General features: G+C 43.1%; 200 protein-coding genes, 1 tRNA gene and 3 riboswitches (2 of these 204 only partly in view). Of the genes, 144 read left to right on the top strand and 57 right to left on the bottom strand.

Annotation, left to right across the window (positions count from 1 at the left end; all coding sequences use genetic code 11):
• Positions 1-613, bottom strand: the start of a protein-coding gene (locus DOZ58_RS11810) for a DUF2252 domain-containing protein (RefSeq protein WP_111888470.1). 749 nt of this gene lie to the left of the window's left edge; only the first 613 of its 1362 coding nucleotides appear in the window; it begins with the start codon at positions 611-613; its stop codon lies beyond the left edge, outside the window.
• A gap of 136 nt (positions 614-749) precedes the next feature.
• On the opposite strand from DOZ58_RS11810, the gene DOZ58_RS11805 reads away from it, so the two are divergent.
• From DOZ58_RS11805 to DOZ58_RS11790, 4 genes are read left to right on the top strand one after another with little or no spacing between them, the layout of a single operon-like run.
• The gene (locus DOZ58_RS11805; protein WP_111888469.1) at positions 750-1757 is read left to right on the top strand and encodes a PLP-dependent cysteine synthase family protein; all 1008 of its coding nucleotides are present in this window, start codon (positions 750-752) and stop codon (positions 1755-1757) included.
• Positions 1758-1796: 39 nt separating this feature from the next.
• Positions 1797-2267 (top strand): methylglyoxal synthase, encoded by a 471-nt coding sequence (locus tag DOZ58_RS11800; RefSeq protein ID WP_242988488.1) that lies wholly within the window; start codon positions 1797-1799, stop codon positions 2265-2267.
• A 12-nt stretch (positions 2268-2279) separates the two neighbouring features.
• Positions 2280-2534, top strand: coding sequence for a TIGR03905 family TSCPD domain-containing protein (locus DOZ58_RS11795; protein WP_111888467.1), 255 nt, complete (start codon positions 2280-2282; stop codon positions 2532-2534).
• Complete coding sequence (locus tag DOZ58_RS11790) at positions 2531-2734, top strand: YwbE family protein (protein WP_111888466.1); 204 nt, start codon at positions 2531-2533, stop codon at positions 2732-2734. Before DOZ58_RS11795 ends, DOZ58_RS11790 begins: the two co-directional genes overlap by 4 nt.
• Before the next feature lie 53 nt (positions 2735-2787).
• Here DOZ58_RS11790 and DOZ58_RS11785 read toward each other — a convergent pair whose 3' ends face one another.
• From DOZ58_RS11785 to DOZ58_RS11765, 5 genes are all read right to left on the bottom strand, one after another.
• A complete protein-coding gene (locus tag DOZ58_RS11785; RefSeq protein ID WP_111888465.1) occupies positions 2788-3321 on the bottom strand; it encodes a PH domain-containing protein in 534 nt (177 codons plus the stop codon).
• Between the two features lie 46 nt (positions 3322-3367).
• Positions 3368-3859, bottom strand: coding sequence for a hypothetical protein (locus tag DOZ58_RS11780; protein ID WP_111888464.1), 492 nt, complete (start codon positions 3857-3859; stop codon positions 3368-3370).
• On the bottom strand, positions 3860-4492 hold the full coding sequence (locus DOZ58_RS11775) for a TVP38/TMEM64 family protein (protein WP_111888463.1): 633 nt from the start codon (positions 4490-4492) through the stop codon (positions 3860-3862).
• 170 nt (positions 4493-4662) lie between these two features.
• Positions 4663-5706: a glycerol-3-phosphate dehydrogenase gene (locus DOZ58_RS11770; protein ID WP_111888462.1), complete on the bottom strand. Its 1044-nt coding sequence runs from the start codon at positions 5704-5706 to the stop codon at positions 4663-4665.
• 23 nt (positions 5707-5729) lie between these two features.
• Positions 5730-6575 (bottom strand): MurR/RpiR family transcriptional regulator, encoded by an 846-nt coding sequence (locus DOZ58_RS11765; protein WP_111888461.1) that lies wholly within the window; start codon positions 6573-6575, stop codon positions 5730-5732.
• A gap of 303 nt (positions 6576-6878) precedes the next feature.
• Between DOZ58_RS11765 and DOZ58_RS11760 the strand changes: the two genes are divergently transcribed.
• From DOZ58_RS11760 to DOZ58_RS11730, 7 genes are all read left to right on the top strand, one after another.
• Entirely contained in the window at positions 6879-7931 is a 1053-nt protein-coding gene (locus DOZ58_RS11760; protein ID WP_111888460.1) for a galactitol-1-phosphate 5-dehydrogenase, read from the top strand.
• The gene (locus DOZ58_RS11755; RefSeq protein WP_111888459.1) at positions 7931-9436 is read left to right on the top strand and encodes a ribulokinase; all 1506 of its coding nucleotides are present in this window, start codon (positions 7931-7933) and stop codon (positions 9434-9436) included. The genes DOZ58_RS11760 and DOZ58_RS11755 overlap by 1 nt, the downstream gene beginning before the upstream one ends.
• 270 nt (positions 9437-9706) lie before the next feature.
• Positions 9707-10372 carry a deoxyribose-phosphate aldolase gene (gene deoC / locus DOZ58_RS11750; protein ID WP_111888458.1) on the top strand — a complete coding sequence of 222 codons (666 nt, stop codon included), beginning with the start codon at positions 9707-9709 and terminating at the stop codon, positions 10370-10372.
• Positions 10373-10843: 471 nt separating this feature from the next.
• Positions 10844-11704, top strand: a complete 861-nt coding sequence (locus DOZ58_RS11745) for a class I SAM-dependent methyltransferase (protein ID WP_111888457.1) — start codon at positions 10844-10846, stop codon at positions 11702-11704.
• Between the two features lie 69 nt (positions 11705-11773).
• Positions 11774-12847, top strand: a complete 1074-nt coding sequence (locus DOZ58_RS11740; protein ID WP_242988487.1) for an iron ABC transporter permease — start codon at positions 11774-11776, stop codon at positions 12845-12847.
• Positions 12844-13632: an ABC transporter ATP-binding protein gene (locus DOZ58_RS11735; protein WP_111888456.1), complete on the top strand. Its 789-nt coding sequence runs from the start codon at positions 12844-12846 to the stop codon at positions 13630-13632. Before DOZ58_RS11740 ends, DOZ58_RS11735 begins: the two co-directional genes overlap by 4 nt.
• Before the next feature lie 54 nt (positions 13633-13686).
• Positions 13687-14754: an ABC transporter substrate-binding protein gene (locus DOZ58_RS11730; RefSeq protein ID WP_162624508.1), complete on the top strand. Its 1068-nt coding sequence runs from the start codon at positions 13687-13689 to the stop codon at positions 14752-14754.
• A gap of 174 nt (positions 14755-14928) precedes the next feature.
• On the opposite strand, the gene DOZ58_RS11725 is transcribed toward DOZ58_RS11730, so the two are convergent.
• Genes DOZ58_RS11725 through DOZ58_RS11715 form a run of 3 tightly spaced genes read right to left on the bottom strand, consistent with a single transcriptional unit; the run spans position 14929 to position 17431 of the window.
• On the bottom strand, positions 14929-15726 hold the full coding sequence (locus DOZ58_RS11725; RefSeq protein WP_111888454.1) for an ABC transporter permease subunit: 798 nt from the start codon (positions 15724-15726) through the stop codon (positions 14929-14931).
• A 20-nt stretch (positions 15727-15746) separates the two neighbouring features.
• Entirely contained in the window at positions 15747-16544 is a 798-nt protein-coding gene (locus DOZ58_RS11720) for an ABC transporter permease subunit (protein ID WP_111888453.1), read from the bottom strand.
• A complete protein-coding gene (locus DOZ58_RS11715) occupies positions 16541-17431 on the bottom strand; it encodes an ABC transporter ATP-binding protein (RefSeq protein WP_111888452.1) in 891 nt (296 codons plus the stop codon). Before DOZ58_RS11715 ends, DOZ58_RS11720 begins: the two co-directional genes overlap by 4 nt.
• Before the next feature lie 195 nt (positions 17432-17626).
• Between DOZ58_RS11715 and DOZ58_RS11710 the strand changes: the two genes are divergently transcribed.
• Together DOZ58_RS11710 and DOZ58_RS11705 are read left to right on the top strand one after the other, a co-directional pair.
• Positions 17627-18301: an NAD(P)H-dependent oxidoreductase gene (locus DOZ58_RS11710; RefSeq protein WP_204355399.1), complete on the top strand. Its 675-nt coding sequence runs from the start codon at positions 17627-17629 to the stop codon at positions 18299-18301.
• A gap of 316 nt (positions 18302-18617) precedes the next feature.
• Complete coding sequence (locus DOZ58_RS11705) at positions 18618-20708, top strand: HD domain-containing phosphohydrolase (RefSeq protein ID WP_162624507.1); 2091 nt, start codon at positions 18618-18620, stop codon at positions 20706-20708.
• A 106-nt stretch (positions 20709-20814) separates the two neighbouring features.
• On the opposite strand, the gene DOZ58_RS11700 is transcribed toward DOZ58_RS11705, so the two are convergent.
• The gene (locus DOZ58_RS11700; RefSeq protein WP_111888450.1) at positions 20815-22029 is read right to left on the bottom strand and encodes a cell wall metabolism sensor histidine kinase WalK; all 1215 of its coding nucleotides are present in this window, start codon (positions 22027-22029) and stop codon (positions 20815-20817) included.
• 12 nt (positions 22030-22041) lie between these two features.
• On the bottom strand, positions 22042-22716 hold the full coding sequence (locus tag DOZ58_RS11695) for a response regulator transcription factor (RefSeq protein ID WP_111888449.1): 675 nt from the start codon (positions 22714-22716) through the stop codon (positions 22042-22044).
• A 160-nt stretch (positions 22717-22876) separates the two neighbouring features.
• Here DOZ58_RS11695 and DOZ58_RS11690 point away from each other — a divergent pair, with 160 nt between their 5' ends.
• From DOZ58_RS11690 to DOZ58_RS11675, 4 genes are all read left to right on the top strand, one after another.
• A complete protein-coding gene (locus DOZ58_RS11690; RefSeq protein ID WP_111888448.1) occupies positions 22877-23551 on the top strand; it encodes a polyphosphate polymerase domain-containing protein in 675 nt (224 codons plus the stop codon).
• A gap of 30 nt (positions 23552-23581) precedes the next feature.
• On the top strand, positions 23582-24253 hold the full coding sequence (locus tag DOZ58_RS11685; RefSeq protein ID WP_111888447.1) for a DUF4956 domain-containing protein: 672 nt from the start codon (positions 23582-23584) through the stop codon (positions 24251-24253).
• Between the two features lie 14 nt (positions 24254-24267).
• On the top strand, positions 24268-26223 hold the full coding sequence (locus tag DOZ58_RS11680) for a CotH kinase family protein (RefSeq protein ID WP_162624506.1): 1956 nt from the start codon (positions 24268-24270) through the stop codon (positions 26221-26223).
• A 207-nt stretch (positions 26224-26430) separates the two neighbouring features.
• Positions 26431-26520 (top strand) — tRNA-Ser (locus DOZ58_RS11675).
• Positions 26521-26630: 110 nt separating this feature from the next.
• On the opposite strand, the gene DOZ58_RS11670 is transcribed toward DOZ58_RS11675, so the two are convergent.
• Both DOZ58_RS11670 and DOZ58_RS11665 read right to left on the bottom strand, forming a co-directional pair.
• A complete protein-coding gene (locus DOZ58_RS11670; protein ID WP_111888445.1) occupies positions 26631-27059 on the bottom strand; it encodes a DUF3788 domain-containing protein in 429 nt (142 codons plus the stop codon).
• Positions 27060-27472: 413 nt separating this feature from the next.
• Positions 27473-28636 carry an iron-containing alcohol dehydrogenase gene (locus tag DOZ58_RS11665; RefSeq protein WP_111888444.1) on the bottom strand — a complete coding sequence of 388 codons (1164 nt, stop codon included), beginning with the start codon at positions 28634-28636 and terminating at the stop codon, positions 27473-27475.
• A 253-nt stretch (positions 28637-28889) separates the two neighbouring features.
• On the opposite strand from DOZ58_RS11665, the gene DOZ58_RS11660 reads away from it, so the two are divergent.
• From DOZ58_RS11660 to DOZ58_RS11635, 5 genes are all read left to right on the top strand, one after another.
• Complete coding sequence (locus DOZ58_RS11660; protein ID WP_242988486.1) at positions 28890-29507, top strand: hypothetical protein; 618 nt, start codon at positions 28890-28892, stop codon at positions 29505-29507.
• Positions 29508-29563: 56 nt separating this feature from the next.
• Complete coding sequence (locus DOZ58_RS11655) at positions 29564-30232, top strand: class I SAM-dependent methyltransferase (RefSeq protein ID WP_111888443.1); 669 nt, start codon at positions 29564-29566, stop codon at positions 30230-30232.
• Positions 30233-30305: 73 nt separating this feature from the next.
• A complete protein-coding gene (locus DOZ58_RS11650) occupies positions 30306-31157 on the top strand; it encodes a hypothetical protein (protein WP_111888442.1) in 852 nt (283 codons plus the stop codon).
• A gap of 13641 nt (positions 31158-44798) precedes the next feature.
• Positions 44799-46070, top strand: coding sequence for a hypothetical protein (locus DOZ58_RS11640; RefSeq protein WP_111888440.1), 1272 nt, complete (start codon positions 44799-44801; stop codon positions 46068-46070).
• Between the two features lie 144 nt (positions 46071-46214).
• Positions 46215-46853, top strand: coding sequence for an SOS response-associated peptidase (locus DOZ58_RS11635; protein WP_111888439.1), 639 nt, complete (start codon positions 46215-46217; stop codon positions 46851-46853).
• A gap of 112 nt (positions 46854-46965) precedes the next feature.
• Here DOZ58_RS11635 and DOZ58_RS11630 read toward each other — a convergent pair whose 3' ends face one another.
• The gene (locus DOZ58_RS11630) at positions 46966-47589 is read right to left on the bottom strand and encodes a hypothetical protein (RefSeq protein WP_111888438.1); all 624 of its coding nucleotides are present in this window, start codon (positions 47587-47589) and stop codon (positions 46966-46968) included.
• A gap of 480 nt (positions 47590-48069) precedes the next feature.
• Here DOZ58_RS11630 and DOZ58_RS11625 point away from each other — a divergent pair, with 480 nt between their 5' ends.
• The 4 genes from DOZ58_RS11625 to DOZ58_RS11610 all read left to right on the top strand — a co-directional run bounded on the left by DOZ58_RS11625 (position 48070) and on the right by DOZ58_RS11610 (position 50800).
• Positions 48070-48459 (top strand): iron chaperone, encoded by a 390-nt coding sequence (locus DOZ58_RS11625; RefSeq protein ID WP_111889753.1) that lies wholly within the window; start codon positions 48070-48072, stop codon positions 48457-48459.
• 65 nt (positions 48460-48524) lie between these two features.
• Positions 48525-48800, top strand: a complete 276-nt coding sequence (locus DOZ58_RS11620; RefSeq protein ID WP_242988485.1) for a hypothetical protein — start codon at positions 48525-48527, stop codon at positions 48798-48800.
• Between the two features lie 248 nt (positions 48801-49048).
• Positions 49049-50116: a GGDEF domain-containing protein gene (locus DOZ58_RS11615; protein WP_111888437.1), complete on the top strand. Its 1068-nt coding sequence runs from the start codon at positions 49049-49051 to the stop codon at positions 50114-50116.
• Positions 50117-50212: 96 nt separating this feature from the next.
• Complete coding sequence (locus DOZ58_RS11610; protein ID WP_111888436.1) at positions 50213-50800, top strand: hypothetical protein; 588 nt, start codon at positions 50213-50215, stop codon at positions 50798-50800.
• Between the two features lie 16 nt (positions 50801-50816).
• Here DOZ58_RS11610 and DOZ58_RS11605 read toward each other — a convergent pair whose 3' ends face one another.
• Both DOZ58_RS11605 and DOZ58_RS11600 read right to left on the bottom strand, forming a co-directional pair.
• Complete coding sequence (locus DOZ58_RS11605; protein WP_111888435.1) at positions 50817-51701, bottom strand: EFR1 family ferrodoxin; 885 nt, start codon at positions 51699-51701, stop codon at positions 50817-50819.
• A gap of 1 nt (position 51702) precedes the next feature.
• The gene (locus DOZ58_RS11600) at positions 51703-52326 is read right to left on the bottom strand and encodes a TetR/AcrR family transcriptional regulator (protein WP_111888434.1); all 624 of its coding nucleotides are present in this window, start codon (positions 52324-52326) and stop codon (positions 51703-51705) included.
• Positions 52327-52531: 205 nt separating this feature from the next.
• Between DOZ58_RS11600 and DOZ58_RS11595 the strand changes: the two genes are divergently transcribed.
• Together DOZ58_RS11595 and DOZ58_RS11590 are read left to right on the top strand one after the other, a co-directional pair.
• Positions 52532-53245 (top strand): J domain-containing protein, encoded by a 714-nt coding sequence (locus DOZ58_RS11595; RefSeq protein WP_111888433.1) that lies wholly within the window; start codon positions 52532-52534, stop codon positions 53243-53245.
• A gap of 32 nt (positions 53246-53277) precedes the next feature.
• Positions 53278-53688, top strand: coding sequence for a hypothetical protein (locus DOZ58_RS11590; protein ID WP_111888432.1), 411 nt, complete (start codon positions 53278-53280; stop codon positions 53686-53688).
• Positions 53689-53744: 56 nt separating this feature from the next.
• Here the strand turns inward: DOZ58_RS11590 and DOZ58_RS11585 are convergent, their stop codons facing one another.
• Both DOZ58_RS11585 and DOZ58_RS11580 read right to left on the bottom strand, forming a co-directional pair.
• Positions 53745-56084 (bottom strand): EAL domain-containing protein, encoded by a 2340-nt coding sequence (locus DOZ58_RS11585; RefSeq protein ID WP_111888431.1) that lies wholly within the window; start codon positions 56082-56084, stop codon positions 53745-53747.
• A gap of 306 nt (positions 56085-56390) precedes the next feature.
• On the bottom strand, positions 56391-57590 hold the full coding sequence (locus tag DOZ58_RS11580; protein ID WP_111888430.1) for an ATP-binding protein: 1200 nt from the start codon (positions 57588-57590) through the stop codon (positions 56391-56393).
• 383 nt (positions 57591-57973) lie between these two features.
• Between DOZ58_RS11580 and DOZ58_RS11575 the strand changes: the two genes are divergently transcribed.
• Positions 57974-58237, top strand: coding sequence for a hypothetical protein (locus DOZ58_RS11575; RefSeq protein WP_111888429.1), 264 nt, complete (start codon positions 57974-57976; stop codon positions 58235-58237).
• A gap of 80 nt (positions 58238-58317) precedes the next feature.
• Here the strand turns inward: DOZ58_RS11575 and DOZ58_RS11570 are convergent, their stop codons facing one another.
• Genes DOZ58_RS11570 through DOZ58_RS11560 form a run of 3 tightly spaced genes read right to left on the bottom strand, consistent with a single transcriptional unit; the run spans position 58318 to position 59207 of the window.
• Entirely contained in the window at positions 58318-58521 is a 204-nt protein-coding gene (locus DOZ58_RS11570; protein WP_111888428.1) for a hypothetical protein, read from the bottom strand.
• 12 nt (positions 58522-58533) lie between these two features.
• Positions 58534-58989 carry a hypothetical protein gene (locus DOZ58_RS11565; RefSeq protein ID WP_111888427.1) on the bottom strand — a complete coding sequence of 152 codons (456 nt, stop codon included), beginning with the start codon at positions 58987-58989 and terminating at the stop codon, positions 58534-58536.
• An 11-nt stretch (positions 58990-59000) separates the two neighbouring features.
• The gene (locus DOZ58_RS11560) at positions 59001-59207 is read right to left on the bottom strand and encodes a helix-turn-helix transcriptional regulator (RefSeq protein ID WP_111888426.1); all 207 of its coding nucleotides are present in this window, start codon (positions 59205-59207) and stop codon (positions 59001-59003) included.
• Positions 59208-59560: 353 nt separating this feature from the next.
• Between DOZ58_RS11560 and DOZ58_RS11555 the strand changes: the two genes are divergently transcribed.
• Positions 59561-61057, top strand: coding sequence for a carbohydrate-binding domain-containing protein (locus tag DOZ58_RS11555; RefSeq protein ID WP_162624505.1), 1497 nt, complete (start codon positions 59561-59563; stop codon positions 61055-61057).
• Positions 61058-61201: 144 nt separating this feature from the next.
• Here the strand turns inward: DOZ58_RS11555 and DOZ58_RS11550 are convergent, their stop codons facing one another.
• The 6 genes from DOZ58_RS11550 to DOZ58_RS11525 form a co-directional block, all read right to left on the bottom strand.
• On the bottom strand, positions 61202-62158 hold the full coding sequence (locus DOZ58_RS11550; protein ID WP_111888424.1) for a hypothetical protein: 957 nt from the start codon (positions 62156-62158) through the stop codon (positions 61202-61204).
• 14 nt (positions 62159-62172) lie between these two features.
• Positions 62173-63774, bottom strand: a complete 1602-nt coding sequence (locus DOZ58_RS11545) for an MBOAT family protein (RefSeq protein ID WP_111888423.1) — start codon at positions 63772-63774, stop codon at positions 62173-62175.
• A 1-nt stretch (position 63775) separates the two neighbouring features.
• On the bottom strand, positions 63776-64006 hold the full coding sequence (locus tag DOZ58_RS11540) for a phosphopantetheine-binding protein (RefSeq protein ID WP_111888422.1): 231 nt from the start codon (positions 64004-64006) through the stop codon (positions 63776-63778).
• Positions 63994-65151: an alanine racemase gene (locus DOZ58_RS11535; RefSeq protein WP_162624504.1), complete on the bottom strand. Its 1158-nt coding sequence runs from the start codon at positions 65149-65151 to the stop codon at positions 63994-63996. The genes DOZ58_RS11540 and DOZ58_RS11535 overlap by 13 nt, the downstream gene beginning before the upstream one ends.
• Before the next feature lie 51 nt (positions 65152-65202).
• Positions 65203-66708, bottom strand: coding sequence for an amino acid adenylation domain-containing protein (locus DOZ58_RS11530; RefSeq protein WP_111888420.1), 1506 nt, complete (start codon positions 66706-66708; stop codon positions 65203-65205).
• A 232-nt stretch (positions 66709-66940) separates the two neighbouring features.
• Positions 66941-67405, bottom strand: a complete 465-nt coding sequence (locus tag DOZ58_RS11525; protein ID WP_204355398.1) for a TVP38/TMEM64 family protein — start codon at positions 67403-67405, stop codon at positions 66941-66943.
• 305 nt (positions 67406-67710) lie between these two features.
• On the opposite strand from DOZ58_RS11525, the gene DOZ58_RS11520 reads away from it, so the two are divergent.
• The 9 genes from DOZ58_RS11520 to DOZ58_RS11480 all read left to right on the top strand — a co-directional run bounded on the left by DOZ58_RS11520 (position 67711) and on the right by DOZ58_RS11480 (position 77851).
• Positions 67711-68409: a response regulator transcription factor gene (locus DOZ58_RS11520; protein WP_111888418.1), complete on the top strand. Its 699-nt coding sequence runs from the start codon at positions 67711-67713 to the stop codon at positions 68407-68409.
• The gene (locus DOZ58_RS11515; protein WP_111888417.1) at positions 68402-69670 is read left to right on the top strand and encodes a sensor histidine kinase KdpD; all 1269 of its coding nucleotides are present in this window, start codon (positions 68402-68404) and stop codon (positions 69668-69670) included. The genes DOZ58_RS11520 and DOZ58_RS11515 overlap by 8 nt, the downstream gene beginning before the upstream one ends.
• A 295-nt stretch (positions 69671-69965) precedes the next feature.
• On the top strand, positions 69966-70688 hold the full coding sequence (locus DOZ58_RS11510; RefSeq protein WP_111888416.1) for a response regulator transcription factor: 723 nt from the start codon (positions 69966-69968) through the stop codon (positions 70686-70688).
• Between the two features lie 47 nt (positions 70689-70735).
• Positions 70736-72040, top strand: coding sequence for a HAMP domain-containing sensor histidine kinase (locus tag DOZ58_RS11505; RefSeq protein WP_111888415.1), 1305 nt, complete (start codon positions 70736-70738; stop codon positions 72038-72040).
• A gap of 172 nt (positions 72041-72212) precedes the next feature.
• The gene (locus DOZ58_RS11500) at positions 72213-72971 is read left to right on the top strand and encodes an ABC transporter ATP-binding protein (RefSeq protein WP_111888414.1); all 759 of its coding nucleotides are present in this window, start codon (positions 72213-72215) and stop codon (positions 72969-72971) included.
• A gap of 2 nt (positions 72972-72973) precedes the next feature.
• Positions 72974-75343, top strand: a complete 2370-nt coding sequence (locus DOZ58_RS11495; protein WP_162624503.1) for an ABC transporter permease — start codon at positions 72974-72976, stop codon at positions 75341-75343.
• 173 nt (positions 75344-75516) lie between these two features.
• Entirely contained in the window at positions 75517-76146 is a 630-nt protein-coding gene (locus DOZ58_RS11490) for a TetR/AcrR family transcriptional regulator (protein WP_111888412.1), read from the top strand.
• A 3-nt stretch (positions 76147-76149) separates the two neighbouring features.
• Positions 76150-77184 carry an amidohydrolase family protein gene (locus DOZ58_RS11485; protein ID WP_111888411.1) on the top strand — a complete coding sequence of 345 codons (1035 nt, stop codon included), beginning with the start codon at positions 76150-76152 and terminating at the stop codon, positions 77182-77184.
• Positions 77185-77326: 142 nt separating this feature from the next.
• Complete coding sequence (locus DOZ58_RS11480) at positions 77327-77851, top strand: macro domain-containing protein (RefSeq protein ID WP_204355397.1); 525 nt, start codon at positions 77327-77329, stop codon at positions 77849-77851.
• A 154-nt stretch (positions 77852-78005) separates the two neighbouring features.
• Here DOZ58_RS11480 and DOZ58_RS11475 read toward each other — a convergent pair whose 3' ends face one another.
• The gene (locus tag DOZ58_RS11475) at positions 78006-78665 is read right to left on the bottom strand and encodes a TetR/AcrR family transcriptional regulator (RefSeq protein WP_111888410.1); all 660 of its coding nucleotides are present in this window, start codon (positions 78663-78665) and stop codon (positions 78006-78008) included.
• A gap of 185 nt (positions 78666-78850) precedes the next feature.
• Here DOZ58_RS11475 and DOZ58_RS11470 point away from each other — a divergent pair, with 185 nt between their 5' ends.
• The 4 genes from DOZ58_RS11470 to DOZ58_RS11455 all read left to right on the top strand — a co-directional run bounded on the left by DOZ58_RS11470 (position 78851) and on the right by DOZ58_RS11455 (position 83333).
• Positions 78851-79843 carry a uroporphyrinogen decarboxylase family protein gene (locus tag DOZ58_RS11470; RefSeq protein ID WP_111888409.1) on the top strand — a complete coding sequence of 331 codons (993 nt, stop codon included), beginning with the start codon at positions 78851-78853 and terminating at the stop codon, positions 79841-79843.
• Positions 79844-79910: 67 nt separating this feature from the next.
• A complete protein-coding gene (locus DOZ58_RS11465; protein ID WP_111888408.1) occupies positions 79911-80996 on the top strand; it encodes a uroporphyrinogen decarboxylase family protein in 1086 nt (361 codons plus the stop codon).
• Positions 80997-81062: 66 nt separating this feature from the next.
• On the top strand, positions 81063-82040 hold the full coding sequence (locus DOZ58_RS11460) for a uroporphyrinogen decarboxylase family protein (protein ID WP_111888407.1): 978 nt from the start codon (positions 81063-81065) through the stop codon (positions 82038-82040).
• Between the two features lie 105 nt (positions 82041-82145).
• Positions 82146-83333 (top strand): MFS transporter, encoded by a 1188-nt coding sequence (locus DOZ58_RS11455; protein WP_111888406.1) that lies wholly within the window; start codon positions 82146-82148, stop codon positions 83331-83333.
• An 86-nt stretch (positions 83334-83419) separates the two neighbouring features.
• On the opposite strand, the gene lpdA is transcribed toward DOZ58_RS11455, so the two are convergent.
• The 5 genes from lpdA to DOZ58_RS11430 all read right to left on the bottom strand — a co-directional run bounded on the left by lpdA (position 83420) and on the right by DOZ58_RS11430 (position 90586).
• A complete protein-coding gene (gene lpdA, locus DOZ58_RS11450; protein WP_111888405.1) occupies positions 83420-84805 on the bottom strand; it encodes a dihydrolipoyl dehydrogenase in 1386 nt (461 codons plus the stop codon).
• Positions 84806-84828: 23 nt separating this feature from the next.
• Positions 84829-86145 carry a dihydrolipoamide acetyltransferase family protein gene (locus DOZ58_RS11445; RefSeq protein ID WP_111888404.1) on the bottom strand — a complete coding sequence of 439 codons (1317 nt, stop codon included), beginning with the start codon at positions 86143-86145 and terminating at the stop codon, positions 84829-84831.
• Between the two features lie 299 nt (positions 86146-86444).
• Positions 86445-87419 carry an alpha-ketoacid dehydrogenase subunit beta gene (locus tag DOZ58_RS11440; protein WP_111888403.1) on the bottom strand — a complete coding sequence of 325 codons (975 nt, stop codon included), beginning with the start codon at positions 87417-87419 and terminating at the stop codon, positions 86445-86447.
• Positions 87416-88402 carry a thiamine pyrophosphate-dependent dehydrogenase E1 component subunit alpha gene (locus tag DOZ58_RS11435; RefSeq protein ID WP_111888402.1) on the bottom strand — a complete coding sequence of 329 codons (987 nt, stop codon included), beginning with the start codon at positions 88400-88402 and terminating at the stop codon, positions 87416-87418. Before DOZ58_RS11435 ends, DOZ58_RS11440 begins: the two co-directional genes overlap by 4 nt.
• Before the next feature lie 222 nt (positions 88403-88624).
• The gene (locus DOZ58_RS11430) at positions 88625-90586 is read right to left on the bottom strand and encodes a sigma-54-dependent Fis family transcriptional regulator (RefSeq protein WP_111888401.1); all 1962 of its coding nucleotides are present in this window, start codon (positions 90584-90586) and stop codon (positions 88625-88627) included.
• A gap of 335 nt (positions 90587-90921) precedes the next feature.
• On the opposite strand from DOZ58_RS11430, the gene DOZ58_RS11425 reads away from it, so the two are divergent.
• The gene (locus DOZ58_RS11425; protein ID WP_111888400.1) at positions 90922-91407 is read left to right on the top strand and encodes a GNAT family N-acetyltransferase; all 486 of its coding nucleotides are present in this window, start codon (positions 90922-90924) and stop codon (positions 91405-91407) included.
• 40 nt (positions 91408-91447) lie between these two features.
• Entirely contained in the window at positions 91448-91984 is a 537-nt protein-coding gene (locus DOZ58_RS11420; protein ID WP_111888399.1) for a GNAT family N-acetyltransferase, read from the top strand.
• A gap of 56 nt (positions 91985-92040) precedes the next feature.
• On the opposite strand, the gene DOZ58_RS11415 is transcribed toward DOZ58_RS11420, so the two are convergent.
• From DOZ58_RS11415 to thiC, 3 genes are all read right to left on the bottom strand, one after another.
• Positions 92041-93468 carry a sensor domain-containing diguanylate cyclase gene (locus tag DOZ58_RS11415; RefSeq protein ID WP_111888398.1) on the bottom strand — a complete coding sequence of 476 codons (1428 nt, stop codon included), beginning with the start codon at positions 93466-93468 and terminating at the stop codon, positions 92041-92043.
• A 115-nt stretch (positions 93469-93583) separates the two neighbouring features.
• Entirely contained in the window at positions 93584-94726 is a 1143-nt protein-coding gene (locus tag DOZ58_RS11410) for a hypothetical protein (protein ID WP_111888397.1), read from the bottom strand.
• 111 nt (positions 94727-94837) lie between these two features.
• Positions 94838-96130 (bottom strand): phosphomethylpyrimidine synthase ThiC, encoded by a 1293-nt coding sequence (gene thiC, locus DOZ58_RS11405; protein ID WP_111889752.1) that lies wholly within the window; start codon positions 96128-96130, stop codon positions 94838-94840.
• Positions 96131-96238: 108 nt separating this feature from the next.
• A riboswitch (TPP riboswitch) is annotated at positions 96239-96337 on the bottom strand.
• Positions 96338-96671: 334 nt separating this feature from the next.
• Here thiC and DOZ58_RS11400 point away from each other — a divergent pair.
• The 13 genes from DOZ58_RS11400 to DOZ58_RS11345 all read left to right on the top strand — a co-directional run bounded on the left by DOZ58_RS11400 (position 96672) and on the right by DOZ58_RS11345 (position 113771).
• Positions 96672-98792, top strand: a complete 2121-nt coding sequence (locus tag DOZ58_RS11400) for an HD domain-containing phosphohydrolase (RefSeq protein WP_111888396.1) — start codon at positions 96672-96674, stop codon at positions 98790-98792.
• A gap of 41 nt (positions 98793-98833) precedes the next feature.
• Positions 98834-99289 carry a redoxin domain-containing protein gene (locus tag DOZ58_RS11395; protein WP_111888395.1) on the top strand — a complete coding sequence of 152 codons (456 nt, stop codon included), beginning with the start codon at positions 98834-98836 and terminating at the stop codon, positions 99287-99289.
• A gap of 146 nt (positions 99290-99435) precedes the next feature.
• Complete coding sequence (locus DOZ58_RS11390) at positions 99436-100290, top strand: DUF92 domain-containing protein (RefSeq protein WP_111888394.1); 855 nt, start codon at positions 99436-99438, stop codon at positions 100288-100290.
• 52 nt (positions 100291-100342) lie between these two features.
• A complete protein-coding gene (locus tag DOZ58_RS11385) occupies positions 100343-101320 on the top strand; it encodes a tocopherol cyclase family protein (protein WP_111888393.1) in 978 nt (325 codons plus the stop codon).
• Positions 101321-101369: 49 nt separating this feature from the next.
• Positions 101370-101495 (top strand): hypothetical protein, encoded by a 126-nt coding sequence (locus DOZ58_RS19090; protein WP_256372195.1) that lies wholly within the window; start codon positions 101370-101372, stop codon positions 101493-101495.
• A gap of 395 nt (positions 101496-101890) precedes the next feature.
• Complete coding sequence (locus DOZ58_RS11380) at positions 101891-102823, top strand: 5'-nucleotidase (protein WP_111888392.1); 933 nt, start codon at positions 101891-101893, stop codon at positions 102821-102823.
• A 4-nt stretch (positions 102824-102827) separates the two neighbouring features.
• On the top strand, positions 102828-104339 hold the full coding sequence (locus DOZ58_RS11375; protein ID WP_111888391.1) for a TIGR02677 family protein: 1512 nt from the start codon (positions 102828-102830) through the stop codon (positions 104337-104339).
• Positions 104326-105471 (top strand): TIGR02678 family protein, encoded by a 1146-nt coding sequence (locus tag DOZ58_RS11370; protein WP_111888390.1) that lies wholly within the window; start codon positions 104326-104328, stop codon positions 105469-105471. The genes DOZ58_RS11375 and DOZ58_RS11370 overlap by 14 nt, the downstream gene beginning before the upstream one ends.
• Positions 105471-109583, top strand: a complete 4113-nt coding sequence (locus DOZ58_RS11365; RefSeq protein ID WP_111888389.1) for a TIGR02680 family protein — start codon at positions 105471-105473, stop codon at positions 109581-109583. Before DOZ58_RS11370 ends, DOZ58_RS11365 begins: the two co-directional genes overlap by 1 nt.
• A complete protein-coding gene (locus DOZ58_RS18935; protein WP_111888388.1) occupies positions 109573-110847 on the top strand; it encodes a TIGR02679 domain-containing protein in 1275 nt (424 codons plus the stop codon). The genes DOZ58_RS11365 and DOZ58_RS18935 overlap by 11 nt, the downstream gene beginning before the upstream one ends.
• 63 nt (positions 110848-110910) lie before the next feature.
• Positions 110911-112080 carry a YcjF family protein gene (locus DOZ58_RS11355; RefSeq protein WP_111888387.1) on the top strand — a complete coding sequence of 390 codons (1170 nt, stop codon included), beginning with the start codon at positions 110911-110913 and terminating at the stop codon, positions 112078-112080.
• Positions 112073-113197: a GTPase domain-containing protein gene (locus tag DOZ58_RS11350; protein ID WP_111888386.1), complete on the top strand. Its 1125-nt coding sequence runs from the start codon at positions 112073-112075 to the stop codon at positions 113195-113197. Before DOZ58_RS11355 ends, DOZ58_RS11350 begins: the two co-directional genes overlap by 8 nt.
• A gap of 136 nt (positions 113198-113333) precedes the next feature.
• The gene (locus DOZ58_RS11345; RefSeq protein WP_111888385.1) at positions 113334-113771 is read left to right on the top strand and encodes a flavodoxin domain-containing protein; all 438 of its coding nucleotides are present in this window, start codon (positions 113334-113336) and stop codon (positions 113769-113771) included.
• 249 nt (positions 113772-114020) lie between these two features.
• On the opposite strand, the gene DOZ58_RS11340 is transcribed toward DOZ58_RS11345, so the two are convergent.
• From DOZ58_RS11340 to DOZ58_RS11330, 3 genes are all read right to left on the bottom strand, one after another.
• Entirely contained in the window at positions 114021-115289 is a 1269-nt protein-coding gene (locus DOZ58_RS11340; protein WP_111888384.1) for an ammonium transporter, read from the bottom strand.
• A 166-nt stretch (positions 115290-115455) separates the two neighbouring features.
• Positions 115456-115797 carry a P-II family nitrogen regulator gene (locus DOZ58_RS11335; protein ID WP_111888383.1) on the bottom strand — a complete coding sequence of 114 codons (342 nt, stop codon included), beginning with the start codon at positions 115795-115797 and terminating at the stop codon, positions 115456-115458.
• A gap of 102 nt (positions 115798-115899) precedes the next feature.
• The gene (locus DOZ58_RS11330; RefSeq protein ID WP_242988707.1) at positions 115900-117933 is read right to left on the bottom strand and encodes a glutamine synthetase III; all 2034 of its coding nucleotides are present in this window, start codon (positions 117931-117933) and stop codon (positions 115900-115902) included.
• A 486-nt stretch (positions 117934-118419) separates the two neighbouring features.
• Between DOZ58_RS11330 and DOZ58_RS11325 the strand changes: the two genes are divergently transcribed.
• The 18 genes from DOZ58_RS11325 to DOZ58_RS11240 all read left to right on the top strand — a co-directional run bounded on the left by DOZ58_RS11325 (position 118420) and on the right by DOZ58_RS11240 (position 140215).
• Positions 118420-118647 carry a hypothetical protein gene (locus tag DOZ58_RS11325; protein WP_111888382.1) on the top strand — a complete coding sequence of 76 codons (228 nt, stop codon included), beginning with the start codon at positions 118420-118422 and terminating at the stop codon, positions 118645-118647.
• A 510-nt stretch (positions 118648-119157) separates the two neighbouring features.
• On the top strand, positions 119158-120486 hold the full coding sequence (locus tag DOZ58_RS11320) for a glutamine synthetase family protein (RefSeq protein WP_111888381.1): 1329 nt from the start codon (positions 119158-119160) through the stop codon (positions 120484-120486).
• A gap of 109 nt (positions 120487-120595) precedes the next feature.
• Positions 120596-121168, top strand: coding sequence for an ANTAR domain-containing response regulator (locus DOZ58_RS11315; RefSeq protein WP_111888380.1), 573 nt, complete (start codon positions 120596-120598; stop codon positions 121166-121168).
• A gap of 142 nt (positions 121169-121310) precedes the next feature.
• The gene (locus tag DOZ58_RS11310) at positions 121311-121682 is read left to right on the top strand and encodes a DUF2294 domain-containing protein (RefSeq protein WP_111888379.1); all 372 of its coding nucleotides are present in this window, start codon (positions 121311-121313) and stop codon (positions 121680-121682) included.
• A 179-nt stretch (positions 121683-121861) separates the two neighbouring features.
• Positions 121862-123040, top strand: a complete 1179-nt coding sequence (locus DOZ58_RS11305) for a 5-(carboxyamino)imidazole ribonucleotide synthase (protein WP_242988484.1) — start codon at positions 121862-121864, stop codon at positions 123038-123040.
• A 4-nt stretch (positions 123041-123044) separates the two neighbouring features.
• Positions 123045-124646 carry a phosphoenolpyruvate carboxylase gene (gene ppcA / locus DOZ58_RS11300; protein ID WP_204355517.1) on the top strand — a complete coding sequence of 534 codons (1602 nt, stop codon included), beginning with the start codon at positions 123045-123047 and terminating at the stop codon, positions 124644-124646.
• A gap of 73 nt (positions 124647-124719) precedes the next feature.
• On the top strand, positions 124720-125256 hold the full coding sequence (purE, locus tag DOZ58_RS11295) for a 5-(carboxyamino)imidazole ribonucleotide mutase (RefSeq protein WP_111888377.1): 537 nt from the start codon (positions 124720-124722) through the stop codon (positions 125254-125256).
• A 301-nt stretch (positions 125257-125557) separates the two neighbouring features.
• Positions 125558-126826 carry an adenylosuccinate synthase gene (locus DOZ58_RS11290; protein ID WP_111888376.1) on the top strand — a complete coding sequence of 423 codons (1269 nt, stop codon included), beginning with the start codon at positions 125558-125560 and terminating at the stop codon, positions 126824-126826.
• Positions 126827-126898: 72 nt separating this feature from the next.
• Complete coding sequence (gene carA / locus DOZ58_RS11285; RefSeq protein WP_111888375.1) at positions 126899-128017, top strand: glutamine-hydrolyzing carbamoyl-phosphate synthase small subunit; 1119 nt, start codon at positions 126899-126901, stop codon at positions 128015-128017.
• Positions 128008-131208, top strand: a complete 3201-nt coding sequence (gene carB, locus DOZ58_RS11280) for a carbamoyl-phosphate synthase large subunit (RefSeq protein WP_111888374.1) — start codon at positions 128008-128010, stop codon at positions 131206-131208. The genes carA and carB overlap by 10 nt, the downstream gene beginning before the upstream one ends.
• A gap of 150 nt (positions 131209-131358) precedes the next feature.
• Positions 131359-133623, top strand: coding sequence for an EAL domain-containing protein (locus DOZ58_RS11275; protein WP_111888373.1), 2265 nt, complete (start codon positions 131359-131361; stop codon positions 133621-133623).
• Complete coding sequence (locus tag DOZ58_RS11270; RefSeq protein WP_111888372.1) at positions 133613-135295, top strand: GspE/PulE family protein; 1683 nt, start codon at positions 133613-133615, stop codon at positions 135293-135295. The genes DOZ58_RS11275 and DOZ58_RS11270 overlap by 11 nt, the downstream gene beginning before the upstream one ends.
• 11 nt (positions 135296-135306) lie before the next feature.
• On the top strand, positions 135307-136362 hold the full coding sequence (locus tag DOZ58_RS11265; protein ID WP_111888371.1) for a type IV pilus twitching motility protein PilT: 1056 nt from the start codon (positions 135307-135309) through the stop codon (positions 136360-136362).
• A gap of 258 nt (positions 136363-136620) precedes the next feature.
• A riboswitch (cyclic di-GMP riboswitch) is annotated at positions 136621-136723 on the top strand.
• Between the two features lie 93 nt (positions 136724-136816).
• Entirely contained in the window at positions 136817-137380 is a 564-nt protein-coding gene (locus DOZ58_RS11260; protein ID WP_111888370.1) for a prepilin-type N-terminal cleavage/methylation domain-containing protein, read from the top strand.
• A 61-nt stretch (positions 137381-137441) separates the two neighbouring features.
• Positions 137442-138008 carry a prepilin-type N-terminal cleavage/methylation domain-containing protein gene (locus DOZ58_RS11255; protein ID WP_111888369.1) on the top strand — a complete coding sequence of 189 codons (567 nt, stop codon included), beginning with the start codon at positions 137442-137444 and terminating at the stop codon, positions 138006-138008.
• 204 nt (positions 138009-138212) lie between these two features.
• A riboswitch (cyclic di-GMP riboswitch) is annotated at positions 138213-138320 on the top strand.
• Positions 138321-138501: 181 nt separating this feature from the next.
• Positions 138502-139008: a type II secretion system protein gene (locus DOZ58_RS11250; RefSeq protein ID WP_111888368.1), complete on the top strand. Its 507-nt coding sequence runs from the start codon at positions 138502-138504 to the stop codon at positions 139006-139008.
• Between the two features lie 318 nt (positions 139009-139326).
• Positions 139327-139788 carry a hypothetical protein gene (locus DOZ58_RS11245; RefSeq protein ID WP_111888367.1) on the top strand — a complete coding sequence of 154 codons (462 nt, stop codon included), beginning with the start codon at positions 139327-139329 and terminating at the stop codon, positions 139786-139788.
• Complete coding sequence (locus DOZ58_RS11240; RefSeq protein WP_242988483.1) at positions 139778-140215, top strand: A24 family peptidase; 438 nt, start codon at positions 139778-139780, stop codon at positions 140213-140215. Before DOZ58_RS11245 ends, DOZ58_RS11240 begins: the two co-directional genes overlap by 11 nt.
• Here DOZ58_RS11240 and DOZ58_RS11235 read toward each other — a convergent pair.
• Positions 140164-141290 (bottom strand): IS3 family transposase gene (locus DOZ58_RS11235; protein ID WP_111886419.1). Its coding sequence is split into 2 segments (ribosomal slippage): positions 140164-141041 and positions 141041-141290, totalling 1128 coding nucleotides; the frame shifts between segments, so codons are not numbered across the junction. The two genes, DOZ58_RS11240 and DOZ58_RS11235, sit on opposite strands and share 52 nt — an antisense overlap.
• Positions 141291-141367: 77 nt before the next feature.
• Between DOZ58_RS11235 and DOZ58_RS11230 the strand changes: the two genes are divergently transcribed.
• The 27 genes from DOZ58_RS11230 to DOZ58_RS11100 all read left to right on the top strand — a co-directional run bounded on the left by DOZ58_RS11230 (position 141368) and on the right by DOZ58_RS11100 (position 165708).
• Positions 141368-141760, top strand: coding sequence for an A24 family peptidase (locus tag DOZ58_RS11230; RefSeq protein WP_242988482.1), 393 nt, complete (start codon positions 141368-141370; stop codon positions 141758-141760).
• A gap of 32 nt (positions 141761-141792) precedes the next feature.
• Positions 141793-142977 (top strand): type II secretion system F family protein, encoded by a 1185-nt coding sequence (locus tag DOZ58_RS11225; RefSeq protein WP_111888365.1) that lies wholly within the window; start codon positions 141793-141795, stop codon positions 142975-142977.
• Positions 142978-142988: 11 nt separating this feature from the next.
• A complete protein-coding gene (locus DOZ58_RS11220; protein WP_111888364.1) occupies positions 142989-144482 on the top strand; it encodes a hypothetical protein in 1494 nt (497 codons plus the stop codon).
• Positions 144479-145213 (top strand): hypothetical protein, encoded by a 735-nt coding sequence (locus DOZ58_RS11215; RefSeq protein ID WP_111888363.1) that lies wholly within the window; start codon positions 144479-144481, stop codon positions 145211-145213. Before DOZ58_RS11220 ends, DOZ58_RS11215 begins: the two co-directional genes overlap by 4 nt.
• A 285-nt stretch (positions 145214-145498) precedes the next feature.
• Positions 145499-147436 (top strand): hypothetical protein, encoded by a 1938-nt coding sequence (locus tag DOZ58_RS18695; RefSeq protein ID WP_204355396.1) that lies wholly within the window; start codon positions 145499-145501, stop codon positions 147434-147436.
• A gap of 10 nt (positions 147437-147446) precedes the next feature.
• Positions 147447-147908 (top strand): hypothetical protein, encoded by a 462-nt coding sequence (locus DOZ58_RS11205; RefSeq protein WP_111888362.1) that lies wholly within the window; start codon positions 147447-147449, stop codon positions 147906-147908.
• Positions 147905-148414: a type II secretion system protein gene (locus tag DOZ58_RS11200; RefSeq protein ID WP_111888361.1), complete on the top strand. Its 510-nt coding sequence runs from the start codon at positions 147905-147907 to the stop codon at positions 148412-148414. Before DOZ58_RS11205 ends, DOZ58_RS11200 begins: the two co-directional genes overlap by 4 nt.
• Positions 148415-148485: 71 nt before the next feature.
• The gene (locus DOZ58_RS11195) at positions 148486-149292 is read left to right on the top strand and encodes a prepilin-type N-terminal cleavage/methylation domain-containing protein (protein WP_204355395.1); all 807 of its coding nucleotides are present in this window, start codon (positions 148486-148488) and stop codon (positions 149290-149292) included.
• A 322-nt stretch (positions 149293-149614) separates the two neighbouring features.
• Entirely contained in the window at positions 149615-150046 is a 432-nt protein-coding gene (locus DOZ58_RS11190; RefSeq protein WP_111888359.1) for an arsenic metallochaperone ArsD family protein, read from the top strand.
• 254 nt (positions 150047-150300) lie between these two features.
• Positions 150301-151734 (top strand): nicotinate phosphoribosyltransferase, encoded by a 1434-nt coding sequence (locus DOZ58_RS11185; protein WP_111888358.1) that lies wholly within the window; start codon positions 150301-150303, stop codon positions 151732-151734.
• Positions 151735-151776: 42 nt separating this feature from the next.
• Positions 151777-152823 carry an L-threonylcarbamoyladenylate synthase gene (locus DOZ58_RS11180; protein WP_111888357.1) on the top strand — a complete coding sequence of 349 codons (1047 nt, stop codon included), beginning with the start codon at positions 151777-151779 and terminating at the stop codon, positions 152821-152823.
• A 15-nt stretch (positions 152824-152838) separates the two neighbouring features.
• Positions 152839-153288 (top strand): ribose 5-phosphate isomerase B, encoded by a 450-nt coding sequence (rpiB, locus tag DOZ58_RS11175; protein ID WP_111888356.1) that lies wholly within the window; start codon positions 152839-152841, stop codon positions 153286-153288.
• Positions 153289-153464: 176 nt separating this feature from the next.
• Positions 153465-153800: an AtpZ/AtpI family protein gene (locus DOZ58_RS11170; RefSeq protein WP_111888355.1), complete on the top strand. Its 336-nt coding sequence runs from the start codon at positions 153465-153467 to the stop codon at positions 153798-153800.
• The gene (locus DOZ58_RS11165) at positions 153775-154188 is read left to right on the top strand and encodes an ATP synthase subunit I (protein WP_111888354.1); all 414 of its coding nucleotides are present in this window, start codon (positions 153775-153777) and stop codon (positions 154186-154188) included. The genes DOZ58_RS11170 and DOZ58_RS11165 overlap by 26 nt, the downstream gene beginning before the upstream one ends.
• A 65-nt stretch (positions 154189-154253) precedes the next feature.
• Positions 154254-154916 (top strand): F0F1 ATP synthase subunit A, encoded by a 663-nt coding sequence (atpB, locus tag DOZ58_RS11160; RefSeq protein ID WP_111888353.1) that lies wholly within the window; start codon positions 154254-154256, stop codon positions 154914-154916.
• A 21-nt stretch (positions 154917-154937) separates the two neighbouring features.
• Positions 154938-155486: an ATP synthase F0 subunit C gene (gene atpE, locus DOZ58_RS11155; RefSeq protein ID WP_111888352.1), complete on the top strand. Its 549-nt coding sequence runs from the start codon at positions 154938-154940 to the stop codon at positions 155484-155486.
• A gap of 44 nt (positions 155487-155530) precedes the next feature.
• Complete coding sequence (gene atpE, locus DOZ58_RS11150; protein WP_111888351.1) at positions 155531-155779, top strand: ATP synthase F0 subunit C; 249 nt, start codon at positions 155531-155533, stop codon at positions 155777-155779.
• A gap of 52 nt (positions 155780-155831) precedes the next feature.
• The gene (gene atpE / locus DOZ58_RS11145) at positions 155832-156080 is read left to right on the top strand and encodes an ATP synthase F0 subunit C (protein ID WP_111888351.1); all 249 of its coding nucleotides are present in this window, start codon (positions 155832-155834) and stop codon (positions 156078-156080) included.
• A gap of 62 nt (positions 156081-156142) precedes the next feature.
• Positions 156143-156649: a F0F1 ATP synthase subunit B gene (locus DOZ58_RS11140; protein WP_111888350.1), complete on the top strand. Its 507-nt coding sequence runs from the start codon at positions 156143-156145 to the stop codon at positions 156647-156649.
• On the top strand, positions 156646-157188 hold the full coding sequence (locus DOZ58_RS11135) for a F0F1 ATP synthase subunit delta (protein ID WP_111888349.1): 543 nt from the start codon (positions 156646-156648) through the stop codon (positions 157186-157188). The genes DOZ58_RS11140 and DOZ58_RS11135 overlap by 4 nt, the downstream gene beginning before the upstream one ends.
• A gap of 16 nt (positions 157189-157204) precedes the next feature.
• Entirely contained in the window at positions 157205-158713 is a 1509-nt protein-coding gene (atpA, locus tag DOZ58_RS11130) for a F0F1 ATP synthase subunit alpha (protein WP_111888348.1), read from the top strand.
• 23 nt (positions 158714-158736) lie between these two features.
• A complete protein-coding gene (atpG, locus tag DOZ58_RS11125) occupies positions 158737-159627 on the top strand; it encodes an ATP synthase F1 subunit gamma (RefSeq protein ID WP_111888347.1) in 891 nt (296 codons plus the stop codon).
• Between the two features lie 82 nt (positions 159628-159709).
• The gene (atpD, locus tag DOZ58_RS11120) at positions 159710-161110 is read left to right on the top strand and encodes a F0F1 ATP synthase subunit beta (protein ID WP_111888346.1); all 1401 of its coding nucleotides are present in this window, start codon (positions 159710-159712) and stop codon (positions 161108-161110) included.
• A gap of 15 nt (positions 161111-161125) precedes the next feature.
• A complete protein-coding gene (gene atpC, locus DOZ58_RS11115; protein ID WP_111888345.1) occupies positions 161126-161527 on the top strand; it encodes an ATP synthase F1 subunit epsilon in 402 nt (133 codons plus the stop codon).
• Between the two features lie 194 nt (positions 161528-161721).
• On the top strand, positions 161722-163053 hold the full coding sequence (locus DOZ58_RS11110) for a UDP-glucose/GDP-mannose dehydrogenase family protein (protein WP_111888344.1): 1332 nt from the start codon (positions 161722-161724) through the stop codon (positions 163051-163053).
• A 1-nt stretch (position 163054) separates the two neighbouring features.
• Positions 163055-163930, top strand: coding sequence for a UTP--glucose-1-phosphate uridylyltransferase GalU (gene galU, locus DOZ58_RS11105; protein WP_111888343.1), 876 nt, complete (start codon positions 163055-163057; stop codon positions 163928-163930).
• Positions 163931-164004: 74 nt separating this feature from the next.
• Entirely contained in the window at positions 164005-165708 is a 1704-nt protein-coding gene (locus DOZ58_RS11100; RefSeq protein ID WP_111888342.1) for a phospho-sugar mutase, read from the top strand.
• 107 nt (positions 165709-165815) lie between these two features.
• Here DOZ58_RS11100 and DOZ58_RS11095 read toward each other — a convergent pair whose 3' ends face one another.
• Positions 165816-167354, bottom strand: coding sequence for an LCP family protein (locus tag DOZ58_RS11095; protein ID WP_111888341.1), 1539 nt, complete (start codon positions 167352-167354; stop codon positions 165816-165818).
• Positions 167355-167634: 280 nt separating this feature from the next.
• Here DOZ58_RS11095 and rfbD point away from each other — a divergent pair, with 280 nt between their 5' ends.
• From rfbD to DOZ58_RS10995, 20 genes are all read left to right on the top strand, one after another.
• The gene (rfbD, locus tag DOZ58_RS11090; RefSeq protein WP_111888340.1) at positions 167635-168492 is read left to right on the top strand and encodes a dTDP-4-dehydrorhamnose reductase; all 858 of its coding nucleotides are present in this window, start codon (positions 167635-167637) and stop codon (positions 168490-168492) included.
• Between the two features lie 108 nt (positions 168493-168600).
• Positions 168601-169470, top strand: a complete 870-nt coding sequence (gene rfbA / locus DOZ58_RS11085) for a glucose-1-phosphate thymidylyltransferase RfbA (protein ID WP_111888339.1) — start codon at positions 168601-168603, stop codon at positions 169468-169470.
• An 8-nt stretch (positions 169471-169478) separates the two neighbouring features.
• A complete protein-coding gene (gene rfbC, locus DOZ58_RS11080) occupies positions 169479-170045 on the top strand; it encodes a dTDP-4-dehydrorhamnose 3,5-epimerase (RefSeq protein ID WP_111888338.1) in 567 nt (188 codons plus the stop codon).
• 46 nt (positions 170046-170091) lie between these two features.
• A complete protein-coding gene (gene rfbB, locus DOZ58_RS11075) occupies positions 170092-171195 on the top strand; it encodes a dTDP-glucose 4,6-dehydratase (protein WP_111888337.1) in 1104 nt (367 codons plus the stop codon).
• An 89-nt stretch (positions 171196-171284) separates the two neighbouring features.
• Positions 171285-172073: an ABC transporter permease gene (locus tag DOZ58_RS11070; RefSeq protein WP_242988481.1), complete on the top strand. Its 789-nt coding sequence runs from the start codon at positions 171285-171287 to the stop codon at positions 172071-172073.
• Positions 172074-172106: 33 nt separating this feature from the next.
• The gene (locus DOZ58_RS11065; protein WP_111888336.1) at positions 172107-173309 is read left to right on the top strand and encodes an ABC transporter ATP-binding protein; all 1203 of its coding nucleotides are present in this window, start codon (positions 172107-172109) and stop codon (positions 173307-173309) included.
• Positions 173310-173324: 15 nt separating this feature from the next.
• Positions 173325-175535 (top strand): glycosyltransferase, encoded by a 2211-nt coding sequence (locus DOZ58_RS11060; protein ID WP_111888335.1) that lies wholly within the window; start codon positions 173325-173327, stop codon positions 175533-175535.
• A gap of 116 nt (positions 175536-175651) precedes the next feature.
• Complete coding sequence (locus DOZ58_RS11055) at positions 175652-178486, top strand: GBS Bsp-like repeat-containing protein (RefSeq protein WP_111888334.1); 2835 nt, start codon at positions 175652-175654, stop codon at positions 178484-178486.
• 98 nt (positions 178487-178584) lie between these two features.
• The gene (locus DOZ58_RS11050) at positions 178585-180555 is read left to right on the top strand and encodes a GBS Bsp-like repeat-containing protein (protein ID WP_162624502.1); all 1971 of its coding nucleotides are present in this window, start codon (positions 178585-178587) and stop codon (positions 180553-180555) included.
• Positions 180556-180686: 131 nt separating this feature from the next.
• Entirely contained in the window at positions 180687-181670 is a 984-nt protein-coding gene (locus tag DOZ58_RS11045) for a glycosyltransferase family 2 protein (RefSeq protein WP_111888332.1), read from the top strand.
• An 80-nt stretch (positions 181671-181750) separates the two neighbouring features.
• A complete protein-coding gene (locus DOZ58_RS11040; RefSeq protein WP_111888331.1) occupies positions 181751-182617 on the top strand; it encodes a glycosyltransferase family 2 protein in 867 nt (288 codons plus the stop codon).
• A 22-nt stretch (positions 182618-182639) separates the two neighbouring features.
• A complete protein-coding gene (locus DOZ58_RS11035; protein WP_111888330.1) occupies positions 182640-184040 on the top strand; it encodes an undecaprenyl-phosphate glucose phosphotransferase in 1401 nt (466 codons plus the stop codon).
• A 16-nt stretch (positions 184041-184056) separates the two neighbouring features.
• A complete protein-coding gene (locus DOZ58_RS11030; protein ID WP_111888329.1) occupies positions 184057-185577 on the top strand; it encodes a DUF2142 domain-containing protein in 1521 nt (506 codons plus the stop codon).
• Between the two features lie 85 nt (positions 185578-185662).
• Entirely contained in the window at positions 185663-187828 is a 2166-nt protein-coding gene (locus tag DOZ58_RS11025; RefSeq protein WP_111888328.1) for a hypothetical protein, read from the top strand.
• A gap of 11 nt (positions 187829-187839) precedes the next feature.
• Positions 187840-188793 (top strand): glycosyltransferase family 2 protein, encoded by a 954-nt coding sequence (locus tag DOZ58_RS11020; RefSeq protein WP_111888327.1) that lies wholly within the window; start codon positions 187840-187842, stop codon positions 188791-188793.
• A gap of 13 nt (positions 188794-188806) precedes the next feature.
• Positions 188807-190516 (top strand): hypothetical protein, encoded by a 1710-nt coding sequence (locus DOZ58_RS11015; protein WP_111888326.1) that lies wholly within the window; start codon positions 188807-188809, stop codon positions 190514-190516.
• A 27-nt stretch (positions 190517-190543) separates the two neighbouring features.
• Complete coding sequence (locus DOZ58_RS11010; RefSeq protein ID WP_111888325.1) at positions 190544-190909, top strand: transporter; 366 nt, start codon at positions 190544-190546, stop codon at positions 190907-190909.
• On the top strand, positions 190902-191252 hold the full coding sequence (locus DOZ58_RS11005) for an EamA family transporter (RefSeq protein WP_111888324.1): 351 nt from the start codon (positions 190902-190904) through the stop codon (positions 191250-191252). Before DOZ58_RS11010 ends, DOZ58_RS11005 begins: the two co-directional genes overlap by 8 nt.
• 80 nt (positions 191253-191332) lie before the next feature.
• Positions 191333-192709, top strand: coding sequence for a DUF6056 family protein (locus tag DOZ58_RS11000; protein ID WP_111888323.1), 1377 nt, complete (start codon positions 191333-191335; stop codon positions 192707-192709).
• A gap of 12 nt (positions 192710-192721) precedes the next feature.
• Positions 192722-194092 (top strand): DUF6056 family protein, encoded by a 1371-nt coding sequence (locus tag DOZ58_RS10995; RefSeq protein WP_111888322.1) that lies wholly within the window; start codon positions 192722-192724, stop codon positions 194090-194092.
• Positions 194093-194325: 233 nt separating this feature from the next.
• Here DOZ58_RS10995 and DOZ58_RS10990 read toward each other — a convergent pair whose 3' ends face one another.
• The 3 genes from DOZ58_RS10990 to DOZ58_RS18930 all read right to left on the bottom strand — a co-directional run bounded on the left by DOZ58_RS10990 (position 194326) and on the right by DOZ58_RS18930 (position 197557).
• On the bottom strand, positions 194326-196239 hold the full coding sequence (locus DOZ58_RS10990; RefSeq protein ID WP_111888321.1) for an LTA synthase family protein: 1914 nt from the start codon (positions 196237-196239) through the stop codon (positions 194326-194328).
• Between the two features lie 113 nt (positions 196240-196352).
• A complete protein-coding gene (locus tag DOZ58_RS10985) occupies positions 196353-197363 on the bottom strand; it encodes an LCP family protein (RefSeq protein ID WP_242988480.1) in 1011 nt (336 codons plus the stop codon).
• On the bottom strand, positions 197360-197557 hold the full coding sequence (locus DOZ58_RS18930) for a hypothetical protein (RefSeq protein WP_242988479.1): 198 nt from the start codon (positions 197555-197557) through the stop codon (positions 197360-197362). Before DOZ58_RS18930 ends, DOZ58_RS10985 begins: the two co-directional genes overlap by 4 nt.
• A 291-nt stretch (positions 197558-197848) precedes the next feature.
• Between DOZ58_RS18930 and DOZ58_RS10980 the strand changes: the two genes are divergently transcribed.
• The 6 genes from DOZ58_RS10980 (at position 197849) to DOZ58_RS10955 (ending at position 203821) form a co-directional block, all read left to right on the top strand.
• Positions 197849-198418 (top strand): hypothetical protein, encoded by a 570-nt coding sequence (locus tag DOZ58_RS10980; RefSeq protein ID WP_111888319.1) that lies wholly within the window; start codon positions 197849-197851, stop codon positions 198416-198418.
• A 4-nt stretch (positions 198419-198422) separates the two neighbouring features.
• Entirely contained in the window at positions 198423-199982 is a 1560-nt protein-coding gene (locus DOZ58_RS10975; RefSeq protein WP_111888318.1) for an APC family permease, read from the top strand.
• A gap of 255 nt (positions 199983-200237) precedes the next feature.
• A complete protein-coding gene (locus tag DOZ58_RS10970) occupies positions 200238-201008 on the top strand; it encodes a transporter substrate-binding domain-containing protein (RefSeq protein ID WP_111888317.1) in 771 nt (256 codons plus the stop codon).
• 162 nt (positions 201009-201170) lie between these two features.
• The gene (locus tag DOZ58_RS10965; RefSeq protein ID WP_111888316.1) at positions 201171-201836 is read left to right on the top strand and encodes an amino acid ABC transporter permease; all 666 of its coding nucleotides are present in this window, start codon (positions 201171-201173) and stop codon (positions 201834-201836) included.
• Positions 201817-202545 carry an amino acid ABC transporter ATP-binding protein gene (locus tag DOZ58_RS10960; RefSeq protein WP_111888315.1) on the top strand — a complete coding sequence of 243 codons (729 nt, stop codon included), beginning with the start codon at positions 201817-201819 and terminating at the stop codon, positions 202543-202545. Before DOZ58_RS10965 ends, DOZ58_RS10960 begins: the two co-directional genes overlap by 20 nt.
• A gap of 202 nt (positions 202546-202747) precedes the next feature.
• Positions 202748-203821, top strand: a complete 1074-nt coding sequence (locus tag DOZ58_RS10955) for a hypothetical protein (protein ID WP_204355393.1) — start codon at positions 202748-202750, stop codon at positions 203819-203821.
• Between the two features lie 42 nt (positions 203822-203863).
• On the opposite strand, the gene DOZ58_RS10950 is transcribed toward DOZ58_RS10955, so the two are convergent.
• Both DOZ58_RS10950 and DOZ58_RS10945 read right to left on the bottom strand, forming a co-directional pair.
• Positions 203864-205102 carry a glycosyltransferase family 2 protein gene (locus DOZ58_RS10950; protein WP_204355392.1) on the bottom strand — a complete coding sequence of 413 codons (1239 nt, stop codon included), beginning with the start codon at positions 205100-205102 and terminating at the stop codon, positions 203864-203866.
• 289 nt (positions 205103-205391) lie between these two features.
• Positions 205392-205604 (bottom strand): hypothetical protein, encoded by a 213-nt coding sequence (locus DOZ58_RS10945; protein ID WP_111888313.1) that lies wholly within the window; start codon positions 205602-205604, stop codon positions 205392-205394.
• 162 nt (positions 205605-205766) lie between these two features.
• Here DOZ58_RS10945 and DOZ58_RS10940 point away from each other — a divergent pair, with 162 nt between their 5' ends.
• From DOZ58_RS10940 to DOZ58_RS10920, 6 genes are read left to right on the top strand one after another with little or no spacing between them, the layout of a single operon-like run.
• Positions 205767-206645: an efflux RND transporter periplasmic adaptor subunit gene (locus DOZ58_RS10940; protein WP_111888312.1), complete on the top strand. Its 879-nt coding sequence runs from the start codon at positions 205767-205769 to the stop codon at positions 206643-206645.
• On the top strand, positions 206638-207327 hold the full coding sequence (locus DOZ58_RS10935; RefSeq protein WP_111888311.1) for an ABC transporter ATP-binding protein: 690 nt from the start codon (positions 206638-206640) through the stop codon (positions 207325-207327). Before DOZ58_RS10940 ends, DOZ58_RS10935 begins: the two co-directional genes overlap by 8 nt.
• On the top strand, positions 207320-207565 hold the full coding sequence (locus DOZ58_RS19275; protein WP_371414169.1) for an ABC transporter permease: 246 nt from the start codon (positions 207320-207322) through the stop codon (positions 207563-207565). The genes DOZ58_RS10935 and DOZ58_RS19275 overlap by 8 nt, the downstream gene beginning before the upstream one ends.
• The gene (locus DOZ58_RS10930; protein ID WP_371414168.1) at positions 207540-208508 is read left to right on the top strand and encodes an ABC transporter permease; all 969 of its coding nucleotides are present in this window, start codon (positions 207540-207542) and stop codon (positions 208506-208508) included. Before DOZ58_RS19275 ends, DOZ58_RS10930 begins: the two co-directional genes overlap by 26 nt.
• 21 nt (positions 208509-208529) lie before the next feature.
• Positions 208530-209201, top strand: a complete 672-nt coding sequence (locus DOZ58_RS10925; protein ID WP_111888310.1) for a response regulator transcription factor — start codon at positions 208530-208532, stop codon at positions 209199-209201.
• 18 nt (positions 209202-209219) lie between these two features.
• Positions 209220-210533 carry a HAMP domain-containing sensor histidine kinase gene (locus DOZ58_RS10920; RefSeq protein WP_111888309.1) on the top strand — a complete coding sequence of 438 codons (1314 nt, stop codon included), beginning with the start codon at positions 209220-209222 and terminating at the stop codon, positions 210531-210533.
• Positions 210534-210616: 83 nt separating this feature from the next.
• Here the strand turns inward: DOZ58_RS10920 and DOZ58_RS10915 are convergent, their stop codons facing one another.
• Genes DOZ58_RS10915 through DOZ58_RS10905 form a run of 3 tightly spaced genes read right to left on the bottom strand, consistent with a single transcriptional unit; the run spans position 210617 to position 215273 of the window.
• Entirely contained in the window at positions 210617-212524 is a 1908-nt protein-coding gene (locus DOZ58_RS10915; protein WP_111888308.1) for an ABC transporter ATP-binding protein, read from the bottom strand.
• Positions 212521-214755, bottom strand: coding sequence for an ABC transporter ATP-binding protein (locus tag DOZ58_RS10910; protein WP_111888307.1), 2235 nt, complete (start codon positions 214753-214755; stop codon positions 212521-212523). The genes DOZ58_RS10915 and DOZ58_RS10910 overlap by 4 nt, the downstream gene beginning before the upstream one ends.
• On the bottom strand, positions 214752-215273 hold the full coding sequence (locus DOZ58_RS10905; protein WP_111888306.1) for a MarR family winged helix-turn-helix transcriptional regulator: 522 nt from the start codon (positions 215271-215273) through the stop codon (positions 214752-214754). The genes DOZ58_RS10910 and DOZ58_RS10905 overlap by 4 nt, the downstream gene beginning before the upstream one ends.
• 202 nt (positions 215274-215475) lie before the next feature.
• Here DOZ58_RS10905 and DOZ58_RS10900 point away from each other — a divergent pair, with 202 nt between their 5' ends.
• From DOZ58_RS10900 to DOZ58_RS10890, 3 genes are read left to right on the top strand one after another with little or no spacing between them, the layout of a single operon-like run.
• On the top strand, positions 215476-216198 hold the full coding sequence (locus DOZ58_RS10900; protein ID WP_111888305.1) for an AzlC family ABC transporter permease: 723 nt from the start codon (positions 215476-215478) through the stop codon (positions 216196-216198).
• Positions 216195-216530, top strand: a complete 336-nt coding sequence (locus tag DOZ58_RS10895; protein WP_111888304.1) for a branched-chain amino acid transporter permease — start codon at positions 216195-216197, stop codon at positions 216528-216530. The genes DOZ58_RS10900 and DOZ58_RS10895 overlap by 4 nt, the downstream gene beginning before the upstream one ends.
• A 38-nt stretch (positions 216531-216568) precedes the next feature.
• The gene (locus tag DOZ58_RS10890; protein ID WP_111888303.1) at positions 216569-217393 is read left to right on the top strand and encodes a MerR family transcriptional regulator; all 825 of its coding nucleotides are present in this window, start codon (positions 216569-216571) and stop codon (positions 217391-217393) included.
• Between the two features lie 21 nt (positions 217394-217414).
• On the opposite strand, the gene DOZ58_RS10885 is transcribed toward DOZ58_RS10890, so the two are convergent.
• A complete protein-coding gene (locus tag DOZ58_RS10885) occupies positions 217415-217777 on the bottom strand; it encodes a helix-turn-helix domain-containing protein (RefSeq protein WP_111888302.1) in 363 nt (120 codons plus the stop codon).
• Between the two features lie 138 nt (positions 217778-217915).
• Between DOZ58_RS10885 and DOZ58_RS10880 the strand changes: the two genes are divergently transcribed.
• Entirely contained in the window at positions 217916-218224 is a 309-nt protein-coding gene (locus DOZ58_RS10880) for a pyridoxamine 5'-phosphate oxidase family protein (protein WP_111888301.1), read from the top strand.
• 215 nt (positions 218225-218439) lie between these two features.
• Here DOZ58_RS10880 and DOZ58_RS10875 read toward each other — a convergent pair whose 3' ends face one another.
• The gene (locus tag DOZ58_RS10875; RefSeq protein WP_111888300.1) at positions 218440-218781 is read right to left on the bottom strand and encodes a DUF3784 domain-containing protein; all 342 of its coding nucleotides are present in this window, start codon (positions 218779-218781) and stop codon (positions 218440-218442) included.
• Positions 218782-219085: 304 nt separating this feature from the next.
• On the opposite strand from DOZ58_RS10875, the gene tsaA reads away from it, so the two are divergent.
• Positions 219086-219562 carry a tRNA (N6-threonylcarbamoyladenosine(37)-N6)-methyltransferase TrmO gene (tsaA, locus tag DOZ58_RS10870; protein ID WP_111888299.1) on the top strand — a complete coding sequence of 159 codons (477 nt, stop codon included), beginning with the start codon at positions 219086-219088 and terminating at the stop codon, positions 219560-219562.
• Between the two features lie 68 nt (positions 219563-219630).
• On the opposite strand, the gene trmB is transcribed toward tsaA, so the two are convergent.
• From trmB to DOZ58_RS10855, 3 genes are all read right to left on the bottom strand, one after another.
• Positions 219631-220284: a tRNA (guanosine(46)-N7)-methyltransferase TrmB gene (gene trmB / locus DOZ58_RS10865; protein ID WP_111888298.1), complete on the bottom strand. Its 654-nt coding sequence runs from the start codon at positions 220282-220284 to the stop codon at positions 219631-219633.
• 145 nt (positions 220285-220429) lie between these two features.
• The gene (abc-f, locus tag DOZ58_RS10860; RefSeq protein ID WP_111888297.1) at positions 220430-221908 is read right to left on the bottom strand and encodes a ribosomal protection-like ABC-F family protein; all 1479 of its coding nucleotides are present in this window, start codon (positions 221906-221908) and stop codon (positions 220430-220432) included.
• 334 nt (positions 221909-222242) lie between these two features.
• On the bottom strand, positions 222243-223145 hold the full coding sequence (locus DOZ58_RS10855; protein WP_111888296.1) for a radical SAM protein: 903 nt from the start codon (positions 223143-223145) through the stop codon (positions 222243-222245).
• A gap of 180 nt (positions 223146-223325) precedes the next feature.
• On the opposite strand from DOZ58_RS10855, the gene DOZ58_RS10850 reads away from it, so the two are divergent.
• Positions 223326-224471: a transglutaminase domain-containing protein gene (locus DOZ58_RS10850; protein WP_111888295.1), complete on the top strand. Its 1146-nt coding sequence runs from the start codon at positions 223326-223328 to the stop codon at positions 224469-224471.
• Positions 224472-224571: 100 nt separating this feature from the next.
• Here the strand turns inward: DOZ58_RS10850 and DOZ58_RS10845 are convergent, their stop codons facing one another.
• The 3 genes from DOZ58_RS10845 to thrC are packed head-to-tail and all read right to left on the bottom strand — an operon-like array spanning position 224572 to position 227411.
• Positions 224572-225006 carry an ACT domain-containing protein gene (locus tag DOZ58_RS10845; RefSeq protein WP_111888294.1) on the bottom strand — a complete coding sequence of 145 codons (435 nt, stop codon included), beginning with the start codon at positions 225004-225006 and terminating at the stop codon, positions 224572-224574.
• A 4-nt stretch (positions 225007-225010) separates the two neighbouring features.
• Complete coding sequence (gene thrB, locus DOZ58_RS10840) at positions 225011-225901, bottom strand: homoserine kinase (protein WP_111888293.1); 891 nt, start codon at positions 225899-225901, stop codon at positions 225011-225013.
• A complete protein-coding gene (gene thrC, locus DOZ58_RS10835; RefSeq protein WP_111888292.1) occupies positions 225894-227411 on the bottom strand; it encodes a threonine synthase in 1518 nt (505 codons plus the stop codon). Before thrC ends, thrB begins: the two co-directional genes overlap by 8 nt.
• A gap of 160 nt (positions 227412-227571) precedes the next feature.
• Between thrC and DOZ58_RS10830 the strand changes: the two genes are divergently transcribed.
• The 3 genes from DOZ58_RS10830 to DOZ58_RS10820 all read left to right on the top strand — a co-directional run.
• Positions 227572-228825, top strand: coding sequence for a homoserine dehydrogenase (locus DOZ58_RS10830; RefSeq protein ID WP_111888291.1), 1254 nt, complete (start codon positions 227572-227574; stop codon positions 228823-228825).
• Between the two features lie 20 nt (positions 228826-228845).
• Positions 228846-230054 (top strand): aspartate kinase, encoded by a 1209-nt coding sequence (locus DOZ58_RS10825; protein WP_111888290.1) that lies wholly within the window; start codon positions 228846-228848, stop codon positions 230052-230054.
• Between the two features lie 114 nt (positions 230055-230168).
• On the top strand, positions 230169-230686 hold the 5' portion of the coding sequence (locus DOZ58_RS10820) for an HAD family hydrolase (RefSeq protein ID WP_111888289.1). It continues 157 nt past the right edge of the window; only the first 518 of its 675 coding nucleotides appear in the window; it begins with the start codon at positions 230169-230171; its stop codon lies beyond the right edge, outside the window.

Here is a 230686-nt window from a genome sequence, read left to right as displayed (position 1 = left end):
CAAATTCTTCCCGGGAGGAGTCGGAAAAACTCTTAAGAAAAAGTTCCTCATCGCCAAGGATAAAGTAGCGTTCAAGGGAGGTCATATCGGACATCAAGTCCAGACCTTTGCGGTAGAATGCTGCGGTTTGAAGTACGGCTTCTCTTGTATTTTTGGTGTCAAAGCCCAGTTCATGGGCACAGAGAATAATACTGGTGATCAGCCGTTTTAAATCCCATTCCCAGGGGCCTGGAGCTGCCTCGTCAAAGTCATTGAGATCAAAAATCAGGCGTCGCTCCGGAGAAGCGTAAAACCCGAAATTGCCAATATGGGCATCACCACAGATGGTCACATGAATGCCGGACTGAGTCTGACAGGATAAATCATGAGCCATTAACAGGGCGGTCCCCCGGAAAAAGGCAAAGGGTGAACCGGTCATTTTTTGGTGGCGAAGGGGAATCAGTTCAGGGATGCGAAAATAGTTTTGACTTTCAATGATGGCAACAGGGTCACGGTCGACTGGATGAAAAACAGATTGGGCCGAAAAAGGTACTTTTTCCCGAAGTGCCCGACCACTGTTTCGATTCATTTTCTTAGTGGGAATCTGTTGGTTCTTGGTTAAACCGACGATCATGCATTAACCTCCTGATAAAGATTGATTTATTTACTTTATTTTAGTATGATTATATCAATGCCAGAATAAAAAACAAGTAGGCAGAAAAATATAATTAAGATAGACGGCTGATTAAAAACATAAAAGGATAGACTAAATGGATAACGAAGAGAAGTTTCTTGCACTAGAAGAACTCATTGGGAAGACCCCCTTATTAAAAATTAATTTTCTATATAAGGGTCAAGCCCGGAGTGTTTATGCCAAAGCAGAGCATTATAATCTCACTGGCAGTATTAAAGATCGGGTGGCTTTGCACATCCTAAAAAAGGCTTATGAAAAGGGTGAAATCCATGAAGGGGAAACCATTGTTGAAGCCACCAGCGGCAACACGGGGATCGCGTTTACCGCCGTCGGGACCTGCTTAGGACACCCGGTGGTGATCTACATGCCAGATTGGATGAGTGATGAACGAAAAAATCTGATTCGGAGCTATGGTGGTGAAGTTCGGCTGGTTTCTAAAGAAGAAGGTGGCTTTTTAGGGAGTATTGCCCAATGCGGTGCTCTGGCTGCCAAAGGTAACGCCTTTCTGCCCTGCCAATTTTCCAATGAAGAAAATACCGAGGCTCAGTATGAACGGACGGCCCCGGAAATTGATGCTCAATTGTCAGCGTTTGGAGTAATCCCCCAGGCGTTGGTTGCCGGTGTCGGAACCGGGGGAACAGTGATGGGATTAGGCCGATATTTTAAAGATAAAAATCCAGCATTTAAGGCTTATCCTATGGAACCAGCAAGTTCGCCAACGCTATCAACGGGATATCGGGTGGGTAGACATCGCATTCAGGGAATCTCAGATGAATTTGTACCTGATCTGATAAAACTGGATGAATTGGACGATATTATAGCGGTCGAGGATGGCGATGCCATCATTATGGCCCAGCAGCTATCCAAAGAATTGGGTTTAGGGGTAGGGATCTCATCGGGTGCCAATTTTATCGCCGCCATCATTGCCCAGGATTTATTAGAAGATCCGAACGCGGTGGTCGTCACCGTCTTTGCTGATGATAACAAGAAATATTTAAGCACCGACTATGTTAAAGAAGAAAAAGTAAAATCGGAGTTTCGATCAAAAGATGTTAAGCTGCTGGATTTTGAAGTGAAAAAATAAGCGTTGCAAAAATAATAGTGAAAGTAGATGAGGGCTGAAATGGAATATGTTAATGTTACAATTGAAAAAACCAAGAAAATCGCTTTAATTGCCCATGATGGAAAAAAAGCCGAGTTATTGGACTGGGCTTGTCGCAACAAAGAAATATTACAGCGGCATCATTTGTGCGGAACGGGAACAACCGGAAGTCTTATTCAAGAGCAAACGGGATTGCCGGTACAGATTTTTAAAAGCGGCCCTTTCGGTGGTGATCAACAAATTGGGGCGCGCATTGTGGATGGTAAGATTGATATGCTGATCTTTATTTGGGATCCCCTGGAAGCCCAGCCCCACGACCCGGATATTAAGGCCTTGCTCAGGATTGCCACGGTTTATGATATCCCGGTGGCCAATAATCTGGCAACGGCTGATTTTATCATCCATTCCCGTTTTATGAATGAAGAGTATGTGCATCCGATAGAGGATCAGGTAAAAAAAATGAAAAATAGATTGGTAAGTGTATTAAAATAGAAAGAGGAAAAAATGACATTAAGTTATAAGCCCCAGGGCGTCTGTGTTCGCAACATTCAATTTGATTTAGCGGGTGATGTAGTCAGTAATCTGGTTTTTGAAGGCGGTTGTGATGGGAATTTAAAAGCTCTGGTTGTGCTGCTTGAGGGAAAATCGGCAGATGAAATCATCGCGATGTTTAAGGGGCAGACCTGTGGGAAAAAGCCTACCTCCTGTATGGATCAGCTGGCCATTGCCCTGGAAGAAACCCGAGAGGAAAAAGTATGAACGGACAGAAAAGAAGCGACGTTAAGGTTGGTGCATTAGTCGAGATTGTTTTAAAGGCTGATCAGCGCAGTGGTAAGTTGACTTCGGGCCGGGTTGGTAAACTGCTCACGAAAAGCCCTACCCATCCCCACGGGATCAAGGTGATGCTCACCGACGGTCAGGTCGGCCGGGTGGCTAAGATAGTAGAAGAGCCAAAATAAAAAAAGCGTGCCATCTGCAGAAGAGGCACGCTTTTTTAGATCAAGTTTTTATACTAAGGCTTTACAGGAATCAGCTTCTCACTAAAGTTTTTGACAAAATCATCGAATCGATCCGGTGCTAACAGCAAGATGCGATTGGGTGTTTCTACCAGGATGGCGGTATTGCCGTTGACAAAGACCGCGGCTTCGGTACCGTTTTGCAGCAGGAAGATGCCTTCCCGGTAAGCTCTAGTTTCGGTACCGACCACCTTTTTGGCAATGGTGTACTCGGTCTGATCCAGACTGACCATCTTAGCCGAAAGAATATCGGCTTCGGGATAGGTCTCGAAGGTAAAACCGGTGGGTAGTCGGAGCGACAGCTCATTATCCTTAACGGTGATGCCGGCAACCAGGGGAACCACAATAAAGATACCCAGGATAAAAATAAGCACAAGACTGCCGACGATCATTTCTTTAATGGCATTCCCCCGCAGCTCGGCATAGGTTTTATAGGTATAAATGGCTTTCCAGAGCAGCAGCCCGGCAATAGCCAGAAGCGCAAAAAAAAGCGGATTAATGGTGTGTAAAATAGAAACGAAATACATCATGTTGTATAAACCACGGTTCTGCCCAAGGGGGAACCGATACCCTTCGTTAAATTAATTTTGTCTTTTCATAATGAGAAAGTTCCAATCTGAGCTCAGAGGGGACTTTCTTTTTAATTACTCCGATTTGAACACTGTAATAATAGTAATTGTAGTATTCAATTATCGAAAAAGCATAAAGGATCAGGCCGAAAATGTTCATGGTCATAAAAAAGGTGTCAGGCTTTAAAATCAGCAGGTACAGCAGATAAAGCGGGTATAGGCAAAAGAAAGCCAAATCCAGTTTTTTAAGCACTGAAAAAAGCGGCATTATCCAGTCCATCGGGTCGCTGGGATTATCCACGAGCTGATAGCGATAATACCAGTATCCGGCGCTTTGAAGGATAATAAAGATCAGCACCCCGCCGGGGATCAGCAGGCGTAGATCGAGGGGTTGACCGGTGGAGTCGGTGAGCAGATACATCAGCATCCCGCAGACCAGGGCGGTGACGAGCTCGCTCATATATAAGCGGTTCAGTTCTTTTTTTGTTTTTTCGGTCATCTAAAGCTCCTTGTCAATTTTAGGCGGTGGGGGAAGTTCAGCCACGATTGTTTTACTGTGTTTTATAAAAGTGTCCAGACGCTTACGGTTAAAGTAAAGTACGGCAATCAGAACAGCATAGATGGCCACTGCAATAATAAACTGGGTGGGGCTGTCATCCATAATTCCAGCACCGATCATGGTATTGATAAAAACACTGGGGGTTCGAGCTAACAGGACGATCAGGATAAAGGTTTTCAACGGCATGGTTGATAGACCGGCGATAAAACAAAGCATGTCATCGGGAAAAAGCGGAAAGAGAAAAATCAGAAAAAGAACGGTGTTGAGTTTTGATTCTTTAATATGATCATATTTTTCAATCAGTTCCGGACTGACAAAGCGCACAACAAATGGCCGTCCAAATCGTTTGGCCAAAACAAAAACGATAATCGATCCGGTTATGGTACCGGCAGCACTGATCAGAAAGCCACCAATAGTGCCAAAGAGGGCGCCGCCAACCAAACCAATGGTTCCTCCGGGGATGGGAGCAATGATGATTTGGAGCAATTGCAACAGAAAAAACGCCAGCGGTGTCCAGATGCCAAATTGTAAAAGAAAGCTCTGCAAGGTGTCAAGTGTTGAAAAAATTTCCATTTCTTACCTCGATTTCTTTTAATCATTTTAGCATAAAACCGGCAGATCTACACCATATTTTGGGGATCTGCCGGAAGTAAAATAATTATTTAAGAAATCAACGAGCGGTAGAATTGGCGCGATACAAAGAATCAGACCAACCAATTATTGAGCATGGCATATCCTACGGTTTAATATTTCTCAGTCTCAAAATCAGCCCAGGGGATCGCCACCGCCGCGCCGTGATTGATGATGTCATCAACATGCATCAGCAGCGGAAAATCTTTGAGTTTAATGCTGCCCCGTTCGGCCAGACGCTGGACGTAGCGGGCCGTGCGGGTGGCAATAACGATCGATTCCAGGGTGACGCCTTCCAGTTCGGCGATGGCTTTTTTAAAAGAGATGCCCCGCCCCAGAAGCGTGCCGATTTTTCGGGTGCGCCCGCCAAAAATGGTGACGTATAGGTCGCCAGCACCATAGATAATATTTTCTTCGCCGCCGTTGACAATGGCAAGTAACTGTTTCATTTCTTTAATGCTTTGTCCAAAGAGTGCCGCCTGGGAATTATAGTGTTCTTTACCAGTGTCATCGGGACCAAGGGCCAGACCGATTGCCAGGGAAACCCCCAGGGCATAGGCGTTTTTAAGGGCTACTGCACATTCAACCCCGACCACATCGGTGGATAGACTGATGTGATAATAATCGGTTGAAAAGAGTTTTTTAAAGCGTCGTAGAATTTCCATATCGGTACCGCAAAAGGCTACGGCCGAGTGATCCTTGTCGGCCAGTTCATAGCTGGTGCAGGGGCCGCCGATGGCATTAATGGAAAGTTTCTTTCCCGCCGGCAGTTTGCTTAAAAAGTAATCGGGGTAGGTAATCATCGAACCATCCTCTAAATCAATCATTCCTTTGGTGACCGAAAGCAGCGGAACAGAGTCGGGGATCAGCGGCAGGATTGTTTCACAGAACCAGTCCACACCAAAACTGCTGACCCCACACAAAACGGCATTGGTGCCATCCAGCGCCAGCTCCACATCTTCGAGCTGATAATACTTGATTCCCTCTTTGGGTAACTGGCGTTTCAAGGTTGGATGAAAACCGGTTAGTTCAGCAGAATCAATAATGTCCCGATCCAGGTGAGTACCCACCAGGCGGACTTCATGGCCGTTTTCTGTGGCCGGAAAAGACAGGGCAGAAGCCATTTGTCCGGCTCCCACAAAGGTAATAATACTCATAATAAATCTCCTTTTCTAAAAGTTTAGGTTTTGTTCAGGCCAACGGCATCCCGGGAAGCGGAGAGGGCGTCGTAAAAGACCACTTCATTTCGCATAAAGGCACTCAGGTAGAGGATATCGATGATGGTTAGCTGGACTATCCGGGAGGCCATCGCTTCGGAATGGTATTTTTTGTCGTTGGTGGAGCTGGATAAAAAGATATCCGCCTGCTGGGCCAGGGTTGAATTTTCAAAACTCGACAGGGCGATGATCTTGGCCTGGTTTTTTTTGGCAATGGTAACGGTGCTTAACACCTCCAGGCTTTCACCGGTATGGGAGACGGCAAATAAGACGTCATCAATGGTGGCATGGGAGGCAATAATATTCATAAAATGGGGGTCGGGATAACTGCAGACATTGAGCCCAATTTTTACAAACTTATGCATCGCATCCATGGCAATGGAGGCCGAGGCACCAACACCGAAAAAAAGTATCCGTTTAGCGGCCAGCAAGATGTTTAGGGCTTCTTCAATGACCTCATTTTTTAGGGAATGTTCCAGATCATTGATGGCAGTGATGGTATGGCCGATGACTTTTTTCTTGATCGTATTGACGTCATCATCCCCAAGAATCTCCTCAATGATGCTTTCGGAAGGCGTGTCTGAAAACTCTTTAGCCAGATTAATCCGAAAAATTTGATAGGAACTGTAGTTAAGCTTTTTTAGCAGTCGCATGACCGTGGTTTCGCTGGTATGACATTTTTTAGCCAGCTCGGTGATGGAAAGCAGCGAAACCGTATCGGGATGATCTAGGATGTAATTGGCAATCACTTTTTGGGTGCTTGAGAATAGGTTATACTTTGTGCGTATTTCAGTTAACAATGATGGCAACGAGAGAGCCTCCGTTCTTTTTTCTTATTATACGTTAAAAAAAACACTTTGACAATTACCGGAGACTTAAAAAAGTTAATAATTGACGCCAATCATATTGACAGCGTTGGTTTATGGTGTTAGAATGAGTTTAAATCCAACGGTAGTAGAAATTTGATAGTAAATTTCAAACGGTATGCGTTTTTTTATGGGTAGTTCGAAAAGCTGCCAATATTTTTTAGACGCAAAGAAAAGGGTTACATTGCTTAAAAAAGCGATTTAAAGCCATTTTTAAATTCACACCAACGTTTTAAGGAGGAAAGAATGAAAGCTGTATCTATGTATAAACCAGGCGACTTGCGGGTGGAAGAGGTTCCCCTGCCGATTGTTTTGTCGGATGAGGTAATGGTAAAGGTTCGGGCCGTCGGTCTGTGTGGATCTGATATTCCCCGGGTACTGACCTATGGCGCCCATGTTTCGCCGATTATCATCGGTCACGAATTTTCGGGAGAAATCACCGCGCTGGGTGCGGATATTAAAAACTTCAAGGTTGGCGATCGGGTGGTGGTTCCGCCACTCATTCCTTGTTTTGAATGCGAATGGTGCCAGAAAGGCATTTACTCACTCTGCGAACACTATGACTATTATGGGTCCCGCCGCAATGGTGCCCTGGCAGAGTATGTAGCGGTAAAAGAAGGCAACCTGTTAAAAGTGCCTGATCATGTTTCCTATGAAGATGCGGCAACGATTGATCCATGTGCCAACGCTTATCACGGTTTGGCTCGGGCTAATTTTTTACCAGGCGATTCGGTTTGTGTGGTAGGCACTGGACCGATTGGTTTATTTGCTGCTCAATATGCCAAACTGGCTGGGGCATCGCAGGTGATTGCAGTGGATGTCTGGGATGAAAAATTGGAGATTGCCAAAAAAGTCGGTGCCGATGTTACCATCAACTCCCTAAAAGAAGATGCCGTAGCGGCGGTTATGGAAGCCACCGCTGGAAAAGGCGCCAATATCGTCATTGATTTTTCGGGCGCACCCGCGGCTCAAAAACAATGTATTCTAATGGCCAGCAAAATGGGCCGGGTTGTTTATCTGGGGATTTCCCACAAAGGACTGGATCTCAGTGAAAAAGAACTGGATACCTTAATGCGAAGCCAGTTGAGTCTGATCGGTTCCTGGAATTCGTTTACCAAACCCTATCCCGGGGAAGACTGGACCGAATCCTTAAAAATGTTTGCTGAAAAAGGCATGACCGCTAAAGACATTATCAGTCATCGTTTACCGCTTGATGAAGTGCCCAACGTTTTTGCTGAAATAGCCAAAGGTGGTTATTTCTACAATAAAATAATGTTTTATCCATGGGGGGAGAATTAATGAACACAGAAAAGTATTTTATGGGTGTTGACACCGGAACACAAAGTGTCAGAGTGATTGTAACAGATATTAAAGGGGCGGTAATGGCTGGAGATGAACAGGTTTATGAAACCTTTTATCCTCAGGCTGGCTGGGCCGAACAGAAACCGGCCGACTGGTGGAATTGTTTTAATGTAGCGGTTAAAAATGTGATGTCGTCACTGACAAAAGAAGTACGCCATAACATCCAAGCGGTCAGTGTCTGCTCTACCTCATCAACGGTCATTCCGATTGATGACAAAGGCAACCCATTAGCCGATGCGATCATGTGGATGGATACCCGGGCCAAGAAAGAAATGAAAATCATCAATGACACCAAACACCCTGTTTTAGAATACTCCGGTGGAGAAGATTCAGTAGAATGGATGCTTCCCAAGGTGCTGTGGATTAAAAACAATCAAAAAGAAATCTATTCTAAAAGCTATAAAATTATTGAACAGTTGGACTGGATGAACTACCAGTTATGCGGGGTTTATGCCACCTCGATTTGTAATTCAACCTGCAAATGGAATTATATTAAGTGTGAAGGCGGTTGGAACGGCGAATTCTTTGAACAGATTGGTTTGGAAGACTATGCCGAAAAACTGGTTCTGGATGTGAAACAAGTGGGTGATTTTGTGGGCATCATCAACCGCGAATTTGCTGATCATTACGACATCAACCCGGAAATGAAGGTTGTTCAGGGCGGGATTGACGCTCATATCGGGATGCTTGGTTTAGGTGTTGCCAAAGAAGGCAAGCTGGCCATGATCATGGGGACCAGTTTTGTCCAACTGGCCTTTTCCGAAAAGAAACTGAATCTGAACGGAATTTGGGGTCCTTACAACAATGCCATCGTTCCCGACCAGTGGTTATTAGAAGGTGGCCAAATTTCGGCCGGTTCGATTATTAAATGGTTTATGCGGGAATTTGATATGAGTTCCCATGAAAACCCCTATGCCTATATGAATGAATTGGTAGCCAAAATTCCTGCCGGCTCGGAAGGTCTGGTAGCTCTTGACTTCTTCCAGGGAAATCGGACTCCCTACAAAGATGCCAATGCCAAAGGGGTGATTTACGGCTTAACCCTGAGTCATACCAAAGCGCATATTTATCGGGCCCTGCTAGAATCCGTAGCCCTTGGGACTAAAAATATCATCGATAACTTTGAAGCTCAGGGTTGTCCCATCAACATCATTGTAGGCTGCGGTGGGGTCACCAAAGATGCCACCTGGATGCAGATCATCGCTGATGTCACTGGCAAGCCAATTGTTGTCACCGAAGACGCCAGTGCCAGTGTTCTGGGCTGCGCCATTGTCGCGGCAGTCGGTTCCGGCACTTATGCATCCTTTGATGCGGCAACGAAAGGCATGGTCAGAGAAGCGTATTCGGTACAGCCCAACAAAGACCTGTACGCAACCTATCAGGGTGTCTTTGATACCTATACCGAAATCTATGAAAAGCTCAAAGACACCATGGCCAAATGAGTGGTTGGATTAGTTTAGCATGATAACGTAGTACCGACAATTGTTACATCATGTTGTACGCATCAGAGCGGACATGGCATCGCCTGTCTGATTCTGCGCGCAGGCAACGAGCCAATCACAAGCTTGCTTGTAGTTGGCGACTGCCCGCGACCAATGCGAAAGGAGCAAAGCGGATTTCGCATGGCGCAGCGAACAACAGATTAACAATTGGTCGGTACGGTAAACTAAGATGAAGCACATCATTGATTTACGAGAATTAGGAGAATGAGAATGACAAACAAGGAAATTTTAAGCCATATTGATCACACACTGTTAAAACAATTTGCCACCTGGGAAGAGATTACGGTGATCTGTGACGATGCCATCACCTATGAAACCGCGTCGGTGTGTATTCCGCCGACTTATGTAAAAAAAATCAAAGAAACCTACGGCGATAAACTCAATATTTGTACTGTTATCGGTTTCCCGTTGGGTTATAACACCACGGCCACCAAGGTTTTTGAAGCGGTTGAGGCGGTTAACAACGGGGCCTCAGAAATTGATATGGTGATTAATATCACTGCCCTGAAAAACAAAGACTATGAAGTGGTTCAAAATGAAATTGCCGAAATTAAACAGGCCATCGGCGACAAGATCCTCAAGGTGATTGTGGAAACCTGTTTCCTGACCGAAGCCGAAAAAGTGACGGTCTGTAAGCTGGTGACCAATGCCAAAGCCGATTACATCAAAACTTCCACCGGTTTTGGAACCGCCGGGGCAACCATTGAAGACATTCGCTTATTTAAAGCCAATATCGGCCCGGCTGTAAAAATGAAGGCTGCTGGTGGGGTTAAATCCGTGGATGATCTGATTGCCTTTATCAACGAAGGCTGTGCCCGCATCGGAACCAGTTCTGCTGTTAAACTGTTAAAAGGTGAAACGGCTGGCAATTACTAAAACCGCTTTAGGCGATTTATTTAGGAGTAGAGTATTAAAGTTACCGAGAGTATCCAGCTTAATCTTTGCCACTGACAAAATGGCTGACAAGCTTTTTCATGATTATTTTTTAAAACCAAGAAAGTATCCCAATAGTCTGTATTGACGGTCGGGATACTTTTTTACGTGGAATAAAAGGGTGTGAAAGAACAAATCCTAGGCGGTTACAGTGCTTTAGATCGGATAGTGTTGTTTAATTGTTTAGAATTAGATTAAGAGAGCACTGAATATGAAGAGACTTTTTATATCACTTTTATTTATTTACAAACATATTTTTTAGTTAAAAACAAAATTATACATAACAAAACGATGTTATAATAAATGTAAAATAACTATTGATTTTGAAATATATTTATTGTATTATGAATTAATTGAAACTTAATATAGCTAAATTTTGCTTAGCGATCGATTAAATATAAGAAAGGATACCCGATGAAATCATTAATTAATTGGGAAGAACTTCTGTCCCTGAAGACCGCCCAACATGGGCCAAAACCAGGTTCAGATTATGACCCCGGGGTATTTTGGGATAAGCAGGCGCCGATGTATGATCAAATGGCAAAGATGGAAAAGGCCTATACCCGTCTTCAGATCGATGCCATTCCGACAAGTCAAACGGATACGGTGTTGGATCTTTGTTGTGGACCGGGAAGAGTCACATCGATGATGGCCCCTCGGGTTAAGCAGGTGACAGCCGTTGATGCATCCCCCAAAATGCTGGAGTATTGTCAGATGAACTGTGAAGCCTTAGGCATATCAAATGTCACCACTCAGTTGATGAACTGGAACGATATTGTTCTGGATGACACGGTAAAAAAGCACGATATTGTTATTGCCTCACGCTCTGTCGCCATGCAAGATATCAAGAAGCTAAATCAACTGGCAAATAAGGCCGCGGTTATCATTTGCTGGGCGAATGGTCCCCATATTCCGGTTATTCTGGAAGACATGTTTAAAAACACCAGTGATACGCTGTCAAATAGGCCAGGTGATTTCCGAAATGATCGAAGACTCGGTTATAATGTTACTTTCAATATGGTCTACGATCTGGGCTTGGACCCGAATATTTCAGTGATTGATGATGGGTTTACAAAAACTTATCCTTCATATGAAGCGACGTACGCTGATTTAAGACAATTACGGCCTTTTGCGGATGATAAGCTTCCTATTTTCAAATCAAATCTGGAAGCCATGTTAACGAAAAACAATGATGGAACAGTTACCTTTTTAATGCAAACAAAAAGTTTTGTTTTGTGGTGGCGACCCAAACACATTGATGAGATTAATAATTAAACCGCTAATATGTAGCGGGCAGCGGTTATGCAAGGGCCGGATACATAGGGAATCTTATGGAGGTGTTTTTTGAAAGATACTGCGGTACAAAAAAAAGCCCGGCTATTCCAAATCGATTGGTCCGCTCAAAAAAATTGGATTATCGGTATAGTCTTGATTGTAACTATCATTCTGGTTGCGGGCATTTCGCTATCGTTCGGGGAGTATAGTATTCCTCTCGATCAAATCAGGGATTTATTCATCAGCCAGATCACTCAACGCCCACTAGATGCCGCAGATCAAAAAGCCGCGACAGTATTATTTTTAATTCGAATTCCCAGAATTATATTGGCGTTATTAGTGGGAGCCGCACTGTCGGCCTCCGGGGCGGCCTATCAGGGTGTATTCAAAAATCCAATGGTATCACCAGATATTCTGGGTGTTGCCGGAGGTGCTGGCGTCGGTGCCGCGATTGCTTTATTATTGGGATTTCCAACAATTGGGGTACATCTATTATCATTCTTGTTTGGCATTGGCGCAGTATCTTTGGTGTTAGTGCTTTCAAAATTGGTCGGGAAAAGTCAGGGCACCCTCTTGATTATGGTTCTTTCTGGGGTGGTTATTTCGTCTATTTTTTCAGCATTAACATCATTGATTAAATATCTGGCTGATGCTGATGATAAACTGCCCGAAATCACCTTCTGGCTGATGGGCAGCTTTGCCCGATCGGGCAGCTATCAGAATATTTTAATTATGGGTTTGGTGCTGATTATTGGAGGGATACCCCTCTTATTGTATCGTTGGCAAATGAATGTTCTGACTTTTGGTGATGAAGAAGCCCAATCATTGGGAATTGATGTCAGAAAAACGCGATTAGCCATTATTTGTTGTGCATCGCTGTTAACCGCATCTTCTGTTTGTCTTTGTGGAGCAATAGGCTGGGTCGGATTAATCATGCCACATATAACGCGTATGCTGGTGGGACCCAATTACAAGGTGCTTCTGCCAATCACCTTACTCAGTGGGGGCTTGTTTATGCTGATTGTGGATAATGTCGCCCGTTTAATTGTTCCCGGCGAGCTGCCAATCGGGATTTTAACCGCCCTGATTGGTGCGCCCTTGTTCATTTATATGTTATTTAAGGGAAGACGTGATTGGTCATGAAGCTTGAATTGAACCACTTGCAATGCAGCTATGGTGAGAAAATTATCGTCAACGATTTTTCAGCAACCATCGAATCGGGAGAAATTTTTTGTTTGCTGGGACCCAATGGGATTGGAAAGACAACCCTCTTTAAGACAATTCTACGATTCCTGCCGATTAAAAAAGGCACCATTACAATTAATGACCAGGATATTTACAGCTATTCAAAAAAGGATTACGCCAGGCTGATTGGTTATGTCCCGCAATCGCATACCCCGCCGTTTGCATATACAGTGATGGACGTGGTCGTAATGGGCAGAACAGCCCACATGGATGCCTTTGGATCGCCGGGTAAAAAAGATTATGACTTTGTGTCCAAGCTTTTGGAGCGGCTGGAGATCGCTGATCTTAAAAACCGAAAATACACCGAACTTAGTGGTGGTGAACGGCAAATGGTTCTCATTGCCAGAGCTTTGGCACAAGAACCGGTTTTTTTAATGATGGATGAGCCGACCTCCAATCTTGATTTTGGCAACCAGGTAAAGGTTATTCAAAATATTAAGGATTTAGCCAAGCAGGGGTTAGGCGTTATCATGACCACGCATTCACCAGACCATGTTTTTCAATGTAATGCCAAGGTGGTATTAATGATGCAAGACAAACGCTATCTGGTGGGACACGTATCGGATATTCTCAGCGAAACCACGCTGACGGATACCTATGGTGTTCACATCGCCATTTTAGAGGACCAATACCAGAACCAGTCCTTTAACTTTTGTCAGCCAATATTTGAGAGTAAACCGTAACTATATTGATGCGTAATAATGTTGTTGCGTCAATTAATAAAGAAAGGAAATAAAATGAAAAGAAAAAAATTGTTAAGCACTGTTGTTATTTTGGCGGTAGTCATTTCGCTTTGCCTTGGAGGCTGTAGTGTCGGAACATCAAGTACGGTTTCCAGCACCCGAATGGTTACCAATAGCGAAGGGGTAGAAATTGAAATTCCAGCGCAAATTACCAAAGCCGCTCCGGCGATTGGAGCATTTGCGCAGATGACTGAAATTGTCGGGGGACCGGGGATGATTTCAGCTGCTGCTACGGATAATATTTCAGATTATTTTAAGACCGTATTCCCGGATTATCTTGAAAGCAATCCGAATAATTATGATACGGGTTCCATCGAAGGTGTTATAGCTTCAGGTACTCAGGTTGTTTATGGACCAGACAGCGTTTATTCAGATGAGCAAGTAGCGCAGCTTGACCAGGCCAAGATCCCCTTTGTTGCCATTAATAATATAAAAAATGTTGAGGGAATGTGTGAATCATTTAAGATTATCGGTGAAATTTTTGGCGAAGATGGCGTCAAAAAAGCGCAGGAATTCGTTGATTATTATCAGGGAAATATTAAAAAAGCAGGGGAACTGACGGCTAAGGTGGAAGCGGCAAATAAGGTAACCATTATGAGCCTTCGCTATGCGGGAGGCACCTATTCAACCATTAATGGACAAGATATTTGCAATGAATACTTTGAGTCCGCCGGCGGAATTAACGTGGCTAAAGAGTATACCAATACCTCGTCCGGTACCGGCTTATCCGTTAACACCGAACAAATCGTAACCTGGAACCCGCAGGTGATTATGGCCTTTACCAAATCGGCAAAAGACGCAATTTTGAGTGATCCTACGCTGGCTGATGTTGCTGCTGTTAAAAACCAGAAGGTTTACGTTTGTCCTTATGGTGTTTATAATTGGTCGGTTAGAAGCGGAGAAGGTGCCATGCTGCCATTGTGGCTGGGGACGATTATGTATCCGGATTTATTTGCAGATACTGATATGAAACAGGTCGTTTCGGATTTCTTTAAGAGCTACTATGGCTATGATATTTCCCCTGAGGAAATCACAACAGTTTTGGCTGGGAGTTCCAAATAGGCAGGTTTGTTTTTGAAGGAAGGCAATCGATGTTTTAAATCATTCAGCGTTTTGAGACACTTGGATAAAGGCTCAGACGACTAATTTATGTTGTGCAAAGAAGGGATCATGTAAAGGCGGAGGGTGATACGCTATTTTGCATGACCCCTTTTTTAATACCCTGAAAGCGAAATATTAGGTGGCTAAATCCCGCCTACTAAAGGCCACAAAAGTTAAACCGAAAAAAATCAGGGTAACGGTCAGTAAAATTGCGGCAGAGTTAAAGGAAAGCTGATCATTGATCATCAAAGCGGCCCCTTCAAAATACTTAAAAGGCGTAAAGATCGTAAGAAACGCCAGCTTATCATATAAATCAACAACCACCGATAAGAGAAAGAAACCCATGACCAGGCCGGATGCGACAGCGGTTGCTCTTTTGGTATTTTTTAAAATGGCACCAAACATGGCTCCCAAAGCGAGAAAGAATAGCTGGAGCATAAAAAGTGCCAGCATCGTGAGGGAAACCTTGTCAATTAAGCCATCGCCATTGTTGTGCTGAGCAATGAAAAAAACCGAAGCGGCAAAGGTCACCATGTTAAATATCAGAATATTGACAACGCCGGCGAGCAGCTTGGGGCTGATCACCTGAAATCGGCGAATTGGTTTGGTATAAATAAAATCAGCACAGTGATCCCGTTCTTCCTTGGATACCACGACCGCCCCAAACATTACGGCATGGACAGCAGCCAGTAGCATAAAGTAGAGAAAGAAGACCGAATAATATCCGGCAACCTTACTGATATCCACCGAGCCGAGACCAAAAACGACCATTATCTCTTTTGGAAAAGCATCAAACAGGGCATTGATGTCCACCTTGGAATCGGCAAATCCCTGATATTTCATCATTCCGGCAAAGATAATAAAAACCTGGGCACAGCCCCAGATGATCAACGACTTAAGATTGGCTTTCATTTCTTTTTTAAACACATTCATTGGTTATGCCTCCTTTTGGGTTAGATCGATGGTAAATCTTTTCTGGCAAAAAGCTTATAGGTTAAGAAGATAAACAGCCCCACCAAAACAAACCATAACAGTAAATTCAGTGAATCGTAGTTCATGCTTTTGGTTATTTCCGAGAGATTAAAATAGTCAAAAGGTGACACCAGTCCAAGCGTTACATCTTTTAATGTTTCATTAAGCAGGTGGATAATATAAAAAATAATGACCACGCCCATACTAATGGGTAAAACGGTTCGGATTCGTCTTAAGAAAACGGACACAAAGAGCCCCAGGCTGGCAAAGAAAACCTGAAGAAAGAGTAAACTCAGGGTAACCAGGGTAAAGAGTTTAAAATCATAGGATTCAGTGCCAAGCACGGTCACCAGAATCAGAGCGGTTGTAAAAACGACGGCATTGGTAATCAGAATCTGAACCAGTACGGCCAGGATTTTCATGGAAATCACCCGATTTCGGCTGACTGGTTTGACAAATAAAAAGTCTCCGGTTTTTTCCCGGACTTCAGCAGAAATAACCGAAACACCGAGGTTCATGGCCTGGATGGCACCGGCCAGTAAAACATAGGTCAGGGCAAATTGATAAAAACTCAGAATGCTGGAAAGATCCAGGTCGGCAACCCCTGCCGCTTGTTGAAATTCAATGGGGAGGCTATGAAAAACCTTCTCAAATTCTTCCAATTGGCCGGAAATAGACGGGTAAAGCAGCATAAAAAGGCTTAAAATCCCAATCAGTGAGATACACCAGACGACCAGTGCGTTTCGGCCCATCCGCAACTCCTGTTTTAGGATGTTCATGGCAGATCCTCCTTCTGGTAATAATGCATAAAAATTTCCTCAAGACTGGGTTCCTCAACCAGTAGATTTAAAAGGTTCTGCCCCTGAAGCCGCTCAATTATGCGATTAATATCCCCTTTAAATAAAAAATGGAGGGTGTTCTCGCTGACCGTTAAATTAGTAACCCCTTCCAGGTTAAAGTGGTGCACGTCAATAATTCCCTTATAATCCAGGGTGAATTTTTTATAATTGTGCTTTTGCATATCCCGGATATTTTCGACGCGAACAATGGTGCCGTCCTTGATGATGGCAACTCGGCCGCACAGCTTTTGAACCTCAGAAAGAATGTGAGAGGAGAATAAAACCGTGGCACCGTTCTGGTTTTCCGCCTGGATCAGGTCAAAAAATTTCTGTTGCATCAGTGGGTCCAGACCTCCGGTAGGTTCATCCAGAATAATCAGTTTGGGTTCATGGAGCAGTCCCTGAATAATGCCAACTTTCTTTTTGTTTCCGTAGGACAGGTCGTCAATGCGCTTATTTAAATCAAGATCCATGACTTCAGCCAAACTTTCGATCCGTCGGTAGTCAACATTTTCATAAAAGCTGGCCGAATAATTGAGCACTTCGCGAACCTTCATATGCTCATAATAAAAAACCTCTGAAGGCAGGTAGCCAATGTCCCGGCGAATTTCATTGCCGTACTTGATACAGTCTTTACCGAAAATTGTAGCCGAACCGCTGGTCGGATGAATCAGCGATAGCAGGGCCCGAATCGTGGTAGATTTACCAGCTCCGTTGGGACCAATGAAACCGAAGATCTCACCTTCTTCCACAGAAAAGGATACATTTTCGATGCCTCGATGTTTTCCATAATATTTTGTCAACTGATTGATTTCAATTATATTCATGCAGATCCCCTTCTTTCACGTTTAATCAGATAAATTACTAGGATTTTATTAGTTTACCCGAATACAGAGAAAATAAACAGCAGCAGGAAAGGGGAAGATCAGCAAAAAAACGAATATTTTTGTTAGAAGTCCTGTTCCGGGGGAATATAAAAAAAATAGCTAAAAACAAAAGATAAAAAACAGGAGGCGAGTACGTTGGAAAAGGAAGAAACAAGAGATCTGATTCTGAATATATTTAATAATCGTTATACCTGCAAGGGTTACGATGCCGATAAAAAAGTTAGCGCTGAAGATTTTACGGTGATTATGGAGGCGGCGCGGCTGTCGCCCAGCTCAATGGGGCTGGAACCCTGGAAATTTGTGTTACTGAATAACCGGGTGATCCGCGAGAAAATTAAGCCCTTCGCCTGGGGTGCGGAGGTCAGTTTGGATGGTGCCAGTCATTTCGTCCTGATTCTGGCCAGAAAATCCGTTGATCTCCAACCGGACTCCGACTACGTGGAGTATATAATGAACGATATCCAGCATTTTAGCGACGATTTGAGACAGGCGCGAAAAAATAAGCTGGCGAGCTTTCAGGCGGACGATCTGAAAATCGTCGGAAATGATCGGGCCTTTTTTGACTGGGCCGGCAAACAAACCTACATTCCACTCGCAAATATGCTAACCGCTGCCGCCATGCTGGGAGTCGATTCTACCCCCATGGAAGGCTTTAATACTGAAAAGGTGGAAGCGGTTCTGGTTAAAGAAGGCATTCTTGACCCGGTCCATTTTGGATTATCCTGCATGATTGCCTTTGGTTACAAAAACAGAGACCATCGTCCTAAAACAAGAAGAAAAATAGAAGAAATTCTGGAAACCATTGATTAAAAGTAAACCAATACTTAATCACAACTGACCGTGAGGCAAAGGTTTAATAATAAACAAATGATCAAAAAGTAAAAGTCGCTTCTCGACAAGTAGGAACTGAGCGCAAGGCGCACAGACTTTTCGGGGAGGGACTATTATTACTTAGGGCAATAAAAAAAGTGAGTTTTGAGATAAAAAAATAGGAATCTATTTAGTTATGTTATATAATGATGAAATTAAGAACAAAAAGTAAACCATTACAAATGAAAAATGATCATTTTACCGCTTCTTTAGGGCTCAAAGCATGGGTAAACAGGTTGGAAAAGGAGATAAAAGAATGGAACCAGCAGCGGCGAGTATGCTATTGATACTGGGACTATTTAGTGCAGTGGGAACACTTGCTGTGTTATTAGTTCGAAGTAATAAAAAATTGCAGAAATCGAATGAAAAGACGAGAAGCAGCAAGGATAGCCGAGGTAAAACAGATCAAGAAAAACTGATCAAAAAGCAGGAGAAAATGCTTTTTCGAAATAAGATTCTGGTTAATGTATTGAGTAAAAATTTCAGAAATGAAAAAAAGCAACTGGATTACGTTTTACACGAAGCCCTGAAACTGACGGAAAGTAAGGTTGGTTATATCTGCTTTTATAATGAAAAAAAACAGGAATTCACTCTAAAGACCTGGTCAAAAGGAATGATCAAAGAGGTGGAAGTACCAAAGCTAATCTATCGATTAGAAGAAGCGGGGGTATGGGGTGAAGCGGTTCGTCAGAGAAAACCCATTATTTTAAACATCGCGGTTGTTGAGCCATCAGCCGGACAGAAATTTCCCGGGGGTCAGAAAATTGTCGGTAATTTTATCGCCATTCCCATTTTTATTGATGAAAAAATCAAAGCCACCGTTGGCTTCGCTGGTAAAGAAGATCGCTATGATGATAATGATGTGGATGAAATGACGGTGCTGATGAACGGTGTATTGACCAATCTGGAAAGACGGATTATGCAAAAAAAACTGTTTGAAGAGCGCAGCAAATACTTTCAGACCCTGATTTCGATCGGGGATGGCGTAATGGTGGTCGATCCCGCCGGTAAGATAGAAATGCTCAATCAGGTGGCTCAGCAGCTGACCGGTTGGGCCAATGAAGAAGCCCGGGGAAAACACTATACCGAGGTTTTTTTTTTGTCCCATGAAGACCACCGCCAGGAGATTATTGACCCTATTTTTACGGCAATGAAAACCGATCAGACCCAGGAGTTGAGAAACCATGCGGTGTTAACGGCAAAAGACGGCTCGGTCTTTCATCTGGAAGATAGTGCGGCGCCAATCAAGAACGAAAAGGGCGAAACCGTTGGCATTGTTTTAGTATTTCGTGATGTTTCGGAGAAAAATGAGCAGCGCAAAGAAATTGAATATTTAAGCTTTCATGATGCCCTGACCGGACTTTATAACCGCCGCTTTCTGGAAGAAGAGTTATTGCGGCTGGATATTGAAAAAAACCTGCCGATTTCGATTATCATGGGCGATGTGAACGGCTTAAAATTGACCAATGATATTTTTGGTCACGCCCATGGCGATGTATTTCTTAAAAAAATTGCCGAAGTGATGCGCAGGGTCTGTCGGGCGGATGATATTATCGCCCGGTGGGGTGGGGATGAATTTGTTATCCTACTGCCTAAAACCACCGTTGAACAGGCAAAACAGATTAAAAAGCGGATTAAAACCGAGTTTGCCCGAGATGGGGTACAGGTTATCAAAGGAAATATTTCCCTGGGCTGTGATGTTAAAACATCAGTGGATCAGAGTATTATGGAGTGTCTGGATTCCGCCGAAGAAAAAATGTATGCCGCTAAGATTTTAGAACGGGATGACTTTAAAAGTTCAACCCTGGATTCGATCATTACAACCCTGCAAAGTGACTGCCCCCAGGAAGAAGAACATGCTCAGCGGGTCAGTCAATGGTGTCATGATTTGGGTGTGACCATGGAACTTCCTCATGTAAAAATCAGACGGATGAAATTGGCCGGTTATTTCCATGATATCGGCAAGATTGTTTTACATAAAGATTTATTGGAGGAAAATAGTGAGCGCACCGCGGAAGAAATATCTGAAATCAAGAAGCACCCGATTATGGGGTATCGGATTCTTAATGCCTTTGATGATACCATGTCCCTGGCCGATGCGGTACTCCACCATCACGAAAGATGGGACGGCAGTGGCTATCCTAAAGGGCTAAAAGGCGAAGAAATCCCTTTTTTGGCAAGAGTGGTTGCGGTTGCCAATTATTATGATCGGTTGCTCTCTGCAAAAGAAGGGGAAGCCCTGGAGAAGAATCAACATCCACTGATCCATCTGGAAAAAATCGAGGGGCGTTTTGATCCGGAAATCAAACGGGAATTTATCAATATGATTAAAAATATTCCCAGTTAGTATAGCCCAGTTATTCTGTTTTAGTCATTTCAGTTAAAAGAGTAAAAAGCCATCGGAGTTAAAACCCGGATGGCTTTTTAAACGCTCTTTTTTAGGGGCAGATCGTTTAGAGGATGACAGTAAACCGAACCCAGGAACCAACCTCGCTGCTTACCCGAATCGTTCCCTGATGTTCGTCAACAATCGATTTAGCAATGGCCAGTCCCAGCCCATAGCCCCCGGTGGCCTTGGAACGGGACGCATCGTAGCGGTAGAAACGCTGAAAAATTTTATCCTGCTGATCTTCGGGAATACCGGCACCGGTATTGAACACTTCAAGATGAATCGTATCATCAACTCGCTTAAGGATGAGTTCAACAAGCCCGTCATCGTCGGCATTTTTAATGGCATTGTCAATCAGGATGGCAACGACCTGTTTGATCTTATTCGCATCACCCAGATAGGAAATACCGTCTGTAATCTTAAGGGTGTAGTTTTTGTGTTCCTCAAAAGCGATGCTTTCAAAGGTTAAGGCAATGCTTTCCACGGCGTTGCTCAAATCAAAGGGTGAATAAACACCGATGGGTTTGCTGGAGTCCAGTCGGGCCAGGGTGAGAAGACTATTCACCAGGGTATTCATCCGGATTGACTCGGATTGAATGTGAGAAAGATACTTGTTTGCGCCAATGTCCCCTTCCAGTACATCGGCATTGACACTGATGACGGAGAGCGGGGTTTTTAGTTCATGACTGGCATCGGAAATAAAGCGCTTCTGTTTTTCAAAGGTTTCCTCTACCGGTTTAACCATCAGGTTGGCCAGAAAAAGCGAAACAAAGAAAAGCACAAACAGGGTTATACTGCCAATGATCAGCGAGGTGCTCAGAAGTCGGTCCGCCAGGGCATTGGAAATTCGCTGATCGACAAAGACCAGCAATTGACCATAGGGTTTTTCAACAATCAGATACCGATAACCGCTCAGGGTGCCGGAAGCTTTGTTCTTATTAAGCATCTGATTTGCCAGCTCCAGGACTTCTGCGGATTCCAGACTGGTATTGGTACTGCCGTTGACAGAAAAGAGGTTAGTTGCCGGGTTAACCTTAACTGAAAAGGTTTTTTCCCGTTCAAATAGATCCGGGGGAAGATGATCTGATGATCCGGGCACCATCGGGGTCTCACGAGGAGCCATCCCATCATTTTCTGCCAGGGCTGATAACAGGGCCATGCTTTGACGTTCGCTGGATTGGTAATTGAAATAGTTGATTGAGCCAATAATCAATAAAAAAACCAGAGACAAAATAATCATAATGGTGGCGACAAAGCGAATTTTTAGTTTTTTGATCATATCGGTTTATACTCACTTCGTCATTTCCAGAAAATAACCGATACCCCGGTTAACCTTGATCTGCACCTGAGATCCCACAAAACTGATTTTTTTGCGCAGAAACGAAATATAGACTTCGACATTGTTATATTCAGCTTCGTTGTCAAAACCCCAAACCTTTTCGATAAGCTGTTCCTTGGAAACGATCTGACGGGAGTTGATCATCAGGGTTTCCAGCAACAAAAACTCCTTTAAACCAAGCTTTACTGAAGCACTACCGCAAATAATCTCCCGGGTCTTCTGCCGCAAGGTTAAGTCGCCCCAGTGAGGATCGTCGATGATCACTTCACCTTTTCGTCGGGTAACAGCCCGAATCCGGGCCAGCAGTTCACCAGTTTGAAAGGGTTTGGTCAGATAGTCATCGGCGCCCCAATCCAACCCGGCAATTTTATCCTCCAGTTCGGTTTTGGCGGTCAGCATTAAAACCGGAGTTTTGATTTTAGCCTGCCGCAGTTCCTTTAGAATCGTCATGCCGTCTTTCCGGGGCAGCATAATATCCAGAATAATCAGATCGTAGATACCCGTCAGGGCATAATCCAGACCGCTTTCACCGTCCATGCGAATATCCACACAATAGTTTTCTTTTGTAAAAATAGCTTTCAGGGCTTCCACCAGTCCCCATTCATCTTCTACCAGTAATAGTCGCATTCTTAACAACACCTCTTCCACTCTTAACAATTATAGCATTATTTATTGAATCAAGCTTGAACTTCAGCTTAAAAGATTCTGGGTTCAATCTTTATTCAAGCTAACAAAACTATGATATGCAATGTTAAGAACGTGTTAAATCAAAACAAGGAGGTGCCCCATGCAATTCAGGCATGAACACAAACATGACATCAATTATTTAGACTATCTGATTCTGCGCAGCAAATTAAAAGCAGTGATGCAGCCGGATTTAAACACCAATGAAGATGGCAAATACCAGATCCGCAGTCTGTATTTTGATAATTACCGCGATGTTGCCCTACAGGACAAGATCAGCGGGATCAATCGCCGGGAGAAATTCAGGATTCGCTGTTACAACAAGGATTTTAACTTTATCAACTTGGAAAAGAAAAGCAAGATCAATGGTCTTTGTTTAAAGATCAAAGCTACGATCACAAAGCATCAGGCCGCCGCCATCCTGGACCACGACACCGATTGGATGGCTAAAAGTGAGGAGCCCCTGGTGGTGGAGTTTTACTCCAAAATGAAATCGGGACAGCTTAAGCCCAAGACCATTGTCGATTATAATCGGGAGGCTTTTGTTTACAGGCCGGGAAACGTTCGGATCACCATTGACCGGGATATTCGCACCGGTTTGTTCAGTACTGATTTGTTCAACCCCGATCTACCCACCGTCGCCACCGGGGATCAGCAGATTCTGCTGGAGGTGAAGTACGACCAGTTTATCCCGGAGGTCATTGCCAATATCATTCAACTGGATGGCCGCCGGCAAACGGCTTTTTCTAAATATGCGGCCAGCCGGATTTATAGCTGATAAATTATTAAACTAAGAGGGAGTAACTAAATGACATTTAATGATATTTTCAAATCTAATTTTCTGGAAAACGTCACATCGGTATCGATGATCGACATTGCCATGGCGATGATTCTGGCCTTTGGCATCGGAGTGTTTGTTTATCTTGTGCATAAAAAGACCTATAAAGGGGTCATGTACTCATCCGGTTTTGGGGTAACTCTGATCGCCCTATGTATGATCACCACCTTTGTGATGCTGGCCATTACCAGTAATGTGGTGCTGTCATTGGGGATGGTTGGGGCGCTTTCGATCGTCCGATTCCGAACCGCCGTTAAAGAACCCCTGGATATTGCCTTTGTTTTCTGGTCCATTGCCGCCGGGATTGTGTTGTCAGCCGGAATGATTCCCCTGGCTATTCTTGGTTCGGTGCTGATTGGGCTTATCTTGCTGGTGTTTGTCAATCGCAAACCCAATGAGCTGCCTTATATTGTGGTGGTTAACTGTAGTGATCGGAACGCCGAAGAAGCGGTGAAAAAATTCATTGCCGACAGCGTTACCAAGAGCATTATCAAAAATAAAACGGTGTCCAAAGAAGGCGTTGAACTGAATATTGAAGTGCGGCTGAAAAATGACAACACCGATTTTATCAACGACGTGGTTGAGATGGATCATGTCAACCATGCCGTGCTGGTCAGTTATAACGGCGAATTTATGAATTAAGTGAGGTGACGGCATTGGCAGATCACAAGAATATTGAACGGATTTGCATAATCATTGGCATCATCACCCTGATCATCGGTATTGTTTTCTCATATTTTGGTGAAAGCGTGGGGATTACCGCCGGGAGTAGTGTTGATCTGAGCTATGAGACAGAATTATTTGATGACAGCGAGGTTCATACCATTGATGTAGTAATAAGCGAAACAGACTGGAACAATCTCCAAGAAAATGCAACCGATGAAGTCGATCAGATCTGTGATGTCACCATTGATGGCGAAACCCTGAGCAATGTGGCCATCCGACCAAAAGGTAATTCATCTTTGTCTAGTGTGGCGGCCAGCGATTCGGAGCGTTACAGTTTTAAAATTGATTTTGACAAATATAACGATAGCCTGAGTTATCACGGACTGGATAAGCTGAACCTGAACAATATTATCTCAGACAACACCTATTTAAAGGATTATCTCTGCTTTGACATGATGGAATATATGGGCGTGGATGCACCCCTGACCAGTTTTGTGAAAGTATCCATAAATGGTGAATACTTTGGACTCTATCTGGCGGTGGAAGGGGTGGAAGAAGCTTTTGCCCAGCGAAACTACGGGTCGGACGATAGTAATATTTATAAACCCGACAGTATGCAAGTTGGCGGTGGAGAAATGGGTGGTGGCGAGAGGCCGGACATGACCAATATGCCGGAAATGCCCCAGGGAACAGATGGGGACCGGGAAATGGTGGATATGAGCCAGATGCCAGACATGACCGAGATGCCAGATATGACTCAGATGGGGAACATGGGTGGGTTCTCAGGGGATGATGTGGCTTTGATTTATTCAGATGATGACTTGTCCAGTTATGAAAATATCTGGGCAGGGGCTGTCTTTGATGTTACCACCAGTGACAAAAAGCGTCTGATTGAAGCCATCAAACAGCTTAATGCCAGCGAAAACTTAGAAGCAGTGGTGGATGTGGAAGCGGTGCTTAAGTACTTTGTGGTCCATAATTTTGTCGACAATTTTGACAGCTATACCGGCAGTATGAAGCACAATTATTACCTCCGGGAAGTGGATGGCCAGCTATCGGTGATCCCCTGGGATTATAATCTGGCTTTTAGTAACTTCATGGGTGGAATGGGTGGCGGCAACATGACGGCAACAGCGGTCAGTACCGATGAAGCCACAGCCTTGGTGAATTATCCCATCGATACCCCGGTATCCGGCACCACTATGGAAGAGCGGCCGCTGCTTAATCAACTGCTCTCGAATGAAGAATACCTGGCGCAATATCACCAGTATTTTGCAGAATTTATCTCCGGTTACTTTGACAGCGGCCAATGTAGTGAGACCATCGATGCCGCCGTGGCTCTGATCTCCGAATATGTAAAAGAAGACCCTACGGCTTTTTGCACCTACCAAGAGTATCAGGAAGGGGTTTCAGTACTAGAACAGTTTTGTGATCTTCGGGCACAGAGTATTAGCGGTCAGTTGGAGGGCAGCATTCCTGCAACCACCGACGGCCAGACTGCCCAACCGGCTACTCTAATCGATGCCAGCAGTCTGGATGTTTCGGCAATGGGTAGCAGTATGGGCGGCGGGATGGCCAGGGGCATCTCAGTACCGACAGATCTAAGTGTAGAATCAACAGCAAGTGCCGATGTAACAAGTCAGACACCAACAGAAACCAATTGGCAGTCGGCCAAAGGTCAACCCCCAAACCAATCCGACGGTGATGTGGAAATGGAAAAACCGGCCAACCAACCAGGAGCGGACACGGAATCAACAACTGTTGCCGGGGATCAGACAGGGGCGGGACAAACCACCCCGGCCAATGCGGACGGCCAGCAAAATAATCGCTTTAATCCCAATGGTGCGACAACAACAAATGATAATCTGTGGACCCTGATACTGCTAGGCGGCTCTTGTCTGCTGTTGGTTTTGGGCATTCTGGCGACAAAACTTTACAAACGATAAGCAGATACGGGTTAGAAAACTGACAGATTAACAAACACTAAAAAGCGGCGGTTACCATTGGGAAAGCGCCGCTTTTTAAGAACTTTATCGGTGATTTATATCAATTGGCGAAAAAAATGGAGGTGCAAAGAAATGATTGACTTTTATCTCGGTCTGCCGTATAATCAGTAAGCATGAAAAATTTGAATCGTTTTTTGTTCTACCTGAGGAGAGATGTCTGAGTGGTCGAAGGAGCACGCCTGGAAAGCGTGTGTACGTGTAAGCGTACCGAGGGTTCGAATCCCTCTCTCTCCGCCATTTAAAAAATTAGTAAAAATTAAAAAAAGTGATAACACAGCCGCTCGGCTGTTTTTTTTGTGGTTCTTTAGCGATTAAGGGATACCCATCAGGATAGACAAATGAAGCCATCACAGTCTGGGCTGGACCCGGATTTGAATCAGATTTTTTACATCTTCCAGAATTCGTTCAGAGGTCACGGGAATCATCAGCCATCGGCCCCCGGCAGCAAAAGGCGTTCGGGCAAATAGCTCTTGAATTTCAGGGCTGGCCTGGGGAAGATACGCTTCAGCTTCAGTGAGTTCCTTGTTTCCTATCACCACCAGTGCGATAAAATAACCATCCATTGGATAGAGCACACAAAGGGATTTGCTGCTTTTCCGGTACTTCAGATTCCAGCCACGCTGGGCGGAACAGCGGCTGTAATTCATGATCGGTTTGATGTGATAGGTGGCTTCAATAAAGCTTTGCAAAGCAATCCAGAGAGGATTATTGACGAAACTGATCATCTCGGCGAGTGTTGGCTCATGATCCTGTTCAAAATACTGACTCCATTCCATAAGATAACCTCCAATATTTTTTCTGGTAATTGCAGAATGTACAAACGCTAAAGTAAAGCCCAAGACACTTCCCCCAACTACCGTTAATTTTATAATTAGAATTTATCACCATGATCCAGACAGGTCAAGTTAATTTGATAAAAATGGTGATTATCTATTGGAGAAGTCATCTGAAATTGAATGGTTTGGGGAAGAAGATGATGACTAATCGGCCGGGATAACATGACGAACAAAACATCCCCATGTTATGATGCCCATGTCAAGTTTGTTGATCACGAAAAGAACCCGATTTTCAATTTGAAAACCGGGTTCTTTGATAGTTTGAGAAAATTTTTCTTAGCGTTCTTCTTTTTTTTGTCTGGAATAAAGGTGTTCTTTGTTATAATTGTTTGTCGGTATTGAGGGTGCGATAATTACATCGCATCTTTAAAGATCTGAATGACGTCCTCTAGTTTTGCGGTTCTTGGATTGGTTCCGCTACAGGCATCTTTCATGGCGTTTTCAGCCATAAGCTCGAAATCCTTTTCATTGACCCCAAGCTCGGTCAAGCCGGTTGGAATTCCAACATCTTGTGAAAGCTGAATAATGGCGTGTACCCCTTTTTCAGCGGCATCTCGGACAGAAAGACCGTGAATGTTTTCGCCTAAAGCAACTGCAATATCGCTGAGGCGTTTGGGATTGCTGTTAAGGTTGTATTTAAGAACATGGGGGAGCAAGATGGCGTTGCATACACCGTGAGGGAGATCATAAAAGCCGCCCAGTTGATGTGCCATTCCGTGTACGTAACCTAAGCTGGCATTATTAAATGCCATGCCGCCTAAAAACTGTGCATAGGCCATATTGTTTCGGGCTTCAAAGTTTTGGCCGTTGGCGACGGCCTGACGAAGGTTTTCGCCGATGAGCTTCATTGACATTAATGCGGCAGCGTCAGTTATTGGGGTAGCAATGGTTGACATATATGCTTCAACCGAATGTGTTAAGGCGTCCATTCCGGTCGCGGCGGTTAAACCTGCGGGCATGCCCATCATAAGAACGGGGTCATTAATTGAGACGGTTGGAGTCGCTCTCCAGTCAACAATGGCCATTTTAACGTGGGTTTCTGAGTTTGTTATAATACAAAAACGTGTCATTTCACTGGCGGTACCAGCGGTTGTATTAATGGCAATGAGTGGGGTCATTGGTTTGGTGCTTTTATTTACGCCTTCAAAATCACGGATGCTGCCGCCGTTGCTGGCAACTAGGCCGATTCCTTTTGCACAGTCATGTGAGGAGCCACCACCTAAGGATACAATCAAATCACAATTTTGTTTGGTAAAAACCTTTAAACCATCAGCAACATTAAGATCAGTTGGATTTGGCTGGGCACCTGAAAAAATAACGACCTTCAGTCCAGAAGCCTCAATAATATCTTTGACCTGATCCGCCACGCCCATTTTTGTCATGCCTTCATCGGTTACAATTAACGCTTTTTTTGCACCAAGACCTTTTGCCTGTTCACCAACTTCTTTTACTGCACCGGGTCCCATTAAATTCACGACGGGCATGAAATACCCAAAAACTTGATCTGCAACAGCCATTTGATTATTCTCCTTTGAATTTTTATTTTTATTTCTATGCAAAACAGTAAGAGTAGAGCACGCATCCATTTATGAAAGGTTGTGTTGTGTCGGCAAGGTCGTTTTTTAGTTCTCTTGTATTGATTATAGCCAAGGGAGATATTTATTCAGTGACTAGATCACTTTCAAAAACGGTTGATAAAATTTGCATAAAAAGATGATTGGGTTTACAATAAATAAAAAGAGTTAAGGTAAATAATAAGGAGGATCTATCATGTATGTTACCAATAATAATTATGCGACTCAGAATCGGGTATTCTCTGGAACAGCAAAAATTGCTGGGGTTCGTTTGCCGGATTTTACGGATGTCCATGTCAATACAAAAAAGCAATCAGGAACGAGTGATTCTGAATATGAGCAGGCAATAATCGCGCAAGCAATTAAGGATCAGCAAGCTGGAAAAGTTCAGAATGAATCAGCGGGATTTAACAAATTGGCCAAAAGTTATGTTTCGGAAGTATCCCCAGATCGGAATCGAATTATTACGCAAGGTTTAAAGGAAGCATTAAAAAAAGGTTCGAAAAATGACCTGGATATTTTAAAACCGATTGATTGGATTGCTTTACTCTTTGAAGGAAAAATAAAGTATCAAAAAGAATCGGATTGTGTAGAATACGCTGAGTTTTATGATGGCAATGGCGAAATGGTTGCAAGCTATTCAAATGGCGGTTGGACGATGTTTGGTACAAAGGCAGAAACGGGTCGTCAAATGGAAATGTGCTCGATATATAATGCGGCGTGGGGAGCGGCAGCAAGAGCAGGTCAACAGGAAAATGATGGTTTGGCAGAGAGTAACGCAAATCCAAACAATGCCCTTGATCGATTGGTATAAGGTCAAGAAAATCGGTGGTACCCGGACAATCAATGACAACGAAAAGAGGATAAACAATGCATTTAAAAGACGTTTTTAACCAGTATAGTCAAGATTATGATGCCAACCGGCGGCATTTCATTCCCCTATATGATACTTTTTATCAATCGGCTATCGATCTATTAAACTTTGATACCGATACGCCGAAAGTACTTGATCTTGGGGCGGGGACGGGGCTGATGTCAGCCTTTGTGCTGGCAGCTTACCCTAAGGCTCAGATCACCCTGATTGATCAAGCCCAGAACATGCTTGATCTGGCTAAGCAACGTTTTGAGGGTCGGGATCAGATGCACTATATTGCCGATGATTATACCAGTCACACCTTCGACGAAAAATATGATGCCATTGTATCAGCCTTATCCATCCACCATCTGGAAGATGATAAGAAGAAAAAGCTTTTTAAAAACTGTTTTTCAAGTCTTACTCAAAATGGCATCTTCGTCAATGCCGATCAGGTATTGAGCCCTGATCCGGAACTTGAAGAGCAGATCATTGGTATTTGGCATGATTTTGTTAGAAAAAGTGATGTTACTGAAGAAGAACTGGCCGCCTATTATCACCGCACCTCTTTTGATCAAACTGCACCGCTTAATGATCAACTGGCCTGGCTTCTTAGTGAAGGATTTTCAAAAGCGGACTGCATCTTCAAATATCTGAATTTTGCGGTCTTTTTTGCAATAAAATAAGGCAGTAAGTGAAATAAAGAGATGAATAAGAATGATTCCCTCTTTGTTTTTCCTTTACATACGGAGGAAAAGTATGTCAGAAAGAAAAAAGAAGCAGTCAAGAAAAAACACTAAATGGATGATGACACTCCTGTTCCTGGTTTGTGCTCTGTTGGTACTATCGAGTTGTGCCAAGGATACCCTCACTGGTAATTGGGAATTGGTGCCCCGCGAAGGGGCGTTAAATGATACGGCAATGACAGGATATGTCTTTAACGAAAATGGTATCGTGAGCTTTTATAATGGTTATGATGGAAAGCTGACGATATCAGAAGGTGAGTGGCATAATGATAAAAATACCCTGGTGTTGCGTTTAGATGATATCGATACGCCAGAAAGGCGGATTCGGTTTAAAATAGAGGAACAAACCCTCTATCTTTTTTCGGATTCCGGAGAAGGAAAAACCGCTTATGATAGCCAATATAAAAAGGTCGAGCGATTCAGCTTTGAGGATTTTATTTTAGCGGCTAAAAGTCAGAAAGAAAAAGAAAAGCAGGATGCGCAAATTTTTTGTACCCTGTCACCACAGGAAATCATTGAGCAGCTAAAAGAAGCGGGCCAACCGATTGGGGAAGTGGTTGTTTATACTGATCCTGTTTATGCAAGTGGCTTATTGAAACAACCGAATCTACAATTGGCCCAGGCCGCCCGCTTTGAAGATACGTCCATTGTACAGGCGGAAAATCAGAGTGAACCCTTGGGTGGATCAGTCGAAGTTTATCAGGATTATACGGTAGCGAAGCAGCGCTTTGATTATTTAAGTGTTTTTTCTGATGTGGCAGGGTCTACCTACCAGGCCGGAAATGTCCTTTTGCGCCTGGATAATGCGATGCAACCAGAAAGCCGAAAGCATTATGAAACGGCACTCTCGGGTATTGTCAAATAAGTTGATTTACAGGATCATAATATCCTCTCTGACCCTTAGGAAAGACGGATGTCATGAAGTTATCGATTAAAGATGACTGGCATCCGTATAAGTTGGTCTTAGGTGCCTATCTTTCGAGTAGGCGATACTGTTTGAAACATAAAAATATGAAATGAGGGTTGAAATTGATCACGATGTTAAAAAACATGAAGTATCGGTATCTGATTTTGGGAACTATTCTTACATTGGTGTTAAGTTTGATCCTCTTTAATTTGCTGGGGTTAGCGAGTTCGTATGTCATGTCGTTTGCCGGAACCTTGGCGCTTTATTTTTTTCCCATCGGTTGGATGTTATATCACTTTAAAAAACACCATGTGTCTTTACGAGAGTGGCTGCAGCCGATAAAATTTAAAATTAGAGAAACAATTGCGGCGGCATTATTTCCGGAATTGCTTGGGATGGGGATTCTATTATTGATTTCCCTGGGAATTATGTTTGTTTTGCCCGCTGGGGTGKWTWRSKMWKKSTSKKRMWYYWCYWCCRAMWRRRSKSKYWWTWTKMKRYSSSSWKTKGKCWWSGMKMCWAYSKSKRWARRRMTKWWYKYTMSARKSWTWMTWWKKAATWRWAWGYTGRCWCRAKTWWMRSYRKSCMARKCAGTKWTWRKAKYSWYSGKSATTYYKKKWSYRAWRMAWCTGACYRCMGGKWTWWSWSYMRYMYTSRKMKKKWTKRWRYWRWRTKKKWWCTTTAWRARRWWMKRAARWWTKYKWCYGTKKAKRMWYRKYMWTRSYTWYSMTAAMSWKRKSGWKRYRWWRCWKWAAWMWKYWRYAWSSSWKRGMWSMKMRAYSRCMWMYKWAATMMMAYYYKYMRAWRWRMMRMWRWTRMTKMTKWTKKYRRKYATTYTKRYYACGRTKRKMYWGKYCTKKMKKRTGYTKKYSKTMCSMWWWWWYKSGSMYWAWRYSRYKGMSKWTGGGMWWCKWWAMWAMGRYSWKAWGGMKWTWSKSWYMWWKGRYWYWMAGRWRYTGKMRGYWGKSKSAWKWWMRGSYSTGMYWWYYWKWTTKRSSAGYKAYCKGMRYKCCGWTTYKRMMRMAMYTKMMKGMARRKWYMTSMGYRRTMKWRWKWTTKWTWAAACWMAAKTSTTAYYWWWWMRKGATWTWAAWMAKTTKASTRYYGMKWCRMKGWWTWSCYKRKSMWMRRGWKAKMKWWMMRWWAYWSWRMASAGCRWKAWKRKRKKKRYSMWMAWKRWYYTRYYKRMWCCRATTWTYRMRRKAAMARMMAWTRWYRYKRYYWTYRAWKWYWSTSSMYMYSKKGWKCCARTYCYYWWSWWTGYWRKSGKWRYYYTTWTKYKSGSCMWMWATSWTWKMYKWWKKRAWKCTWMMMMRAKMTCTRAWRSCRWYYRWRAWMKKKKGSWYRYWRWTRMTSGMRKCAKKGGKRWWRYSRKKMCYGRKKTYYKKRTKRKCCRGSYMYYTGASMRYYSRYWWKKYSRMMSWWWMMGRAMMAWMSMWGCKYKWTYRRATTWTKSWKAMAAYKYRAKTCKYMTSAATWMGWSWTTTKMAKYRKTTWRKYMMCKSWTCKRKKMWKWYSYSGGSAWCRGSWKRKWWKMSRKKTWKTSRKYWGRSMGTKWTYWKGTKYKCMMWRRYGAWWTTSMSGKYRSCGRTWWTMSCGSYRWYWSMSAWTATMMYRWCCWTYKRWKKMWSKCMMTSWYYRKKKCSWMWWYSSWKMWKKKSAWKKKKMSKWWWWWKRMKGSCYRTCTRKRTYRYMYYYAKKARRKMYWCSMYRMKMTCYMRRAMMWTSMRRAWRMRRWWSRACSTYWKKMMTYRMRWMAYSSGKSWAGCSMTYAMMRGSKKKYSKKTGATCMGGKCMKTTKMYMMTWYSSRRKTKSWRMGRARWCSRWYYWASRARGCWTTWKYWKWTYWTGYKRRCARKGTRAWWCSMCTGMRWWWRWCKKYKGSASYGKKTMGKSCAMKRRTMYSRTYRSYWGTYKGRWKCWGCRWSKTWRCGRTGTWGYSRKTKGRMMGWTYWCTSKKGMKSRRKSGSRWAWYYSWSRKWKGMSSYAKYACSRSCKTYKSRRAAKMWWCMRYYMTKTWSYYSAWMRMRCKRWTCWYKTYRKYRRKRSKRWTGSYGAYRWTSYSSRRAWKGRARRCMKSYMKGSAWCSCMSSCAGRAKKKRMWCRRKMYGMYCSSRKMRMYYRRGSMKRWRAMWYMRYYWCYGRSCTKRCRRAASSYKRYYARMSYYYRRWRGCYSRKSKTKGMWCMRRTYWKTYYSKCSKMYMGRRGYRMYGRSKRKKCMKTKYYMGRRSSCWKKWRMWWWWMKYRYSRGYRKRKWWWWWYSAYKRCRRYTWTYSRSSRSWSSRSKTYRRRMMMGAKKMCSMYYKCMRRWKWGMWSYKRMRAMWKWRMKRKSWRRCSMRKSGAWSGWKMWCKYKGSMSRRSGSGKMWRYMCSWYWRWKGAYSCMGMWCRRRYTWYSGKAMWGSATSMKSKMYGKAYSSCMRRMAKCGRWYSKCWTKRKKRRSWSRWKWRMMSMYRMYYTGYKKATSRGRAAMWSSYMGSSWMYCMSSKCAGMRWWRSRRMRGSYKRCMSKKWWYGMMMARRCMGMKRAMWWMRYYACMRARSKRRMAGAAGSWWRYSMMWRWYWSSKRRSMCMKGSTKGMAMMRRWWKWYCYSKCSGMSAKRRSSRAYRKMYSYRMAWWKYCMRRGMCMTSGKMWAAAMRRYWMMKGKGKMTRTTKYTRAWRMMARMWKKKSMSYWSTKGAYYWTWMWRYYGRYGSCSSYSKYWRRMRASSRSYKMWWWRMSWKMWSSCMSAYSMWSMKRKGRWRAKCKYKGSMYMAMSKGWYWSMASCMWTWWGKRWKYMSRKCAKWKKMKSSWRYTKKRWSMWGSYSGSWKGGMYSSYRKSRRWMSKSMTRSTSAWSTKAKSRAWRSCKKMYYTGWTTRKCRSRRWATYKTCSYKTCTYMRSKMAKMKAMMMKGRSSMKKRYRGKTKAWRARMWRRCMKYRWMRMWRMSSRMRAAARKAARMGAARMRAKCRCCWRRYWSCSRMKWCMTKMTTRWRAWGSMARWSMWMYSSGAGAWRKYKKAWRYMSMMMMAMMWWYRAWSMSRWYRRSWWWRCSRWKAWTKKRRMWRYYGSKRMMMYRMARWKKGSCMWTGYYSWYYRYWMYSTTGKCKKYMGYRKTKWSMWWMKGKYTSTTYKMMWTCMCSYCMWKSMKSWKRKSAWMAKYKCYRSMWYRWCYSWKWSMRKYYWTKMGWSAWWRYGGMWTTSGSGKMARWYKYKRSMARYTKKCTRKGAWMMTSRGAAKRYTKYWRSKSAWKTWARCGRWRRMRTMKMWGAWTRKYRYAGTRKWWWCCTKWYTWYMRRAAKMTWYMAYSRSCAGKRKSRGKKWAWWRMWRSCSWKMKSGMKKYGRGWGAWMRKMAGYRMMARGMYMACMARRMWKCMSMWTYWKTRWTWTRWKSCMWMTRWMMSGSGAKMMRYTTTMWGMCKMAMCWCMRWTKWKYSRSRWMMGMYWKYSKMGRWKKTRWWWWYSSSRKYMMTRSMRYKWKSMMMWKCSSKMYRSWACMKKSYYTTTWGCAKTRTSWYWATSWKWKTKCKRAWYCCMKTMMTSRMKSTKMTYATYWTWKCMAYYMKRTSCMKGMGSSYYTKKSMKMMRMRGWRSRKKTYKKKKAAWWYKYKGRCRAKYYTSWAKRRRWAYCWGAARSYWYYASGSSAAWWMMRMKKRWARWWCSRRRARKAKYMKWGKKRWWWSMWSATKWYCRWWWKSKTTAWCMWSCWGGWGMAKSKTWWWWRRAMSRWGYSRGMKTTRMSKKMWSRSCMRWMSMRRKSSWRSMMAWWRTCRSMMYYWSYGRTKYWKGYMAWMYRWCCSKSGWTMMKCTKYYKRWSYSRWYYYASKWWYKKGAYGRCSGCMMKWKWMRRRKSKRTKKWWKYSATWWWWARSAMSWKKMCMAWMGSGRYMKKMSRSGSMTKKTKGSARTRKKKCWWYMRGATWSCKGRYYYYWTWAMKSWAYCWTYKYAKWKWAYMWWKYYKATGSRRRSRKSSMTGSYAYCMGSGRARMGRKTWTYYRRRTWKYYRRRSSRGCCYGAWGMGRYMMYTKWAWCCRSMMCKYSWMARMSGRYTRTRRTACSGKRAKSWSCMRTGRWRWWKGAACWKKTYCSYWKKGGYWAWYRYMSYKSYKAAYCRTTRMYSGARSRWKKCWGSYYWAYCSYSMSMYSMWRMKMKWKGRTGRMSMKWSYYSSMSYSWYSRSWSCWRRWMMRAMKWSCMKGKKYARWMWGCKRWKSYKKYWMKWMKRAMKGGAWRRMSSMRCKWTRWMAKTSSMYRSMRYYKWTMKWMMAKMAMKKYMSMRRASCKGWYTSYGGYGRWKRRWRRSRRTRSYRYYKYWGRAWASSKRRCYYWTYARRRRTWSCWKKSCRSMGAWMMKTKYTWWKSKGAWKWKKRWWRCWRCCMRKKWARWRATYWKSCRGKKWGMMRARKMSSMMMKAKRMSRMSAWWTYAWMSRKWSSTTKTCRKWKKKSWWWGRWWMKKKSATSKYSWWTKWMKRRKKWRMTKWWWMMSWGRRKMAAAWRMAKMWSMWRASSWWWGYSCKWKMRATSMWGSSSMWTMCCKYYYTRWWKWYMWKRKWWRWMGSGWYMWMSASKSYKGWSAMMWAAAMSRWATKRMAKRKRCARAAWRMRAWRMKWWYWRRYAKRAMGKGMAAAASCRGMTWTKWYAWWRSCMAYMRSMWYWYRMSYWYSAWKTSMKYSGMMMKRAWKSTGGKRATRAAAAWSRSWRMMAWYSWTGWRARKGKRAYYMRTYWRRWAKWRSWRSYSSSMRWTRMGWWTKAWGMWRAKWKRYRWWWMRRMYWWYKWARWRAKCKRKYGRWKWRRARAWTRMMAAWKWSMAMKMSWRATMWAAKWWWRRWTWWYKYWWTWGWWWRSRWAWTGCATGRKRTWYWWMWRKTWWKWKWRRAAMRWRMRKMAAWMRWAKWWKWAKWRGWRARWRSYWTRAATMWWRYKRCWKASMKYWTTAKMWKSMWSMWKRRTSKKGWWARARAMGYMKKTSAMATRMAMSRWWTKWAWKRRAMAAMMTWRWWRRARAWWTSWSARRAMKTGSRRWASSRSWWWKKWTAWAWSMRAWAAGWAYMWRCKYWMGMTWWKMWWCGMAWKMAMKRWKRRWATAARAAYSRYWRARRWTCWTKTKWRWRTKRWWAKTKWRRWRRMAGMAMKGMRMAWWKWGRRTRMAGWAWWKWRMSRAKWAKWRWYTMKAMKWRARCKAWWGWAWWWKWAMTTKRRMMYGWMCAMTSMTRATRKMMTWAAAMRWWRTYMRAWAGKAYMSGWMMTKCWTGARMYASAAARWKYAMWTKWSKRRYWMMMKKMAAWYRWWSWWTKAWWRRAGRAAAGMAKSAWKAYWAKTAYRRWRARYRKKASCWKGMTYCMRRRWRWYRAAARWRAWKTRKYTMAMRWGMACMSAKKWKAWGKRAAAMSCWWKKWKGMRATWYCWGARKWMTYSRRRKAMRAMTWKGSWYMKATYRKMRRWGWAKYWRMTSAARMWMRWAAWSSRWWTYMMWAAKWATWTMARAMMMRKWRWGGYWMTWTKWTWRMWKSWRWWTRMRRAGAYMSYRWKSAWYWWAWWRRRKAYRGYWTWTKRMRARRAWTTGACWAYACTTWAAMWRWARWMAWTKWWSWWWSRMYSGRWSAYKKWTAWKRRMMTAMARMKWYGWYRGMAASSRYYRRWMYTKCWKSARMYRGAAAKKSMRCWYWKYTRRTTYSWWTAAAAWAAKSWRWSWAMGAAKKRWMRWRGSRTKWMAASWRYSAWRMAWRRRAMSWWRAYWMMWWAAWAMRWRAMWRAKTKRKSYAAARMRAAMMMWGKMGWWKTGWWAYKMAAKGWWRCGMWKMYAKWKYKSWYMARMKMAAWMKYRKYWCYGWTKRWMGRYSWRRKKRAYRRMAARMRAWMWKCGWAYWYAAWMRKMWKYMRAWSRMAGWRWRRMAATMYRWYWGYWRYKGWWWWYAMMSAKMYWKYTYATYWWAWAWWRRWTKGSWWWWSSRAWKAWTTKSASAWMAMKTKAARRRKAAWMWWWKMYKRAAMAMTGKKKSRKSWKTMKRWAMMWWCMKWKKCKWYRRYMWSMRKYAMMMKKGCAKSRRAWKRMAAYRMARYWMAGWTARWWKSWWTRAWWWWAKSKRWMYRSRWAWWRKCRWKGGRWTYRWWYWKYCWWKYMMMRMAMSWWAMMWRATKRATRMRKSMSRRARKRRKKSWRAWSAWRWYWTKTMKYWKYKWWMWKARARRWAWMRSRRWKAWWKYRKWYWRRMWMWWWYKCMTKWYWRWKSRWRGMYSWRWSGKRMAGMAMGRAAKYATCSRRYWWWRWYWGMMSCRGWTRSSRRWAMAMAAAWSMMWCARWWWKRKATMKWWSMYASMTWTSTTRYYWMWWATYGAYYWGRWRYMSSRWWTWTWTSMRSWTAMRGKKMAKKMRAWKWTKRYCSWRAWWAYKRYKRMGGYAKTYGMYRSSMWYYWWKKMWWYWWWMTSARKYACCMSRGCWTGRWMMWRSARMWAWMWWWWRWWRKRMKMWWYKAWKWKWTYGRYAMKRWKARWWKYSRKSSAWTSGTKWWYWMTYTTYYMRMAYYYTRSMKRRTGRAYSSRKYSGRRRMKRGRYGYSRKSAWSTTYWTKRWMWRCWAWSMSRGRAAMAKAWKSWWKWAMKYWTKMTKMMMAWKATKYMWSMWMMRKMSWGRMTGRAWMKWRWAKWACGRWMRYAYCCRRWKMYKWTKRWMYYRSKYRCKKARWCASAAAAKRSWMWRAWWSWKRTMKWWRWWAYSKYKKTWKSYTMWRAKSSAYSRRRKRYCRGAKMYKWRWYRSMKTRSSSSKMWTTYWMWSTTSRMMKWWWKWWTKWSRRRSKKMTKKKMYRSSYRKWARTTMARYTYAATMWSYWRCMRSARYWTKWKCYWRKARAWATSMYWYMKRKTKYKAWASYWAKWGKWKSKMWMWWWRRSWWWWYKKSSRWYGKKSARSAAYMKKKTAWRWKWMTGRYKWSWRWRSYRRTTKRRWKYTSRRYSMYSKYRAYKYMRTSRMAWACRRWRCCSGRMWMMSRKTMWRYWWYWMKYRMWTYYMMARWTRTWMMSAMYSYAMMRAATSRWMRYRWTWYKRCKAYSRMWSSCRRAKYMWTKGRWWKYAMSSKYTTRRWMRSAMMRKSRTWKSRKACWGKYMWTAWKMWTRKMSWKATGMWRAKRGKMMKRRASRWTMWKWKYMSARWKRCARYGGCSYKWWYYKTSAYKWMRAWKKTTKATTWYKRGRMTRYWSGKMWAYYKRKRARKKCRRSYYWAWAYMYMKYAKKAMYWKTWRMKWWWARWMAWRSCWYMRRTTYKRMMWGYKRKKKKAKYTAYSRWAAGCMAWWKWYRSSAMKWRYARKARCAKKGYWTRTRAWTRMKKYCMRWRKKMWWWYRRWWWTYWKYYAKSWWRWKKYMRWSAYRRASSRRRMMMRMMWAYYRSWWWSMRYTAWRSMCMKKWWMWRWKWYKMMKWRWMMARMWAATYRWYGYRWYTSGRMKAMSRAYRKMKKATKRMTRKGAYGSRAMKKKKWRWWWGMASMRRMWTWSCKRWCMGKMYRKRWSMTTMWMCMRRTKMRRWTRKWACGRWMMWYKATTKWTWMAAKKAMWASSRCSWKWWSSRTRWKSRRKRKRRTWTAYYWMTRRMAWWKAYRKSMAKKKWYRRMGGMKWKCWWAARYRWCWKAWWAMMKSKRMAGMKMRRYMRRASMWWMAWTKYSAMYYRYSKRSWWAWWTRSSRAWMRMMMYKKWYWYSARWRWTRWKRRMATKRYKKMWAWWTWSRRSCMRAAWSMKAWMRWWWATTWWCYASSWAWYRWTYWRRMWRSAKSRGGMRAMCMAWTWRYRTYCRGSWWWARMMYGGWWATKMRKCGRCWTRWRAWKATWATTSATSKAAYTKRAWSAACAACAWAYTRWRKMTWWKMSGSRAAWSKSAAKKKRRWGWWAATWAYCYRKYSSRAWRSSMYWKTYWYSMARWYSKAKYAKAWCSSTSRYMKWWTKATKMAMKKAMTRGCRSYAKWKKKWWMWGYGKWRRWMKRKWYSWWWAWYRWKGRTWTRYRGRTWMASSKKMWWTYMWARKKGWYARARAWAMGYSRMAKYSCRWSRSKRSWRWYRYTSWSRATSWCMWWMWAMMAKKKMAATCMRMMMRWTWTWGMGWKTYKKKSWAWKSRWRRMMWKAKWRWAKCAWARMMRSWWMAKKYAKTAAYYMMSKAKCMRTTTKAMWRSWYGKGSSKRYCMATWMSKRTSSRRSRYAWAMRWKKYWRKKCRSMKSYAWAYSATTRKTRKKMAYMRMMKWTRWYMAWMWWMAWRMKGRATRKWAWMGRMWMARYYYRARSKWKYKTTWRWAWYCMGGTGMWRMAMCMWWKYTTWRAAWMMKYRGYRGATYSMWKRMMWKWWYMKGSAMKGMMTGGYKKKAYTGYTTWCARWKTRAATYRGGWKRAKWWYYSWRKRWWTWTRRWYWRAYSWWYRATYCYAGTKKTKAARKRTMMRWCRRAWKYSRWRRSKGRTKWWRMTMMKGRWRTSRMKRYRMMASWKAWRKYSRMRAWRKAYRSSKKWTSTRTMYMWRYRAWMMYKRWSWWTMTSAYMSSARYTACARRSARKRRYWSWRKMRSCKKYWWMWWSRTSGYGCSTKYSRAWAMCGAWRRWMYKYWWWSSAKKCWRKSMRYRTMTMMRSSRWKSRKGGKRACAWYYKWYRYCWRKRTTRMTKAGGSATGGMAAARMMYMWRYCTGRMMKWKMWTTTSRRKYSRSRKSRKSMRWCWWATMTKAAARTSRTSRKYSSAWWKRRWMACWSTWYSRKKWWRGYMYRKWTTSAMYSSWWTSRMAWTRMAKTRGSRGRRKKWYMYMMWMMRWTKAWKSTGWYSMWKRRWSYMMSYKTWRAWRTRWCRMAMKSMAKKKKWAMRKSWTTWWWRYASWKRAMWRSMRKSRWRMMWRWTKKKRMWSMWKKMMRYKKRWWRWAKAYMAWKRMWSMWGMTMYKTCTRMMMYGMAWWASRMRRRMKKGYAKYAKCMGMWKCARYTRCMWGRSRMYYYCRKWWWACSARWRWYWKYWATGCRRRCAWTYMAWGWMTSSKRRSASCRKSKKGAMMYKYTTYWSMWKRKKTSMWTRRSMRTSKYAAMWSYYWWAMSYKGSMKMGRAWTKCKSRKGGYRKSGRMASKMTKWTWKRAWAKKRKKRAKCCSRWAWKSMSMYTSWWTSAKTTKWKKMSMWWWYCMRSYSAWYRGCMWYRSWKKKKYKGGGWRAWAYCYAYYRWWKMWGRYRWMRMWSAKMSKRMMMRTAMMTWKAMSKYAMTSSMKGYWTWSATSYWWWYKGCASAWAWSWAYRMYRATRCAYATTTWRWSKMYMWWMMAKTSAWAAAWGRWARWKSSWGRAKSKRMRWMWASRATRCMWWMKSYKASMWYSWWTMWGYSSMMWSASWWGMSWGMKRRWYMYMWKYKRMSRKYKWWAKSMMKRMGRMMMYWWYRMKRCTRKTWAYRMYRWMWRSRRYYSMKWWKSAMWAYGTYWWWRACWKWMWKWRCTSTYKRAWGSWRGCTMSSAAWKCKCAGSSWRWKGWRMCRATGWTKRAAWRKKAYKRASCMRSYARKSSRSYYRWAYMARTTSKKGRRCMWAYMYKGWYATCMGCMKCRKTKSKKKWGRRAAMAACSWMYWRWRYYRGWMWWWWRASMYMSKKRAAAYAMSTTKRSSKTWMTSKSRKMMWYSWYRMRAWSGSMAMRWATRTWTKMYRAKAMMCMKYYAMWGSRKCMAAYAKTSRRAWRTRRRMKATMRWGSMWSSGAAAAWARKWYRCCWKYTSTWMMRWMYWWTWTRWRCCSRGRMAMGARTSMWSGMTATCRKCKGRRRWSTKWWYSCMRWRRRMAYSRMTRCTRYTAYWTWYRWYMRRAACRKWTYWSAAGCAMARYGYTKKAAAYWWAMARYGMWMWCRRRYKGRWGSTWCMRRWYMRMASMMAWRWKKRSCRMYRRWRAWWMGSKWYTRMMYWAMMWGGSRAKSSMWMCWAMYKMKKGRAYSWWWAWYRMWMWMMKSRSSRWYKCRRKASMWWASRWSKRSCAGRSSKRKYATWTWRMGSCRGTKSRAAYAWKKWYGKMKWTAYCWRWYAMAMYKCMRRRWSSCARMRWWTWWTTWWKGAGWWMMYSYCWSAKMSSMYRWYRKTGRRAKSKAMSYWWWMMRSSSAYMRAARMWRAKTYRMMASYYKKACARWWKYMWWYRRAMMRRSRAMSGWATYWAMKYWWKMKKCYRRWAAKYRWYSSSWWTKAWMAWKSSWASWAYYRSAKWMWYSMKKAACAYAWTWCRARYAWARTRCKSKWAMWRAWYMWCKRRAAMAAGYTSGTRSWWMARKKSAWRMMAMAWGMTKWGCKSMRGWWMWWYKCRYYYRCAWTMAAWRSMRAWKSMMCMWASYGAYYRRAWRTKMMWYWSAYWAWYRKYKKRYTYAWKAYSYYWKKKGTRRYAKGMSGMWMRTRWAAMKKSGRWSSSAAWMYWGMCSYWWWYWCMMMWMWRAATRYMRWSMMSSMRMWRKYWRYYWWRRRRWWAMWMYYTKWKMMMAYGKMRKKGWRRKYGAMMWWWWCCGSGRWWAAAWGSRGMGKYWRAWCMSTSASAAMTKYMWMCSSAAWAMMAMCGGKMKKTRMYWRTKMWGYSMRKWWTMWRMKGSYWTKRKMAATSKMAKWAMMGRARMRKMKAYYAMYACMRKACGAWTRTWWKASKMYKAMWRWKWYTYWRKMRRAMGKYYSWWCRRAAWTGRRYGMAMCRRKMYWWSCWKARRWWMWMWTCASYYGCRRTYARMMYAKRAYMRCMARARYSRSSWGRAWTRYCKYWSMWWMWMAKTKKRTWYRYRATKSMYKWRRWMMYAKKAYGYRWRTGRMRATKGSWWMRCMRMCSRGMCSCTRYCKSAMYWRWKWWYAYARKYYARGSWMWRKSRGMCWAARSRRAWYRAMTWTWSCWAWSRSAATSKKGSWWGARRWTAYMSSSGAWARMWYRRSRCSRCKRMWCMKTYWRMMMYYWMYYMCCARWWCAAMMRRGSRGYSSCAGYWSRGWSCRSYWYMYSWYKSSWTGRRARMWKTMAWWAWRGWAWCGGMWMMCWSWRCYRKACSWWYGWTKKWKTMSGMAWWWKMYTKAMWMKRAMRGMWMATSGRAMKTKARMRAWYMSSTAYRWYYATRAWWWRYSWWMMSWWRYRRTWARMSWAWSAMAKCARKAWCYGGGKRRAKWRWYKCRYYAMMMMWRTGRWKMCGSWRKWRACSRRWWSMCARWRWSTGWAWSRYKRYKGSTWARCCSCYRKRWSGYWRCSRSMATYRRWTWYRSRKRTKAWSSKSWMTGGRAMRAWRMGSWKWSARTWTAYMWMKGACARYCYRKYAMSRGKKWWSMSMMKRRRRMTCMAMMSCWMKACWMYWWTKRSMWSMMCCTRMMMKRKSMAAAARGSMGSSRSMKYRSRKMSMMYMMSMMMKSYGGTKKRAWSMMYWMMWAWYRGTAYMSGSMCAMTGRKMTMYRMCTRSRAWRKKWKMGKSMAKRYSYWRAMAMYMAWWKWWAWYKSAAYGKWRMWMAKWWCMTRWSYYWRWKWTKTGSSKMRSMRMRTWWTRAWWKWWAYAMMKMMGWRKCYGGRKWRMKAKWTKSKTTWMACYWWWRWKGCMGKKRSWAWYMSKWYRRCMRARACWKWMASAWYGMYRKYAWSSSSMTMWWTGRYRMYGMCSRWMMSATWKKGGTAWRMTMYSKTYWKGAWWSMTRRGSKRAMMKKWTMWRMMKSACMGSSYMKTWMMRRKRMWSSSWMKGRKWAWMSAAYSCYWTMCKWTAMWGRGRYKAYYMYKAMSWKRSCRAAASKSSKKKWKMYTRCMTSRAYWRCSRMWRKYRKKRTSMKSAMSWSSKAYSMKTWMWCRRYCMRKRKWWYMYRAYKGGMRMWGGMGAKWRMRRKCSYAWRRMCYMWWWYYTRTYTCWWTRSWGCWMWRAYMATSMSSYWRAYYKSYRGSRCSSMRSSKKWTGMTTYTTWWAMSRACKRGSMMRSWKKKYTAKTWGSWYYTWAMWATMAKKGSMRWRMYKRTTRSYASRRYYRWWWCRTYCASARMGWMRTYMTYSGRATSRTKSWSGYKGCSGRRRCSRWKGTGGYWMMYKRWSYKWMTSAKWSYWKGRRGRAWYYRRYSRSSRYSRYSGKGYCGKTRRMRGASWMRGYYSRWKKRRMGAWTCSSWTSMRKKRSMRARKSTWKTWSWASSMKWSMSRAAMKRRKTYTWWSTMYMYRMATWGSMKSWAKYRYGRWCYKKWRRTSRRWYSCWWWWTSMAYYMSSRYWYSMWRWKRRRMGYKKKYSAWRWRGWTYMMAWRKCSWAYMRMYKGYWKSWTTAYTKYWWKMWMAWKMYRKYYRRYYRMMMKRWSMSCARYRKRYGSKWMWTWAWASMAMTRKCRMAMTKGYWWAKTRGMWYSWYARWMTYRKYSKYRWWSKRGKWGKSAKKRYYRKWKSKKYYWYAGMRWMKTYMKYMKWAYSGKKSKKRKSRMKKRSGSSGAKKKSRSTMSYRRMRSGWSTYRSWKTATSAWKGRYWSMRSGRSRGMKKKRGYGYSKRTKRMSRMRWWARYWYAWKRRKSGAKWMRRAWRRAKGGRSARATSWWKWTKAMKSSGTGWSSWWWKAASWMTWTRTMYMMWMWKKSKWKKWRKSGMKKWSWTWWRAWSMAWWSSAAAWWGCAYKACYRMWMKYRKYRRAARRKSWWYYAWKTKKTTYAMAAWWSGRRSCKRKGKYAKGWWYMTKWTTTRYWWWKGWTMTCCKRYTAWAYTWKGWGMAATWWRCRGKARWKMMTWYMAAWWTSSMAWTWGYMWRKKGKWTYKWSWKWYKWKKSSKTKKTKSAKRRSYSMWYRYSKRMGKKKTKWWARSRRSWYMMSSAYTWMYGRWRKKAKMAAWKGSGGMRWWWKYWKYAKSMWSAKRKSTKKYKTTRYSATTRSMAKMWKRRKWGWKWSARSRYSTWKWAAYRYWAWWAWMKRAWWWTGGMRWAARRRWRATGGAGAAATCAAATTACTGGGTGTGCTTTTAACAATTTATACCATATGGCTTGTTGTGGATTTGATAAAAAGCAAAGGGAAAAGCATGACTAAAATTGTCAGAAGAGCAACCATTTTTTCACAATAGGGGGCTGGGTTATGTACCTGATTTATATTGGTTCTCCTACTATATTTGGTGAAATTAACAGTAGTACCTTTAAAATTGCAATTAGTCTGGGGTTTCATGTTATGATGGGGTTGTTCGTAGCCCCACATGTACATGTTGAAAAGGGGACACCGTCTTATGAAATGATAAAAGGGGGAATAATTACCCTTGCGTTACTAATTTTATATCTTGTCTATCTTGTTAATACGCGCTAAAAGTTATCTAAATGGATTGGTACTGAAATAATTCGGTACCGATCCATTTTTAATGTTTAAGGGTCATTAGGGTGAAATAAAAAACGCCTAAACAATGGGAATGTGGGGCCGATACCGATGGCATCATCGGGATCATGCTACCCGAACCATTGTGCTAAACTTTCTTATGATTCCTGGGAGAAACAAATCAGCATCACCGGCGTCAAAAAAGTGCTGATAAAAAATAAATGTTGCTTAATAAGTGCGGTTATTCGTAGTCATTTCACTTTTAAAAGCGTATAATATAATATCAGCAAGTCTATTCTTGATGGAAATAACGTAATCAGATCGGTGGATTTAAGTTGGAGGAATTTTGAATAATTTTATTGTGCAGGAAATGATTGAGCAACTTAAGGGTAGATATATCAAATGGTGGTGGAAAACGGACAAGTGTTTTCCTGTTTTGGGTGAAAAAATCAACCTCAAAGAAAAAATAAGACGAGAAAAGGATGTGAACCAGTTTATCAATAACCTTTTTTCGCACTTAAAGCAATGTCCTAAGAATAAAGATCTACTAACGGACTGGAAAAACACCTTATGGACACTGATAAAAAATGCTGGAGAACAGTCGGGCTTTACCGAAGATGAGGTTGATCAAGATTTTGCAAAAGCCCTTCCAAGTGTAACGAATCGCTTTATTTGCAGTGTCAAAGGGTTTAACGCCGAGATGGAATTAAAAAACATGTTGCAAGCCCTCAGAAATGTCTGGATCATGAATCTGCTCCAGGTTTTGTTTGCGGTTGAGGTTGAGTATACCCCTTCTATTTTTGCTTATAGCATGCTTTACCCGTATACTGATAATTATTTAGACGACCCGGAAGTATCCTTTGAAGATAAACAACAGATCAATAAACGCTTTAGACGCCGGTTAGAAGGTGAGCAAATAGATGCGAATGACGACTACGAAGCGGCCTTATTTGATTTTGTTGGGATGATTGAAAGCCAATATAGTCGGACAGATTTTAAAGAATTATATGAAAGTCTCTTATCTATTCACGACGCACAATGTAATAGTCTGATGCAGCATGATGAGATGACGTCCCCTTATGAAAAAGACGTCTTAGGAATAAGTGCGCAAAAAGGCGGGGCTTCGGTCCTGGCAGATGCCTATTTAGTGAAGGGCAAACTTTCTGATGTAGAGGTGGATTTTGCCTTTGCCTATGGTATACTGCTTCAATTATGTGATGATTTACAAGATGCCAAAGAGGATCTGGAAAATGAACACATGACTATTTTTTCGGTGACGTTGGGAAAGTGGCCGTTAGATCGGCTAACCAATGCCTTGTTTGATTTTTCTAATATGATAATGACAGATTCATATGAGCAACTGGATCATGAAAAATCCCGTAAAATGAAATCCTTCTTACAGAAAAACCTGACGCTATTAATATTTGAAGCGATTTCACAAAACCAGGATTTTTATAGTAAAGATTATATAAAAGCCATTGAACCGTATCTGCCGTTTAGAATGACCTATACGAGAAAGCTTTATAAAAAACTGAAACGGAAGTATTCGAACTTTAAAAGCATGGCCGGCTACACCATCGATGAGATCATCCTAATGGCAATGGAAGAAGCGCGTTGAAAATTAGCGAGTGCAATAAAAAGTGAAAATAGGGGGAAGTAAAGATGCGAGTATGTGTTACATGGGCTTGATAAGCCTAATGGGAATAGCAGAAAAAAATGTGTGTCGTTGATTTTTAAAGGGGCCTTCTGGCAGGAGAAAAAAATGTGTGGACGTTATATTTTATATTCCGATAAAGAGGAAAGAGCGATCAAGGCAATCGTTGAAGAAGTGAATAAAAAATATCATACCGTGATAAAAAAAGGGGATATCCATCCAACTGATCTGGCGCCGGTTTACATCCCTCGGAAGGATCATCAGGGCATGGATCTGGTGTTAAAAAAATGGGGGTACACGCGGCATTTTGAGAAAAAGACCCTCTTGATTAATGCCCGCTCGGAAACGGTGCTGGAAAAACCCCTTTTCCGCGATGATTTTATGAACCGCCGTTGCTTGATTCCAGCGATGGGTTTTTATGAATGGAATGAGAAAAAAGAGAAATTCCGCTTTACCGGTACCGAGGAGCTGATTTATCTGGGCGGCTTTTTCCATCAACAAACAAAAGGTTTCGATGAGTTTATGATTATGACTAAGCCCCCAGTCGAATTGATCGCACCGATTCACAACCGAATGCCAGTGGTGATTCCAGCAGACCAGGCAACAGACTTTCTGTATTCCACAAAAACCGCGATAAAAATTAGCACGGAAAATCGGGTTGTCCTAAAAAAAGAATTGATTCAGGGAGAGAAGCAAGTTAGTTTGCTTGATCTTCTTGCGGATGTGGCTTCCCCAAAAGAAGTGTAACCAGATAATTTCAAAAAGTCTAAAAGTCGGTGAAATGTCTGTCATTTCACCGACCTTTTTATAGGCGGTATTAAATCTTCACCTTTTGATGGCATTTAACAATTCGAGACTTTTAAAAATCAACAATTGTTTTAGCGACATCCGTTCCATCCGGGCCGGAGAATTTAACGGTTATCATGGATATCCCTTTTTTCATCCAAACTCGATCAATTTCCGGTTTGCCTTCAAAGCCCTGAGTTGAAGATAATTCATAACCATCTCCTCCGAGTTTCGCTTTGGTTTCCTCATAGGTCATCCCTTCAGTAATACTTTGTGCCTGTTCGTCAGTGACTCGTTTGTCATCCGGTAGTGTGATGAGGTAAGCTTCCAAACCCTCGACACTTTTATTAAAAACAACTTTTGAACTTCCATCTTGTGAAAAAACAGAGCTCAGACCAATCATAACACCATTTCCATTTGCGTCAGTATACTGGAATACATCAGTCATGGGTTCTTTAGCTGTTACGCCCAAGGCGGTATCCACCTCCGCTTTTGTCTGGCCGAGCTGAACCTTGTCATAGAACGCATAAATTTTATCCAGGGTAGCAGTGCTATCAACCGCTTCGGAACGATCACCCGTTTCGGAATCACCATCGGCGTCTTGAGTGCTTTGTTGACCACAGCCAGCCATAAAAACTGACGAAAAAACCAGCAAAACCAACAGTAAAATGAGTCGCTTGATTCTTGACTTTGTCATCGAAAAACACCTCCTTTTTCTTTCAGTACGTTGATACCCATTATGACGACTAAATAACAGTTTTGATTAAATATTGGCGGTGGTTTTTAAGGACTGAAATGGGCGATTGATTTCAATAAGATTGACTAAAGTTTCAGAATAATCTGGAAATAGTGTTTATATCCACGTAAAGGTTAAAAGTTTAATGCACGGTTTCATAATAGGAGTATAATAAGGTATCAAGGAAAATGGGAGTTATTATGGAATTTAAAAATGTGATTGCTGAAAGACGGAGTATGCGGAAATACGACGTATCTAAAAAGGTCGATGAAGGCGATCGGATAAAGCGATGATTGCGGTGGGTCATGCAGCCCAGGAAGCTAAAATGCCTCCTCGTAAATCGGCTGATGAGATTCTAAAATTCTTTTAGAAAATTCTGGTTTGAAGAACAGTAGCCCGGAGAATGGTCTAGGGAAGGAGATATAGTTGAAGGGAATTAAAATGACTAAAATTGAAGACGGTAACCCAGTTGATGCGTATATCCGCCAATTCCCGGCGGACGTCCAGGTGATTCTTCAGGAAATCCGGCAGGTGATTAGAGAAGTAGCGCCTGAAGCGGATGAAAAGATTAGTTATCAAATGCCGACATTCTTTCTGGATGGTAATCTGGTTCATTTTGCGGCCTATAAAAACCATATCGGCTTCTATCCAGCGCCCTCAGGCATCGAAAAATTCAAGAAAGAATTGTCAATATATAAGGGCGCCAAAGGTTCGGTTCAATTTCCGCTTAATGAACCAATGCCTTTTGATCTGATCCGAAAAATCGTCGCTTTTAGAGTGGCAGAGAATCAGGCGAAAGCGAAAAGCAAGCAAAAAAAGAGCGAAATATAACAGCCTGAAAGATTATATCAAACGCTATAAAACAGTAAGCCCTCGAAATAAGGTTCTGGAAATGAGTGCTTTTAGCAAGGGCAGTCAAGCAATTCGTTCCGGAAGGTTATGAGCTGATTGAATTGCCTCCCTGCACGATGATGGTATTTCAGGGCGAACCCTATGACGATACCGATTTTATGGCCGAAATTGATGCAATCTGGGAGCATGTTAAGCGGTTTGATCCAACGGTTTATGGCTATCAATGGGCACCGGAAGCAGCACCGAGATTCCAGCTGGTGCCGATGGGCTACCGCGGGTATATTGAAGCTTATCCCGTTAACGCCATTAACAAAATCTAGTCTCATCCAGCACCAGCCAAGCCGGTTCAAAGCGGAAGAAAAATCTGCGCGCTTTGAACCGGCTTTTTAACAATCTATTATAACGATTTATTTCTCCATACTGTAAAAGTATGGAGATTTTTTGGGTGTGCCCGGTAAAGGGTGGATCTAAATAAGGGTTTCTTTTTAGTTTGAAAATGCATATAATAATGAGACGGTGAGGTCTGATTAAAATTCGAGCAAAGCGTTTTATTAATGGGGTGATACAGATGTTTTCAAAGTTATTTAATAAATATCTTACCAACGATTTTAGATTCACTTCCGAGGATCTTCAGTTTCGGCGGGTACGGATGATTAATTGTGTCCTGCCAATCGCTATTTTTGTGCTATTCGTTTTTTCCTTTGTTGCCTATGCCATCGAGCTTTATCCAGTGATGGTCAGTAATTTAATTGGCGGTGTGTTGGCATTTTTTGCGCTTTATGATTTTCACAAACGGCATTTTGTCTTTTTTACGGCGGTCTTAATAGTGGCTATTGAAATTTTTGTTCTGCTTAGTTTATTCTGGTTTGTGGGATTTAATCACTATGTACTTGTTTGGATAGTCGTCGTTCCCATTTCTGCTTATTTTTTGCTAGGAAGAAAGGGCGGCCGAATTTTTACATTTAGTTTTTCCCTAAGGGTTTTAATATTTATCTTCTTAAATTATGCGAATTGGGAAACCCAGGGTTTTACTAATGTTGGCTTACTTAATCTTGGCTTTTCATATCTGGGCATGATTCTGATAATCAGCTATTATGAACTCAGTATGCAAGAAGCACTAAAAAATTTAGAGCGAAAAAATCACGAATTGGCCATCTTATCAATCACCGATAGTCTTACCGGGATCTACAATCGGATTAAACTGGATGAGATTCTATTTTTAGAAATCAGCAATTATCGAAAAACCGGCAAAGATTTTGCCATCCTAATTGGTGATATTGACTTTTTTAAACAGATCAATGATAACTACGGGCACCTGTACGGGGATAGAGTTTTAAAAGAAATCACCCAAATAATGGGTGAAACGATACGAGAAACGGATATTTGTGGGCGCTGGGGTGGTGAAGAATTTATGATTATTTGTTTGAATACGCAGATTGGCGGTGCTGTTTTTCTGGCGGAAAAACTCCGGCTGGCAATCGAAGATTTCTCCAGATTAGCACCTCATCAGGTTACCATGAGTTTTGGGGTTGCGCAATTTGAGCCACTAGATACCATTGAAACCCTCATCAAGCGGGCCGATGATGCCCTTTATCTGGCAAAAAAACGGGGTCGAAATCGGGTTGAACAATTATAGTTTAACGAGAGATATTTGCTTTAGATACAAAATTTAGTGACGGCACCATCATATAAATGGGTATATAAAAGAAAACTACAACAAAGGAGACGTAAAATGGACGATAAAGTTTTAAAAAAGTATCCTTTTTCCTATGACATGGAAACCTTGGATAATGAACTGCACTTAAGAGGAAATGAAGCGATGTTGGATATTCTAGAACCCATCTATGAAATGGTTCAAAAGATTGCCATACCCAAAGCCATTTATTTTGAAGCTCAGATTACCGAAAAAACTGATGCATGGGTAAAGGTCAATGGTGTAGTCTTTGAAAGCGAGCTGTTGCGAGGTTATGTCAATCAGGGAGATCCGGTCTTTCCCTACATTGTTACCGTGGGTACCGAGCTGGATGATTATGCCAAAACCCTGAAGGATTCTATGGATCTCTTTATGATTGATGAAGTGATGAATCTGCTAGTTAATACCGGCAAGGTGTTCGTGGCGGATGCGGTCAAAGAGGTGTCAGGCTGGCAGTCGGTAAAGGATTATGTTCCCGGAAACGGCGAAGAATGGTCAACCGTGGAACAGAAACGTCTTTTTGACCTGTTTGCCGGTGAAACCGCCAAAATCGGGGTGACTCTGGGGGATAATTATTTTGTGTTGCCCGGGCGGTCCACCATTGGGATTTTATTACAGAAGAGATAAATCGGATCAGTAGAAGTTACTCAGCTTCTTTAAAATACGCGATAAAATGCTTGTAATAACCCTTTGATTTTTCGGTTACAAAGTTACCATTGATCTCTGGGTTATTTAAGATGCTATCAATATTAAACCCGCCGGTGTAGGGGTCGACAACACAGCCGGTCAGATTTCTTGCTTGTATGGCGTGAGTAGGACATCCGTAAATACAGCGCATACACCAAATGCAATGGGAGCCAAAACAGATTTGACCCGCAGTTTCGAGAATATTATTTGTCGGACAATTACGGATACATTTGTTGCAGAGGTTACAGTTATCAGATGTTGAAAGACCTCGCGCAAAATATTTTGCCCCATAATGTTCTTCACCATAGTAGAGAATTCGAAGAAATTTACTAAGAATCCCATTGATTTTTAATTGCTGCGCCTGTTCATTGATGGTGTCGGTGACTATTTTATCAACTTTTTTTACAGCGGCGCCATATAATTGTTTATTTAGTTGATCGTCATATTTTATAAACCAGTTACAGGGCATAGCCAAGATGGAATTATGAAATACCAGATAGCCTTTTTCTTCCATTGTATGAATGATCGAATCGGATGCACCATGGTTAATGTAATGTGCAGAAGAGGCAGTTTTGAATATGAAGGCCTTCTTTCCCGAACAAGGGGGCAAGATCTTGGCAAACTGCTCAGTAATGCTGGAAGCACCGAATCCTAGGACTGGATGACCGACACCAATCATATCAAATTCATTAGTGATCAACGGTGTTTTATGATTTACAATATCCTCAATCCTGAATAATTCAACTTTGATGTGCTTTCGTTGATAGGATGCCGATAACAGTCTGGCGATAATTTCAGTATTGCCAGTACCTGAAAAGTAGAAAATCCCGATTCTTTTCATTTTAATAGTGCTCCTCTTGTGTGGATTCTAAAACCTTTTGGTCTAAAACAGAAGTGATAAACCGGTCCTCAAAATCTTCGATAATGGTATCTGAATTTGTATTCTTACTCATTACCAGAGAAGATAATACACCATCAAGTGCGGAGACAAGGGTTATTGCACTTGCACGGGTATTGTGTTTGCTAAACTGACCGCTGCTGACGCTTCTGTCGTAGAGCGTTTTGATAAAGTTGGTCATATTATCATAGTAATCCTCATAGACTTGCCACATTTCTGGAGACGAAAGGGCTTTAACCATAGTTAGAAAGAAAAAAGTCAGCTCCTTCTTGTGCGTCAACCAGTAACTGACATAGCTCTGGATGTAAAAGCGGATCCCCTCAACGGCGTCTGGATTTTCCGCAGCGATGCGGACATATTCATAAATCGGTTCGTTTAATTTTTCGTTTGCAAAATATAGGATTTCATCTTTGCTGCTAAAGTGATGATATAAACCGCCTTTACTGATCTGTGCTCTTTTTGCAATCGCCTCCATGGATGCACCTTCGTAACCCTTCTCAAGAAAAATTTCGACAGCGCTATTGACAATATCATCGATTCGCTTTTCTTTTGTTTCCCATTTAGACATTGTTTCCTCCTTTCAAAATAAAACCGACCGTCGGTTTTATTTTAATGCAATGACCTCGTTTAGTCAATCATTTTTCGTAAATGATAGTTGAATCAAAAGAAAACAATATTATTTTTAACGTTATTTAAACAAAACCTAAACATTTAGCGGTACAATCATTCCACAATTGATTTTAAAATAAATTTGCAGATAAGGTGGAATCATAATGAATTTGGATCCCTATCAAGTTTTAGGTGTCCCTCATGATGCCAGTGATGAGGACGTCTCAAAAGCATATAAAAAACTGGCGAAGCAATATCATCCGGATTTGAATCCGGGGGATCAGGAAGCCGCCCGAAAAATGAGCGAGGTCAATGCTGCCTATGATTTGATCAAAAGCGGTAAAGCCAATCTCGCTTATGGCAATGCCCATGGCACGGCCAGTCCGTTTTCACAAGGCAATTCGGGACAGACCAGAACGTATACCTATCGCTATGCAAGTAGTGATGGTCGTAGCGGCCAGGCAGACCCCTTTGAAGGTTTTGATCCCTTTGCGTGGATTTTTGGGGCATATTCGAGCCAGCGGCAGACCTATAGTTTTGAAGCAGCAGCAAACCATATCAATATGGGAAATTATGAAGATGCAATTAATATCCTCAATCATCTGTCAGATCGAAGTGCCCAATGGCATTTCTACAGTGCCATTGCAAACTATGGCCTGGGTTACCGGGATATTGCCGTTGAGCATGCCAAAATGACTGTTGAGATGGAACCGGACAATGAAAAATATCAGAACCTGTTGAGTCAATTAAGTGGCAAACGCAGCTGGTTTTCTGGTCGGCGATCATCAAATTTTTCTCCTTTGGGAACTATTGTTAAGCTGTTTATTGGCTTTTACGCTATCCAATTTTTGCTTTCGTTTTTAGGCTTAATATTTTAGAACCTGTGATTAAATTAATTAGGAGACGATAAATGGAAAGTTTGAAAAATAAGCTGGTCCGCTTCATGACCGGCCGCTATGGGATTGATCAGCTCTATTATTTAGGGTTGTTTATGGGCTTGGGAGCGATGATGATCAATCTGAAGGTTGATTCGCTAGTTTTGACGATTTTTTCAGACGGTTTAATTCTCTTGGTACTGCTGCGAAGTTTTTCCCGAAATATCAGCAGACGGCGAATGGAAAATGAAAAATTCATGAGGCTCTGGAACCCGGTAAAAAAAGCAACCAGAATCTTGGTGCGAAGAATTAAAGGGATCGGCAGATACCGTTACCGGAAGTGTCCCCATTGTAAAAAGACGTTGCAACTCCCGATTAAGCGGGGAAAACACACTGTGAAATGTCCGACATGTCAGGAAAAATTTGAGGTTCGCGTGATTGTTTAAAAATAAAGCATCAGCAAGCCATAATAAATCGAGGAAATAATTGGTATCAACAGCAGCTATTGGTTGGCCAGCCCTTTAAAATAAACTGAGGGTGAATCGAAGGTAAAACTGCTGTCCTCAAAAATTGTATTTCTTTTTACAATGGTCTGAATTTCAAAAAGAATCTTTGTTAGTTCATCGCGTTCGTCTTCATTGATTGAAAATTTGACGCCGTATTGGTATAAATGGTTATTGAATTTTTTCATGTGCATCGGGTTGCCATAAACCTTGATTTTTTTATTTAGCAGACTGGTTTCAAATTGAAGGGTAAAGCCTTGTTCAATGGGAAACTGGATGTTTGAAATAAAACACAGTCCCCCAGGTCCGATATCTTGAATTAAAACCTTGGTATTCCCTACCCCCATCTGCTTGTCTTTGATTTGTAAAATGGCAAGATCCGCTCGGACGTATCGATTGAAAAATAGTCTAAAATAATTGCGACGTTCATCAACGAGCTGAGCATAAGTATTTTGGGGAAGAAGAGGTTCGGGATCACTGATCCCAGTTTTTAGAATTGTTTTATATTCATCTTTAGGTAAGGGTTTTGAATAGAAATCGCCTTGTCCGGCATAGCAATTGAGTTTTTCCAGAAAGGCTTTTTGTTCCCAGTTGTCAATTCCGACTGCGACCAGTTTGATATTCAGTTGCCGGGTAAGTTCAATAATGCTCTGCACAATTGATGCACTTGCTGTGACGGTCAGGACGTTATTTAAAAAGGATCCGTCCAGGATAAGGATATCGATATTAAAGTTCTGTAAACCGATAAAGCTGAAGTTGGGATCATTAAGAGCTATTTTAATACCCATTGACCGAAGTTCTTTTAAATTGTTTCGGATATTTTCCGAGTCATCAAGCAAAAGATCTTCAGTAACCTTGACAATTAAAAACTTCGGATCCAGAGAAAATTTTGTGAGAATTTCTTTTATCGTTAGGGCAAAGCTTTTTTCGTAGAACTGAATGCTGGAAAAATTAACCATCACATTTTGCTTGGGAAACCCTTCGTTTAAGGTTTTATTACAGCTTTGACAAACTTCATTAAGCATCCATTTTTCCATTTCAATGATACTTCCTGTTTCTTCTGACAGATAAATGAACTCGTCGGGAGAAACCAGTCCCCAGACGGGATGATTCCACCGGATCAAAGCTTCGGCAACCAGGATTTTTGTCTCTTTCAGGGTGACTATCGGTTGATAAAATATTTCAAACTGACTCTGGTAAATCGCCTTAATAAAATCGCTACGCAATTCGAATTGTTTATAATTTTGAATGCTGAAATCCGTGCAATAGAATTTAAACTTGTTCGGCCCCTCTTTTTTTGCCCAAAGCAGGGCAATATTGGCTTGTTTAATCAGGAACTCACCGCTTTCATCGGCCAGATCATCGGGATCCTTGCCTTTGGCATCCTCAGTGTAAAGACTGATTCCCATACTCATGGCGATTTCAAATTCATAATTAGCAGCTTTGAACGGCTGTAAAAATAAAGCGGTGATTTCACGAGCCATGGTCGCGTAGGCTTCTCGACTAGCGAGGTTTCTGGCAATAATACCGAACTGGTTTTCGGAATAACGTCCAATTATTTGATTTTTTTTAAGGAATGCTTTGAGCCGGATCATTATTTTCATGATCATCTGATCGCCAAATTGAGTGCCCAAAGCGTCACTGATATATTTAATCCGCTCAAAATCGAGCATTAATACGGCTAATGAGATGCCGTTTTTTTGGGAAAGCGCATACTGCTCAGCGAGAAGTGTTTTGAAATGGAGTCGATTGGGCAGGCCAGTCAGCTCGTCATGAGTAATTGTATAATTGAGTTTATTTTCTGCTTTGACACGTGTTGTAGCATTGGTAAAACTCAGGATAATTCCTTCAATAGCGGGATGGCTTATTAAGTTTCGCATATTGACTTCCAAATGAACCCGTTCGCCAGTCTTTTTTTTATAAGTTAATATATTTTGGGTTTTGGCACCAGGATTTGCCAGTACGTAGCTGATCATGCCCTTTAATTTCGTCAGGTCCTCATCTTGGTAGAATTTAAATATTTTCTCGCCAATTAATTTGTCCGGCTGATAGTGGACGACCTTGGTTGCGGCATCACTGATAAACGTGATAGTGCCATCCGGGCTAATTATTTCATAGACTGTTTCAGATTCTTCGATCAAGGCTTGAAATCGATCTGTAACGTTCCAGTTGCTTCGCTGGGAGTCGACAAAAACCTGCGTATTATCCTCGGGCTCCGGGCTCTTCTTATCATGGTGTTGTCGAAAAAGTTTTTGAATATGATCCTGCTTTTCTTCCCAAATTTTAGGAATCATTTCAGATTTTTTTTCTGGTGGATCATTTTTAGGGCTAAAACCCATATCGACTCTCCTTGTATTCTGTTTAAACTTATGTTTTAGCGTCTGACAGAGGTGTTAAGCGACATGTGGTCAGGGTGAACATCGATGCGTTTTGATAGATAACAGGGTTAATTTAGTATAGTTAACCTAACTGTAAATTTTTAGCGACTATTTGTCAAGTTAAAACAATACATTTAACATAGCTGGATACATCCGTTACATGTCGGATGATTGTGTAAAGAATAAAGCAGCAAAAAACTTCAAAATCCCACTTGCTTTCAGTTGAAAAGCACTGAAATAAGGAGGATTTTTAGGGTGCAAATAGTATTATGTTAGTAGAAAATCAAGGATATTGACAATTTTAATTCCGGAATAGTCATTAAAAACAGGGTTATCCATGGTAAGAATAAATTTAGGATAGTTATCGGAAATAGCTTCCAGGGGTCGCAATTCCCGCTGCCTGGTCGTTTCATCCAGAATGGTAGTCGAAACCTGATAATAATTTTTTTCATCAGATTTTGTTGCGACAAAATCGACTTCTAAGGTTCCGATTTTTCCAATCGTTACAGCATAACCTCGCCGTAAAAGCTCCAGATAAACGATGTTTTCCAGGACATGTCCATAATCAGTATTATACAGGCCAGTTAGCTGGTTACGCAGGCCCATATCCACCAGATAGTATTTCTCCAGAGTTTTGAGAAAAAGCTTGCCTTTGAGGTCATATCGATTGGCTTTATAAATAATAAAGGCGTTTTCCAGCATTTTCAAGTAGTTGTCAATGGTTTCACTGGTTACCTTCCGGCCGCTGCTGGTCAAGTAATCACTGATTTTCTTAGTTGACACAACATTGCCGATGTTGGCGGCGATATATTTCAAAATATTTTCGAGCAGAGCCGGATCCCGGATCTTATTTCGCTCAATGACATCCTTGATTAAAACCGTGTTGTAGACTCCTTCTAAAAAAGGGCCGATAGTGTCCGGCCGATCAAGCAGATCGGTGATGGTAGGAAGCCCACCGTATCTAAGATAGTTTGCGAACAATTGGGGAAGGGCCTCTTTGTTGTCTCCGGTAAAATCCAGATATTCCTTAAAGGATAGCGGCTGCATCTTAATTTCCACATACCGGCCGGATAGCAGGGTGGAAAGTTCGGAGGACAATAAATAGGCATTGGACCCGGTTAAATAAATATCAACATTGGCGTCCACCAAAAAGGAATTGACCACCTTTTCCCAAGACGGAATCTGCTGGATTTCATCCAGTAAAAGATAATGACATTCATCTTTATTGGTCAGACGATTCTGGATGAGCGTATGTAATTCCTTATAATTGGTAACGTCGTTAAACTCAAAGGATTCAAAATTCATGCGAATAATATAATCCGCTGAAATGCCGGTTTCAAGCAGGTGTTTTTCAAATAAATGTAACAGCGTGGATTTTCCGCAACGCCGGATCCCAGTTATCACTTTTATAAGTGGCTTGTCTCTGAATTGAATTAGTTTATTCAGGTATAGGTCTCTATTTTTCATTTTATCACCTCTATATTCGATTATAATCTTAAATAGTTAAAAATACAATAATTTTCAGGATATAATCAAAGAACTTTAAGTTAATATTTGTGCGAAACCGGACAAGGAGATATTAAAATCAGTGCATGTAACCATTTGGTTTCATACTATAGGCTATTTTCCCCCCTACTGCTTAAAAGCAGTCTTTATAAAAAATTAAGCTTCCAAAACAGATAACGTTTCCATTGGTTATTTATTTAACAATCTATTCGATTTGTGTTATAATTCAAAAAAGATATAGAGTTACTAAAAATGCTGCCAGGGATCAACGGCGTTCAAAGTAACAATGCCAGTGATGCCGAATTCGATCCGTTTTCAGACTAAAAGTTTTGGAGGTCCAATCAATGATCGACACACATTTAAAAGAAGGAAAAGATGGAATACAAGTGGATGATGGCGTCAGAGAAATCAAGCTCTTCTGCAAAGTCTGTCCTCGTCAATGTGAAATGACCTTATTGATGGAAGGGCTTTCGGTATTGATGGTAAAAGATGATGGCTGTAAAAAAGGCAGCAAGTTTGCCTATCGGGAAATGAAAAATCGTAAGATGCAGAAATATCAAAATGGAACGTGTTGCTGTGAAATGGACCCGATTGAAGAGGCTGTCTAAAGTGGTTAAAGGAGAATAAGAATATCGTTAAATATAGCACTCTCAATAAAAGGAACCCTCAACAATGTTGAGGGTTCCTTTTATTGAGGAGTTTTGAAATTTTTTAGTTTCAAGTAAGTAGACTCAGGTAAGATACCAATAATAATCTGACAAAGAGCCAGTCCCACCAGTCCCCCGAGGATAAAATGCAATGCTGGCATTTCCGGGAGCATATTTTTGCTGAAAAAATTGATAAGATTAAAAATGGCAAATAGCAGGATTCCAATTTTCAGTTCTTTTCTCATCAGCAGGCACCACTACATGGTTTTCGTACAATAAAGCTTAACCATGGCGCTGATCAATAGTTGAGCAGATACAGCGACGACCAGCGTATAAAAAACGACAATGTTAAAATACCCGGCAATTATGGCAGCAATAATCATCATGACAGAAGTAACTACAATCATTGGTGCACCAGCTTTATTACGGATTGCGATTAGCCGCTCGTCATGCTCCTTGTTGTACAATATTCTTAGCTTGGTCTCGTCATTGATTGTCAGACTCAGCTTGATGATATCAAAGACCGCCAGTCCGAAAATGCTGACAATCAGACCAAACTGGAATCCCGCCACAAAACCATCAGAGTGTGTTGCACTTGAGTGGTCCGTAATAATTATTGAATAAGTACTAAAAACCCCCAACACCATGGCAATAAATGCCATTCCTGAAGAAATTGCAATTCTTCGTTTAATCGTGGTTCTAAATTTTTCCATGATCCTGCCTCCTAAAATTCATTTAGTTCTGAAAAGTCAAAAACGTCTTCAATGGTCAGCCCGAAAAAATGGGCGATTTTGTAGGCCAGCACCAGAGAAGCAGTATATTTGCCCACTTCGATGGAGGTAATAGTCTGTCTGGTTGTTCCTACTTCCAGTGCCAGTTCTTCCTGAGATAGTTTTCGCTCTTTTCGTAATTCTTTTATTCGTGTTTTCATTGGTCACCTTCTACTAAATTGCATAGCATGCTTTGCACTATTAGTATAGTTCGCTTTGCATTAAATGTCAAGCGGGCTTTGCAAAAAAAATAAAATAACGATGCTACAATATTTAATTAACAAAAAACAACCAATTAAAATAAGAACACGGCTTATATCAATAAAAAAACAGCATTTATCCATATAACCATCACATTGCCCGCTTATAATTAAAATAAAAGAGACGGGTATCACAGAATTATTGTAAGATTCCCATTGCGATGCTAAAGGTTCTTCAACTGTCTGAGAATAAAAAGGACTTAAAAAATGCTTCGTAAAAATATTTTAAAAAGAGAGAAATGAGAGGATGTTTAATGAAAAAACTAAAGATTTTCATACCATTTTTATTGTTCATCATGGTAGTGTTTGCCGGATGCAGTTTGGATTCCGAGACAGCACCGGCAGAAACCACTGCGGCGGCGGTGATAGAAACCGCCTCAGTTTTAACCGCAGCAGTATCACCCACATCGACAATTATTGTCGATCCGGAGTTTACTGATCGCGATCAGAAAACAACCTATGATGACACCAGTGCAGTTACTGTAACTCTGGATGGCAGTGACATTCAGGTAACCGGTGACGGTGCCACCGCCAGTAATGGCGTGCTTACCATTACGAAAGAAGGGACTTATGTAGTCACCGGGAATTTGACGGACGGGCAGATCGTCGTGGCAGCGGCCGATAGCGATAAGATTCAGATTGTGCTAAGTGGCGCGACCATCAATTGTTCAGACAATGCCCCGATCTATGTAAAAAGTGCCGACAAGGTATTTGTAACATTGAATGAAAACACCGTCAATACCTTAACCGATAGTGGTACCTATGTTCAGACCGATGAAAATAATGTTGATGGGGTTATTTTCAGCAAAGAAGATTTGACCATCAATGGCGAAGGAACCCTAAATATTACAACAAGTGATAACCACGGGATTGTGTCAAAAGATGATCTGGTGATTAGCGGAGGTATTTATAATATCACCTCAGCAGATGATGCGCTCAGTGGTAAAAACAGTGTCAAAATAAAAGATGGTGTCATTACCATTGATTCTTCAGCAGGCAAGGGGATGACCTCAAAGAATGCTGATGATAACACAAAAGGCTATGTCTACATTTGTGGCGGGACGATTACCATTAAAAACAGCACCGAGGGGATTGAAGGGACTGCGATTATTGTAGAAGACGGAACCATTAATATTACTTCATCGGATGACGGGCTTAATGGCGCCAGTGCCAGTGCCGCAGAAACCGATACCGGTGTAAAAGGCGGTGGTGCTGCGATGCAAAATGACTCAAACGTCTATGTTTCAATTTCCGGCGGCACTATCGATGTTAATGCAGCCGGAGACGGACTCGATAGCAATGGGAATCTCTATATTTCCGGTGGCACGGTGACGGTCAGTGGCCCCACCAATAGCGGCAATGGCGCCCTGGATTATAATGGCAGCGCCGATGTCAGTGGCGGAACCGTGGTTATTGCCGGTAGTACCGGAATGGCTCAATCATTTTCAGAAACATCGACCCAGGCATCATTGCTTTATAACCTCACATCATCCTGTGCAGCGGGGACAGAAGTAAAGTTAACCGATGCCAGTGGCAATAAGGTGGTTTCCTATACGCCGGATAAAACCTATCAATCGGTGGTGATCAGCACCCCAGATTTGGTCCAGGGTTCCACTTATACACTAACCTGTGGCAGCCAGACGGTGGAAATCCCCCTGACGGGCGTGGTCACCAGTAATGGCCAGACCGGCATGGGTGGGCCGGGCCAGGGTGGTCAGGGTCAACCCGGTCAGGGCGGTCAAAGACCTTAATCGATAAAATATTTATAAAGAAAAGGCATGTTTCTTTCAATGGAAGGACATGCCTTTTTTGAGATGCACCCGGCACAGGTACAATCTAACGGATGAAAGTCCCGAGCACGGGTAGGCAAGTGATAGCTTTTGCGATTCTTTATTCTAATTAGATGTGCCCTTAGCTTTTGCGTTCAGCTTTACCAAGCACTCATCCCAGCGCGCGTAGTTTTTGTCTCCACGGTGATCTGATAAGATGCCCCGGCCTGACAGGTATTCCGCTAAATAATGAGTTACTTTGTTTGCTCCGGAAGAATTTAAATGATCCCCACCGTCACGGGTATCCAGGCTCCAGTCTATGCCGACGGTATCATTCATCAGATTTAAATCAATATATTTGCAGTTCAATTCGCTGGCAAGGATCGCGATTCCGTTGTGTGACTTATAATTCCAATTTTTAGTGCTCGGTGTGCTGAGAAGGATTAATTCGGCTCCATTTTCATCACAGAAGTCTTTGATTTTTTGTATGAAGTATCTGTTTGTTTTTGCAATTTTCGCAGACTCTTCTGTAGGCGTCATGTATTCCAAATTGTGAGCGGGAGCGACTTGATTGGAGTAAAAATAGCCCTTGTAATCCTCAGTCCAGTTGTATTTGACTCCGTTTCCAACTCCTTTCAGATCATATGATTTCCATCGGTTATGATATTCAAATACGGGAAAATAGCGAGCGATCTCAGCCAGTCCCACATTGCTCAATGACATTTTGCGGTAGATTGCAAGGGTCTCCAAGATTACAATTTTAGGCTTTTGCTTTTGAAATGCCCTGTGCAGCATGGTGTTGCTGTAGGTTAAATGCTGACCCGCGGTTCCGCAGACATATGCGGTGTAGCCTTTTTCTTTCCAAAGCTGCAAAGGGGAGATGGAGAAATAGGATTCGCTGTCTCCGAGCACCAGAATGTCGATGGAGTTTTCCTTTTCACCAAGGATTCCGTTGGCCGAAGTTGCTTCCATTCCTGCTGCAGCCGTATTGTCTCTGGGAACAAGCAAATAGGATGATACGGCCAGCAGGATCATAAGTCCGGCAATGAATGCTACGCCTCCCAGTATGTTCTTGATTTTCATGGTTTACCGCCTTTCTAAAAGCTTGCATAAATCGGATCGACAGGGACATAACCGGTTCCATATGCGCCAAATATGACAATTGCCATAATCAGAGCATAATACACCGCAAAACGTTCCACTACAGGCTTTGTACTGATGCGTTCCCGAATGGAGAGGCCCTTTTCTTGCCGAAGTTCAATAAAAAAAATGACAGCCAAGACAATAGCGACAATGATATAGTCATATAAGTCTGCACCAAAAGAAAAGAAAGTCTTTTCCACAATGGTGTTGAAAGTGAAGTCTGTAAAAATCTTTTTAAGCATTGCAAGTCCGGTACGAAGTCCGTTGGCTCGGAAAAACATTTCACCGATACAAACCAAAGCGGCGGTTCGGACGATTTGAAATCCATGATAAAGCGGACCTGATCGTGAGATATGCAACTTTTCCGCAGATTTTGCAACAAAAGGTTCTGCTATGTTTCCACTCAAAATCAGCACGAAATGATACATGCCGAAAAAAATGAAGTTCCAGCCAGCGCCATGCCACAATCCATTGCATAGCCACACGTAAAAGAGCGCGATGGCACTGGTGGGCAGTGTACCAAAGTGATGGCCAAGTCGTTTTCTCGCCTTCGAAGAAAGGCGTTTCATGGGCTTTGACAGGGAAACAGGATAGAAGATATAATCACGGAACCAGGCCCCCAGCGTAATATGCCACCGCTTCCAAAATTCAGGAATAGTCTTGGAAAAAAAAGGGCGCTGAAAGTTTTCGGTCAATGAAACACCGAAAATCTGTCCGATGCCAAGGGCTACATCCATTGTGCCGGAGAAGTCCATGTAAAGCTGAATGGTATAGCACACTGCGGCGACAGCGATTACGAAGCCGTCATAGTCCTGATAGCTGTTGAATACATTGCTGATCAGCAGGTTCAGGCGATCTGCGACGACCATTTTTTTCAGAATACCGAACAGAATGCGTTGCAGGCCAAAGGTAAGGTTGCGATATTCAATGGGCGGTACGCTCCACAACTGCGCTGCGGTTTCGGTATACCGGCAGATTGGCCCTTCCATGATCTGTGGAAAGAAACTCATATAAAGGGCCAGACGAAATAGGTTGCGGTCAGCTGATATTTTTCGGTGATAGACATCCAAAACATACGATAGCGCCTGCATGGTATAAAAAGAAATGCCGATTGGCAACACAAAAGAAGGTATAGCAATCGAAGCAGGCAGCTTTAAAAGATCAAAGCCGACATTCAGGTTTGTTGCAAAAAAAGCCGAATATTTAAGAACGGCCAGAACGCCTATATGGAGAATAACAGCAAACGCAATAATCCCTCTTTGCTGCCGCTGATATAACACTTTGATGCCCTTGCGGTTTTCCTTTTGAGCCTGCTCCAAAGCCTGGTCACAACGATTTTGATTGTCGGCAAGCCAGAGACCAAAATGGTGGATGGAGAGCGTGGATAGCAGAAGATAAACCAACAGCTTTCCGCTGACGGCCCAGAAAAAGGCGTAGCTCGCGAGTAAAAGTACAATCCGCCGCGGCTTTTGCGGAAGGAAAGCATAAGTCGTGACAGTGACTGGCAACAAAATCGCAAGAAACTGTACGGAAAAATAGGATGGAATCGAGGGCATATTATTCTTCCTCAATTAGTCGCGTTACCATTGCCCAGAGAGATTCTGCGGAATTGAAGTTGTCCGGCGTTATCTCGACGGTCGGGATTGTAATATCGAATTCTTCCTCCAGCTCTCCCACCAAGGCAATGATGGAGAGCGAATCCAAATGATGTCCATCGATCAGGTCTTTGCAGTTTATGTAATTAATTTCCGGTTCTATGTCTTTCAAAATTTTAATCAGGCGTTCCATATTCTTTCCCTCATTTCATTATTCGGTGTATTTAACATTTCTATTGGCATATGCCCCCGCACACAGACGGGTTCGCAACCGTTTTTCAGTAACATGACCGCCGGTAGATCCCTGCTTAAAAACAAGGCGATTCCTTCCGCCGCACAATATGCACCGGCGTTTTCAAATACGATCACATCGCCGATTTCCGGGCGATACATGGGAAACTGCTTTACCAAGATATCGTTAGTGGTGCAAAGCGAACCGCAGATATTCCATGGCTCGTGCTCTGTGCCCCCGCGGCGAGTGAGCTCGTGGACAATGGGATGCTTCATTGCCATTGACTGACCATAATAGACAAGTTGGTGTATACCGCCATCGACAATGGCGTAGTTCTGCCCTTTGTTTGTTTTTTTATCGACAACGCTTGTTAAATAGGTTCCGCAACTGGCGGCGATGCTGCGTCCAAGCTCCAGCGTAAGCTTTGTCTTGAACTGCATTCTGGTCAGCAAGGCTGAGAATTCATGCAAAAAGGCGTCTTCGTCAAAGTCCTCATCGATAAAGTAGGATACCGGAAGTCCGGGTCCGAACTCCAATTCAGGAGCGGAATAGCCGCAGTCAGTTTGTAATTTGTTAAGTACGCTGTCCAGATAGTCCAGCTCCCGTTTAAGCCGCTTCAAAGATGATTTCTGGGTACCGGAAAAATACTGGATGCCTCTGATTTCAAGGAATGGATCGTGCTGGTACTCGCTGACGATATGTTCCAATTCATCCTCGGAAAGTCCAAATTGGTTGCCGCTGGTCAGGCGGAGCAGAATGGAAATGCGTTTTTTCGCCAGATGAGCCGTATCGCTTAAGATGCTGAATTGATGCATGGATTCCACAGTGTAAAGCTCCCCGGACGGTCCCTGGGCAATTAGTTCTCGAATCAGGGCGGGCGTCTTATAAACACCGGAAACCACAAATTTGTTCGTGGGCAACCCCATTTGGTAACAAATCCGCAGTTCTCCCGGAGAACAGATTTCCAGTCGATCGACTAGCGCACTTACTGTCGCAAGTATAAAGGTGTTGGCTTTCACTGCATAGCACAGTCTGACACCCTCGGGCAAACAGCTACGCAGGGAACGGATACGTTCTTCCAGTACAGAAAGGTCGTAAGCGTACATAGGCGTTGACTGTTTTTCTAATAATCCTCTCCATTTGATTTTGTTCATATTTTACTCCTTTCGGTCAAGCAGTCGCTTGCGGTCGATTTTTCCGTTTTTATTCAATGGAAATTTCTTGATTTGATAAAGTGTGCGCGGGACCATATATACAGGTAAAGACTCGGCAAGCTGACTGCGGAGACTGGGTTGCTTTGGACTGCCGGTGTAGAAGCCGTATAGCCGCTCCTTTTTTGTGTCAAACACACAGCAACACTGATCAACACCGGGGATTTTCGCAACCGCCCGCTCGATTTCTTCTAATTCAATCCGGTGTCCCATGTATTTGATCTGAAAATCCTTCCGGCCGCAGAACAACAGTTCCCCATTGTCCAGATACTTTCCAAGGTCGCCTGTTTTATAAATGCGTTCGGGGTAACTGGTATTGAGCGGATTCTGTACAAAAGCCACCTCCGTCTGCTGAGGGTTTCGGAAGTATCCAAGCGCCAGTGCCGTTCCCCGTACGCAGATCTCACCGACAACACCGGAGGTTGTCACTTCTTGTGCGTTGGCGTCGAGCAGGAACACCTGCTCATTGGGGAAGGGACGCCCAATGGGAATCCCATGAGAATAATCACCGTTTCTGTCAATGACATGATAGGTGCAGTTACAGGTGATCTCCGTAGGTCCGTAGAGATTGACAAACTGCGCGTCCGGCAAATGTTTCAGCCATGCTCGGAGATGCTTTTCCGGCATGATCTCGCCGCTAAAAAGAATCTTACGCACGGAAGTGGGGATAAGGTAGTCCAGACCGTGAAACACGCTGATCAGGCACAGTGCTGAAACGGACCAGATCATGACAGTGATGTGAATCTCGCAGATCCAGTCCAGAAGCGCCTTTGGTCGTGAAAAAAAGGGTTTTGGAATAATCGCCAGTGTCCCTCCAACCTTTGCTGAAGTATAGATATCCTTGACGGAAACATCAAAATCGAAGGGTGCCTGATTGCCAAAGACATCCGTGGATGAAAACTGGAAGGTATCTGTGAAAACATTGATAAAATCGATCACAGAACGGTGACTGACCACAACACCCTTTGGAACACCAGTAGAGCCAGAGGTGAAGTTGACATAAAGAGGATCGGTGTCGATCATCCTGCTGCGCACAAAGCGCAGACGCTCCAAATCTATGGATTCTTTTTGCAGATCGTCCATCATCAGGATTGCTCCGGCTGGAAAAAGTTCCGCCGCAAGCTTTGCGTGCTGAAAATCGACAATCACATATTCCGCCTGAAGTACTTTCTGAATCTGCTTCAGGCGGAATACCGGCAGCTCCGGATTAAGCAGCACATAGTAGCCTCCTGCATAAATGGCGCCCCAAAATGCACATAGCGCGGGGATGCCTTTTTCCATCAAGACTGCGACCGGCTGACCGACTTTGATGTGCCTTGACAGCGCTGTCCCGACAGTCTTACAGGTATGTTCCAATTTCCGATAGGAGTTGGAAGAAGTTTTATCAATGACGGCAATCTTGTCCGGGCGGCAAAGCACATGGTGCTCCATATATTCCAATACATTTTTCATGGTGTTTCCTCACATTCATATTATTCTGAATCGCTTTCTTCGAGATAAAAACGCTGCAAATCAGCGATATTTTGCCCTCGTAAATCACACATGGGAACGCGATGTTTTCTTATGTATCGAGAAATCAGTGCCTTTGAAAGCGCAGAGCATAAACGATACCTAAAAATGAGGTCAACATACCCACATAAATGAGAATCACGGTGAAATTTTAAAATTTAAGCATAGGAACCTCCTAAAGTACGTTGCTGAAGAAAATGCTGTAAAGCAGGATACACCAGGGCTTTGCAGTCACGATAATCAGAATATATTTTTTCGTTGGCATATTGATCAGGCCGGAAAAATAACACAGGGCACAGTCCGGCGCCAGCGGAAGCAGAATGGAAAGAAAAAGAATAATCGTATAGCTCTTTTTCGAGGCTGCCCATTCAACGACGGCATTATATTTTTTCTCCGGTATAATCTGTTTCACAAATCTGATTCCGAAGCGTCTGGCCAGGTAGTATGCAATGATGGAGCCAAGGCTGATTCCGATATAATTGCAAAGGAAGCCGCCAAACGCTCCAAATAATCCGGCACCGGCAGCGAATCCGAAAAAGCTTGGGATGATCGGCAGAAATGCCTGCATGGTTTGAATCGCCGTCAACATCAGCGGCGCGAACGGGCCAAAGGTGTCAATATAGGTTCGAAACGCTTCCAATGATCCAAAGTATCCTCGGAAGAAACCTATTGCGAGGAATACTCCGGTAACAAGGAGTAAGAGCAAAAATAGTATAAGGAAATAAATCTTTAGCTGTTTTTCACGCTGTTTCATCCGCACCCCCGACGAGATATGCCCGCCCGCAGTTTTCATTTTATTTTTGCATTATATCTACATATTCTGACGCTGGGGCTTACGAAAACCTTAAGTATTCTTAACTGACCCTGATAGGGCTATATCTTCGTTGCTTGTGTGACGGGCAGATGGTAAGATAACAGCAATACATAGAGTGGAGGCGGAGCGACATGAAGAACGCCGCAAAAATTATGATCGTAGATGATGATTCTGAAATCCGTGAGATCGTCTGTGTTCTGCTGGAGAGCGAAGGTTTTACCACGCTGGAAGCAGCAAACGGGGAAACGGCGTTGTCGGTCTTTTCCGATGATGTGGATCTTGTTATTTTGGATATTATGATGGCCGGTATGTCCGGGTATCAGGTCTGCTTGAAAATGAGAGCGGAAAGTAATGTTCCCATTTTATTTCTTACGGCAAAAAATAAAGATTCCGACTTGACGCTTGGATTTTCATCCGGCGGGGACGATTATCTCGCAAAGCCGTTTTCTTATGCCGAGCTTCTTGCCCGGGTAAAGGGACTCCTACGGCGCTATCAGACGTACAGAGGGAAAGGCAATATTGACAATGAAACTCCGTTGGAATGGCGTGGAATCATACTGTATCAGGACCGAAACGCTGTTTGCAAAGATGGAGAAGAACTGAACCTGACTGACAAGGAGTATCAGATTCTCCGGTTACTGCTGACCTACAGAGGCAGGCTTTTCTCTGCGCAAAATTTATTTGAGAGCATTTGGGAGGAACCGTTTTATTACTCGTCCAGCAACACGGTAATGGTTCACATCCGCAGACTGCGGGAAAAGATTGAGGAAGACCCGCAGGAACCAACATTGCTGAAAACGGTTTGGGGAAAGGGGTATCGCATTGAATAGCAGCAAATTTAAATCCCGCCTGGGTTTGAAATTCACATCGGTTGCGGCGATTGCGCTGATTATTTCCTTCGCTGTCTTTTTACTCCTGTATGATGGCGTTATATGGTGGTTCCTGTACGGCTCGGAGTTCGATTCTTATTGGACAAATGTGGGAACTTCGGCAGTGGCGAGCTTTCAGGAACATGTGACAAGTAATGAGCTGACTGTCGATGACGCAATACGCGATGTCAGATGGGAAAAGAACTATCGCACGATGTATCTCTATTTGGCGAGCAGCCCTGAGGCGGACATCCCGGAGGAAGACGATGATACGCAAGTCGGTATCCCGGTGAACTGTTCGGACGGTGTCGTGTATGCATATGCATACCCGTCTACTTCTCATTATGATGGGCTTGGAATGGTAATCTCCCTTGGTATCGCGGCAATCTGCTTCTTCCTGATTTTAATTCCCTATGTCTATCGGATCATCCATCGCATTATGCATCTGAGTCATGAAATGGAGATCCTCACAGGAGGTGACCTCAGCTATCACATCGATTCTCCAGGCGAGGACGAGCTGGCTGAGCTTGGACGCAGCATTGAGGGAATGCGGCTTTCAGTAATCGACCAGATGGCACGAGAAAATGAAGCTGTGCTGGCAAACAGCCGACTGATTACCTCTTTATCGCATGACTTGCGAACGCCGTTGACCAAGTTGACGGGCTATCTTGAAATACTCCGCTATAAAAAGTATCGGAATGCGTCAGAAGAAGAACGCTATTTGAAGAGCGCCATTGAAAAAGTACAGCAAATGAAAAGCCTTTCCGATGAAATGTTCCGTCATTTTCAAGTGAATGATACCCCAAAAGCGGATACCGTTGCCGAAACAATTTCAGGGACGCTGCTGCTATCACAACTGCTTTCTGAAATGTGTTTTGATCTGCAGGCAGCAGGCTTTCATGCAACCCTTCCGGTCATTGACGATGAATTCATCCTTTCCTTTCCCGTATTTGACCTGCGGCGAATATTTGACAACCTGTTTTCCAACATAAAAAAATATGCCGACCCATCGAAGCCCGTTGAAATAACGATCATTAAACAGTCATCTGAGATTGGCATTATGATTTCAAATTATATGGGAGCTTATTTAGATACAGACAGCAATGGCATTGGTTTGCCCGCTGTAAAAACACTTGTGGAGCAAAACGGCGGAAGTCTTGATATTAAAAAAGCTGACGAAAGATTCTATGTCAAGCTATTTTTTCCAGTGCAAAATAGGTAATTGCGAAATGCAAAACGAATCCATAAGAACGGGGTTCTTCCGCATTTTAACGTTTATTTTAAACGCCAGGTCAGTAAGACCGCAATCGATAAAGTATTTATCAAAGAATTAAGAAAAGGCATGCTTCTTTAATCGAAGGACATGCTTTTTTTGAGTGGATCTAAGTGATAACAGCCAGCAATTCGAATTCAAACCAGATGCAATTGCGGCAGAATAATGATATGATTTAACAAAGGATTAGTACCTAATCAAATTGGTTGACTTTCCCGATGCCATCGGGAGGATTGGAGTAAGTGTGAATTGGGATTGTTTAATTGTCGATGATGAAGTAGAATTGGCGAAAGCGAGCTGCGAATATTTTGAAATGTTTGGCGTGACCTGCACCTTTGTGAGCAATTTTGATGATTGTGTCTTGTTCATGGGAAATAACCAGGTTAAACTGATTTTGCTGGATATCAATCTGGGAAAAGACAGCGGCTTTGAATTGTGTAAAGCACTCCGCCAAAAAACGGATATCCCGATTCTTTTTATCAGCGCCCGCCAGAGTGATGATGATGTTCTGATTGCCCTTAATATTGGTGGGGATGACTATATCAAAAAACCCTATTCTCTGAGTGTTTTGCTTGCCAAGGTAAAGGTGATTATCAAGCGGTATGAAGGTGCGGCTAAAAAATCTGGGCGAAGCGATACGGTCAGTTCTGAGGATCAAGAGAAAAACAACTATAGCAACCTGAGAATTGAAAAGGATGCCATGAAAGTCTATCGGGATGGAAAAGACGTGGGTTTTAAAACAAAGGAATTCAAGCTGTTTTTATACCTCTATGAAAATAAAAACTGGGTGATTGCTAAAGACGAGTTATTTAAAATGATCTGGGGAGATGCATTTTTTAGTGATGGCACCCTGAATGTCCATATCCGCAAAATCCGTGAGAAAATCGAAGAAAACCCGAATCAACCGAAATATATTAAAACCATCTGGGGCACCGGATATATGTTTGAAACCCGGGAAAACGGATAGCTTTGGTCTTTATTATTCAGATACAAAACGATCAGTTGAGGAAATACATGAAAATAAGAAATATCGTTATCTTGTTTACGGTACTAATGATAGCCGTTTATATAGCCGCAGTCATCACGATAAATACCACCCAGATTAATCAGGTGAACGTCGCAGAGATTAACCACGTTGTTAAAACGATTGAAAAAGAGTGGACCCAAGGTGAGGTAGAAAAATCCGGTACGATTGCGGGGATGTCTTACCGGATCACTCTTGTTGCAGATGATAACTATCAGGCGCTTCTGTTTGATGGCATCAAGAATCGTCAGGCCATCATGGATTTGACTACATCTGATGGTCGACAAGAGGTGTTAGGTAAGATCATCTTTCTAACCAACGGCAGTGAAGAAGTAGCCATGAAAACAAATCTGCTGACAATAATCTCCTTTACCTTTGGCATTATGTTGATGATGGTTTATCTGGTTTTAGGGTTGGTGTATACTTCTGTTCTTCGGCCCTTTGGTGTGATGAAACAGTTTGCCCGGAAGGTTGCCGATGGTGATCTGGAATTTCGGCTACCGATGGATCGAGGCAATTACTTTGGCGCCTTCACTGAAAGTTTTGATCTGATGCGGGAAGAACTAAAAAAGGCCCGACAGGGAGAATATGCGGCCAATATCAGCAAAAAAGAGTTGGTGGCGGAACTATCCCACGATATTAAAACACCGGTGGCGACCATTAAGGCCATTTGTGAGCTCCTGGAGATCAAACTGGCAACTGTGAAAAGTGAAGATTTACCGGAGTCAACTGCGGTAATGACGCTCACCGAAAGCATCGAAAAAATCACCGTGATCGATTCTAAAGCAGATATTATTGATGCGCTGATTAGCAATCTCTTCCACGCAACCCTGGAAGAACTGGAAATGCTAGCGGTTCATGTGAGTGAACAGCCCAGTACCATCCTGATCCAGATGTTTAAGGATATGGATCATTTTGGGAAGATCAGCTTAAAAAATGATTTGGTCGAATGTCTGATTTGTTGTGATCCGCTGCGACTGGAGCAGGTGATTGACAATGTTATCAGTAACGCTTATAAATATGCCGATACGGCTATCGACATCTGGTTTAATTTGGACAAAAATAAGCAGTATCTGGAAGTCAAAATCCGAGATTATGGGGATGGGGTGAATCCCGATGAATGCCCGCTGGTGTTTGAAAAGTTTTTTCGCGGTTCTGGAGAAGCGGTTCAAAACACCCCGGGATCTGGGCTGGGACTTTATCTGGCCCGGCAGTTTATGACCGGTATGGATGGCAGCATCCATTGTTATAATGCGGATGGGTTCGTTGTTGAGTTGTGTATCAAGGTGGTTTAAGGTCGTCTTATTATAAAAAAAGATTAGTTAAGAAACAGATAAGGATTTAATAAGAGTTGGTAAAAGACCGGTTAAGAACAGTTGACATATAATAGGGCCATGGAAAGCCAAAGCTGTCCATGGTCTTTTATCATCGGGATTAAGACCGATTTAATTAATCGGGAGGAAAATAATGAAGCACACCATTTTAAAGGCGGAAATGCTCAGTAAAACCTATTCAAACGGCAGCATCATGCAGCATGTTCTAAAAAATCTCAACTTAGAAATTAATGGCGGAGACTTTACGGTCATCATGGGGAGCTCGGGTTCGGGAAAGTCCACCCTGCTTTATGCGCTTTCCGGGATGGATAAGCCGAGCCTGGGAACCATTGATTTTAGAGGTGAGGAGATCTCAAACTATTCCAATGACAAACTGGCGGTATTTCGGCGTAAGCATTGCGGATTTGTGTTTCAGCAGATCTATCTCAATGATACCATGACGGTGCTCGATAATATTATGATTTCAGGCCTGCTGGTCAGCCGCGACAAAAAGGCCATTGCTGCTCGGGCCAGGGAACTGCTGCAGCAGGTGGGGCTAAATGATGCGTGCCATCACAAATATCCGTCTCAGCTTTCCGGTGGCGAAGCCCAACGGGTGGCGATTGTTCGAGCGCTAATCAATGCCCCGGAAATCGTCTTTGCGGATGAACCCACCGGGGCCCTTAATTCGACCAATGCCATCAATGTGCTGGATGTGCTGACCGAGGTGAACGCCTCGGGCCAGAGTATCATCATGGTGACCTATGATATCAAAACGGCCCGCCGGGCCAACCGCATCCTTTATTTAAAAGATGGGGTCATCATCGATGAGCTGAGTCTCGGCACCTATGTTAAAGACGATCCGGAACGACATAAAATCCTGCGCAAATTTCTGGAAAGAATGGGTTGGTAGCCATGAACATTCGGATGATTGCGACCAATAATATTAAAAAAGCCAAGGTGGCCACGGCCACCCTGATCATCCTGATTGCCATTGCCACAATCTTTCTTTATGTGGGCATCAGCGTGCTGTCAAATTTGGGAAGCTTTATGGATAAAAAAAACGTCGCGACGAATGGCGCCCATTTTGTATCCATTACCGATGGTAACTACGATCAGGAGATTCAGGCCATTTATGAATCCAGTGAGACCTACGATTATAGCGAAAGGGAAGCGGCAATCATGTCCCTGGCGTCAAAATTTCAGGATGTGAGTACCGGAGAAAAAGCCTACAGTATTTCCTCGTTGTTTTTAAATTTGGATACCAGCCGTAAAATAGCTCAGGTGGATTTAATTGATGAGGCGGCGGTGATGCCGAAAAACGGGGTGGTCGTTCCCTATATTTTAAAGGTTGTCAATGGTTACAAAACCGGAGATATTTTGAAATTTATGGTGGATGACGCCAGCATTGATCTTGAGATCGCCGGGTTCTATGAAGATTTGATGTTTGCCAGTCCGACAAATGTGAGTATGTATAAATTATTCGTGGGAGATCAGCAGTTTAATGAACTAATCGCACAACCGGAGTTTGGCTTAACGGTGAGCTATAGTGCCGTTATCCTTAACGATATCAATCGTTCCGATGACTTTGAATCCTTATATGCGGAAAGGATAAAGACCATTATGACAACCAACGCTGGTAATCATGCGGCCCTCAATTATGGAACCATGAAGATTGGGGTCGCAACGTTTATCAACATCATTATGGCAGTGCTGTTGTCTTTTTCCATTATTATCCTGGCGATTGCTGCCATCGTCATTAAATTTTCAACCATTACCCATATTGAGAATAACATTAAAAATATCGGAACCCTGGAAGCGATGGGGTATACAACCAGGCAAATCATCCGCGCCACGCTGCTGGAATACCTGATCATTGCCATGGTTGGTTTTATGGTGGGATTGGGGGCATCACTCTTTATCTCACCGGTGATTACCAATGTGGTGTCCTCGTCAATTGGGTTAAGCTGGACGATGGGAATCTATCCGGTTGCTGTGCTCGCCAGCCTGGGCATGGTCATGATTCTGGTGCTGGGAATTGCCTATTTCAGCGCCTTTAAAATTAAACGGATCACGCCGCTAGCGGCTTTGCGAAACGGCGTGCAAACCCATCATTTCATAAAAAATAAAATCCCGCTGGAGCAGACAAAACTCAGCTTGAATGCGGCAATGGGATTAAAAATGCTGATTCATAACAAAAGACAGAATTTGATTGCCGCCGTCATTATCATGCTGCTGAGTCTGGTAACGGTATTTTCATTGGCCTCCTATTACAACTTTTCAGTGGACAAAACGGCGATGATTAAGTTAATTGGACTGGAAACCGCCGAGGTTCAATTAACCGCTTTAGCAGATGAGCAACGGATATTTACTGAAATTGCCGCAATGCCCGAAGTTGAGGACACCATCAAGCTGGATGCATTTGAGGCAGTCATTAAATTTCAGGGCAAAGAAAGCGGTGCTAACGCACGTATTACCAAAGATTACAGTCGCTTGAAAGTCAATACCTGTGTGAAGGGAAGGATGCCGGCCGGTGACAATGAAATTGCTATTACCAGTATCGTTCTAAATAAAATTGGCGCTCAGATCGGCGATACCGTGTCGATTGAAAACAATGGGTCAGCATGCGAATTCTTAGTGGTTGGAATCACGCAGCAGTTTAATATGCTGGGCAGAGGGGCGGCCATCACTACCGCTGGGATGAAAAAAATGGTACCATCCTATCAGGAGCAGGTTCTAAAAATCTATCTAAAAGATGGTCAGGATACGGAAAAATTTGTGACCAAACTGAATAATCAATATGCAAGTGAGAAGGTTCAAAGCGTCAGCTATTTTGAATCGATCGAAATGATGCTCAATTCCTTTGAAGCGTCGATACAAATTGTCGTCGTCGGCTGTTTGGGCGTCATTGCGGTAATCATTGTGTTTATTTTGTTTCTTATCGTTCGGGTACGGCTATTAAGAGAGCGGACCCGGCTGGGAGTTTCTAAGGCACTGGGCTTTACCTCTAATCAGCTGATCGGTCAGCTTTTAATCAGTGAAATGCCGGTCATTATCGGTGCTTCGATGGCGGGAGCCGCCGCTGGTTATTTCACCACCAATCCGCTGCTGGCCTTGATGCTTTCGGCCAATGGGATTCTGAACTGTGATTTTTATGTTGATCCCGGCATGGTGCTTCTCACTCCGATCGGAATCAGTTTGATCGGGCTGGGGACGGTGCTGATTGTTTCCGGCAGGATCAGAAAAATCAGTCCCTGCAAGATGTTTGAAGAAACAACGGACTAAAAAACTAACGTAAATGAGAAGTATTGGTATTCTGATATGTGACTAGGAAAACCCGGGAAAAAGGAGTGCGATGCTCCTGGTGAAAAAATCTATTTACAAACAAGGACCGATATGCTATCATGACCATAAGTCACATGACTAATGGTCATGATTTGCGTGGAGGGAAAATTTTAATGCCAAAAAGCACATTTTTTAACTTACCGGAGGAAAAGAAAGACAAGATCATCGCCGTTGCGATTGATGAATTTGCTCAAAATCATTATGAAAAAGTAACCATTAATAAGATTGTTAAACGAGCAGAAATTCCCAAGGGCAGCTTTTATCAATATTTTGAAAATAAAGATGATGTGTACATTTTTTTGTTTAGCCAAATTGGAAACTCAAAAAAAAATAACCTTGAGGAATTAAAAGATAGAAGTAGTCAATTGGATTTTAAATCCTATGTTATGTTACTGCTTGAAGCAGGAAATCAGTTTGGAAATGAGGATTTAAGAATTTTAGAGCTAAAAAATCGTTTTATTAATGAATGCCCACAAGAAATTAGAAAGAAAATACTAAGTAATGAATTTCCCAAAAGTTATCAATTGCTTGCGGACGTGATCCGGTTGTATATAAAAAAAGGGGAATTACGGGAAAACCTGGATGTCGAAATGGTTGCTTACATCGTTACCCAAGGTCTGGCAAATATCGAATTTTATCAAAACGCTGGCTCAAGCATTAAAGACTTAGGGACGCGGATATTGGATGTTGTCATTGAAGGGATACAGACCGAATCAGGAGGGGAAAATAAGAAGGGAGAATAGACCATGTTAACCAGGCAAGAGTTAGTTCAAACTGAAAAATACCTAAAACTAAATGAATCCGGTGAGTTTGTCATTGATACCGATGAGGATCTGGAAATTATCGATTTTCATACGCATATGTGCAATGTTCTGCCGATTAGGCATAGTGATCCAAAGTCAAAAGGAAATAAACTTACATTTCCGACGCTTCCGCCAATTGAAAAAACAGACTTTTCAGTGCCTTACTGGACAAAAGATGAACTAAATATTAATAGGAAAGGCATAATGCCAATATTTCGCTATGCACAAAATGCCTATGCGGTGCTGCAGGACATGAAAAAAGGCGGGACTTATGATAATTGTTTTAAGTCTCAAGCGGATAATAAGATTGGCATCAATGTGGTGCTGCCATTAAGTACAAAAAAATGCGATTGTTCACCAGAGGCCCTGAGAATTGTCGCCGATCATCCGAACCGTTTTATAGCATTTTGTTCGGTTCATCCTGATGATCCGGAGATGGAGGAAAAAATAGTAAAATACAAAGCCCTTGGTGCAAAAGGCTTTAAACTAAAGATATCAGATATTGAGCTTAAAAATGATTTCACGCCGTTAATAACGCTGTTTAGAACCTGTCATGAAGCAGAATTGCCGGTTATCTTGCATACCGGGTCAATTCCGGTGGATCAGGAAAGGACCTCTAAACTGCTATGGAAGTTTTTAAGGTCAACCCGGGTCGAATTATTTGGTCGTCTGCTTGAGGAAATGCCAAAAGATTTTGTCTTTATCTTCGGACATAGCGGGGTCTGCGAATATAAACGTGTTGCCGAATATTTAAAAAGATTTCCGGCAACTTATGCAGAAGTGTCAAGCCAATCCCAGCATAGCATCAAGTATTTAATCGATGAGGTCGGTTATGAACGGTTGTTATTTGGCTCAGACTGGCCGGCCTTACCCCAGGCAATCACCCTTTCGCGCGTACTAATGGCGACGGCAGAAAATAAACAAGCAAGAGATCATATACTAAGTAAAAATGCTAAAAGACTACTAAATCAAGCATAAGATAATTATTCAAAGCCATGATGCCATTTGCGGCATCATGGCTTTTTTTCAAAAAGGGATTAATTTTATCGAGCACTCTGATATAATAAAAAAATGATTGGAGATATTAGAATTGAAATAATGAAGAGGTGGTGCTTGAGATATGCCATTTGAAATCATCCGAAACGATATTACTAAAATGATGGTGGACATTATTGTCAATGCCGCCAACACTGGTCTGAAAATGGGCGGCGGCGTCTGCGGCGCGATCTTTGCCGCGGCCGGGGCGGACCAGCTCCAGGCGGAGTGTGACCGGATTGGTGGCTGCGCGGTGGGTGAGGCGGTGATCACCGACGGTTATCGGTTACCGGCAAAGCGCATCATCCACACTGTCGGGCCGGTCTGGCAGAGCGGTGGTGCCAACGAGGCCAGGCTGCTGCATCGGGCCTATACCAGTTCCCTGCGGCTGGCGCTGAAACAGGATTGTAAAACGATTGCCTTTCCGCTGATTTCATCGGGCATCTATGGCTATCCCAAGGATCAGGCCTTAAAGATTGCGGTGACAGCCATCGCGGAATTTTTGCGGGAACATGAGATGTTGGTTTATCTGGTGGTTTTTGATAAAAAGGCCTTCGTCGTCAACGATGTGGTTTGCGAAATGCGGGCTAGTAATCCCCATACCAGCTAGCTGGAAGGCAGAAATTGAAGCAGACTTTGAACAGAGGAAGAATAAGAATAATTAAAAACGAATACTAACAGTATATAGCATCGTGCTATTGCTGTTAGTATTTTTTGCGATTAAATATACAGAACTTAAAACACGCCCATACTTTATTATTGAATTATTCAATAATAAAGTATGGCTTGAATTCAAAGCCAACTTTATCAATAACTTCCTTACTTTTTTTAATTACTTCGGCAATTCTTTTTTCATCAACATGCATAAACCGAAAATTCATTTCCACGATATAATCAAGACACTCTTCCAAAGTACACTTTAGCATATTATTAATAAAATCGATTATGATCGCATGAGATGCTGCGGTAGCACCCCTTGCCAGCATGCTGATTTCATCATTTTGCCGGTTAATATTAAGATGATATTGGCGATCGTGAATTTTATAAAAACTTTTATAGTGTGTTGTAAACATATCTTCATAGTTACCATTAGAACTTTCCCTAATGTACCGGGCAACATTTGGATCATGTAAAATTAAAGATGTAGAAAGCCTTATTTCAATCGCAGTACTCAACTGTAAGTCATACTTATTATTACAGAAATAAGTATGATAGAGTTTAAAAGAAATGCTATTTTTGTTATTAACAGAAAAATTTTCTGTAACTTCTTTGGCCAATAACGATTTTGTTTTAAAATGATATGAAATTAAAGATTTCGTAATATTTAAAGCTTCGGCTATTTGGTAAAAGTAGCTATCATCGTAACCGTGTTCATAAAATAATTGAGTTGCAGTTGATAAGATGTTTTCGCGCTGCGTAGACATGGATTCACCTGAAATTCTAGATTTATTTCCATTATATCAAATTCTAGATTATTTTACAAAAGAAAGTAAACTGAACATGTATAGTTTTTCGTTGACAACAGATTCGTAAAATATTATAATAAACACAAAACTGAACATGTACAGTTTGAGAGGAGAAAGAAAAATTGAATGATAAGGAGAAGCAAATGTTGACAAAGAGACAAAATCTAATGGAAACGATTAAATACGGAAAACCGGATCGCTTTGTAAAACAATATGAATTTCTTAATATGATTTTTGAAGCTGCATTTCCAATGACCGGAATTGCGATGGTGCCTGGTCAGACGAGTAAAGACGGTTGGGGAGTAACATGGACATTTATGGAGGGGCAAATTGGTGGTTTCCCAGTACATGATAAAGAACATATTGTCATAAAGGACATTGCCGAATGGGAAAAATATGTTAAGAAACCGGTCCTTCCAACGGATGATCAATCCTGGGCACCGGCAGTTGCTCATGCCAGTGCGATTGATCGAAATGAAGAATTTGTCACAGCAATGTATGCACCAGGTGTATTCGAAATGACCCATCATATGATGGGAATGGAAAATGCCTTAATGGCTTTTTATGAAGAACCGGAGGCTATGCATGCGCTGATTGATTATATTACTGGATTTGAACTGGAATTTGCGGAAATGGTAATTGATCGAATCCATCCGGATGCACTTTTTCATCATGATGATTGGGGCAGTCAGATTTCATCATTTCTTTCCCCTGAAATGTTTGCAGAATTTTTTGTGCCGGCTTACAAGAAAATTTATGGTTATTACAAAGATAACGGTGTGGAATTGGTTGTTCATCATAGTGATTCCTATGCGGCAAATCTTATTCCAGCGATGATCGAAATGGGAATTGATATTTTTCAGGGAGTTATGAACACCAACAATATTCCTGAACTGATTAAAAACTATGGCGGTCAGATATCCTTTATGGGTGGACTTCACAGCGGCGAACTTGATTTTCCGGATTGGACCCCTGAAAAAATTGCCAAAGATGTCGAGCGTGCTTGCACGGAAAATGGTAAGTTGTTTTACATTCCTTGCATCACGCATGGCGGAGCGATGAGTCATTTTCAGGGAGTCTATGAAGAAATAGATAAACAAATCGACAGAATGAGCCAAGAAATGTTTACAGAATAATCGGATAACGAATAATCAGGCATTCATTGTTTAGTAAAAAAAGTATTGAGAGCGAAAGGATAGTATTATGGAAAAAATTGAATTTTTAAAAACGGAGTTAGATCCCATCGGGGAGTACCCAAGCCTGTTTCCAGGCGTGCCGCCAACGCCGATATATCGTACACCGATAACACCAAAAGAAAATTATAAGGCTTTGTATAAAGGTGAAAAGCCAGTATGGATTCCCAATTTTTATGATCTGACAACCCTTTGTCCCGCTTGTTATCCCGATGCAATTGCGCGAGGGTTTGTTGTGAGTGCGGAGTCGGGGGATTATATGGATGATAAAAAAAAGGGCGGAAAAGATAGTTTTGGGATCGAGTGGGTTTATGAACCTTCAGCGATGGGATCGATGGTAATACCGGGAAACCCAACACTTAGAAATATATCCGAGTGGCGAGATAAAATCATCCTGCCGGATGTTGACTCGTGGGATTGGGCTCAAAGCGCAAAACGGAATAAAGACTATGCATATAATAGCTCTAATCTAGTTCAGGCCTGGATATTCACAGGGTTTTTCGAACGATTGATCTCACTACTGGATTTTGAAAATGCAGCAATAACAATGATTGATGATGAAGTTGAAGATGCAGTTCATGATTTTTTTGCAGAATGTGTCAAAATATACAAAAAAATGATAAAACACTATCAGGTCGATTTTAATGCTGATGTGATTTATTTTCATGACGATTGGGGAACTTCACAAAATTCCTTCTTTTCGTTGGAAGCATGCCGCAACTTAATCGTTCCGCACTTGAAAGACGTTGTTGATTATGCCCATGAACTGGGACTCTTTGTTGAATTACACAGTTGCGGTAAAAGTGGAAAGCTGGTTCCAGCTATGATTGAAGCAGGCGTGGATGCATGGACACCACAAGAAATCAATGATTTTGGCAGTTTGTATAAACAGTTCGGGGGCAAGATCATGTTAGGCGCATACCATCAGGTACCAATAGATGTTGATGAAGCAGCGGCAATTGAGACGGGAAGAGAATTTGTTAAAAAATATGCCGGGGCAATCCCAGAAAAACCCGTTTTTTCGGGTGATTATGCAATTCACATCAAAACAAGAGAAGCCTTATACGAAGAAAGTCGAAAATACTTGAGTGAGTAAGATTAACAGCAATGAATCAGTTAAGATAATCGTTGCGAAGTCAAAAGGGTGAAAAGAGAAGCGAAAATGATTAGTAAACGTGAGAATTATTTGATGGCTGCTCATGGAGAAAAACCATTGTGGGTACCTTCATTTGCTGAAGACAGCAATGTGTTTCTGCCAGATTTCTGGATGGAAGTTGACCCTCAGACAGGAACTGACTTTTGCAACATACGCTGGGTGGAAAATGACGCAGGCCGTATGCCTGATGAGAAATGGCGGGCAATGGAAAATTTGGATCAGTGGCGTGAGACGGTCAAATTTCCAAAGGTGGCAGAACTCGACTGGCCAGAAATGGCAGAACGTTTCAAATCGATGAGTGATCCGGAAAAGGTTAATATTGCCATACTTAATACCAATGGGATCTTTCTGATTCCGATCGATATGATTGGGTGGGTGGATGGTCTTTGCGCAATTTATGAAGAACCGGAAGAACTGGAAGCGTTTATTTCGGCGATAACGGATTTTTTGGTTGAGGTGGTCAAGTATTTTGGAGCATATATTCATCCGGATATTGTATTTACAGGCGATGATTTAGCGGCTGCTAACGGACCTTTTATTTCAAAGGAAATTTGGGAATCGCTTTATAAACCCTATTTTAAAAAAATCATTGATGCCATTCATGAGATTGGTGCACTAGCAGAATTTCATTGTTGTGGAAACTGTCAATTCCTGATCGACGCGTTTTTGGAAATTGGAGTGGATATTTGTCAGCTACCCGAGCCGAATGAAAGTCTTAGGCAGAAAAAAGAAAAGTATGGAAAGCGATTGGTACTTACCGGTGGCTGGGACAGGCATTCAGCGGCAGCCTTTCCTGGTGCATCCGAGGAAGTCGTAAGAGAATCGGTACAAAAAGCAATTGATGATTATGGCAAAAACGGGGCGTTGATATTTTGGGATGGTGGCATCTGTGGTAGCAGTGAAGATTCGCGGAAAAAAATGGAATGGGTTTTAAGTGAACTGAATAAATATGGGCGGGCTGTTTATAATCATAAATCGATATGATTTTTCATACCTTCATATTGTGATAATTGATAAAAAAAATATCCGCTTTGAATCGTGAATTTAAATAAAAAAAACTAAATTATAATTATCTTAAAGGAGACGAACATGAATCAAAAAACATCAGCTTTATCTGGATTTGCGGTATTGGCCATGGCCTTTATCACAATGGGTGTAGGAACGGTTACTCCTGCGCTTAATGTAATTTTTGGAGCCTTCCCCCAAGAATCGTTAACAACATTATTATTGGTTTCAACCTTACCATCACTGACAGTTATACCGGCAACGCTGATTGCGGGTAGCCTTGCTGGCAATAAGGTAAAATACAAAACGCTTGCTATTGTAGGTATACTACTGTTTATAATTGGTGGCGTTGCACCATATTTTGCGAGTAGCTGGACGGTGGTACTCATCGAACGTGCAGTTTTTGGTATCGGTCTGGGTATTATTTCACCATTACCGAATGCTCTAGCGATGGGTCTTTATGAAGGTGATAAAGTAGCATCAATGATGGGTATGGTTACACTTCTAATGAATATTGGTGGTATGATTCTACAATTTTTGGGCGGATTTTGTGCAGGTTTTGGATGGAATTTTGCTTTTTTACCACATGCACTTGGTATTATTTCACTGCTGGCCGTAATATTCTTTTTGCCCGAACCGCCCAAACAGAATGGCGCGATTGATGCAGGAAAAGTAATAACGAAAGAAAAAATTCCCGGAAAATTATGGGTGGTAGCAGGCGTATTTGGATTTTCCGTCATGCTGATCTATCCACTGCTGGTTAATATGTCATCATTGTTAGAAGCCGGTAATTTAGGGGATTCAACGACGGCAGGCGTTGTTCTGGCATTTTATACAATTGGCGGAATGGCCGCAGGTGCTGTATTTGGTCAGATCTTTAAAGCAACAAAAAAATACATTCTCTCAATTGGTTTATTTGCAGCCGCTATTGGAATGGCAATGGTTTTATTCGGCGGAAACGTTGTGTTAGTTACGATTGGAACAGCATTGGCGGGTTTTGCATTTTCAATCGGTATGCCAGCTGTTTTCATGATTGTCAGTATGATCATAAAATCTTCACAACAGGCTCTTGCAACATCGATTATTCTAGCGGCAATGAATCTATTTGCATTTTTATCAACTTACTGGATTGCGATGACGACATTAATTACTGGCGATGCCCTTAAGGGACCGATCCTTGCAGGAATGATGATTTTGGCAATTCTTGGAATTCTGTTTATATTCTTGAATCCAATGTCTGGAATCGTAGGATCAAAAGAAGGAACCAATTAATTACAATGAACACTCGATTCAGAAAATAATCAGCACAGGCAAAAAGTGTTTTTAGCGCTTTTTGCCTGTGCTCGTTTGTTTTTGCTTTATTTCCAGTGAATGGCCCTATTTTCCGTCGCCAGGGCCGCCTCTTTAAGCGCTTCACCAACAGTGGGATGGGCATGAATGGTCGAGATAATTTCTTCCACTGTCGATTCCAGCCGCAGTGCCAGTGCACCTTCAACAATCAGGTCGGTGGCTCGTGGTCCAAGGATATGGACACCAACAATTTCCTTGTATTTTTTATCGGAAATAATTTTGATCATCCCCTCGGTAGCACCCATAATCAGTGACTTGCCATTGGCAGCCAGTGGGAATCGGCCGATCGAATAATTTTTTTCATGGCCCCGGATATCCTCCTGAGTAAGGCCCACCCCGGCAAATTCGGGATTGGTATAGACGCAAGAGGGATTGGTTTTTTCGTCATAAACGACGTCATGGTCCATCGCATTTTCGGCAGCAACTTCCCCTTGTTGAGAGGCCACATGGGCCAGCATGGTTTTGCCCAGACAATCCCCGACGGCATAAACATTTTCTAAATTGGTCTGCATTTTAGGATTCACACTAATCCCTTTTTTATCCCAGTTGATGCTGGTGTTATCCAGTCCCAAAGTTGATAATTCGGCTTTGCGTCCAATTGCCACCAATACCTTATCACCTGAGATGTCACTCTCGTTATCGTCCTTTTTAATTCTAACGGTCGTTTGGTGCTCATCACTTTGGACTGACAGCACCTGCGCACCCGTTAAAATTTTTATCCCATCTCTCACAAGTTTTTTGCACAGCATTTCGCCCAGTTCACCATCCATAAGCGGTAGAATTCCCGGCTGCATTTCTACAATCGTTACTTTGGAACCAAACTGATTGTAAACTGACGCCATTTCCACACCAATGACGCCGCCACCAATAATCACCAGTCGCTCCGGAACATGATTTAAAGAAAGCGCCCCGGTGGAATCCAGGCAATTGGGATGATCAATGCCAGGAATCGGTGGAAGTGCCGGTACTGAACCGCTGGCAATGATAATTTTATCCGCTCGTAACTCGTCAGTTTTACCGGAAACGTCAGTCACCAGCAAGACCTCATCATTTAAAAACTGCGCAGAACCGGTAATAATCTTAACCCCATTGGCCTTAAGCAGCCCTTTGACGCCGCCGGATAGCTTGGTGCTGATCTGCTCCTTATGGGCTTGAATTTTTGTCCAATCATAACCGACCTCAGGAATGACTAAACCGATTTTTGACGAATTTTTAGCTTCGGTTAATACCTCGGCAGAATGGAGCAGCGCCTTGGTGGGGATACACCCGACATTTAGGCAGGTGCCGCCCAGCTTTTCTTTTTCAATCAGGGTGACCTGGGCGCCCAGTTGGGCCGCTCGAATGGCCGCCACGTAGCCCCCGGGGCCACCACCAATTATGGCTATATGTTTCATGGTTTTACCTTCTTTCACAGCACTTAAACAAGTAACAGCGCAGGGTTTTCGAGATATTCCCCAATTCGCTGTAAAAACTGAGCAGCCAAAGCCCCGTCAATGATCCGGTGGTCGGCGGTGAGACTCAGATTCATCATCGGTCGGATGGTGATTTCACCACCGATAACAACTGGGGTGTCAACCATCGCATCGATACCTAAAATAGCCAGTTCCGGTTGATTGATAATGGGCGAAAAAGAAGTGATCCCATAGGCCCCCAGATTAGACAGGGTAAAGGTGCCACCAACCAGATCGTCCATATTTGTGCGGCCGGCCTTGGCCTCAGTGATCAGTTTTTCGGTTTCTTCAGCGATTTGAGAAAGCGGCTTGAGGTCACAGTTTTTCACGTTAGGGACCAACAGTCCTGAATCCATACCGATGGCCAGGCCAATATGGGCATGAGGATGAAGAATCAGGGTGTCATCAACCAGGCTACCATTAATATGAGGAAATTCCAGCAAGGCCTGGGCGCAGACTTTCATGATGATATGATTAAAGGTCAGCTTGAGACCTCGTTTCTCAAATTCAGGTTTTAAGCGGGAGCGGAACTCTTTTAAGCCGGTGGCATCGACTGGTCGGGTATAGGTGACCCGAGGTGACGTACTCCAGCTTTCACTCATTCGCTTGGCAATGGTTTTGCGCATCCCTTTAAGTGGGATGCTTTGAGCGAGGGCATCGGGTGCTTGCGATTTTGTCAGTAACGCTTCAACATCTTTTTTCATAATCCGACCATCGCTGGTTACGGTGCTTAAATCAACATCCGACGCAGCAGCCATTTTTTTAGCAACCGGGGAAACAGCGGTTTTTTTATCGGCTTTATCAGTTGGTGTATAGTTATTAACATCATCCACGGTAATACTGCCCTTATTGCCAGTACCAGTGATTAGAGCGAGATCAAGGCCTTTTTCTTTGGCCATTTTTTTAGCCAACGGGGAAGCATTAATCCGGCCGCCAGCAGTTTTAACAGCGGCTTTTGAAATAGCGGGAGCGTCGTCTACAGGCGAAACAGCTGCATCGACATCAGGAGCAGAACCACCGGCTAATAATGCGGAAATATCTTCGTTAGCTTCACCGATAACTGCAATCGGTTCCAGGCAGGTAACGGTCGCTCCGTCAGCTTCGATAATTTTTAGTAGCACCCCTGCTTTGGGGGATTCAAATTCATTGGTCAGTTTATCGGTTTCGATCTCGCAGAGAATATCGCCTTCAGCAATGGGATCACCCACAGCGACATTCCAACTGGCAATGGTACCTTCTGTCATTGTCAGCCCGAACTTGGGCATGACGATTAATTGTGCCATAATAACCTCCGTATTTTTTTGATTTTATTGAGCTGTAATCTTCTAAGGATAAGATTACAGCTGGCTGTCAGATTAAGGGATAAAGCAGTACCGACAATTGTTACATCATGTTGTACGCATCGGAGCGGACACGGCAAAGCCTGTCCGATTCTGCGCGCAGGCAGTCGCCAATCATAAGCTTGCTTATAGTTGGCGACTGCCCGCGACCAATGCGGAAGGAGCACAGCGGATTTCGCATGGTGCAGCGAACAACAGATTAACAATTGGTCGGTACGGGATCTCATCGATAACCTTAAAAATTAAGCCATGACTTCCTTGATGGCGTTGTAAATGTCCACGTCGTTGGGCAGGACAAAATTTTCCAGGTTGGGTGCAAATGGAATTGGGGTATCCAGGGCGTTGACCCGTTTGATCGGGGCGTCCAGATTGAAGAAACAGGATTCGGAAATCATCGCTGCCAGTTCACCGGCGAAACTGCCGCGTTTGACTTCTTCGGTAGCAATGACCACCCGGGTTGTTTTTTCAATCGAGTCAAAAATCATCTTTTTATCCAGTGGATAAAGGGTTCGGGGATCAATGATTTCGACAGAAATTCCTTCTTTCTCAAGTTTAGCCGCGGCTTTAAGTGCTTCATGAACCATTTTACCGGTGGCAACCACGGTGATATCGGTTCCTTCGCGCTTGATGTCGCCGACGCCTAATTTAATCGGAACAACCACATCATCGACTTCGCCCTTCATACCATACATCGCTTTGTGTTCGACAAACATTACCGGATCTTCATCGTCGATGGCACTGAGCATCAGACCCAGGGCGTCTTGTGGTGTTGATGGAAAAACGACCTTTAATCCGGGCACATGTGTTAACCAGGCTTCTAATGATTGGGAATGTTGGGCTGCGGCACTAACACCACCACCACCAGGTAAACGGACAACCATCGGAACGGAGATGTTTCCGCCGAACATATAACGCATTTTGGCAGCCTGATTGACCAACTGATCCATCCCAACGGTTAAGAAGTCAATAAACATCAGCTCGGCAATGGGGCGTAAGCCAGTGGCGGCTGAACCGACGGCACAGCCGATGATAACGCCTTCGGAAATAGGGGTATCCCGGACGCGTTTATCGCCAAATTCATCGAATAGACCGGCGGTGACACCAAAACAGCCACCAAAAGCCCCGACATCTTCTCCGAAAATACAAACATTTTCGTCTTCTTGCATTCTAATGCGCATTCCTTCACGAATGGCTTCTCCATATGTCATTTGTTTCATCTCTGTCGAACCTCCTCAACAATATCAAAGTAAATATCTTTTACCGCACTGGATAATTCCGGATAGGCACTGGCATTGGCAAACTCAATCGCTTCAGCAATTTCTTTAACCACGGAATCCTGGAGTGCTTTTAGTTCTTCAGCTGTTACAATTTCGCTGTCGATCATGTGTTTCTCAATTCGCGGCATGGGATCTTTTTTCATCCACATTTCCTGCTCTTCGATGGGTTTGTATTTTCCGGCATCGCCTTCGAAATGGCCGCGGTGGCGGTACGTTTTGCATTCGATGAGGGTCGGACCCTGACCGTTTCGGGCCCGTTTAACGGCTTCAACAGCGGCTTCGTGAACCGCAATCACGTCATTGCCATCGACCGAGATGCCGGGAATACCATAGGCGCTACCGCGGTCAGCAATATCTTTAATGGCCTGATGACGGGATTGACTCATGGAGATGCCGTAGCCATTGTTTTCACAAACAAAAACAACCGGCAGTTTCCAGATGCTGGCCAGATTCATCGACTCATGAAAGGTTCCCTGATTGGTTGAGGCATCGCCAAAAAAGCAGACGCAAACCTGATCAGTGCCTCGGTATTGCGCACTAAAACCTGCTCCCACCGCCAGGTTATGACCGGCACCCACAATCCCGTTGGCGCCAAGAATGCCTTTGGTAGCGTCGGCAATGTGCATGGAACCGCCTTTGCCTTTGCAGTAACCGGTTTCTTTTCCGTATAATTCGGCCATCATGTATTTCAGATCGCCACCTTTGGCAATGATGTGACCGTGGCCGCGGTGCGTACTGGTGATGTAGTCCTCATCGTTAAGAGCCTGGCAGACACCGGTGGCAACAGCTTCTTCACCTAAATAGAGGTGAACAAAACCGGGGATGGCACCTTCGGCAAAAAGGTTCATGGCCTTTGTTTCAAATTCCCTGATCCGTTTCATGCGGATGTACATGTCTTTGATAATCGCTTTATCAAGTTTCATAAATTCAGTGTTCTCCTTTTTTGTATTATCCAAAGATTTTAGATGACTTATCTAATAACAAGAACCGTGCCAACTTTAAAAATCAGTTGGATATTTTTTTTAAATGGCTTAAGCATAGGATTTAATCTGGGTGGGGGAGTCTTTTGCACAAAAAAAGATACACCGGATTTCTCAGGCGTATCTCATATTCGCGAATTGGTTGTCTCAAAAACGATAAAATTCTCACATTTGAGACATATAGCGATAATCTTTGATGTCAATATTGTATTTTTTTATTTTCCGGTAAAGTGAGGCGCGACTGAGGCCCATCATTTCGGCTGAGGCTTCCACACAACCCTGGGTTTCTTTTAGTATTTTTTCAAGATTTGCTTTAACCAGGTCGTCCAGGGTGGGGCTGGCGGCTGTCGGTAGAACCTTGGTTTCTTCGCGATACTTTGGTGGCGGTGTAGGCAGATAATCGCTTGAGATAATGGGTTCCGGACAGAGGTAAAAGGTTCGCTCGATGTAATTCTGGAGTTCTCTGACGTTACCTGGCCAGGGGTGAAGTTTAAGCCCTTCCAGAAATTCTTTTGAAAAGGTTTTGGTATGCTCAGGATATTCCCGGTTAAGCCGATCGAGGAAGTGGGAGGCGGCCCAGACAAGATCATCACCCCGAACCCGCAGCGGCGGAATATGAAGGTAAATCACATTCAGACGGAAATAGAGATCTTCCCGGAAATTCCTTTTTTTAACCTCCTGCTCCAAGTTACGATTGGTGGCAGCAATAATTCGGATATTTAGTTTGCGTTCACTTTGACTACCGATTCGTGAAACCGTATTTGTTTCTACCACCCGGAGCAATTTAGCCTGAACTTCCAGCGGCATTTCGCCAATTTCGTCCAGGAAAATGGTGCCGCCTTCGGCCAACTCAAATTTCCCGGGCTTGCCCTCGCTAAGAGCCCCGGTAAAAGCACCTTTGACATAGCCGAAGAGTTCGCTTTCGACCAGATCCCGGGGTAAACAGGCACAATTGACGACAATAAAAGGGCCCTGGGAAAAGGAGCTGGCCCGGTGAATAGCGTGGGCAAACATCTCTTTACCGGTACCACTTTCGCCTTCGATGAGGATACATTTTTTAAAGCGGGCCATCTTTTCGGCCGTTTTGATAATCATCCGCATCTGCGGATTCTGGGTGATGATGTCGGAAAAGGTATAAGTCGCCACGTTACCGCTGACCCGGTTGACGGCGCTGTGGAGGTGTTTGATTTCGCGGATACCAATGGAGTAGCCTTGAATTTTATCGTTTTCCAGAATCCGGGAAACATTGGCGCTACATTGAATTTTTCGACTGCCGATATGAGCGGTGACATCAGTATAATAACGCGTTGTCTCTTCTAAATCCCAGCATTCACCAGCCAGATCGAGTTTTTTAAAGATTTTTTTAAAGCCGAGTTCATTAAATTCATCCATACTAAGATGGAGAACTTTTTGAGCACCAATATTCATCCATTGCAGATTAACGTTCTCATCGGTAACTAGAATACCATCTTCGGTGCTGTCCAGGGAGGCTGACATGGATCGATAGGTATGGGATAGGGCCAGTTCATTTTCGATACTGTAGGCGGCCGCGACAACAATCCCCAGGGTATGAGAGTGAAGTTTGTGACTTTCCCCGGACATGTTGAGAACGCCAATGATTTCACCTTTTACATTGTGAATGGTGGTGGCGGAACAGGTCCACGTATGGTGGGAAACACAATAGTGTTCAGCGCCCACTACGTGAACGGGTCCATCTTCGTCCAGAGCGATGCCAATAGCATTGGAACCGACCGCTTCGTTGGTCCAGACGGTGCCTTTTAAAAAACGCAGTTCGGAAGCCCGCATACTGACGACCTCATCCCCGATGGTGTCCAGTAGTACCCCGTTTTTATCAGTTAGAACCAGAACAAAGTGGGATGATAAAACGATTTCATAAAGGTTTTGCATAATTGGTTGGGCGATTTTGATCAGCTCCCGGTTTTCCGCCAACACCTGCTCGAGTTGGCAGGCATCAATACTTTCGCCTTTACCACCATTTACATCCATTTTTATATTTTGACAGTGGTTCCAGGAACGCTGGATAATTCGCCGGGTATTTTCATCCAGAATGCCACGTTCGACAAAGTTTGTCCAATTGTTTTTTAGTTTATTCAGATCAGGTTCCATCTTAGTTAATCCTTTCTGCAAAGAATACGGTAAAGCAACAGAGCACGGGTATGCTGTCGAAGACGCGTTGAAGGTCGGTGAAAATAGAATTAGTCTTAGCGATCGCTACAGTAGTGGACAAAGACGATTGGTCTTATTGATTCACATTATAGCGGAGTTTTTAAAATAAATCAAAAATAATTGTAAAAAATAAGAATTACTAAAATTTGGGGTGGCAGCGAAATAGCAGGCCTTTTTTTTGTTGGAGAAAAGTAGGACTTATGTTATATTGAATAATTATAGTTGGTGTTTGAGAAAAACAATTGGTACAAAGTAATAGGTTTTAGGAGGTGTCGATGGATATCGAAATGAGACAATTAAATCAAGAAGATGTAAAACAGGCGACAGAAATTTGGAATTATATCGTCGCCGAGGCAAATAGTTTTCCCGGTGACAAACATCTTAGTGAAAAAGAGGCAGCAGCGATGTTTACCCAGCAGACCAAAACGATTTGTGCCCGGTGCGGGGAAGCGGTTGTGGGGCTTTACATTCTTCATCCTAATAATATTGGTCGGTGCGGGCATATTGCTAATGCTTCATTTGGGGTTGCAAAAGAATATCGGGGCAAAGGCATTGGACGTCTGCTGGTGGAAGACTGCCTCATGCGCAGCAAGGAAAGTGGCTTTAAAGGTCTCCAGTTTAATGCGGTGGTGGCGACCAATTATCCCGCTATCACCCTGTATTTGAAACTGGGTTTTAAAATCATTGGGACCATTAAAGAAGGCTATCGACTAAACGATAATAGCTATGTGGACACGCTTATTTTTTTAAAAAGTTGGTAAGTAGTTTGCATAAAAATTATAAAATAAAGAAAGTGATGTGATGACAATCGAACGATTGAAATTAGATGAAAAAGATTTTGAAAAAATATATCAACTGATGGTGTGTTCTTTTCCTAAGGAAGAGATCAGAACCCGGGAAAACGCAAGGGCTCAGCTTAGGGATCCCAATTACACCATTTGGACTTCAAAAAACGAAGCGGATGAAATCCTAGGTTTTATTGCTGAATGGGATATGGGTTCAACTGTCTTTGTGGAACATTTCGCGGTGGACCCGACAAGGCGGAGCGGCGGAATCGGTTCGGGAATGATGGCCGCTTATTTGTCGCGGACTTCAAAGCCGGTGATGATTGAGGTGGAGGATGAAAAAAATGAAATCAACTTACGCCGGATTGGGTTTTATCAGCGGTTGGGGTTTCACCTGTCTGAATACGGTTATGATCAGCCGGTGATGCGGGGTGATGCGAGTAAAAAAATTCCGCTTAAAATAATGCGTTTTCCTCAGCCTTTGACAGAAGAAGACTTTAAAAATTTTAGATACCAGGTATTTACCCAAATCTATAAATCGATCGATGCATAGATAAATAAAAAGGATGGATTGCTGTATGGCAATTCATCCTTTTTTCGACTTTATGATTAAAGCAGGGTAACCTGATTTTTACCGTTGGTCTTGGACTGATAAAGGGCGTTGTCAGCTCGCCGGACGATGGTATCTTCGGTATCGATATCAATGGCTTGGGTTACCCCGATACTGACGGTGATATTAAATTTTGCAAGCAATGGGTCATTAACAATTTCAAGTCGCAGGGTCTCTAGTTTTTCAGCGGCTAAAACCCCAGAAAGGTAAATAATACCGCTAAACTCGTCACCACCCCAGCGAGTGATGAGATGATCACTAAGAGCTGTTTTGCATAGTGTCATCACATGTTTTAAGATCTTGTCCCCCTGTAGATGACCGTGGGTATCGTTGACGTCTTTAAAGTGATCCAAATCAATTAGGAAAACCGACCAGAAGTCCTTTGTTTCATCAGTCAGAGCCAGTGTGGTTTTTAAATTCTGATCGAAATCTTTCCGATTGGAGAGGATACCCAAATTATCCAGCAGAGCCAGTTGTTTCATTTGATGATCATTTTTTATAATGATTCGCTGGACAATGATCAGCACAGAGGCCAGGACTAAAATGACAATAAAGAGATCATAGTATAATTGTTGATTAAAGGACTGAGCCAGCTCTGAGGTGTCTTTTCTAATGATCAGATACCAGTTTAGTTCTTCAATATAGTGACTGATGATATATTGCTGATTATATAAATTATCATCATTAAACACATTGATGGTGTCGGCTTTATTATAAAGATCAGAGCCGATGGTGGCATAAATTTCCAGATCGTTGATATTTTGATTTTCAATCAGATTGGGATTGGTGTGAGCCTGAATCAAGCCCGTTTCATCAACGAGAAAGGCTTCCAGATCATAATCCCGTTCAAAATTCTTAAGTAGCTCCTGGACATAAGTCATTTCAATTCCGACCCCGGCCACGCCCAGAAGGTTTCCCTGCTCATCTAGTATTTTACAATTGATAAAGATCGTCAAGCGTTGGTTATCGACCTGATCCTGATCGACATCCAGGATATAAAGCTGATCCTGATTGATAAAGTCGTAATACCATTGATCGTGGTCATCCTGGGGAGAAATGGTTTTAAATAAGCCATTGTAATGAAAATAGTGTAGCGATTTGGCTGAAATCAAAAAGACAGAATGGTAATTATATTTGCTTCGGATTCCCCACAAATAGTCAATGATTTCATGGTTTTGCGAAGAATCTTCCTGCTGGAGCCACTGCTTGACAAAACTGTCGTTAGCCATGGTCAGGCTGACAAAGATCGGTTTGGTCAGTTCGTTGTTAATTTCTGAGTAGATATTAGTGGAGGTGAGTTTGGAAATATTTAGTACATCATCTTTAATGATCTTGCTGTAGGTTGCAAAGCTGAAGAACACAATAGCAACGATACCAATGAGTATGATTAGTGAGATCAGCAGTCCGACTTTATTTCGTTGTTTCATAATGCCCTCATCAGTTAAGTTTTATTTCAATTTTAAACAATAAAAAGAGGTTTTGTCAATCAAAATTAACAAAACCTTTTATTTGGCGGATCGTAATGAAATTAAGTTTTAGCTCTTAGATACTCAGATCAATATGCTGAATCGTTCCGGCCGAACCATTTTCATTAAGATAGATGCCAGTGCGTTGCAGTTGGCCATCGGTTTGATTGTCGGCCCCTTTGAGTGCGAAGCTGGTGCTGACATTGCCCAGATAAATGGCGCCTACGCCTTTCTGACCCAGTGCCACTAACACATCGTTACCGGAGGAATCTTTGGACCAGATCTGTAGCTTATCATAGATGGGATCGTTCTCGTCGATCCAGTTATTGCCATCGGAATCATATTTTGCCAAATCATCAAAACCGTTGCCGCTTTGCGGGCCGAACAGCTCACTGCCGTCATTAATTTTACCATCGCCATTAAGGTCCAAGGCCAGGAAACCGCTGCCGGGACTAACAAAGGAAATTTGATCCAGGGTGCCGTTGGCATCAATATCAAAGGCATATTTCTGCTGCGTCAGCGAGGTGGTGGCGGCACCGAAATTAATAACCAGCGGGTCAACCTGAACCGGCTCATTGCCAGCTTTGATATTGAGATTGGAATAGGACATAAATTCCCGGCTGAGGGAAAGTTGCAGATTGACATTGATTTCTCGGCCATCGGCAGTTTTCACCATTGCCTGAGCCTGAAATGAAGTACTTTCAGATTCATAGTGGGTGACGCTCTGATTGTATTCAAAGCCGCCACTAGGAGAAGCACTGCGGGGTTGAGCACCGGCTAAACCCTGAGCCCACCCGGCGGCAGCGGTCAGTAGTGCACTTCGACTGGCATAGGCGTTTTGAATGGACTGACTCATTTTCGGATTTTCCAAAGTAATTTTTTTAGGCATCACAAATTTCATTTTTTTTCGGGTTAATGCCTTAAGCATTTGTTCTAGTAGCGTTAGCTCCTGTTCTTCTTTACTGGAGAGCGAAGCGGTTTCATCTCCCGAGGCCACTGTTGACACTGGGGTTTGATTTGATATAGGGGTTTGAGCAGGTAACTTTTTAGCTTGTTCTGACAACTCAAGGATATCCATCCCCTTTGCAGAAGCGCTGGCTGTGGTTGAAGTTACGGCATTGCCCTGAGCATCCCAAACTCTCAAAGATCCGACAGATTTGGTTGCTTCCCTATAACTGCTTTGACTTGCCATTGTGACGGTTGAACTTTCGATTTTCATAAATCCACCTCCATGTTTTTACGAAATGATCACGCCCAAAAAGACGTAATCCGTTAGAATTAATATCGGCAGATCAAAAAAAAAGATAAGTGCTAAATTAAATAAAGTTGATCAGTTCTCAGGATGGAGTGTCACGGTTTTGCCTTCAAGAATCATATTAGTGGTGCGCACCGCGCACATTTTGCCACACATCGAGCAGCTATGTTTTTCTTCGGTGGGGGTGCTTTCGTAATAGTCTTTGGCTTTTTCGCCATCAATAGCCAGTTCGAACATGGCATCCCAATCGATCTTTCGCCGGGCGTCAGACATCTTGTTATCCCAGTCTCGCGCGTTGGGTATACCTTTGGCAATATCGGCAGCATGGGCGGCAATCTTTGTTGCAATAATCCCTTCCTTGACATCATTAGCATCCGGGAGGCGCAAATGCTCGGCTGGGGTTACATAGCAAAGAAAATCGGCCCCATTGGCAGCGGCAATAGCTCCGCCAATGGCAGCGGTAATATGGTCATAGCCTGGGGCAACATCAGTTACTAAGGGGCCAAGAACATAGAAGGGCGCATTATGACACAATTTTTTCTGAAAAACAATGTTGGCGGAAATTTCATTAATCCCCATATGACCAGGTCCTTCAACCATTACCTGGACATCCTTAGCCCAAGCCCGTTTGGTTAGGTGACCCAGTTCGATGAGTTCACTGAGCTGAGAAGCATCGGAGCTGTCATCAATGCAACCAGGGCGCAGGGCGTCACCTAAACTGATGGTGACATCAAACTCCCGGAGGATCTTAAGAAAATCATCATAATATTCGTAAAAGGGATTTTCATTACCCGTCATTTCCATCCAGGCAAAGAGCAGTGAGCCGCCCCGGGAGACAATATTTGTTCGCCGTCCATCCCGCTTAAAGGCTTCTACCGCCCGTTTATTAATGCCGGCATGAATCGTCATAAAGTCAACCCCTTCTTCGGCGTGGGCTCGGACAACCCGCATAAAATCCTGGGCGGTAATTGCAAGTAGATCTTTGTCAAGATAACCGATGGCATCATACATCGGAACCGTACCAATCATTGCAGGGGACATTTTAATGAGTTGTTTTCTAAAAGTGTTGGTTTTCCCGTAGTTACTTAAGTCCATAATCGATTCGACCCCAAATTTTAGAGAGAGGTTTACCTTCTCCAGTTCCGCCTCATAGTTTAGACAATCTCCCGATACGCCGAGATTCACATTGGTTTTAGTTTTCAGACCGGTGCCAACACCTTCCGGCGAAAGGGAATGATGTCTGATATTGGCTGGTATAGCAACCTGGCCGCAGCCGACCAGAGCCATAAGTTTGGCAGCATCCATATTTTCCTTTTGTGCCACTGTTTTCATTTCCGGGGTGATAATCCCCTTTTTTGCCGCTTCCATTTGAGTTTTGTAGTTTTTCACAATACATTCCTTTCAAATCAGAGATTTTTAGGCACAAAAAAAGTGCCTTCCCGAATAGGAAAGCACTGAAAACACGTATTTGAAAATTAGCCAAAACGCCTTGCTTCCCTACGTCAGTATTAACTAACAGGTTCAAAGGGTCAGGTTTTAACCTTCTCAACTTTATAAGTCCCCCCGCAAATCAGTATTTAATTGCCAACATTATATCATGTAAAGTAAAAATGTCAAGAGCTAAGAGCTGGTTTAGTTAGGAGGGCAAAATAAGATAGAACATGAAAAAAATAGGGTTAAATTAGTAAATAAAAACTGTCATTTTAAGGTTATTATTGTTATGATAGGATCAAATAGAATTACTTTAATTAGAGTAGCCCTGGTGGATTGAAGCAATCAAAGGATGAGAGAAAATATGCGCTATAATTAGAATGATGCTTACGGAATAATAGTAAACAACGGTATATAGAAAACGATTAAATAAATTAAATTGAGCGGAGTCAGTTTAAAAAGACAGAGATGGTGTCATATGAAATTAAAACATAAAGCAATTATGATCGCCTTGTGCAGTGCCGCCGTGCTCTTGGGCCTTACCTATGGGATTTTTTACGGGGTTTTCTATGGCTATGTTGAGGAAGCCCAGAGAATACAGATCAGCAAAGATTTTGAAATGGTTGAAACCATCATCGAAAATGAAAAAGAAGACCTCAATAGTATTTTGAAAGATTGGGCCTATTGGGACGATACCTATCGTTTTATAAACGACCGGAATCCAAGCTACGTAACCGTGAATCTTAATCCGGCGTCCCTGGAAAACTTGAGCTTAAATATGATGCTCTTCGCAAATCAAAACAATGAGGTGATCGCTTATTCGGATTTTGACCTGAAAAATGAAGAAACGGTTGCCTTGATCGAAAAAATCAGACAAAACAACTTTTATAGCGGATCGATCACTGATGGTGAGGACGCTAAAACAGATCTGATTATTCTGAATGGGCAGCCATATCTGATTGCCTCCGGGCGGGTTAATAATTCCAGTCGTACAGCAACAAGTAATGGTAGTATGGTGATGTTCAAAAATGTTGATAAGGAAATGACCGCTTACATTGAAGTACTAACCGGCGTCAATGTGGAATTCAGAGAAGCCGGGTCGGCTGCCGTCGTTTTGGAAAACCAGATTGTCAAAAGAGAATTTGCTGGAAAACCTTATCTCACAGCCAGTCGTCTTCAGCGGGATAGCTACGATGAGGAAACCATCTTAATGACAATTTCCCGGATTGAAGAAAACTATAGCTTTGTAAAAGATCAGTTTAATCTGTTTATGGCCAGTTTCATTCTTATTCTGATAGTCATCCTCAGCATTGATTATTTTATTGTCGATCGGTATTTTTTAAAAAGAATTGAAAAACTCATCGCCTTTACCAAAGAAGTGGGGTTAAAACGAGATACGACCTTATCCATCGAAATGGATGGAAAGGATGAACTAAAAATGCTGGCGGTTTCAATCAATCAGATGCTTAAGCAAATAAATCAGGCCAATCAGCGTATCAAATCCAATATTACCAAAAGAAAAACAAAAGAGGAAGAAGTTTTGTTTTTAAGTTATTCTGATCCCTTGACCCGGCTTAAAAATCGCGATTATATGAAAATGCAGTTTGAATCCATCAGTCGTCAGAATGAGAGCCACTATTTTATTATCATGTGTGATATCAACGGCCTTAAACTGACAAATGATGCCTTTGGCCATCAGGAAGGTGATCAGGTACTGATTACCGTAAGCAATGTGCTCAGACGAATTTGTAGGCCGACCGATATAATTTCAAGATGGCCTGGAGATGAATTTGTTATCTTACTCAAAGACATTACTCAGGAGGAAGTCTGCCAAATCATTCAAGAGATTACCAATGAAATTGAAAAAATCCCGGGTTTTCATTTAAAGATCAGTGTGGCTATGGGCTATGCTGAAAAGAGTGAAGACCTAAAAAGACCGGAAGATGTACTAAACCTGGCGGAGAACCGAATGTACCGCAATAAGCTGATGGAAAGCAGCAGTTCCAGAAATGCCACCATTCGAACGTTAGCTAGAACGCTTCACGAAAAAAGTACTGAGACGGAAGCCCACACCATGCGGATCGGCCTATTGAGTAAAGCCCTGGGAAGCCGTTTGGATTTACGCAAAGATCAGCTGGATGATTTGGAGCTGTTATCGTTACTGCATGACATCGGCAAAATCGGGATACCAGAGTATATTCTTGACAAACCGGCCAAGCTTAGTCATGACGAATGGGAGATTATAAAAACCCATCCGGAGATTGGCTATCGGATTGCGAAGTCGACTCCAGCGCTTGAACATATTGCCGATTATATTCTGGCGCACCATGAAAAATACGATGGAACTGGCTATCCCAATGGCTTGAGCGCCCAGGATATTCCTTATCTGGGCCGAATCATCACCGTGGTAGATTCCTTTGATGTGATGACTCATAGTCGCAGCTATAAAAAAGCCAATGATTTAGCTTATGCTATCGGTGAATTGAAAACCTGTTCGGGAACCCAATTTGATCCAGAAATTGCGAAGGTCTTTCTTAAAATGATTGAGGAAGAAGGATTGCCAGTGGAACTTGAGATTTCAATAATAACGGAGGATTAGAAAAATTAAAAACAAGATAAAAATATAAGGAGGAAGAAGTTATGGCAGAGATAATTCAATTAGGGGCAATGGCTCCGGATTTTGCATTGCAGGATCAAAATGGTGAGGTGGTCACGCTAAGTCAGTTAAAAGGAAAAAAGGTGCTTCTGTCCTGGCATCCGCTGGCTTTTACATCGGTGTGCACCGATCAAATGCGCTCGCTTGATCGCAATGCGAACCGATTCGAGGAAAAAAACACCATCGTGTTGGGTCTTAGTGTTGATCCCCAGCCCAGTAAATCAGTGTGGGCCCGGGCGTTATCCTTAAAACACATCAGAATTTTGTCAGACTTTGTCCCTTTAGGTGAGGTAGCCAGAGATTATGGGATCTTCAACGAAGAGCATGGGGCGTCAAAAAGAGCGAATATTCTGATTAATGAAACGGGAATGGTGATTTGGGTTAAAAAATACGAAATTCGTACCCTACCGGATGTGGAAGAAGTGTTGGGAAAAATGTAATAAAGCAAAAATAATGTGTTGAAGTTGTCAAAAGATCATCAGTAGAAGTAAAATCTATGAAGCTGCCATTTTTAATACCCCGGGTAACCGGGGTGTTTTTTGAAGTATTTGGGGTATGAAAAAGACATACTTGAAAGGAGGTCAAAATGGAAAATTTAACCGACTATAGTTTAGTGGCTCAAACAGGATCGATCCTGGAGCATGTGATATACATTTTCTTTTCTTTGGCAGGCGCTTTTTTTGCATACTGGCGAAAATCATTAAGGCCTTCGGCGGCTTTGGGAGCCTTTCTCTTGGCAGTAGCCTTGTATTTAGCAGGGGGACCCCTATTCTTTATACTATTGATGGTCTTTTTTTTAAGTTCCACCTTTTTGTCGCATTTCAAAGCCGGTTTAAAAGATCCGATTGCGGCCAGAATCCATGCCAAGTCTGGTCCCCGGGATATTGTTCAGGTGGTTGCCAATGGAGGAGCGGCACTGATTATGGCGGTGCCCTTTGCCATATCTCAGAACCCCGCCTATCTGGTGGCAGTGGCGGCTTCATTTGCAGCCTGTAATGCCGATACCTGGGCTTCGGAAATCGGCATTCTCAGCCGCAGGGCACCAGTTTCGCTAATTACCCTAAAACCTGTTAATCAGGGATTGTCCGGTGGGGTCAGCCCTTTGGGCCTTCTGGCTTCCTTGGGCGGCTCGGCAGTGGTGGCTTTGACCTATGGTCTTTTTCAATTGATGGCTGGAAACAGCGGTGAACTCCTGTGGATGCAAATGGGTATTATTACTTTGGGAGGCCTGTTGGGGTCAATTCTGGACAGCTTAATGGGTGCTGCGATCCAGGCCAAATACATCAGCAGAGAAACCGGAGAACTAACTGAAAAATCAAGCTATAACAATAAACCCAACCAGTTGCATAGCGGGTTAAGCTTTGTAAATAATGATTTTGTCAACTTTGCCAGCTCCTTGCTGGCCGCCGTATTGGTTTTTATTTTTATCGACTTCCAGTGAAAATGGGTTGCATAAACAATATTATTTTGGGGGATAGGAAAGGAAAGTTGCGATGATCAAGCAGGCAGTTTTTCAGGGTAAAAACAAGAAACGACGCTATTTTGAAGGGTGGTATTACAAATGCATTAGCGCGGATCGGAAACATGCCATTGCCATTATTCCGGGAATGGCGATCGATCCTCAGGGAAATAAGCAGGCGTTTATTCAAGTGATCAATGCCGCAAATGGAAAAACCTGGTATCATCCTTTTCCTTATTTCGAGTTCAAGGCTAGAACAGATGAATTTGACGTAGAAATTGAAAACAATGCTTTCAATGCTCAGGGTCTGTCTTTAAATGTTGACACCAAGGAGGGGAGTATCAAAGGGCGGCTGACCTTTGATGAAATCCATCCTTTTCCCAGAGGACCAAAGCATCCCGGGATTATGGGGCCTTTTGGGGTAATCCCCTTTATGGAATGCTACCATGCGATCCTTCATTTATATCATGAGATCAAGGGCGTTATTGAGCTTGATGGTGAGTTGCTAGATTTCAATGGGGGCGTGGGTTATATTGAAAAAGACTACGGCCGGTCATTTCCCAAAACCTATCTCTGGCTTCAGGCCAGTCACTTTGCAGGCGGAAATGCTTCTTTTGTTTTTTCGCGGGCCAACATTCCTTTTTTAGGACTGGAATTTCCGGGTTTTTTCGCCTATTTTACTGACTTTAAAACGATTACCCGGCGTTTCGCCACCTATAATTTTTCCCGGCTGGAAAAATGGGAAGTGGATACAGAAAAGGGAACCTGCGCCGGAGTGCTGGAAGGTCCGAATGGGTCGCTTGCTTTTAGTGCTTTGATGAACAGTGGTGGTAGGCTTCGGGCACCAGTGGATGGCCTGATGGATCGGGAGATCATTGAGAGTATTACTGCCAAAGTTTGGGTGTGTTTAACAAATAATCAGGGCGTTGTTCTCTTTGAAAGCGCCAGCAATGAAGCTGGAATGGAAATATGTCTAGACGATCAGGTCGCTTCGAACAAAGAATCAGAATAACGGAAATTAAGGAACGACCTCTATTGCCGAGCGGAAAGAAGAGGGCTCTGTGGATAACTATTCATTTAATCCACAGGGTATGTTGATAACTTTGGGAAATGTGGATGAAATCCGAACATTTGACTCGGTGGAAGCCTCGGCTTTGTGCATTGTTCGGCTTTTAAAGGGGCTATAAACCAAAACCAGGGAAGATATTGTTGCCTTAAATGCCGGTCTGATTCTTTATTGAAGAGACAAGTCACCAAGCATCCGGGAAGGCTATGAAATGGCGCTGGAACACATTCTTAACAGAAATCGGTCATTTTGCTTAAACAAAGGTCGGGCAGGATTCCCTTTACTATCAACCAGTCAGGTGATATGATAAGAATAGAAAATTTAATTTTAGGAACCTTTCTCGTTGAGAAAGGTTCTTTTGGCATGTGGATAAGATTTTAAGGCAAAGAAAAGCAAGAATTACCAACTTATCCACAATTGTCCATAAAATCAACACAATTGTGGATAAGTATTAATCTTTAGACTGATGCATTAAGATTAAAAAATCATTATCAAATAGGAAGATAGGGGAATAACATGCATAAATTTGAAAACTGTTTGGTCGTTGGCATTTCATCCCGGGCGCTCTTTGATCTGGAGGAGGAAAATCAGATTTTTAATGAACAAGGTGTGGATGCCTATACAAAGTATCAGATTGAACATGAGAACGATCTGTTAAAACCGGGAACCGGTTTTGCCTTAATCAAGGCCTTGCTGAAACTCAACGAAGTCGGATCGGAGCAGCGAAAAACTGAAATCATTGTGATGTCCCGAAATAATGCCGACAGCAGTCTGCGCATTTTTAACTCGATCAAGCATTACCAATTGGATATTACCCGGGCGGCCCTGGTTAGCGGTGCGCTACTGTCACCCTATCTGGAGGCTTTTAATACGGATCTCTTTCTTTCCGCCAATGAGGAGGATGTTCAGGAGGCCATTAACGCGGGAGTTGCGGCAGGGATTATTTATACCCAACACCTGGCCTATGAAGAAACCACCGAAATCGATCAGATCCGCATTGCCTTTGATGGGGATGCGGTGCTTTTCTCCGACGAATCGGAACAGATTTATAAAAGTCAGGGCATCGAAGCCTTCCAGGCCAATGAAATAAGAAATGCCAAGAATCCCCTGCCAGAAGGTCCCTTTGCCAAGTTTTTAAAAACCCTCTCGGCGATTCAGAAGGCCTTTGATAAAAATCGGGCGCCGATTCGCACCGCTCTGGTAACAGCCAGAAATGCGCCGGCCCACGAGCGGGTGATAAGGACCCTGCGAGCCTGGGATGTGCGGATTGACGAAGCCTTTTTCCTCGGCGGGATGAGTAAGCAGGAGGTGCTTAAGGCCTTCGGTGCCCATATCTATTTTGACGACCAGGCCATCCATACCGATGCCACCGCGGAGTTTGTACCTTCGGCCCGGGTGCCCTATAAAAATAACGAAGTGAACAATGAAGAAATTAAGGAACGGGAATAATATAATGAAGTTTGAAGTCACCGCAAAACTAACCAGACAAATTGATGAGATGCGCTATCTGACAGCGGAAAATGCCTGGCGCTATCGGAGTATCTTACGTTTTTTTTATACCCAATCTGAGAAAATGAAGAACTGGCTTTATAAGGAAGAGGTCCATGCCGCCTTGCAGGAATATCAGGAGTTTGCGAACTATACTCTGGAGCAGTGCAAGCAGGATCTCGATGTGCTGTTGTCATGGAAAAATCTTTCCGCCTATCAGGATACCGCCAAGGTCGCCACGGTGGAGGAATTCAAAAATAAGCAGTTTCGCTATCAGATGACACCCTACAGTGTCGAAATTGAGCGGCTGACGATCCGGTTAGAGAATCTCTCAATTGAAAGTGCTTCACTGGAACCGACCCTGTTGGAACGGCTCCGCGAAGAACTCAAAAAGCTGCCCCAGGTGGCCAGACTTAGTGAAAAAGAAGCGGGCAGCTGGTGGAGTGGGGTCAACAATGATTTTAAACGCCTCAACCAGAATTATCAGGACTATATCCGCGATCTCTATTCCATTAAAGCCGAGGAAATGATGAAAACCAAGGCCTTTATGGTTTTCAAGGATCGCTTTATTGAATACCTGAGAGACTTTGTCAAAGGGCTACAAAACCATGCCAATGCCATTGAACATATTCTGACCCACCTTCCGCCCAATGCGGTCGAGGCGGTTTTGACCAAGGCGATTGCATATGAACTGTCGATCCCACGAATTGAAGCCGACATCGATGCCGCCGGCATCCGCGACAACATTATTGGCCGCTGGGACAATCTCAATGCCTGGTTTTTAGGTGAACATGGCAACCCCAGCGAAGCCGCCAAGCTGCTAGAGATCACCAACGATATCATCCGCAAAATTACCCGTTATGCCGCCCAGATTTCAGAGAGCCGCAGCAGTGCGATGAATCGCAAGGAAGAATACCGGAAGCTGGCTGAGCTTTTTGATGCCTGTAATGACATCAAAGAAGCCCATCAGCTGTCCAGCCTGTCCTTTGGCCTTTTTCAGATGAAGCACCTAAAGTCTGACCAGTTTAGAGAAACCGAGAGCATCAACAGCCAGATCTTTGAAGAAATGCCGGGCAGCACCCTGTTAAAGCCACGGGTTCGGGGCTTTAAGGAAAAAGCCCAGCGGAATCCGATTCGCAGCCATGCCGAAAAAAAGGCGGCCATGAAAAAAAAGATCCAGATGATCCGCGAAATCGAGAAAAAAACGATGGCCAGTTATCTGCTTGATGGCTGCATAGATTTTGAAAAACTGCCGGTGATTGAGGGCCATGTCCGGACTACCCTGCTGAAATGGCTTGGCAAGGGGATCGCCAGTAGCGATAAAAAAGCAAAAACCGAGGATGGCCGGATCTTTCAGGTCGAGATCCCGGGGGATCGCCGCCGTCGCTGTCTGTTGCGCTGCGACGATGGCAATCTTGAAATGCCGGCCTACGTGATTCGCTTTTTGGACGAGGAGGTTCAGGATGAAAGAGCTTGAAATACTGCTCGACCAATACTGGGTAGTTAAGGATGACAACAAGGACTTATTTTATCAGGTTAAGGACAGCATCCCGCAGTTTAAGAATTTCTTGAGTGACAAGCTGGGTTATGGACTGGTGATCAACCAGCACCTGATCAAGCTGGAAAAAATTCCCGGTTCAGCCGAGCCCTTTATGGGCATTCAGGCCTTTACCGATAGGATCGAATACGTGCTCTTGTGTCAGTTGTTGATGTTTTTAGAAGACCGTTCCCGGGATGAACAATTTGTCTTATCAGAAATTACCGAATTCATTGTTGGTAACCCGATTGGCAAGGAAAAAATCGACTGGACGCTGTTTAGCCACCGGAAGCATTTCATCAAGGTGCTGCGTTTTGCCCAGGAGCTTGGTTTGATGCAAATTAACGATGGTGATGATCAGAAATTTGCCCAGGATGATGGTGCCGAGGTCTTATACGAAAGTACCGGCTTGTCCCGCTATCTGGTGCGCCATTTTACCGCCGATATTAACGATTTTACAAGCGTCCGAGATTTAGAAAACGCCGAATGGGGTGACCTCAATGCCGATCGCGGCGTGATCCGGCGGCAGCGGGTTTACCGCAAGCTGCTAATGGAGCCAGTGGTTTATTCCCAAGGGGCTGATGATGTCGATTATGATTATATCAAGAAGCAGCGCGGCCTGATTGAAGCTGACTTTTTAAAATATCTGGAATACCCCCTTCATGTGCACAAAAACGGAGCACTGTTGTTGGTGCCGGCGGATAAAAATCTTAAGGATGGTTTTCCCAATACCAAAGCAATCTGCGATATTACGCTGCTGTTTTGTGCCCTGATTCGGCGCCGACTTGAGACAAAAAAACTGCGCCTGAATGGCTCCGGGGCAATCCGGCTGTCGCGGGTGGCCTTTGATTTGCTGGTGACAAAATTAAAGCAGGAAACCGGGGGTAATTGGAGCAAAGAGTATCGGGAAATGACGGCAGCCACCCTATCAGATCATCTGCTTTCTTATATGGAAGACTTTAAGATGCTGGCTCAGGCTGATGATCAACGCGAAATTGAGATCCTGCCGCTAGCCGGTAAACTGACCGGAAGCTACCCCGATCAGGTGGCGGAAAAAAATGGTGAAAAATAATGGAAAAAAATAATCAAAACAAAAAAAGGCAGGACAACCGCTGGGTAATCAATCGGGCAGGACTCGTAAATTTCTGGTATTATGATGAGGAGACCTTTGATTTTTCTAATGGCCGGCTGCTCTTGCGTGGCTCAAACGGTTCGGGAAAATCGGTAACGATGCAGAGCTTTATTCCGCTGCTGTTAGATGGCAATAAAAGTCCCGAGCGGCTCGATCCCTTTGGTTCTAAAGCCCGAAAAATCGAGAACTATATTCTTGGCGAAGATGAAAACAGTAAGGAAGAATCGATCGGCTATTTGTTTATGGAATTCAAAAAGAAACACTCCGATAACCTGGCCACCATTGGCATGGGCTTTAAGGCTAAACGGGGAAAACCGCTGAACTCCTGGGGCTTTGCCATCACCGATGGCCGGCGGATTGGCGAGGATTTCTTTTTATACAAACAGATGGGTGAAAAAATACCGCTGACCATGCGGGAGCTGGAAAACCGGATCGGGACGGGAGGACAGGTGGTCGAGGGTCAGAAAAACTACATGAAGCTGGTCAATGACCTGATCTTTGGTTTTGATGATCTGGAGGAATACGATGAGCTGGTCAAATTGCTGGTGCAGCTGCGCAGTCCCAAGCTGTCCAAGGACTTTAAACCGACGGTTATCTATGAGATCATGGAAAACTCATTGCAACCCTTGTCTGAAGACGATCTGCGGCCGATGTCTGAGGCGATCGAAAACATGGATAACATTAAGAGTCGACTGGAGGTATTAAAGGAGTGTAAGGGTGCATCTGACCGCATCCGCCATGCCTTTGACCGCTATAATCAGTTTATTGTGGTGGACAAGGCCCGGTATTATAATGAGGCCCATCAAGAATTGACTGAGCAACAAAAACGCCAGGAAAAAATTGGCCGCGAGATTAGCTCAACCACGAACGAAATTGAAAAACTGGAACAAATGATCACGGATCTGGCCATCCAATTAGAAACGCAGCAGGAAAAAAGGCAGGAATTGGAAGCCCATGACAGTGTTGTGATCCGTGAAAAAATCATCAAAATTGAAGAAGAAATCGAGCAAAAAAACCGTCAGCGGCAAGAAAAAGACCAACACCACGAGACCAAAAGACAGCAGGAGCGAGAGCTCGATAATCAGATTTCTGGCTACCGCCAGGAAGTGGAAGCCGGGGAACAAGCGATTTGCCGGCAACTGGCTGAGATGGATGAGCTGGCTGAAGCCTTTGCTTTTGATGAACACGCCTTTACCCGCGATGAAATCACCAAAGCACTGTCCGAAGCCTATGATTTTACCTATATCAGCAATACCCTGAGCGCCCATACCCAGACGATTGGCCAGGCGATCAAGGCGATAGAAAAGCAACAGCAGATCGCCGATAGCTATGAAAAACTATTGCTGGAGCTGGAGATGCTCAAAAAAGAACAGCAGGAAAAAGAGCGCTTACTCGAGCAAGCTAACCGCCAGTTAGTCGAAATTCAGGATGAAACCATCGAAAAACTGCATCTTAACAATCAGCACAACCAGGAATACATCATCCCGGCCGAGGGTTTGAGTCAATTGGCCCGGGAAATCCGGCAGTTTGGTCCGGACGCCAATGTCAACAGCATTGCCGGAATCCTGCAGGACCAGTACCATAATCAGGAAGCGATCAAACGCGAGCTGCTGTATAGCGAACAATCGCTTTGGAATCAGATTGATGCGGAAAGAAAATCGAAACAGGCCGAAATTGAGGCCTGGCAAAAGCTTAAAGATCCCGAACCACTAAGAGCCGATAAGGTCACCGAGAACCGCAAAAAACTGGTTGAGCTGGGGATTCCCCATGTGCCGCTGTATCAGGCACTAGACTTTATTGAGGGGATCGATGAAAAAAACCAGGCCGCGATTGAAGAAGCAATGGCCGATATGGGGATTCTCGATGCCCTGATTGTACCGGCAGCTCAGCGGGAAAAACTGCTGGCAATGCCAGGGCTTAGTGGTGATCACTATCTTTTCCCCGAGCCCCAGTTTATGGTTCATACCATTAACCAGTACCTCAAAGTTGATGACGCCCTCATCGCTATTTCTAAAGAAGAGGTGGTCAGTGTGATAAATAGTATCCTGATTGATCATACCCACCACACCCATATCGATGAAAAGGGCAATTATCGTTTAGGCATCTTATGGGGACGAGCGACCGGTAAGGAGACCGCCCGATTTATTGGTGCTTCTGCCAGAATCAAATATCGGGAAGAAAAACTAAGTTGTCTTAAAGCGGAGCTAAGTGAGATTAGCGACCGGTTAGCGGCAAAGACGCAAATCCTTAATCAGATCAAGACCGCCTTAGCGCTACTTAAGCAGGAGTTCACAGCCAGCTTTGATCCACAAGATTTGATTACCGCTGCCACAGTCGTCAAGCAGGCCGGATTTGATGCCCAGATGAGCGATAAGGCGCTGCAAAAAAAGAATGACGAAGAAAAAAGCTGTTATCACCAGCTCCAGCAGATCAAGGAAACCGTTCACCGGATTACCCTTCGGATCACCCTGCCCCAGGATTTAAAAACCTATGAAGAGGCTCAGGCCGCGGCGATTAGCTATGGCAGCGAACTGCACCGGCTGGAAAAAATCACCATTTTGCTGCAGCACAGTCTTGGGAGTCTGCGGGTAGCCGAAAACCGTTATCAGGAAATCTTACAGGAAATTGATGACCTCCTTTATGAGATCAATCAGCTTAATCAAAGTCGGTCAGCGATGGAAATCACTCGGGTAAACCTAAATGAACAATTGCAACTGACCGATTATCCGGCCATCCAGGCAGAATTGGAACACTGCTTGAAGGCCTTAAAGACCCTGCCCAAAGAAAAAGAGGAAGCCGTTAAGATACTAGAGCGGCAAAAGCTGGGGCTAGAGCGTTTTTATGAGGAAGAGGCGGCGGTTAAAAGAACCCTGTTATTGACAGCAAAGCGCTTTCAATTGATGGAAGATGCCTTTACCGAAGAACTGGCGCTAGGCTATCTGATCCGGCGAACTGAAGCCCCACTGGCCGATCAGGCTCGCGAGTTGATCCAAAAAAATCCCCAGTCGGAGAAACAGAACAAGGAGCAGATTACCCTGCGGCTGATGGAAATCTTTAAAGACAACAGCCAGTATCTGCGTGAGTATGCCGTTAACAGTCAGTATGTCTTTGAAGATCAGCCGCTTGATGAGGAAAATGATCGCTTCAAGCAGGTTTGGGATTTGCGGCGTCGGATGAATATCACCGCCAGGGTCGCTGGTAAGGTGGTTAACTTTTATGATTTATCAGATCACCTGAAAGACAGTCTCGACGAAACCGATAAACTCCTAAAAGAAAGTGACCGGGAATTGTTTGAAGATATTCTGGTTAAAAATATCAGTAAAAAAATCAGTGCCCGGATTTTTCACAGCGAAAAATGGGTAGATAACATGAATAAGCTGATGGAAAAAATGGATACCTCGATGGGTCTTAGCTTTAGTCTAAAATGGGCCAGTAAAAAAGCCGAAACCGAAGAACAGTTAGACACCAAAAAGTTGGTCAACCTACTAAAAATGGACGGTAATCTCTTGCGTGATGAGGATCTTGCTGCCCTTTCTGAGCATTTTCGCTCAAAAATAGCCCTGGCCCGACGCACCCTCGAAGACAAGGGCGTTAATCTGACCTTCCATTCAATTATGCGGGATATTTTAGATTACCGGAAATGGTTTGAGTTTAAGCTCTTTTTCAAGAAAACCGGCCAACTCAGTAAGGAACTGACCAATAACGGCTTCTTTAAATTTAGTGGCGGGGAAAAAGCCATGGCCATGTATGTACCCTTATTTTCAGCGGTTAACGCCCGCTATGAAGCCGCTGGCAAAGAAAGCGCCCGGATGCTTTCGCTTGATGAGGCCTTTGCCGGGGTCGATGAGCAAAATATCCGTGATATGTTCCGGCTCCTGAACGAGCTGGATCTCAGCTATATTATTAACTCGCAGATTCTCTGGGGGGATTATGATACGGTCGATTCACTGGCAATCAGCGAGCTGATTAGGCCAGACAATGCCGATTTTGTCACCGTACTCAATTACCACTGGAACGGCAAGCTGCGAAGGCTGGTGATCGATGATGCCTGATGAGTTTGCCGCTTATCTCAAAGATAGCCCGGGCTATCGCCGAATCATCAAACAGATTCGCGAAAAATATGAATCACTCGGTCATCTCGGTGGCACCATCTATTTAGATAAGATCAGCGACGACGAGCGGGCAGTGCTTAGAAGCCTGTTTAAAAAGAACTATCTCCAGAAAAGTGCCAGCTTCTCAGTCGAAAAATTTATCAAGGCCTTTGAAAGCACCCGCTATCGGGGGAGTGATTTTGAAGCGGTATTGAGCTGCTATTATGGCGAAAAGCTGAGCTGGAAAAAGGATGTGCGAAGTCAGTATCAAGACCAGAAAGGTCAATATTTTGAAGATATAATCAAGCTCTTTAAAGAAACCCCGGCAGGCTTGTGGCTGGAAGCGGTGCTGGTTAATAAAAATAATGCCTATTCCCTGCTTAATTTAAAGTATAACGAAGACCCTGAGTATTTAAGAAGTTTGCTGACTCAGGTTTGTCAGGGATTAAATCAATCGGTGACGGAAACAGAAAAGGTGCGGCTGGCACTTTTTGCCTCGCAAGTTACCAAAGATCCCCATGCCTTTGATATGAACCGTGATGGTGGGCGGTTGCTGCTTTACGCATTAGCCAGCTATTATAAGCTTAGTTATCCGCAAAATGCCGAAGCCCAGATGGAACTCTTATACCAGGCTGGTCTGATTTACGATGAGGTTTCCAATTACACCATTTGTCGGGGGATTCAGGCTTATGCAGGCGATAAAATCCATTCGGGTTGGGCGGGCTTTGCTAATTGCAGTGAACCACTGCACGTCTCGCTTTGGAATATTGGCATGATCGACCGGGTTACTTGCGTCAACAAGCGGGTTTTTGTTTTTGAAAACCCGACCGTCTTTAGTGAGGTGGCCGGGCTGCTGGAGAACCAGCCCGCCGCCCTGATTTGTTCGGCTGGTAACGTCAAGGTGGCAAGCTTATTGCTGTTAGATAAAATCGCCCAGAGTGGCAGTGACATTTATTATAGTGGCGACTTTGATCCGGAAGGGCTGGCGATTGCCGATAAACTCAAAAAAAGATACGGCGAAAAATTGATCTTATGGCATTTTACCCCGGAATCTTATCAGAAGATCCAGTCAAAAAAGATGATCTCAGCAGCCCGTTTAAAAAAGTTGGAAAAGATTGAAGCACCGGAATTAATAAGGTTAGCACAAGCGATTAAAAAATCCGGCTATAGTGGCTATCAGGAAATGATGGTTGATATTTATTTGCAGGATATTTTAAGGGGCTAGAACAGTTCGCGGTTAGTTAGCTAGAATTAGAGAACAATTAGAGAACAAGAAAGAGGGAACAAAATGAAAGACTATCGACCCGATGATTTTGATTTTAATAAAACCCTTGGCGAAATCAGTGCCGGCATCAAAAAACCAAACATCCTAATCTGTGGTGCCACCGGTGCTGGAAAAAGTTCGGTGGTGAATTATGTTTTTGGAGCGGCGATGGCGCAAATTGGCCACGGCATTCCGGTGACCCGGGGAATTAGCAAGTATCAGCGGGAAGATACCGGGGTGGTTCTTTATGACACCGAAGGCTACGAGATCGGCACTGAAAAAATATCGAAATACAAGGCGAATGTCGAAGACTGGGTAAATGAATCTTTTGCAGCCGCTACTAAACCGGCTGCAAAAGATCAACCCGAGCTTGCTCTTAGCAACCAGATTCATGAGGTCTGGTATTGCATTTCAGCTGGCAATAAACGCGTAACCGATATGGATATCGATGTGATCCAGATGCTAAGAGCAAAAAAGCTGCCAGTGGCGGTGGTGCTAACCCAGATTGATAATCTCGATGCCGAAGAATTGCAGGCGATGGAAGCGGCGATTAGAAATCATTGTCAGGTCGAATTTTTCCGTACCAGTGTCTCAGACGATCCCGCCGTGATTGCGGCGCTACAGGATTATCTGCAATGGGATGAGTTGATCAGCTGGGCAATCGAGCATCTGGATGAATCGCTGCGGGAAGGTTTTATCAGTGCCTTAAAAGGCAATCTTGAGGCTAAAAAAAGACTGATCAATCATAAGATTATCCCCTTGTATACCAGTGCGGCGGCAGCGGTGGCACTCACCCCGATCCCCTTTTCGGATGCGGCGCTGTTGGTGCCGATCCAGATTAAGATGTCGCTGCACATCATGAAAACCTATGCGCTGGACCAGAAGCTGGGGAATCTGTCCTCGCTGGTGGGGTCAGTAGTCGTTTCTGAATCTGGTCGGTTACTGGCGCAAACTCTCAGTGCCAACCTCTTCAAACTGATTCCCGGGGTAGGAACAGCCATTGGTACCACCGTCAACACCGTGGTGGCATCTAGTTTTACTGCCGCGATGGGTTATGCTATTTCGGAGATCTGCTTTCGCTGTGCCACTGCAGTATTTGAAGAAGGCAAAGACATCGACTGGGCCGACTATTTTAATGGCGAGAATATTGCCAACTTAATGTCGGAATGGTTCAAGGCCAGCCGGCATGGCTAAAGGCTGCGAAAGCAATGTTCTGATCCTCGGAAAAAGCGGGGTCGGGAAAACATCACTGTGTAATTATATTTTTGGCGCTGATGTCATGAAAACCGGAGCCGGACGGCCGGTGACCGGGATGGGAATCTTTAAAGAAACGATCGAGTTGAGTCCCGAGTTGACCCTCCATCTCTACGACTCCTGGGGTCTTGAAGCGGATAAATCCGAAAGCTGGAAAGCCCTGATTCAGGAAGTCCTTAATCAACATGATGTCCGCGAGATTAAGGACTGGTTTCACACCATTATTTATTGTTTATCAGCCAAATCTGCCCGGGTGGAAGACTTTGATCTGGAAATGATCAAGGCTCTGGGCAAGGATGGCAACCCGGTGTTGGTGGTACTAACCCATTGCGATGTGATGAATGTCGAAAAGGCTATTGGAGCAATGCGCGCAGCGATCATTAACAAGACCGGGGTACAAAATCAGGATATTGTCGAGGTATCCAGCCATGCTAAACAATTACTCAGTGGTAAGCAAACCGAAGTCTTTGGCAAGGAAAAAATCATTCATCGGATCAAGGTTAATCTGCTCGATTCGATTTCAGGCAAGATGCCGCAAATACTTCTAGCGATCGGCCAGGAAAAAATAAATCAGTGGTTTAAAGATTGTCAGGAAGTGGTACAAAAGCAGGTTGGCTTTTTAAACCCGACCTCAGAAAAAAAAGAAACCAGTCGCAATGAATTTTTTGATGTCTACGCGCAAGATATTTTTGATGAGATTAACAAGGAGTCGGATGCGCTTTTCAATGAGGCCTATGAATTCTATCGCGCTTTTAGCAGTCAATTTTCGGGGAATGCCCTGGTGGAAGTGACAGACAGGCAGAAGAAACCTCAGATTACGCACTTTCAGATAAAAAAGAGTGGAAAAATTCGAAACTCGATTGCCGGGGCGGTTCTACTGGCCATTCCAGTCATGGGACTGCTGGGGAAATTTGCCCTCCAGGAAAAAACCCGAGCCTATTATCGTCAAGGGCTGCGACAAAACAAGGCCTTACTGGAAGACCATCTGCAGATCTGTGCCCAGATCCTGGCTGAGGAATTAAGAAAAATTAATTTGGGATTAGAAATTGAAGATTGAAGATTGAAGATTGAAGATTGAAGATTGAAGATTGAAGATTGAAGATTGAAGATTAAAGATTGAAGATTAAATGAGTTTTTTTTGGGGTAAATAATGAGGCAAACCTAAATTCATGCATTAAGAAGGAGAGACTGAGATGGAACTGTTAGACAAAATTGGCGTAATCTATTGGAGTTATAAAGAAAGCACTGAGATTATGGCTGAAAAAATATCCAATGGCATTGATGAAGCCGGCGCTAAAGCGATTTTAGTCAACGTGGTTGACTTTGATTTAAAAAGTATCGATAGCTATTTTAAAATTGCCCTGGGTTGTCCGGCGATGGAAGGGGAAGGCCTTGAAAAAACCGAATTCGAACCTTTTTTTAAGGCGATTTCTGGTCATCTGAAAGGGAAAAAGGTCGCGCTCTTTGGCTCCCATGGCTGGGGTCAAGGTGAGTGGATGGCAGAGTGGGAAAACCAGGTAAAGGATCTCGGTGGCATTTTATTTGACCAAGGGCTGACCATCTTAGGAGAACCCGATAAAGCGGGCCGCCATCGTTGCGTTGAGTTTGGCAAGGCCTTTGCCAAATTTTAGAATTGGCATCATCAAGGAATTATTTAACCCTAGCATGAAAGCGATCAATTAATTAAAGAAAAACAAAAGGAGAAAAGCCCGGGAAGAAAAAACTTCCCGGGCTTTTTGTCACAACATTAGGTTTAAAATCATTGATTAGGGCACGGTGGGGGATTTCGAGCGGGGGTGTTCGAAACTCTCAAGCGGCTTTGATCATAATTTTAAAAAGCAAACACTTAAAAACATTTAAATACTTTAGGGCTAAATACTTTAGTTCATCCGGCTGACAAAGTCAGAGTATGCTTCAATACCGTGTTCATGAACGTCAAGACCTTCAATTTCAACAACTTTTTCAACCCGTAGACCGACGGTTTTCTTAAGACCATAGAAGAGCAGGAAAGCGGTGCTCAGGGTCCAAGCCGCTACTGCAACCACACCAATCGCTTGGACGGTTAGCAAATCAATCCCACCGCCGTATAATAAACCAAGAATTGCATCTTCGGTTCCTGGCAGATAATTGGCAAAAACACCAACCATCAAGGTTCCGACAACACCGTTCATCCCATGAACTGCAACCGCACCAACAGGATCATCAATCCGCAGTTTTTGATCGATAAAGGGAATGCCAAAGGTGATTACGATCCCGGCGATGATCCCGATCAGAAGGGCACCGTAGACATCGACAACCAGACATCCGGCGGTGATGGCAACGAGTCCGCCAAGGACACCATTAAGGGTCATTGAAATATCCGGTTTTTTGTAACGGATCCAGGTTAATAACATAACGGTCAGTCCACCCGCTGCGGCCGCCAGGTTAGTGGTCATGGCGATATGGCCGATATCCAGGGTAACCGCCAGAGTACTGCCGGCATTGAATCCAAACCAGGCAAACCAGAGAATGAAGACCCCAAGCGCACCAAGGGTTAAACTGTGACCGGGAATGGCATTGGCTTTGCCATCTTTGTTGTATTTACCAATCCGCGGGCCGACAATAATGGCACCCATCAGGGCTGTCCAGCCACCAACCGAGTGAACAACGGTAGAACCGGCAAAGTCAACAAATCCCATATCACCGAGGAATCCGCCGCCCCATGCCCAGTGTCCGACAACCGGGTATATAATCAGGCTGATAAAGGCTGAAATAACACAATAGACAGAAAATTTGGTTCGTCCGGCAACAGCACCCGATACAATCGTCGCTGCGGTGGCACAGAAAACCGTTTGGAAAAAGATAAACAATTCAGGGGTAACAGCATCAAAGGCACCGACATTGGTCAAGTCCTGGGGAGCAAAGAAACCACCCATCCCGATGAAGCCGGCTACGTCTGGTCCGAACATGAAGCCAAAACCAAACAAAAAGAAAAGGATTGAGCCGATCATAAAATCGACAAAGTTTTTCATGATGATGTTCCCGGCATTTTTAGCTCGGGTAAAGCCGGTTTCAACCATTGCAAAGCCAGCTTGCATAAAGAAGACCAGTACAGCGGCCAGAAAGACCCAGACGATATCAAGATATTGTTGCAGTTCTAATAATTCCATAATAATAACCTCTCTTAATAAATTGAATCAAGCAAATCAAAAATCGCAAATAAAAACATATAAATAGAAACAAAATAACTCAATAGGGTATAAAAAAAGAAGACAGCTTTAATATGGGATTAAAACCTATCTCCTTTGATAGTTTAGCTTACTTATTCTATTCATATTAGATTGCGCCAACGCCATGATCACCAGTACGAATACGAATGACATCTTCGACATCATAGACGAAAATTTTGCCACCGCCAATTTCATCATCATTTGCCAGTCGGTCTTTAATAATCTTAATGATAATTCCGGCAGTTTCGGCATCGGTTACGGTTTCAACCTTTATTTTTGGTAGAAAATTGACGGTATAGGCCGTCCCGCGATAGGATTTCTGATAACCCTTCTGGTTTCCAAATCCCATAATATTGGTAATCATCATCCCCTGCACGTCACAGGTATTGAGGATTTCTTTGAGATCTTCCAGTCTTTCGGGTTTAATAATTATTTCAAGCTTTTTCATTTGAACCTCCTTATAGTTTAAGATGAATGAATAACTGGGGGAGGGGTAAAAACCCCGACCCCTATTATTTTTAGATTGATACTTTTTTAATTGGGAGTTTAATTATACGTAGAATAAAATATCTTCGTAGGTTGGGAATGGCCAGTATTTTTCAGCGGTGATTTCTTCAAGGCTATCAGCAGCGAACCGCAGGGCAACCATGGCAGGAATTACTTTTTCACAGAAATAGTTGGCTTCAGCTTGTTCAGATTCGCATTCTTCGGCAGCAGCCAGGGTTGATTCAAGCGTATCGGTGGCCTTGATGAAGGTGCCAAAGAGGGTCGACAACCTTTCAGCTAATAGCGTTTCGGCCGTCACATCAATCGATCCAAGGGCTTTTTTAACGCTCAGGGTATCAACCACTTCTTTGCTATAGGTGACGATCGCAGGGGTTATTTCCCGTTTTGCCAGGCTCAGCATCGTTAAGGCTTCAATATTGATCGTTTTGATGTATTCTTCTAGTAGAATTGACTGGCGAGAATCCATTTCGGCCGGGGTGAAAATATTATGTCGACCAAATAAGGCAACATTCTTTTCAGAAGTAAATTCGGCTAATGCTTCCGGCGTTGTTTTTAAGTTTGGCAGACCGCGTCGAGCTGCTTCTTCAACCCATTCTTCGGAGTAGTTATTGCCATTAAAGACAATTTTTTTATTGTCTTTAACTGATTTTTGGAGTAAGGCTTCGAGGGCTGCTTCAAAATCATCCGCTTTTTCGAGGACATCCGCATAATCAGCTAAAACATCAGCAACGATGGTATTCAAGGTAATATTTGGACCAGCAATCGATTGGTTGGAACCAAGCATTCTAAACTCAAATTTGTTACCGGTGAAGGCAAAAGGAGAGGTTCGGTTTCGGTCTGTTGTATCTTTGATAAAGTTTGGCAGACTCTTAACGCCAAGTTGCATGACCAGGTCTTTTGCTTCGGTGACTGGCTCTCCCGTTTCAATCGATTTAAGAACTGCCGTTAACTGTTCACCAAGGAAAACTGAAACGATCGCTGGCGGTGCTTCATTGGCTCCTAAACGATGATCATTTCCGGCTGTGGCGACAGAGATACGCAACATCTCACTGTATCGGTAAACCGCTTCAATGGTAGCGCAAAGGAAAACTAGGAATTGCTTATTGTCAGCCGGGTTATCACCGGGTGTTAACAGGTTTTCGCCAGTATCGGTGGACATCGAAAAATTGTTGTGTTTTCCGGAACCGTTAACCCCATCAAATGGTTTTTCATGCAATAAACAGGCCAGATCATGACGATAAGCAACCCGTTGCATAAATTCCATAATCAGTTGGTTGTTGTCGGTGGCGACATTAGTGTTGGTAAAGATTGGCGCCATTTCATGTTGGGCCGGGGCGACTTCATTATGTCGTGTTTTAGAAGCAATCCCAAGACTCCAAAGTTCGCGATCCAGCTCTGCCATATAGTTGGCAACACGACCACGGATGCGCCCGAAATAGTGGGTTTCCATTTCCTGACCTTTGGGTGGTTTGGCACCAAAGAGGGTTCGGCCAGTCAGGATTAAGTCTTTACGTTTTTTAAACATATCCCGTTCAACCAGGAAGTATTCCTGCTCAGCGCCAATGGTGGTGGTTACTTTTTTGACATCTTTACCAAAAAGCTTTAAGATCCGTTTGGCATTATCATTAAGGGTTTCCATTGATCGTAACAGTGGTGTTTTCTTATCCAGAACCTCACCAGAGTAAGAACAGAAAATAGTTGGGATATAAAGGGTCGTGCCTTTAATAAAGGCGTAGGATGTTGGATCCCAGGCGGTATAACCACGCGCTTCAAAGGTTGCTCTTAGTCCACCGGATGGGAAAGATGAAGCATCTGGTTCACCCTTGATCAGTTCTTTACCAGAGAACTCCATAATGACTTTACCGTCTTCAGTTGGGTTGATAAAGGCATCGTGCTTTTCAGCCGTAATGCCAGTCATTGGCTGGAACCAATGCGTGTAATGAGTAGCACCCAATTCTAAAGCCCAATCTTTCATGGCGTTTGCCACAACTTCAGCGACGTTTTCTTCTAGAGGTAAATCCTCTTTCATTGTTTTTAACAGGGAAGCGTAAATGTGCTTTGGTAAGCGCTTGCGCATCACACCAGAGTTAAAAACTCTTGATCCGAAAAGTTCGGATACATTTTCACTAATTGGCACGTTTGTGTCCTCCTAAAATATAATTTGTATAATTATAACATATATGGCACCATTGTCAGATATGTTAAAATAAAAGCTTAGAAAAATTAAATAGAAAGTGGCTAAAAAAAAAGCGCCTCAGAGAAGCGTTCATCACACTCTCAAAGCACCATTGCTATCGCCACTCTCGTGACTAGTATTACAATATTAAATTTAAACTTATTATAGACGATCAAAACTCGCTTGTAAAGTAAAATTTACAAGAAATTACATGTAATGGTTATCAACTTATAAAGCTTGCAGGAATGATTTACAAAAACAAAGTCCTACTATATAATAGATATCATATAGAACTGAGCATAATAGAAAAAGCAAGTGATTAGAAGTGATACTGTTTACGGCTGGCATAGGCCAAATCATTGTTTAGTAATAGAAAGGAAAGCAAAAATGAGTATTGAGTTTAAAATGGATGAAGAAAAACATGTTAAAGTACTGGATGCCTTGTTAGGGGATGCAGATTTGATGATGGCTTTAAATGAAGCTAAAGACTTTGAAGCGGGTTATCGGCTGATTGCAGAACGGGTGCCAGGCTTAAGTCTTGAGGAATTTGCCGGTTCGATGGAAATGCTAAGACAAATTGTTCTGGCGCAAATGGAAAAAGGCCCGGTTCAATAAGGTAAACCTGAGATTCTACTAAGATAAAGCCCTTTAGACTAGCGGTTTAGAGGGCTTTTATCAATAATGTGAAACTGAAAACCTTGTCAGTCAAAATAAAGTAAAAATAAATTGAAACTGTAGCAGAAATGTGTTTTAATGATAAGACTAACACACTAAGTACATTGTATACAAAAATAGAATAAGAACTCTTATAAAGAACAAAGGCGTTCGATCCTCCTGTTAAAAACAGAGGGGATCAATTAGCATGTTCTTTTTTGTATTTGCTGCAGTGGAACAGAACCTGTGGATTTATCAAATTAATGGGTAGAAGTTTAGAAAACATCCGACAAACTGGTGTTGATAGAGTTACTTATGATAGTTTTCATATTACGGTTGATGTTAAAGAAATAGTGATTTAATGCAGTGACTATGTTTATAGAAGCAGCTTATGTTATAAAAGTGATTGATGATGGAAGCGTAACAATAACAATCAATGCTGCTTCTGATTAAAATAAGTGGAGGTTTAGAATGAGCTTAGCGAAAAATATAATTGAAGCGATGAAATTTATTGAAGCGAATGATGTAAAATTCATTCGTCTTCAGTTTTGCGATCTCTTTGGACAAAATCGGAACATTGCCATTACGCCGATGCAGATGGAACGGGCATTAGCCAGCGGGATTCCTTTTGATGCGTCCTTAGTGGTTGGTTTTCCCGAATCCCGGCAAACAGACCTGGTTTTATGCCCGGACATCACGACCATTCAGCTCTTGCCTTGGCGTCCCCAGCAAGGCAAGGTCGCCAGAATTCTCTGCGATATTCGCTATCCCAATGGCGAAATTTTTACTGCTGACAGCCGCTATATCCTAAAGCAAACGCTCAAGCGGGCAGAGGCTTTGGGGTATCAGTTTAATACCAGTGCTGATTGTGAATTTTATCTTTTTAAGCAAGATGAAAACGGCGATCCGACCACTATTCCGACTGATCAGGCTGGATATTTTGACCTGGCGCCCTATGATCGCGGGGAAAATACCCGTCGCGAAATTTGCCTGACCCTCGAGGACATGGGCTTTGAAATAGAAAGTTCCCGTCATGAAGCCGGCCGCGGACAACATGAAATTGACTTTAAATATGACGATGCCCTTTCCTCGGCCGATAAGATCATGACCTTTAAAACGGTGGTAAAAACGGTCGCCCAAAGAAACGGGGTGCATGCGTCATTTTTACCCAAACCGCTGGTTGATGAACCGGGCAGTGGCATGCACATTCACGTTTCCTTATCCAAAGATGGCCATGATATTTTTGAAAACAATGGTGGCCTGCTCGGAGCAGAGGCCGGACACTTTATCGCTGGGGTATTGGCCCATGTTAAAGGGATGACGGCAATCGCCAATCCCCTGGTCAACAGTTACAAACGCTTAACCGGTGGTAAGGAAGCCCCCCGCCACATCGGCTGGGGCTTTGGTAACCGCAGCTCGCTGATCCGGATTCCGATGGAATCCGATGAGTATTATCGCTTTGAACTGCGCGGACCAGATCCTACCTGCAATCCCTACCTGACCTTTGCCCTGATTCTGGCCGCTGGCCTTGAAGGGATTGAGCAGCAGATGGTCTTAATGGACGAATTAAAACTCGGCGAAGAGGAGATCAGCAAAGACCCGGTGGCAGCCGATACCATCCAAGAACTGCCGATTACCTTAATCGATGCCTTGACTGAAATGGCGGCAGACCCGCTGATAAAATCGGTACTGGGAGAAGAGCTGACCGAAAAATTCATCGAGCTGAAAACGGCCGAGTGGATGGACTATATCAAAACCGTTCATCCCTGGGAAATCGATCGCTACCTCTTAACTTATTAACAGCATAATATTTAAATGAATCATATTTAAATGGATCATATTTAAATGGATCATATTTAAATGGATCATATATTAAATGCATCATATTCTACGGCAGGAGGTGAAGGGGATGAGCAGCGTATTATTGGTATGTAAACAAGATGACGTCATCCGTGGTCTGGCGGATATTTTACGGCCGATGAATTTCCAACTGATTGACTCGGCCAATTCAGCAGCCGAAGGCCGGCGGAGACTTCAGGAAATTGAATATGATCTGGTGATCGTGAACACCCCTTTAGGCGATGAATTCGGAGTCGATTTTGCCGTTGATATTCTGGAAAAATATATGGTTGGGGTGATCCTGATCGTCAAAAGCGAACTGGTCGATCATGTTGAAGAAAAACTGATCGATACAGCAGCTTTTGTAGTGCCGAAACCGCTGAACCGGCAATTACTGGTTCAAAACGTCCGCTTTGTCTGTCAGTCGCGGGAAAAAATCCAAAGGCTGCAAAGTCAGAACCAGGCCTTGAAAGCAAAAATTGACGACCTCGGGATTGTCTATCGGGGAAAACTCTTCCTGATGGGGCATTTGAATATGACCGAAGATCAGGCCCATCGCTATATTCAAAAGAAGGCCATGGATATGCGAACATCGCCCCGCAAGGTGGCCGAACAGATAATCAAAACCTACGATAAAAAGTAAGATGAAGAACCATATTAATTAAGAAATCTTAAGTTGTCTAATAATAATTGAAAATTTCATATTAGTTATGATATACTTATGTAAACAAATGAGTTGTCAATGAGATTGGCGGTTTATCTGAATCCTGTTTGGAGGAATATCAGTGACAAAAGGACAAATTGAAGCGAAAATAAGCGAGGCAATTAGTAAGTTTGAAATTGAACAAATGGGAAGAGGACCAGACAAAATCAGAACCATTATTTTTCAGGATTTGATTATTGTCAGGCTGACTGGTTTTTTAAGTACCTCAGAAAAAAGCCTGGCTCAAAACAAAGAGGGCGTTGAACTGATAAAAAAAGTCCGAACGGCCTTGTTTGAAAATGCCCAGGAATTACTGATTGAAACGATAAAATCGGTGATCGATGTCGAAATTATCAGTACCTATTCCGATGTTAGTACCAAAACCGGCGAAAAAATAATAGCAATTGTTGCTGATCGTGATATTGAAGAAGATTTAAAAAACGACGCTAAGTAATTGTATTATAATGATTGTAGTATAATGATTGAATGATAAGACTAAGTTAAAAAATCAAGTTAAATAATGAGTGTTGGAAGATAGCTTGAAGGGTTAGAAACCAGTCAAAAAATAAGCCAACAGCAAAACTTTTATAAAAGTTTTGCTGTTGGCTTTTTGTTTAAAATCGGGAGGTTAAAGTGATAGATAGAAAAATAATAAAGCGCTTAGATTCGCCATCAACCATTGGGGTTATCGGTGGCGGACAATTAGGCAGGATGTTGGTGCTAGAAGCCAAGCGATTGGGCTTAAATGTGATTGTGCTAGATCCCAAACCAAATTCGCCGGCTGGTCAAGTTGCCGATTTTCAAATGGTTGCGGAATTTGATGATTTAACCGCACTTAAGGTACTGGCGCTAAAAACCGATGTATTGACCTATGAATTTGAACATATTGATGTGGGGTTGTTAGAAATCCTTGAACAAGAGGGCAACGCCATCTATCCCGGCGCAAAAACACTGGCTATGATTCAAAATAAATACCGACAAAAATCACGCTTGCGAAATATCGGCATTGACGTTCCGGATTTTCATCTAATTGAAAACCTCGACCAGCTGGTTGCGGCCTTTGACCAGTTAGATCAAAAGATGGTCTTAAAAACCTGCACCGGTGGTTACGATGGCAAGGGCAGTCGCGTCATTACCGAGCGCTCTGAACTAGAGCAAGCATTTCTAGAGTTTGGCAGCTATGGTGTGATGGCAGAGGAATTGATTGATTACGACAAGGAAGTTTCGATCATTTTTGCCATCAATCCCGATGGGATGAAGTTTTATCCGGTCGCCGAAAATATCCATCATCAGGGGATTCTGATCAATTCCTTTGTGCCGGCAAATATCTCCACTGAAGTTGAGCAGCGCATCCAGACAATCGCCGCCAAGATTGCCCAAGAAATAGATGATTATGGGGTTTTCTGCATCGAATTTTTTATTGATAGGAGTGCCAATATTTTTGTCAATGAAATTGCCCCGCGACCACATAATTCAGGTCATTATTCAATTGAAGGGTGCATTACCTCACAATTTGAACAGCTGGCGCGAATCATAACCGGGATGCCGCTGGGATCGACCGAGCTGAGATTACCCTGTGCGATGTTTAACATCTTAGGCAGTGACGCGACAACCGGCAAATACCAGATCAGCGGGATTGATCGATTGATGGCGCTGACCGATTGCCACTTGCATTTATATGGCAAGCCGGAAACCGGAGAATTCAGAAAAATCGGCCACCTAACAGCAATGGCTGATTCGGTGGCAGCAGCAAATATCAAAGCGAAAGAGGCCTTGAGCCTCATCAAAATAAATAGTTTAAGGAGTGCCTGAGATGATCAAAATTCCCAGTAGCATGGCGACCCAACACCCTGATAACGCCAACCGGTATATTACCATCCAACAAGAACCCGACGAAGCCATTCAAGGACTGACCAGTCAGGATCAGGGTGGATTAGGAATTGAAGAAATAATGATTGATTTTGAAGGTAAATTGACACCCTATCATCAAACCTCACAAATAGCCTTAGGTTTAATTGGTCAAGGGATCATCCCTGGCCAAACAGTGGCGATAACCCCGAGAATTCCCAACGCCAAAAAAGAGCCGATCTTTAGACAACTGATGAGTATTATGTCGCTGGTCGAGACCAACGTGCTCGCCTATCAGCAAACATCGGTACAGGCGATCACAGAAACGGTGGTGCCAATGGTTGAAACAGGGATTGAATTGATCCATTTACAAGAACGGATTAACTCGGTCATCGAACTGGGAAACAAAAATTACGATATACAATTTCCGCTCAATAGCATTAGAATCATACCGCTGATTGAAAGTGTCCCTGCCCTTGTCAATGTCGATGAGATTTTGGATGACTATTATCAAAATTCGATCAGTAACGGGAATCGCTTTGATCATTTAAGAATCATGTTTGCCAAGTCCGATTCGGCGATGTCGTATGGCATGATGGCATCGGTGCTGGCGGTATTGATTGGCATTGATAAATCGCTGAAATGGGGGCAATTAAACAAGGTCGAGATTTCACCAATTTTGGGATGCGGTGCCCTGCCCTTCAGAGGTCACTTCACCGCAGAAAATTTAGAACGGATCTATGAGACCTATGCCGGGGTCAAAACCTTCACCATCCAATCAGGACTACGCTATGACCATGGCGAAGAAAAGACAAAAGCGGTTGTCAACAGTCTTAAAAACAATTGCGAAAAACGGAAACATCGAAAATTTTCACTAGCAGATATTGAAGTGATGAAAGAGTGCATTGGGATCTTCACCAAGTATTATATCGACACCTTTGTAAAAACGATCAATATCGTCGGCCAGCTCGCAAAGTATATGCCTAAAAATAGGGATCGGCTGGCAAGTAAAAAAGCAGGGTTGGAATACATCAGAGAAATTGCCAATATGCAGGATATCGCCGATCTGGTGGCAGATCGGGATTTAAAAAATGAACTTTTGCAGATCAATACAAATGTCAAATGCACGGTGCCAAGAGCGATTTCTTTTACGTCGGCGATGTATACACTCGGTCTGCCGCCGGAGTTTGTCGGTATGGGCAGGGGCTTGCAAGAAGTTCAGGGTAAATATGGTGCGGATGGGATTAACAGACTGATCGATTTTTATCCCCAGCTGCGAGCAGATCTCGCCTTCGCGGCCCAATATGTCGATGTTGAGATATCCAAAGGAATCATTGATGAAAGTGCCCGGTTAGCTTATCAGAGTGACTATAAGCTGGCCTGTGAAATATTGGAGATAGAAAAGCTTGTTAATGATGAAAATGCCCTATATCATATGCTAATGCATTCGATCAAACCGATTATTGTCCACTTAATCGGCAAAGAAGAAACCGGTAAGGAACAGGAAGAAGAAAAAATCCTCAATGATTGGATCATAAAAATGGCGACAATCAGAGGTAGCCTGGGCTAACGCCGAGAGCTCATAAGAGCCCATCAACAATAAACGGGTCAGCAATGAATGGGAATGAAAGGAAATAGTGAAGATGATAGATAAAAATAAGCCTACAGCAGCGCCAATGGTGGCGATTATTATGGGCAGTAAATCAGATCTAAGGGTCATGAGTCAGGCGGCTCTGATCCTGGAAAAATGCCAGGTGCCCTATGAAATAAAGGTCGTTTCAGCCCATCGCACACCCGACCGAATGGTTGACTACGCCAAAAATGCCCAACCACGAAAGCTCGAGGTGATTATCGCCGGAGCCGGCGGTGCAGCCCATTTGCCGGGGATGGTTTCCGCCTTGACGATGCTGCCGGTCATTGGGGTGCCGGTAAAATTAGCGGAATTGGATGGGTTGGACTCGCTGCTGTCGATTGTCCAAATGCCCAAGGGGGTGCCGGTCGCAACGGTGGGAATTAATAACGCCAGGAATGCCGGAATTTTAGCAGCCCGGATATTGGGAATAAAATACCCGGAGATTAGAGCGAGATTGGAAAGCTATTTGAGTAGTGAAAATAAAAAGGTTGCTTATGATCTGGCCGAGGATTTACAAGAATATTTAGAAGCAGCAGAAAAAAACTAGAATAATAAGGCATCCAATGCAGCAAGAAGGCCGATCAGATTGCGCTTATTGGTGGTGTCAAGGCTGAGCAAGAATTAACACAGATTGTGGCAAAAAAGCTTCCGCGAATCATGAAAACAATATCATCGAAATTTAAAAAAAAAGATAGATCAATTCTTGTGACTTTATGTTATAATACTATGGGTAAAAATGATCCAAAAGTGTAAAAATTAAAAGAGAATTTGAGTCATAGTATAGATAAGAAATACAGTTGTTCTGATTGTGTTTTCTGATCTGAGGTTGATGGAAGGAATGAGAATAGATGTCGATTTCTGTATTAGTTGGCGCCCAATGGGGCGATGAAGGCAAAGGCAAAATGGTGGATTATTTCGCCAAACAGTCTGATTTAATTGTTCGGTTTCAAGGGGGCGACAACGCAGGTCATACTGTTATTAATGATTATGGTATTTTCAAACTTCATTTAATTCCCTGTGGTGTTTTCAACAAAGATTGTCAATGTTTAATCGGAACCGGCATGGTTGTTAATCCGGATGTTTTACTTGAAGAAATGCAACAGATCATTGAAGCAAAGTTAAGCCTGGCAGGACTTAAAATATCGGCTAAAGCTCATATTCTCATGCCCTATCATCAAAAACTGGATGAACTGATGGAAGCCAGCGGCGGCATTGGTACAACCAAGCGGGGAATTGGTCAAGCCTATGCCTATAAAGCGATGCGAAAAAGCTTGCGCTTTGAAGATTTACTAAATCTTGACAATGTCAAAAAGAAACTGGAAATTATTGTGCCAGTGGTTAATGACCAAATGGCTTCCTATAAGATCGAACCCTATACCGTGGAGGCTTTGTTTGCAAAATGTCAGGCCTGGGCAAAAACCTTTAGCCATATGATCGTTAATCCGGTTGGCTATTTACACGATATGATTGAAGCCGATAAAAAGATTCTTTTTGAGGGTCAACTGGGAGCGATGAAAGACATTGATCTGGGGATTTTTCCCTATGTTACCTCATCCAACCCGATTGCTGCCTATGCCGCCGTCAGCGGTGGCTTTCCGGCCAAAAAAATCGATACCGTGATTGGGGTGGCCAAAGCTTTTTCTAGTGCCGTCGGTGCTGGCCCCTTTCCGACCGAAGAGTTTGGTGGCACGATTGATATCCTCCGTGGTACCGGCGAAAAACCGGATGATGAGTTTGGCGCCCGCACCGGCCGGTCTCGTCGATTGGGCTGGATTGATATTCCGGTGCTGAAATATACCCATGCGATTAACGGATATGATGAACTGGCCTTATGTAAAATTGATAAACTCGATGACCTGCCAGAAATTAAAATCTGTATCGATTATAAATTAGATGGAGAACTGCTAAAAAGTTTTCCAAGCACCGAAGATTTAGGTCGGGTTGAACCAGTTTATATCACCCTTCCCGGTTGGCTAAGTGAAACCAGAGGAATTCGTCGACTGGAAGATTTACCAGAGAATGCCAAAAAATACATTAAAACAATTGAAGACTTGGTTGGAACGACCATCGCCTATGTTGGCGTTGGCCCGAACCGAGAGGACTTAGCAATTCGATAAATGTGCTAATTTGAAATACCTGGTTGCCTGCAATCAGGTATTTTTTGAAAATATTTAAAATGGAGGTAAACAATGTCTTATTACAAGCGAGATAAGCGAGCCTGGTTGGTGCTGTCAGATGGCAGTGTTTTTGAGGGCTATAATTTTGGGTGCGAAGGCACCACCATCGGCGAAATCGTCTTTACCACCGGGATGACCGGTTACCAGGAGGTGCTCACAGATCCCTCTTATTATGGACAGATTGTCCTGCAAACCTACCCCTTAATTGGAAACTATGGGATTAATGCTGACGATATGGAGTCAGAACGAAGCTGGATCAACGGTTATATCACCAAAGAATGGTGTGAAGAACCGTCAAATTTCAGAAATACCCACAATATCAATGAGTTTATGATTGAGCAGGATAAGATCGGGATCTGGGATGTCGATACCCGCGCCATTACCCGGGTAATTCGTGAACACGGCACCATGAACGGTGCCATTACCACCGAAGACATTGCCACCACCAAAGCCGCCCTGATGGAAAAAATCCGCGACTTTAAGGTGGTTAATCCGGTGCAGACGGTTAGCCGCAAAAACAAGGGCTGGTATTACAGCCAGGTTAACCGCGCCAACCATGTCGCGCTAATTGATTATGGCTACAAACATAACATCCTGCGGATGTTGCTGCGCTTAGGCTGCAATGTCACGGTGATGCCGGCCAACACCACCATTGAGGAAATCCGGATGCTTAATCCCGATGGCATCATGCTGTCCAATGGACCCGGAGATCCGGCTGAAAATATAGAAATCATTGAAAATCTCAAAGATTTTGTCAACTATGGCAAACCCATTTTTGGCATCTGTCTGGGACATCAGTTGCTGGCTTTAGCTATGGGCGGCGAAACGTTTAAACTGAAATACGGCCACCGGGGTATGAATCAGCCGGTTAAAGATGTCACCAGAGATCGGGTCTTTATCACCAGCCAGAACCATGGTTATGCGGTGGTGCCGGAGAGTATTCCGGCCGAAGTGGGAAACGTGACGCATTTTAATTTAAACGACGGCACCTGCGAAGGGGTGCAGTATCCGGACATCCACGCCTTTACGGTGCAGTTCCATCCCGAAGCCAGTGCCGGACCCAACGATACCGGCTATTTATTTGAACAGTTCACTGATCTTATGGAAAGGGGGCAACAAGGATGCCTTTAAGAAGCGATATTAAACGAGTCCTGGTGATTGGCTCCGGCCCGATTGTTATTGGACAGGCGGCGGAATTTGACTATGCCGGTACTCAGGCCTGTAAGGCCTTAAAAAACTATGGTCTGGAAGTTATTCTGATTAACTCCAACCCGGCGACGATCATGACGGATAAGGCCATGGCGGATAAAATATATATTGAGCCCTTAACCCTGGAAGTCATCAGACGAATTATCCTGCTGGAAAAACCGGATAGTATACTCTCCACCCTGGGCGGTCAAACCGGCCTGACCTTGTCGATGCAATTGGCCAAGGAAGGATTTTTGGATGCCCATGATGTCAAGCTGCTGGGCGCCAATCTGGAAACCATCGAAAAAGCGGAAGACCGTCAGGCCTTTAAAGATATGATGCGCGAAATCGGCGAACCCTGTATTCCCTCCGAAGTGGTACTTACCATTGAAGATGCGGTTCGCTTTGCGGCTACTATCGGTTATCCGGTGATTGTCCGACCAGCATTTACCTTAGGCGGCACCGGTGGCGGGATTGCGGCAAACCAGCAGGAGCTGGAAGAAATCGCCACCCACGGCATTCGGCTGTCACCAATTAGTCAGATTCTGGTCGAAAAAGGGATTGCCGGCTGGAAAGAAATTGAATTTGAAGTGATGCGAGATGCCAAAGGGAATGTCATCACCGTCTGTAGTATGGAAAACTTTGACCCGGTGGGAATTCACACCGGGGACTCGATTGTAGTGGCACCCTGCCAAACCCTCAGTGATAAAGAATACCAGATGCTTCGGACCTCCGCCCTTAAAATTATTTCCGCACTGAAGGTTGAAGGCGGCTGTAATTGTCAGTTTGCCCTCAATCCGGAAAACTTCAACTATGCGGTGATTGAGGTTAACCCCCGGGTTTCCCGTTCGTCAGCTCTGGCGTCAAAAGCGACCGGCTATCCGATTGCCAAGGTGGCCAGTCAGATCGCGATAGGTTTTTCACTCGATGAAATTATTAATGAAGTAACAGGGACGACCACAGCTTGCTTTGAACCGGCTCTGGATTACATTGTGGTTAAATTCCCCCGGTGGCCCTTTGATAAATTTGTTTATGCCAAACGCACCCTCGGTACTCAGATGAAGGCCACTGGTGAAATTATGTCGATCGGTTCCAGCTTTGAACATGCGATGATGAAGGCCATTCGTTCGATTGAGTTGGGGATGGAAACATTAACCGTTGAAAAATTGGTGGAAGCGAGTGATGAAGACATCATGAAAATGCTTGCGGATTCGGATGATGAACGTTCTTTTGTCGTTTATGAAGCGATTAAGCGGGGCGTTGCTCTGGATACGATCTTTGCGATCACCAAAATTGACAAATGGTTTTTAGATAAACTGCGCCATCTGGCGGTGATGGAAAAAGATCTGACGACCCTGGGTTTAACCGAAGAACGGGTGCGAGTAGCCCGGGAAATCGGCTTTTTAGATAAAACCATCGAGGAATTATCGGGCGAGAAAATCAACGAAGATCCTAAAACCTATGCTTCGTTTAAAATGGTTGATACCTGTGCCGGCGAATTTGCGGCGCAGACGCCCTATTTTTACTCGACCCGGGATAAAGAAAATGAAGCGGCTTTATTTATTGCCGAACATCCCTCGGGTAAGGAACGGGTTTTAGTACTTGGTTCCGGCCCGATTCGGATCGGCCAGGGGATCGAGTTTGACTATTGTTCGGTGCATTGTGCCTGGGCGCTGCGGGAAAAAGGCTATGAAGCGATTTTCATTAACAACAACCCGGAAACCGTCTCGACCGACTATGATACCTCAGACCGACTCTATTTTGAACCCTTGACCAAAGAAGATGTCCGCTCGGTAGTCGAAACTGAAAAACCAATCGGTGCGATTGTTCAGTTTGGCGGCCAGACTGCCATCAAACTGACCCGTTATTTAGAAGAGATGGGCGTCCCGGTACTGGGTACCTCACCAGCGAATATTGATGCCGCCGAAGACCGTGAAGTCTTTGACCAGCTACTGGAATCCTGCCAGATCCGCCGCCCTCAAGGCGAAACCGTTTATACCACCGCAGAAGCGGTCGAAGTGGCTGAACGCTTAGGCTTTCCAGTCCTGCTTAGGCCTTCTTATGTACTGGGTGGGCAGAACATGATCATCGCCTACGAGAGTGAAGACGTGGTAGAATATATGGATATTATCACCACCATCGCCCTGGAAAACCCTGTCCTGATTGATAAATACCTGATGGGCAAAGAAGTCGAAGTCGATGCCATCAGCGATGGTGAAAACTACCTGATCCCGGGAATCATGGAGCATATCGAACGGGCTGGGGTTCATTCTGGTGATTCGATTTCGGTCTATCCGCCGCAAACGCTTGATCAGCGGACCCGCGATACCATCATCGACTACACCGGCCGCTTGGTCAAGGCGCTGGATATTGTCGGGATGGTCAATATTCAATATGTTATTTATGAAGAGGAAGTCTACGTCATTGAAGTGAACCCCCGTTCATCGCGAACGGTGCCCTATATTTCTAAGGTGACCGATATTCCGATGGTCAACATTGCCACTAAAATGATGCTCGGCGATAAGCTGGCTGACCTGGGTTATGCCCCGGGGCTCCACCCCGAAGGCGACTACGTAGCCGTTAAGGTGCCAGTCTTTAGCTTCTCTAAGCTGCAGGATGTCGATACCCAGTTAGGACCAGAAATGAAATCGACCGGCGAAGTTTTAGGTGTTGCCAAAACCTTTGCCGATGCCCTCTATAAAGGTCTGGTCGCGTCCGGCCGCAGCATGGAACGGTCTGGCGGAGTCCTGCTGACCGTTAAAGATCGCGATAAAGAAGCGATTGTCGAAATCGGTCGCCAATTCCACGAAATGGGTTTTGTTATCTACGGCACCGTGGGAACGGCCCTGATTCTCAACGAAAACAATATCCCCACCAAGGTGGTTCGTCGATTGGCGGAAAGCAAGCCAAACATCGGTGATCTGATTGAAAGCGGCAAGCTGAACTACGTGATTTCCACCTCAAGCAAGGGTCGAATGCCCCATCATGATGATGTTCGGATGCGACGAAAATGTGTGGAAACCTCGATTGCTCTGCTGACTTCTTTAGATACCGCCCAGGCGCTGCTGGATTGCTTAAAATCCAATCGTACCATGGCCGAAATCGAGTTGGTTGATATCAAAGAAATCCGATAGATTTAGCAGTCTTTTAACATAAGAACTTATTCAAGGCCATTGAATAAGTTCTTTTTATTTGGTAGAATGAAAAGAATGCTCCGATTAAAATGATGCTGCGATACAAGCGGTTTGTAAGGTGGGGATAATTTATAGAAGAGAGGATGACAAATGAAGCCACGTTTAAAATTTGTTCGGGGAAGCGTCATTGCAACTGCGATTGTTGTTCTCTTTTTAACGCTTAGCTTTGCATATGTATCCCTTATTGATCGGGAGTTAGAAGAACAAACCTATTTGTATTTATCGGAGGTGGGAAATCAGGGTGCCCAATTAGTGGAGGCCAAGGTTGAAACCCACCTACAAGATATGGAAACCATCAGTAAACTAATTGAAGCCAGTGGAAAAGTGGATCAGCGGGAAATGCTCGAACTGATCAAAATAAATGCGGTAAAAAGTGAGTATAAACGAATGGGGATTGTTAGTCTCAGTGGCGAGCTGATGACCACGGATGGGCTAACTTACAGTGTATCCGAGCGCCCTTATTTTACCGAAGCCAAGGTCGGCAAGGTGGTCGTATCGGATACTCTTGCCGACTATTCTGACGGCAAACCCATTAATGTTTATGCAGCTCCGATTTATCGCAACAATGAAGTGGTGGCAGTTGTTCTGGCTTCGGTGGAAACTGAAAAAATGAAAAACTATCTGGAAGTCGAGAGCTTTTCAAACCAGGGTTACTCTTATATTGTCAAGGCCAATGGGGATGAGGTGATCTCATCGCTTCATCCCAATAGTGTGGGCGTGTTTGGAAACATGTTTAAGGTATTGGATTTTGGAGAAATGAGAGCTGGAGATGATATGACAGTGGTGAGACAAAAGATGGCCTTAAGGGAAGAGGGCAGTTTTTCGATTCGTTATGCTGGTCTGGAACGCCATACGGTCTATCAGCCGCTTAAGATTAACGACTGGTATATGATGACAGTCGTGCCGACCCAGGTAATCAGTGACCAGACAAGAAGAATTAGCTGGTATTCATTTCTGCTGATTGGCGGGTCATTCATTGTCATTACGATTTTGTTTGCCACGATCTTTGTTTTTCAGGACCGTGCTAAAAAAAGGTTGGAGCGGATTGCCTATGTGGATGAGGTGACCGGAGGCAATAATTGGCAAAAGTTCAAGTTGGAAGCAACTGAAGTTTTAGAATCTAAAGCGGTAACCAGTTGCGCCATTTTGACCTTTGATATTGACCGCTTTCGCTTTATCAATGAAGAATATGGCCATGAAAAGGGTGATTTAGTGCTTAAGACAGTGGTAAAGATCTTAAAAGAGCGGATGAACAAGCAAGAAACCTATGCCCGGGTGTCTGGTGATCATTTTGCGATTCTCTGTCTTTGTGATGAGCGGGATAAAATAACCCGGCGGATTAAAGAATTTATTCGCGTCCTTAACGTTGAAAGAGAAGCCATTGGTATTAAGGAACGGATCTCCTGTCATTTTGGCATCTATATTATTGAAGATAAAAAGGGCAACCTCGAAAAAATCAGAGAAAAGGCCAACATGGCGCGGATTGCGGCTAAAACCGCTGATAATCATCATTGGTTTTTCTATTCAGATGCCTTCCGTAAAAAAATTGGGGATGAAAAAGAAATTATCGATCAGATGGAAGATGCACTGGAAAACAATCAGTTTGAAATGTATCTCCAACCCAAGTATAATCTCCATACCAATAGCTATTGCGGGGGTGAAGCATTGGTGCGGTGGCGGCATCCTCAAAAAGGGCTGATCTCTCCGGGGGAATTTATTCCTATTTTTGAACAAACCGGGTTTATTAGAAAATTGGATATGTTTATGTTAGAAGAGGTGTGTAAAGTCTTAAAAAGCTGGGAAGCCAAAAAACATCCAGACATATCGATCTCAGTCAATATTTCTCGAAAAAATCTCAATCAGATTGATTTTATTGAACGGGTTCTAAGCATTACCAACCAGTACCGAATTCATCGGGGGCAGCTTGAAATTGAGCTCACCGAATCCAGTATTTTTGAAGATGTCGATCGGATGATTGAGATTGGGCAAGCCTTTCGGAACTATGGCTTTAAAATGTCCATGGACGATTTTGGATCCGGTTATTCTTCGATCAACCTGTTGGGAAATTTACCTTTGGACGTGATTAAGATGGATCAGGGCTTTTTCAACAGTCGCATCAATCGCGAGCAAAACCATATCGTGGTGGAATCCACTATTGATATGATTAAAAAACTGGGGATGACGGTGGTTGCCGAAGGGATTGAAACAAAAGAAGAGGTAGAAATGTTAAGAAAACTCGGCTGCGATATTATCCAGGGCTACTTTTTTGGGAAACCGATGTCCGTACATGAATTTGAAAAGCAAATTTTTTTAAAGCAAGTGATTTTTGGGGAAGAAGGAAAGAATGGAAACTAAAAATATTCGAATTGGTGATATTTTAATAAACGCCGGATTTATTAAGGAAGAACAGCTTCAAGAAGCCCTGGCTTATCAGAAGGTGGATAAAAGTAAACGGCTGGGGGCGATTCTGGTTGATTATGGTTACGTTACCGAGTCTCAGTTGTTGGAGGCCTTGTCTAAGCGCCTGAATGTACTGGTGTTGGATTTAAAGGATACCGTTATCGATTTGGATGCGGCGGGAAAAATCCCTCAGAATATTGCCTTTAAGTATACGCTGATCCCGATTGCCGAAGAGAACAATCACCTGGTGGTGGCGATGAATGATCCTTTGGATTTTTATGCCATTGAAGATCTACGGCTGATTACCAATATGAACATTGATGTTGTTCTGGCCACCCGCGAAGTGATTCTTGAGACAATCCGAAAAACTTATACCGAAATTGAAGCAAAAAAAGCCGCCAAAGCCGCCAATAAGACGGTTGAAGGCAGCAGCCTGTCTTTTGTGGAGGACATTCTTACCAATGAGGGAGACGCCCCGATTGTCAATTTGGTCAATTCGGTTTTGTTAAAAGGACATAATGCCGGGGCCAGTGATATTCACATTGAACCCTTTGAAAAAGAAACCATTATTCGGCTACGAATTGACGGTCTGATTGTTGATTACCTGACTCTGGCTAATAATCTCCATCAGTCCCTGATTGCCCGTATTAAGATCCTGTCAAATCTGGATATCGCCGAACGCCGGGTCCCCCAGGATGGCCATTTCCGGATTCGTATCGATGGTGTTGAAATGAATGTCAGGAGTTCCAGTATCCCTACCGTTTACGGCGAAAAAATGGTGATGCGTTTTTTAAGCATGAATGTACCACTCGATCATGCCGGTCAATTTGGAATGAATGATGGGGATTATCAGAAAATCCTTCAAATGCTCCAAAGCCCCCATGGGGTGGTTTATATCACGGGTCCGACCGGTAGCGGCAAAACCACCACCCTGTACATGATTTTAGAAATGCTCAGTCAGCGGAATGTTAATATCGCTACCATCGAAGATCCGGTGGAGCGGAATCTGCCCAAGATCAATCAAACTCAGGTGAATATTCTGGCGGGGCTGACCTTTGACGTGGGTCTGCGTTCGATTTTGCGTCAGGATCCGGATATCATCATGGTTGGTGAAACCCGGGACTCCGAGACGGCTTCCATTGCTGTGCGTTCCGCCATTACCGGTCATCTGGTGTTGTCTACCCTCCATACCAATGACGCGGTATCGGCCGTGGTGCGACTCCAGGATATGGGCGTTGAGCCTTATATGGTGGCCAACTCATTAACCGGGGTAGTAGCCCAGCGACTGGTCAAAAAAATCTGTCCCAATTGCCGGGAAGCCTATGCGGCGACCGAGATTGAGAAAGACCTGCTGGGGGAACCCCGGCTGACCACCTTGTATCGGGGCCGCGGTTGCCACATGTGCAACAATACCGGTTACAAAGGCCGAACGGCTATCCATGAAATTCTGGCCATCGATAAAACCATTCGGACTTTAATTTCCCGAAGGGAACCGATTGAGGATATTTACAGCTATGTGGAAGAAACCGAGCGGCTGATCCCCTTGCGAAAAAGTGTCTCTATTCTGACAATCCAGGGGATTACCTCGATGGAAGAATTTCTTAAATTATCATATTACGTGGAATAGGGAGAAGCAAGATGACAAATTTCTTAGAGCTGGTTAATTATGGCCGCCGCAATGATTGTTCGGATATTCATCTATCCCGGGAGCTGCCACCGGTTTTCAGAAAAAATGGTAAGCTTTATCAAAGCGACTTTGAACATAATCCGCAAATGATTGAAAACCTGATTTTTAGCTTGTTGACTCCGATTGAACGGGAGAGTCTGGAGTCCGGTACCGATCTGGATTTTTGCCATGTCACCCCAGAAGGGCTAAGGCAGCGGGTCAATATCTATAAACAGCAGGGCAGTTATGCTGCTGCCATCCGTTTGCTTAACGATACCATTCCCAGTTTTGAAGACTTGAAACTGCCGCCGATTATTCGGAAGTTAGCCAGTGAGCCACGCGGACTGATTTTAATCACCGGTCCCACCGGTAGCGGAAAGTCAACCACGCTGGCTTCAATGATTGATTACATCAACATGAATCGGGCAGTGCATATTTTAACCATTGAAGATCCGGTGGAATACAAACATGAGCATAAGCATAGTATCGTTCATCAACGCGAAATTGGGGTCGATGCCAACTCTTTTGCACAAGCCCTGCGGTCTTCGTTGCGGGAGGACCCGGATGTGATTTTGGTGGGTGAAATGCGCGACTACGAAACCGTTTCTGCTGCCGTTACCGCCGCCGAAACGGGGCACCTGGTCTTGTCGACACTCCACACCATTGGGGCGGCCAATACCATTGATCGAATCATTGATGTCTTTCCTCCCCACAGTCAACAGCAGATTAGAACCCAGCTGTCCAGCATTTTAAAAGGGGTCGTTACCCAGCAACTGGTGCCCCTGGCCACTGGGGAAGGTCGGATGGCCGCCCTGGAGGTGCTAATTGGCACCGATGCGGTGCTTAATCTGATCCGCGAAAATAAAACCCATCAGCTGGCTTCGGTGATGCAAACTGGCGGCCGTGACGGTATGAAAACCCTGAATGCCGATTTGGCGATGCTGGTGAGAGACCAGAAAATCACCTACGAAGTCGGTCTGGAATGGGCCAGTGACAAGCAGGAGTTTAATCAGTATTTTGGGCGGTAGTTGGCTAAAACAATAACGTCAAATAGAATTTGTAGGGGCGGTTATCAACCGCCCGAATGCTGTCGATCGTTTTATCATAAATCCAAGGTTGGTATCGGCAGCGTTTAGATGCTACTTGTGAAAAAAAGGTTAAAGAAAATTGCTTTGCGGACGATATTGATGTTACAAAGCTCGAAATTAGCCAAGGGAAAATATCAATATTTGTAAATTCTTAACTTGACTTTTTTGAGATGCTCACCTATGATTAAAAAGAACTGTGAATAATAAGGGCAAATCAGAGGAAACTCTGGGACGCAAAGCTATAGGGTCTAAATCAGTGGATTGATAAAAATTCGACATGATACGACAGCCAGTTGCTGCATTTAATGCGGCTTTTTTTGTATAAAAAAACGTTTCACCGTCATCTTACCGGGTTATGAGAATTATTATTACTTAAGAGGGATAAGAGGGATTTATGGAGTGGATTAAAAAACAGCGTGATCAAAAAAAAGGGTTTACCCTGGTCGAAATTATTGTCGTCTTAGTGGTTCTGGCGATACTGGCCGCCTTTACCATACCGACGATGCTGGGATTTGTCGCAGATGCCAGAGGAAAAGCCTATATTGCTGAAGCCCGGGAGGTTTATGTCGCGGCACAAGCGGTAGCAACCGAATTTAGTGGAATCACTGATTTGACGGATTCGGAAAGTAATCAATGGTTTGGATTATCAAATTGTTTAGGTTCGACAAAGATATCGTATCGGAGTAAATATAAACCGGATCATTTTGACTATGACTCTCCCAGAGTTCAGGCGAGTTTGAAAATGTTTAGTTACCTTAGATCTGATCTTGAAATTTCAGATCTTGATTTGATGACTAAGCCTCAAGCCACACCGGAGAATCAGGAGGCAGCTTGGACAGTAACGGTTGGTGTTGACCCGGCAGATGGAAAAACCGGAAAAGTAAATAAAGTGGTATACCTAAAAAATGGCTATCGGGTAACCATTGAAAATAATAATACAAGCGTTGCAAAATGGTGATCATGAATTGGTGCATCGCTTTACATTCCGTGGTGTTTGCTTGAAAGCGTTGAGGAGAGTAATGAAAAATGGTAAAAAGAGCATAAAACTAAAAAAAGGATTTACCCTGGTCGAAATTATTGTGGTACTGGTGGTACTGGCTATCTTAGCAGCCTTTACCATTCCAACAATGCTGGGGTTTGTCGCGGATGCCAAGGGGAAAGCCTATATCGCTGAAGCCAGGGAAGTGTATGTGGCAGCACAGACAACGGCGACGGAAATCGTTGGGACCGGTGTAGGGTTGGATAAAACTAACAGTGGTAATAATCCGTATGATGATCTAAATTCATATTGGGTATCGCGATGTGAGACGACGGGTTCAAAAAGTTATCATAATGCGGCCAGCATGCAAATGAAAAAATACCTTGGTAATGATTTGAAAATTACTAATTTGGATTATCGTGGCAATTATGCACAGGACGATTCCTATTGGTATGTGATTATGGATTATGCGGTGGGGAATCCAGGTAAGGTAAAAGAGGTCTATTATGCCAAGAATGGATATGTTGTTTGGTTTAATGAGGAAAATGTGACGGTGAAAAAGCTGGAAGCTTCGGCTTCCCGACCGGCGGTACCTTGGAATAAATAATGAATAAATAAGCTTAAGTTGGCTAAGTAATAAAAAATTAACTGAGTATCTGTGGCAGGTGTTTGGGTTTTAAAAAAGATGTGACGGTATAGAATTTTTGTGGATAAATCTTGAACGGATTAAATAGCGGAAAGTTGTCACAAACTTGTAAAGTTTTAACTTGACTTTTAATAGGTGTTAACATAAGATTTAAGTGTAGACAGCATAAAATAAAGGCAAAACAGATGAAAATCTGAGACGCAAAGCTAAAGGGTCTAAGTCAATTGGAATAAGTATTGAAAATCCAATTTGATACGACAGCCAGTTGCCACACGACGAAAGTGTGGCTTTTTTTGACAAAAAAGCTAATCGTAATGATTAAGACAAAATAATGGACACCATGAGAAAGTGGGTCTGTTTTAGCAATAAATCCAGTTTATAAATCATCTCTAGGCGCAGATGATCATATAGAGCAAAGAAAGTAATAAAATAAAAAAATAAGGAGTGACGCAAAATGGAATTAATTAACAGAATTAAAAAAAACAGAAAAGGATTTACCCTGGTCGAAATTATTGTAGTATTGGTGATCCTGGCGATCTTGGCGGCGTTTACGATTCCGACGATGTTGGGATTTGTGAATGATGCACGGGGAAAAGCGATGATAGCAGAGGCAAGAACGGTCTATGTCGCCGCACAATCGACAGCGACTGAGTTTGGTGCCACGACAAGTCTTACTGATGGAGCACTTTCAACAGCATTAAGTTCAGCGGCTGTAGCAACAGAAAAAGCACTGGCTACGCCAGGAACAACAGCAGCTAATAAGGCAAGTGCACAGATGGCTAAGTATATTGGTACGGATATTTCGATAGGAACTACAGCAGGTCTGGCTACTTGGACGGTGGATGTAGGTGCTGGTAGTGCAGCAACGACAGAAACAGCACAGGTTACAGAAGTTGAATTCACAAAAGATGGTTATACCATTACAATCTCAGATGACAGTGCCACAGTGGTTAAAAACTAACATTTTATAAATTAAAACATTTGTAGCCCTATGCGCCATAGGGTACTCTCTCCCTATCCAAGGCGCAAACCCGTCATTGGGTTTGCCCGGGGATCGGGAGTTTTTTATTTAAACCAAGTTTAGCATTACCGAGATCGTGTTCAGGCGGTTATACATTATTGCACTGTAGAAATTGTAGTGCTGAAGCCACTGTTTTTTCGATAAGTAAAGAAGAATTTAACAATTAAACCCCAACAATTTAAGTCAATCCTGTAAAGTTTATGGTAGAATAATTTCGCTTGTCATTCTTAGAATAGAAATCATTTTGGGAGGTAACCCTTGCATCCAATCAAAGACTATGAATTAGCTTCCTCAAATAACGAACCGATTGGGTTTAGCCGAGGTTTTGTTCTGACGGTGGTGTTAATTCTCGTCGTGGTCATACTGATAATTTCAGGTCTGGTCACAGCCTTACGTCATACCACCAACGCCGCCAATGCCAAACTGGTCTATCTGGCAGCCCGGGCCAAAGCCATTGAATTTAAGGCTTTGGGTGATTACCACGTACCGGTTCAAACGGATCTCGTTGATCTGATTGGTCAGGAGATCAATCGTGAGGCCGAAATCCGGGTGGTTGATGATAATCGGGATGCTACCATTGATTATATTGTCTATAGCCGTGATGGTTGGGAAACCCGGTATTCGCCAGGTGAAACCATCAGTAGTAGAATAAAGACAAACGCTATCTTAAGTGATCGCTTTTCAGGAAAGGACTTAGACGCATATGCTTGTGCTGATTAACAGTATCCTCTATTTATATATCTTTGTTATCGGAATTGTTATCGGTAGCTTTCTTAACGTGGTTATCTACCGGGTACCCAAGGCGCTATCCTTTGCCAAGGGACGCTCGTTCTGCCCCCGTTGCAATGCTCAGATCAAGGGCTATCACAATATTCCGCTGTTTAGCTATTTCTGGCTACGGGGGAAATGCGTCGATTGCGGTGAGCCCATCGCCGTTCGCTATCCGTTAGTTGAACTCTTTACCGGGCTGATGGCAATCCTGATTTTTGCAGTTTATGGTCTATCCTTTCAGTGGCTGGTAGTATTCTCGGCAGGGGCCATTTTAATCTGTATTACCATGATTGACTTTGATACTATTGGATTGTCAACACTTTTTCAGACAACTTTTTTAAGGTCTGCTGTTTTGAATTCAATCGGCGTCATATAATCAAGAGACGAATGAATTCGGATGTGATTATACCAATGAATATAATCAAACAATTCCAGTTTTAGCTGTTCCAGGGAGTCAAACGTATTCGGATACACAAATTCAGTTTTAAAAACTTTAAAGGTAGCTTCAGCAACGGCATTGTCATACGGACAACCTTTTTGACTCAATGAACGTCTGATATTAAACGTATCGATGATCCCATCAATAATATTGTTTTTAAATTCATTTCCACGATCCGTATGGAAGATTGATATCTTATCCAGTCTGTATTTGACCGTTGCAAAAGCCTGATAAACAAGCATGGCATCTTTTTGCGCGCCTGCGCTGTAACCAATAATTTCGCGATTGTATAAATCCAGAAGAATACATACATAATTCCATTTTCCGGCAACACGAACATAGGTAAGATCACTGACAACTACTTCCAGCTGCTCTCTGTCATCAAACTGGCGATTAACTTCGTTTTGGATTTTATCATTGTTTACCGGTGTTTTATGAACTTTGAATTGAGCGATTGTATAGGTCGATACCAGGCCCAGTTCTTTCATTATTCGGCCAATCCGTCGGCGTGATACAATCTGTTTTTTCTTTTCCAGTTCTTTTTTGATTTTACGCGTGCCATAATTACGCCTGCTAGCCTTGAAAATGTCGGTAATATCCTGTTTCAGTTTTTTTTCATCTTCTGATTTTCGGGTTTTAGACTCATAATAATAGGTGCTTCGTGTTATTTTTAGGACTTTACACATTGCTGATACCGAGTATCTGTCTTGATTCGCTTGGATGACTTCTACTTTCGTCCTATGATCAGCGCTGCTTGCTTTAGGATGTCGTTTTCCATTTTTAATTGTTGGACTTCTTTGCGCAATTTGATTAACTCGTTTTCTTCATCACTGCGGTTGTCTTTTTCTTTAAATGATCCGGAGTTTTGATGCTGTTTCACCCAACGATCAAAGGCTGAAGCTGACAATTCATACTCCTTAATAATTTCATGTCTGGGTTTTCCGTTTAAATATAATTGGACGACCTGATTTTTAAATTCATCTGTAAAAATTCGGCGTTCTCTTCTGGTCATATTGGTTCTCCTTCATTTTATGGATTTAGTTTATATGACCTTAGTAAATCTGTCCAGTTAAGTATAGCCTATCCACTATGACCATTCCCAATGGTCTCGTGATTGCGCTGATGGCACCGGCTTTACTCAGCTTTTTCTTTTTCCCTCAGATCGGGCTCCTTTCCCGAGTGATTGGCATGGGAGTGATTAGTCTGCCGATGTTGGTCCTGGCTCTTTTTATCGCCGATGCCTTTGGCGGTGGGGATATTAAGCTGATGGGGGTCGCCGGATTTCTGTTGGGCTGGGAAAATACTTTGCTGGCAGCCTTTATTGGCCTGATCCTTGGGGGCGCGGTGGCAGTTATGCTGCTGGCCAGAAAAACAAAGGATAAGCATATGGCCTTTGGCCCTTATTTATGCATCGGAATCATGACAGCATTACTATTTGGTGATATAATAATACAGTGGTATTTTAACCTGTTCGGGTTATAATCGCTTAAGCTAAAGTCAAAAACGGAGGGCCTATGCCTGTTTATAAATACACTGCAAAAAACTTACAGTCTCAAATGGTAAAGGGCACCATGGAAGCCGCAAGTTCGGATTTGGTTCGACGAACGCTGCGGCAGAATAATGAATTTGCCTTAAAAATAACCGAAGTTTCGGAACATCATAAGGTTTATAAACTAAAACCAATGGAATTGTCGGATTTTTCCAGACAGATTTCCGGGATGTTGGCTTCAGGTATCACCATGATCCGGGCGATTAAGATTATGGAAGAACGTGATATTAAACCGCCGATCAAAAAAGTTTACAGTATCCTGTATCAGGAAATCCAACGGGGCAATACCCTGTCTTATGCCATGGAAGCAACCGGCGGCTCCTTTCCCGAGCTGCTGATCAATATGTATAAATCCGGGGAAGCCAGTGGTCAGATGGAGGGAACAGCCCGAAAGATGGCCGATCACTATGAGAAGGAACATAAGCTCCGGGGGAAAATTAAAAGTGCGATGACCTACCCGATCATTTTATTTTTTATCACGATCATGGTTGTGATTCTAATTTTTACCTTGATTTTACCCCAGTTTTTTACCCTCTTTGAAGGCATTGAATTGCCGGCGATTACGCAGTTAATGATTAATATCAGTAATTCGATGACCACCTATTGGTATATTTATCTTATCGGAACATTGATTTTAATTGTGTTGGGAAGCTTTCTGATAACAGTCCCCGGTGTCAAAAAAGCCTTGGATCAGTTTAAATTAAAAATCCCCCAGATCGGCAAGCTGATGAAGATTATTTACACTGCCCGTTTTGCCAGAACTCTAAGTTCACTATATTCCAGCGGTTTGGCGATGATCAACGCCCTGACCATCAGCGGGGATACCATCGGGAACACCTACTTGCAATCGCAGTTTCCTCATGCCATTGAGCAGGTACGCAATGGGGAGCCGCTTTCAGCGTCGATCCAAACCATTGAAGGGTTTGACGCCAAGCTGGTATCCACGATCTATATTGGCGAAGAATCCGGAAATCTGGATGATATGCTAGAATCAGTGGCGGACTCCTTTGACTATGAAGCGGAAATGGCGACCACCCGGCTGGTGACCTTTATTGAACCCATTATGATCATTATTATGGCTGTAATTGTCGGCGGTATCATGTTATCGGTGATGCTCCCAATTATGAGCTTGTATCAAAATATCGGATAGGAAGGCTTTATATGCAGACAGTTGTCTATTTTTCAAATGATGGTATCCAAGTCCTCCAGGGGACCATTAAGGGTGGACGTCTTAACATATCTAATTTTATACTATTGCCGGTGGAGACCGGAGCGCTGATCAATGGCGTCATTACCAATGAAGAAGCGGTAAGAGAGTCGATTGTTGCAGCACGAAAAGAGAATCCCAAACTGTTTAAAAATATGAAACTGGTCATCGACAGCAGTTTGATTGCCACAAAAACGGTGGCGGTTCCCAAACTCAAACCCAAAGAACTAGCCGCCCTGGCTGCCGCTGAATTTGATGATTCGGCCGGTAACTATGATGACCTGGTGGTGGATTATGCCCACATACCTGGAGTGACCGGTAATAATATCTTTGGTTGCGGCGTTGAAAAACGGGTGTTGGAGTCTTACATTACCTTGTTTGCCAGTTTGAAAATTCAGATCAAGAGCATCGATGTGGGGCTTAACACGCTGATTCAATATGTATCGGCAACCAAAGACTACAAGGGCATGACCTTTGCGCTTAATATTCTGGATGGGAAAAACCTGGTATCGCTGTTATTTGAAAACGGCATTTATATTTTTTCCAATCGCTCCCGGTTGCTTGCTGAACGAGGGACTGATGCTTTTGCCGATGAACTCTTTGGCAAGCTGTCATCGCTGATCCAGTTTAACAAATCACAGAAATCCGAACATACCCTGAATATGAGCCTTTATGCCGGGTTGGATGAGTATGAACTAAGCGGCCTTCGGGCACTTAATTTTGATCCGGATCTCAATCTTTTTAATATACCTCAGACCCCCAATATAAAAAATGGCTTTGTGATGGATGAGTCCTTCGATTTTGGGCGCTTTATTTATCCCATTGCCGGTTTTTTTGCCGGAACAAAACCGATCAATCTTTTTATCGCCTTTAAAAAGAGCAGTGTGGTTAAAAAAGAACTGCCTTTTGAATATAAGGCGTTAATTCTTCCTGCTGCTATGATCCTGATCTGCTTAATTGTTTTTGGGGTCTTTTTTGGACTTAAATACCGTGCTCAGAAAGAGCTGGAAGAAATAAATGCTTATATCAGTGATACCAACAACCAGGCCGAATATTTGCAGGCCAAAGCATTAACCGATGAGGTCAGTGGATTACAGACAGAAGTTTCACGAATTGAAGCCATTAATGCCGCGATTAGCAGCAATCCTGATTTAGTATCGGTGATGATGAACAGCATTGCGACACAGGGGAATAATGTGATCGATCTTAATTCTCTGGATTATGATGGAACCACTGGAGCGCTCCAGATTATTGCGATCGCCGACAACGAAAAGGAAGCGGCACGCTATATTGAACGGTTAAAAAGCACCGGGTACTTTACCCAGGTGGAATACACCGGTTATGCTGAGATCTCGACACAAACAAGCACCACGACAACAACGACGTCAACAACCAAGGGATACGGATTTGCCGCCGTTGCCTATCTGAAAGCAGGTAATAGCCAATGAAAAAACTGACCAAAAGAGAAAAATTGCTAATTTATACTTTAGGTTGTTTTCTGATTGGATTTTTCGGTATCTATTTTGTAATTTTGCCAAGTTTTAGCAGTTTTCAGGTGGTTAACGACCAGGTTTCTGAGGCCCAGTTCACAAAAGAATCGATGGAAATGGCAATTGATGCCATTCCGTCCACGATGCAAACCCGGGATGATGCCACGGCCAGTCTGGTCACTTTAAAAGCGCCTTTCCAACCGAAGCTGACCAATGAAGGGTTGGATATGCTACTAACCCAGTTGAGTCTGGATTACAGTCTATCTCCCAAGGTGTTGGCGATTGAAAGTAATGAGTTGGCTCGGGTGGCGACATTTACGGCCTACACATCGGATGAACAGCCGTCGGCATCAGTGGGGACCGAAGATACAACACTAGATACGACGGCAAGTACTGATGCAACCACGGACACAACCACTGAAAGTGCTGATGCAGCAATAAGCGGAGAAGGGCCAGAAACCTGGGCTGGGGTGGTGAATATGGAACTCACCGGAACACAAACAAACTTTTATCGCTTACTGGATGCGGTGGCAGCCCGACCGGATATGATTGTATCGACCTTTGCAATTGCCCCGGAAGCAGCAGCGACAACGGCAGGAACAACGTCTACCACAAACACCACCGCTCAATTAAACGGCGGGAATATTAGCATTAATGTGACATTTACGGTTTATATGGTTGAAAAATAAGCATTACAAAAGAAGAGCGTATTGTACAAGATAGGTAATCAGTAGAAAATTCAGTAAGATAAGGCATTTCGAAATATGAACCATAGAATTGGGTGGAGGGTGATCGTGGGTATTAGAATAATAGAAAAACTAAAGAATCAACAAGGCAGTTCCCTGGCGTTTGTTCTAATTATCGGTATGATTATCATGATCATGGTCGCCTCCCTGCTTGCGGTCGCTAACAGTGATTTTACTTTTACTCAGGAAACGGTTGAGAGCCGGCAGGCCTATATTGACGCCAAGTCGGTGATTGAGTATGGGAAGATTGAGATCGACAGCCGGATCAAAAACCTTAATGCAATCAACGTAGAACTTTATCAGAAATATCAGGACTATAAAACGGCAGTTGAATCAGAAAACTCTACCGAAGTGCTTCGTCTAAGAAATGACATTGATGCTCTGGAAGCACGGAGAGAAATTGCTTTTAATCGACTTAAGGCTTCATCTTCAATTCATGGAGATAAAAAAAATGTATCCGAAACGCTTTCGGAAAACACTAGTGCAGGAGAAAAGGTCGGTGAATTACAGGTCGAGGAAACAGGCAATCTGTTTAAATTCATGGTTGAGACAGAAAATTTAAGACGTAAGCTTGATTACACAATTTCTTTTTCCTATGATCCGGCTTCTAAGACTGAAACGCAAAATCCGGGAGGCTCAGAACCGGAAAAGCCGATTGATACCCCTGTTATTGGAAATTATGCAAAGGTTCAGATTAATGCAACTGGAAATGATAAATTAAAGGCCAATGTTCAAGGTCACGGAAATGATAAGGAAGATATTGACGAAAACGGAAAATTAGAATTAAATATTAGTTACCCGGCTAAAGATTTAGAAATTGAAAAAAAATTTGAATGGGTCAATGGAAGAACCCTTAATATGTTTGGGAAAAACATTCTTATTTCAGAAAAATTTCCGACTAAATTTACGGATAGTGATAGTTCAGTTTCGCATTTCAACATTACGGCTAGTGGTGAGATGAGATTTAAACAAGACTATTATCAAAAAAACAAAGGTTTAAATCAGTATAATGCGGATAAGGTGGTTTTTGAAAAAGATCTAAAAATTGGCGACAAAAGTGTCTTGGAGATAAGGTGTAAAACGCTCTTTATCAAGGGTGATCTAGAACTGGAGTCAGCAAATTCGCAACTAATTATCCATGCGGATAATATTGTAATCGCAGGAACTGTTAAGATGGCAAGTGGAACAACAATTGAAACTAATTGTGAGAACATCTGGATTGATAAAAACATACAGATTCTTGCCAGTAATTCTTTGTTTAACTGCAATAATCTAGAGTATTTTCAGTCGGGTGACATAAACGTGGGAAGTGGATCGGGAGTCCACCTGGCAGGAGCAGCTAATAGCCAGATTATGATAGGCAATATAACGACGCAGAGTTCAGGTGCAAAGCTAGAGTTTGAGAATATTAACTACCTGGAAACCGGGGATATGAATTTAGAAAACGCAACAGAATTGACAGTGACCGGTGCACAGGGCAAAAATAACAATGTCATGATCTGTGGTTATGTTAAACCACCTTCAATTTCAACCCATAGTTTAAAACTAAATATGACAAATTTAGCTTATTGCATATTTGATGGTTTAGAGTTAGATCAAAATTGTACGGCTTTGATCTCTTCAAATTTTGTTCGATTTAAAAACACCTATAAACAGTTTAATGGTGATGTTATAATCAAGGATGCGGATAATGTCGTATTTAATGGTGGGATATTTGATCTGGATGGAAATTGGAATAGCTACAAGCTTCGTATTGAATCAAATAATATCTATCTGGATGCCGACTCAATAAATATTCGACGTTTCAATACAGATGACTATCGTGGTTTTGTCTATCTGGGAAAAAGTGGTCAGGTGAATACAAACTTGTATCTGAAGCAGACGATCACTAATTGGTCAAAACCTATTGCAGCGGGCAAGTATAGTGGCATCAGTGGAGACTTTCCAAGAGTCGGGGTCGTGGAACCTTATCGGTGGCTTTATGATTTGATACCAACTGCTTACGTATCACCGAGTTGGTCCGATCCATCACCTGGCTCTGGAGGCAGTGGCTCAGGTGGTGGCTCTGGAAGTGGTTCGGGAACCGGAGGCGGTACCGGTGGAAGTTCCGTATCAGTAACAGAAGGAGCGGTCATTCTTTATCCAGCAACGGAAAAGTATTATTAAGGAGGACATCATGAAAAGGATAGTTAGAAACCAGACTGGTGTTACCCTGATAGAAACGGTGGCTACCACAGCTATTATTGCCATCATTCTGATCACTATTCTTGGTGCCCTTTTATATGGGCAGAAGATGGTGGTATTCAGCGATTCGAAAAACAATGAATCGGCTCAGGCTCAGGATTTGATTGATTCAATTATGACCCAATTGTCAGAGAATAAAGATCCGTCTAGTTTATCAACGGGGGATGCAATAAAAATGGCTAGTTTTGCAGACCCTAAAACAATATTAAACCCTCCGTCCGGAAAAGATTCTCGAAAGCAATATATTGTCGAAGAGGATAAAGTCCGAAAAATGGTCAATGAAAATCCTGTAGACTATCCTGTCTATACGATTCAAGTTCGGATTTATTATAATAATGATGAATCATATGTGGATCTAAAAGCCTATACTAAAAAGGGCGGTGTCACAGTATGAAAAAAATAGATCGCTTCAGATCAAAAAAAGGTTTCACGCTGATTGAAGTAATAGCAGGACTGCTCATCACCGGGATTCTGATGGTGGCGGTAATTTCTGTTTTCCTCATGTCACAAAAGATTTATACTCGTGGTGGTGATATTTCTTATAAACAAAAGAGTATTACGAATATAGAAACCGAATTGCAGAATGCTATAGCCACAGCAACTGATATTAAGATAGAGACAAGCAAGCCGGGTGTAGGGGCTTTTTACGGTATTGGTTTTAATGAAAAAGGCGAATGTGTTGAAGTGATTAATGGAGATGAATATAAAACTGATCAGATCACGGAGATTAGCTTCAGTGTTAGCAATGGTAATACCATGAATTACGAAATCGTACCGAAACATGAGATGTCTGTTTTAAAGGGTGGTATTGTAATGAACAATATCAAAGGCGCTATCCTAAACACCCAACTTAATGGTATCGATAAGAAAGGTTATCTTGTGATTACGCTGGTTAACTAAAAGTTTACTTCAATATTGAGATGCCTGTTAATAATAAATAGTCAAAGCGATGCGAAACAATGAGGTGTGTGATGAATAATAAAAAAGGCTTTACCTTGACCGAAATCATCGTCGTTCTGGTTATTTTAGCTGTTCTGGCAGCCTTTGCTATTCCGACGATGCTGGGCTTTGTCAGTCATTCACAGGAGTCTTTGTGCGACACCCAGCGCAAGGATATTGTTCGGCTCTTTGAAACCCAATCCCGGATTACGCCAGGCTTGAATATTAATGCTTTTACAGAAGAAAATTATGGCGACGAAGCTCATCTGTGCCCCAGAGGCGGTGTTTGTTATGGGTATTCCTACTATGAAAACGAGGATCACGCTGTGGGGGTAATGTACTGCTCAGAACACACAACGGTTGCTGATGGCAGACTTTATCTTGACACGCTAGTGCTTTTAGATAAGATTAAAGACATGTCAGACGAAGAAATACGAAAATATTTGGGGATCACGAATAGCAATTTTTCAAATGATACGTTTCGGGCAAAAATACTAAAAGAAAATGGTGGGGAGTGGGAATTAATGCCTCAGACGGTATTGAGTAAAACCACGTATCAAAAGAGTTCTTCAGATTTACGGGTACAGGCCTACTTTTTTGGAAATAATTGGAAAGAATCCATAATCTATTCCAATCCGGCTAAAGATACCACGGGGACGAATTTATGGGCAACGAATCTGGTTTTCAATCATGAAAACGGCAAATGGTATGAATATATTGTCAAACATCCTTTCAATGATAGTCGTGAAAGCTTCAGCATGACAAGTCTTAATCATATGACGTGGACATCTTTCAAAGAAGAACTTAACGATGCGGCCAAATGGCAAGTGGTTGAATAATGTCGTGTGCGTACCGGCCTCTCACTAATTAATTAACGTATAATCATCATCATTAACAACCTCAGTACCTCGCGCCGATCGGATTCGGCGATTAGTTAAAAAAATTGATGAAGCCCGGGACATCTGCTATAATAAAGATGTACAAAATAGAGAAGTGATTACAGTGAGGCTGACTAAATGAAAATCGAATCCATAAAAATAAAAAAATTACAAAATACTGCGAGATGTTGAAATTAAAAACATCCTTAATATGGCGGTTTTTCTCGGAGTAAATGGTTCGGGTAAATCAACCTTAAATAAAAAATAATCGTAGGAGGCAATAATGAAAAAAGTAGAAATATACGAACCAGCGGGCTGCGCCAGTGGCGTTTGCGACCCGATGATTGAAGCAGATTTGATTCGAATTGAGCGAATGGTAAAGGATTTACGAGAACGCGGTGTTTCGGTGTCGCGATATAACGTCATCGACGATATGCCGGCATTTATGGATAGCTTTGTGGTAAAGGAAGCTATTGCCACGAAAGGCATTGACTGTCTGCCAATTACGATTGTGGCGGGCAAAATTGAGATGTTGGGAAAATATCCAACAGATTTGGCTTTAGCAAAATGGGCGGGACTTCCCTGGAGTGATTTAGAAATTTATGCAGAGCGGGAAAAACGGGGCCAAACAGTTTTATTCGGGTTTTCTGATGAAGTCAAAAAAAGTGACTGTGATGACAGTGACTGCTCAGGTGATTGCGATAGCTGTAGTTGATTAGCAAAATTAATCGTAAAAAAATATGAAATGCGAGAGCATTTCTTTTTTTTGCCACAATTCACAGCAAGAATTTGTTATCGCGATTGTATATTTATTAACAAGGCGATTATTAGCAAACGAATTCAGTCGAAAAATGGATAAAAACGGGAAAAATCGGGAACAACATGCAAATATTTATATTGAAAAAGTTTGTATTTTACTCTAATAAAGTGGTAGAATAATATGCAATGTGAAAAGAAGGAGAATTTAGTATGCAATTTGACCGAAAGCTTCAGCTTGCAACGGATTTATACCAATTTACCATGGGAAATGTATACGTTCAAGATGGTAAGGAAAATGAAGAAGCCGTTTTTGATGTTTTTATTAGAAATAACCCGTTTCAGGGTGGTTATACAGTTGTTGCCGGGTTGGAACAGGTTGTTGAGTATATCAATGGGATCCGGTTTACACGGGAAGATACGGTATTACTAAAAAAGAATCATCCTGAATTTTCACCCATTTTTTTAACCTATCTGGAGAATTTTAAATTCGAAGGAGAAATATTTGCCATTCCGGAAGGCAGTATTGTATTTCCGATGGAACCGATTATTCGGGTCAAGGCGCCGCTGATTCAGGCCCAGATTGTGGAAACCACGATTCTCAGTATTATCAATCATCAAACCCTCATCGCCACCAAGGCATCCCGGATTATAGAAGAAGCCCGTGGGGATGTCGTCATGGAGTTTGGTTTGCGCCGGGCCCACGGAACAGAAGCCGGTTATTATGGCGCTCGAGCCGCTGTCATCGGTGGCTGTACCGGAACCAGTGTGGTGGAAACTGAAGCGATGCTTAATCGCCCGGCAATGGGAACCATGAGTCATAGTTTTATTTTAAGCTATGATACCGAACTGGAAGCCTTTGAGAAATATGTTAAGTACAATCCAGACAATGCCATCCTTTTAGTCGATACCTATAATACTCTGGAAAAAGGCGTCCCCAATGCCATTAAGGTGTTTAAAAAAGCGCTGGCTACGGGCGGGATTACCGGACGATATGGGATTCGAATTGATTCCGGCGATTTGGCTTATTTTAGCATTGAAGCCAGAAAAATGCTGGATGATGCGGGCCTTAAAGATGCCGGAATTGTGGCATCGTCAGATCTGGATGAACATCTGATCAAAGATTTAAAAAGTCAGGGCGCAAAAATTAATTCCTGGGGTGTCGGCACTAAGTTGATTACCGCCTATGATTGCCCTGCTTTGGGTGGCGTTTATAAATTGGCGGTGATTTCCGGCAAAGCAAAGTTAAAAGTTTCTAATGATCCGGAAAAGATCACCAACCCCGGATATAAGAAAGTTTTCCGTATTTATGGAAAAAGTAACGGGATGGCCCTGGCGGATTTAATTACACTGGCGGATGAAACCATTAATGAAGCGGAACCATTGACTATTTTTCATCCGGTTCATACCTGGAAAAAACGAATGATCACCGACTATTATATTCGGGAATTGTTGGTGCCGGTATTTATTGATGGAAGATGTGTGTATCAATCCCCGACGATCTCAGAAATTGGGCAGCACTTAAAAGATGAAAAGGAAAGTTTGTGGCCGGCATTTAAGCGGATGGTGAATCCCCACGGTTATCATGTCGATTTATCCCAAAATCTTTGGACCTTAAAACAACAATTGTTGAGTGACGCCGAATGAAAAACCGGTGTTAAAACGGATTAAGAATAATAGGAACAAATCATGAAAAGCAAAATAATAACGATCGAAAACATTAATGATGCGGCGTTAAGTGATTTAGAAACAGCCGCCGCTTTTATTAAGGCTGGCGGAACAGTTGTTTTTCCGACGGAAACGGTTTACGGATTGGGGGGAGATGCCTTCAATCCCCTGGCCATCAAAAAAATATTTGAAGCCAAGGGCCGGCCGGACGATAATCCGCTGATTGTTCACATCGCCAGTCTGGATGCAGTGGGGCCGTTGGTTGCCGCGATTCCTGAAAAGGCGGAACGATTGATGAAGGCTTTTTGGCCCGGTCCACTAACCATCGTCATGGAAAAGGCAGTTACAATTCCCGCTGTGGTGACGGGAGGCTTAAATACGGTTGGGGTAAGATTTCCGGATCACCCCATTGCCCAGGCATTTATCAAAATGGCTGGTTGCCCGATTGCCGCCCCCAGCGCCAATCGATCCGGCCGCCCCAGTCCGACGCAGGGAAAACATGTGCTTGAGGACCTGGATGGGCGGGTTGACGGTATTATTTTATCGTCCGATACCGAACTGGGTTTGGAATCGACGGTTATCGATATGACCGTCGAACCGCCGATGGTACTAAGGCCCGGGGATGTTACCCTGGCAGAACTCCGAGAGGTTTTAGGCCAGGTCGCAGTTTCCACCAATGTGACCCAAAATGTAGTGCCGGAAAAGATCGCGTCACCCGGGATGAAATACACCCACTATTCGCCCAAGGGGGATCTGGTCGTTGTTAAGGGAACGTCAGAAGAGATTTGCGAGAAAATCACCAGGGCACTTTCTCACTACAAGGGAAATCCCATGACGATTGGGGTATTGGCCAGCGATGAAACGATGGGGTGTTATCGGGAGGGCCTGATTATTTCGCTGGGAAGCCGAAATGATCCCAGGGAGATGTCAAAAAATCTTTTTTCCCGGCTCCGGACCTTTGATGAGCTTGGGGTTGAAAAGATCTATGCAGAGGATATTCCGCTGGATAATGAAACATTGGCCTTAATTAATCGGCTGTATAAAGCGGCTGGCTATACCTTTATATAACAGGAAGGAAGTATTATGAAAATTGCAATAGGTTCGGATCATGGCGGCTTGGGTTTAAAAGAAACCATTAAACCGTTTTTAATTGAGCAGGGTCATGAGGTCGTCGATTTTGGAACGGATACCGTTGATTCATGTGACTATCCCATTTATGGGGAACGAGTTGGCGAAGCGGTCAGCTTTGGTGACTGTGAACGGGGAATCGCGATCTGTGGAACCGGCTTAGGTATTTCCATGGCGGTTAACAAGGTGCCGGGAATACGGGCAGCATTATGTACCAATGAGTTTATGGCAGAAATGTCAAGAGAACACAATAATGCTAATGTATTGGTGTTGGGCGCCCGGGTTTTAGGAGAGGGCCTGGCCATGCGGATCGTTAAGATCTGGTTGGAAACGGCGTTTGCCGGAGGCCGTCATCAACGTCGTATTGATGGGATTACCGCGATCGAAAAAAAATATTCAAAATAACAAAAAAAGCGGATTGCTGTATATACACGTCTATCAAATTGTGATACTATATGTAAAAGATTTCACGAAAAAAGATAAATATTAGTCTTTTTAATGGAATTGTAGATTTATTAACAAACTAATTCACTAAAAAAGACAGATTCACGACAAAAAAATACTTATATATTGGAGTGGTGATGAAAAGAGGAAAGGAAAAGCCTTATAAATACCTGGCCATGATTTCTCAGATTGGGATCTCAGTGCTTGTCCCGGTGGGGATGATGATTGTGATTGGCAAGGTTCTTGATTTCTATTTTCATACGGGCAATCTGCTGGTAATTATTTTAGCGGTGGTGGGTGTTATGGCCGGTCTGAGAAACTTGTATGTGATTCCCCTGCGAATGAGTGAAAAGGCGCTAAAAAGAGACGCCGAGAACAAAACAGAGGAAGAAAAAGAACAGGATAAAAAACGTGCTCAAGAATACCGGGATCAGGTAAAAAGGGAAAATGATGAAAACGATAAAGATTTTTAAGAACCTATCTTTAGAAACAAAAATAATGGTTGATGGCGGATTCGTCTGCCTGGGATTAATGCTATTTGGTTTTTTGGCGAAAGAGCCACTTTTCTTTGTGTTAGGGGTTCTCTTTGGGGGCGCTTACAGCATCCTCAATTTCAGATTAATGCAATTAACTTTTGACAAGGCAATGAAAATGCCATCGGCGAGGGCTCAAAAATATGTTCAGACCAGATATTTTTTGAGATACCTATTAACCGGTGTTGTTATATATGTGGCAATTATTAATCCCTGGGTAAACATCGTCGGTGTGATCCTTGGTTTAGTTGCCGTGAAGATTTCAGTTTTAATCAATACAACAGTATCAAAAGCATCAAAAAAAAACGTCTTGATTAATAAGGCGTAAAAAATCCAAAAACACAATAGGCGGTTTAACAAACTAAAGCGCCTGGACAATGAGGTGAAAAAACAATGGAAGGCCCAAAAATTTACGGGGAGCTCTTTGGACTCCCAATTACGCAGACGCTTGTGAACACCTGGATAATCATGGCGATGATTCTGGTGGTATGTGCTATTTTAACAAAAAATATGCAAAAACGTCCAGGTAAAGCCCAAGTCATTGCTGAAACCATTGTCACGGCTATGGACAATTTGGTCGGACAAACGATGGGAAAAGATAAAATGGGATTTGCACCATACATGCTGGCGCTAATCATGTTTCTCGCGTTTTCGAACACGTCTGGAATCTATGGTCTGAGATCTCCGACAGCCGATTTAAACTGTACCGTTGGCCTGGCTTTGATGACATTTTTTATGACCCAGTTCTTTGGTCTAAAATCAAAAGGCCTGGGTGGGTACCTCAAGGGATACCTTGAGCCAATGCCATTCTTACTACCGATTAATATCATCGGAGAATTGGCAAACCCGGTTTCATTATCGTTCCGTCTTTTCGGAAACATGTTAGGTGGTTTAATCATCATGTCGTTGCTTTACACGGCGTTAACGGGATTTATGTTTTTCGCAGCAGTGATTCCGATTCCGTTCCATTTTTATTTTGATATTTTCTCTGGATTATTGCAAAGTTTTATCTTTACAATGTTAACCATGGTATTTATTTCAATGGCGATGGATTGATGAGAAAGGAGGGGGATAATTATGATTGGTGATATGAATATCGTAGAGTTCGTAATACAGTTTTTGAGTCAGTTTGAACCTATCGATGTTATTAAAAGCTTCTCCGCGCTTGGTATCGGCATTGCCATGGTTGCTGGAGTTGGTCCAGGGATCGGGCAAGGGTTTGCAGCTGGAAAAGGTGCCGAAGCGGTTGGAAAAAATCCGACCAAGTCCAACGATATCACAATGATCATGCTTTTAGGATCAGCGGTTGCAGAAACATCCGGTATTTTTTCATTAGTAATCGCATTGATTCTGTTATTTGCAAATCCATTTATTAATGCTACCGGCAGTATGTGGGTTTTGGCTGCTTCAGCCATGGCCAGCGGAATTGCGATGGTCGCAGGGATTGGACCGGGAACCGGTCAAGGTTTTGCAGCGGGAAAAGGTGCCGAAGCGGTTGGAAATCGACCGGAAATGAAGAGTTCGATTCTAAGGGTTATGCTGTTAGGACAGGCGGTTGCTCAAACAACTGGTATTTACGCATTGATTGTGGCGTTAATTTTAATGTATGCAAATCCGTTCTTATAGAAGATCGGTTTTGTGTGTTAACTTAAAAGGAGGAAAACATAATTATGGAAGGTATCGATTTAATTAAAGCGTTTTCGGCTGTTGGAGCTGGCATCGCCATGATCGCCGGGGTAGGACCTGGGATTGGTCAGGGATTTGCAGCCGGTAAAGGTGCTGAAGCCGTTGGCCGTCAGCCGGAAGCTCAAAGTGACATTGTCAGAACCATGCTTTTAGGAGCAGCGGTCGCTGAGACTACCGGTATTTATGGGTTGATTGTGGCGTTAATCTTATTATTTGCAAACCCATTTATTTAATACACACAAAAAAAATAAAATTATCAATTGATAAAAGGAGGAACGTATACAAATGGAAGGTATCGATTTAATTAAAGCATTTTCAGCTGTTGGAGCTGGTATCGCAATGATCGCCGGGGTAGGACCTGGGATTGGTCAGGGATTTGCAGCCGGTAAAGGCGCCGAAGCAGTTGGCCGTCAGCCAGAAGCACAAAGTGATATCGTTAGAACCATGCTTTTAGGGGCAGCAGTTGCTGAAACAACAGGGATCTACGGTTTGATCGTGGCACTGATCTTACTCTTTGCTAATCCCTTTATTTAGATAGGTGATTTTGTAATGAAATACTTCAAAGCAGATGAATTTAGAAAGGGGGATATAACATTATGATTGAATACGCTGGCTTAGTTGGAATAGACTTAATGGTTTTATTGGCAACGGTCGTAAACTTTATTATTTTCTTTTTAATCTTGAAACATTTCTTTTATGAAAAAGTTAAAGATATTCTTGCCAAAAGACAAGATGATATTTCTGCTGAAATCGCAGGAGCGAGTGAAAAAAATGCTGAAGCTGCAAAGCTGAAGCAGGAATATGAAGGTTTACTGGCTGATATCCGTTTGAAAGAGCGGGAAATTATCCGGGATGCAAATGTGGAAGCGCAGGCTCAAAAACACGAGATCATCGAAAAAGCGCATGAGGATGCGAAATTAGTCATCGAAAAAGCGATGCAGGAAATTGAACTCGAAAAACGCAAGGCAATGAACGAAGTAAAATCTAACATTGTCGACCTTTCGCTCTTTGCGGCGGAAAAAATAATTCACGAATCCATGGATCAAAAACAACACGAAAAAATGATTTTGGACTTTATCGATAAGGTAGGGGAAGCTAAATGAGTTTAGTTGCAAGAAAATATGCCCATGCTCTATTTCTGGTGGCTGATGAGCACAATCAGATTGAAGAAATACTTGCAGATTTTACCGGTGTTGTTGATTTGGTTCGATCAGAAAAGAATCTGCTGAATCTCATCTTAACACCATCATTGAATAGCGATGAAAAAAAAGGGATTTTACTGCGCGTGTTCGAAACTGTTTCTAGTCAGTATGTTAAGAATTACTTGAAGATTCTTGTGGACAAAGGTCGATTTGAAAATATTTTTGAAATTTATGATGACTTTAAAGCTCAGTGTAACGAGCATAGAGGTTTAGTTGAAGCCCGGGTATTGACTGTTGTACCCCTGGACGAAGCCCTTCGGATTGCGCTAGAAGAAAATCTGGCAAAGCGCTTTAGTAAAAAAGTGATTCTAGAAAATGTCATTGATGCATCAATTTTAGGCGGCGCTGTGGTTTATGTTGGGGGCCAGGTTATTGACGGGAGTATCAGAAATCAGTTAGATCAAATGAAAACACAAATGAATAGTTTAAGACTACAATAAAAAGAGGTGAGTAAAGTTGAATCTCCGACCAGAGGAAATAAGTCAAATTATTAAAAATGAAATTGAGCGTTATGAAGATAAGCTTGAAGTCGTCGATGTCGGTACGGTCATTCAAGTTGGAGACGGGGTTGCCCGTGTTCATGGTCTTGAAAATGCTATGGCAGGCGAGCTTTTAGCTTTCCCTAACGAGGTTTACGGGATGGTACTCAATCTTGAAGAAGACAATGTTGGTTGTGTTCTTCTTGGTTATGATGATGACATCGTTGAAGGTGATATCGTTCGGTGTACCGGTCGTATTGTGGAAGTACCAGTCGGCGACGCCATGATTGGCCGAGTTGTTAATGCGTTGGGTTTTCCAATTGATGGGAAAGGCCCGATTAACACAGATTTCCGTCGTCCCGTTGAAGTTAAAGCACCGGGTGTTATTGAACGTGAATCAGTTAATCAGCCGATTCAAACCGGGTATAAAGCGATTGATTCGATGATCCCCATCGGACGTGGACAACGTGAGTTGATCATTGGTGACAGACAAACCGGGAAAACAGCATTAGCAATTGATACCATCATTAACCAAAAAGGTGAAGATGTTATCTGTATTTATGTCGCCATTGGCCAAAAAGAATCAACCGTTGCCCAGATCGTTGGACAATTGGAAGAAAATAATGCTATGGACTATACCATTATTCTTTCAGCTGGGGCTGCCCAATTGGCACCACTGCAATATTTAGCACCATACGCTGGAGTTACCATGGCTGAATATTTCATGAATGAACAACAAAAAGATGTGCTGATTATTTATGATGATTTATCAAAACATGCGGTGGCTTATCGAGCCATGTCCTTGATCCTTCGTCGTCCGCCAGGTCGTGAAGCTTATCCAGGGGATGTTTTCTATTTGCATTCACGACTTCTTGAACGTGCGGCTAAGCTTAAAGCAGGTGGATCCATTACTGCGCTGCCAATCATTGAAACCCAGGCAGGTGACGTTTCGGCCTATATCCCAACAAATGTAATCTCGATTACAGATGGTCAGATCTTCCTTGAAGGTGAACTTTTCCGTTCTGGTATACGTCCAGCAGTTAACCCTGGTATCTCGGTATCCCGAGTTGGGGGATCCGCGCAGATTAAAGCCATGAAAAAGGTTGCCGGACCGCTTCGTATTGAGTATGCTCAGTATCGGGAGTTGGCATCTTTTGCCCAGTTTGGATCAGATCTTGACGATGCGACCAAAGCCCAGTTGGCTAAAGGCGAACGGATCGTTGAAATCCTGAAACAGGATCAATATGACCCGATGAAAGTTGAAGAACAGGTATTGATTCTTTTTGCGGCAACGAACGGCTTCCTGCTCGACGTTGAAGTAAAAAATATCCGTGAATTTGAAAAAGGTCTAATGAAATATGCTCAAAAGAATTACCCTGAAATTATGATCAAGGTTAAAGGGAAGGACGGCCTTTCAGATGAGGTTGTCGCAGCTTTTGGAGAATGTATTGAGGCTTATAAAAAAGTTTTCAGTAAATCTGTATAGATTGTCAGCGGAGGTGATTTCGAGTGGCAGAAAATGTACAAGATATTAAACGTCGGATAAAAAGTGTAAACAGTACCAAGCAAATCACCCATGCCATGGAATTGGTGGCTTCAGCAAAGTTGCGAAAAAGTCGTGAGCTTGCCGAAGGCCGTCGCCCTTATTTTGAGGCCATGATTGAAAGTATGGGACGCATTGTCGAGAAAAGCGGAAATACACGAAATATCTACATGAAGCAGCGTGAAGTCAAAAAAGTTGCCTATATCGTCATAACTGGGGATAAAGGATTAGCCGGCGGCTATAATGTGAATGTTGCCAAATTGGTTGAAGATCATGTTGCCAATAAAGAAGATGCTGTTATTTATACGGTGGGTTCCCGTGGCCGCGATCATTTCAGAAACCGTTATTATGACATCCAGGGTGAATATCTTGGAATTTCCGAACGACCCACGTTTTTTAATGCAAAAGAAATCACAGGGGTTGTAATGGAAGGTTTTAAAAATGGCGATTATGATGAAGTATATATAGCCTATACTAAATTTGTTTCAACAATCGCTCAGCATGCACAGTTGATGAAACTGCTTCCGATTAGTGCTGAAGACTTAAAACCGGAAGAAAAAGACGGAGCGGGAGAAGTGGCCGTGATCGATTCAGAATTGACGATTATGGCTTATGAACCGGAACCGGAAGAACTGCTCGGTCTTTTGATTCCCAATTTTGTCAGTAGTACGGTTTATGGTTCAATGATCGAAAGTGCTGCCAGTGAACAAGGGGCCCGTCGAACTGCGATGGAATCGGCGACGACTAATGCTAATGAGATGATTGATGGTTTAACACTTAAATACAACCGTGTCCGTCAGGCGGCGATTACTCAGGAAATTTCTGAAATTGTCGGCGGAGCGGAAGCACTGAGATAAAAATGCATAAAGCAGGATCACAATTCCTGCCGGGACAGAAAATTATGAGTGCAAATTAATTTGCACAAGGAGGTTATAGGGAATGGCCCAAAATATAGGGAAGGTTGTTCAGGTTATTGGTCCAGTTGTCGATATCAAATTTCAAAAAGACAAACTGCCAAAATTGAACAATGCTGTAAATATTGAACTCAATGGACATACCCTGGTAGTTGAGGTAGCTCAACAACTTGGGGATGATATTGTCAGATGTATTGCGATGGACTCGACAGATGGTCTGGTTAGGAACCAGGAAGCTGTGGATACCGGAGCAGCGATTCAAGTGCCAGTAGGGAAAGCAACCCTTGGCAGAATGTTTAACGTTTTGGGTGAACCCATTGATGGGAAACCCTTTGATACAACCGGTGTGACCATGCACCCAATCCATCGTCATCCACCAAGTTTTGAAGAACAACAAACACAACCAGAAATGTTTGAAACCGGAATCAAGGTTGTTGACTTGATCTGTCCTTACGTTCGCGGAGGTAAAATTGGTCTCTTCGGTGGTGCCGGTGTTGGTAAGACTGTACTAATTCAGGAATTAATTAATAATATTGCAACCCAGCATGGTGGTTTATCTGTTTTTGCTGGTGTTGGTGAACGTACTCGTGAAGGAAATGACCTTTACTACGAAATGATGGAGTCTGGGGTTATCGATAAAACATCCCTTTGTTTTGGTCAGATGAATGAACCGCCAGGAGCCAGAATGCGTATTGCTCTGGCCGGTCTGACCATGGCTGAATATTTCCGGGACGATGAAGGTCAGGACGTTCTGCTGTTCATCGATAATATTTTTAGATTTACCCAGGCGGGTTCTGAAGTGTCGGCACTGCTTGGCCGGATGCCGAGTGCGGTTGGTTACCAACCGACCCTGGCGACCGAAATGGGTGCGTTGCAGGAACGGATTACATCCACCAGCAAGGGATCAATTACATCGGTTCAGGCTGTTTATGTACCTGCCGATGACTTAACGGACCCTGCGCCTGCGACGACCTTTGCCCATCTGGATGCCACCACGGTACTTAACCGGGCGATTACAGAAAAAGGTATTTATCCCGCGGTGGATCCACTGGATTCGACGTCGCGTATTCTTGATCCCAAAATAGTAGGTCAGGAACACTACGAAACAGCCCGTGAAGTTCAGGAAATTTTACAACGGTATAAAGAATTACAGGATATTATTGCCATTTTGGGGATGGACGAATTGTCTGACGCCGATAAAGTGACAGTAACCCGGGCCCGTAAAATTGAACGTTTCCTTTCTCAGCCGTTTCATGTTGCAGAACAATTTACCGGTACATCGGGTGTATATGTAACAATTGGTGAAACCATTAAGGGCTTCAAAGAAATCCTTGAAGGAAAACATGATGATTTACCAGAGAATGCCTTCTTATTGGTGGGAACCATTGAAGATGCAATTGTAAAAGCAAAAAAAATTAAAGGTTAGTTGAGGTGAGTTTTAATGGCTGAAACGTTCAGATTAAAAATCATTGCTCCGACTGGGATTTTTTTTGACGATGATATTGAGCGTATTGTCATCCGGGGATCAGAAGGTGAATTGGCTGTGCTGGCAGAGCATACACCGCTGACTACCACCGTGGCTATTGGTACCTTTAATATTATTTTTGCGGATAAGAAGAAAAAATGCGGCACCCTTTTAGGAGGCGTTGCCACCATTAATCCCAGAGAGACGATTATTTTAACCGATGCGGCTGAATGGCCGGAAGAAATTGATCTTAAACGGGCAGAAGAAGCAAAAGAACGGGCACTTAAGCGTATTCAAGATGAGAAATACGATACCGCCCGAGCTCAAGTTGCCTTGAAAAGAGCAATTGCGCGTATTAATACAAAAAAAGAATTATAACAAAAAGAAAGCCGGGATTCGTCTAGAATCTCGGCTTTCTTTTTGTGCTTTTATCGGGTTGCTAGTTTTAAAGACCCTTGTTCTGTGCTATAATTTAAGTTGAAAAATAAGAATTTTATTTGTCAATCGATGAAGCAAAAAATCAAATAAAGAGTATCGTCAATAAAAAAACCATCGTAAACGGAGGATAAGGAATGAATATTTGTATTATCGGACTGGGCATTCTGGGAATTACCTATGGTTCTGTTTTATCAGATTCGGACGTCAATATTAGCTGCATTGACACAGATGAAGAAACAATCGATATGCTTAATGAAGGCGAATTGCCTGTTTATGAGCCAGGGTTAAAGGCGTTGGTTTCGACTTCAGTATCGACTGGCCGATTGTGTTTTAGTTCAAATATTCGAAACGCCATCAAAAAAAGCGAAATCATTTTTATTACCTGTGAAGTGCCGACGGACGAACGTGATTTTCCCGATCTCCGGTTTATGAAACCGATAGCCCAAAGCATCGGTAGTCATATGGAGTCCTATGTAACAGTGGTAATTAAGTCAACTGTTCCCCCCGGCACCTGTCAAATCATACAACAAACCATTAAAAAAGCCCTGGACGATCGGGAGGTCGAGATTCCCTTTGATGTCATCAGTAATCCGGATTTTGCCCGAAAGGGTTCCATGATCAAGGATTGTCTGGTGCCGGATATGGTTGTGATCGGATCGGATTCTCTGGAGGCGGTAGAACGCTTAAAAAGGCTATATGATACCCTTCACGTCAGAGAAGAAAATTATGTAATTACCGATCCTCAAAGTGCGGAAATGATTAAATACGGGGTGAATGCCTTTCTGGCGACGAAACTTTCCTTTATCAATGAGTTGGCTTTACTTTGTGAGAATGCCAATGCCAATATCATTGACGTTTCCAATGGTATGGGCCGGGACGAGCGGATTGGGCCAGGCTTTTTAGAAGCGGGTCCCGGCTATGGTGGCAGTGACTTACCCAAAGATTCGAAGGCTCTCGTTGAAATTGCTAGAGCCTATGGCGAGGACTTCATGGTGCTCAAGGGTGCAATTCTCGCCAATGAAAAACAAAAGAACAAAATGGTGGAGAAAATCAAAAGGGTTTTGGGTAACCTGGAAGGAAAAACAATTGGCGTTTTAGGTCTTTCTTACAAACCGGAAACCACCGACATGCGGGAAGCGCCGTCGATTAATATCGTTAAGGGCCTGGTTACTGGTGGCGCTAAAATAAGAATTTACTGTCCCGAAGGAAGCCAGGAAGCCAAGTGGCGATTACACAACGAAAAGGATGAAATTACCTACTGTCATGATGTCTATGATGCCGCCGAGAAAGCTGATGCCCTGGTACTCATCACCAGCTGGCGGGAATTTAAAGGAATAGATCATGAGCGGGTTTTGAGCGTCATGAAGGATCGCTTTTTCTTTGACTTCAGAAATCTGTTTGGTGAAGATCCGCCAAAAGGCTTTGTTTATTCAGGTCTGGGGATTCCAGAAAAGGAGATAAAATAAGATGAAAAAAGTGCGTAAAGCAGTTATTCCGGCAGCAGGACTGGGCACCCGGTTTTTACCGATCACCAAGTCGATACCCAAAGAAATGCTACCGATTGTGGATAAACCCACGATCCAATATATTATTGAAGAAATTGTTGCATCGGGCATTGAAGAAATATTGATTATCAATGGACGGAATAAAGAAAGCCTCATCAACCATTTTGATCAGGTGCCAGAACTGGAAGCGTTGTTAAAAGCTGGGGGGAAAACCGCAGCGCTAGAGCAAGTCGAAGCGATTACGAACATGGCAAAAATCTTTTCAGTGCGTCAAAAAGAAGCCAAAGGTTTGGGACATGCGGTGCTTTGCGCCAAAGAATTTGTGGGGGACGAACCCTTTGCAGTGGTACTGGGGGATGATATTGTTTATAATGATAGAAACCCGGCACTCAAACAAATGGTTGACATCTATAATACTTATGGGGCGTCAGTCATCGGAGTACAACAGGTCGCTTTGGACCAGGTCAATAAATATGGCATCGTTTCCGGAGATGCTGTTGGGAATCGGGTCTATCAGGTCAATGATCTGATTGAAAAACCGGCCATCGGTACAGCGCCATCGACCATGGCAATTTTAGGGCGGTACATCATCACCCCGGGAATATTTGAGGTGCTAGAGCACACCGGTAAGGGCGCCGGAGGGGAAATTCAACTCACTGACGGGCTCAAAACCCTGGCAACCATCGAAAAAATGTTTGCCTATGATTTTATTGGTAAACGTTACGATGTGGGCGACAAGCTTGGCTTTCTACAGGCTACCGTTGAGTATGGTTTGCGGGATGACAAGCTGGGGAGTGACTTTAAAATGTACTTAGAAAGCGTGTTAAACACGAAATAAACAGCCAAGGCTAATCGTTAGGGGCGGTTTGATTATGTGTGATCACCCCAAAAGGGTTGGAGAAAGGGAAACTAATGGATTATAAAAAAGCATATAAAAACTGGCTAGACCAGCCGGAACTGGATCGTGAACTCCGGTCGGAGCTGGAAGCCATTACCGATGAAAAAGAAATTGAAGATCGCTTTTACACCGATTTGGAATTTGGAACCGGCGGAATGCGGGGGAAAATGGGCACCGGCAATAATCGGATGAATATTTATACCGTTGCAAAGGTAACCTATGGATTAGGGAAATATCTGCTCCGTCAGGACATTCAGAATTGGGAAAAGGGTGTGGTCATTGCCTACGACTCGCGGCATAACTCCCGAAAATTTGCCGAATCAGCAGCAGGAGTACTGGGTAAAATGGGCGTTGTGGCCTATCTTTTTGAAGAGTTACGGCCGACTCCGGAACTGTCTTTTGCAGTGCGGGAATTAAAAGCCGCTGGTGGTATTGTTATTACTGCATCCCATAATCCCAAAGAATACAACGGCTATAAGGTTTATGGGCCGGACGGTGGGCAGATGGTAACGGCTTCAGCAGATGCTTTAATCGCAGAAATCGGGAAAATTCAGGATGTTTTTGATATTCCGATAATGTCTTTGGCGGAAGGCCTCAATCAGAAAATTATCATGATGGTGGGCGAAAAAATGGACAATGCCTTTACAGATGCCGTTGCTGCCATTTGTTACCCTAGTCCAGATAGTGAACTAAAGGTGGTCTATACGCCGCTTCATGGAGCCGGAAACACCCCAGTTCGTCGGGTATTAACAGAGCTGGGTTATCAGCAGGTATTTGTTGTTCCTGAACAGGAGTTGCCGGATGGTGACTTTACTACTGCTCCTTACCCAAATCCCGAAGATCCGGCGGTATTTTCGTTGGCAATAGCACTGGCCGAAGAAAAAAATGCGGATATCATTATTGGAACCGATCCCGATGGCGATCGGGTGGGAGTGGTTGGCCGGAATCCCCAAGGCGCGTTTGAGATTCTCACCGGCAATCAAACCGGTGCTTTACTGGTCGATTATTACCTGAAAACACGAAAAAGTCTGCCTGAGAATAAGGTTGTCATTAAAACAATTGTTACCAGTGAACTGGGCGGGATTGTGGCAAAATCGCATGGCGCGGCAGTACTTGATGTGCTGACCGGCTTTAAATATATTGGCGAATGCATGACCGATTTTGAGAAAACCGGCGACTACACCTTTGCCTTTGGATATGAAGAGAGTTACGGCTATCTGGCGGGAAACTATGCCCGGGATAAGGACGCCGTTGTAGCATCGGCTCTCATTTGTGAGATGACGGCTTATTATAAGAAACAGGGGAAGACACTTTACGAAGCTCTGAACGCTTTATATGAGAAACATGGTTATTTCATTGAAGATGTGGTCGCCTTGACGCTTGAGGGGATTGAGGGAAAAATGAAAATCACCGAAATCATGGAAAAGTTCCGAAAGGTCAGTTTCCCCGGTTTTGCAGATGCCAAGCTGATCGCCTTTAATGATTATCAAGCGGGAGTGAGCAATGATGTGGTTTCAGGGAAAAAAGCTGAAATTGATCTGCCTCGATCGAATGTGCTGAAATTTGTTTTTGATGATTACTCCTGGTTTGCCTTGCGCCCCTCGGGGACAGAACCAAAGCTTAAAGTTTACTTCTCGGTAACCGGAAAAACCGGCGATGAGGCAGTGGCAAAAAAAGAATTGTTAAAAAAACAGGTAACCGCTTTAATCGAAGTTTAGAAAAAAATGATTCGATGTGGGCTGATAAAAAGGGCATCATTTCTGCTAGCAGAAATGATGCCCTTTTGTTTATGAGGGGAAAGGTCATTCGGTATAAATTGTAAAAATTAATCGCCGGATTCGCTCTCGACTTCAGTATCTAAACCTGAGCTGGAGTCTGATCCTGAGCTGGAGTCTGAACCGGAATCAGACCCCGAGCTGGAATCGGAGTCGGAATCAGATCCTGAGCTGGAGTCTGACCCCGAACTGGAGTCTGACCCTGAGCTGGAGTCTGACCCTGAGCTGGAGTTTGAATCAGACGAACTGTTATCCGTACTGGAAGAATCCGAGGTATCAGAACTTCCGGATGAGCCTGAGGATTCAGTGCTTGAATTGGACGAATTATCAGTATAAGAATAATCGCTGCCGCTTTCGCTTGAGGTGGGTTCACTGTAGGAAGACGATGAACTACTGCCGGCGTAGTAGGCGATGGCATCGCTTATTTTCTGTACCCGATCGGATGGGACATAGGCCTTATAGGTGCTTGACGCCGAGCCGGAAGTCGTTCCGGTAGTGCTATCGGTCGCACTTGAATCTGAATTGGTAACGGGGCTGGTCACATTCGTCCGGTTGCCGTTTGAGGTGCCATCGGTACCGGTGCTGTCTGTTGTAGCGGTTGAACTCCCGTTGGCCGTGTCGGTTGTTGTTTGGGCCGGCCCATAGATAAAGGCGTGGAGGGCAATGACATTATCGGCTAGACTGGTCGGCACCACATAAGAGACGCTATTGATCATGGCGGTCGTTACATGGGCATCGGTGGGAAGCCGGAACTCCAAAAATTGTTTGTCTGGAGATTCTAAAAAGGCTTTAGCATAGGTGGTAAGCTCGCTGATTGAGAGGGTGGTTTTAATGTAAGGATAAACCTTACTTAATAAACTGATGCCGGTGGCCACATCGATATTAAAGGCTTTGTCGGCGATTTGGCCAACAACCTCCCGCTGCCGTTCGGTACGATGGAAATCATCATCACTATAACGGTTTCTGGCATAGGCCAGAGCCTGAACACCGGTTATGGTCTGAACACCGGTTGTTTTCAGATAGGGATCCGCCTTGCCAACCTTATCGTTGACATCATCAATATACTTATTGGTCCATTCGAGAACATCTTCATTTAGGACATTGACTTCGACCCCGCCGATGGCATCAACCGTATCGACCATGGCATCAAAATTGACAACCACATAATCCTTGATGTTTAAATCAAAATTCTCATTAAGGGTCTTAACAGCCAGCTCAGGTCCGCCGTAGGCATAGGAGGCGTTTATCTTATCGAAACTTTCGTAGGTATCCTTGGTTTCGGGGATTTGAACGAGTAAGTCACGCATCACCGAAGTAACCTTAATGTTTCCATTTCTGAAATCCATGGAGAGGATCATAATGGTATCGGATCGATCTCCATCAATGTCGCTGCGTCCGTCGACACCAAAAACAGCGATATTTATCGTTTCAATATCAAGATCATTGTTAACTTTTAATTCGGCCTCATTCATTTTTGGTTCGGCCACCATTTCATTGATTTGACTAAGGGTATTAAAACCATATACAAGTCCGGTGCCTATTAGTGAGACAATCAAAAATAGGATGACTAAAATTACTTTCTTTTTCATTAAAGATTCCTTTCGATTCACGAGCTAAAATCATATCACTCAATAATAACATAGATATGCTTAAAAAAACATTGAATTATCGGGTGGAATCAAATATTGCTTCAAAAAGATCGTTTTAGCGGATTTGGATAATCTTAAAAAGCTGAAAGAATCTAGAAAAAAATAGACTTTTCGAGGGATATAAAGTATAATGACAATGAATTTTTATGGGTTACAGCTTAAAAAATGCTAGGTATCAGAACAAATAAATACTTAAAAGAACGATGAAATAAGGTGAAATATGAAAGTATTATTAACAGGTTCCAATGGGCAACTGGGACGGGAATTAACCCGGCAGCTCAAGCAAAAAAAGATTGACCATGTTGGGTATGATATTCCTGAATTTGACATTACCGATAAAGAAAAAATGACGGTGATCATTGCTAAAGAGCAGCCGACGGTGATTGTCAATTGCGGGGCACTGACCAATGTCGACGGTTGTGAAACTCAGAAAGAGCTGGCCATGGCCATTAATGCCGCAGGCCCCAAAGCTTTGGCAGAAATCGCCCGGGATCAGGATATTGTTCTGGTACAGGTTTCCACCGATTATGTTTTTGACGGCGGCGGGATTTCATTAAACGGCGTACTGCGGCCCTATGTGGAGGCTGATCCAATCGATCCTAAAACAGTTTATGGTGAGAGCAAAGCGGCGGGAGAAAAAGCGGTTGTGGAAACAACGCCTAAATATTTTGTCATTCGGACCGCCTGGCTCTATGGTGATGGTAATAATTTTGTCAAGACCATGTTGGAGCTGGCGTCAAAGCACCCCAAACTGACCGTTGTCAATGACCAGGTCGGTTCACCCACCAGCACCGTCGATCTGGCAGCAGCGATTATTGATTTAATGCAGACTGATTATTACGGTACCTATCATGGCACCTGTGAAGGACAATGTAGCTGGTACGACTTTGCTGTGGAAATTTTCAGGTTGTCGGGAATCAAGGTTGCAGTAGAACCAGTAACCTCTGAGCAATTTGTCAGACCGGCGCCACGCCCTAAATACTCCGTGCTTGAAAACAAGGCTTTAAATGATTTGAACATGAATCATTTCAGACCCTGGCAGGTTTCCCTGGCAGAATATTTAAAAAATCTAAACTAATCGTTTTAAAATAGTAATATAAAAGGTAGTGCCAGTTTTGATGCGGTCCCATATCAAAGCTGGCAGTAGCTTGCAATGCGTAAATAATTTACAAGAGAAGAGGCAATGATGAAAGGTATTATTTTAGCCGGAGGTTCCGGCACACGACTTTATCCAATCACCCGGGCGGTGTCCAAACAGTTGCTGCCGATTTATGACAAACCGATGATTTATTATCCATTGGCAACTTTGATGTTGGCTGGGATTAAAGATATTTTAATTATTTCCACACCCCACGATCTACCCATGTTTGAACGGTTATTTGGTTCAGGGGAAGAATTGGGGTTAAATTTTTCCTACGAAGTGCAGGATGCCCCTAATGGTTTGGCTGAGGCTTTTATTATTGGGGAAAAATTTATTGGGGATGATAATGTTGCCCTTGTATTAGGTGATAACATTTTCTATGGCCACGGCTTTACGGACACCATCAGAAAAGCGGCGGAACTTCAAAGCGGGGCCGTGATCTTTGGCTACCCGGTAACTGATCCACAGCGCTATGGGGTAGTTGAGTTTGCGAACGACGGAAAAGTGCTTTCGATTGAAGAGAAACCCGAGAACCCAAAATCTAATTTTGCAGTGCCGGGCCTTTATTTTTATGATAACACGGTCGTTGAAATTGCTAAAAATATTAAACCTTCGGAAAGAGGGGAACTGGAAATTACCACGGTTAATGAAATCTATTTAAAACAGGGCAATTTAAAGGTGGAATTGTTTGGCCGAGGCATGGCCTGGCTTGATACTGGAACGCATGATAGCTTGATTGAAGCCTCCAATTTTGTGGAGACGATCCAGAAAAGACAGGGTCTTTATGTCGCCTGTATTGAAGAGATTGCTTATTTGCGCGATTTCATCGATCAAGATCAGCTTTTAAAATTGGCAGAACCGCTAAAGAAAACGGCTTACGGCCAGTATCTGATCCAATGTGCTAAGGGTAAGTAGGCGGTATTATGGCAAAGATAAAGGTAATAAAAACTAAAATTGACGGATTGGTGATCATTGAGCCGTCTGTTTTCGGTGATCATCGTGGATACTTTATGGAAACCTACAACGAGGAAGAATTTCACAAAGCGGGTTTAACGATGCGGTTTGTTCAGGACAATGAGTCCAAATCCTGCCAGGGCGTGTTGCGGGGACTTCATTTTCAGACTAAATTTTCCCAGGGAAAACTGGTTCGGGCTACAAGAGGCGAGGTTTATGATGTCGCCGTCGATCTGCGAAATGGATCACCGACCTATGGACAATGGGCGGGAGTGCTGTTAACAGAAGAAAACAAGACCATGTTTTATATTCCGGAAGGCTTTGCGCACGGATTTTTAGTCGTCTCAGAGGAAGCGGTGTTTAATTATAAATGCACCAATTTATATGCCCCGGAATACGATGGCGGGATTCGCTGGAATGACCCGGAAGTCGGAATTAAATGGCCCCTTGAAACCATCTCGGAAGTGCTGCTTTCTGAAAAAGATGGCCAGCTTCCATTTCTAAGTGAAATCAGTGATACCTTAAGATTTGAGTAGTAGCATCTAAATATAGAGAATTTGTAATAAAAGAAATGGAGTAATCATGAAAACAATATTAATCACCGGAGGGGCTGGATTTATCGGCTCAAACTTTGTAAAATATATGCTCAATTCGCACCCGGATTATAAGATAGTTAATGTGGATGTGCTAACCTACGCCGGAAATCTGGAAAATTTAGCAGATGTTGAAGGCAATCCCAATTACGTTTTTGCCAAAGGGGATATTGTCGATCGGCCTTTTATTGCGGATCTTTTTGATCAGTATGATTTTGATACGGTGGTGAACTTTGCCGCCGAATCGCACGTTGATCGGAGTATTGAAGATCCGGAAATTTTTATTAAGTCTAATGTGATGGGAACCCTGGTTCTCTTGGATGAGGCAAAATTTCACTGGCAAACCGGCAAAGATGACAATGGCTATCCGACCTATCGGGATGGCGTTCGCTACCATCAGGTATCTACCGATGAGGTGTATGGCGCTCTGGGAAAAACGGGCATGTTCACTGAAGTGACCCCGATCGCCCCGAACAGTCCTTACTCAGCCTCCAAGGCCAGTGCGGATTTACTGGTGCGTTCCTATGGACAAACCTTTAAACTGCCCGTTACCATCAGCCGCTGCTCTAATAATTACGGACCTTACCATTTTCCCGAAAAACTGATTCCGCTGATGATTTCCAATGTGGTAGCTTTAAAAAGTTTGCCGGTTTATGGTGATGGGATGCAGATCAGAGACTGGCTGCACGTCAAAGATCATTGCAGTGGCATTGATACCATCCTTGAAAAAGGGATGGCTGGTGAGGTTTATAACATTGGCGGAAACAACGAAAAAGCCAATATCGACATTGTCAATTTAATTATTGAGGATGTCGGTGAAATGCTGCGCTCCGGCAAATATGCCATTGATAATGACGGTTCAAAAATCAGTAAAGATCTGATTACCTATGTTGAGGATCGATTGGGCCATGATCGTCGCTATGCCATTGATAATTCAAAAATCACCACTGAGCTGGGTTGGGAACCGTCCTACACCTTTGAAGAGGGGATTGCGGAAACCATAAAATGGTATTTAAATAATCAGGAATGGTTAGAACAGGTAAAATCTGGTGACTATCAGCAGTATTATGAAAAGATGTACTCAAAAAAGTAGAATAGCTGCAAAAGAAAAAGCACAGTTTTTGTGCTTTTTCATTTAAGAATAAGAATGAGGTGTCTGTTTTGTACTTGTTTAAAGATTTAATGGATTATATTAGAGATTTGTATGCAAATCGGAAACTGATCCGGAAATTTTCGATCAACGATTTTAAGTCCCGATATGCGGGGTCTTTTTTAGGTATTATGTGGGCGTTTATTCAGCCAACGGTTAACATTGCGGTGTATTGGTTTGTGTTTGGTGTGGGATTAAAATCACCTCCTACCGGGGGGGTTCCTTTTATTTTATATCTCATCACCGGTATCATTGTCTGGTTTTTCTTTTCAGAGTGTTTTGTGAATGGAACGAATTGTTTTCGTGAATACAGCTATCTGGTTAAAAAGGTAACCTTCAATATCAAAATTCTGCCAACCGTTAAAATAATATCATCATTATATACGCATATTTTCTTTATTTGTTTTGCTATCGTGATGTTACTTATTTACGGTCATTCATTGACACCTCACTTTTTACAAATTGGGTATTATTTATTTTGTTTAATTGTTTTCTTAACTGGATTAACATGGATAACGGCTTCACTACAACCATTTTTCACTGATATTTTGCAATTTATTAATGTGGGGATGCAGGTCTTGTTCTGGGGAACGCCAATTGTAGTGCCTGTTGAAACATATCCTGAAAAGCTATTATGGATTATGAAATTAAACCCTTTATATTATATTGTCCAGGGATACCGGGAGAGCTTTTTTGGAACGGGCTGGTTCTGGGAGCATCCGGTCATGACCGCATATTTCTGGGGGTTTTCATTTGTACTGCTGCTAGTCGGAATTGCAGTGTATCGAAGGTTAAGACCGCATTTTGCTGATGTTTTATAGAGAAATGTTGATCACGGATCAGTGGAGGAAATTATGTCAGATGTGGCAATAAAAATAGAAGAAGTGACAAAGATTTACCAACTATATAAACGGCCGATGGATCGCTTAAAAGAGTCGATGAGCCTGATTAAGAAAAAAGAATACCATCAAAAGTTTTATGCCCTTAATAATATCAATCTCGAAATTAAAAAAGGTGAATCGATTGGAATTGTGGGTAAAAATGGATCAGGAAAGTCAACCCTGCTCAAAATTATTTCTGGCGTTTTGACCCAAAGTAAGGGCGAGGTTTATGTTGACGGGAAGGTATCGGCATTGTTGGAGCTGGGAACCGGGTTCAACCCAGAATACACCGGCATCGAGAATATCTATGCCAATGGTCTGATCATGGGCTATAGTAAGGAAGAAATGGATGAACGATTGGATGATATCGTCAATTTTGCCCAAATTGGCGAGTACATTTATCAGCCGGTTAAAACCTATTCCAGTGGAATGTTTGCCCGGCTGGCCTTTGCTACCGCCATTAATGTGGACCCGGAAATTTTAATTGTGGATGAGGTGCTGGCCGTCGGAGATGCAAAATTCCAGATTAAATGCATCAATAAAATGGAAGAGTTTAAAGCATCGGGAAAAACGGTGCTCTTTGTGTCTCATACCCTGGAACAAATCAAACGCTTTTGCACCAAAGGGGTCTGGATTGATCAGGGCGAAATGCGGATGTTTGATGACGTTACCCACGTCATTGATATGTATGAAAGCGAAATGCTAAAAGAAGCCATGGAACAGAAAGCCCTTGAAGAAGGGAACCCAATGGCTGAAAAAATGGAAATCGATGCCCATCTGGGGAAAATTACCGCCGTCAGTTGTAACACTGAAACCCTCACGACCTTTGATGATTTTAGTGTCGAGATTGAATACGAGCTGTATGATGATGTAAAAAGCGAACCGCTGGTGGGAGTGGCCTTTTATACCATTGACCGTCAGTATATCTTTGGTCCGAACACCCATTTGGATGAGGTTAAGATTCCCAAAACAAAGGGAATCCATCGGGTCCGTTATGTGGTGCCGCGGTTACCGCTTCTGGGCGGGAAATATGAGGTTGATATCGGGCTTTTTGCAAATAAAAGCATTGTTAATCTGGACTATGAAACAGCGGCCTTTGTGATTTCGGTTGTGGCCGATTATTTCACCGAAGGCCTGGTTCATATGGAACATCAATGGGAAATAATAAAGGATTAGAGAAAGGTTATTGGGATGGAGAAGAAATCAGTTATTGAACAGGAAGAAATAAAATATTTTATCGACAAAATAGTCAAAGATGAAGCGAGTCAATGTGCAACCGTTCAGGGATGGGCCTTTAATACAAAAACCAAAGAACCGGTCGAATTGTATTTACTGGGACGAGAAGCGACGGGCGTTCAATTCAAACGGGATTTCAGAATTGACGTCAACAATAAATATGCCCTGCCAGATGATGCCAAGATTGGCTTTATTATAGAGTTTGATGAAAAAACCTATGGCCAAAAACTAAAACTCAAATTAACGGATGAAAACAACATCCGCATTGTTCCGATTAATTTAAAAAAGAATTATGATTATCTAAAACAGCCCAATCTGTTTAATGCCAAACGACTAGTTGGTATTACAACCCGAACAGTGGGATACTTTAGTCGCAATGGACTAAAAAACACGATCCGCAAAATAAAGTTTGAACTAAAATATAAAAATCAGGAAAACTATGATTTCTGGATTGATGTCCATGAAGATTATGACCCCAAAAAGGCCATCGAAGAAATTAAAAAATTTTCCTATAAACCTAAGGTATCGATTGTTATGCCGGTATATAATGTAGAAGAAAAATGGCTCAGAGCCTGTGTTGATTCGGTTCGCAACCAATATTATCAAAACTGGGAATTATGTATCGCTGATGATTGCTCCAGTGATGCTCACATTAAACCCTTGCTGGAAGAATTTAAAATGCTCGATTCCCGCATCAAGGTGATTTACCGGGAAGAAAATGGCCATATTTCAGAAGCATCAAATTCAGCTCTGGCCATTGCCACGGGCGAATTTGTGGGGCTTTTGGATAATGATGATACCTTAGCCGAATTTGCCTTGTATGAGGTGGTTAAATTACTTAATGATCATCCGGAAGCGGATCTGATTTATAGTGATGAAGACAAGCTAAGTGAAGATAATAAACGAAGCCAGCCATTTTTTAAAACCGACTGGGCACCGGATATCTTACTGGCGACGAATTACATCTGCCACTTTGGGGTTTACCGCAAAACCATTATCGACGAAATTGGCGGCTTCAGAAAAGGCTATGAAGGGGCCCAGGATTATGATCTGGTGCTGCGATTCACCGAGAAAACCGATAAGATATTCCATATCCAGAAGATCTTATATCACTGGCGGATGATTAGTAATTCTACAGCAGTCAATCCGGAATCAAAAGGATATGCCTTCGAAGCGGGACTTAAGTCGCTAGAAGATGCTCTGGAAAGACGGGGGATCAAAGGGACGGTTACTCACGGGGCGTTTCCCGGGGTTTATACAATCGCGTATGAAATTGTAAATAATGGTTTAGTGTCGGTGATTATTCCAACCCGGGATAATGCCGCGGATTTAAAAGCCTGTATTGAGTCGATTTATGAAAAAACAATCTATCAAAATTTTGAAATCGTCGTTGCCGATAATGGCAGCGAAAAAGAAGAAACGTTTAAATTATTTGAATACTTTACCAAGAAATACAAAGATCAGTTTAAGGTGGTACGGATTGATATCCCCTTCAACTTTTCGCAAATCAATAACTTGGCCGTTAAGGAGTCAAAGGGTGAGTACTTACTGTTTCTAAATAATGATATCACCGTGATCACTAAAGGCTGGATGAAACGGATGGTCAGCCTGGCGCAGCAGGAACATGTTGGTGCAGTCGGTGCAAAACTTTATTATCCCGATAATACCATCCAGCATGCCGGTGTTTTACTGGGGATGGGCGGCGTCGCCGGACATGGCCATGTGGGCTATCCCCGGGGCGATTATGGCTATTTTGGTAAACTGGTCACCACCAATAACTACACCTCGGTGACGGCGGCCTGTATGATGGTAAAACGGGAAGATTTTGACCGGGTTAATGGTTTTGAAGAAAAATTGACGGTAGCCTTTAATGATGTTGATCTGTGCCTTAAACTTTATGAACTGGGCAAATTTAATGTCTGGCTTCATAATGTCGAGCTCTACCACTACGAGTCAAAATCCCGGGGGGCCGAGGACACTTATACGAAATACAAACGCTTCAACAGTGAGATTAAATATATGAAAGATCACTGGTTAAAGTATATCAAGAATGACCCCTATTATAATCGAAATTTAACACGCGTTGATGGCAACTACGCAATCAGTGTTGATATCGTTGGTTATGTAAGGGGAAAAACCAAAGAAGATGAAGAGAATGAGATTTAACTTAAGCGTTCATAAGATGTAACGAATAAATTGACGATGTAAAATAGTTGTGATATTATCGTGACATCTATAAGGTTAATGACAGCAGGCAATAATTTTAAGAAAGGAGGAGAATAATGGAGTCAATTAAAAAAAGAAGAAAGCAAGTAGCGCTAGTGGGGGTAGGCATCCTCATCTTGTTTACTTTCTTTTCATATTTTAGCCTGACTGTTAATGCGGCAAGCACTACCATCATCATTAACCCTGGGCATTTAGATGGGGTTGATTCTGGGGCGGTGAACGGAAATACCGGGATTCGCGAGGTTGATCTGAATAATGCGTTGGCAATCAAGATTGTTTCAACCCTTAGAGCGAGCGGCTATAACGCCATGTTGAGCCATCCGGTTCCCGGGAATCCCGGGTTACCGACCTTGTTTTCAAGTGCTCCGGCTTATTCATCGTTTTCGACAACCATCTGCAATAAAGCAAATGAAATTAATGCGGATTTGCTAATTAGTATTCATCATAACTCGGGGGGAGCAACGGCCAGCGGTTATGAATTTTATTGGAGCAGTTATCACCCAACAGTTGATAACAATGGGATTTATCAAAAGGCGGGATTATGGGGCGATGGTTCGCTGGCAGATCTGGATGCAACGCCACCTGCGATTGCGATAATGTCAAAAGAGCTGGCCAATAATCTCAATACAAATTTCAAGGCGAGTCTGACTCATGTTTCCAGTCGAAATCAGATTATTGAACGGGATGACGCAATTACCCGCAAAACAAGCATGCCTTCAGTATTGATTGAAGCGGGCTTTATATCCAACAATGCCGAATCATTGAAGTTAGCTGATGGAGCCAACCAACAAAAGATGGCTGACCAGGTTCTAATCAGTGTTAGCGAACTTTTTGCAGCCTCAACAACACCGATGACAGCCACCGGTTTTACGGCCACTGTTAGCGGCGATAAAATCACAGCAACGGTTAAAGGTGTCTCAGCACCCAATGGTTTGCAGGTTATTTATATTCCAACCTGGAGTGATGAGGGTGGACAGGACGATTTAAAATGGTACACCGCGACCAAACAAAGCGATGGCAGCTACAGCGCAACTATCGATGTTAAAGATCATGGTTACGAAAGCGGCAATTACCAATTGCATTGTTATGGCGTGGATTCATATGGTAAGTACACCTTACTCGGAAACACAAATGCCAATGTTACAGCATCAGTTCAGGAAAAAATGACGGCAACCAGTGTAACCGGCACCGTCTCTGGTAATACCATAACAGCAACAGTAAAAGGGATAATAGCACCCAATGGCATCACCTCAATGTCGATCCCCGTCTGGAGCGAGACCGGCGGACAGGACGATCTCAAGTGGTACAATGCGACCAAGCAAAGTGATGACAGTTACAAGGTTGTCATCGACATTAAAGATCATAATTACGATGGTGGCAACTATAATATTCACGCCTATGGAACGGACAGCTATAAGAAGATGACCTTCCTGGGCAGCACAACGGCAACTGTTAAAGTTGATACAATGAAAGCGACCAGTTTAGTCGGAACGGTATCGGGCAGTAAAATCACCACAACGGTTAAAGGGATCACGGCGCCAAATGGAATTTCAGATATGACAATCCCAATCTGGAGTGAAAATGGCGGTCAGGATGACATCAAATGGTATACCGCTACTAAACAAAGCGATGGCAGTTATAAGGTGACCGTTGACATCAAGGATCATAACTTCGATGGTGGGATCTATAACATCCACGCTTATGGTAAAGATACCAATGGCAAGATGACATTTATCGGTGCAACGACGGTAAATGTGACCGTTGAGCCGATGACAGCAACAAGTGTGACCGCAAGTGCGTCCGGCAACAAAATCACAACGACCATTAAAGGAATCAAGGCACCTAGTGGGATTAAGTCAATTACGGTCCCGATCTGGAGTGATGTCGGTGGACAGGATGATATCAAATGGTACACCGCGACCAAACAAAGTGATGGTAGCTACAGTGTGACCATCGATATTAAAGATCATAACTATTCAGGCGGAGCCTATAGTATTCATGTTTATGGAATCGACAATAATGAGAAGATGACCTTTTTAGGCAATACCGCAGCAAGTGTGGCGACAACTCCGATGTCGGCATCAACAGTTGCAGCGACAGTAACGGAAAATATTATTACGGCAACGGTTAGCGGCATCACTGCTCCTAATGGAATCACGAGTATACAGATTCCAACCTGGAGTGATGTTGGTGGCCAGGATGATATCAAATGGTACACCGCCACGAAACAAAGTGATGGTAGTTATCAGGCGATGATTGATGCTAAAAATCATAAGGGCGATAGTGGAACCTACTCACTTCATGCCTATGGGGTTGAAGCGGATGGTCGTTCGGTATTTCTGGGCAACACCTCAGTGAGTGTCCGCTATGTGGAAACCCCGATTATGGGGGCAACCACCGTGAGCGCGGCGCAACTGGTGGCCTATTATAAGAGTACCGGAAGTGTTTACCCGCAGCATTACAATGATCTGGGCGTTAATCTGGAAAAATTTGTGGCGCTTTACATTCAGGAATGCAATGCTGAAGGCGTTCGCGCCGAGGTTGCCTTCGCCCAGGCGATGCTAGAAACTGGTAATCTGCAATTTGGTGGTGACGTTAAAGTGACCCAATTCAATTTTGCCGGGCTGGGCGCGACTGGTGGAGGCGTACCGGGATTTGATTTTGCAGCGGCTTATGGCAGCAACAGTACTGGGCTTCAAACCGGAATCCGCGGTCATGTCCAGCACTTAAAATGCTATGCCAGCAGTGCGGCGTTAAATCAAACCAATGTTGATCCACGATGGAACAATTCCCTTCGTTTAAAAGCCCTTTCAGTTGAAGAACTGGCAGGAACCTGGGCAGCTGATCTGACCTATGCCGGTAAGGTTAAAACGATTATGAAAAAGTTTTAATGATGAAGAAGTTTAATTTGAATGCGTTTTAATTCTGAAACAGAGCCAAAACAGTTTGGCTCTGTTTTTTAAAATTATAAGAAATGAGGATGCCGGAAGTGAAGAGAAAAATAAGGTCATTGGCTGTTATTGGACTGATTAGTTTACTTTTTTGGCCAGGACAAATTTTGGCTGAGGAATCACCAGAACCTGTTAATCAAGTGACGATGGCACCAGAACTATCTGACACCGAACAGGAGTTGTTAAAAGAAGACACGGAAGCAGAAGAAGTACCTGAAAACCGGTCGGATTCAGAGCCTCTGGATGCGGATTCATCCGCAATCGATGAAAAAACAACAGTTGCGGAGCCCGAAGATATTTTGACAACGGCCCTTGATTTTAGCAATATAAGCGTCACTGTTTCGCAAGTCTCAGAAAGCAAGACCGGCTTTACCATCAGCACGCTTGGATATGCGGGAAAAACGGGGATCGGTAAGGTTATGTTTCCGATTTGGACAGAGCGAAATGGTCAGGATGATATCCGTTGGTATCAGGGAATAAAAAATAATCAGGGTGAATATAGCGTGACGGTGGATAGTAAAGACCACGGATTTGAAACCGGCGAGTATCATATCCACACCTATATCTATGGACTGACCGGGGATGTGATTAAAACCTATGTGAATACCCAAAGTCTGGAAACGCCAAAACCCTCAATCACAGTCGGGGAAGTCTCAAACAATGCCTATAAGGTCCAAATAACGGATGTGCGTAATCCTCAGGGCGTTACCGGGTTGAGCTTTCCGACCTGGAGTGAGGTGAATGGACACGATGACATCCGTTGGGAAACGGCGACCTATGTGGGCAATGACACCTGGGAAGCGACCATTTCGATCCCGAATTACAAGCAGAGTTATGATACCTTTATCACCCATGCCTATGTGAAAAATAAAGATGGGCAACAAAAATACAGCGGATCTGTGGAGCAGGTGATAACCAATCCGTTTTTAGCCGAACCTTTAGAAATTAAAGTTGCACAGGATAAGAATATTTCAAAATTTGCGATTATGACTAAAAATTGCAAAGGCAAAAGTGGTGTAAAAAGTGTCTCCTTTGCCGTGTGGTCAAATCGAAATGGGCAGGATGAACTAAAATGGTATGAGGGTGAATTGGGTTCTGATGGTGAGTTTTATACTTATGTTGATATAGAAAGCCATGGGTTTGAAACGGGCGTCTTTGTTGTTCACGCCTACCTAAAGGGAACAAGGGGAGAGAGCATAGCGTTTAGTAATTCCGAATTTAGCATGCCGGTTTTAAACCCGACCATCGAATACGATAATGCGGTACTAAACAATACGTTTAAAGTACGGATTAAAAATGTCGGAAATGAAAACGGCATCTCGAGCATTCTATTTCCGACCTGGAGCCGTTCAAATGGACAGGATGATGTACGCTGGGAACAGGCAACCTACATTGGCAATCATACCTGGGAAGCGAGCATTAATTTGCGAAACTATAATATTATTGTCGATGCGTTTATATCGCATGCCTACCTGGCCGATAAAAATGGCAAACTCGTCTTTCTGAAAGAATCGAGCAAGAAGATTCTACAGAATACGGCCACGATTTATGGTTTTTATCATTATCCCGTCGATAAAAATTATAAACCAAACGCTGCTGACCCAACCGACTGGTTTGGGCCAAGATGGGGGGATATCCACGAAGGCATTGATGTTCCGGCACCTTATTATGCACCCTGTTATGCGGTCGGAGATGGCGTGGTTGAAAAAGCCGGCTATTTTATGGGATACGGACGCTATGTCAGAATCCGCACGACCGATCGTTATGGTGAAAGTGTTTCCTTCTTTTATGGACATTTACAGGAGATCCATGTGGGCGTAGGCCAATCGGTAAGCAAGGGTCAGAAAATTGGATCGGTTGGCGGGTCGGGATATATTGCTAAGGATAAATACGCCGACAATGCCTATGGACCGCACCTTCATTTTGGGGCCATTGCCAATGCGGATGACGCCTGCGTCGATCCGGAAATATGGATTGATTTCCATAATCCCTACAGCAACGCAAATTAATAAATTACTAAAATTAATGAATGACTAAGAAAAGCGACTGGGAGAAGGTTCCTGGTCGCTTTTTGTTTAGTAAAAGAACATCCTGTGTTATAATAAGGCGGACGATTGATGGCAACAAAAAGGATGGTTTTATGAAGTGTGACGTTTCAGTTATTATACCGAATTACAATGGCGAAAAATTTATTGCAAATTGTCTGGATAGTATGATGGTTCAAAGTTTTTATGAGTTCGGCCAGTTGGAAATCATCGTGGTTGATGATTGTTCCACCGATGCCAGTGTCGAGATGATAAAAACCTATAAAAACGTAACCCTCCTGGAAAATCCGGTCAATTCAGGTTTTGATCGATCTGTTAATCAGGGGATTTTGGCCAGCCATGGCAAATACTGCCTGCTTTTGAATAATGATGTGGTGGTTGACCCGGATTTTGTACGGTATTTATATTTGCATATTGATGATGATCCGGCGATATTTTCAGTGAGTTCAAAAATGGTTCGTTATTATGAACGCGACAAACTCGATGATACGGGTGATTTTTATAATATTCTGGGCTGGGGTTATAAACGGGGGGATGGGCAGACGGTCGATTCTTATCATAAAGTAACCCCCATTTTCAGTGCCTGTGCCGGTGCTGGGATTTACCGCCGCTCAGTTTTTTCTGAGATCGGTCTTTTCGATGAGGTTTTTTTTGCCTATATGGAAGATGTGGATATCGGCTACAGAGGTCTGATCAATGGCTATAAAAATCGTTACGAACCCAAAGCCATCTGTTATCATATTGGCAGTGCCACCACCGCTGAAGGGCAAAAATATAGTCCCTTCAAGGTGCAAATCTCGGCCCGCAATAATGTTTATGTGGCCTATAAGAATATGCCACTTGTGCAATTGCTGCTAAATAGTCCGTTTTTAGTGCTGGGTTTCTTTTTTAAGTACATCCTTTTTATAAAAAGGGGTTTTGGCAAAGACTATGCGGCTGGGATTAAGGCGGGCCTGAAAAACTATAAAAAAGTAAAGAAAGTACCCTTTCAAGTCAGGAATCTTAAGAATTACTTTTTTATTGAAGCTCAGTTGATCTTAAATGCTTTTCGAATGCTTGAAAATAAGCGGATGAAGTGAGCAAGTCTTCCCTATTTGTAAAAAATATGGTAAAATATAATGTCCTTTGAAAGACACAAAAGGCTTAAGAAAGGCGCGGAATGGATTTATCAATTATCATTGTTAATTATAAAACAGAAGAGTTGACATCAAATTGTATTGATTCAATTATAAAAAGTAACACCAAAGGATTGAGCTATGAAATCATCCTGGTCGATAACGCCTCAGAAGATGGTAGCGTTGAAGCGATAAAAATGCGGTTTCCGGAAGTGGAAGTTATAGAAAACCATGAAAATTTGGGCTTTTCTAAGGCAAATAACATCGGTATGGAAGTCTCAAAGGGCGAGTTTCTTCTTTTGCTTAATTCCGATACCATTGTTGAGCTGAACACCTTAAAAGGGGCGATAGCATTCATCAGCGATCATAAACATATTGGGGCACTGGGGTGTAAGATACTACTGCCCTCGGGTAAATTGGACCCGGCCTGCAAACGGAGTTTTCCCACGCCCCTGAATGGGCTTTATCACAGCCTTAATCTCGACATGGCGTTTCCCGAGAGCACGCGTTTTGGGGCCTATAACCTGACCTATGTGGATGAAAATAAAACCTGCTCGATCGATTGCATCATGGGGGCTTTTATGCTGGTTCCAAGGGCTGTCATCGATGTAGTTGGGATGCTGGATGAAGATTTTTTTATGTATGGGGAAGACATCGACTGGTGTTATCGGATTAAGCAGGCCGGGTATCAAATTATCTATTATCCGGAAGTCCGGATTTTTCATCATAAAAAGGCCAGCGGGATTGGCAAACGAAACCCCAAGGTAATTGCGGCCTTTTACGACTCGATGATAATTTTTTACAATAAACATTATCAGCATAAATATAATGGTCTTACCCGCTGGGCAGTGACAAGTGGCACGACAATTCTAAAAAAAATGGCATTGGCTAAAAATAAGCGAAGAAAATAAAGGTAAGCAAGGGGGCGATAAGATGATTAAAAGCAATCAGCGTTTTTTTAACTTTATTCTGGTATTGTTGGATATGTGTGTTATAACGGCTTCCCTTTTATTTGCCTGGTATATTCGGTTTGTCTCGCCATTTTTTGATGATGGGGTGCGAACCATGAACCTAAGGTCTTACATTGAGTTGTTGGGCATTATTATTCCCCTTTATTTAATCCTCTTTGTTTTTTTTGGTCTCTATCAACCCTATCGTAAACAGCGCTTTTTTAAAGAGTGCCGAGAAATAATATTTGCTAATAGTATTGGCATCGCAATTTTAATGTCCGCTTTATTTACGATGAAGAGCATTCATTTTTCACGAATCATGCTGGGTGTTTTCTTTCTGACCGCCACAATACTAATGATTCTGGAGCGGGGATCGATAAGGAAAATTTTAAGAATGGCCAGAGAACGGGGCTTTAACATTAAGTACATTATCATTGTTGGCGCTGGCAGCATTGGCCAGACCTTTGCCGCAAAAGTTGTGGGCGACCGGCAGTTGGGTTATAAGGTCACCGGATATGTGGATGATTACTATCATAAAAGTGATAAAGATGGAATCCCCATTCTGGGGACCAGCAAAGAGATGAATAAAATCCTCGAAGAGTATCAGGTCGATGAGGTCATTATTGCGTTGCCAAACACCAGTTATAAACGGATTGATGAGGTGATCGATATCTGTGAATACCAGGGCATAAAAACCCAGATTATCCCGGATTACTTTCATTTGATTCAGGGAACCAAGGCATATTTTGACGAACTGGATGGCATCCCGCTAATCAACACCCGCTATATCCCCTTGGACCAGCCCTTAAATAAATGGCTCAAACGGCTGATTGATATCACTCTTTCGATTCTGATTCTGGTACTGATTTCACCGCTTTTGCTGATTACAGCGATCCTGGTGAAACTCACATCACCGGGGCCGATTATCTATAAACAGATCCGGGTGGGGATGGGACGAAAAGAATTCTGGATCTATAAATTTCGCTCGATGCGCGGTGACGCCTCCATTAAATCCGGCGACGTGGGATGGACCACTGCCGATGATCCCCGCAAAACAAAATTTGGGGCGTTTATTAGAAAAACCAGTATCGATGAGTTACCGCAGTTTATCAATGTTTTAAAAGGCGATATGAGTATTGTCGGACCGCGGCCAGAGCGGCCCCATTACGTTACTCAATTCCAGCACGAGATTCCCAAATACATGATTAAGCATCATGTTAGGCCAGGAATCACCGGCTGGGCTCAGGTCCAGGGATGGCGGGGCGATACCTCGATCCATAAACGAATTGAGTGTGATATTGAATATATTGAAAAATGGACCCTGTGGTTCGATGTTAAAGTCTTTTTTATGACCTTTAAAGCGGTGTTTGAGAGTGGGTATTAATGAAGGTGATTAAAAAATGAATCGACGAATCGGCCAGATCAGAGAAAAGATTGATTTATTTGCTTTATTAAAGGCTGGACGCATGCAAATCAGAGCGCGTTGGGCCTATGCAGTGTTGGGCGGAATAGTTTTTTTTGGATCACTCTTTATATTTGATGGGTGGAATGAACAGGCGCTGATAATTTCGTCCGTGGCTGCGGTGATAACGATGCTTCTGATTGTATTTATGGGCAAGGCCTTATACCGCAATGCGTTTTTGATCATTGTGTGTTTTGGGATGCTTTTTTGTCTGGTTACACCAATTCTGGATACCCCTGATGAAACGGCTCATCTGGCCCGAGCCATGTATTTGGCTCGGGGAAAGTTTTTTGTCAGTCAGGAAGACTCACAATTACTAATCAGCGAAGACTACAAGCGGATCTATAGCCAATCCCAAAAGACCCTGTTTAAGAATGATCTAAATGTTTCTGACAGTGGTATTTTGATGATTGAAAGTAACGGATTAAAAGCAACCAATGCATACGCCTTTGTCTCCTATCTGCCCCAGGCGTTGGGAATTGGCTTCGGACGATTAATCAATTTAAGTGTGCTATGGTCTTATTATCTGGGCAGAATCACGAATCTACTGTTCTATGCATTTATGATTGCGCTGGCAATTAAGATAACGCCCCTGTTCAAGCAGCTCTTTTTTATCGCGGGAACCATTCCGATGGGAATTTACATTGCCGCCTCATATAATCAGGATGCCTTTGGCATCGGGATCATATTTGTAACCCTGGCCTTTTATTTCAGATTATTAAGTAAACAAGACCATCAGATCAAAGTCCTTGAAATAGTTGGTTACACCGGTTTATGCATGCTGATTACAGTGACGAAATTTCCCTTTGTTTTGCTGGTATTGTTGCCGGCATTTATTCCCTTGCGAAAGTTTGACAAAGCCGCCTATCAATGTGTTTTTCTGGGAATCATCCTGGCAGCAGGTTTTTCGCTGGCCTGGATGAAGTTTTATACAGCGATTCCCCATCCCTTTGTTCCCGAAGGAGTGAACATGATCAAACAGATCCAGTTTCTGATCGGGGATCCCATCGTAAATATGCAAATGATGGGACAAAATCTTTTAGAGGGACTCATCAATTACCTGATGCTATTTAATTTTGGCTGGCTGTCGTATGGGTCTAATGGACTGGGGTTGCTGTACCTGTTTTTTTATGGCTCGGTCGCAGTTTTTTATCCACGTGAATTAAGGCAAAGCCCCGCAACGCGAATCGGTGCCTTGCTGGTTGCGGCAGGAATTTATGTGGCGATAACATTGTCGATGTATTTAACCTGGACGCCAGTTGGCTCAAGTGTCGTCAATGGCGTGCAGGGGCGTTACTTCATCGGTTTTCTGCCGCTGATTCCGCTGATGCTAAATATTGGCCCATCGTTTAAACAGTTGGAACCATTGCAGATCAAGCAATACGGTAATATTGTGACCCTGGTACCGGTCTATTTCTTAATTATGTCGTTCACATTGACATTAAAACAGTATTATTAAGAGTGCAAAACAAGTGAAAAATTCGAAGGATGCGAGAACGATGCAGGCCGTTAGGCGGTGATCGATGTGTTAGGGTGGTTAATTAATGATAGAGTTTTATAATCGTTACAAAAAAATAGCCTGGAGTGTTTTAATCATTATCGGTGCACCACTGCTGGTGGAGAGTTACTTCTTAATCATTGAAGCCGTCATTTCGCCAAATGATTTGTTTAAGTCAGACTTTTATCATAGTTTTTTCGTGTTGATACGATTAAAACGTCTAATCATTCTTTTTTTATTGGCGGTATTGGGAACCGGTCTGTTTAATCGTTTTGGCAAAGAAACAATTTTTCGGTATCTCTATCAGTATCGGTATCGATTGGGAGCGCTGTTTTTGTTTGGCTGTGTGCTATTTGAAATACATGGCTCCTCGGTTTATTATTGGGAGAATTACTTTCAGGGATCAAAGCACTTTGAAACATTAATTGGCATCAGTAGAAGCATCCGCAGCGATGAATGGGCGGTTAATACGCCAATGATGATTTCCCAGTATTTTAATGGGGCAGCGCCTTTTCCGTATTTTAGCGAGACGATCCGGGGCGCATTGACGGATGTCTTTATTATTTATGGACAACCGGTTTTGAATATCGTTGAAATATTCAGACCTTTTCACTGGGGATATCTACTCCTTTCACCAGCCAAGGGCCTTTCTTTTTTTTGGATCGGGCGGATTCTGGGACTGTTTTTCGTATCATTTGAATTGGCAATGATGCTTGGCAAAGAAAACAAACGTCTAGCAGTGATCTATGGACTACTTGTGACTTGGGCGCCAATTGTGCAGTGGTGGTTTGCGGTTAATGGCCTGGTAGAAATGCTTATTTTGGGGCAATTGGCAATGATAATGGTGGATCGCTATTTTAAAACCCGGCGCTACGGCCTGCGGTTTCTATATGCTCTGATATTTTTAATCTGTGCCGGTGGATATGTGTTGACCTTTTATCCGGCCTGGCAGATTCCATTGGCCTACGTATTTCTGGCTTTATTAATTGGGATCGTCTATGAGAATCGAGAAAACATTGCGCTTAATTGGAAAGATCTGGCAATTATAGCGGGTTTGACTCTAGCTTTTGTTTGTGCAATGGGTTATATTTTAGTTATGTCCTATGATACAATTCTCTTAGTTATGGATACCGTATACCCCGGAGCGCGCTTTGAAACCGGTGGCGGACAATTATACCGTTATTTTCTTTACCCGGGAAATTTGTTTTTTGTAACGTCCCGGGAGTTGTCTTTTGCCAATACCTGCGAATTGGCCACCTTTTTCGATTTTTTCCCCGCCGGCATTATCCTGGCGCTGTGGGTGCTGGTGATTGAAAAGAAGCGGGATCCTTATCTGATTCTTTTTTCGATTAGCTTTTTTATTCTGAGTGCATTTTGTCTGGTTTCCTGGCCGCATTGGTTGGCTTCTATCAGTCTGTTAAGCCATGCTCAGCCGTCACGGGTTTTTCTGGCGATTGGGTTTTTAAATTTATTACTGTTGATACGCGCGTTAACCCTGATAGAAACAGCGTTTCCAAAATGGGTTAAAGGAGGCGTGGCAATTGTTACAGCACTCGTTATATCTGTGGGATCAATGATTGCATACCAAGGCTATCTGGATGTCAAAATGTTTGTTCTGGTTTTGCTTATCCTCACATTTGTATTTTATCTGATTCTCAGCTGGCGAAAAATAAAAATGCAGGAAATCATGTTGGGGATAACCATCCTGATTGTTTTTGTCTCCGGGATGTTTATAAATCCTATTGTTAATGGATTAGATGTCATTCTCGATCAACCACTGATCGAAATGATTAAAGAAACAGCCGAGATCTCAGACGCCTTATGGATTGTTGATTCGGAAGCGGGAGCGGGATATCCTTTAAACAATCTCCCGATTATGGCCGGGGCAGCGACGATTAATTCAACAAATGTATACCCTAATTTAGACCGCTGGCGGCTTTTAGATCCAGATCGGTCAGAAGAAGAAGTTTATAACCGCTACGCCCACATTACGATTAATTTATCAAATCGTGATGAAGAAACGCGTTTTATCCTGGATTCAGCTGATTTGATAACCATTCGACTAAATACCAGGGATTTAGAAAAACTGGAAGTGGGTTATGTTCTTTCACAAAGGGATCTGAGTGGTTTTTCAAATGAAGACGTAAGCTTTATTCCGCTGAAAAACGCCAATGGGTTTACAATCTATCAACTAAAATATGCAATAAATTAAGAGGTGAAAAAATGGAAGAGACTAAAAAAACAGCAATACTCATTCCCTGTTATAACGAATCGAAAACGATCGAAAATGTGATCAGGGATTATCAGGCAGTGATGCCTCATGCAAAGATTTACGTTTATGATAACAATTCTTCAGATGGCACCGATGAGATCGCCAGAAAAGCCGGAGCAACAGTGCGGTATGAGTATCGTCAGGGCAAAGGAAATGTGGTTCGATCGATGTTTCGGGAGATCGATGCAGACTGTTATATTATGACCGACGGTGACGACACCTATCCGGCTGAATTTGCATTGGAGCTGGAAAAGCAAATATACAGTAAGCAAGCGGATATGGCCATTGGTGATCGGCTTTCATCGACGTATTTTACTGAAAATAAGCGGCCTTTTCATAATATTGGTAATGTCCTGGTGCGAAAACTGATTAATATTTTGTTTAAAGCCAGTGTAAAAGACATTATGACGGGGTCCCGGGGGTTTACAAAAGAATTTGTTAAGTCCTTCCCGGTGACTTCTAAAGGATTTGAAATTGAAACCGAGATGACCATCTTTGCATTGGATAATAATTTTAAGATTGTCGAAGTGCCAATTGAGTATCGGGATCGCCCAGAAGGCAGTGAATCCAAGCTTAACACCTATTCCGATGGCTACAAGGTGCTAAAAACAATCGGAACCCTTTTTAGAGACACGAAGCCCTATGCGTTTTTCTCAATCATTTCGTTATTTTTACTGGTGGTTGGCGGAGCATTCTTTGTACCGATACTACTTAATTATTTAGAAACTGGCACAGTGGCCAGATACCCGACTCTGATTGTCATTACCTCACTGGGAATTATTGCCATTATCAGTTATTTTTGTGGGGTAATTCTGGAAGTGCTCAAAAAGCAACACCGTCATAATTTTGAAAGAAACTTGAATCTGCTCAACGAACTATGGCAGAAGAATGACGATAAATCATAGAAATGAGGAGAAAATGGCTGAATTATTATCGAAATCGAAGTTAGAGCGGGGGATTCGCTTTATCCAGAAACATCGTTTGATTTTTTTTATAGCAGCAATCATCATCTTAAAACATGTGTTACTGACTGGTTTGCCAATCTTTGCCCATCCCGGTGCCGATCACGATGATGGCATGATGGTAAAAATGGCGGAAACCCTTTTAAATGGGCAATGGCTAGGCGAGTATCATGAATTGACCCTGGTAAAAGGGGTGTTCTTTCCGTTATTTCTGGCGGTCAATGCATTGTTTGGAATTCCTTACAGTATTGCGATTCCTGGTTTTTACACGCTTGCCTGTGTGATTTTTATTGTTGGTACTAAAAAACTGTTTAAAAACGAATGGCCGCTTTATTTTATCTTTGCGGTCTTAATGCTAAACCCGATTTCTTTTGCCAATGAGACCTTTACCCGGGTGTATCGGAACAGTCTCATTGCTGGTCAGGTTTTGATTATCAGCGGCAGTCTGATCGCGGTTTACCTCAATCGTTTTGAGAAAAATGGTAAGCTGACCTTCTGGGCGGTATTGAGTGGTTTTGGGGTAGCATCGCTGTGGCATTCCCGGGAAGATGGTATCTGGATTATCCCCCTGGTGCTGACAGTCATTTTGATTTGCTGGGCGACGTTTTATTTTAGTAAGGAACTCCGCTTAAAGGAGAAGCTGATTAAAGGTGCGATTGTCGGTCTGCCAGTTATGATGCTGATTTTATCAACCGTTTTAATCGCGTCAATTAATTATGCCTATTATGGGATCTATACCACCAATGAATTAAACGACAGCGATTATACCAAGACCATTAAGCTGATCTATTCGGTGGAAGCGACAGAAGCGGTTCACAATGTTTCAGTACCGCGCAGCTCGATGGAAAAAATTTATGATGCGGTGCCATCTCTTAATGGGATCAGTGATGAAATTGATGCAAGTATGGACCGCTGGTCCTGGTATGATCAGGATGTCGCCGTTAGAGAAGTTGAAGACGGTTGGTTTTTCTGGAGTATTCGTGAAGCAGTGGCTAATAGTGGCTATTATCGTGATGCGCAAACAGCGAATAACTTTTACAAGCAGGTCAATAAAGAGTTGGAAGAGGCGTTTGAAACCGGTCAATTAGAGCGAAGAAAAACGATGCCCTCAGCCCTTATGTCGCCCTGGCGAGATGAGTATTGGGAGGAATTACCGAAGGCTTTTCTGGTTACCCTTCATTATGTAGCGGGTTATGAGAAACTTGAAACAAGTGTGCTGGAGAGCATTGATGACGGCCGAAATGGCCTGCGCCTGTTTGAACGGGTGACCAATAATTTAGCCCAGTATCCGGGCGAAGCGACAAAATGGAACGATCAGCTACGGATTGATAGCCTGAATGTTATCCAGAGTTTTTATCAGCTTGTGGGAGTGCTTGTCTTTCTGCTGGCGGGACTTGCCTATGCGATGATAACATTTTTGTTATTTAACAAGAAATGGCGGGATCAATATAATCTGCTCGATTTCTGGTTGGTTCTGACGGGGCTGTTATTGAGTGCCTTTGTGCTCATGGTTGGGGTTGCCTATACAGAAATTTCGGCCTATGTGGCGATTTCCTACTGGTATCTGGCAGGTGCCTACCCACTGATTGCGGCTTTTAATGTTATTTCGCTATACAAAATTTCAGAGCTGCGATTAGAAACAAAAAAAGAAAAGAGCCAACATTGAGTGTGGTTTTTATAGTGGAGTTAATCAATGAATGATAAAAAAAATCGTGGCGAAACGATTAAATTAAGAAATTATTTTTTCCTGCATGCAAGTCTGTTGCTTTATTCAATCGGATCGGTTTTCTCAAAGCTGGCCAGCCAGGAAGATTTTCTTTCACTTGGGTTTATTTTCTTTTATGGCTTGTTTTTGATGGTCCTTTTTGTCTATGCACTGCTCTGGCAACAGATCTTAAAGCGATTTCCTTTAACAGTTGCTTTTGCCAACAAGGCGATTACGATTTTGTGGGGGATTGTATGGGGTTATCTCATTTTTGGAGAACCGCTGCGCTTAGGAATGCTGTTAGGATCAATAATCATTGTTTCAGGAATCTATTTGGTGGTGAGTGATGAGTAATAACCCGTGGATGTATTATGTGCTGTATCTGTTTTCGGTGTTGGTGGCCTCTTTATCTCAGGTAATCCTGAAAAAAAGTGCCATGATTCATTATGAAACCCGGATTAGAGAATATTTAAATCCCTATGTTATTGGGGCATATTTTTTCTTTTTTGGATCGGCCTTATTAACCACCTTTGCGTATCGCGGGGTACCGTTAACATTAGGACCGGTTCTAGAGTCTACCGGTTATATCTATGTCGGGATCTTGGGGATGCTCATTTTAAAAGAGAAGTTAAGCCGACGGAAAATTATTGGTAATATCCTGATTGTTGGTGGAATCCTAATTTATGCATTTGTTTAAGATAAGAACTTTTTGCGATAAGTACAACGTTTAGAGGGTATGGTAACAGTCTGTTTTAGAGAAAGTAGGGTGAGAAAAAGATGGAGAAGGATCGTTTTGTTAAAAAGTATAAAGTGATTCAGAATTTACTGGAGTCCCAAAAAACGAATCGGATTCTTTTTTTGGCAATTCTGGTCGTAACTTTTTTATACATGTTTTTTTTAAATGTCAAAACGCCGCTGATAGCGGATGATTTTGTGTACACCTTTATCTTTGGGACATCAACGCCAGTCATGAATTTTGGTGATATCATTAATTCACAGATTTCTTACTACACAAGTTGGGGTGGCCGGGTTGTAGCAGAAACGTTGACCCAGCTGTTTATGTTTTTGGGAAAAGATGCTTTTAATCTTGCCAATAGCCTTTGCTATGTTGTTTTTTGCCTGGCGGTTTATTTTCTGGCCGTTGGCCGAAGCGTCCGCTTTGAATTATTGTTGTTAACAACAGTTCTGATCTGGTTTTTCATACCGATGTATGGCCAGACCGTGATGTGGTTAACCGGCTCCTGTAATTATTTATGGTGCGGAACCCTTATTTTATTGGCCATTCTGCCCTTTCGTTTATATGAAGAAAAACAGGGCAAACTGCTTAATGGCATCTGGTTTGGGCTGCTGATGGTTCCGCTATTTTTTATCAGTGGTATTACCAATGAAAATACGGCCGGGGCGATGATTTTGATTATGATGCTATTTTGTGGGGTTTATTATAAACGCAAAATTAAGATTCCGACATTCGCCTACACCGGTTTATTTTTCTCCATCTGTGGTTTTTTATGCATGATCTTTGCCCCGGGAAACAACCTGCGGGTAGAGAATGAGTCGGCCGTTGCGGAGGTAACCATGATGGTGGGAGCAAATCCGATTATTACCCGGCTCGCTTATTTTGCTTACAATCTGTATGCTCTGATGCCATTGGTGATTCTGGCAGCTATCGCTTTTGTGTTATTAAAAAATGAAAAAAATAAAAAAGCAGGGGTGATTTTTGGGATCTTTACAGTGGCAGCCGCAGCAGCCATGGTTGTTATGCTGGCACCACCTAAATTTCCGCCTCGGGCGATGTTTGGGTTGGCGGCGTTTTTAATAATTGCCGTGGTTTACGCGCTGGCTCAGTTTAAGCTAACCGAAAAAAGGGTCAGAAAATTTGTAATCATTCCCGGTTGTGCGATCCTGCTGTTTTATATTATGTCCTGGGGTTATGTAGGTGTTGATGCAATTACGGTCAACAAACAGTATATTGCCCGGGTTGGGATTATAGAGGAGCATAAAAATGAATCCAGCATTCAGGTGCCGAGGATTTTACCCTTGTCCAGTCACAATGGTATGTATGGATTGAAGGATGTGCAGCTTGATCCCAATCATTGGGTCAATCGGGCACTAGCGGATTATTTTGGGGTTCCCAATATTGTATTATTACCTTAAGGACGAAGGTGTGTGATTTTGGAGATATTTAGATTAAAGATTAAGAAAATCGTGAATTGGGATTTTTTCCCGATATTGTTTTTTGGCTTGCTTGTGATGAGCTTTCATTTTTTTGTCAGACCCTCTGGAGATGATATTACCTATGGAACCGTTTTTTATCATCAGCCTGTTTTGGCTTTTATCCGTGACGCTTACTATACGTGGAGTTCACGGATTGTGATCATGCCGGTTGCGGCGTTTTTTGCCGGAAATTCATTCTGGCTTTTTTCGGTTGTAAATATCCTCGTTTATGGTCTGCTCGCGGTTATGATTTCGAGAATATTTGTCGATAAAAACAGACTTAAAACCAATTGGGCGCTTATTTTTCTTTTGATCTGCGTCCCCTTTGTTTCAATGATGACAACGGCTGGCTGGGTCGTGACTAACATTCATTATTTATGGCCGTTGACGTTTGCGCTGGTGGCTATTTACCCGATTAAGAAAATTTGTGTGGGAGAAATCATCAATTGGTATGAGTACCCGCTGTATTTTCTGGCCGCCATATTTGGAATGAATATGGAACTGGTTGCGGCCATACTCGTGTCAGTTTATCTTATTTTTTGTTTGTATTTTGGTTATCGCAAAAAAAATTCCATTTTTGTCATTCTCATGGCAGCGATTCTGGTCGGCAATCTTTTCTTTATTCTTCTATGTCCGGGAAATGGTGCTCGGGAAGTATCAGAAATTGTGGCCAATTTTCCAGAATATGCAACCTTCGGATTCGTTCAGAAGTTAACAGTCTCGGCAACCTCTCATATGTTCACCATCGATCAGAATTTTATTATGCTGACGGTAATGGCCATGGCTGGACTTTTTTCCTGGCAAAAATACAAAGCCTGGCTGCCCAGAATCATTGGGATCATCCCATTTGTTATCTGCTTGATGATCAATTGGGCTCGAATTCTTGTTTTAAGTCCAAAATTCGGCTTCCTGTTTTCGGTAATAACGGGAAAATCGATCCATGATTGGGTTACCTTATCCGGAATTATCGGAGGGCAGCTGAACTTTTATCACTATCTGGGCCTCGTGTTTATGTTTATATTTGTGTTATCATTGATTGCAATGACAGTTATTTTGTTTAAGGATGAGAAGACCTTTGGCGTTGCCATTCTGGCAATCGGGGCATCCATTATGTCCCGGGTAGTAATGGGGTTTTCGCCAACGGTGTATGCGTCTGGTGCCCGAACTTTTTTGTTTCAGTATATTGCCATGGTCATCTTTGGAGTCTTGATGTACCGAGAATTCAATCCCTTAATGACGAGTAACAAACAAAACATGCTCTTTAAGCTACTTGGTTTTATGGGGGTATTGGGCTATCTGGAATCACTTTTAAAATTAATTTAAATAAAAAGCCACTCCAGGCCATCAGGTAGCGGGTGGCTTTTTCAATACGCTTTAAAGTATTTAAAGCGGCAGACTGTCAAAGAACCCGGTTTTCAAATTGAAAACCGGGTTCTTTTCGTGATCAGCAAAATGGGAGGCTTTTGAATTCCCGGTTACCGTATCGATTCGTTGCGGCGTAATAAAGGTTTCCCGGACAAATGACCCCGATCTGGGAATCGCGATCAGTCACTTTTTTATTGATCGATAGCGGTCTGTAGAATGTCATGGTCAAAAGCGTTACTGTAGCCATTTCCGAAAAGCAGGTCGTATTCAAGCAGCCAATGTTTGGCATTGAAGGCATTTGTTTCGGCAATGACTCTGTCGGCATCGATTATATCGGCGGTGAACAGGGCAAACTTATTCTGGTTGGCCCGGCTATCTCGCTGCTCCAGTAAAATCTTCCAGTAAAGCGGCAGATTCATCTGTGCGTCTTCCAGAACCGCAGCCCCCAGCAAGTTGGCATCGAGGGTGCCCCAGTTATTTGGACTAAGGTCATAATTGTTCCAGATCACAAAAGGGGTGGTGTAAAGATTATTATAATCGGCATCAGTCAGCGGACCTTCAGAAGCAAAACCCAGCTGGCGATAGATTTCGTAATCTTCTCCCAGGGTTGGCAGGTGATCGCCAAACATCACAATAATGGTGGGCTCCTGGTTGCTTTTAAAGTAGTCAATCAATTGGCCTAATGCGGCGTCGGCGTCATAAACCCCCTGGACATAGTTTTGCAGAAGCAGTTGATTTTGCGATGAAAGATCCGGTGCATCGACGGTAACATCAAAAGCGGGGAAGTTTTTATTATCATAGCCACCGTGGTTTTGCATCGTCACGAGAAAACAAAAGGCCGGGTCTGAGGACTGGGCGCGATGATTTTCAAAATTGGTAACAACTTTTTCAACGGCGACCTGATCCGAAATATAATTTCCGCGGTACTCTGAATCAGGAAAATCAATGTCAGCATCGAAGCTGTCAAAACCGATTAGCGGATAGACATCGTTGCGGTTCCAGAACCATTTTTCATAGGAATGGACAGCCATGGTGGTATAACCATCATTTTTCAAATAAGCCGGCAGTGCGGCGGTTTCTTCCTTGATATACTGCTGGTACGCCATCGAACCAGAGGGAAGAAAGCTGGTTTTATGCCCGGTGAGCACTTCAAACTCAGTATTGGCCGTACCGCCGCCAAATTCTGAAACCAGCAAATTGCCACTGACACCTTCCTGACGGATCTGATTGACGGTGGGTAGGGGATCTGCTGAAAAACTGACATTGGGGAGCTGGGTTGGGTCAAAAAAAGATTCGCTCATAATGAAAATAATATTCGGCGTTTGAAGGGCATTTGAGTCAACCAGGGTATTTGCTTGAAAGTCAAACTCGGAAAGAAGCGCCTCGATTGTTTCGGCATTGTAGTCTTCGGGTTTATCGATCATTATATATTTCATGTTGTTCATAAAAGCGATTAAAAAGCCATTGTGATCGTAATTAATGGTCTGGTTCCAGCGCAGATCTTCAATGCCAAGGGAAGTCAGGGTGTCCTGATTAAAAATAACCTGAGAAAAACAGGACCCCAGAAGAATCCCACAGGAAGCAAAGAGAATTATTCGGGATTTAATAGAGAAGCGTGGTTCTTTTACAAGAAATGGCATCAGACTAAGGAGCAGTAATAAAATCAGCAGACCCACAAAAGTTGTCGGCAAGTTGACTTCAATATCTGAAAGCACATTAAGGGCCTCGTTTTTTAAGAAAACATCCCAGGGTAAAAAGGGTTCACCCCGGAGATTGAATTTAAAGAAATTGATCAATCCCAGACCCATATAAAAAATGACAATCAGCAGGGACGTTGTACCCAGGCGAGATGTTAGTGCATATATAAGTGCAAAGGTTAATAACACAATCAGATAGCTTAAGTAAAAGCTGGTTAGTCCATAGTCGTTTTGCCACGCAAAGAAACCTAAGAGATTGTCGCGCTGAATCAGTTCAACAAAAAAAGCAATGAACAGCGGAAAAAGAAAAAACCATGAAAAAAAATGCGTGCGGCTTAATTGCGTCGGAAGGGTAGGGTCAGGGAAAAATTGTTTTGTCGGCAGGAGCGTTTTTTTAAATCTATTCATCAGTTATCGTTCCTTAATTGGTCTTTAAATAAGTCATGACCACTGATTTCAAGAAAAAATTAGTGGTCATGATCGATATCAAGTAAAGTATTTGCTCAGGTGTTGGATTCGTTTTATTCCAAAGTATCTTTAATCTCATCACTGATAGTAGTGGCCGTTTTCGAGGGCGTATAGGCTGTTTCATAAATAAACTGATATAAGGCTTCAATGTTTTCGACCAGCGTATCGGGAACAACATAGGAAACCCCGTCCAGCATATCAAGTGAAATCAGTTCGTCGGCAGGGAAGCGACTTTGCTCAATATCTTTTGACGGCATAAGCGCCAGATTTGCCCCATACTTGATTATTTCCAGGGTGCCCAAAGAGGTTTTAACATAAGGCAAGGTGGTCATGACCAGGTTATATTGTTCTTTAAGATCAAGGTTCAAAGCCTTTGACAAGACCTGTTCAAAAACAACTCGCTGCCGTAAGGTTCGGTCAAAGTCACCGTCGCCAACATAGCGTACCCGGCAGTAGGACAGGGCCTGGGAACCGTCAACAAGCTGAGGACCGGTCTCTTCTAAAAACGGGGAACCGGTCTCGACTTTTTCATTGACATCCATCAGGTATTCGTTAACCCAGTCTAATTCTTCTTCGGTTTCAATATCAATGGTGACACCGCCCACAGCATTGACCATCGAAACCATGGCGTTAAAGTCGATGGTGATGTAATCGGTGATGGTGGTATCAAAATTCTGATTGATGGTTTGCAGCGCCAGGCTTGGGCCACCATAAGCGTAGGCCGCATTTAACTTGTCATAGTCGTATTTGGGATTGATATAAACATAGGTGTCACGCATCAATGAGGCGACTTTAACCTTACTGTGCTCATAATCGGCAGTGGCAATCATGATGGTGTCGGTCCGTTCACCCTCAACATCATCTCGGCCGTCGACGCCAAAAACAGCAACATTAACAATTTTATGTTGCTTTGCAAAGCTGGCAGCTTCATCACTAATGCCATAGCGGCTTAAATTTCCGCTTAAATTACTGGTGACATTCCCTAAGAAAAAAGCATTGACAGCAAAGCCGGAGGCCATTAGAAAAATAATAATCAACAAGATCGCCCGGATGAATTTTTTCATAAAGCCTCTGGATTTTTTTCGTTTCTTGGGTAAAGACGAGGGCAGGATGACAGGCTTTGTTTTTTCTTTTTGAGAAGTCGGTTTATATTCCGCCTTAACGGTTCTCCGTGGGCGGGTATCTTGTTTTGAATTTCGTGTTGATGTTTTTTTGGATGATGGATTTCGTTTATTTTTGATGACACTTCTTTTTTCATTATTCAAATTTATACCTCATTTGGAAATCATTGGATCTGCACATATTCACTTGCAAATCTAAAGCAGAAACGCGACTTAGGATAGACTTATTCACGTCTTCAATTTGGAAATGAGTCCGAAATATTCTATGTTTTAGACTTCTAGGGGAGTATTATATCATATTTGTAAATATTTGTAAAAAAAATATGAATAGAAAAAGTGCGGTGGATATAAATCTTGTTATACATTTTAGGAAAACTTTGTTATAATAGTAGGCAAAGAATGATAGCGAATATAGGAGTGGGGTTATTATGGCAAATGAACAGGAACTCAATGAAAAAAATGAGTACTTTGAATATGTTGAATCACGCATTGAGAATTTAGAAAAGTTGATTTTGAAAAAAGATGAAGAGTTAAAATCGTTGATCCTCAGAACCGTGCAAAATGGACCAACACAGCCCGAGAAAAGTCTGCCCGGGGATAAGTCACCAATCCATGATCAGGGGAATATTGATCGTGTCTTTAAAGACCTTAAGGAAGAAGAAACCCGTTTTCTAGGCAGTGAGGGCGAGATGCCTCATTACAAGGCTGAGGAATTGAATAACCAGCTCATCAATATCGAAAAACGCGAAAAGATGGTGCAGGACATGTTGGATTCATTGGGCACGGCTCTGGCCATTTTAAAAAAACGTCACGAAGAAGTGAATCGAAAAGAAGCGACATTGAATCGTGAGTATCAAAAACTTCAGGAAATTGAAGCCCTATACCGGGATTCAGAAGGCTTGGACGCATTGACATCAACCTTTGGGCAGATTTCAATTGATGGAGGAAGTTCGCAAGAAAACCGCAGAACCTCCCTAAAAAATGACAACAAGGAGTGATTTGATGAAACTAAGTATTGGTAAATGTTGGGGTTTGTTATTCTTTGATATTGTTGGCTTGGCCATCTCGGGATATGCTTTTTTATTAGGGTATCAGGTAATTCAGACTCTTCCTAATGCGAATGCCTATATTATTCTGATGGGTTTTTTTGTCGGCATAAAAGTAATTGTTATAGCCTTATACGATTTAAATAGAAATATGCTCGGCAAAAATATTCCTTTTATCGGTGGAGCGATCTCAATCGTGGGGAATGGCATTATCTTTGCGATGTGTTTCTTTCTGATCCCCGAGGTACCGCTTAAATTTTTTATCGGCTTAATTATTGCAGACTTTCTGATAATCACGTTATGCCATTTTCTATGGTGGGTTCTCATTGGTAAAGATGGCAGTGACACAAATGATGAGAATACCCTGGTCGAAGATCGGACCGCCAGGAAAAAAAACAAAAAAGATCCTAAAAATGGATTAAGAAGTGAGCCATTAAAAACCGAAAAGAAGCCCGAAAAAAAGGGGCGAAGCGAGAAAAAAACATGGTTATCCCGGGATGAAGAAGCGGAGTCCGAGTATGACAGCATCTTTACCAGTTTGCTGGAAAATGAAAAAAAGGGTCAGCAACGCTATATGGAAGCCCCCAAAGTCAGTGAACCGCGAATCATAGAAGAAGAAAAACGCTATCAAACCAGTGATTTTCTTAATGAAGTCAAAGAAAATCTAAAAAAAGAGAATAGAATGCCGTTAAATCAAATGGAAGTCCGAAATGAATCCGGACCGGAAGATTTGGGTTTAAAAGCAAGGCCGGAAAAAAGGCCAGTGGAATTGCCGGCAATGGAATCCAGACCGAAAAATGGCACTGGGATTGGATCAGAAGCACCGCTCAATAACCGGTCAGCAGAATTGCCAGGAAAAATGCCCTCACAGATACCAGAAATGGAGATACCTAGCCTGGTCCCCCAACCCGGAAGTCAAGATCATTTTGCGGACTTGCCAACATTTAAGGAGACAAAACCCAGTTTTGAAAAAATGGAGGCATTAAAGACATCCAAAATGGAAGTGACCGATAGGGGTGACAATGAAGACGGTTTTCTTTCCATTGAGCGACGCCTGGGTTATCTGTTTCATGAAATTGAAAAGTCCATGCAGGAGACCCAATACCTACAAAGTGCGATCGGGGAGTTTCAGAAGGAAGTTGAAAACTATGAACCGATTGCCGGAGATGATAAAATTGTCGCCGCCGGGAATCTGATTCGTGAAAAATTAAAAATGATTATCGACAAACAGTTTGTAGTGGATGAGGTTTTGGATGATCTGATTCGTCTTTCAAAACTGATTAATAAACGAATTAATGATTTAGATGTGATTGAAGCGGGACTCAATCAGCGCAAAATCGCCTTGGATCAAAAGGATTTATTATTAGTTGAAGCAAAAAATCGAAACATGGTCGATAAAGAAATCGAAATCTTGCCGGAAGAAGTGGTACTCGAAAATCTCGACTCCGAGTTCATCGTGGCAGAAGGTGATTATGAATCAATCCGGAAATATCTGACCGAGAATCAGGAAGACTAGATAAAGATTAGCCAGTATCAGTTAAATTGTACGACCGGATAGATGCGTCGAGCCTGTACGGGTTTGGCGCACATCGGGTAATTTAATCGGTACGGAGCGTGCCAATTATTGGCGAAAAACGAACCATCCTTTTATCATAAACGATGGTTTTTTTTATTGCGAATTTTAAGCAGAAATGATATACTGCTCATTGTATAAAAGTGGGTGTATTGGCTAAAGATGCATCAAAACTTATTATTATTAGGAGGAAAAGAAATGAAAAAAATTACAAAGCTCGGTGTTTTGGTTATGGTCGTAGCGATGGTTTTATCATTGGCTGCTTGTTCCGGCGGAACAACAACCAGTGGTGACGCAAAGAAATATGTCGTTGCTACAGATACAACTTTCAAACCATTTGAGTATGAAAATGAAAAGGGTGAACGGGTTGGGATTGATATTGATCTCTTAGCCGCCATTGCCGAAGATCAGGGTTTCGCGTATGAATTGAAGGCTGTCGGCTTTGATGCAGCGTTAGGCGAAGTATCAACCGGTCAATCAGATGCGATGATCGCTGGAATGAGTATTACTGATGAACGAAAAAAAACCTTCGATTTTTCTGACCCATACTTTGATTCTGGTGTCGTGATGGCCGTATCATCTTCAAACGATACAATTAAGGCGTACGCAGATTTAAAAGGACTAAACGTAGCGGTCAAAACAGGAACTGAAGGGTCAACCTTTGCTGAATCGATTAAAGATCAGTATGGTTTTACAACATCTTCTTTCCCAGATTCGGCTAATATGTACGAAGATGTGAAAGCGGGAAATTCAGCGGCCTTATTTGAAGACTATCCCGTCGTTGGTGATGCTATCGCCAGCGGTGTGCCACTTAAAATGGTAACTGAAATGGAAAAAGGTAGTTCTTACGGATTTGCTGTTAAAGCCGGAGAAAATGCTGAGTTGCTTGAGATGTTTAATACTGGTTTGGCAAATGTAAAAGCCAATGGCAAGTACCAGGAAATCCTGGATACCTATATCAAAAAATAATCTGTTAGAAAAAATAACACGTTATTAATTTTGGAATCATCTGTCAGTGGATTATACCACTGACAGATGATTTCTCTAAGTTATCTAAAAGTGTTTACTTGCGTGATCCCTTGCGCGAGAGTAAAGACTATTGGACAACTGGAACCATAGAAGGAGGTTGACGTGAATATACTCGAATTAGTCGTACAGTATTGGCCCCGCCTGATTGCAGGTTTGGGTTTAACGGTTCAAATTACAATCATTTCACTTATTTGTGCCGGTATTTTAGGGATGGTTTTTGGTCTCTTGTCGGTATCAAAAAGAAAAACATTAAGAGCAATTGCTCTGGTTTATGTGGATGTTGTCCGGGGGACACCCTTATTGGTTCAGGCATTTTTTATCTACTTTGGTATTCCGCAGGTTCTGGGGATTCAATCAGATCCGGTTATTTCCGGGGTTATTACCTTAAGTCTGAATGCTGGTGGTTATCTGGCCGAGATTGTCCGTGGTGGGATTGAGTCGATTGGCAAAGGTCAGATGGAGGCCGCCCGGAGTTTGGGCTTACCTTACGGAATGGCAATGCGGAGCGTTATCTTACCCCAGGCGATTCGCACCATGACCCCGGCACTGATTAATCAGTGCATTATTACCTTAAAGGATACCTCACTTCTATCAGTAATCAGTGTGACCGAATTAACTCAAACCGGGCGGCTGATCATTGCCAATAATTTTCGCTCCTTTGAGGTGTGGTTTATTGTTGCGGTGATGTATTTTGTCATTATTATGATTTTATCAAAGATTTCAAAACGAATTGAAAGGAAAATGTCTTATGGGAAAAGTAATAATTAAGAACCTGAAAAAGAGTTTTGGTGACTTAGAAGTCCTGAAGGACATTAACCTGGAAGTGAAAGAACAGGAAGTAATCTGTATTATTGGAGCCTCCGGTTCGGGGAAAAGCACACTTTTGCGCTGTATCAATGCCCTAGAAGAAGCCACCAGTGGTACCGTTGAGGTGGATGGCAATGATATTACCAAGGCGGATGGCAATATCAACAAATACAGACAAGATATTGGTATGGTTTTTCAGCAATTTAATCTCTTCCCGCATATGACCGTCTTAAAAAATATTTCGTTTGCTCCGGTATCACTTAAGTTAAAAACAAAAGAAGAAGCCGAAGAAACCGCAATGAAGCTGCTAAGACGGGTTGATCTGGCCGAAAAAGCGAATGTTTATCCGGAACAGTTGTCCGGTGGTCAGCAGCAGCGGGTGGCTATTGCCCGGGCCCTGGCCATGAATCCGGATGTCATGCTTTTTGACGAACCGACCTCGGCCTTAGATCCTGAAATGGTGGGTGAGGTCTTAAATGTAATGAAGCAGCTGGCCAAAGATGGCATGACCATGATTGTGGTGACCCATGAAATGGGATTTGCGCGAGAGGTTGCCGATCGGGTAATCTTTATTGATGAAGGTTTTATCGTCGAAGAAGGTCCGCCAAGTGAAATTTTCGGCAATCCCAAAAATCAGAGAACCATCAATTTTCTAAATAAGGTCTTATAATTGCAATTGATTTATCAAGCCTGGATATCATAACGTTAAAAATCGATAACAAAAAATCATCTCATGTGAGATGGTTTTTTGACTTATGGTATTGATTTTACTTTTAGGGTATAATTGCCTATAGAATGCTTGAAAGGGGACTAAGAAAGTGATAATGATTAAAGAACTGTTTATAAAGTGGTCTGATTGGATAAAAATAAGGGTGCAAAAAAATAAGTTGAGAACTGCCGCCCTGCTGTCTGCCCTGCTTGCTCTGGCTGGTTTTTTTATGCCATTTATGAGCGCAAAAGCGAATCTATCGGTGTCAGGATTTATGAACAATACAGTGACGGTGATCAGTCCGGAGTATGACTTGATCAATTTTTCGCTGAGTGAGTTTGTAAAGCAGGAACCCATTGATCGCTTTGAGATATATGGGGTGCCGCTTGGTAATCTTAAAATACTGGATGTGCCGGTACTGGAGATGCTAAGAAATCCACTGCCGGATCAGGGTTACCTCAGCAGTGTGAATGAAGCCTTATCGAGTCCGGCACTGGATTACCTGGTCGATCCCAAGGTGCAGGAAATCATGGCAACCCGCTTTAATCATGGCGAAAGCATTAACGGGATGCTCACTGATGTATGGAAAATTGTTCAAAGCCTGAGAGGTCTGGCGGGTCGAGTCAATGAAGTGAGCATTCAGGCCCGACAATCCATGGATCGGGTTAACGCAGTGATGGCAACCATCGATGGCTATAAAGCGACTGCCAATGGTTTCGTTCTGTTCTTATTTCTTGTTATTCTAGCTTTAACAGCGCTTATTCTATATAAACGGGCCAGTATCAAGCTGTCTGTTTTTATTTCCGGATTGTTAGCAACTCTATTTATAGCAGTTGGGATTGGAACTGCGGTTGCCAATAATAAAATTAGTGAGCAGCTTGCCAGTTTGGCAAGTCAGGTAAACAGTGGTATTGTTGAGGTACTGCGGGCCATCTTAACTGGAACACTGGGAGATGTGGGTGCCTTTATCGCCAATTATCTCAGTGGCCAGGCAAATTTTATGATCATGTTTTTTACCCTCCGGTTAGAAGTCGGGTATTGGGTTATTCTGCTGGGTTTGGTGGGAACTTTTATACTGCTGCTTATGACAGCGAATCAAGAGCAACGGTTTAAAAAAGAAAGACAAACCGAGTTGGACGAATCGGTTTTAGCGAAAGAAATCGATCAAGCGATGAAAGTGCCGAGTGACGAACAGGCAAAGGCCGTATTAACAGAAGACGGGGAAATAAAAATATAATTTAGTCTAAAAAAAGGATGATCCGCGGATCATCCTTTTTGCTTATTCAACTAATTGTGAGATCTTAATGCTTTTGGTATGCTCAATCGGTTCCCATATTTCAATCGGTTTAATAAAACACAAAACATTAATGGGAATCCAGGAGGCCAGATAAAACCAGAAAGAAAAAACCGAAATGTTGTTGATCTGACGAATTTTTTTGCCTTCCAGCCATAATACCATGGCAGTAAAAATCACGCTGAAGATGACGCCGCCAATCGAAAAGAGAATGGCAAAGGTCAAAGCATTGGACCAGACACTGGTCGTAATAAACAGCATTCCTAAAATGATAAAGGAACAAATGGTATAAATACAGGTTAATACTTGCATAAAGGGAGCAACCAAAAACATCAGCATGTCCATAGCACAACGATTTTTATCCTTGACCACCGCGTCAATGAGTTGTTGCGAATACTGGTTAAAGCACTGAATGGTGCCGGTGGACCAGCGTTTGCGCTGAGACCAGGATTGATCAAAGGTAATCGGATGCTCATCGTAGGTAACCGCCTCGGGAACCCAGGCGACCCGGTAACCCTTGATAATGCACTGGGTGGTAAATTCGATATCTTCGGTTAGACTGAACGTTTTAAAACCTTCTTTTTTGATGACATCGGCATGCATCATAAATCCGGTTCCATTTAAGGTGGCGGACCAGCCTAATTTATGGCGGGCCAGGTTCATAAAACGATTCAGGGTCCAGTAAAACACTGATTGACAACCAGAAATCCAGGAATCACTCGGATTTTTGCTATCCCGGTAACCCTGAGCAATTTTTTCACCTGATTCCAGAACATTGTTCATTGAGGTGATAAAATGCTTATCGACCAGATTATCGGCATCAAAAATGCAAAAGGCATCGTAGACATCATTTTCTTTAAAAATATAATCAAAGAATTGAGAAAGGGCAGCGCCTTTTGACTTAACCTCAGCAGTACAGGTCATGATCTTGGCACCGTGAGAAAGAGCCACTTCTTTGGTATTGTCGGTGCAATTATTAGGAATGACATAGATATCCAGCAGTTCTTTTGGATAATCCTGCTGATGAAGGCTTTCAATGAGATTGCCAATTACCGCCGCCTCGTTTCGTGCGGCAACCACCACAGCAATGCGATTTTTGGGTGGGGAAAGGGTGTACTTATTGTGTTTGGTATAACCAAATAGGCCAATACCTAAATAGTAGATACCATAAATAAAAAACGGGATACCTAAAATAAATAACAGGGTAAAAATTTGTGAAACCATCTCTATTTAATTTCTCCTTCGTATTAAGTTATATCGATCGTTGTGAAAGCCAGCAAGAGGTTGTGTTGTTCGGATTAAATAACCACCTGATATAGTATAAATGCATTTTATTCATGACACAACCACCAGGAATTATATTCCAGGTGGTTGTGTGAGTTTATCTTCATCGCACTTAAGTTGTTTTATTTTAACACGAACCAGAGTATTTATCAAGGATAGGTGGTGTTTCCACATGCCGAAAGCATCGATATTTTAAGGTTATTCAAAGGTTTGTATTAATTTGATAGCGCTACAGATCCTCTAAATTATCTTTAATCAGGCGGGTACGTGGCATTTCAGTTTTATGCATATTGGCAAAATAGCCCCAGAGCATGATGAGTCCGATTGGCCAAATAAAAAGACTCCAGACAACTAGCCACCATTTAGAATAATAAAATGGTTTCTTTTCGGGAATATCGGATACTTGATTTTCTTTCATTAAATCTAATTCATCTGTTAACATTGTCGCATCCTCCTTTATCTTACTTATTGCATTATTGATACCCCAAAACGGAGATAAGCAACAAAAATGAAAAAACTTAAAAAATTAAAGGGTTCATTTTTGATTCACATTGAATGCTTATGATTAGGACATCAAAAATATTATTTGGAGGTCAGTAAAAAAATGGTAAAGCAAAAACGGAAAATGATGATAATTGGTGGTGTCGTATGTGCGGTGATTGTGTTGGGACTGGTCTGGGGGTATCAAACTTTTTTTAATCAGAAGTCAGAGCAGAGTACGGAGTATCGGGTGAAAAGTGAAGATATTGTCGATGATGATCGATTTACCGGGGTTATTGAAAGCCAGAACCGGCAAGAAGTGATTGCGACAAGTTCACAGCAAATCGCCGATATTTACGTGAGTGAAGGCGAGCAAGTTCCGGTAAACAAGGATCTCTACATCACAACAACAGGAGAAGTGATTCGATCAACAATTGCTGGTGAGGTATCAAAGATTTATTATGAGAAGGACAATACCGTATCGGTTGGTGGGAAAATAATGGAAATTGTTGATTATTCAAACTTGCAAATTAATTTAAAAGTTGAAGAAAATCAGTTATCCGACATCGAAGTGAATACATCCGCCGAGATTAACATTGACAGTATTGATCGTAGCATTAACGGAATCGTTTCTGAAATTAGTCGTGAAGCAACAAATGAAAAGGGCGTTGCATATTTTACAGCTAAGGTGAATTTTACCGGAGATGCGGATATTCGCATTGGTATGAATGCTGAAGTTATCATTGTCGAAGAAAGTGAAGAAGATGTTTTAACGGTTCCGGTTGACGCAATTCAATTCACCGGAGATGATAAAACCTATGTTAACATAGAAAATGATGATGGCAAAGTTGCGAGCCGCATGGTGACAACAGGGATCACCGATGGCGTAAAAATAGAGATAACAGAAGGCTTGAATGAGGGAGATATTGTGTTGATTCCAGAAATTATTTATGAAACAACGACCTTTTCCGGCCCTCAACAGACGGTGACCTCGAATGTCTGATGAAATTTTAAAAATGAATGATGTGGTTAAAACCTATATCATGGGTGAAGAGGAGCAGGTCGTTCTAAAAGGGATTGATCTTTTAATCAATCGCGGCGATTTTCTTTCCGTGCTGGGACCGTCCGGTTCGGGAAAATCCACCTTGATGAACATTATCGGCTGTCTGGATGTGCCTACTAGTGGGACCTATTATCTGTCTGGGGAACGCATTTGCGATCTGCCGGAAGCGGATCTTTCTCATATAAGGAACCGGGAAATTGGCTTTATTTTTCAGCAATTTCAGTTGCTGCAACGCTTATCCGCTCAGAAAAATGTGGAGCTGCCGCTTATTTATGCTGGAGTGCCCGAAAAAGAACGACAGCAGCGAAGTGCCCATATCTTAGAACGGGTGGGACTGGCAGATAAGATGAAAAACCGTCCTAATCAGTTATCCGGCGGCCAGCAGCAGCGGGTTGCCATTGCCCGGGCATTGGTTACTGAGCCAACCATTTTGTTGGCTGATGAACCAACCGGAGCGCTGGATCAGCAAACCGGCCATCAGATAATAAACCTTTTTAAGGAACTTAATGAAGAAGGAAAGACGATCGTGATGATCACCCACGATGCCGATGTGGCTAAAAATGGCAGCCGAATTGTCCGGATTGTCGATGGAAATCTCAGTGAGGGGGTATACAATGCTTAAGGAAAGTATTAAAATGGCATTAGAGAATATTATCAGCAACAAGATGCGATCATTTCTGACCATGCTGGGTATTATTATTGGGGTGGGATCGGTTATTGCGCTGATCACCATTGTTTCCGGAGCAACCAGTACCGTCACCGATCAGGTAGCTTCTATGGGGGCTAATACGGTGACTGTCCAGGTCTCCAGGTCTCCAGGTCCAGGGAACACCCTTGAAACAGGGGCTGACTCAGAGTGATGTCGATGAGATCTCAGAGCTTTCAAACGTAGAAGGAGTTGCCCCAACCATTTCCGGCCAGACAACGGTAACTTTTGAGGGAAACACGATGGATGAAATTAGTCTTCAGGGTAAGAATGACGTTTATTTTGAGAACACCGAAGATGTTATTTCATCCGGACGAATCATCAACATCCTTGATACCGAAAATGAAAGCCGAGTGGCATTAATTGGAAATGACATCGCCACGGAACTCTATGTGGGAAAAAATCCCATCGGCGAAGAAATTAAAATTGGTGGCATTACCTACCATGTTATTGGGATTTTGCAGGAATCGGACAACTTTGCCTCCGCCGATACCAATAATTCAGTGATCATTCCCTATACCACCGCCATGGGCGTTGTGGGAGCAAAATATATCAACAGTTTGACCGTTTATATTGCTGATGAAACTGTGGCAGAGACCACAACCCGGCAGGTTGAAGGCGTTTTAACAAAAGCCTTCAATGATGATGAAGATGGCTATTCCATTGTCAACATGCAAAGTATCCTGGATACCATTGAAGAAATGACCAATATTCTTTCGCTGATGCTGGCAGGAATCGCTTCGATCTCACTGGTAGTCGGGGGCATCGGGATTATGAACATGATGCTGGTTTCGGTCACCGAACGGACCAGCGAAATCGGTTTGCGAAAAGCGTTGGGAGCAGAACCCAAACAGATTCAGCTCCAATTTCTAATTGAATCGGTGGTGCTCTGTTTGATTGGCGGCGTTATTGGCTTTATACTCGGGGTCGTTTTGGCCTGGGTGGTAGCTTATCTGATCGGAACCAATTTTTTCCTGAGCGCATCGACTGTTATTTTAGCAATTGGCTTTTCTGCCATCATCGGCGTGGTTTTTGGTTTTACACCAGCCCGCAAAGCTTCCCGTCTTAACCCCATTGACGCCCTGCGAAGTATTTAGGAGAGAAAACAGGAGAAAAAAATGTTCAGTATTTTAATCTGCGAAGATGATAACCACATCCGCCGCCTGTTTCGGGATACCCTGGAAAAAGAAGGCTATTCGGTTTATGAAGCGGTTGACGGTGTTATGGCTCTGGAAGCGCTGGAAAAGAATCACATCGATCTGTTAATTACTGACGTCATGATGCCCCATATGGATGGGCATATCTTAACCAAAACACTGAGGGATGGGGGCTTTGAGCTCCCGATCCTGATGATCACCGCCAGGGAAAGCATCGATGATAAGAAAACCGGCTTTAAAGCAGGTACGGATGATTATATGGTAAAACCGGTGGACATTGATGAAATGCTCCTCCGGATTTTTGCCTTATTGCGCCGGGCCAAAATAGCCAATGAGCAACAGCTGGTGGTGGGAAAAACAATTCTGGATTATGAGGCCCTGACATTGAGTATCAGTGATGAAATCACAACCCTACCCAAAAAAGAGTTTATGCTACTGTTTAAACTGTTGTCAGCACCCAATCGCATTTTTACCCGGGCGCAAATTATGGATGAAATTTGGGGGTATGAAAGTGAAAGTGATCACCGTACCGTTGATGTCCACATCAAACGATTAAGGGAAAAACTGGAAAACAACCACGATTTTGAAATCATCACGGTCAAAGGCCTGGGCTATAAGGCCCGGGTTTTATAGTCTGGCCTAAGGAGTCATATGAAGAATAAAATTTTTCATTCAATCTATACAAAATTTCTGGTGACCTTTTTAGGGGTGCTTTTTTTCTCATCCACCTTAACCTTTGGCGTGATTTACTGGTCACAAGTGGGAAATGTGCTGGAGCAGATTCGGGTGGAATTGGTTAACCAGGCTCAGGCTGTTCAGACCCTGAATCAGGAAAAGTTGAGTGATGATGCCATCACTGGCTTATATACCCAAGGCATTGTAGTATCCCAAATTTATGCCAGCCTAGATGAAGTAGATGTGAGCCTGTCTGAGGATGAAATTGCAAAACTTGAAAATGGCGAGATTGTCTACCGGGACTCCCACCAAGGCCAGAACTTGCCGATGGCCCTGGGCAAACTGACCGATGGTTACGTTGTCAGCACACCGAATCTGGAGCGAAATCAAATCGCCGGTTTTGTGAACATTCAGCGAACCACCATGCTGGTAACCCTGTTAATTGGCTCGGTGCTGATTGTTATTGCGGTAGCGATGATTGCCAAACCGATTAAAGCTGTTTCGGAAGCCACTAAAAAAGTAGCTGATGGTGATTTTGATTTGCGACTAAAGGTGGTCGGTAAAGATGAGCTGGCGGTGCTGGCTCGGAATTTTAATATCATGACCGAAGCGCTTTCCCGAAACGATTATATTCATCGGGATTTTGTCAGTAATGTATCCCATGAGTTTAAAACCCCGATTGCCTCCATTAAAGGCTTTGGCAAGCTTTTAAAGGATCCGGAACTTTCGGAAATCCAGCGTCAGGAATACATTGACATCATTGTGGATGAAAGTGACCGGCTCTGGAAGCTGTCGGCCAATGTGTTAAAACTCTCGGAACTGGAAAATGGCGTTCTGGGACTGAAGAAAGAAGCTTTTTCGCTGGATGAATCGATCCGGCGGGTGGTGCTGCTGCTGCAGGAAAAGTGGGAAGCCAAAAATATCGATCTGGATATCCAGTTGGATGAAATGATCTACAAGGGCGATCAGGAGTTAATGGCTCAGGTTATTATTAATCTGTTGACCAATGCCATTCATCATACTCCGGAAAATGGTGAAATCAGGATTGATCTAAAGGCAACAGCTAAAGAAGTGATCGTTAAAATCGTCGATACCGGGAAGGGCATCACAAAAGAAGATCAGGAAAAAATCTTCGATCGCTTTTATAAAGCGGATCAATCCCGCAGTACTCCCGGTACCGGGCTGGGGCTCACTATTTCCCAGCGCATTGTCAGTCTTCATGGTGGAACCATTGCGGTGGAAAGCACTTTAGGAGCGGGTAGTACTTTTTGTGTTAGGTTGCCAAAATAAAAAAGCAGGGAGCAGCTCTGATCGTTCGTAACGATCAGAGCTGCTCCCTTTAATTACTTAACAGAGTAGGAAACTTAAATAGTTTACAGATCCTGGGCCAATTCGTTTTCTAATTCCTCAGCTTTTTCAAACTGAGAGTTGTAAAGTTTAGCATAAAAACCATCCTTGGCCAGCAGATCTTCATGGTTACCCTGTTCGACAATGTCGCCTTCATTCATAACCAGAATGAGGTCGGCATTTTTAATGGTGGACAAGCGGTGGGCGATGACAAAGCTGGTTCGCCCTTCCATCAGGTTATCCATGGCTTTCTGAATCAGCACCTCGGTACGGGTATCCACCGAGCTGGTGGCTTCATCCAGAATCAGGATTTTAGGATCAGCCAAAATGGCCCGGGCAATGGTTAAGAGTTGCTTTTGTCCCTGCGACACATTACTGGCTTCTTCATTTAAGAACATGTTATAACCATCCGGCAGGGTATGCACAAAATAGTCGACCTGAGCGGCTACGGCTGCGGCTTCTACCTCAGCATCAGTGGCATCCAGACGGCCATACTTGATATTGTCGCGGATGCTGGCATTGTAAAGCCAGGTATCCTGGAGCACCATCCCAAAGAGGCTGCGAAGATCGCCGCGGCTAAAGTCCATAATATTATGGCCATCCACGAGAATGGCACCGGATTTCACGTCATAAAAACGCATCAACAGCTTAACAATGGTGGTCTTACCGGCTCCGGTGGGACCAACAATGGCAATCTTCTGGCCTTCTTTGATATGAGCGGAAAAGTCTTTAATAACGGTTTTATCGGGGTTATAACCAAAGTTTACGTGGTCAAAATCGACACGACCAGATACTTTTGAGAGATCAAAAGCGGTGGTGCTTTCGGAAACTTCTTCTTCTTCTTCCAAAAAGGTGAAGACCCGTTCGGCAGCGGCAGTGGTTTGCTGCAAAATATTAGAAATATTGGCAATTTGCATAATCGGCTGGGTAAACTGGCGGACATATTGGATAAAGGCCTGAATGTCGCCAACACTTAAGCGTCCATTAACGGCCAGATAACCGCCTAGAATACAAACCGCCACATAGCCGAGGTTCCCGATAAAGGTCATCATCGGCATCATCAGTCCAGAAATGAACTGCGATTTCCAGGCCGAGCTGTAAAGGGTGGTGTTATAGTGGTCAAAGGTTTCGAAAGAAGATTCTTCACCGTTAAATGCTTTAACCACGTTATGCCCGCTGAACATTTCCTCCACGTGACCATTGATATGACCCAGATAGGTTTGCTGTTCGCTGAAATGGGGTTGGGACTTTTTAACAAGATTTACGACAATGACAAATGAGATTGGCACAATTAAAAGTGCCACAATGGTCATTTGCCAACTGATGGAGAACATCATAATCAGAATACCTAACAGGGTTGCCACAGAGGTGATAATTTGGGTGATGCTCTGGTTTAAGGTCTGATTGACCGTTTCAATATCATTGGTCAGGAAGGAAAGCACCTCACCATAACTGGTTTTGTCAAAATATTTAAACGGTAGTCGATTGATTTTGGCAAAAATATTTCGTCTGAGCTCATAAGTTACCTTCATCGAAATCCCGGTCATAATAAAGCCTTGGATATAAGAAAAAATCGCAGCGATGATGTAGAGACCAAGGAGCAACAGCATGATCTGACTAATATAGTTAAAATCAATGCCTTTGCCATTATCGGCAATCAGATTCATGACACCTTCAAAGATCGCCGTGGTGGCGTTTCCCAGTATTTTGGGGCCGACAATCATAAAGATGGTGGAAGCAATCGCAAAGATCAGCACAAAGAAGAGACTGATTTTATAGGCGGATAGGTAGCGGGTCAGTTTTTTAAGGCTGCCCTTGAAATCTTTGGGCTTCTCACCGGGTATCATGCCGGCGGGACCACCTGGACCCCGACCCATTCCGCCACCGCCCATGTTGCCACGTTTTGGTGTTTTAATATTTTTTTGATTGCTCATATGTTTAGTTCCTCCTCTGATAATTGTGAGGATGCTATTTCCTGATAGGTGGTACAGGTTTTTAATAGTTCATTGTGGGTTCCTTTGCCAACCACCCGGCCGTGATCCAGAACGATGATTTTCTCGGCATGCATAATGGTGTTAATTCGTTGGGCGACAATGAGTACGGTACTGTTACCGGTGTATTCTTTTAAAGCCCGTCGCAGAGTAATATCGGTTTTGTAGTCCAGCGCGGAAAAGCTGTCGTCAAAAATATAGATATCCGGTTTTCGTACCAGCGCCCGGGCAATCGATAGTCGCTGTTTTTGTTCGCCAGAGACATTGCTGCCGCCTTGGGCGATTTCCCGCTCAAAGCCGTCGGGACTGCTTTTAATAAACTCGGTAGCCTGAGCAACCTGAGCAGCAATAGCTAAATCTTCTTCGTTGGCAAGTTGATCGCCATATTTAAGATTGGAGGCCACAGTGCCGGAAAATAACACCCCTTTTTGGGGAATGTAACCAATTTTTTCGCGCAGATCGTGTTGGGTGACCTCGCGGATATCGATGTCATCGATTTTAACAGTACCCGAGGTGACATCGAAAAACCGGGGAATCAGGTTAATCAGGGTTGATTTACCTGAACCGGTGGAACCAATAAAGGCGGTTGTTTCGCCCGGATTGGCCACAAAGTTGATATCATGAAGGACATCTTCCTCAGCTCCTTCATAGCGGAAGGAGACATGGTCAAAGACCAGGGTGGTTTGCTCGTTCATTGGTAGTTTTTTTGGTTCGGCGGGATCGACAATATTCGGTTTAACGGCCAGTACTTCCTGAATACGATCGCCGGAAACGGCAGCCCGGGGAATCATAATAAACATCATCGACATCATCAGGAAGGAGAAAATAATCTGCATGGTATATTGCATAAAGGCCATCATATCACCAACCTGCATGGCTGAATCGGCGATTTGATGAGCACCGACCCAAACCACTAGCAGTGTGACGCCATTCATGATAAACATCATGGTTGGCATCATAAAGACCATCGCTCGGTTTACAAAAAGATTATTAGCGGTCGTTTCTTTGTTTACCGAATCAAAACGATTTTCTTCAAAGTTCTGGTTGCCAAAAGCCCGCACCACCATCAAGCCGGTCAGGCTCTCCCGGGTGACGAGGTTTAGTTTATCCACCAGTTTCTGGATTAGTTTAAAGCGAGGCATGGCAATGGTAAATACGACACCAATAATCATCATAATCGCTAAAACCGCCACAACGATAATCCAACCCATGGAGGTGGTTCGGCGTAGGGCCATAATAATCCCGCCAATGGCCAGAATTGGTGAATAGCAGAGAATTCGAATGCCCATAATCAGAATGGTCTGGATTTGGGTGATATCATTGGTGTTTCGGGTGATCAGTGATGCTGTCGAGAACTTATCAAACTCGGTATTAGAAAAACACTGGACCTTCTTGAAGACATCCCGGCGGAGACTTTGGGAAACCCCAGCCGCAATTCGGGCTGAAAAAAAGCCCACCGCAATGGCGGCTAAAATGCTGATCAAAGAAAGCAGTAGCATCATCGCGCCAATTTTTAAAATATAGAAAGTTTGAATGGCACCGACATCCACCCCAAGTTCGTTATAGAATTGGGTGGTGAATTGGACAGCGGTTTGAATTTGCATCGATTCAGGAGTTTGGGCAGCCTGTTCGCGGGCTTTGTCAAAGGTGTCCGGGGGCAATTGTGTGAGCATCGGCAAGGCCTGATAAAGCTGGTCTAAATCCAGATCGGTCGCGCTTTCGGCGGCGCTGGCATCGGCGGCGCTGGTATCCATTGAACGCATGGCATTGATAAATGTCCAGGTGGCTGTTCCAAAGATGGGATCCAGCGTTTTGAAAGTTTCCGCATTGGGATTTGTAAGGACATAAATACTTTGGGTTTTCAGTGTCGGGAATTTCTCGACGGTGGCGCCATAGTCTGGATTAGTAGCGTCATCCGGGCTCATCAGCAGGTAGTTATCTGACACCGTCTGCTTTTCTGCAGTGGTCATAAAGGTCGTCATTAAGGCATAGCCATCTTCGCTGATAGCTTCCGGCGTTGCGTGTTCAATCCCGTTTTGCTGGATGCCCACATTGACAATATCCGACATGAAGTTTGGCAGGTTCAGGTCGGATATCGCTTGCACAAAAAGCAGTGCCAGGGTAATGAAAAGGACCCCGAGATAGGGTTTTAAATAGCGTGAAAGCTTGATCATGTTGTTTTCCTTTCTGCATTTTCTTTCAAGTCGCCTTGTTGCTGATCGATCTGATCAAAGGCGACCGCTAATTTGTCGAGTAAAAGAACAAGGGACTGGGTATCTTCTTCACCCAGCGTGGTTGCTGCTTCATCATAGATTTGGAAGCATGACTTTGAAACATCGTCTTCGAGTTGTCGGCCGGTATCGGTAAGCTTAACGTAAACCAGGCGGCGATCCTTACTTGAGGCAATCCGTTCTACATAGCCAAGCTTTTCCAAAGTTGAAATCGTTTGAGAAACGCCAGGCATCGAAATTGCGGTTTCTCGGCTGAGCTGAGAAATTTTCACGCCGGGAGCCAACGTGAGATTGTTTAACTGAGCGTCTTTTTGCTCCTCGTCATACATTGTTTTAAGGGTTTTTAACATAAAAAATTCATGGGGTTTAAGGTCTTTCATCAGACATTTATGAATGCGACCCATACTTGACTTTTTTATGCGGTGAAAAGCGTGAAACAGTTCGTGTCCAGTTGTATTCAATGCGTACTCCTTTCGTAGATTAATGATTAATTAAAGTAATAATTAACTAACATAATAGTTAATTTACTTAAGTAAATCTATTATAAACGAAGATTGGAATTATGCAAGGCAAAAGAATTTTGAAATGCATTAACATAAAGATTTATGCTATAATATTTTGGTAACTTAAGGAAAATTAAGTATAAGGAGCAGAAAATTGAGTATGACCAAGAAAAAAGAAGCATTTAGAGAGACTTTAAAATATGCGTTTATTCAAACCCTGCCCGTTCTTTTTGGTTATCTTTTCATGGGGATGGCCTTTGGCATTCTGCTGGAAAAAGCGGGCTACAATTTTATCTGGGCATTTTTCATCAGTCTGATTATTTATGCCGGTTCGATGCAATTTGTTTTGATTGGACTACTGAGTGGCGGCATGGGGCTACTGTCATTGATTGTCCTGACCCTGTCGGTACAGAGTCGTCATATCTTTTATGGGTTATCCTTCATTGAAAAATTTAAGGCGATGGGAAGATATGGCTGGTATATGATTTTTTCACTAACTGACGAAACCTATTCGCTACTGTGCGGTATGAATATACCCAAAGAACTCAATCAGAAGCAGGTGTTTTTTACCGTAGCGGCCCTGGATCAAAGCTACTGGATTGTCGGCTGCACTCTTGGTGCGATCATTGGCAGTTTCATCGGTTTTGATACCACCGGCATCGATTTTGCGATGACAGCCCTGTTTGTGGTTATCTTTATTGAGCAGTGGTATAGCTATCAATCGCATTTGCCTGCTCTGGTCGGGATGTTTTGTGGGATCGTCTCGCTTTTTGTATTTGGTGCCAATGCATTTATTCTACCGGCGTTGATTGCCGCCGTATGTTTGCTGCTCGTTTTTAGAAATAGTATAAAACAAGGGGAGAACAAGGAGGTGGTTCAATGAGTCCGGAAATAACAACACCCTTACTGGTCGTGTTGGTGGTGGCCGTCTGTACCTTTATGACCCGCTTTCTGCCTTTTGCCCTTTTCGGTGGCGGAAAGGAAGTACCGGCTCTGGTTAAAACCCTGGGTGATCTGCTACCGCCAGCGGTTATTGCCATTCTGGTGGTTTATTGTTTAAAGGGGGTCAGCTTAATGGTGCCGCCGCATGGATTTCCCGAGTATCTTGCAGTGGGAATTGTGGCATTGCTTCACGTCTGGAAGCGCAATAACCTGCTGAGCATTGGTGGCGGAACTCTGGTTTATATGGTACTGATCCAAATGGTATTTATCTAGTCGGAAATAAAGGGAGAGACAGATGAAAAGAGGTCGTGATGTTTAAAATCGGTGAGTTTTCAAAATTGACCCAGGTATCGATTCGGATGCTCCGCTATTATGATGAAAATAACTTGCTGAAACCGGCTCAGACGGACCCTTTTACGGGCTATCGTCTGTATTCGGTGGAGCAAATTCCGCGGCTGCAAAAAATTATCTTCTTGCGCGATGTTGGCTATACCGTTGCAGAGATTGGGGCGGCGCTAAAAAATTGGAGCGGTGATTTTATGGCGGATCAATTAAAAAGCAAACAAATCGAAGTACAGCAATTACTGGAACAAGAACAGGAAAAGCTAAGCAGAATAAAAACGGCGTTGGACAGCATTAAGAAAGATGAAATCGGTATTCATTATAACTTTATCATTAAGCAGATTCCTTCATACCCGGTTATTTCACTGCGACGGGTGATCGCAAATTATTTTTGTGAGGGATTACTTTGGAAAGAACTAGCCGAATTAACAAACGAAAGAAAAATTGAGCTACCAGTAACTGAGCAGTGCTTTGCTGTTTACCATGACAATGAGTTTAAGGAAGCCGATGTGGATGTGGAGGTCTGTATGGTGGTTACAAAAGCTGTGGCTGTGGACGAACCGCTGTGCTTTCGAAATACAGAAGCGGTGGCGATGATGGCCTGCACGATGGTTTATGGCCCCTATGAAAATATCTCCGGGGCTTTTCGCTCGCTGGCTTATTGGCTGACTGGACATGCCGGTTATAGAATGAAGGGAAAAAACCGGCAAATCTGTCATCGGGGCCCCTGGAATGAAGAAAATCCGGCTCACTATCTGACCGAAATTCAGATTGAACTGGAAAAAGTAAATTAAAACATGGGGGCAGTTTTTTGTTTATAAATCAGTTTTTATTTCCTTGCCCCATACAGAAAGGCTGCCCAGAATCGGAATAAGACGATTCGTGTTTCTGGTTAATTCATACTCGACTCTTAAGGGCATTTCGTTATATTGCGTGCGGAGGATCAGACCATCCGCTTCGAGTTCCTTCAATGAGGAAGCGAGCATGGTGTTGGTTATGCCCTTAATTTTTTTTCGTAACGCATTATAACGGGTGGGCCCATCGTTATATAATGCACAGAGGATGGGAATCTTCCATTTGCCACCAATGATTTCAAGGGCAGCTGAAAGGGGACATTTTTCTTGGCACGGGCAGATGTTTCCGGAACATAAGGAAGTTTTATTTTCAGAGGTAGTCATTTTTTTCTTAGCTCCTTTCTATTTTCGTATGTGATCATATTTTTTTGCGTAGTTTACAAGCTTTAGTTGGAGTACTATAATTGTATCAGGTAGTAATTGCGGAGTCAATTGCTATACTAAACTTTGGAGGAATTTAAAATGGTTATTAATGAAGAAATGAAAAGTGTTATCGAAAACTCGGCGTTTCTGACAATTGTGACAATGTGTCCCGATGGCAGCCCACACCCCATTATTGTTGGTAGCGGTGAAGTTGAAGGTGACCATGTTTCGGTCGGAGTCTATGCAATGAAGGTGACTTCGGAAAATCTTAAGAAAAATGATTGCGCGATGCTGTTGGCCGCTCAAAAAGTTGAGGGTGGTGCCAAAGGTTGCCGTTTTACCGGCAGCGCAAGAGTTTCTGATGGAAAATTTATATTTACGGCAACAAAGGCAGAAGCACTTATTTAAATCAATTAGGATATAAGATTAAATAAAAACCGCTGATTATGAAAGAGATAAAAGTCTTTGTAATCAGTGGTTTTTATTTACTTACGGATATCTTAACATAATTTTTTAAAGATAAAAATGATTTATGATAAGGCCTAAAAGCTGGCGCTTATTTTTACCCGCATTGAACTGGGGAAAATATAAGTGGTCGATAAAAGGGGACCGTGAACAAAAGGTTATTTCAGATAACGATTAAATGCTTTATCGACATCAAAATGAACGTCTTTAAAAAATAGAAACAGCCAAAGGGCTAAAGAAGCGAGAGCAAAATAGAAACTGATGAAATGTGAGAGTAAAGCACCTGCGAATAAAATGAGCGCCCATAAGGCGAATTGATTCCGCATATCTTTGCTCATTCGTTGGGTGTCATAGGAGTGTCGCAGTTCTTTGGGTAAGGTGTTGAAGCCACTAATTAAAATCGCCGCCTTTTCTTTTAAAAGCGCAAAAATAAATGCCAATAATACAAAAATGATTGCCAGAACAAAACAAGAGATAGCGAATATATTATTCGTAGTCATAAGAGTGCCTCCTAGAAAAAATGAATACAATCTGACTTTTTAAAATATAGATTAATTAAATTATAAAGGAAGCGGTTGATGATGTCAATGGAACCGGTTGGTCGGAAATAGATTCGTGAGATTCTAATTAAACACGCGATCAAAATAATCATTATCGCTTGGCCGAATGTTTGTTTTTAAATTAAAGCATAAGACCTATTGACTCTCACACCGTGGTAGGGTCTAGAATAATAAATAGGTAGTTACGAAGCTCATGGGATGTTCGCAATTACTTAATTAACAATAGAATTATGGAGGTAAGCGCATGGAAAACGATCATTTAAAACCGATTGGAACAATTCATGTTGAAGGAACAGAGATGTTTATCGAACTGGACGAAAGATATCGTCAAGGATTGGCAGGATTGGACGGATTTTCCCACATCAATGTATTATGGTGGTTTAGCGAATTTGACAATCAAGAAGCCCGCGGGATGCTTTCATCACCCCAGCCCTATAAACAGGCTCCGGAGGTGATGGGAGTCTTTGCCACCCGCTCTCCGCTCCGGCCCAATCCGCTGGCATTAACCGCGGTTTCGGTATTGGATCTTGACAATCAAACTGGGATCATCAAGATTGCCTATATTGATGCCAATGATGGAACACCGGTGCTGGACATCAAACCCTACACCCCCAGTCTGGATCGGGTCGAAAACCCGCAGGTACCGAGCTGGTGCGATCACTGGCCCAAAAGTGTTGAAACATCGGGGGCTTTTAATTGGGCCGAGGAGTTTAACTTCTGAAAATTGATCCTTTCAAAATTTAGTCAAATGACCGGTTACGCAAATTATTGTGTTACCGGTCATTTGTGTTACCGACTGGCAATCAGAAATTTAATCTTAATCCCCTGCTCGGCAAACATTTTTTCGTGCTCGGTTTTTATATTGTCCGGGTAGTCGGCGGTGTGAAGATCGGGGATCAGGGTCGTGATGGTAAAACCGGCTGCTTCAAAGTATTTGATGGAATCATTAAATAGTTCATCATTGTCGGTTTTAAAATGGATTTCCCCGTTTTTGGATAAGAGTTTCTTATACTTTTCCAGCTGTTTGCTATGCGTCAGACGTTTTTTCTGGTAGCGGCGGCGCGGCCAGGGATTACAGAAATTAATGTAAATCCGCTCGACACCATCCTCTGGGGAGAGGACGGTGTCAATACGTTCAATGTCCCAGGACATGATTTGCACGTTATCAACAGACGCATTGGTGTTTAAATAAGCAGCTACAATATTGCGTTTAGCCAAACCCAGCACCGCGTCAATCAGATCAATGGCAAGATAGTTAATCTCCGGATGGCGGCTGCCTAACGCAGCAATAAAGGTACCTTTTCCGCAGCCCAATTCAATATGAAGGGGTTGCTTTTTTTTAAATAAGTGTTGCCATTGCCCCCGATGATCCGGGGGGGCAGCCTGAAAAAATCCGCAGGCCTCCAGTTCCGGGCGGGCCCAGGGTTTGGGTCGTAGATGCATGTTGTTACTCCTTTGGTTAATCGATTATATATAAGTTGAATTAAAATTAATGTAGGGGCGATTATTAATCGCCCGCACACGGCACAATTACAAGTATCAATTTGCAAAATTCTTTAATCAAACATAGATCGTATCGTTTAATAATTTATAGCTCAATAATTTTTGTCGCCAAATGGTCAATAAAGGACTGGTCATGCTCCACAAAAATCATGGTTGGCGGGGTCTTAAGCAAAAGTTCTTCAATCTGTACCCGGGAAAGCACATCAATATAATTTAGTGGTTCGTCCCACAAATACAAGTGGGCCGATTGACAAAGGCTGCGGGCTAAACAGACCTTCTTTTTTTGACCTTCGCTGAAGCTTTTCATATCTTTTTCGAATTGTTCCCGGTTGAATCCCAGCTTTCGCAGGATGGTCTTAAACAGGCTCTCATCAATCTCTTCACAACGGGAATAATGACGGAGATCCCCGGTCAGAAAGTGAGTGTCCTGAGGAATATGTGAAAGCTGCAGCTGGCTGCCCAGGTTTAGATTGCCGGAAAAAGGGATGAGTTCACCCAGCAGTAGTTTAAGCAGACTGGATTTCCCCGAGCCGTTCGGACCGATAATGGCAATGCGGTCACCCTGATTGATCTCGAAGCTTAAGTCTTTTAAAATTGGCCGATCACCATAGCAAAGGGACAGGTTTTTGGCTGAAATCAGTCGGTCTTTTTGATAAGCACGGGGTCGGATCTGGAGCGTATCGGCCCAGTCAATGTTCTTAAGCAGTTTTTCTTTTGACTCAATACTTTTATGCTGGCGTTTTTTAAGCGACTTGGATCGTTTCATCATTTTAGCCGACTGATGGCCGATGTGGCCACGGTCGGGACGAAGTCCTGAAACGCGTTGGCCGTTTTTGGATTTTTCAACGGCATTTGACCAGTTTTCGGTTTGCTTGGCGGCCGTTTTTAATTGACCAATTTCCTGTTTGAGTTTCTTATCCTGATTGAATTCAAACTGATCCTGACGCTGTTTGTTAAAGAGCCAGGTGGAATAGTTGCCTTTCTGGATGTCGATGTTCATTTTATTAATTGACAAGACATGATCCACACAGTTATCCAGAAAGGCGCGGTCGTGGGAAACCAGAATAAAACCCTGCTTTTTATTCAAATATGCACTGACGATTTGACGGCCGTCCAGATCCAGATGATTGGTAGGTTCATCAATTAAGAGAAATTGATGAGGTTTTAAAAATAAGGCCGCCAGTAATACCTTGGTTTGTTCACCCCGGCTCAGGGTTTGAAAGGGTCGATTAAGCAATTCAGGCTCCAGACTAAGCAGCGATAGTTCTCGCTGCAGTTCCCAGATTTCATAGTCATCATAAATGGCATCGACAATCGTGCTGGTAAGCAAGGAAGGGTTCTGGATTTCAAAGGGAAAATACTCAAAATCGACCGTTTTGGTGATCACACCGGTGTAGTCATAAAGACCCATCAGAAGTTTTAAAAAGGTTGTTTTACCCCGGCCATTTCGGCCGATAAAACCCAGCTTCCAGTTCGTGTCAATAGTAAAAGAAACATCTTCAAAAATATTTTCGTAGCTGTTTTCGTAGTTAAAGCTTAAGTGTGATATGGAAATTTGTGACATCATTGTACCTCCGCTGCCAAGCCCGATAATAGAGGCTTTGACAAGTAAAAAACCGCAAGAAAACTATCCTGCGGCTCAATGATGGACAACACAAAAAATCCTTACTAAAGGAGTTGATGGTGCTAAAGAGGCAGTGCTTTTTTCGTAATTTTCTTGCTTAAGCGCACCAAAACAAGAGGTTTATCCTCTGGATTGAAAGCACTTTCCAATTGTTTCTTAGCAAGATAAATTACGCATCCTCTTAACTCCTTTTCGTATTTTTATTATAGTCTAACATTTTTTTAAAAAGAATTCAATCCCAAAACGTTTTATTAGTATCTAATGCAGGACTTAGTCAAGGATTTAAAAACGAAACCTGTTCTTCTGCCGGGGGATAGACCTTCAGCTTTTCTTTAATCGGCTTGCTATAGCTGTTGGACAGGCCAAAGCCCTGGCGCAGGGGATTGAGCCTACCGTAGAGCTCGTCCTTGTATTCTTTGGGAGCGCCGCCTTTTTTGTACAGGCGCCAAAGGGTGTCATACTTTTCCGGATAGGTGGTTTTAATAAAATCAAAAAATGCCGGTTTAGTAGCACCGCGCAAATAAAGGGCGCCGGGCAGCACATAATCGATACCGGCCTCCTTTCCGGCAGCAAACAAGGCCGTCAGGGTTTCGGAATCATCAGTCAGGGTCGGAATAATCGGCATCAGATGGTGACCGACGGAGGCATTGGTTTTTCTAAAAGCTTTAAGCATCTCAAAGCGGGCCTGGCCAGACACGGCGCCGGGCTCGATTTTTTTTCGAATGGATTCGTCAAGAGTGGTCACTGTGGCGGCCACATTGATATAGGTTATCCGGGATAATGCGTCAATCAGGTCATAATCCCGGAGCACCAGATCCGATTTGGTGGAAATAATTGCCGGTGTTTTGTATTTGATCAGTAACCTTAATATTTCTGGCATCAGCTGGTACTGGGCTTCCGCCGGTTGATAGCTGTCTGTGACACCGCCAATATTGACAATTTCCCGCTTCCAGTTTGGTGAGGAGAGTTGTTTTTCGAGTACTTCAATGATATTTGTTTTGACCGAAATATTGCTTGAGAAATCATGATAGCCGCTAAAACCATGGGTTCCCATGGCATAGCAGTAACGGCAGCCATGGCGACAACCTTTATAAATATTTAAATCCCAGCCATAGGGAATTTTTCGTTTCAATTCGTGTAGGGCAGTCGTACAGGTAATCGCGTGATACTCAGGCATGTGGACCTCCTTAGGGTTTCTTTAATCATTACTTAAGTATATGTCATAAAAGTTTAGGGTGTCCACAAGAATTTATGGTAAAATTATTTACTGTTTCGCATTTGATTTCTGGATATTAAATACAAATGTTTAAAATAAAGGGTAATAAATAACATAAGATCACATAAAGGGGGCAAAGGCGTGAGCAATCATAGGGGAAGAAAAGTAGTCGCGGTCGTTGTAATTATCATGCTCATACTTCTGCTGTTGGGGGCTGGGGCATATCTAGCACTGGAAGAGCTGGTTGGGAGTATGAACATCCAATCATTTTTCGATGAATCCGAAGCCCAGCAAAATGAAGAAATCGCTGAAAGTCGGCAGCAGGCCTTTGATGGGTATGCTTTCCTTGAGGAAAATGAACGACAGGCTTATACTCGGGTTGTTCGGATGCTTACCGATTTTGAGACTGAGGTTAAGGTGAGTGGCGTCAACACTGAAGAAATTGAGCGAGTACTTTCTGCAATTGATTATGATTACCCGGAAATATTCTGGGTTGGAGAATTTTCCTACTACTATGACGAATATGATCAAAAAGTCAGTAAAGTCATCATTGAGTATCCCTACGACGAAACCGAAAAGGATCGGCGACAGGCTGAGATAGAAGCGGCTTTTCAGGAATACAGTAGTGGTATGAGTAGTGGTATGAGTGAGTATGAAAAAGTGAAATATGCCTACGAATATGTGATAAAAAACACCGTCTATCAGGAAGATCGCGAGGATGATCAGAACATTTACAGTGTTTTCGGAAAAAAAGGCTCGGTCTGTGCCGGGTATTCCAAAGCTATTCAATATCTATTGAAACGCACCGGAATTGAGTGTTCTTATGTGGCGGGAGAGGCCATCGGCCAGGGTGCTCATGCCTGGAATATTGTCCGGGTTGACGGGGAGTATTATTATCTGGATGCCACCTGGGGGGAATTTAATGTTGAAGATAATTTAGAGCCAGAAAAGAGTATCTTCTACGATTATTTCTGTGTTACTACGGCAGAACTTCTTAAATCACATCGTCCCGATCAGCGATTGATTGCCTATCCGGAATTTACCGCCACGGCAGCCAATTACTTTGTCAAAGAAAACAAGCGCTATGATTTAAGCAAACAAAGCGAGGTGAAGCGCTTTGTGAGAGATTTGGAAGTAGCGCTGAATTCAGGAGAAAAATATTTTCATTATGCCATTATCGACGCCAATACCATCAGCGTCGCCGAAGACCTGATGGACGAGGTTTTGGGCTCTTACTACTGGTTCTCCAGTGAGGATAGTTTGTCAAATACGATCGAGCTTTATTAACGTGTAAATAAAATTCAAAGTTATCAAAAAGCCCCATTCTGATTTTAGAATGGGGCTTCAAACTGTCAAGAAAGATAACCCAGTACCGACAACTAAAGCCTCATTCCATCGCAATTAGCTGAACGCCGTGTACGCCGTCCAGGGCTTCTAACATCGCCATCAACTCATCAATGGTTAAGATTAGATCCTTTCCGTCCAGGGTCACAATCACAACGGCAGCCTGGTTAATTGGGATATCCTGATGAATGGTGATAATGCTGGTCTGGTGATCCCGGAGAATCGTCAAAATATTGGAAAGAATTCCGGGTGTATCGTCAAGCTTAAAAGAAAGTGTAAACTTACGACCATAATTTTCCGAAGGGGTAAAAATGTAGTCCTTATATTTATAGTAGGTGCTACGGCTGATGCCCACCTTTTTTACCGCATCACTGACCGATTTACACTGGGCAGATTCCATTAAAATGCGGGCTTCTACCACCTTGGAATAATAATCGGGCAGTATTTTTTTATTAACAATCAGATAATCTTTAATCATTGGTCTAACCTCCTAAAACCTGGACACCGGTATGATCGGGAGATAGCGGAATGATTCGCCATCCCGGTGCTTTTTGTGCTAAATAGGCAAGCATCTCGCGCTCAAAATCCTGGTTGCTGACTGAATTAATGACCAGAATGGTCGGGCCGGCACCGCTGATACAGGTGTTGAGACACCCCATTTCCCGGGCTTTTTTGGTCATCACATCGTAGTGGACAATCAGTTTTTTACGATAGGGCTGGTGCAGGCGATCCTTCATACACAGCTTTAAAATATCCGGGCAACCGTTGGCCAGAGCCAGATAGGTCATCGTTGCCCGGGGCAGATTATGGGTGGCATCGCCAAAACTGATTTTTTTAGGTAAAACCTGACGGGCATCGGCCGTGGATAGGGGAAAGTCCGGTACCAGCGCGTAGAATTCATAACAGGGGTGAACCGCGCTCTTGATGTAGATGTTTTTGCCGCGATCGTTCATGGAAACGACCAGCCCCCCGAAGATGGCTGGAGCGACGTTATCCGGGTGTCCTTCCAGCTCCACCGCGATATCAAAAAGTTCTTCGGTCGATAAGGGTGATCCAATCAGGGTGTTGGCACCAAAAAGTCCGCCAACAATACAGGTGGCGGAACTGCCCAGTCCCCGGCTGATGGGGATATCCACATCGGTGTGGATATAAAGTCCCTTGGGATGGTAACCCACTTTTTTAAACACCTTTTGCATCGAACGATAAACCAGATTGGTATCGCTTTGATACTTCCGTTCAACGCCCCGGATTGTCAGCTTGCCGTCATTTTTTTCTTCAAAACTGAAGGTATTGTAAATTGACAGTGCCAGACCAAAGGCGTCAAACCCCGGGCCGATGTTGGCACTGGTTCCCGGAACCCGAACCTTAATCATTTTGTTCCACCTGATTGTGTACCTGATTGTTTAAAAAATCAAGAACGGCCTGAGGCATTTCGGCTTTATCACATTGTCCCTGATGCTGATTGGCTTTTTTGTCGAGATCCTTTAATGGCTGGGGAATAGTGGTACCGGTTTTTTCAGCCAGAACCGTTAAAAGTTCATAATCATTGCACGTACAGTCACCAAAAATGCTTTCATAAACGGAACGCCCAAACTTGTAAGGGCTGGCAGTTGAGACGATCACGGTTTTGGTGGTATCCTTGGTTTCACTAAGATAGTCTTCATAAACCTTATTGGCGACGGCAGTGTGTGGGTCCATCAAATAATGGGTTTCATCAAAAATTGCTTTGATGGCTTGAGCAGTTTCACCTTCGTCGGCAGCACCGGCATAGAAGAGGCTGGTTTTTTCCATCAGAGCTTTAGAGGCTTGATAAGTGCCCTGGTTTTTTAGCTGCGCCATCAGATCACTAACCGCATCCGGATCGGCGCCGGAGACATCGTAAAGTAGCCGTTCCAGATTGCTGGAAATCAGGATATCCATAGATGGGGATGAAGTCTTATAAAAATCCCGGTTGCGATTATAGTTACCCGTCCTAAAAAAGTCGGTTAAAACTTTATTGGCATTGGATGCGCAGATCAGCTTATTAATCGGTAAGCCCAGCAGCGAAGCGTAGTAGCCAGCTAAGATATTGCCGAAATTCCCAGTCGGGACCACAAAATTTATTTTTTCATCGGGTTGAATTTCGCCCCGACGCAACAGCTCATAGTAACTATAAAAATAATAAACAACCTGAGGCAGCAGCCGACCGATATTAATGGAATTAGCCGAGGAAAAGATCACATTGGCTTTAGCCAGTTCGGCCGCTAATTGGGGATCGTTGAGGATCATTTTAACGCCATTCTGGGTGTCGTCAAAATTGCCGTCGATTCCCACCACACAGGTGTTTTCACCAATTTGAGTGAGCATCTGTTTTTCCTGAACGGTGCTGACCCCATCCTTAGGGTAAAACACGATAATGCTAATATTGGGAACATCGGCAAAACCTTCCAAAGCGGCCTTCCCGGTATCCCCGGAGGTGGCGGTTAAGATCATAATTTTCTTCTGATTATTGACATTTTTCATAGACTCTACCATCAGATATGGTAAAATAGTGAGAGCCATATCTTTAAAGGCACAGGTGGGGCCGTGAAAGAGTTCCAGAAAATAGCGGTCTTTGACTTTTTTTAGTGCAACCGGTTCTTTTTCTTCAAACTTACCGGAGTAATAAGCGCCCTGAATGGAATCAGAAATTTGTTTTTCGCTGAAATCATCGAGGAAAGCGCAAAAGATCTGATGTGCCATCTCGCCGTAGTTTTTTCCCATGAATTTGCTTGGGTCTAAATTAATCTTATCGATAAAGTTGGGGACAAAGAGTCCGCCATCCGGAGCCAATCCTTGCAGGATGCCCTGGGATGCAGTAACATTGATGTCTTTGGATCGCGTGCTGTGGTAGCCTTTTTTCATGTGATTCCTCCAAAAATTTATGGTGTGCCGGGAAAAATCTTCAAAAATATTCAAAAAATCTTCTCGGAGGGGGATTGAATAACCCCTAGCTATATGATAGAATGTTTTCACTGAAAAAACAAGTGTTTTTAGAATAAATACATATACGAGGTGAATTTTATTGAATATCGCACTTTTGGGCTGTGGAACCATTGGTTCTGGGGTCTATGAACTCATCAATTTAAATAAAGGGAAGTTTGCTGGTAATTTTACCGATGTGGAGTCGAGAAAGTCAAGCCCGGTCATTACCAAGGTACTGGAGCGGGATGCGTCCAAAGATCTGGGCGATTCGGTGGGAAAAATTGTGACCCACCCCAGTGAGATTCTGGAAGATGACAGTATCGGTCTGGTGATTGCCCTGATGGGGGGCATGGAATTTGAATACGAAATGATCAAAGAATGTCTTCGGGCAGGAAAACATGTGGTAACTGCCAATAAGGCGGTTATCTCTGAGTACTTTGCCGAATTGCAGACGCTAGCCGAGGAAAATGGCGTGGTGCTGCGTTATGAGGCTTCAGTAGGCGGTGGAATTCCGATCATCGGCAGTTTAAAAGAAGAAATGAAAATCAATCGGGTGACTGAAATCAAAGGAATCCTTAATGGAACCACGAACTTCATCCTATCGAAAATGACCGAAGAAGGGGCTGATTTTGGTGAGACGTTGGCTTTGGCTCAGTCCATCGGTTTTGCTGAAGCCGATCCCACCGCAGACGTTGAAGGTTACGATGTATCCCGTAAGCTTGCCATCCTCTCTTCGATGGCGTATGAAAGCATTATTCGGGATGAAGATGTCTATAAACGGGGAATTACCGAAATTCGGGCTGCCGATATTGAGATGATCAGTTCGATGGGTTATGTGGTCAAATATCTGGGGCATTCGATGCTTGAAGAGAAAAATGTCTATACCACGGTGGAACCGGTGTTGTTTAGAGAAGCATCGATTATGAGTAACGTCAACAGTGAGTTTAATATTATCTCCATCACCGGGGATATCATCGGCGAATTGCAATTTTATGGGAAAGGTGCCGGAAAAGACGCCACTGCCAATGCCGTGGTCGGGGATGTGCTCTATATCCTTAATATCGTCGGGGAACAGAATTTGCCAAAACCGCTGCGGCTTAACCGTCAGCTTAATAAAATGGGAACTGACGTTTTCTCAGGTAAATATTATCTAAGAGCTAATCTGAACGACAAAGAAATGCTGGATCAGGTGCTGACAGCCGTCGAAACGGTAGCTGCCCGAAAAACGGTTATCGTGAATAAGAATCAGGTTTATGTGGTAACAAGTGCCATTGCGGCCAATGTTTTTAATAAAATGACCGAAAAATTAAAGGAAACGGTGCCTGAATTATTTTATGCCCGGATCTATGACTAAGAAAAGAGTGACGAAGATAAATGCAAGATTTAATTGTACAGAAATATGGCGGCTCCAGTGTTGCCAATGTGGAAAGAATCAAGCGGGTTGCAAGTCGGATTATTGAGACCAAGGAAAAAGGCAAGAAAGTGGTGGTGGTAGTTTCAGCCATGGGTGATACCACCGATGATCTCATTGATCTGGCTCAAAAGATCAATGAACATCCACCTCATCGAGAAATGGATATGCTGCTGGCAACCGGCGAACAGGTGTCGATTTCTTTGTTGGCTATGGCCATTCAGGCTTTTGGTCATGATGTGGTCAGTTTAACTGGCGCCCAGTGCGGGATTGTTACATCCAATGTTCATAAGCGGGCTCGGATCAATGATATTCACACCCACCGCATTGAAAAGGAACTGGCAGATGATAAGATTGTGATTGTGGCCGGCTTTCAGGGAATCAATGAGAATAAGGATATTACCACCCTCGGCCGAGGGGGCTCCGATACGTCGGCAGTGGCGGTAGCGGCCGCATTAAAGGCTGAGTTGTGTGAAATCTATACCGATGTTGATGGGGTGTACACTGCCGATCCCCGGATTGTTGAGGCGGCTTCAAAAATTGATGAAATCTCCTATGAAGAGGTTTTGGAAATGGCCAGCACCGGGGCTAAGGTATTGCACCCCCGCTCGGTGGAAATGGCCGAAAAATTCAAGGTGCCACTAGTGGTACGATCAAGCTATAATTACAATGAAGGAACCATTATTAAGGAGGATGTTATTATGGAAAAAGTATTAGTTCGAGGGGTATCTCTTGATGAAAATATCGCAAAAATATCAATCTTTGAAGTGCCGGATCAACCGGGAATTGCTTTTCGTTTGTTCAGTGCTCTGGCAAAAGCCAACATTCATGTGGATATGATTGTCCAGAATGTTAATCGAACTGCCGTTAATGATATTTCTTTCACTATTGATGTGGATGAACTGCAGGAAGCCGTTTCCGTGGCTCAGAAATTCGCCTTTGAGGTCAACGCCCAAAAGGTCGAGTACGATCAGGGCGTTGCCAAGCTTTCGGTGATTGGTACCGGGATCGTGGCCAATGCCGAAATTGCCTCCAAGTTCTTTGAAGCGCTGTTTGAACTGGGCATCAATATTCAAACTATCAGCACCTCAGAAATCAAGATATCCTGTCTGATTGACAAGGAACGTGGCAAAGAAGCAATGGTCCATATTCATAAAAAATTTGATATGTAGTTTAAAAAAACTCTGAGATCGTAGACAAAACACCATCGGAATGTAAATTCCAATGGTGTTTTGTTATACGTTCAGTTTTAACTATTTTAAGAAATAACGATTTTAGGAGCCATTATGAACTATAGAATAATTAGTTTTGATATCTTTCAGACGCTGGTGGATGTCAACGAACGTATCCCAGAAATCTGGCGCGGCATTTTGAAAGACAGTTATACCGATGAAAAAGCCAGGCAGGGTGCAAAAGCAATTTTAAGCACCTTGCCCAACGTTTATGAGAAGGCGGTGCAATCGGAGCAGTTTAAAACAATGACTGAAGTGTATCAGGAATGTGCTCAAAAGGCCATGGAAAAATTGAACTTTAAAACTACAGCGCAGGACGTGGCATATAATTTGATGTGCCAGCATGCCAAGGCACCCTTTTTTCATGACGTCTTGGACTGCATGAAAAAACTCCGCCCAAAATATCAGATTATCCTTTCCAGCGATTCCAATCACTTGATGGTAGATGATTTGATTTGCAAGATAACATATGATAAGGCATTCATCTCAGACGACCTTAAAAGTTATAAAGGTAATAAAAGTGGTAAATTTTTTCATACCGTATTAGGCCAACTGGATACAGAGCCAAAGGA

The organism is Acetobacterium sp. KB-1, from assembly GCF_003260995.1.
In the GTDB taxonomy this organism is placed as follows: domain Bacteria; phylum Bacillota; class Clostridia; order Eubacteriales; family Eubacteriaceae; genus Acetobacterium; species Acetobacterium carbinolicum.
This window is presented reverse-complemented; position numbering and strand designations above follow the sequence as displayed.

Coding starts and splice junctions, on each gene's coding strand:
- DOZ58_RS10845 (WP_111888294.1), bottom strand. CDS start 225,006: ATGATTAAAGATTATCTGATTGTTAATAAAAAAATACTGCCCGATTAT.
- DOZ58_RS11695 (WP_111888449.1), bottom strand. CDS start 22,716: ATGCGACTATTACTGGTAGAAGATGAATGGGGACTGGTGGAAGCCCTG.
- DOZ58_RS11335 (WP_111888383.1), bottom strand. CDS start 115,797: ATGAAAAAGCTTGAAATAATTATTAAACCCGAAAGACTGGAAGATCTC.
- DOZ58_RS11170 (WP_111888355.1), top strand. CDS start 153,465: ATGAAAAGAGGAAAGGAAAAGCCTTATAAATACCTGGCCATGATTTCT.
- DOZ58_RS11485 (WP_111888411.1), top strand. CDS start 76,150: ATGTTAACCAGGCAAGAGTTAGTTCAAACTGAAAAATACCTAAAACTA.
- DOZ58_RS11445 (WP_111888404.1), bottom strand. CDS start 86,145: ATGGCACAATTAATCGTCATGCCCAAGTTCGGGCTGACAATGACAGAA.
- DOZ58_RS11325 (WP_111888382.1), top strand. CDS start 118,420: ATGAGTATTGAGTTTAAAATGGATGAAGAAAAACATGTTAAAGTACTG.
- DOZ58_RS11110 (WP_111888344.1), top strand. CDS start 161,722: ATGAATATTTGTATTATCGGACTGGGCATTCTGGGAATTACCTATGGT.
- DOZ58_RS11215 (WP_111888363.1), top strand. CDS start 144,479: ATGAAAAAACTGACCAAAAGAGAAAAATTGCTAATTTATACTTTAGGT.
- DOZ58_RS11770 (WP_111888462.1), bottom strand. CDS start 5,706: ATGAGTATTATTACCTTTGTGGGAGCCGGACAAATGGCTTCTGCCCTG.
- DOZ58_RS11535 (WP_162624504.1), bottom strand. CDS start 65,151: ATGTACGCTTACGACCTTTCTGTACTGGAAGAACGTATCCGTTCCCTG.
- DOZ58_RS11265 (WP_111888371.1), top strand. CDS start 135,307: ATGACAAATTTCTTAGAGCTGGTTAATTATGGCCGCCGCAATGATTGT.
- DOZ58_RS11550 (WP_111888424.1), bottom strand. CDS start 62,158: ATGAAAATCAAGAACATACTGGGAGGCGTAGCATTCATTGCCGGACTT.
- DOZ58_RS11715 (WP_111888452.1), bottom strand. CDS start 17,431: ATGAATATAATTGAAATCAATCAGTTGACAAAATATTATGGAAAACAT.
- DOZ58_RS11025 (WP_111888328.1), top strand. CDS start 185,663: ATGATAGAGTTTTATAATCGTTACAAAAAAATAGCCTGGAGTGTTTTA.
- DOZ58_RS11495 (WP_162624503.1), top strand. CDS start 72,974: ATGAACATTCGGATGATTGCGACCAATAATATTAAAAAAGCCAAGGTG.
- DOZ58_RS11070 (WP_242988481.1), top strand. CDS start 171,285: ATGGATTATATTAGAGATTTGTATGCAAATCGGAAACTGATCCGGAAA.
- DOZ58_RS11670 (WP_111888445.1), bottom strand. CDS start 27,059: ATGGAATGGAGTCAGTATTTTGAACAGGATCATGAGCCAACACTCGCC.
- DOZ58_RS11655 (WP_111888443.1), top strand. CDS start 29,564: ATGCATTTAAAAGACGTTTTTAACCAGTATAGTCAAGATTATGATGCC.
- DOZ58_RS11425 (WP_111888400.1), top strand. CDS start 90,922: ATGGATATCGAAATGAGACAATTAAATCAAGAAGATGTAAAACAGGCG.
- DOZ58_RS11030 (WP_111888329.1), top strand. CDS start 184,057: ATGAATCGACGAATCGGCCAGATCAGAGAAAAGATTGATTTATTTGCT.
- purE (WP_111888377.1), top strand. CDS start 124,720: ATGATAGATAAAAATAAGCCTACAGCAGCGCCAATGGTGGCGATTATT.
- thrB (WP_111888293.1), bottom strand. CDS start 225,901: ATGATTAAGGTTCGGGTTCCGGGAACCAGTGCCAACATCGGCCCGGGG.
- DOZ58_RS11375 (WP_111888391.1), top strand. CDS start 102,828: ATGAAGTTTGAAGTCACCGCAAAACTAACCAGACAAATTGATGAGATG.
- trmB (WP_111888298.1), bottom strand. CDS start 220,284: ATGCATCTACGACCCAAACCCTGGGCCCGCCCGGAACTGGAGGCCTGC.
- DOZ58_RS11035 (WP_111888330.1), top strand. CDS start 182,640: ATGATTAAAAGCAATCAGCGTTTTTTTAACTTTATTCTGGTATTGTTG.
- DOZ58_RS11410 (WP_111888397.1), bottom strand. CDS start 94,726: ATGAAAATCGAAAGTTCAACCGTCACAATGGCAAGTCAAAGCAGTTAT.
- DOZ58_RS10910 (WP_111888307.1), bottom strand. CDS start 214,755: ATGATCAAGCTTTCACGCTATTTAAAACCCTATCTCGGGGTCCTTTTC.
- DOZ58_RS11140 (WP_111888350.1), top strand. CDS start 156,143: ATGATTGAATACGCTGGCTTAGTTGGAATAGACTTAATGGTTTTATTG.
- DOZ58_RS11705 (WP_162624507.1), top strand. CDS start 18,618: ATGGAACCAGCAGCGGCGAGTATGCTATTGATACTGGGACTATTTAGT.
- DOZ58_RS11475 (WP_111888410.1), bottom strand. CDS start 78,665: ATGTCTACGCAGCGCGAAAACATCTTATCAACTGCAACTCAATTATTT.
- atpE (WP_111888352.1), top strand. CDS start 154,938: ATGATTGGTGATATGAATATCGTAGAGTTCGTAATACAGTTTTTGAGT.
- DOZ58_RS11395 (WP_111888395.1), top strand. CDS start 98,834: ATGGCAGAGATAATTCAATTAGGGGCAATGGCTCCGGATTTTGCATTG.
- DOZ58_RS10895 (WP_111888304.1), top strand. CDS start 216,195: ATGAGTCCGGAAATAACAACACCCTTACTGGTCGTGTTGGTGGTGGCC.
- DOZ58_RS11225 (WP_111888365.1), top strand. CDS start 141,793: ATGCCTGTTTATAAATACACTGCAAAAAACTTACAGTCTCAAATGGTA.
- DOZ58_RS11055 (WP_111888334.1), top strand. CDS start 175,652: ATGGAGTCAATTAAAAAAAGAAGAAAGCAAGTAGCGCTAGTGGGGGTA.
- DOZ58_RS11615 (WP_111888437.1), top strand. CDS start 49,049: ATGTTTTCAAAGTTATTTAATAAATATCTTACCAACGATTTTAGATTC.
- DOZ58_RS11540 (WP_111888422.1), bottom strand. CDS start 64,006: ATGGAACGCCTGATTAAAATTTTGAAAGACATAGAACCGGAAATTAAT.
- DOZ58_RS11760 (WP_111888460.1), top strand. CDS start 6,879: ATGAAAGCTGTATCTATGTATAAACCAGGCGACTTGCGGGTGGAAGAG.
- DOZ58_RS11270 (WP_111888372.1), top strand. CDS start 133,613: ATGGAAACTAAAAATATTCGAATTGGTGATATTTTAATAAACGCCGGA.
- DOZ58_RS10825 (WP_111888290.1), top strand. CDS start 228,846: ATGCAAGATTTAATTGTACAGAAATATGGCGGCTCCAGTGTTGCCAAT.
- DOZ58_RS11005 (WP_111888324.1), top strand. CDS start 190,902: ATGAGTAATAACCCGTGGATGTATTATGTGCTGTATCTGTTTTCGGTG.
- rfbA (WP_111888339.1), top strand. CDS start 168,601: ATGAAAGGTATTATTTTAGCCGGAGGTTCCGGCACACGACTTTATCCA.
- DOZ58_RS11320 (WP_111888381.1), top strand. CDS start 119,158: ATGAGCTTAGCGAAAAATATAATTGAAGCGATGAAATTTATTGAAGCG.
- DOZ58_RS11500 (WP_111888414.1), top strand. CDS start 72,213: ATGAAGCACACCATTTTAAAGGCGGAAATGCTCAGTAAAACCTATTCA.
- DOZ58_RS11275 (WP_111888373.1), top strand. CDS start 131,359: ATGAAGCCACGTTTAAAATTTGTTCGGGGAAGCGTCATTGCAACTGCG.
- DOZ58_RS11010 (WP_111888325.1), top strand. CDS start 190,544: ATGAATGATAAAAAAAATCGTGGCGAAACGATTAAATTAAGAAATTAT.
- DOZ58_RS11575 (WP_111888429.1), top strand. CDS start 57,974: ATGATCGACACACATTTAAAAGAAGGAAAAGATGGAATACAAGTGGAT.
- DOZ58_RS10980 (WP_111888319.1), top strand. CDS start 197,849: ATGGCAAATGAACAGGAACTCAATGAAAAAAATGAGTACTTTGAATAT.
- DOZ58_RS11775 (WP_111888463.1), bottom strand. CDS start 4,492: ATGGAAATTTTTTCAACACTTGACACCTTGCAGAGCTTTCTTTTACAA.
- DOZ58_RS11045 (WP_111888332.1), top strand. CDS start 180,687: ATGAAGTGTGACGTTTCAGTTATTATACCGAATTACAATGGCGAAAAA.
- DOZ58_RS11660 (WP_242988486.1), top strand. CDS start 28,890: ATGTATGTTACCAATAATAATTATGCGACTCAGAATCGGGTATTCTCT.
- DOZ58_RS11260 (WP_111888370.1), top strand. CDS start 136,817: ATGGAGTGGATTAAAAAACAGCGTGATCAAAAAAAAGGGTTTACCCTG.
- DOZ58_RS11345 (WP_111888385.1), top strand. CDS start 113,334: ATGGAACTGTTAGACAAAATTGGCGTAATCTATTGGAGTTATAAAGAA.
- atpE (WP_111888351.1), top strand. CDS start 155,531: ATGGAAGGTATCGATTTAATTAAAGCGTTTTCGGCTGTTGGAGCTGGC.
- DOZ58_RS10920 (WP_111888309.1), top strand. CDS start 209,220: ATGAAGAATAAAATTTTTCATTCAATCTATACAAAATTTCTGGTGACC.
- DOZ58_RS11200 (WP_111888361.1), top strand. CDS start 147,905: ATGAAAAAAATAGATCGCTTCAGATCAAAAAAAGGTTTCACGCTGATT.
- DOZ58_RS10875 (WP_111888300.1), bottom strand. CDS start 218,781: ATGACTACGAATAATATATTCGCTATCTCTTGTTTTGTTCTGGCAATC.
- DOZ58_RS11095 (WP_111888341.1), bottom strand. CDS start 167,354: ATGAAAAAGAAAGTAATTTTAGTCATCCTATTTTTGATTGTCTCACTA.
- DOZ58_RS11790 (WP_111888466.1), top strand. CDS start 2,531: ATGAACGGACAGAAAAGAAGCGACGTTAAGGTTGGTGCATTAGTCGAG.
- DOZ58_RS11400 (WP_111888396.1), top strand. CDS start 96,672: ATGAAATTAAAACATAAAGCAATTATGATCGCCTTGTGCAGTGCCGCC.
- DOZ58_RS18935 (WP_111888388.1), top strand. CDS start 109,573: ATGATGCCTGATGAGTTTGCCGCTTATCTCAAAGATAGCCCGGGCTAT.
- DOZ58_RS11780 (WP_111888464.1), bottom strand. CDS start 3,859: ATGACCGAAAAAACAAAAAAAGAACTGAACCGCTTATATATGAGCGAG.
- DOZ58_RS11555 (WP_162624505.1), top strand. CDS start 59,561: ATGAAAAAACTAAAGATTTTCATACCATTTTTATTGTTCATCATGGTA.
- DOZ58_RS11065 (WP_111888336.1), top strand. CDS start 172,107: ATGTCAGATGTGGCAATAAAAATAGAAGAAGTGACAAAGATTTACCAA.
- DOZ58_RS11315 (WP_111888380.1), top strand. CDS start 120,596: ATGAGCAGCGTATTATTGGTATGTAAACAAGATGACGTCATCCGTGGT.
- DOZ58_RS11185 (WP_111888358.1), top strand. CDS start 150,301: ATGCAATTTGACCGAAAGCTTCAGCTTGCAACGGATTTATACCAATTT.
- DOZ58_RS11470 (WP_111888409.1), top strand. CDS start 78,851: ATGTTGACAAAGAGACAAAATCTAATGGAAACGATTAAATACGGAAAA.
- DOZ58_RS11595 (WP_111888433.1), top strand. CDS start 52,532: ATGAATTTGGATCCCTATCAAGTTTTAGGTGTCCCTCATGATGCCAGT.
- DOZ58_RS11730 (WP_162624508.1), top strand. CDS start 13,687: ATGAAAAGAAAAAAATTGTTAAGCACTGTTGTTATTTTGGCGGTAGTC.
- DOZ58_RS11520 (WP_111888418.1), top strand. CDS start 67,711: ATGAAGAACGCCGCAAAAATTATGATCGTAGATGATGATTCTGAAATC.
- rfbC (WP_111888338.1), top strand. CDS start 169,479: ATGGCAAAGATAAAGGTAATAAAAACTAAAATTGACGGATTGGTGATC.
- thrC (WP_111888292.1), bottom strand. CDS start 227,411: ATGAAAAAAGGCTACCACAGCACGCGATCCAAAGACATCAATGTTACT.
- DOZ58_RS11460 (WP_111888407.1), top strand. CDS start 81,063: ATGATTAGTAAACGTGAGAATTATTTGATGGCTGCTCATGGAGAAAAA.
- DOZ58_RS11420 (WP_111888399.1), top strand. CDS start 91,448: ATGACAATCGAACGATTGAAATTAGATGAAAAAGATTTTGAAAAAATA.
- DOZ58_RS10915 (WP_111888308.1), bottom strand. CDS start 212,524: ATGAGCAATCAAAAAAATATTAAAACACCAAAACGTGGCAACATGGGC.
- DOZ58_RS18930 (WP_242988479.1), bottom strand. CDS start 197,557: ATGAAAAAAGAAGTGTCATCAAAAATAAACGAAATCCATCATCCAAAA.
- DOZ58_RS11725 (WP_111888454.1), bottom strand. CDS start 15,726: ATGAATGTGTTTAAAAAAGAAATGAAAGCCAATCTTAAGTCGTTGATC.
- DOZ58_RS11330 (WP_242988707.1), bottom strand. CDS start 117,933: ATGCGCAAGCGCTTACCAAAGCACATTTACGCTTCCCTGTTAAAAACA.
- DOZ58_RS10880 (WP_111888301.1), top strand. CDS start 217,916: ATGGTTATTAATGAAGAAATGAAAAGTGTTATCGAAAACTCGGCGTTT.
- DOZ58_RS10975 (WP_111888318.1), top strand. CDS start 198,423: ATGAAACTAAGTATTGGTAAATGTTGGGGTTTGTTATTCTTTGATATT.
- DOZ58_RS11795 (WP_111888467.1), top strand. CDS start 2,280: ATGACATTAAGTTATAAGCCCCAGGGCGTCTGTGTTCGCAACATTCAA.
- DOZ58_RS11440 (WP_111888403.1), bottom strand. CDS start 87,419: ATGAAACAAATGACATATGGAGAAGCCATTCGTGAAGGAATGCGCATT.
- DOZ58_RS10960 (WP_111888315.1), top strand. CDS start 201,817: ATGGGAAAAGTAATAATTAAGAACCTGAAAAAGAGTTTTGGTGACTTA.
- DOZ58_RS10985 (WP_242988480.1), bottom strand. CDS start 197,363: ATGAAAAAATTCATCCGGGCGATCTTGTTGATTATTATTTTTCTAATG.
- DOZ58_RS11720 (WP_111888453.1), bottom strand. CDS start 16,544: ATGAACATCCTAAAACAGGAGTTGCGGATGGGCCGAAACGCACTGGTC.
- abc-f (WP_111888297.1), bottom strand. CDS start 221,908: ATGTCACAAATTTCCATATCACACTTAAGCTTTAACTACGAAAACAGC.
- carB (WP_111888374.1), top strand. CDS start 128,008: ATGCCTTTAAGAAGCGATATTAAACGAGTCCTGGTGATTGGCTCCGGC.
- DOZ58_RS11800 (WP_242988488.1), top strand. CDS start 1,797: ATGGAATATGTTAATGTTACAATTGAAAAAACCAAGAAAATCGCTTTA.
- atpE (WP_111888351.1), top strand. CDS start 155,832: ATGGAAGGTATCGATTTAATTAAAGCATTTTCAGCTGTTGGAGCTGGT.
- atpC (WP_111888345.1), top strand. CDS start 161,126: ATGGCTGAAACGTTCAGATTAAAAATCATTGCTCCGACTGGGATTTTT.
- DOZ58_RS11565 (WP_111888427.1), bottom strand. CDS start 58,989: ATGGAAAAATTTAGAACCACGATTAAACGAAGAATTGCAATTTCTTCA.
- DOZ58_RS11350 (WP_111888386.1), top strand. CDS start 112,073: ATGGCTAAAGGCTGCGAAAGCAATGTTCTGATCCTCGGAAAAAGCGGG.
- DOZ58_RS11610 (WP_111888436.1), top strand. CDS start 50,213: ATGGACGATAAAGTTTTAAAAAAGTATCCTTTTTCCTATGACATGGAA.
- DOZ58_RS11465 (WP_111888408.1), top strand. CDS start 79,911: ATGGAAAAAATTGAATTTTTAAAAACGGAGTTAGATCCCATCGGGGAG.
- DOZ58_RS11650 (WP_111888442.1), top strand. CDS start 30,306: ATGTCAGAAAGAAAAAAGAAGCAGTCAAGAAAAAACACTAAATGGATG.
- DOZ58_RS11195 (WP_204355395.1), top strand. CDS start 148,486: ATGAATAATAAAAAAGGCTTTACCTTGACCGAAATCATCGTCGTTCTG.
- tsaA (WP_111888299.1), top strand. CDS start 219,086: ATGGAAAACGATCATTTAAAACCGATTGGAACAATTCATGTTGAAGGA.
- lpdA (WP_111888405.1), bottom strand. CDS start 84,805: ATGAAACATATAGCCATAATTGGTGGTGGCCCCGGGGGCTACGTGGCG.
- DOZ58_RS11040 (WP_111888331.1), top strand. CDS start 181,751: ATGGATTTATCAATTATCATTGTTAATTATAAAACAGAAGAGTTGACA.
- DOZ58_RS11250 (WP_111888368.1), top strand. CDS start 138,502: ATGGAATTAATTAACAGAATTAAAAAAAACAGAAAAGGATTTACCCTG.
- DOZ58_RS11000 (WP_111888323.1), top strand. CDS start 191,333: ATGGAGAAGGATCGTTTTGTTAAAAAGTATAAAGTGATTCAGAATTTA.
- DOZ58_RS11180 (WP_111888357.1), top strand. CDS start 151,777: ATGAAAAGCAAAATAATAACGATCGAAAACATTAATGATGCGGCGTTA.
- DOZ58_RS11530 (WP_111888420.1), bottom strand. CDS start 66,708: ATGAAAAATGTATTGGAATATATGGAGCACCATGTGCTTTGCCGCCCG.
- DOZ58_RS11230 (WP_242988482.1), top strand. CDS start 141,368: ATGACCATTCCCAATGGTCTCGTGATTGCGCTGATGGCACCGGCTTTA.
- DOZ58_RS11745 (WP_111888457.1), top strand. CDS start 10,844: ATGAAATCATTAATTAATTGGGAAGAACTTCTGTCCCTGAAGACCGCC.
- DOZ58_RS11480 (WP_204355397.1), top strand. CDS start 77,327: ATGCCATTTGAAATCATCCGAAACGATATTACTAAAATGATGGTGGAC.
- DOZ58_RS11415 (WP_111888398.1), bottom strand. CDS start 93,468: ATGAAACAACGAAATAAAGTCGGACTGCTGATCTCACTAATCATACTC.
- DOZ58_RS10990 (WP_111888321.1), bottom strand. CDS start 196,239: ATGAATAGATTTAAAAAAACGCTCCTGCCGACAAAACAATTTTTCCCT.
- DOZ58_RS11505 (WP_111888415.1), top strand. CDS start 70,736: ATGAAAATAAGAAATATCGTTATCTTGTTTACGGTACTAATGATAGCC.
- galU (WP_111888343.1), top strand. CDS start 163,055: ATGAAAAAAGTGCGTAAAGCAGTTATTCCGGCAGCAGGACTGGGCACC.
- DOZ58_RS11340 (WP_111888384.1), bottom strand. CDS start 115,289: ATGGAATTATTAGAACTGCAACAATATCTTGATATCGTCTGGGTCTTT.
- DOZ58_RS11135 (WP_111888349.1), top strand. CDS start 156,646: ATGAGTTTAGTTGCAAGAAAATATGCCCATGCTCTATTTCTGGTGGCT.
- DOZ58_RS11165 (WP_111888354.1), top strand. CDS start 153,775: ATGATGAAAACGATAAAGATTTTTAAGAACCTATCTTTAGAAACAAAA.
- DOZ58_RS11390 (WP_111888394.1), top strand. CDS start 99,436: ATGGAAAATTTAACCGACTATAGTTTAGTGGCTCAAACAGGATCGATC.
- DOZ58_RS11435 (WP_111888402.1), bottom strand. CDS start 88,402: ATGAAACTTGATAAAGCGATTATCAAAGACATGTACATCCGCATGAAA.
- DOZ58_RS11380 (WP_111888392.1), top strand. CDS start 101,891: ATGCATAAATTTGAAAACTGTTTGGTCGTTGGCATTTCATCCCGGGCG.
- DOZ58_RS11635 (WP_111888439.1), top strand. CDS start 46,215: ATGTGTGGACGTTATATTTTATATTCCGATAAAGAGGAAAGAGCGATC.
- DOZ58_RS10940 (WP_111888312.1), top strand. CDS start 205,767: ATGGTAAAGCAAAAACGGAAAATGATGATAATTGGTGGTGTCGTATGT.
- DOZ58_RS11600 (WP_111888434.1), bottom strand. CDS start 52,326: ATGTCTAAATGGGAAACAAAAGAAAAGCGAATCGATGATATTGTCAAT.
- DOZ58_RS11605 (WP_111888435.1), bottom strand. CDS start 51,701: ATGAAAAGAATCGGGATTTTCTACTTTTCAGGTACTGGCAATACTGAA.
- DOZ58_RS11785 (WP_111888465.1), bottom strand. CDS start 3,321: ATGATGTATTTCGTTTCTATTTTACACACCATTAATCCGCTTTTTTTT.
- DOZ58_RS11020 (WP_111888327.1), top strand. CDS start 187,840: ATGGAAGAGACTAAAAAAACAGCAATACTCATTCCCTGTTATAACGAA.
- DOZ58_RS10945 (WP_111888313.1), bottom strand. CDS start 205,604: ATGTTAACAGATGAATTAGATTTAATGAAAGAAAATCAAGTATCCGAT.
- atpB (WP_111888353.1), top strand. CDS start 154,254: ATGGAAGGCCCAAAAATTTACGGGGAGCTCTTTGGACTCCCAATTACG.
- DOZ58_RS11665 (WP_111888444.1), bottom strand. CDS start 28,636: ATGGCTGTTGCAGATCAAGTTTTTGGGTATTTCATGCCCGTCGTGAAT.
- DOZ58_RS11490 (WP_111888412.1), top strand. CDS start 75,517: ATGCCAAAAAGCACATTTTTTAACTTACCGGAGGAAAAGAAAGACAAG.
- DOZ58_RS11580 (WP_111888430.1), bottom strand. CDS start 57,590: ATGAAAAATAGAGACCTATACCTGAATAAACTAATTCAATTCAGAGAC.
- DOZ58_RS10855 (WP_111888296.1), bottom strand. CDS start 223,145: ATGCCTGAGTATCACGCGATTACCTGTACGACTGCCCTACACGAATTG.
- DOZ58_RS11625 (WP_111889753.1), top strand. CDS start 48,070: ATGACTAAAATTGAAGACGGTAACCCAGTTGATGCGTATATCCGCCAA.
- DOZ58_RS10970 (WP_111888317.1), top strand. CDS start 200,238: ATGAAAAAAATTACAAAGCTCGGTGTTTTGGTTATGGTCGTAGCGATG.
- DOZ58_RS11430 (WP_111888401.1), bottom strand. CDS start 90,586: ATGGAACCTGATCTGAATAAACTAAAAAACAATTGGACAAACTTTGTC.
- DOZ58_RS11255 (WP_111888369.1), top strand. CDS start 137,442: ATGAAAAATGGTAAAAAGAGCATAAAACTAAAAAAAGGATTTACCCTG.
- DOZ58_RS11545 (WP_111888423.1), bottom strand. CDS start 63,774: ATGCCCTCGATTCCATCCTATTTTTCCGTACAGTTTCTTGCGATTTTG.
- DOZ58_RS10885 (WP_111888302.1), bottom strand. CDS start 217,777: ATGACTACCTCTGAAAATAAAACTTCCTTATGTTCCGGAAACATCTGC.
- DOZ58_RS11805 (WP_111888469.1), top strand. CDS start 750: ATGGATAACGAAGAGAAGTTTCTTGCACTAGAAGAACTCATTGGGAAG.
- DOZ58_RS11015 (WP_111888326.1), top strand. CDS start 188,807: ATGGCTGAATTATTATCGAAATCGAAGTTAGAGCGGGGGATTCGCTTT.
- DOZ58_RS11590 (WP_111888432.1), top strand. CDS start 53,278: ATGGAAAGTTTGAAAAATAAGCTGGTCCGCTTCATGACCGGCCGCTAT.
- rpiB (WP_111888356.1), top strand. CDS start 152,839: ATGAAAATTGCAATAGGTTCGGATCATGGCGGCTTGGGTTTAAAAGAA.
- DOZ58_RS11560 (WP_111888426.1), bottom strand. CDS start 59,207: ATGAAAACACGAATAAAAGAATTACGAAAAGAGCGAAAACTATCTCAG.
- DOZ58_RS10950 (WP_204355392.1), bottom strand. CDS start 205,102: ATGGTTTCACAAATTTTTACCCTGTTATTTATTTTAGGTATCCCGTTT.
- DOZ58_RS11735 (WP_111888456.1), top strand. CDS start 12,844: ATGAAGCTTGAATTGAACCACTTGCAATGCAGCTATGGTGAGAAAATT.
- carA (WP_111888375.1), top strand. CDS start 126,899: ATGTCTTATTACAAGCGAGATAAGCGAGCCTGGTTGGTGCTGTCAGAT.
- DOZ58_RS11365 (WP_111888389.1), top strand. CDS start 105,471: ATGGAAAAAAATAATCAAAACAAAAAAAGGCAGGACAACCGCTGGGTA.
- DOZ58_RS11685 (WP_111888447.1), top strand. CDS start 23,582: ATGACATTTAATGATATTTTCAAATCTAATTTTCTGGAAAACGTCACA.
- DOZ58_RS11205 (WP_111888362.1), top strand. CDS start 147,447: ATGAAAAGGATAGTTAGAAACCAGACTGGTGTTACCCTGATAGAAACG.
- DOZ58_RS11630 (WP_111888438.1), bottom strand. CDS start 47,589: ATGACAAAGTCAAGAATCAAGCGACTCATTTTACTGTTGGTTTTGCTG.
- DOZ58_RS11355 (WP_111888387.1), top strand. CDS start 110,911: ATGAAAGACTATCGACCCGATGATTTTGATTTTAATAAAACCCTTGGC.
- atpD (WP_111888346.1), top strand. CDS start 159,710: ATGGCCCAAAATATAGGGAAGGTTGTTCAGGTTATTGGTCCAGTTGTC.
- rfbB (WP_111888337.1), top strand. CDS start 170,092: ATGAAAACAATATTAATCACCGGAGGGGCTGGATTTATCGGCTCAAAC.
- DOZ58_RS11060 (WP_111888335.1), top strand. CDS start 173,325: ATGGAGAAGAAATCAGTTATTGAACAGGAAGAAATAAAATATTTTATC.
- thiC (WP_111889752.1), bottom strand. CDS start 96,130: ATGGAAGCGGCAAAAAAGGGGATTATCACCCCGGAAATGAAAACAGTG.
- DOZ58_RS10890 (WP_111888303.1), top strand. CDS start 216,569: ATGTTTAAAATCGGTGAGTTTTCAAAATTGACCCAGGTATCGATTCGG.
- DOZ58_RS11385 (WP_111888393.1), top strand. CDS start 100,343: ATGATCAAGCAGGCAGTTTTTCAGGGTAAAAACAAGAAACGACGCTAT.
- deoC (WP_111888458.1), top strand. CDS start 9,707: ATGACAAACAAGGAAATTTTAAGCCATATTGATCACACACTGTTAAAA.
- DOZ58_RS10900 (WP_111888305.1), top strand. CDS start 215,476: ATGACCAAGAAAAAAGAAGCATTTAGAGAGACTTTAAAATATGCGTTT.
- DOZ58_RS11220 (WP_111888364.1), top strand. CDS start 142,989: ATGCAGACAGTTGTCTATTTTTCAAATGATGGTATCCAAGTCCTCCAG.
- DOZ58_RS11690 (WP_111888448.1), top strand. CDS start 22,877: ATGCAATTCAGGCATGAACACAAACATGACATCAATTATTTAGACTAT.
- DOZ58_RS10935 (WP_111888311.1), top strand. CDS start 206,638: ATGTCTGATGAAATTTTAAAAATGAATGATGTGGTTAAAACCTATATC.
- DOZ58_RS11290 (WP_111888376.1), top strand. CDS start 125,558: ATGTCGATTTCTGTATTAGTTGGCGCCCAATGGGGCGATGAAGGCAAA.
- DOZ58_RS11700 (WP_111888450.1), bottom strand. CDS start 22,029: ATGATCAAAAAACTAAAAATTCGCTTTGTCGCCACCATTATGATTATT.
- DOZ58_RS11755 (WP_111888459.1), top strand. CDS start 7,931: ATGAACACAGAAAAGTATTTTATGGGTGTTGACACCGGAACACAAAGT.
- DOZ58_RS11190 (WP_111888359.1), top strand. CDS start 149,615: ATGAAAAAAGTAGAAATATACGAACCAGCGGGCTGCGCCAGTGGCGTT.
- DOZ58_RS11585 (WP_111888431.1), bottom strand. CDS start 56,084: ATGGGTTTTAGCCCTAAAAATGATCCACCAGAAAAAAAATCTGAAATG.
- DOZ58_RS11370 (WP_111888390.1), top strand. CDS start 104,326: ATGAAAGAGCTTGAAATACTGCTCGACCAATACTGGGTAGTTAAGGAT.
- DOZ58_RS19275 (WP_371414169.1), top strand. CDS start 207,320: ATGCTTAAGGAAAGTATTAAAATGGCATTAGAGAATATTATCAGCAAC.
- DOZ58_RS11570 (WP_111888428.1), bottom strand. CDS start 58,521: ATGAGAAAAGAACTGAAAATTGGAATCCTGCTATTTGCCATTTTTAAT.
- rfbD (WP_111888340.1), top strand. CDS start 167,635: ATGAAAGTATTATTAACAGGTTCCAATGGGCAACTGGGACGGGAATTA.
- DOZ58_RS11100 (WP_111888342.1), top strand. CDS start 164,005: ATGGATTATAAAAAAGCATATAAAAACTGGCTAGACCAGCCGGAACTG.
- DOZ58_RS10925 (WP_111888310.1), top strand. CDS start 208,530: ATGTTCAGTATTTTAATCTGCGAAGATGATAACCACATCCGCCGCCTG.
- DOZ58_RS11455 (WP_111888406.1), top strand. CDS start 82,146: ATGAATCAAAAAACATCAGCTTTATCTGGATTTGCGGTATTGGCCATG.